The 230686-nt window shown below is 61.6% G+C and carries 163 protein-coding genes, 1 tRNA gene and 2 pseudogenes (1 of these 166 cut by a window edge); 79 read left to right on the forward strand and 87 right to left on the reverse strand.

Annotated features, from left to right (window positions below; translation table 11 throughout):
• The first annotated feature begins 588 nt into the window (after window positions 1-588).
• A complete protein-coding gene (gene mnmG / locus VSP_RS00005; RefSeq protein ID WP_009957883.1) occupies window positions 589-2469 on the forward strand; it encodes a tRNA uridine-5-carboxymethylaminomethyl(34) synthesis enzyme MnmG in 1881 nt (626 codons plus the stop codon).
• 1455 nt (window positions 2470-3924) lie between these two features.
• On the opposite strand, the gene VSP_RS00015 is transcribed toward mnmG, so the two are convergent.
• The gene (locus tag VSP_RS00015; protein ID WP_044133750.1) at window positions 3925-4884 is read right to left on the reverse strand and encodes a GDP-L-fucose synthase family protein; all 960 of its coding nucleotides are present in this window, start codon (window positions 4882-4884) and stop codon (window positions 3925-3927) included.
• Between the two features lie 715 nt (window positions 4885-5599).
• Between VSP_RS00015 and rfbB the strand changes: the two genes are divergently transcribed.
• The 7 genes from rfbB to VSP_RS00050 all read left to right on the forward strand — a co-directional run bounded on the left by rfbB (window position 5600) and on the right by VSP_RS00050 (window position 11248).
• Window positions 5600-6679: a dTDP-glucose 4,6-dehydratase gene (rfbB, locus tag VSP_RS00020; RefSeq protein ID WP_009957887.1), complete on the forward strand. Its 1080-nt coding sequence runs from the start codon at window positions 5600-5602 to the stop codon at window positions 6677-6679.
• Window positions 6680-6715: 36 nt separating this feature from the next.
• Window positions 6716-7396 (forward strand): dTMP kinase, encoded by a 681-nt coding sequence (gene tmk, locus VSP_RS33110; protein ID WP_044133364.1) that lies wholly within the window; start codon window positions 6716-6718, stop codon window positions 7394-7396.
• A 46-nt stretch (window positions 7397-7442) separates the two neighbouring features.
• Complete coding sequence (locus VSP_RS33115; protein ID WP_081452323.1) at window positions 7443-7790, forward strand: putative signal transducing protein; 348 nt, start codon at window positions 7443-7445, stop codon at window positions 7788-7790.
• A 106-nt stretch (window positions 7791-7896) separates the two neighbouring features.
• Entirely contained in the window at window positions 7897-8805 is a 909-nt protein-coding gene (rfbA, locus tag VSP_RS33120) for a glucose-1-phosphate thymidylyltransferase RfbA (protein WP_009957892.1), read from the forward strand.
• A gap of 33 nt (window positions 8806-8838) precedes the next feature.
• Window positions 8839-9291 carry a hypothetical protein gene (locus tag VSP_RS00040; protein ID WP_009957894.1) on the forward strand — a complete coding sequence of 151 codons (453 nt, stop codon included), beginning with the start codon at window positions 8839-8841 and terminating at the stop codon, window positions 9289-9291.
• Window positions 9292-9332: 41 nt separating this feature from the next.
• Window positions 9333-10463, forward strand: coding sequence for an LOG family protein (locus tag VSP_RS00045; RefSeq protein ID WP_009957895.1), 1131 nt, complete (start codon window positions 9333-9335; stop codon window positions 10461-10463).
• Window positions 10464-10486: 23 nt separating this feature from the next.
• Window positions 10487-11248 carry a 16S rRNA (uracil(1498)-N(3))-methyltransferase gene (locus VSP_RS00050; protein ID WP_009957896.1) on the forward strand — a complete coding sequence of 254 codons (762 nt, stop codon included), beginning with the start codon at window positions 10487-10489 and terminating at the stop codon, window positions 11246-11248.
• Between the two features lie 1162 nt (window positions 11249-12410).
• Here VSP_RS00050 and VSP_RS00055 read toward each other — a convergent pair.
• Both VSP_RS00055 and VSP_RS00060 read right to left on the reverse strand, forming a co-directional pair.
• Window positions 12411-13715, reverse strand: a complete 1305-nt coding sequence (locus VSP_RS00055) for a pyruvate dehydrogenase complex dihydrolipoamide acetyltransferase (RefSeq protein WP_009957898.1) — start codon at window positions 13713-13715, stop codon at window positions 12411-12413.
• A gap of 130 nt (window positions 13716-13845) precedes the next feature.
• Entirely contained in the window at window positions 13846-15252 is a 1407-nt protein-coding gene (locus VSP_RS00060) for a c-type cytochrome domain-containing protein (RefSeq protein WP_198141281.1), read from the reverse strand.
• Between the two features lie 64 nt (window positions 15253-15316).
• Here VSP_RS00060 and pyrE point away from each other — a divergent pair, with 64 nt between their 5' ends.
• Both pyrE and VSP_RS00070 read left to right on the forward strand, forming a co-directional pair.
• A complete protein-coding gene (gene pyrE, locus VSP_RS00065) occupies window positions 15317-15892 on the forward strand; it encodes an orotate phosphoribosyltransferase (RefSeq protein WP_009957900.1) in 576 nt (191 codons plus the stop codon).
• A gap of 93 nt (window positions 15893-15985) precedes the next feature.
• Complete coding sequence (locus tag VSP_RS00070; protein WP_009957901.1) at window positions 15986-16204, forward strand: hypothetical protein; 219 nt, start codon at window positions 15986-15988, stop codon at window positions 16202-16204.
• A 113-nt stretch (window positions 16205-16317) separates the two neighbouring features.
• Here VSP_RS00070 and gatB read toward each other — a convergent pair whose 3' ends face one another.
• From gatB to VSP_RS00095, 5 genes are all read right to left on the reverse strand, one after another.
• Window positions 16318-17778, reverse strand: coding sequence for an Asp-tRNA(Asn)/Glu-tRNA(Gln) amidotransferase subunit GatB (gene gatB / locus VSP_RS00075; protein ID WP_009957903.1), 1461 nt, complete (start codon window positions 17776-17778; stop codon window positions 16318-16320).
• Between the two features lie 93 nt (window positions 17779-17871).
• Window positions 17872-18501: a TFIIB-type zinc ribbon-containing protein gene (locus tag VSP_RS00080; protein ID WP_009957904.1), complete on the reverse strand. Its 630-nt coding sequence runs from the start codon at window positions 18499-18501 to the stop codon at window positions 17872-17874.
• Between the two features lie 86 nt (window positions 18502-18587).
• Entirely contained in the window at window positions 18588-19673 is a 1086-nt protein-coding gene (gene aroC, locus VSP_RS00085) for a chorismate synthase (RefSeq protein WP_009957905.1), read from the reverse strand.
• Between the two features lie 637 nt (window positions 19674-20310).
• Window positions 20311-21027 (reverse strand): ribonuclease III, encoded by a 717-nt coding sequence (gene rnc / locus VSP_RS00090; RefSeq protein WP_009957906.1) that lies wholly within the window; start codon window positions 21025-21027, stop codon window positions 20311-20313.
• A gap of 36 nt (window positions 21028-21063) precedes the next feature.
• Window positions 21064-21138, reverse strand: a tRNA-His gene (locus VSP_RS00095).
• 212 nt (window positions 21139-21350) lie between these two features.
• Here VSP_RS00095 and VSP_RS33125 point away from each other — a divergent pair.
• Both VSP_RS33125 and alr read left to right on the forward strand, forming a co-directional pair.
• Window positions 21351-21953, forward strand: a complete 603-nt coding sequence (locus VSP_RS33125) for a DUF1802 family protein (protein ID WP_009957907.1) — start codon at window positions 21351-21353, stop codon at window positions 21951-21953.
• A 37-nt stretch (window positions 21954-21990) separates the two neighbouring features.
• On the forward strand, window positions 21991-23157 hold the full coding sequence (gene alr, locus VSP_RS00105; protein ID WP_009957908.1) for an alanine racemase: 1167 nt from the start codon (window positions 21991-21993) through the stop codon (window positions 23155-23157).
• Window positions 23158-23931: 774 nt separating this feature from the next.
• Here alr and VSP_RS33130 read toward each other — a convergent pair.
• The 4 genes from VSP_RS33130 to VSP_RS00125 all read right to left on the reverse strand — a co-directional run bounded on the left by VSP_RS33130 (window position 23932) and on the right by VSP_RS00125 (window position 28942).
• Complete coding sequence (locus tag VSP_RS33130) at window positions 23932-25080, reverse strand: glycoside hydrolase family 10-like protein (RefSeq protein WP_009957909.1); 1149 nt, start codon at window positions 25078-25080, stop codon at window positions 23932-23934.
• Window positions 25081-25199: 119 nt separating this feature from the next.
• On the reverse strand, window positions 25200-26324 hold the full coding sequence (locus tag VSP_RS00115) for an aldo/keto reductase (RefSeq protein ID WP_009957911.1): 1125 nt from the start codon (window positions 26322-26324) through the stop codon (window positions 25200-25202).
• 111 nt (window positions 26325-26435) lie between these two features.
• A complete protein-coding gene (locus tag VSP_RS33135; protein ID WP_009957912.1) occupies window positions 26436-27545 on the reverse strand; it encodes a ribokinase in 1110 nt (369 codons plus the stop codon).
• Between the two features lie 137 nt (window positions 27546-27682).
• Window positions 27683-28942 (reverse strand): hypothetical protein, encoded by a 1260-nt coding sequence (locus VSP_RS00125; protein WP_009957913.1) that lies wholly within the window; start codon window positions 28940-28942, stop codon window positions 27683-27685.
• Window positions 28943-29098: 156 nt separating this feature from the next.
• Here VSP_RS00125 and VSP_RS38675 point away from each other — a divergent pair, with 156 nt between their 5' ends.
• Window positions 29099-31228, forward strand: coding sequence for a tetratricopeptide repeat protein (locus tag VSP_RS38675; RefSeq protein ID WP_009957914.1), 2130 nt, complete (start codon window positions 29099-29101; stop codon window positions 31226-31228).
• A gap of 881 nt (window positions 31229-32109) precedes the next feature.
• Here the strand turns inward: VSP_RS38675 and VSP_RS00135 are convergent.
• Complete coding sequence (locus VSP_RS00135) at window positions 32110-34719, reverse strand: M1 family aminopeptidase (protein ID WP_009957915.1); 2610 nt, start codon at window positions 34717-34719, stop codon at window positions 32110-32112.
• A 288-nt stretch (window positions 34720-35007) separates the two neighbouring features.
• On the opposite strand from VSP_RS00135, the gene VSP_RS00145 reads away from it, so the two are divergent.
• From VSP_RS00145 to VSP_RS00175, 7 genes are all read left to right on the forward strand, one after another.
• A complete protein-coding gene (locus VSP_RS00145; protein ID WP_029190050.1) occupies window positions 35008-35490 on the forward strand; it encodes an MSMEG_0572/Sll0783 family nitrogen starvation response protein in 483 nt (160 codons plus the stop codon).
• A gap of 48 nt (window positions 35491-35538) precedes the next feature.
• A complete protein-coding gene (locus tag VSP_RS33145; RefSeq protein WP_081452325.1) occupies window positions 35539-36597 on the forward strand; it encodes a Nit6803 family nitrilase in 1059 nt (352 codons plus the stop codon).
• Window positions 36539-37693 carry an MSMEG_0568 family radical SAM protein gene (locus VSP_RS00155; RefSeq protein WP_009957918.1) on the forward strand — a complete coding sequence of 385 codons (1155 nt, stop codon included), beginning with the start codon at window positions 36539-36541 and terminating at the stop codon, window positions 37691-37693. Before VSP_RS33145 ends, VSP_RS00155 begins: the two co-directional genes overlap by 59 nt.
• 144 nt (window positions 37694-37837) lie before the next feature.
• Window positions 37838-38113: an MSMEG_0570 family nitrogen starvation response protein gene (locus tag VSP_RS00160; protein WP_009957919.1), complete on the forward strand. Its 276-nt coding sequence runs from the start codon at window positions 37838-37840 to the stop codon at window positions 38111-38113.
• 52 nt (window positions 38114-38165) lie between these two features.
• Window positions 38166-39458 carry an MSMEG_0569 family flavin-dependent oxidoreductase gene (locus VSP_RS00165; RefSeq protein ID WP_009957920.1) on the forward strand — a complete coding sequence of 431 codons (1293 nt, stop codon included), beginning with the start codon at window positions 38166-38168 and terminating at the stop codon, window positions 39456-39458.
• A gap of 63 nt (window positions 39459-39521) precedes the next feature.
• Window positions 39522-40088: an MSMEG_0567/Sll0786 family nitrogen starvation N-acetyltransferase gene (locus VSP_RS00170; RefSeq protein ID WP_009957921.1), complete on the forward strand. Its 567-nt coding sequence runs from the start codon at window positions 39522-39524 to the stop codon at window positions 40086-40088.
• A gap of 98 nt (window positions 40089-40186) precedes the next feature.
• Window positions 40187-41167 carry a sll0787 family AIR synthase-like protein gene (locus tag VSP_RS00175; protein WP_009957922.1) on the forward strand — a complete coding sequence of 327 codons (981 nt, stop codon included), beginning with the start codon at window positions 40187-40189 and terminating at the stop codon, window positions 41165-41167.
• Window positions 41168-41546: 379 nt separating this feature from the next.
• Here the strand turns inward: VSP_RS00175 and def are convergent, their stop codons facing one another.
• From def to VSP_RS00220, 9 genes are all read right to left on the reverse strand, one after another.
• Window positions 41547-42125, reverse strand: a complete 579-nt coding sequence (def, locus tag VSP_RS00180) for a peptide deformylase (RefSeq protein ID WP_009957923.1) — start codon at window positions 42123-42125, stop codon at window positions 41547-41549.
• 142 nt (window positions 42126-42267) lie between these two features.
• Window positions 42268-42723 carry an ExbD/TolR family protein gene (locus VSP_RS00185; RefSeq protein WP_009957924.1) on the reverse strand — a complete coding sequence of 152 codons (456 nt, stop codon included), beginning with the start codon at window positions 42721-42723 and terminating at the stop codon, window positions 42268-42270.
• 59 nt (window positions 42724-42782) lie between these two features.
• Window positions 42783-43487, reverse strand: a complete 705-nt coding sequence (locus VSP_RS00190) for a MotA/TolQ/ExbB proton channel family protein (protein ID WP_081452326.1) — start codon at window positions 43485-43487, stop codon at window positions 42783-42785.
• Window positions 43488-43497: 10 nt separating this feature from the next.
• The gene (locus tag VSP_RS00195; RefSeq protein WP_198141282.1) at window positions 43498-44757 is read right to left on the reverse strand and encodes a hypothetical protein; all 1260 of its coding nucleotides are present in this window, start codon (window positions 44755-44757) and stop codon (window positions 43498-43500) included.
• 84 nt (window positions 44758-44841) lie between these two features.
• On the reverse strand, window positions 44842-45744 hold the full coding sequence (locus VSP_RS00200) for a DNA-3-methyladenine glycosylase family protein (protein WP_009957927.1): 903 nt from the start codon (window positions 45742-45744) through the stop codon (window positions 44842-44844).
• 112 nt (window positions 45745-45856) lie between these two features.
• The gene (locus VSP_RS00205; RefSeq protein WP_009957929.1) at window positions 45857-46756 is read right to left on the reverse strand and encodes a hypothetical protein; all 900 of its coding nucleotides are present in this window, start codon (window positions 46754-46756) and stop codon (window positions 45857-45859) included.
• 1 nt (window position 46757) lies between these two features.
• Entirely contained in the window at window positions 46758-47354 is a 597-nt protein-coding gene (locus tag VSP_RS38680; RefSeq protein WP_009957930.1) for a DUF4339 domain-containing protein, read from the reverse strand.
• 23 nt (window positions 47355-47377) lie between these two features.
• Window positions 47378-48097 (reverse strand): CPBP family intramembrane glutamic endopeptidase, encoded by a 720-nt coding sequence (locus VSP_RS00215; protein WP_009957931.1) that lies wholly within the window; start codon window positions 48095-48097, stop codon window positions 47378-47380.
• A gap of 197 nt (window positions 48098-48294) precedes the next feature.
• Window positions 48295-48762, reverse strand: a complete 468-nt coding sequence (locus VSP_RS00220; protein ID WP_029190052.1) for a MarR family winged helix-turn-helix transcriptional regulator — start codon at window positions 48760-48762, stop codon at window positions 48295-48297.
• Between the two features lie 136 nt (window positions 48763-48898).
• Here VSP_RS00220 and VSP_RS00225 point away from each other — a divergent pair, with 136 nt between their 5' ends.
• The gene (locus VSP_RS00225; RefSeq protein ID WP_009957934.1) at window positions 48899-49798 is read left to right on the forward strand and encodes a hydroxypyruvate isomerase family protein; all 900 of its coding nucleotides are present in this window, start codon (window positions 48899-48901) and stop codon (window positions 49796-49798) included.
• 101 nt (window positions 49799-49899) lie between these two features.
• Here VSP_RS00225 and VSP_RS00230 read toward each other — a convergent pair whose 3' ends face one another.
• The gene (locus VSP_RS00230) at window positions 49900-50949 is read right to left on the reverse strand and encodes a LacI family DNA-binding transcriptional regulator (RefSeq protein WP_009957935.1); all 1050 of its coding nucleotides are present in this window, start codon (window positions 50947-50949) and stop codon (window positions 49900-49902) included.
• A 689-nt stretch (window positions 50950-51638) separates the two neighbouring features.
• Between VSP_RS00230 and VSP_RS00235 the strand changes: the two genes are divergently transcribed.
• Window positions 51639-53048, forward strand: coding sequence for a hypothetical protein (locus VSP_RS00235; RefSeq protein ID WP_009957936.1), 1410 nt, complete (start codon window positions 51639-51641; stop codon window positions 53046-53048).
• Between the two features lie 271 nt (window positions 53049-53319).
• On the opposite strand, the gene VSP_RS00240 is transcribed toward VSP_RS00235, so the two are convergent.
• Together VSP_RS00240 and VSP_RS00245 are read right to left on the reverse strand one after the other, a co-directional pair.
• On the reverse strand, window positions 53320-54342 hold the full coding sequence (locus VSP_RS00240) for a bile acid:sodium symporter family protein (protein ID WP_009957937.1): 1023 nt from the start codon (window positions 54340-54342) through the stop codon (window positions 53320-53322).
• 43 nt (window positions 54343-54385) lie between these two features.
• Window positions 54386-55195, reverse strand: a complete 810-nt coding sequence (locus VSP_RS00245; protein WP_029190055.1) for an NYN domain-containing protein — start codon at window positions 55193-55195, stop codon at window positions 54386-54388.
• A 127-nt stretch (window positions 55196-55322) separates the two neighbouring features.
• On the opposite strand from VSP_RS00245, the gene VSP_RS00250 reads away from it, so the two are divergent.
• Window positions 55323-56756: an FAD-dependent oxidoreductase gene (locus VSP_RS00250; protein WP_009957939.1), complete on the forward strand. Its 1434-nt coding sequence runs from the start codon at window positions 55323-55325 to the stop codon at window positions 56754-56756.
• Window positions 56757-56825: 69 nt separating this feature from the next.
• Here VSP_RS00250 and VSP_RS00255 read toward each other — a convergent pair whose 3' ends face one another.
• Both VSP_RS00255 and VSP_RS00260 read right to left on the reverse strand, forming a co-directional pair.
• Window positions 56826-58103 (reverse strand): MFS transporter, encoded by a 1278-nt coding sequence (locus tag VSP_RS00255; protein WP_009957941.1) that lies wholly within the window; start codon window positions 58101-58103, stop codon window positions 56826-56828.
• Between the two features lie 98 nt (window positions 58104-58201).
• On the reverse strand, window positions 58202-60967 hold the full coding sequence (locus VSP_RS00260; RefSeq protein ID WP_009957942.1) for an ATP-dependent DNA ligase: 2766 nt from the start codon (window positions 60965-60967) through the stop codon (window positions 58202-58204).
• Between the two features lie 225 nt (window positions 60968-61192).
• Here VSP_RS00260 and VSP_RS00265 point away from each other — a divergent pair, with 225 nt between their 5' ends.
• The 3 genes from VSP_RS00265 (at window position 61193) to VSP_RS00275 (ending at window position 64000) form a co-directional block, all read left to right on the forward strand.
• Complete coding sequence (locus VSP_RS00265; RefSeq protein WP_009957943.1) at window positions 61193-61690, forward strand: hypothetical protein; 498 nt, start codon at window positions 61193-61195, stop codon at window positions 61688-61690.
• A 250-nt stretch (window positions 61691-61940) separates the two neighbouring features.
• Window positions 61941-62474, forward strand: a complete 534-nt coding sequence (locus tag VSP_RS00270) for an STAS domain-containing protein (protein ID WP_009957944.1) — start codon at window positions 61941-61943, stop codon at window positions 62472-62474.
• 77 nt (window positions 62475-62551) lie between these two features.
• Window positions 62552-64000, forward strand: a complete 1449-nt coding sequence (locus tag VSP_RS00275; protein WP_009957945.1) for a GAF domain-containing SpoIIE family protein phosphatase — start codon at window positions 62552-62554, stop codon at window positions 63998-64000.
• 139 nt (window positions 64001-64139) lie between these two features.
• On the opposite strand, the gene VSP_RS00280 is transcribed toward VSP_RS00275, so the two are convergent.
• Entirely contained in the window at window positions 64140-65450 is a 1311-nt protein-coding gene (locus tag VSP_RS00280) for a PQQ-binding-like beta-propeller repeat protein (protein WP_044133761.1), read from the reverse strand.
• 143 nt (window positions 65451-65593) lie between these two features.
• On the opposite strand from VSP_RS00280, the gene VSP_RS33155 reads away from it, so the two are divergent.
• The 3 genes from VSP_RS33155 to VSP_RS00295 are packed head-to-tail and all read left to right on the forward strand — an operon-like array spanning window position 65594 to window position 69995.
• Window positions 65594-67015, forward strand: coding sequence for a neutral/alkaline non-lysosomal ceramidase N-terminal domain-containing protein (locus VSP_RS33155; protein ID WP_009957947.1), 1422 nt, complete (start codon window positions 65594-65596; stop codon window positions 67013-67015).
• Between the two features lie 59 nt (window positions 67016-67074).
• The gene (locus VSP_RS00290) at window positions 67075-67890 is read left to right on the forward strand and encodes a hypothetical protein (protein ID WP_009957949.1); all 816 of its coding nucleotides are present in this window, start codon (window positions 67075-67077) and stop codon (window positions 67888-67890) included.
• Between the two features lie 35 nt (window positions 67891-67925).
• Window positions 67926-69995 carry an FUSC family protein gene (locus tag VSP_RS00295; protein ID WP_009957950.1) on the forward strand — a complete coding sequence of 690 codons (2070 nt, stop codon included), beginning with the start codon at window positions 67926-67928 and terminating at the stop codon, window positions 69993-69995.
• A gap of 865 nt (window positions 69996-70860) precedes the next feature.
• On the opposite strand, the gene VSP_RS00300 is transcribed toward VSP_RS00295, so the two are convergent.
• From VSP_RS00300 to VSP_RS00315, 4 genes are all read right to left on the reverse strand, one after another.
• Window positions 70861-73125: a heavy metal translocating P-type ATPase gene (locus tag VSP_RS00300; protein ID WP_044133372.1), complete on the reverse strand. Its 2265-nt coding sequence runs from the start codon at window positions 73123-73125 to the stop codon at window positions 70861-70863.
• Between the two features lie 97 nt (window positions 73126-73222).
• Complete coding sequence (locus VSP_RS00305; protein WP_009957952.1) at window positions 73223-74593, reverse strand: hypothetical protein; 1371 nt, start codon at window positions 74591-74593, stop codon at window positions 73223-73225.
• Between the two features lie 14 nt (window positions 74594-74607).
• Window positions 74608-75570, reverse strand: a complete 963-nt coding sequence (locus tag VSP_RS00310; protein WP_009957953.1) for a radical SAM/SPASM domain-containing protein — start codon at window positions 75568-75570, stop codon at window positions 74608-74610.
• On the reverse strand, window positions 75567-76256 hold the full coding sequence (locus VSP_RS00315) for a glycosyltransferase family protein (protein ID WP_029190059.1): 690 nt from the start codon (window positions 76254-76256) through the stop codon (window positions 75567-75569). The genes VSP_RS00310 and VSP_RS00315 overlap by 4 nt, the downstream gene beginning before the upstream one ends.
• A 123-nt stretch (window positions 76257-76379) precedes the next feature.
• On the opposite strand from VSP_RS00315, the gene VSP_RS00320 reads away from it, so the two are divergent.
• The 4 genes from VSP_RS00320 to VSP_RS00335 all read left to right on the forward strand — a co-directional run bounded on the left by VSP_RS00320 (window position 76380) and on the right by VSP_RS00335 (window position 84401).
• On the forward strand, window positions 76380-78962 hold the full coding sequence (locus VSP_RS00320) for a 2OG-Fe(II) oxygenase family protein (protein WP_009957956.1): 2583 nt from the start codon (window positions 76380-76382) through the stop codon (window positions 78960-78962).
• A gap of 171 nt (window positions 78963-79133) precedes the next feature.
• Window positions 79134-80261: a dual-specificity RNA methyltransferase RlmN gene (gene rlmN / locus VSP_RS00325; RefSeq protein ID WP_044133767.1), complete on the forward strand. Its 1128-nt coding sequence runs from the start codon at window positions 79134-79136 to the stop codon at window positions 80259-80261.
• Between the two features lie 138 nt (window positions 80262-80399).
• Window positions 80400-81599, forward strand: coding sequence for a 3-keto-disaccharide hydrolase (locus VSP_RS00330; RefSeq protein ID WP_009957959.1), 1200 nt, complete (start codon window positions 80400-80402; stop codon window positions 81597-81599).
• A 339-nt stretch (window positions 81600-81938) separates the two neighbouring features.
• Window positions 81939-84401: a hypothetical protein gene (locus VSP_RS00335; protein WP_198141283.1), complete on the forward strand. Its 2463-nt coding sequence runs from the start codon at window positions 81939-81941 to the stop codon at window positions 84399-84401.
• A gap of 70 nt (window positions 84402-84471) precedes the next feature.
• Here VSP_RS00335 and VSP_RS00340 read toward each other — a convergent pair whose 3' ends face one another.
• From VSP_RS00340 to VSP_RS38685, 3 genes are all read right to left on the reverse strand, one after another.
• Window positions 84472-85713 carry a bifunctional folylpolyglutamate synthase/dihydrofolate synthase gene (locus VSP_RS00340; protein ID WP_009957960.1) on the reverse strand — a complete coding sequence of 414 codons (1242 nt, stop codon included), beginning with the start codon at window positions 85711-85713 and terminating at the stop codon, window positions 84472-84474.
• Between the two features lie 1090 nt (window positions 85714-86803).
• On the reverse strand, window positions 86804-87232 hold the full coding sequence (locus VSP_RS00350; protein WP_009957965.1) for a DUF2752 domain-containing protein: 429 nt from the start codon (window positions 87230-87232) through the stop codon (window positions 86804-86806).
• Between the two features lie 23 nt (window positions 87233-87255).
• A complete protein-coding gene (locus VSP_RS38685; RefSeq protein ID WP_009957966.1) occupies window positions 87256-87744 on the reverse strand; it encodes a CD225/dispanin family protein in 489 nt (162 codons plus the stop codon).
• Window positions 87745-87841: 97 nt separating this feature from the next.
• On the opposite strand from VSP_RS38685, the gene VSP_RS00360 reads away from it, so the two are divergent.
• A complete protein-coding gene (locus tag VSP_RS00360; protein WP_009957967.1) occupies window positions 87842-88288 on the forward strand; it encodes a GYF domain-containing protein in 447 nt (148 codons plus the stop codon).
• A 6-nt stretch (window positions 88289-88294) separates the two neighbouring features.
• On the opposite strand, the gene VSP_RS00365 is transcribed toward VSP_RS00360, so the two are convergent.
• The 7 genes from VSP_RS00365 to gluQRS form a co-directional block, all read right to left on the reverse strand.
• On the reverse strand, window positions 88295-91294 hold the full coding sequence (locus VSP_RS00365; protein WP_081452329.1) for a beta strand repeat-containing protein: 3000 nt from the start codon (window positions 91292-91294) through the stop codon (window positions 88295-88297).
• 128 nt (window positions 91295-91422) lie between these two features.
• A complete protein-coding gene (locus VSP_RS00370) occupies window positions 91423-91884 on the reverse strand; it encodes a SufE family protein (RefSeq protein WP_009957971.1) in 462 nt (153 codons plus the stop codon).
• A 112-nt stretch (window positions 91885-91996) separates the two neighbouring features.
• A complete protein-coding gene (locus tag VSP_RS00375; RefSeq protein ID WP_009957973.1) occupies window positions 91997-92863 on the reverse strand; it encodes a sulfurtransferase in 867 nt (288 codons plus the stop codon).
• 72 nt (window positions 92864-92935) lie between these two features.
• A complete protein-coding gene (locus VSP_RS00380) occupies window positions 92936-93697 on the reverse strand; it encodes an RluA family pseudouridine synthase (RefSeq protein WP_009957974.1) in 762 nt (253 codons plus the stop codon).
• Window positions 93698-94259: 562 nt separating this feature from the next.
• Window positions 94260-95522, reverse strand: coding sequence for a glycosyltransferase family 2 protein (locus tag VSP_RS38690; protein WP_009957975.1), 1263 nt, complete (start codon window positions 95520-95522; stop codon window positions 94260-94262).
• A gap of 66 nt (window positions 95523-95588) precedes the next feature.
• The gene (locus VSP_RS00390) at window positions 95589-96500 is read right to left on the reverse strand and encodes an aldo/keto reductase (protein ID WP_009957977.1); all 912 of its coding nucleotides are present in this window, start codon (window positions 96498-96500) and stop codon (window positions 95589-95591) included.
• A gap of 31 nt (window positions 96501-96531) precedes the next feature.
• Window positions 96532-97380, reverse strand: a complete 849-nt coding sequence (gene gluQRS, locus VSP_RS00395; RefSeq protein WP_009957978.1) for a tRNA glutamyl-Q(34) synthetase GluQRS — start codon at window positions 97378-97380, stop codon at window positions 96532-96534.
• 129 nt (window positions 97381-97509) lie between these two features.
• Here gluQRS and VSP_RS00400 point away from each other — a divergent pair, with 129 nt between their 5' ends.
• The 4 genes from VSP_RS00400 (at window position 97510) to VSP_RS38695 (ending at window position 103110) form a co-directional block, all read left to right on the forward strand.
• The gene (locus tag VSP_RS00400; protein ID WP_009957979.1) at window positions 97510-98034 is read left to right on the forward strand and encodes an FmdB family zinc ribbon protein; all 525 of its coding nucleotides are present in this window, start codon (window positions 97510-97512) and stop codon (window positions 98032-98034) included.
• Between the two features lie 182 nt (window positions 98035-98216).
• Window positions 98217-99185, forward strand: coding sequence for an acetylxylan esterase (locus tag VSP_RS00405; RefSeq protein ID WP_009957981.1), 969 nt, complete (start codon window positions 98217-98219; stop codon window positions 99183-99185).
• Window positions 99186-99230: 45 nt separating this feature from the next.
• Window positions 99231-99959: an esterase family protein gene (locus VSP_RS00410; protein ID WP_009957983.1), complete on the forward strand. Its 729-nt coding sequence runs from the start codon at window positions 99231-99233 to the stop codon at window positions 99957-99959.
• Between the two features lie 220 nt (window positions 99960-100179).
• Entirely contained in the window at window positions 100180-103110 is a 2931-nt protein-coding gene (locus VSP_RS38695) for a PAS domain S-box protein (protein ID WP_081452330.1), read from the forward strand.
• A gap of 96 nt (window positions 103111-103206) precedes the next feature.
• Here the strand turns inward: VSP_RS38695 and VSP_RS00420 are convergent, their stop codons facing one another.
• The 9 genes from VSP_RS00420 to VSP_RS00460 all read right to left on the reverse strand — a co-directional run bounded on the left by VSP_RS00420 (window position 103207) and on the right by VSP_RS00460 (window position 113582).
• Window positions 103207-104250: an AAA family ATPase gene (locus VSP_RS00420; protein ID WP_009957985.1), complete on the reverse strand. Its 1044-nt coding sequence runs from the start codon at window positions 104248-104250 to the stop codon at window positions 103207-103209.
• Window positions 104247-104879: a nicotinamide riboside transporter PnuC gene (gene pnuC, locus VSP_RS00425; RefSeq protein WP_009957987.1), complete on the reverse strand. Its 633-nt coding sequence runs from the start codon at window positions 104877-104879 to the stop codon at window positions 104247-104249. Before pnuC ends, VSP_RS00420 begins: the two co-directional genes overlap by 4 nt.
• Window positions 104876-106237, reverse strand: coding sequence for an AMP-binding protein (locus VSP_RS00430; protein ID WP_009957988.1), 1362 nt, complete (start codon window positions 106235-106237; stop codon window positions 104876-104878). Before VSP_RS00430 ends, pnuC begins: the two co-directional genes overlap by 4 nt.
• Window positions 106238-106246: 9 nt before the next feature.
• On the reverse strand, window positions 106247-106831 hold the full coding sequence (locus VSP_RS00435; RefSeq protein WP_009957989.1) for a hypothetical protein: 585 nt from the start codon (window positions 106829-106831) through the stop codon (window positions 106247-106249).
• 88 nt (window positions 106832-106919) lie between these two features.
• A complete protein-coding gene (locus VSP_RS00440) occupies window positions 106920-107948 on the reverse strand; it encodes a radical SAM protein (RefSeq protein ID WP_009957990.1) in 1029 nt (342 codons plus the stop codon).
• On the reverse strand, window positions 107945-109834 hold the full coding sequence (locus VSP_RS00445) for a hypothetical protein (RefSeq protein WP_009957991.1): 1890 nt from the start codon (window positions 109832-109834) through the stop codon (window positions 107945-107947). The genes VSP_RS00440 and VSP_RS00445 overlap by 4 nt, the downstream gene beginning before the upstream one ends.
• Window positions 109831-110901 (reverse strand): hypothetical protein, encoded by a 1071-nt coding sequence (locus tag VSP_RS00450; RefSeq protein WP_009957992.1) that lies wholly within the window; start codon window positions 110899-110901, stop codon window positions 109831-109833. The genes VSP_RS00445 and VSP_RS00450 overlap by 4 nt, the downstream gene beginning before the upstream one ends.
• Before the next feature lie 144 nt (window positions 110902-111045).
• On the reverse strand, window positions 111046-112629 hold the full coding sequence (locus VSP_RS00455; RefSeq protein ID WP_009957996.1) for an AAA family ATPase: 1584 nt from the start codon (window positions 112627-112629) through the stop codon (window positions 111046-111048).
• Window positions 112630-112949: 320 nt separating this feature from the next.
• Window positions 112950-113582 (reverse strand): DUF4412 domain-containing protein, encoded by a 633-nt coding sequence (locus VSP_RS00460; protein ID WP_009957997.1) that lies wholly within the window; start codon window positions 113580-113582, stop codon window positions 112950-112952.
• 60 nt (window positions 113583-113642) lie between these two features.
• Here VSP_RS00460 and VSP_RS00465 point away from each other — a divergent pair, with 60 nt between their 5' ends.
• Window positions 113643-114197: a hypothetical protein gene (locus VSP_RS00465; RefSeq protein ID WP_156346545.1), complete on the forward strand. Its 555-nt coding sequence runs from the start codon at window positions 113643-113645 to the stop codon at window positions 114195-114197.
• A 20-nt stretch (window positions 114198-114217) separates the two neighbouring features.
• On the opposite strand, the gene VSP_RS00470 is transcribed toward VSP_RS00465, so the two are convergent.
• Window positions 114218-115939 (reverse strand): hypothetical protein, encoded by a 1722-nt coding sequence (locus VSP_RS00470; RefSeq protein ID WP_157210660.1) that lies wholly within the window; start codon window positions 115937-115939, stop codon window positions 114218-114220.
• Window positions 115940-117612: 1673 nt separating this feature from the next.
• On the opposite strand from VSP_RS00470, the gene VSP_RS00485 reads away from it, so the two are divergent.
• Entirely contained in the window at window positions 117613-118950 is a 1338-nt protein-coding gene (locus VSP_RS00485) for an NPCBM/NEW2 domain-containing protein (RefSeq protein WP_009958000.1), read from the forward strand.
• A 99-nt stretch (window positions 118951-119049) separates the two neighbouring features.
• Here VSP_RS00485 and lpxD (VSP_RS33175) read toward each other — a convergent pair whose 3' ends face one another.
• Window positions 119050-120114, reverse strand: coding sequence for a UDP-3-O-(3-hydroxymyristoyl)glucosamine N-acyltransferase (lpxD, locus tag VSP_RS33175; RefSeq protein WP_425509787.1), 1065 nt, complete (start codon window positions 120112-120114; stop codon window positions 119050-119052).
• Between the two features lie 211 nt (window positions 120115-120325).
• Between lpxD (VSP_RS33175) and VSP_RS00495 the strand changes: the two genes are divergently transcribed.
• The 5 genes from VSP_RS00495 to ptsG all read left to right on the forward strand — a co-directional run bounded on the left by VSP_RS00495 (window position 120326) and on the right by ptsG (window position 127985).
• Complete coding sequence (locus tag VSP_RS00495) at window positions 120326-121393, forward strand: zinc-binding metallopeptidase family protein (protein WP_029190067.1); 1068 nt, start codon at window positions 120326-120328, stop codon at window positions 121391-121393.
• Between the two features lie 237 nt (window positions 121394-121630).
• A complete protein-coding gene (locus VSP_RS00500; RefSeq protein WP_009958004.1) occupies window positions 121631-121933 on the forward strand; it encodes an RNA recognition motif domain-containing protein in 303 nt (100 codons plus the stop codon).
• A 190-nt stretch (window positions 121934-122123) separates the two neighbouring features.
• Window positions 122124-122351 (forward strand): hypothetical protein, encoded by a 228-nt coding sequence (locus VSP_RS41815; protein WP_156346594.1) that lies wholly within the window; start codon window positions 122124-122126, stop codon window positions 122349-122351.
• A 1244-nt stretch (window positions 122352-123595) separates the two neighbouring features.
• The gene (gene ptsP, locus VSP_RS33180; RefSeq protein ID WP_009958008.1) at window positions 123596-126202 is read left to right on the forward strand and encodes a phosphoenolpyruvate--protein phosphotransferase; all 2607 of its coding nucleotides are present in this window, start codon (window positions 123596-123598) and stop codon (window positions 126200-126202) included.
• Between the two features lies 1 nt (window position 126203).
• Complete coding sequence (ptsG, locus tag VSP_RS00510; protein ID WP_009958009.1) at window positions 126204-127985, forward strand: PTS glucose transporter subunit IIBC; 1782 nt, start codon at window positions 126204-126206, stop codon at window positions 127983-127985.
• A gap of 1452 nt (window positions 127986-129437) precedes the next feature.
• Here ptsG and VSP_RS33185 read toward each other — a convergent pair.
• The 3 genes from VSP_RS33185 to VSP_RS00525 form a co-directional block, all read right to left on the reverse strand.
• Window positions 129438-130628: an FAD-dependent oxidoreductase gene (locus VSP_RS33185; RefSeq protein ID WP_009958011.1), complete on the reverse strand. Its 1191-nt coding sequence runs from the start codon at window positions 130626-130628 to the stop codon at window positions 129438-129440.
• Window positions 130625-131833 carry a type III polyketide synthase gene (locus tag VSP_RS33190; RefSeq protein ID WP_009958012.1) on the reverse strand — a complete coding sequence of 403 codons (1209 nt, stop codon included), beginning with the start codon at window positions 131831-131833 and terminating at the stop codon, window positions 130625-130627. Before VSP_RS33190 ends, VSP_RS33185 begins: the two co-directional genes overlap by 4 nt.
• 324 nt (window positions 131834-132157) lie before the next feature.
• The gene (locus VSP_RS00525; RefSeq protein ID WP_009958013.1) at window positions 132158-133804 is read right to left on the reverse strand and encodes a S10 family peptidase; all 1647 of its coding nucleotides are present in this window, start codon (window positions 133802-133804) and stop codon (window positions 132158-132160) included.
• 328 nt (window positions 133805-134132) lie between these two features.
• Between VSP_RS00525 and biuH the strand changes: the two genes are divergently transcribed.
• The 3 genes from biuH (at window position 134133) to VSP_RS00545 (ending at window position 136250) form a co-directional block, all read left to right on the forward strand.
• Window positions 134133-134807: a biuret amidohydrolase gene (gene biuH, locus VSP_RS00535; RefSeq protein WP_009958015.1), complete on the forward strand. Its 675-nt coding sequence runs from the start codon at window positions 134133-134135 to the stop codon at window positions 134805-134807.
• Window positions 134808-134945: 138 nt separating this feature from the next.
• Window positions 134946-135800, forward strand: coding sequence for a TIGR02587 family membrane protein (locus tag VSP_RS00540; protein ID WP_029190068.1), 855 nt, complete (start codon window positions 134946-134948; stop codon window positions 135798-135800).
• A gap of 57 nt (window positions 135801-135857) precedes the next feature.
• Window positions 135858-136250 (forward strand): TIGR02588 family protein, encoded by a 393-nt coding sequence (locus VSP_RS00545; RefSeq protein ID WP_009958017.1) that lies wholly within the window; start codon window positions 135858-135860, stop codon window positions 136248-136250.
• Window positions 136251-136275: 25 nt separating this feature from the next.
• Here VSP_RS00545 and VSP_RS00550 read toward each other — a convergent pair whose 3' ends face one another.
• The gene (locus VSP_RS00550; protein WP_009958018.1) at window positions 136276-136914 is read right to left on the reverse strand and encodes a DUF4412 domain-containing protein; all 639 of its coding nucleotides are present in this window, start codon (window positions 136912-136914) and stop codon (window positions 136276-136278) included.
• A 293-nt stretch (window positions 136915-137207) separates the two neighbouring features.
• Here VSP_RS00550 and VSP_RS00555 point away from each other — a divergent pair, with 293 nt between their 5' ends.
• The gene (locus VSP_RS00555) at window positions 137208-145190 is read left to right on the forward strand and encodes an autotransporter-associated beta strand repeat-containing protein (protein WP_009958019.1); all 7983 of its coding nucleotides are present in this window, start codon (window positions 137208-137210) and stop codon (window positions 145188-145190) included.
• A 972-nt stretch (window positions 145191-146162) separates the two neighbouring features.
• On the opposite strand, the gene VSP_RS00565 is transcribed toward VSP_RS00555, so the two are convergent.
• Complete coding sequence (locus VSP_RS00565) at window positions 146163-146402, reverse strand: helix-turn-helix domain-containing protein (protein WP_009958021.1); 240 nt, start codon at window positions 146400-146402, stop codon at window positions 146163-146165.
• Between the two features lie 171 nt (window positions 146403-146573).
• Here VSP_RS00565 and VSP_RS00570 point away from each other — a divergent pair, with 171 nt between their 5' ends.
• Both VSP_RS00570 and VSP_RS33195 read left to right on the forward strand, forming a co-directional pair.
• Complete coding sequence (locus tag VSP_RS00570; protein WP_009958023.1) at window positions 146574-147497, forward strand: manganese catalase family protein; 924 nt, start codon at window positions 146574-146576, stop codon at window positions 147495-147497.
• A 151-nt stretch (window positions 147498-147648) separates the two neighbouring features.
• Complete coding sequence (locus VSP_RS33195) at window positions 147649-147954, forward strand: YgaP family membrane protein (protein ID WP_009958024.1); 306 nt, start codon at window positions 147649-147651, stop codon at window positions 147952-147954.
• Window positions 147955-148655: 701 nt separating this feature from the next.
• Here the strand turns inward: VSP_RS33195 and VSP_RS00580 are convergent.
• Entirely contained in the window at window positions 148656-149018 is a 363-nt protein-coding gene (locus VSP_RS00580; RefSeq protein ID WP_009958025.1) for an ArsR/SmtB family transcription factor, read from the reverse strand.
• Between the two features lie 451 nt (window positions 149019-149469).
• On the opposite strand from VSP_RS00580, the gene lpxD (VSP_RS00585) reads away from it, so the two are divergent.
• Window positions 149470-150522 (forward strand): UDP-3-O-(3-hydroxymyristoyl)glucosamine N-acyltransferase, encoded by a 1053-nt coding sequence (lpxD, locus tag VSP_RS00585; RefSeq protein WP_009958026.1) that lies wholly within the window; start codon window positions 149470-149472, stop codon window positions 150520-150522.
• 297 nt (window positions 150523-150819) lie between these two features.
• Window positions 150820-151932, forward strand: a complete 1113-nt coding sequence (locus VSP_RS00590) for a Gfo/Idh/MocA family protein (RefSeq protein ID WP_009958028.1) — start codon at window positions 150820-150822, stop codon at window positions 151930-151932.
• Here VSP_RS00590 and VSP_RS38700 read toward each other — a convergent pair.
• From VSP_RS38700 to VSP_RS00610, 4 genes are all read right to left on the reverse strand, one after another.
• Window positions 151922-152659, reverse strand: coding sequence for an SGNH/GDSL hydrolase family protein (locus tag VSP_RS38700; RefSeq protein ID WP_009958029.1), 738 nt, complete (start codon window positions 152657-152659; stop codon window positions 151922-151924). The genes VSP_RS00590 and VSP_RS38700 overlap by 11 nt on opposite strands.
• Window positions 152656-153237 carry an adenylyl-sulfate kinase gene (locus VSP_RS33205; protein WP_009958030.1) on the reverse strand — a complete coding sequence of 194 codons (582 nt, stop codon included), beginning with the start codon at window positions 153235-153237 and terminating at the stop codon, window positions 152656-152658. Before VSP_RS33205 ends, VSP_RS38700 begins: the two co-directional genes overlap by 4 nt.
• 111 nt (window positions 153238-153348) lie before the next feature.
• A complete protein-coding gene (locus VSP_RS00605) occupies window positions 153349-154095 on the reverse strand; it encodes a glucose 1-dehydrogenase (protein WP_009958031.1) in 747 nt (248 codons plus the stop codon).
• A gap of 493 nt (window positions 154096-154588) precedes the next feature.
• Window positions 154589-155485, reverse strand: coding sequence for a sigma-70 family RNA polymerase sigma factor (locus tag VSP_RS00610; RefSeq protein ID WP_009958032.1), 897 nt, complete (start codon window positions 155483-155485; stop codon window positions 154589-154591).
• Between the two features lie 600 nt (window positions 155486-156085).
• Here VSP_RS00610 and VSP_RS00615 point away from each other — a divergent pair.
• The 4 genes from VSP_RS00615 to VSP_RS33215 all read left to right on the forward strand — a co-directional run bounded on the left by VSP_RS00615 (window position 156086) and on the right by VSP_RS33215 (window position 177908).
• Window positions 156086-157627, forward strand: coding sequence for a YifB family Mg chelatase-like AAA ATPase (locus tag VSP_RS00615; protein WP_029190070.1), 1542 nt, complete (start codon window positions 156086-156088; stop codon window positions 157625-157627).
• A gap of 81 nt (window positions 157628-157708) precedes the next feature.
• On the forward strand, window positions 157709-158014 hold the full coding sequence (locus VSP_RS42870; RefSeq protein WP_009958035.1) for a hypothetical protein: 306 nt from the start codon (window positions 157709-157711) through the stop codon (window positions 158012-158014).
• Window positions 158015-159027: 1013 nt separating this feature from the next.
• Window positions 159028-176022 carry a LamG-like jellyroll fold domain-containing protein gene (locus tag VSP_RS33210; RefSeq protein WP_009958036.1) on the forward strand — a complete coding sequence of 5665 codons (16995 nt, stop codon included), beginning with the start codon at window positions 159028-159030 and terminating at the stop codon, window positions 176020-176022.
• Between the two features lie 830 nt (window positions 176023-176852).
• Complete coding sequence (locus tag VSP_RS33215; protein WP_009958038.1) at window positions 176853-177908, forward strand: transposase; 1056 nt, start codon at window positions 176853-176855, stop codon at window positions 177906-177908.
• 249 nt (window positions 177909-178157) lie between these two features.
• Here the strand turns inward: VSP_RS33215 and VSP_RS33220 are convergent.
• The 3 genes and pseudogenes from VSP_RS33220 to tnpA all read right to left on the reverse strand — a co-directional run.
• Window positions 178158-179150: pseudogene (locus VSP_RS33220) on the reverse strand (IS66-like element ISVsp3 family transposase); the annotation flags it as partial.
• Window positions 179151-179239: 89 nt separating this feature from the next.
• On the reverse strand, window positions 179240-179599 hold the full coding sequence (tnpB, locus tag VSP_RS00650; protein WP_009958041.1) for an IS66 family insertion sequence element accessory protein TnpB: 360 nt from the start codon (window positions 179597-179599) through the stop codon (window positions 179240-179242).
• Window positions 179593-179937, reverse strand: coding sequence for an IS66 family insertion sequence element accessory protein TnpA (gene tnpA, locus VSP_RS00655; RefSeq protein ID WP_009958043.1), 345 nt, complete (start codon window positions 179935-179937; stop codon window positions 179593-179595). The genes tnpB and tnpA overlap by 7 nt, the downstream gene beginning before the upstream one ends.
• A gap of 122 nt (window positions 179938-180059) precedes the next feature.
• On the opposite strand from tnpA, the pseudogene VSP_RS41825 reads away from it, so the two are divergent.
• A pseudogene (locus VSP_RS41825) lies at window positions 180060-180257 on the forward strand (chemotaxis protein CheW); the annotation flags it as partial.
• Between the two features lie 391 nt (window positions 180258-180648).
• Entirely contained in the window at window positions 180649-181494 is an 846-nt protein-coding gene (locus VSP_RS00660) for a hypothetical protein (protein ID WP_009958044.1), read from the forward strand.
• A gap of 192 nt (window positions 181495-181686) precedes the next feature.
• Here VSP_RS00660 and VSP_RS00665 read toward each other — a convergent pair whose 3' ends face one another.
• The 9 genes from VSP_RS00665 to VSP_RS38710 all read right to left on the reverse strand — a co-directional run bounded on the left by VSP_RS00665 (window position 181687) and on the right by VSP_RS38710 (window position 191186).
• Entirely contained in the window at window positions 181687-183309 is a 1623-nt protein-coding gene (locus VSP_RS00665) for an esterase/lipase family protein (protein WP_157210661.1), read from the reverse strand.
• Between the two features lie 62 nt (window positions 183310-183371).
• The gene (locus VSP_RS00670; RefSeq protein WP_009958046.1) at window positions 183372-184121 is read right to left on the reverse strand and encodes a DUF3313 family protein; all 750 of its coding nucleotides are present in this window, start codon (window positions 184119-184121) and stop codon (window positions 183372-183374) included.
• A gap of 103 nt (window positions 184122-184224) precedes the next feature.
• Window positions 184225-185406, reverse strand: a complete 1182-nt coding sequence (locus VSP_RS38705) for a hypothetical protein (RefSeq protein ID WP_009958047.1) — start codon at window positions 185404-185406, stop codon at window positions 184225-184227.
• Between the two features lie 25 nt (window positions 185407-185431).
• Window positions 185432-185830 carry a hypothetical protein gene (locus VSP_RS00680; protein WP_009958048.1) on the reverse strand — a complete coding sequence of 133 codons (399 nt, stop codon included), beginning with the start codon at window positions 185828-185830 and terminating at the stop codon, window positions 185432-185434.
• Between the two features lie 22 nt (window positions 185831-185852).
• Window positions 185853-186614 (reverse strand): DUF2092 domain-containing protein, encoded by a 762-nt coding sequence (locus VSP_RS00685; protein ID WP_009958049.1) that lies wholly within the window; start codon window positions 186612-186614, stop codon window positions 185853-185855.
• Between the two features lie 50 nt (window positions 186615-186664).
• Window positions 186665-188125, reverse strand: a complete 1461-nt coding sequence (locus tag VSP_RS00690) for an arylsulfatase B (RefSeq protein ID WP_009958050.1) — start codon at window positions 188123-188125, stop codon at window positions 186665-186667.
• 54 nt (window positions 188126-188179) lie between these two features.
• Window positions 188180-188569 (reverse strand): response regulator transcription factor, encoded by a 390-nt coding sequence (locus VSP_RS00695; protein ID WP_009958051.1) that lies wholly within the window; start codon window positions 188567-188569, stop codon window positions 188180-188182.
• A gap of 104 nt (window positions 188570-188673) precedes the next feature.
• A complete protein-coding gene (locus VSP_RS00700; protein WP_009958053.1) occupies window positions 188674-189279 on the reverse strand; it encodes a response regulator transcription factor in 606 nt (201 codons plus the stop codon).
• Between the two features lie 83 nt (window positions 189280-189362).
• Window positions 189363-191186 (reverse strand): sensor histidine kinase, encoded by a 1824-nt coding sequence (locus tag VSP_RS38710; RefSeq protein ID WP_009958055.1) that lies wholly within the window; start codon window positions 191184-191186, stop codon window positions 189363-189365.
• 121 nt (window positions 191187-191307) lie between these two features.
• Between VSP_RS38710 and VSP_RS00710 the strand changes: the two genes are divergently transcribed.
• The 15 genes from VSP_RS00710 to vccA all read left to right on the forward strand — a co-directional run bounded on the left by VSP_RS00710 (window position 191308) and on the right by vccA (window position 212490).
• The gene (locus VSP_RS00710) at window positions 191308-193764 is read left to right on the forward strand and encodes a DUF1592 domain-containing protein (RefSeq protein ID WP_198141284.1); all 2457 of its coding nucleotides are present in this window, start codon (window positions 191308-191310) and stop codon (window positions 193762-193764) included.
• A gap of 41 nt (window positions 193765-193805) precedes the next feature.
• The gene (locus VSP_RS38715) at window positions 193806-194297 is read left to right on the forward strand and encodes a four helix bundle protein (protein ID WP_009958057.1); all 492 of its coding nucleotides are present in this window, start codon (window positions 193806-193808) and stop codon (window positions 194295-194297) included.
• Between the two features lie 145 nt (window positions 194298-194442).
• Entirely contained in the window at window positions 194443-195819 is a 1377-nt protein-coding gene (locus VSP_RS00720) for a DUF1552 domain-containing protein (protein WP_009958058.1), read from the forward strand.
• Between the two features lie 121 nt (window positions 195820-195940).
• A complete protein-coding gene (locus VSP_RS00725) occupies window positions 195941-197218 on the forward strand; it encodes a hypothetical protein (RefSeq protein ID WP_009958059.1) in 1278 nt (425 codons plus the stop codon).
• An 86-nt stretch (window positions 197219-197304) separates the two neighbouring features.
• Window positions 197305-198579 (forward strand): hypothetical protein, encoded by a 1275-nt coding sequence (locus VSP_RS00730; protein WP_009958060.1) that lies wholly within the window; start codon window positions 197305-197307, stop codon window positions 198577-198579.
• A gap of 342 nt (window positions 198580-198921) precedes the next feature.
• On the forward strand, window positions 198922-199731 hold the full coding sequence (locus VSP_RS38720) for a GntR family transcriptional regulator (protein WP_009958061.1): 810 nt from the start codon (window positions 198922-198924) through the stop codon (window positions 199729-199731).
• Entirely contained in the window at window positions 199728-202859 is a 3132-nt protein-coding gene (locus VSP_RS00740; protein ID WP_009958062.1) for a PSD1 and planctomycete cytochrome C domain-containing protein, read from the forward strand. Before VSP_RS38720 ends, VSP_RS00740 begins: the two co-directional genes overlap by 4 nt.
• A 26-nt stretch (window positions 202860-202885) precedes the next feature.
• Entirely contained in the window at window positions 202886-204304 is a 1419-nt protein-coding gene (locus tag VSP_RS00745; RefSeq protein ID WP_009958064.1) for a DUF1501 domain-containing protein, read from the forward strand.
• 19 nt (window positions 204305-204323) lie between these two features.
• A complete protein-coding gene (locus VSP_RS33245) occupies window positions 204324-205136 on the forward strand; it encodes an HpcH/HpaI aldolase family protein (RefSeq protein ID WP_009958065.1) in 813 nt (270 codons plus the stop codon).
• A 238-nt stretch (window positions 205137-205374) separates the two neighbouring features.
• Window positions 205375-206160 carry a GntR family transcriptional regulator gene (locus tag VSP_RS38725; protein WP_009958066.1) on the forward strand — a complete coding sequence of 262 codons (786 nt, stop codon included), beginning with the start codon at window positions 205375-205377 and terminating at the stop codon, window positions 206158-206160.
• 287 nt (window positions 206161-206447) lie between these two features.
• Window positions 206448-207458 (forward strand): PEP-CTERM sorting domain-containing protein, encoded by a 1011-nt coding sequence (locus tag VSP_RS00760; RefSeq protein ID WP_198141285.1) that lies wholly within the window; start codon window positions 206448-206450, stop codon window positions 207456-207458.
• Window positions 207455-208135, forward strand: coding sequence for a pilus assembly FimT family protein (locus tag VSP_RS00765; RefSeq protein WP_009958068.1), 681 nt, complete (start codon window positions 207455-207457; stop codon window positions 208133-208135). The genes VSP_RS00760 and VSP_RS00765 overlap by 4 nt, the downstream gene beginning before the upstream one ends.
• Window positions 208132-208590: a prepilin-type N-terminal cleavage/methylation domain-containing protein gene (locus VSP_RS00770; protein ID WP_081452333.1), complete on the forward strand. Its 459-nt coding sequence runs from the start codon at window positions 208132-208134 to the stop codon at window positions 208588-208590. Before VSP_RS00765 ends, VSP_RS00770 begins: the two co-directional genes overlap by 4 nt.
• On the forward strand, window positions 208583-209497 hold the full coding sequence (locus tag VSP_RS00775; protein ID WP_009958071.1) for a PulJ/GspJ family protein: 915 nt from the start codon (window positions 208583-208585) through the stop codon (window positions 209495-209497). Before VSP_RS00770 ends, VSP_RS00775 begins: the two co-directional genes overlap by 8 nt.
• Window positions 209494-212490, forward strand: a complete 2997-nt coding sequence (gene vccA, locus VSP_RS00780; RefSeq protein ID WP_009958072.1) for a Verru_Chthon cassette protein A — start codon at window positions 209494-209496, stop codon at window positions 212488-212490. Before VSP_RS00775 ends, vccA begins: the two co-directional genes overlap by 4 nt.
• A gap of 507 nt (window positions 212491-212997) precedes the next feature.
• Here the strand turns inward: vccA and VSP_RS00785 are convergent.
• The 3 genes from VSP_RS00785 to VSP_RS33255 form a co-directional block, all read right to left on the reverse strand.
• Window positions 212998-213399 (reverse strand): VOC family protein, encoded by a 402-nt coding sequence (locus tag VSP_RS00785; RefSeq protein WP_009958073.1) that lies wholly within the window; start codon window positions 213397-213399, stop codon window positions 212998-213000.
• Window positions 213400-213552: 153 nt separating this feature from the next.
• Window positions 213553-213936, reverse strand: a complete 384-nt coding sequence (locus VSP_RS00790; RefSeq protein ID WP_009958074.1) for a DoxX family protein — start codon at window positions 213934-213936, stop codon at window positions 213553-213555.
• 28 nt (window positions 213937-213964) lie between these two features.
• Window positions 213965-214408 carry a DUF5069 domain-containing protein gene (locus tag VSP_RS33255; RefSeq protein WP_009958076.1) on the reverse strand — a complete coding sequence of 148 codons (444 nt, stop codon included), beginning with the start codon at window positions 214406-214408 and terminating at the stop codon, window positions 213965-213967.
• Window positions 214409-214553: 145 nt separating this feature from the next.
• Between VSP_RS33255 and VSP_RS33260 the strand changes: the two genes are divergently transcribed.
• Window positions 214554-215066 (forward strand): TetR/AcrR family transcriptional regulator, encoded by a 513-nt coding sequence (locus VSP_RS33260; RefSeq protein ID WP_009958077.1) that lies wholly within the window; start codon window positions 214554-214556, stop codon window positions 215064-215066.
• Window positions 215067-215098: 32 nt separating this feature from the next.
• Here the strand turns inward: VSP_RS33260 and VSP_RS00805 are convergent, their stop codons facing one another.
• From VSP_RS00805 to VSP_RS33265, 3 genes are all read right to left on the reverse strand, one after another.
• Complete coding sequence (locus VSP_RS00805) at window positions 215099-215494, reverse strand: nuclear transport factor 2 family protein (RefSeq protein WP_009958079.1); 396 nt, start codon at window positions 215492-215494, stop codon at window positions 215099-215101.
• Between the two features lie 269 nt (window positions 215495-215763).
• Entirely contained in the window at window positions 215764-216684 is a 921-nt protein-coding gene (locus VSP_RS00810; protein WP_156345689.1) for an alpha/beta hydrolase, read from the reverse strand.
• A 51-nt stretch (window positions 216685-216735) separates the two neighbouring features.
• On the reverse strand, window positions 216736-217845 hold the full coding sequence (locus VSP_RS33265) for an endo-1,4-beta-xylanase (protein WP_044133377.1): 1110 nt from the start codon (window positions 217843-217845) through the stop codon (window positions 216736-216738).
• A 272-nt stretch (window positions 217846-218117) separates the two neighbouring features.
• Between VSP_RS33265 and VSP_RS00820 the strand changes: the two genes are divergently transcribed.
• Entirely contained in the window at window positions 218118-219551 is a 1434-nt protein-coding gene (locus VSP_RS00820; RefSeq protein ID WP_009958082.1) for a Gfo/Idh/MocA family oxidoreductase, read from the forward strand.
• Window positions 219552-219691: 140 nt separating this feature from the next.
• On the opposite strand, the gene VSP_RS00825 is transcribed toward VSP_RS00820, so the two are convergent.
• The 6 genes from VSP_RS00825 to VSP_RS00850 all read right to left on the reverse strand — a co-directional run bounded on the left by VSP_RS00825 (window position 219692) and on the right by VSP_RS00850 (window position 226071).
• Entirely contained in the window at window positions 219692-219973 is a 282-nt protein-coding gene (locus VSP_RS00825; RefSeq protein WP_009958083.1) for a hypothetical protein, read from the reverse strand.
• Between the two features lie 225 nt (window positions 219974-220198).
• Window positions 220199-221170 (reverse strand): hypothetical protein, encoded by a 972-nt coding sequence (locus tag VSP_RS00830; protein ID WP_009958084.1) that lies wholly within the window; start codon window positions 221168-221170, stop codon window positions 220199-220201.
• A 28-nt stretch (window positions 221171-221198) separates the two neighbouring features.
• Window positions 221199-222491: a PLAT/LH2 domain-containing protein gene (locus VSP_RS00835; RefSeq protein ID WP_009958085.1), complete on the reverse strand. Its 1293-nt coding sequence runs from the start codon at window positions 222489-222491 to the stop codon at window positions 221199-221201.
• On the reverse strand, window positions 222488-223549 hold the full coding sequence (locus VSP_RS00840) for a dynamin family protein (protein ID WP_009958086.1): 1062 nt from the start codon (window positions 223547-223549) through the stop codon (window positions 222488-222490). Before VSP_RS00840 ends, VSP_RS00835 begins: the two co-directional genes overlap by 4 nt.
• 21 nt (window positions 223550-223570) lie before the next feature.
• A complete protein-coding gene (locus VSP_RS00845; RefSeq protein WP_009958087.1) occupies window positions 223571-225484 on the reverse strand; it encodes a dynamin family protein in 1914 nt (637 codons plus the stop codon).
• Window positions 225485-225555: 71 nt separating this feature from the next.
• Window positions 225556-226071 carry a hypothetical protein gene (locus VSP_RS00850; RefSeq protein ID WP_009958088.1) on the reverse strand — a complete coding sequence of 172 codons (516 nt, stop codon included), beginning with the start codon at window positions 226069-226071 and terminating at the stop codon, window positions 225556-225558.
• Window positions 226072-226418: 347 nt separating this feature from the next.
• On the opposite strand from VSP_RS00850, the gene VSP_RS00855 reads away from it, so the two are divergent.
• From VSP_RS00855 to VSP_RS00865, 3 genes are all read left to right on the forward strand, one after another.
• Window positions 226419-227528, forward strand: a complete 1110-nt coding sequence (locus tag VSP_RS00855; protein WP_009958089.1) for an AAA family ATPase — start codon at window positions 226419-226421, stop codon at window positions 227526-227528.
• A gap of 2 nt (window positions 227529-227530) precedes the next feature.
• Window positions 227531-229846: an AAA family ATPase gene (locus tag VSP_RS00860; protein WP_044133379.1), complete on the forward strand. Its 2316-nt coding sequence runs from the start codon at window positions 227531-227533 to the stop codon at window positions 229844-229846.
• Window positions 229847-229976: 130 nt separating this feature from the next.
• A protein-coding gene (locus tag VSP_RS00865; protein WP_009958091.1) for a DUF1552 domain-containing protein crosses the window boundary here: on the forward strand, window positions 229977-230686 show its 5' portion. 562 nt of this gene lie beyond the right edge of the window; only the first 710 of its 1272 coding nucleotides appear in the window; the start codon lies at window positions 229977-229979; the stop codon falls past the right edge of the window.

Raw genomic sequence — 230686 nt, forward strand, 5'->3', positions numbered from 1 at the left:
CTGCATGCGGGGGGGGAACCTCAGGGTGGCAGTCGCGGTTTGTAGAACTCACTTCGGAATTCTAGTTCACCTGCCCGTGTACCCAGGGTGCCGGCTCGTTTTTCGCCTTACTCTGGGCTATTTTGTTTGACGCCCGTTGGCGTCTGAGCACTCGCGTGCGACCAGCGACACCCACTAACCTAACGCGCATTCGCCGTGCGGGGTCAGACCGCGAAGCGGTCGGGTATCCCGCAAACACGTTGGGAACTCCAACGGAGTTCAACAAACCGTCCAATGTATGCGAAGACGACAAACCCCGAACCGGGTAACCATTCCAGAGAAGGACACCACGTTGAATAGATCTGCTTGTCCACCCCTGTACCGGGAAGGGGATGAGAGGCTTGTGGGAACCAGGCAGCCACTACCTCACAGGACACTTTCATCTGTCTGGCCACATCCCTTCTCCGTTCGCATTCAGCAAAGACCTCATTGCCTTCGCCCGAAATTGTTCCACGTGGAACAATCCCGCCCCTTTGAACCGCGCTGGAACCCCATCCAAAAGCCATTCCCTTTATATAATAGGGGGGCATGCTATCTTTAGGGCTACCCATGAGCCTCTACACCTATCCGAAAGTTTACGATGTCATTGTCTGCGGAGCCGGCCACGCCGGAGTCGAAGCTGCGATGGCGGCCGCACGCTTGGGATGTGAGACGGCCATCCTTACTCAGAACCTCGACACCATCACCCAAATGTCCTGCAACCCCGCTATCGGGGGATTGGCCAAAGGGCACTTGGTTCGGGAGATCGATGCCCTGGGTGGGGTGATGGGCTCGAACACGGATGCCACCGGCATCCAGTTCCGGATGCTCAACGCCACCAAGGGTCCCAGCGTACAGGCCCCTCGCGCACAGTGCGACAAGAAGGCCTACCAGTTCCGCATGAAGTGGTTGGTGGAGAACCAGCCCCACTTGGACCTGCACCAAGGGAACGCGGCAGAGATCCTCGTAGAGAATGACCAAGTCACCGGAGTCCGCACCAGCCTAGGACTGATCTATCGGGCGAAGTCCATCGTCATCAGTTCCGGCACCTTCATGCGGGGGCTGCTCCATGTGGGTCTGCAGAACCAAGCGGGGGGGCGGATGGGGGACGGACTCTCTACCCTGAGTGACAGCCTCCGGCACTTGGGCTTCGAAGTGCAACGGTTCAAAACTGGCACTCCTTGTCGGATCAACGGGAGAAGCATCGACTACTCTCAGTGCGAACTACAGCCCGGAGACACTCCGCCACCCCGTTTCAGCTATCTCAGCGGGGTACTTCCGGATGATTCCGAGCTCTTCACCCTCAACAAATGGAGCCCAGAATTGTTCCACGTGGAACAATCTCCGTGCTGGATCACCTACACCAACCCCCGCACACATGAGGTTATCCGGGCCAATCTCGACAAGTCTCCCATGTATTGTGGGGTGATTGAGGGGATCGGTCCTCGCTATTGTCCCTCTATTGAGGACAAGGTGGTTCGCTTCGCCGAGAAGGAGAGGCACCAGATATTCCTGGAGCCAGAGGGGAGGCACACCCGCGAGTACTATGTGAATGGGGTCTCCACCAGTCTCCCTTTTGAGGTTCAATACGAATTCATCCGCAGCATCAAGGGTCTGGAGAACGCCGAAATCATCCGTCCTGGGTATGCAGTGGAGTATGACTACTGCCCACCTACCCAACTCCAGTCCACCCTGGAAACCAAGCGAGTCTCCGGCCTCTACTTCGCAGGACAGATCAACGGTACCTCTGGCTATGAGGAGGCTGCCGGCCAAGGGCTATGGGCAGGTACCAACGCCGCCCTTAAGGTAAAAGGGGAGGCCCCATTCACCTTGAAACGGTCCGAAGCCTACATGGCCGTGATGGTGGATGACCTCATTACCAAGGGCACGACCGAGCCATATCGTCTCTTCACGAGCCGGGCGGAGTACCGCCTGCTCCTCCGGCAGGACAACGCCGATCTCCGCCTCACGCCCAAAGCTGCCGAGCGGGGGATGGTGGATGCCTTCCGAAAAGCCCATACCGCATCCAAGATCGAGCAACTCGCCGAGCTGAAGAAGTTCGTGGCTAGCACCACTTTTGAGAACACCCGTCTTGCCCAATGGATCAAGCGCCCCGAAAATGCCTTTGCCAGACTGCCTTCAGACCTTCGCGGCACTTGGTCCAGCGAGCTCTGGACCGTGGCTGAGAACGATCTGAAGTATGCTGGCTACATCACGCGCCAGGAAGACATGGTGGACAAGACCTCCCGGATGGAGGACAAGATCATCCCAGACTGGGTGGATTACTCCGCCATGAAGGGGCTGAAAAAGGAAGCCATGCTCAAGCTTCAATCCATTCGCCCCACCACTTTTGGCCAAGCCGCCCGCATACAAGGCGTCACCCCAGCCGATTTGGCAGTCGTTTCAGTAGTGCTGAAGAAGGGTGGGGTGGAGGAAGCGAAGGCGGAGTAGGGGATGGTATAAGGTGCGGAATGCTCGCTGAGACTCCGCACCGGAGGTCCATCCTCCTCTCAGCCACGAGTGCTGCCCAAGGGGGCGGATCACAGGACTTGAGGGCCACATGGTGCGGCCTTCAACCTCTCAAATGCCCCGGGTACCGCGAGGGCTCCGCCGCAGAAGTTTCAAGTAGAGCCCGCGAATGACCCTTGCAGTGAAAGCCGGTCAAATAGCCGCACCTCCTTCGGAGTAGGCTCGCTGGAGCTCGCCAATGTTGGGCTTGTAGCCCCATCCTTTTCGAGGAAAGGCTTCGATTGGGTGACTCCCGATGACGCGCGCCGGGGGGGATTCAAAGAACCACTTTGTGGTGCCCATCTCATTTGGAAGTTGATCCCCAGCGGGGATTTCTGGCACAGCCCAACATTGGACGAGCCTTAGCGAGTCAACGTTGGGTATCCGCCGCAGAGGGTGATCAGGTGGGAAAGCCAAAAGCATTCGCATTCACCACACCACCTTCAACGCCCCCAAGGCATGAATGATTAGTCGCACCTCGCGAGGCCACACCGTGACTGAAGTTCCCGGCAAGATGCCGGAAGCAGCACGCAAGTTGCGTGCGCTCCCCAAGCTTCCCCGGCACAAACCATTGTAGTCCCGCTTAAAGATGGAGGGCATCTAAGACCATTTGCGGTAGGAGATCCAAGACGCCCAGGCAATCTGGAACGACCAACAGTCTCGACTGACGATGCACACACCCTCCCTCTGCATCAGAACGATGATATTCCTCCAAGCGAGCTTGGCTCACCGCACGACCGCGTTGGCAAGGTCAGCGATAGTTCGCCTGCACCGCGGAGTTTGTCGCCGATCGGTGGAATGGATCCGTGCATAGACGAAGTGGTTGATCATTGGGCCGCATATCCTGGAGGCGATTGAGCCGACGGGCGACCGTCGGACTACACCGAAGCGCGACTCCAGAACGTGTCACCAAGTGCTGGACTGCTTTGAAATCTGAAGAGGAACGACACGTGTTCGACGATGCCTCGACAAGTTGATAAATCCAAGCCCTCAACTGACCGGCTGAAATTTCCTCGCACCCTGCCCCGGGGTCATCCGACCTGCCGTCACCACCAGCTGCCAACTGAATCCGGACCTCTGAGCTTCGAGACTACAGCCTCGATTTCCTCAAGATTCCTTAGAGAAGATTTTTCCATACCACATCAAAAATCACCCTTCAGAAATGCCTCTTTGAGGAATTCCAGCGCCAACCCCCATGTCTAGAGTCATAAAAGGGCATCGACGCGTCAGAATCGATTTCTGAGCGATCTAGGGCAGGGGACTTTTGCCGAATTTTGCCAGCGCCCGTTTCAGGCCATCGCCTCCCAATTTTTCAGGAGGCTTGGCCCGGCCCCGAAATCATGTCCATCTGCGCTCAATCTTGGCAATCCTGTCTCACCCTCACTCATTCATCTCCTGTCACCCTTCCCGAACCGAGTGCGCCTCATACGCTATCTGAAAATCAGCGTACGCTTTTTCAAGTCCCTCCTTCATTCCAACCTTCGGTCCCCATCCCAATGCCGACATTCGGGACACATCCATCAACTTGCGCGGCGTGCCGTCCGGCTTGGTGGTGTCGAACACCAGCTCGCCTTCATAGCCGACCACCGATTTCACCAACTCGGCCAGGGCGCGGATCGTGATGTCATCACCGCAGCCGATGTTGACCCAGTCTGGCGGATTTTCCGACTCAAGTAGATGGAGGCAACCGTCTGCCAAATCATCCACATGCAGGAATTCACGCCGCGGGGTGCCGGTACCCCAAACGACCACTTCAGGCAGTCTCTTTAGCTTCGCTTCATGGAAGCGGCGCAAGAGTGCGGGAATCACGTGAGAGTTCTCGGGGTGATAGTTGTCGCCTGGGCCATAGAGATTCGTCGGCATCGCCGAGTGAAATAGAACGCCATGCTGCGCCCGATAGTGCTGGCACAATTTCAGGCCCGCGATCTTCGCCACCGCATAAGCTTCGTTGGTGAGCTCAAGCGGTCCCGTCAAAAGGGAATCTTCCGGCATGGGCTGCGGGGCCAGGCGGGGATAGATGCAGGAGCTGCCCAAGAACAGCAATCGCTTCACCCCGTTCTTGAAAGCCGCGTGGACACAATTCGAAGCGATCATCAAATTGTCGTACAAGAAATCGGCAGGGTAGGTGTTGTTGGCATGGATGCCTCCCACCTTGGCGGCCGCCACCACCACCACCTCAGGTCGGTGCGTTGCGAACCAAGACTCCACACTCGCCTGGTTCACCAGATCCAGCTCGCTCCGTCCCCCCGTCAGAATTTTCTGATGCCCTTTTCCCCGGAGAGCCCGCACCAAGGCACCTCCAACCATACCGCGGTGCCCAGCAATGAAGATAGGAGAGGCCAGATCGAGAGAAGTCATGGCCAAAACCATGAACGGGGACGTTCCACCGGTCAATCGCGACCCTGAAAGGACGCAGAAATGACTCTTCACAACTCGCTTTTTCAGATTCCCAAACCTTTCGTTCAAGTTCACGGTGTCAACGTCCCCTTTTGGGCGCTCCCATCTGAGGCACCGTGTGAGTTGACGGCTGCCCTGGGTGGCAGCTTCTCATACCCCCCTGCGCAAAGCCTGAGCTCACAACGTTCTGAAATGCCCGTCCCTCGCGCAGCCCAGCCTCCCAGCGGGTGCAGTTATAGGATATAACAGGCGTGAACGCATGCCCGCCACCCGGGCATGGGACCCGTTTTGACGGCTTTGTTTTGGGCTCGAACCAAGCCCCGTCAAATGCTGTGGATGGGAAACTGCCAACTGCTGCCTGCCAGCTCCCGGAGAGCCCAATCCCTGCAGAACGCAGGTGTCCTGTCCTGGGATATGCTCTCTCCGGAATGGAGTTCAAGCGTTGCCCCAGCGGCAACCCTCAAGTCACCAGCTCAAATACCGACATCCAGACCCTGACGGGCTCCAACTTGACAGTCACACCCCGACTCACATTCCACGCAACACACTTACCATGAACATGTTACGCAACATCTAAGCAGAAAGTCAGTCGATTCTCCCCGCAGGATGAGCCGCCACTCGCACTCTCTTCTTGCCCCAGAGCGCAGCCGAGTCTAGGCTGCGCCCCCTCACTCCTATGGCAGATCGGCGTATTCTTGTAACCGGCGGCGCGGGCTTCATCGGCTCGAACCTTGTTCATTACCTTCTCGGCAAGGCCGAACAGGAGCACGGCATCACCGTCTCCAAGGTGGTCAACCTCGACAAGCTGACCTACGCGGGCAACCGCTCCAGCCTCGCCTCCCTGGCTGACGATCCCCGCCATGTGCTGGTGGAAGGCGACATCCAGAACAGTGAACTGGTCGCCTTCCTCCTCAGGAAATACAATCTCAACGCCATCATGCACCTCGCGGCCGAGTCGCATGTGGACCGTTCCATTGATTCCCCGGAGGAGTTCATCATGACGAACTTCGTGGGCACCTTCAAGCTGCTGGACGCCGCCCGTGTGTACCACAAGGAGCGCCAGGCGGCCGGGCAGAGCGACTTCCGCTTCCTCCACGTCAGCACCGATGAGGTTTTTGGCTCCCTGGGCCCCAGCGATCCCGCTTTCTCCGAGACCACCCCGTACGCACCGAACAGCCCGTACTCCGCCAGCAAGGCCGGCAGCGACCACCTCGCCCGGTCATACGTGCACACGTTCCACCTGCCTGTAGTTACCACGAACTGCTCCAACAACTACGGCCCCTTCCAGTTCCCGGAAAAACTCATGCCCCTCATGATCCAGAAGGTCATTCGCGGGGAGAAGCTGCCCGTGTACGGCGACGGCTCCAACGTGCGTGACTGGCTCTATGTGGAGGACCACTGCCGTGGCCTCACCCTGGCCATGCTCAAAGGGGAGATTGGCGAGACCTACAACATCGGTGGCAAATGCGAGATGAAAAACATCGAGGTCGTGCACGCGCTCATCAACGCCGTGAACGCCGAGCGCCCCGATCTGAATCGGGATCCGGCCGAGCTCATCACCTTCGTCAAAGACCGCCCGGGACATGACCGCCGCTACGCCATTGACTGCACGAAGATCGGTCGTGAGCTTGGCTGGCAGCCCCAGGAGACCTTCGACAGTGGCATGCGCAAGACAGTCCGCTGGTACCTCGACCATGCAAACTGGATCGAGGAAATTGAGCGCAAGTATCAGCTCCAGCGCCTCGGTCAGGCCTGAGTCCCGCCATTCATCCCTCCCGTTCGATCATCATTCATGAGACGACCGATTCCAGGCGGATTGCTCATCGCCATCGAGGGCATCGACGGTGCGGGGAAGACCACGGTCTCCGCCACCCTCGCCCAATGGTGCGGGGAGCGGGGTCTCCTTTGCGCGCTGTCCAAAGAACCCACCAGCCTGGAGTGGGGGCGCAAACTGCGTGAGTCTGCCGCCAGTGGCCGTCTCACCCTGGCCCAGGAGCTCGACCTCTTTCACAAGGACCGGGAGCAGCACAGTGAAGGCTCCATCCAGCCTGCCCTGGATGAGGACGCCATCATGGTACTGGACCGCTACTACTGGAGCACCGCTGCCTATCAAGGTGCCCGCGGTGCCAATGTGGATGATGTCCTGGCTTTCAACGAGACCAACTTCCCGCTGCCGGACCTTGTCCTCCTGCTCGACCTGCCGGTGGCTACAGGGCAGGATCGCATCCGCGTACGGGGAGATCAGCCCAACTCCTTTGAGGATGTGGATGCTCTGAGCCGCTGCCGGGAGATTTTCCTCCAGTTGCCCGGCCGCAGTCAGGCGCGTTGCGTCATTGTCGATGCCTCCCGGCCCTGGCGTGAGGTATCCAAGGAGTGTCTCGCCCTGTTCAAACAAGCCGCCCAGCAGAAGCTCTGGAAAACTGCCAGCCCGCGCTCGCTTAGCACAGAAGCCCTTGCCCTTTTTGGGGAGTAGAACTTGATCACCACCTCACGGCGGTGATCGCCAGCCTCCGTGAATCATGGTAATGTGGAGCATCACCCGCGCAGCTATGAAAGAGGTGTTCGTCCATCCCGATTCCACCCGCGTCGGCTTTTGCAAATCCCTGCTGGAAGAGGCGGGCATTGCCTGCTTCATCCGCAACGAGCATACCAGCGGCGTGTTTACCGGCATTCCGCTGCCCGTGTTTTATCCGGCCTTGTGCATTCACGACGATGCGGACCTCCATGCCGCGCTCTCGATCGTGGAGTCCACCCAAAACATCGCTGAACCTGCGGGCAACGAATGGCAGTGCCCCACCTGTGGGGAGAGCGTGCCCCCGGGCTTCGATATTTGCTGGAACTGTGAGGCAGGCAGGCCGCTCAAGTAGCTTCAAGAGCAAGGGGCAGGGGGAGACTGGCCACAACTTTTGGCAGAGCCCCCTCAGCACACTGCTTAGCAGTTGCACCACCCGCACTCCCGCGCACACTCAGCGCATGAGCGCACGCAAAGGCATTGTACTCGCCGGTGGATCCGGCACCCGGCTATTCCCCCTCACTATCGCCGTGAGCAAGCAGCTCATGCCGGTGTATGACAAGCCGATGATCTATTACCCGCTGTCCGCTCTCATGCTGGCAGACATCCGGGACATCCTCATTATTTCTACTCCTCATGATCTCCCTGGTTTCCAGAAGCTCTTGGGAGACGGCTCCCAGTTCGGCCTCAACTTTGAGTATGCCGAGCAGCCCAAGCCCGAAGGCCTCGCCCAGGCTTTCCTGATCGGGGAGAAGTTCCTCAGTGGCAGCCCGGCAGCTCTAGTCTTGGGGGACAACCTTTTCTACGGCACCCAGTTCCGCAAGGCTGTGGAGCGCGCCGGAGCCCAGACCTATGGAGCCACCATCTTTGGCTACTACACCGCCACACCGGAGATCTACGGCGTCGTCGAATTCGACAAGGCAGGCAAGGCCATTTCCCTGGAGGAAAAGCCCACGCAGCCCAAGTCCAACTACGCAGTGCCAGGCGTGTATTTCTACGACGAACGCGTCTGCGAACTGGCCCGTTCCATCAAACCCAGCGCCCGTGGTGAATTGGAAATCACCGACCTCAACCGCCTTTACCTTGAGGCTGGCGAGCTTCAGGTGGAAGTGCTCGGTCGCGGTGTCGCCTGGCTGGACACTGGCTCCCCTGACTCCCTCCTTGAGGCTGCCGAGTTCGTGCAGGTCATCCAGCATCGCCAAGGCCTCAAGATCTCCTGCCTGGAAGAAATCTCCTACAACAAGCATTGGATCACCAAGAGCCAGCTCCTGGCTTCGGCCGACAAATTCGGCAAGACCGAGTATGGCGACTACCTTCGCAAACTCGCGCAGTACGATCACACCACGGCTTCACACGGTCCCATTGCCTAGGCCGAAGCGCTCTCATTCCTTCCTCACGAGCCCATGCTGGACGATGGAAATCACCGCCCGGGCGCGACTTGGCTTGCGGCTGCCACGGCGCTCCTGCCCACCCTGGTGGTGCAGGAGTTCACCCGCATCATGCTGTTGCCCAAGCTGGACAAATTCTACGAGGTCGCTGCTGGCTCATTGCAGAACCCTGACCTCCACACCCTGCACCGGGCGGTGCATTTCGTCTTGGGCAATGCCGCGTCTGTCCTGCCGGCTCTGATCGTACTTATTCTGTTGCTGGAATGGATTGTAAAACCCTCCAAACGGGTGCGAAGCCTGGGTGCAGCCATGATCGCGGTGACCTACAACACCGCTGTTCTTCTTGGCGTCGTGGTCGTTGCCATCCTCTTCGCTGTCACGGGTCCCGAGACCAGCAGGTCTGAGCCGGCAGCAACACTGTCTGCCCCTGCATCAACCGGGACACCGGCCCCGTCGAACGCCCGCTGAGGCGTGCTTTCAGCAAAAAAACCTTTTTGACTCCACATTCCATGAACAACAGCCTGCCTCCGAAGTCCACCTCCCGACCCCCGGAAAAGGACTTCACCGCTGGTGGTATCTTTGATCTGGCGGAAAAACCAAGGGGCACTACGGGCGACCACGATCTGGATGACCGCCTCAAAGATCTGGCGTCCACCTGGGTGGATGATGAGCGCAAACGTGACCTCGTCGCGGGTTTGCTCATGACCAGCCTCAAGATCGGCCGTGACAACACGGGGATGGGTGATCTGAAGATGCTGCACCGGGCCCTGCGCGAGATGCGTCACGCGAACAAGGTCTTCCAGGCCTACCGCCACATCCGCAAGGTCTCCGTCTTTGGCTCAGCCCGCACCGATTCGGGCATGCCCGCTTATCATGCTGCCGAGACCTTCTCCCAGCGCATGGTGGAAGAAGGATTCATGGTCATCACCGGGGCTGGGGATGGCATCATGGGTGCCGCTCAGCGTGGTGCAGGGCGGGAGCAGAGCTTCGGCCTGAACATCCGTCTGCCGTTCGAGCAGAGCGCCAACGACACCATCGTCGGCGATGAGAAACTCGTCACGTTCAACTACTTCTTCACCCGCAAGCTTTCCTTCGTGAAGGAGGCCGATGCCGTGGCGCTGTTCCCAGGTGGCTTTGGCACCATGGACGAGATGTTTGAGAGCATCACTCTCATGCAGACGGGAAAGGCATCCATCCTGCCGGTGGTCCTGGTGGACGAGCCCGGCGGCACCTACTGGTCCACCTTCTTCGCCTTCGTGCGTGAGCACCTCTACGGCCATGGCCTCATCTCGCAGGAGGACATGAGCCTGGTTCACATCACCGACAGTGTCGATGAGGCTGTCCGCGTCATCACCACCTTCTACAAGGTGTTCCACTCCTACCGCCACGTGAAAGAGCGAACCGTCTTCCGCATCAAACGCAAGCTCACACCCGCGGCCGTGACCAAGCTGAACACCGATTTCGCAGACATCATCAAGTCCCCCCTTGAGCAGGCCTCCGCCCTCCCCGAGGAGCAAAACGAGGAGGGCATCTCCCACCTGCCCCGTCTCATCGGTACGATGAAACACGGCGAGTACGGCCGCTGGCGTCAGCTCATCGATGCCATCAACATGGCCCAGGTCATCCCTGCCAAGCTCTAACCCCCCAGCCGTCACCTGTCATCATGGGAGCCCTGGCCAGATTCCACATTCCTCCATCCCACTGGCAGCCGGCCGGTGGCACCTTGGTGCTGGATGGCGATGAGGCCCGCCACTGCACCTCGGTGATGCGGCACACGGCGGGTGATGAAATAACTACATTCGACGGAGCGGGAATTTCCGCCCGCTGCCGGATTGTCGCCACCACTGGCAAGACGGTGGAGCTGGAGGTGGTCGAGACTTTGTCCACGCCCGCTCCGGCGGTGTCCATCTCCCTCGTGCAGTCCGTGCCCAAGGGAAGCAACATGGAATGGATCGTCGAGAAGGCGGTCGAGCTGGGCGTCAACGCCATTCACCCAGTGTTGACAGCTAGAACCGTGGTGAAGCTCGACAAAAAGGAGGCCGCAAAGAAGCAGGAGAAATGGCAGCGTCTCGCTCTTGAGGCCTGCAAGCAGTGCGGCCAGAACTGGCTGCCTGTCATTCACCCGCCCGCCCCCTATGCCGAGGTGATGGCGGGATTGCCGCCGCATGATCTCCGTATCATTGCCGCCATCCAGGATGATTCGAAGCCTCTCAAGGAGATCTTGAAGGACCGGGCGAAACAGGGGAGTGTCATTTCCTCAACCCTGCTGTGCGTTGGTCCAGAAGGGGATTTCACTCCGGCGGAATACCAGACCGCGCGCGATCACGGATGTGTGCCGATGAGTCTCGGCCCCATCATCTTGCGCGTGGAAACCGCGACGATGTACGGGTTGAGTGTACTGGGGCATGAGTTGCGGGGTTCATAGTGCTTGGTGCTTGGTTTCTCCAGTTTGGGCAACAAATAACCAGCTCACCTGGCCGCAGCGTAAAGGAGGCGGGGTCTCCGGGCCCGCGCAGCAGCGGCGATGTGGGTTTATGAGTCAACAGAATGCCCTGACCGAATCGGACGTCAGGGGTGCTGTGTCCTGACCCGCGTAAACGCGGAACCCCAACCCTGACGGCGGACGGGAGGGGAGTGGGTAGGATGTCTGGGCCCGGTATGTGGCTGCTGAGGACGCTCGACTGAGCGGGGCTGGGAACCCCCGCCTCCTTTACCTGCATACAAGCTGCAAGGTCATGTGATCGCAGAGTACAGGAGGCGGGGTCTCCGGCCCCGCGCGGCAGCGGCGATGTGGGTTTATGAGTCAACAAAATGCCCTGACCGAATGGGACGTCAGGGGTGCTGTGTCCTGACCCGCGTAAACGCGGAACTCCAACCCTGACGGCAAAGCAGAGGGGGCCACGCAGGTCGTCAGGGGTCGGCATGTGGCTGCTGAGGACGCTCGACTGAGCGGGGCTGGGAACCCCCGCCTCCTTTACCTGCAAACAAGCTGCAAGGTCATGTGATCGCAGCGTAAAGGAGGCGGGGTCTCCGGCCCCGCGCGGCAGCGGCGATATGGGTTTGATGAGTCAACAGAATGCCCTGACCGAATGGGACGTCAGGGGTGCTGTGTACTGACCCGCGTAAACGCGGAACTCCAACCCTGACGGCAAAGCAGAGGGGGCCACGCAGGTCGTCAGGGCCCGGTATGTGGCTGCTGAGGACGCTCGACTGAGCGGGGCTGGGAACCCCCGCCTCCTTTACCTGCAAACAAGCTGCAAGGTCATGTGATCGCAGAGTAAAGGAGGCGGGGTCTCCGGGCCCGCGCAGCAGCGGCGATATGGGTTTGATGAGTCAACAGAATGCCCTGACCGAATGGGACGTCAGGGGTGCTGTGTACTGACCCGCGTAAACGCGGAACTCCAACCCTGACGGCGGACGGGAAGGGAGCAGGTAGGATGTCTGGGTCCGGTATGTGGCTGCTGAGGACGCTCGACTGAGCGGGGCTGGAAACCCCCGCCTCCTGTGCCTCTGGCGGGATATCACGAAAAAAAGCGGCGCATGGTCACATGCGCCGCCTTCAGAAGATTCCAATCAGCGAACTTCGATTACACCAGCATGAGAGCCGGGTTCTCGATGAGCTTGCGCATCTCGGCCAGGAAGGTGGCCGCTACGGCTCCGTCCACCACGCGGTGGTCACCGCTCAGGCCCACCCACATGCGTTGACCCACCACAATTTGGCCCTTCTCATCCACCACCGGCGCGCTGCGGATGCTGCCGATGCTGACGATGGCCGCCTGGGGCGGGTTGATGATCGCAGCGAACTGGTCGATGCCATAGGCCCCCAGGTTGCTCACGGTGATGGTACCGCCGGCGAACTCATCTGGGCTGAGCTTCTTGTTCTTGGCCTTGCCAGCGAGATCCTTCACCGCTGCGCTGATTTCCAGCAGCGTCTTGGTCTCGGCGGCCTTGATCACCGGAGTCACGAGACCTTCCGGGATGGCAATGGCCACGCTCAGGTTCACGTGCTTGAACTGCACAATGGCGTCACCGTCGAAGGAGGCGTTCACTGCCGGGACCGTGGCTGCGGCACGAACCACGGCCTTCAGGATGAAGTCGTTCACCGTGTACTTGTTCCCGCTGGTCTTTTCAGACTGCGCGTTGATGTGCGCACGGAAGGTCATGAGAGGGCCGGCATCCACTTCCATCTGCAGGTAGAAGTGAGGGATCTGGGTCTTGCTGGCCAGGAGGCGCTCCGCAATGATGTTGCGCATGCCCGTAAGGGGGATGCGTTGGTCATCCGGGCCCGCGACAGGGCGGATGGTCTGCACGGCCTTGGCAGGGGTAGCACTGGCACTGGCACCGCCCTGAGGAGCGCTTTCCACATCGGCACGCACAATGCGTCCACCGGGGCCGGAGCCTTGGATCTTGGTGAGGTCCACGCCTTTCTCCTCAGCCACCTTGCGGGCCAGCGGGGAGGCTTTGACACGCACGCCATTGGCCGTTGCAACCGCCGGACGGCGCTTCTGCCCAGGAGCTGTGGGGGGGAGATTGCCGGCAAAGGCTTTGCCACCCGCTGGCTTCTCAGACTTGCCGGAGGACTCTTCCTTCTTGGCAGGAGCCGGAGCGTCGCTGCCAGCGATGAGGGCGTCGAGATCAGCCGGGGCTTCTTCGCCTTCGGCAAGGAGCACCACCATGGTCCCGCCGAGGGGCACCTTGTTGCCTGCCTGGGACACGAGTTTAAACACCTTGCCCTCTTCAAAGGCCTGCATCTCCATCGTCGCCTTGTCCGTCTCCACATCGGCGATCACCTTGCCCATCTCCACGCTGTCGCCTTCTTTGATGTGCCACTTGGCGAGGGTCCCCTCGGTCATCGTGTCACTGAGCTTGGGCATCTTAATGAGTTTTGGCATGACGGGAAATCGGTTGTGGTAGGTGACTGGCTGTGAAGTGCAGCGGCCGTGCCACCATAGGGATGATACGCGCTTTGTCTAGAGAGACGGCGCACCTGCTCGCCCCCCTCGGAAAATCTTCCCGCAGACTTCACCAGCCCGGCGCGGCTATGGCGCTCAAGAGGCGCTGACCGGCACCCAGATCCAGAATCTGCAGCCGCCCGTCCTGACCTGCGGCCAGCAGCTTCCAGCCGCTGTCATCCGGCGTCAGGGCATCGATTCGCACCCCCAGCGGCGTCAACTCCACTGCAGGCGCATCCAATTTCGCCAGATCATACTGCCTCAGACGACCGTCCACGGAGGCCGTGATGATCTTCCCGGAACCCAGAACCACCCGGGTCACCTCCTGGCGTCCCCCTTTCAGCAACTTGTCCTTCGTCCGTCCTCCACCATCCACGCTCTCATCCCACTTCCACCGGCGCACCTCTCCATCGGCAGCCGAGGTCGTCACCGTCGCACCATCGGCATCAAACACCGCACTGGTCACCGCACTGCCGTGGTTGGCAAAGGTCAGCCCCGGACTGCCATCTTCACTGGCCAGCACTTTGGCAGTCCGGTCCCGGCTCGTGCTCACCACATGTTTCCCATCGGGCGCAAAGGTCAAAGATGTCACCCAGTCCGCATGAGCTTCCGCTTTCCAGGCGGGCGTCCAGTCGCTCGTGTAGTACACCCGCACGGTGTTGTCGGTACCGCCCGCTGCCAGGAGGCTGCCGTCTGGGGAAAACCCAACCGCCAGCACAGTGTCTTTGCTTCCGGGCAGACGCTTGACCACTCTCCCGGAGGCGCGCTCCACCACGAGCAGTTCGCCACCCCGTCCAGGAGATCCGCCTGCGACCGCCAGCAGACGGCCGCTCCGTTGCAAGGCAAGTCCAAGAACCCGCTCTGGCAATCCTTTGAATCGCCGCTGCAACCGTCCCTCCGGCACCGACCATTCCAATACCTCGTGATAACCGCTGGTGAAAGCCGTCTGTCCGTCACCCGCCATCACCGCCGCCGTGATGGGTAGTGGCCGGGGATACTTCTCCGGGGCCTTGGCACTGGTCTTCCCGCTGGCAGCAGAGATCACCTCGTTGAGCGCCAGCCTGGCATCGCTGCCGTCGAACTTGCTGCCCTGCTCAATCCACCGTTTCACCAGGGCCACCTGTTCAGGGGGCAGGGGATCGTCGTTCGCGGGCATGCGCTCGTCTTCATCTGCGGTGACCAGCCGGGTGAAAAGGGTGCTGGCATCCGGTTTTCTGGCAGTCAGCGGAGCCAGTTCGCTGTCGCCAGCTTTCGTCACGTGCTCAAACGTGTCCACTCGATAGCCGCCCTTGGCCTTCTTCTCCTGATGGCAAGTCAGGCACTTGTCCGCCAAGATCGGAGCGATGTCCTTCTGAAAAGAAACGGTTGGTTCCGCCCCCTGCAACCACGGTGCCAGCAAAACCCCCAGGACCAGCCCCCAGGCCCCCGGGCGGTACCCTGACCGTGAAGTTTGCGGTTTCAAATCTGGCGATTTCATGCTTCTTGCCACCGGCACAGTACGACTCTGCCAGCTCCATCTTATCCTTCCCAACCCACTCGACATGTCCAACGCCACCGCCCAAGAAGCCCTCCTCGAGATCCTCCTCAAAAAGTCTGTCATGTTCGGCGATTTCACACTGGCCTCCGGTGCCAAGAGCGACCTGTACGTGGACTGCCGGCTGACCACGCTGGATGCGAAAGGGGCCTTTCTGGTTGGCCAGGTGATGTTCCCCATCGTGCGTCAGGCCGAGCAGGAGTTGGGCATCAAGGCGGACGGCGTGGGTGGTCTTACCATGGGCGCAGACCCCGTTGCCCTTGCCATCTCGATTGCCTCCCATCTGGCTGAGCCGGAATCTCCGCTCAATGCCTACAGCGTGCGCAAAGAAGCCAAGAAACACGGCCGCCAGAAGCTGGTGGAAGGCAACTTCAAGGCTGGGGACAGCGTCGTGGTGGTGGATGACGTGATCACCACCGGCGGATCCACGATCAAGGCCATCGAAGCCATCGAAGCCGAGGGCGGCAAGGTGGCCTTCGTCCTCGTCCTGCTCGACCGCGAAGAAGGCGGCAAGGCCAACATCGAGGCCAAGGGCTACAAAGTCTATCCCGCCCTGACCCGCAGCATGCTCATCAAGAAGTAATGCTCCCAACCCCGGAGGGATGATCATTTCCTCCATCAAGTTGGCAGACTTTAGAGGTTCGACAATTCTGGCGGGATCGCCTAGCATCCGCAGATGGCCACGATCCCCCAGATCGTCGAAAACCTTGAGCACCTCACTCCGGAGGATCTTGAGGTCACCTCAAGCTTTGTCCAGTCCCTGCTGGAGGCTCAGCAAAGGAAGCTGCTGACCATCACTGAGGAGGTCGCCGCCAAACTGGTGCCGACACTGCCCGATCCTCCTGCGACCGGCGTCTGGAAAAAGCGCAGCCACGCCGACACCGATGATTGGTGAACGCCAGTAAAACGGTAACTCAGTAAACCAGTAATTCAGTAGTCCAGGACCGCGTCAGGACGCGAAATTGTGCTTGGATGATCGTCGCCCAAACGACGCCAACCAAGAACCCATTAACCCATCTTCCCGCGGAGAATCTCGCCGACCACCTTTGGGTTGGCCTTGCCACCGCTGGACTTCATGATCTGGCCGGTCATCCAGTTGACCACCTTGTCATTGCCGGCCTTGAACTCCTCCACCTTGGCGGGATTGGCGGAAATAACTTCATCACACAGCGCCTCCAGGGCGCCGGTATCACTGACCTGCTCAAAGCCCTTGGCCTTGATGATCGGCGTGGCGGCTTCACCCGTGGCAAACATCTCGGCAAAGACCTCCTTGGCCTGGTTGTTGGAAATCTTGCCCGCCTCGACGATGGCCACCAGCTCGGCCAGAGAGGCCGGTTTGACCAAGCTCTCCTCCAGCGGCGAACCCGCTTCATTCAGGCGGCCCAGCAGTTCGTTGATGACCCAGTTGGCCACCTTCTTGGCGGGAACCCCGGCATCCGCCCCGGCTGCTTCCTCGAACCAGGTGGCCAGCGCCTTGTCACTGGAGAGCACCCCGGCGTCATACGCGCTGATGCCATAGTCCGCCTCAAAGCGGGCGCGCTTCTCATGAGGCAGCTCCGGCAGACGGGTGCGCGCAGCCTCCAGGAGGGGGGCGGTGCGGATCGGCAGCAGGTCGGGGCAGGGGAAATAACGGTAGTCGTGCGCGTCCTCCTTGGTGCGCATGAGGACGGTCTCGCCGCGGTCATCATCCCAGCGGCGTGTGCTCTGGATGAGCTTCTCGCCCTTGTCCAGGGCCTCCCTTTGGCGCTCCACCTCAGCATGGATGGCGCGGCGGATCGCGCTCATGGAGTTGAGGTTCTTGAGCTCGATCTTCGCGCCCAGCTCCTCCTGGCCCTCAGGGCGCAGGCTGATGTTCACGTCACAGCGCAGGTTGCCCTTCTCCATGTCCGCATCACTCACCCCGCCATAGATCAGAATCTGGCGCAGGCTCGTGAGGTAGGCAAAGGCCTCCTCCGCACTGTCGATGTCCGGATCGCTCACGATCTCCATGAGCGGCGTCCCGGCACGGTTGAAGTCCAGCATCGTCCCGGCACCGGTATGGGTGCTCTTGCCCACGTCCTCCTCCAGGTGGATGCGGGTGAGCTTCACCACCTTGCCGGGGTTCTTGATGCTCTTCTGCGCGTCCTTGGGATAGGCCAGATCATACAGCGGCACCCCGCCACCCATGCACAGCGGCAGGTCGAACTGGCTGAGCTGGTAGTTCTTGGGCATGTCCGGGTAGAAGTAGTTCTTCCGGTCCCACTTGGAGATTTCCGGCGTGCTGCAGTTCAGCATCAGGCCGGTCAGCAGCGTCTTCTCAATCGCCTCCAGGTTAAGCACCGGCAGCGCTCCTGGCAGACCCAAGCAGGTGGGGCAGGTGTGCGTATTCGGCTCGGCTCCGTATTCCGCAGGGCAGGGGCAGAACATCTTGCTGCGCGTGTTGAGCTGCGCATGAACTTCGAGGCCGATGGTGGTGATGTACTTGGGCATGTGCGGAACGGACGGAACGTCTCGGGAGCCCGTAACAACGGCACAATGCGGCTGAATTCAAGCAGAACCGAAACGCCAGCGCGTCCCGCCGCTTCAAGAAGGGTCGTGCAGCAGATAGGTCAGGATTTCGCGCCGGGCCGGTTGCTGGTCCAGCCAGCTTTTGATCTCTTCGGCACGCTCCATCACCTCGGGGCCCAGCAAGACCGCAAACCGGGCTCGGAAGGCTGCCTCCAACCCACAGGGCTCATTCTGGACAGGGCCAGAGTCTTTTTCTGAGACCTGCTGCGCCGCCTGTTTCTCGTGGATCACCTGTTCAAGGGCCTCACGCCTCACCTTGGCCTGCCAGGGTGCGGTCATGATCAGGTGCACCTCATCATGAAAGTTCCGGCTCCGCAGCGCCTCCCATTCATTGACGTCGAACCAGATGCCGGCCGCCGAACGATCCACAGAGAACTCAAAGCCGTGGCCCACCTTGTATCGGGTCATCAGGGTCCCCGTCTCTGGGCAGATTTTCACCTTGTGGGAATCCTCTGACTCCAGCTGGTAGCCCCTATCCTCGCCAGGAGGGAGGTGGGGGAGACGAGCTGGCTGCTGGCTCAACCATCGCCAGTAGTTTTGGTAGGGCAGCCAATGGCCGCCGGACACCGGGCAACGGTAGGCCACCAATCCGGGCTCAAGGTCCACCCGGTTCATACGCGACTTCGAATCCACAGGACTGATCATGGGAAGCAACACTGGGGGTTGAAGCGCTGCAGCAGGGGAGGGGAGCCAGCCGGTCCGGGCACGACCTCATAGGTCGTACACCGTTTTTACCGGCAGCACTGAGCCCGCTGCCGCAGCAGGTGGTCGCAGAGTACCAGATGCACCATGGCCTCGACAATAGGCACGGCACGCGGCAGCACACAGGGATCGTGGCGACCACGTGCCTTCAGCGTGGCTGCCTCGCCATCCTTGGTCACCGTGTTCTGCTCACGCAGCAGGGTTGCGGTGGGCTTGAACGCCACCCGGAAGATGATCTCCTCGCCGTTGCTGATGCCGCCCTGAATCCCGCCGCTGCGGTTGGTCCGGGTGCGCACACGCTCACCTTCCATGTAAAATTCGTCGTTGTGCTCCATGCCAGTCAGCAGCGTGCCGGCAAAGCCGCTGCCAATCTCGAAACCCTTGGTCGCAGGCAGGCTCAGCATGGCCTTGGCCAGATCTGCCTCCAGCTTGTCGAACACCGGTTCGCCCAAGCCTGTAGGAACACCCCGCACCACGCACTCCACCACACCACCCACGGAGTTACCCTGCTTCCGGATTTCATCGATCAGCTCCACCATCTTCTCTGCGGCCACGGGATCCGCCGTGCGCACGATGTTGGATTCAATGGACTCACGGGTGATCTGCTCTGGTGTCGGATGGGCCTCGATATCGCGCACCGTCTTCACGTACGCCAGGCACTCGTAGCCGGCACAGGATGCCTCGACGACCTTCCGGGCGATGACACCTGCCGCCACCCGACCGATCGTCTCACGGGCACTGGAGCGCCCGCCACCGGCCACAGCCCGCACGCCGTACTTGGCGTCATAGGTGAAGTCAGCGTGAGAGGGGCGGTAGGCCGTCTCCATCTCCTTGTAGGCGTCTGAACGCTGGTCCTCATTGGGCACCATGATGCTGATGGGGGTGCCCAGAGTCTGACCGTTCAACACACCGGACAGGATCTGGCACCTGTCACCCTCCTTGCGCTGCGTCACGATCTTGCTCTGCCCAGGGCGACGACGATCCAGTTCCACCTGGATCTCGGTCTCTGTCAGAGCAACCTGCGGCGGGCAGCCATCCACGATGCATCCCACTGCCAGACCATGCGATTCGCCATAGGTGCTGACGCGGAAGAGAGTGCCAAAGCTGCTGGACATGGAAAAATGGGGAGGCGCAGGAGGTGAGACGTGAACCGTCACCTTGGCGCGATTTTCCGTTCAACGCAAGAATGAGCACGTCCTGCTCTTGACTGTCTGCTTTTCCGTTCAAGGACACTTCGCTGGTCCGGTTCCAGCCCGAAGTTCTTCCCAGCGTTATGATTCATTAAATTTTGAAACCCAACACTTCATATCCGTATAGGCTGTGGGTATGTTAACAACCGTGTTCTTCATCGGTGACAAAACCGTTCCACGGCGAACGACCCCGTGAAGAGTGTGGGTACAGGATGGGAGGCATGTGGTCTCCAAGTCTCGTTTGAGAACAAGGTTGAGATTGTTGGCTCGGTTCTTCGCAATTTTGTTCACAAGAATTGATCACGTCCTCATTAATGATAAATATATCTTAGTATTTAAGCAATGTAAATTATCAAGGTTTGATGGTTTGGGTTCTCTGGCAGCCGAAAGACTGAGAAACCATAATCCACTAGCACCTCCGCAACGCGTGGAAGCATGGATTCGCAAATCCGGGGTCGCAGGGTTCGACCGTGCAAGAGGCATATAATTTCCATGATCCGAGCCATTCGGGCGGACGGGTGAGCTCTGGTACCGTGCTGGCAACAGCTTGGGTGGGGGCCTGTCAGGCTTGGCCTTCGCCAAGTGTCTTGGCCGTAAGAGCTATCAGCTCAGGCAGAGCAAGCGCTGCCTGAGCGGCCGCCGTCTGCGCTTCTTTCTTGCTGCGACCGGTTCCGGCCGCCAGATCCCGGTCCTGCCAGACCACAACGGCTTGGAAGACCTTTTGATGATCCGGGCCCTCGGCCGCGATGATGCGGTAGGTGGGGGTGTTCCCGCCTTCACCTTGGAGGAGCTCTTGGAGTTGCCCTTTAGGGTTGAGCTCCACGGGTGAGTGCTGAAGAGCCGCCAGGTCATGGCTCCAGTGCTGCAGCACGAAGGGGCGCACGGCCTCGATTCCGCCATCCAGATAGACCGCTCCAATGATGGATTCCATCACATCTGCCAGAGTGGACTCCCGGGACCGCCCGCCATTGGATTCCTCCCCCTTGCCGAGCAACAGATCCCTGCCGAGGCAGAGCTGACGGGCGATATGAGCCAGCGTACGAGTCTGGACCAGCCGGGTTCGCAGCTTGGTGAGCAGGCCCTCGTCATCCAGGGGAAACTGGTGATAGATGGCTTCAGAGAGCACCAACTGCAACACGGCGTCACCCAAGTATTCCAGACGTTGGTTGTGCCGTTGGGGGTTCTTGCTCTCGTACGGGAGGCTGGGATGCGTCAATGCTTCCTGCAGCAGTTCGGGCTGCTTGAACTGATAGGCGATGCGCGACTCCAGCGAATCCATTTACGGGGTGTGGCGTTTGCCACGAAAAGACGCTGTTGGGGTGACCGACGGGACTCGAACCCGCAACAACCAGAATCACAATCTGGGACTCCACCGTTGAGCTACGGCCACCATTTTAACAGCGGAGTCGCACTGTATTGAGAAATCTACGTCTGGCAACTGAAAACTCGTCTTGGGCTGGAATTGTGCAGGTGGGATGCCTGACAAGGTACCAGCACAGTTCCACACAATTTCGTATCTCTGCTCGCAATCCCCCTTCGGAATGCGTAGCTAATTTAACCCAACTATCAGCAAGCCCAAGCCCGCCTTCCCGGTTCCCTCGCATGTCCGACTCCACCCCTGAAACTCCCAGCTCCAACGCAGCCCCAGTCGGATTCAAAGAGTGGGCTTATGTCTGCGAAGCCCTCGGCCAGGGGGTGCAGACACTGATCCTGCGCAAGGGCGGGATCCACGAGGGCAAGAAGGGCTTCCACTTTGAGCACGAAGATTTCTGGCTGTTCCCCACCGGTTTCCATGCCCAGGGTGATCAGCTCCTGTGGTTGCCGGAGGATGCGGACAAGGTCGCTGTCCCCCAGGATGAGGAACGGGAACTGGTAGATGTGAAGTACTTCGCCAAGACGCAGCAGATCTGGCGCATCACGGACTGGGACAAACTCGCCGCGCTCGCTCCGTTTCACGTGTGGAAGGAGGAGGTCGTCCGCGAGCGCTTCGCCTGGAATGAGGAGAGCTGTCTGCACATCGCCCTGGTGCGGGTGCACAAGCTGCCCATCACGTGGTCTTTCCCGTACTTGAAAGGCTATGGTGGTTGCCGCTCCTGGGTGAAACTGCCCCCGGAAGGCAAGGACTTTGAACCCATCGTCACCCCGGTGCTGGCGGATGAGGTGTGGAACGAGATGGCTGAGAAAATCAAGGCTGTGCTGGATTGAGTTTGTTTTGAATTTGTTCCGCTGAGCCAAGCTGTCCATGTCCCCTCCGTCTTCTGCCGCTGTTGCCGCCGTGCATCGTTGCTGGGCTGAAATCTCCCTCACCGCGCTGCGCCACAACGCTGGGGTGGCCCGCACCCAGAGCGGACATGATCTCATGGCCGTGGTCAAAGCCAATGCCTACGGGCATGGGGCCGTCACTGTTGCGCGGGCGCTGCAGGAGCAGGTGGCAGTCTTTGGCGTGGCCAATTTGCAGGAAGCACTGGAGCTGCGCTCCGCTGGTCTGGACACCCCCATCCTGCTGCTGGGCACCTGCTTGGCGGAGGAGCAGGTGCCCGCGCTGCGGGCGGGCTTTCATATATGCATCAACTCCCTGGCCGAAGCGCGTGCGTGGAGCGAACTGGCCGGGCGGCTGGGCACCACCGCCCTGGGCCATGTGGTGCTGGACACCGGCATGGGCCGCATGGGTTTCATTGAACCCGAGTGGACGGAGGACACGGTGAGGGCACTCGTCGCGCTGCCCCACATCTCCTGGGAGGGCCTCGCGACCCATCTCCCCTCTCCGGATGAGGACGCGGGCTTCACCCGCCGCCAGATCGAGTTGTTTCATCAAAGCGTGAGGCTGGCGCAGGTGTCCGGCCTCCAGCCCCGCTGGGTGGACCTGGCCAGCAGCGCTGGACTGCTGGGTTATCCCGCCGGTCACGAATTTTGCAATCTGGTGCGTCCTGGTCTCATGCTCTACGGCGTGGATCCACTGGCCAGCACCGGTCTGGGCGATCCGTACCAGGAAAAACTCCGGCCTGTGCTGACCTGGAAGACCCGGGTGATCCTGGTGCGTGAACTCCCGGAGGGGCACGGCATCAGCTACGGCCGCAGCCATGTGACCCGTCGTCCCACCAGGGTCGCCACCCTGGCCTGCGGCTACGCCGATGGCTATCCCAGGCAGGTTTCAGGTAAAAACGCCTTTGTCCTCCTTCACGGCCAGCGCTGCCCCCTGCTCGGTCGCGTGACCATGGACCAGATCATGGTGGATGTCACCGATTTCCCCGCCGGCCAGCCCGTGGTGCCGGGCGATGAAGTGGTGCTCCTCGGCACCCAGGGCGAGGCGAAGATCTCCGCCGAGGAGGTTGCCGACAAGGCCGGCACGATCTCGTGGCACGTGTTTACCGGCATCACGGCCCGAGTGGCGCGGGTGGTGGTGGCGTAGTGGGTGCAGGTGCGTGTTCGAGAAGTGAATCGGGGGTATGGGTGAGCTATGGGCCTACCGCTCCGCGGTAGAAATGCGGTGGCATGGTGTCCATGGGTAGTCCTCGCTCCGCTCGGCCGACGCCATGGCTATTCATGGCGAACCCTCCGGGTTCAGGAAATGATGCATGAGGGGCTTGGTACGTCAGCGTCGGTTGTGAGGTTCTTTCCCTTCGCTCACCAGCGGGACCGGAGATCCCGCCTCCTGTACTCTGCGGCCACATGATCTTGCAGCTTGTTTCTCGGTAAAGGAGGCGGGGTTCCCAGCCCCGCTCAGTCGCACGTCCCAAGCCGTATCATACCGGCTCCTGACAACCTACCAACCACCTCCCTTTCGCCGTCAGGGTTGGAGTTCCGCGTTTACGCGGTCAGGACGCGCCACCCCTGACTGAGGCAACCGAAGCGGTCGTCCTACAACCCAGAGTAGTTGGCCACAGGTTCAGGAACAGAACATCCCCAGGGCCTTTGGTCGTTCAACCTCGCTCCAGACACCTGTAGGGCAAGCGCTCCGCTTGCCGCGCGCCACCCCTGATGAGGCAACCGAAGCGGTCGCCCTACAACCCAGGGTAATTGGCCGTAGGAACGCGACACTTCCTCATGGGACGACTGAATCGGACCGGGACACCAATGTCCCTCTCTCCCTTTGCCGGCCGCTTCGTTGAACGTGTCCTCGTTGGCGTGCGCTCAGGTCTTGAGTCTTCTGTCTTGTCGTCTTCTGTCTCCCTCGGAGCGGGCCCTATCTCCCCTGCAACACCCCGTTCACCCCCTTGGTGTTCCGCATCAATGGGGCCATGCTCCAGATGATGAACCCGCCCTTGGGCCGGATGGAGGACTCGATGTCGAGCTGGCGGCTGATTTCCTGAACCGGCCAGTTGTGGCTGCCGCCCAGACGATCCGCTGCGAGGCTTGGGAAGACCAGGATCCCCCGTGGGTTCACGCTGGAGCTGCGCCACCAACCGAGGAGCGAGGAAAAACTCTGGGGACCTGCGTCGGTCCAGTAGAGCTGCGGGGAGAGGTAGTCCACCGTCCCCTCGCGGAGCCAGGCCACGGGGTCTGAGTACAGCTCGGTCAACTGGTCAAGCTGGGCCTCCACCCCGCGCGGGACGTTGGGCCGGTAGATGCCAAACGGGCTCACGCCAAACCAGGCACCCTGGCGGTTCGCATGCACCACCGTGTGCAGTTCACGGATCAGCGTGTTCACGTTTTCACGACGCCAGTCGGCGCGGTCGAGACGTCCGCCGCCGGCCTGGTAGCGGCCGTAGGTGGTGTCATCTGGAAATGTGCCGCGCGGCAGCCCGGTGCCGGGGTACGGATAGAAGTAGTCATCCAGAATGACCCCGCGCACGGCATAGCGCCGGACGATGTCCTCCACCACGCGCACCACATGCTGGCGCACTGCCGGATCGCCGGGATCCATCCAGAGCATGGAGCCGACCCTGCGCACGGCACCGGGCATGGTGCGGGAGATGTGATTTTCCGCCTTGCCGGCCTTGCTCGTGGAGGCGCGATACGGGTTGATCCAGGCGTGAATGGCGATGCCCTGGCTCTTCCCCTCCGCAATGAAGGTCGCGAGCGGATCATAGCCCGGATCCACCCCCTGCGTGCCGGTAAGGAAACGGCTCCAGGGTTCGAGGCGTGAACGGTACAATGCATCCCCCTCCGGGCGCACCTGCACCATGAGAGAGTTCAGACGGCACGCCGCAGCGATGTTGATGATGCGCCGGATTTCCGCCCGTTGCTGATCGGCGGAGAGCCCCGTGCGGGACGGGAAGTTCAGGTTGTGCACCGAGGCCACCCAGGCTCCGCGCATCTCGGCGGAGGCTGGGGCGGCCAGGGAGAACAGGACGGCAAAGAACAGCAGAAAGCTGGCAAAAAGTCGGGGCATGAGTGAGGGGGTTAGGCGTTATGAGGATTCGTTCGAGGTGAATCGGCGGCGAGAAGTACCCGCGAATCCGGAAATCACCCAACTCTTAACTCCTAACACCTAACTCATCCCTCTTCTCCTTACCACGCCCAAGTGCTGCCGAGCTCCCAACGCTTGGCCACCTCGAGCAGTTCGCCGCGCATGGGCCACTCGTCCGCACGGGCTTCCTGGCCTTCGTGGCGCTCGCTGGCACCTTTGAGCTTCATGCACCCGGTATTGTCGCCGATGGCTGCGATTTCCTTCACTTCTTCTGCGGTGAAGGTGATGTCGGGCAGGGCTGCGAGCTCGTCGGCTTTGGACTCGATGGTCCTGGCACCCTCCCCCGCTTCTTGAATGAGGGTCGGCACCACGCTCCGTACGGGCTCCTGTGACAGGTCCCAGATGGCGGAGAGCTGCAGCATCGTCAGGCCATATTTTTCGGCGATAGGGCGCACCTTTTCGAGCTTCTCGTTGCCTTCTTCCACCCAGCCTTGGGGACGGTAGCTCCGGTGGTCGCCGTCGCGGAACTTGTGTCCCGGCTTGACGTCATCATGGAAGATGCCGCCGAAATCCACCACCCGGGCGAGCAGTTTCACGTCGTGCTTGCGGGCGGCGCTCAGTACATGCTGGCCCGGCCACGGTTCAAACGGGTTCAGAATGATCATGGCCCAGTCGATGTCTGCGCCGTAGCGCTCGAAGCAGTCGATGATATCCAGGGTGAAGCCGTTGGCGGGACCAGGGGCGATGCCGAGGCGGTCCGTCAGGCCCTTGGCCTTCACCGCGCGCAGGGCGTCCCACACCACGGGACTGCTGTAGCCGGTCGTGTCCGGGTTGTGCAGCATGAGAAGATCAAACTTCTGCGTCCCGCAGCGCTCAAGGGACTTCTCCGTGGCCATCTGAACGTAGCTGGCATAGTCCTCAGGCGCATGGAGGCCGGGCTCTGTGAAGCGCGGATAGCCCTTGGCCCCCGCCCGCAGACCGCCGTAGAAGTCGTGGCCGATGATGCCCGCCAGGGCGTAGGTGCTGCGGTCGATGCCCTTGAGCGCCTCACCCAGGAGGGTGTCTGCCCGGCCGCCACCGTACACATCAGCGGTCACAAAGGTGCGGGTGCCCTTCTCATAGGAGCGCTGGACGAGCTGAATGTAGCGTTCGTCCGTGAGGGCTTCGCCAAAGTGCATGAAGCGGCCGCCGCTCCAACTGCCAAATGCGGTGCGTGTGAGATCCATAATACAGGTAATACGGTGAAAAGGCGCGCGGTCAAAGCCCAACCCGTAGGCGGGACTTGCGAATCCATGGCCGCAGATTGCTACGGGTGTGCCCAGGAGTGCAGCGGTACCTCAACCTTGAGGCTTGTGCTCTGCGTCATCATCGGAGGTTGGCAGGTCGCTGACCTCCTCCGCGGGTGGTTCATCCCCAATTTGTTCTTGAGGAGCTTCTTCCGCCCCTTCCGCAGAGTATTCAGAATATTCTGGATTGGATTCTTCGGGAGCAGGTTCAGGCTCGGGCTCTGGAGCGGGTGCCTTGCCAAAGTCATCGACCTCCTCGCGGGTCGGAATGGCATCCTGGGCCCCTTCGCGCTGGGTGGCCAGGGCACCGGCGATGTTGGCCTTGCGCAGACTGCCGAGCAGATTGCGAGACTGGGCCCAGTGCACGGCAAACGTCCCGGCAAAGGCATCTCCGGCACCGACGGTGTCCACCACGGACAGTTGGGGGGGCGGCACCTTGAGCGCTTGATTGGCACTGAAGGCAAACGTGTGCTCGGAGCCCCGGGTAATGATGAGCGTGCCGATGCCAAGGTCGGCCATCTGGGAACGGATTGTGGGGGCCTCAGCCGTGCTTTCCACAAAGTAGCCGAGCAGCGAGGCCGCTTCCTTCTCGTTCACAATGAGAAAGTCGATCGGCACCTGGCCCCAGGGAAACTCCGGATTGAGCGGCGAGGGATTCAAAATGGTGGTTTTACCATATTCGTTGGCGGTCTGAATGGCATACACCACGGATTCCACCGGCACTTCCAGCTGGCACAACACCACATCAGCCCCTTCGATCAGGCCGATGTTCTCCGCCACCCGCTCTGCCATGAGGTAGGCATTCGCACCTGGGAGCGTGACGATGGTATTCTGGCCTGCCGGGTTGACGCAGATGTAGGCGCGTCCCGTCGGAGTGTCTTCGTACGGCTGCACAGCAGAGACGTCGATCCCCTGAGCCACGAGGTACTCAAGGTAGGCGCTGCCGCCAGCGTCTGTGCCCACCGAGCCGATCAGACTGACAGACGCTCCTTGACGACAGGCGGCCACCGCTTGATTGGCCCCTTTTCCTCCATAGCAGCTGCTCATACTGCTGGCGGCCACCGTGGTTCCCGTCTCCGGCAACTGCGGTACCGAGAGCTGGGTGTCAATGTTCAGCGAGCCGACAACGGCAATGGCGGGGTTCGGAACAGTATCAGACATTGTGCGGACGTGGAGGTGCGTGGGAAGACGTCGGGCTTGCTTTTTTCAGGTGCAATTAACACCCTGAGTCACCCATTCTGTCAGCGTATTTTGGCAAGTTCCCAGCAAAATCTTTGTGCGGAAACTGCCCTGCGATGTCATGGACGTCGGGTGATGTCCGGAACAGTCTCCTTCAGGATCTGCACAATAGCCCGCTTCTCCTCCAGGGGCAGATAGCTGTAGGCGGGATCCGGTTTGCCCTCACTCAGTGCCTGGCCGAGACGGCGATAGACCCGCTGCTTCATCTCGGCGGGCATTTTCTGAAACACCGTGGAGTGAATCATATAGCTGCAGCGGTACTTGAAGATGCGAGTGCGCAGATCGAAGTCGCGCAGCGAGGTACCCCCGGCGGTGGTCTTGCGCGGCTTGAGGAAATCGGCCACGAAGGTGGGATCGCCCTCCACTCCCCCGGCGGGCAGCTTCACCTCATCGGCAAAGAGGATGTAGCGGACAAAGGCGTCTGCGACCTTGTCCAGCTCCGCACCGTGGGCCGGGGTCAGGCGGCCCTTGTCCTCCTCCAGCAGGGCGCGGGTGCGGTAGGTGGCCTCGACAAGGCGGGTTACGAACCCGAGCTGATGCTCAAATACGAGGTGGGTCAGGATGTCGCTGGTGGCCACCGGGTACTTGTTCACGTCGAACCGCTCCCCCGGCACCACGGACTCTGTCTGCACACCCTGCGGGGAAAGCCGACCGATCAGATTGCCCCAGTGACCGGTAATGGCGTGTTTGCCCGTCACATGCCAGCCGGCAAAGCGCTCGTTGAACGGGATGCCGTGGCCCGTGGTGTCCTGGCGGAAAGACTTCACACTGCCCCCGGTGGGCCCAGGCAGGGACGATTCCACCACCCAGTTGGGCACCCGGCCTGTTTCCGAGCCCGCGTGGCAGTTCATGCAGCGGTTGGAGCGCTCGATCACGGGGGCCTGTCCCGGCTGGGGGATGTCGAAGATGTAGAAAATCGCGCCCAGATCGGGGTCGAGCGAGGCCACCTCGATCCGGCCCCCTGGGATGTAGCCGATGGACACCTCGTCATTGAAGTACACCGACCGCGGATTGCGGGGTGAAATGAACCGGAGCTGAAGGCTGGTGGTGGAAAACACCCACATCTGGCTCGAGGCAGGAATGTCCAGCGCCTTGAGCAGGCTGATGAGGAAGGCCTTGTCACTGCTGAAATCGATCGGGGCCCGCCCGGCTTCAAAGTCCGTCTTGAACTGGGTGAACCGATCCTGCGGCTCCCGCTCCCAGTAGCTGTGCGGCGGGAGCGTGAAGGCATTGGGCGCCTCCGCCGCGTGCAGGGATGTCGCCACTCCCCCCAGCAGAAGGGTGCTCGCGAGCAGGCGGGGCAGGACTTGGCGGATCATGGGCGGCAGCGGATCTCGGAGGGGGGCAAAACGACCCACAGATTACGATGCGGGCCGCGCAATTGAAACACCCCTTTGGCCCCGAATGTTGCACGCGGCCGGGCGGGAACCAACTTTGCCTTGCCTGCCAGCACAGTGGAGGGAAGACTTTCTGCCATGTCCGGCCCGCCTTCACGCCTCCGCTACCCCCTCGCGCTGCTGCTTGCGCTTCAGACGCTGGCCCCCCTGCCGACGGCCTTTGCACAGTCCTACCGGGACATCGCCAAGGAGGCTGCGCTCAAGGGTGAGAACGAGAAGGCGGTGATCAACTACGAACTGGCGCTGAGCTCGGCCACGAAGCTGTTTAAGGAAAACGACATCGAAATCGTGATCCGTCGCGGAGAACTGGGCGAAGCCTACCGCGCCGTCGGCCGGTGGAAGGAGGCCATTGAGCAGCTGGACTACGCCTGGCGTCGCTCCCGGTACGATGCGGAAATCAACCAGCGCTGGAGCGGAAAGGAGGGCGACCTCGCCTTTGGGTTCGCGGAGAAACTGGGCCGCGCCTGTCAGGCCGCAGGCCGCTATGATGACGCGCTCATGGCCTTCGAGACCAATCTGTCCGATGCCGAACGCACCGGCCGGCCGGCGTCCGATTTGATTGCGCCCGCCGGGTTGCTGGCAGACACGCTTCTGCTCCTGCAACGGGATGAGGAGGCGGACAAGGCCGTGGCCCGTGCGGTGGATGCCGCACGCAAGGCACATGGCAATGAGCCCCCCGCCCTGGCGAGGGACCTTTCCATGCTCGCGCAAATCTACTATGGGCAGCTGCGGTATGCCAGGGCGCTGCCGCTGGCCCGCGAGGCCCTGACATTGGCCGAGCAGAACTTTCCCGATGAATCGCGGGATGTAGGTCTTTACCAGAGCCGGGTGGGAGCCCTCATGGTGCTCGCAGGCGGTGATGATGCGGGCGCGAAGACGCTGCTGGAGAAGTCCCGCGAGAACCTGCTGAAGAAGCAGACGCGCGATGCGGTGGAGTTGCTCCTGGTGGAGTTGAGTCTCGCCAGGCTGGCTTCCCGTCAGGGCGAGTTTGACCTGTGTCAGAAGCACAGCGGCGAGGCCTGGCGCATCTGCCGGATGCACTACCCGGCCGATCATCCTGAGACAGGCCGTTGCTACCGTCAGCTCGCGGACAACTTCACCGCGATGGAGATGAGTGAGGATGCCGCCGGACTTTATGCCAAAGCCCTGGCCATTTTTGAGGCGCACTTGGGCAAGGACCACCCGCTCACTGCGGAGACCCACGCCATTGTCGTGAAGGCGGAGACCCAGCTCATCGCCGAACGCGAACAAGCCATGAAAGAGAAGGCCATGATGGTCGCCGAGCAAAAGGCCCGCATCGCTGCGGAAGAGAAAGCGAAAGCCGACGCCGCGGAAAAGGTCCGCATGGAAGCTGAGGAAAAGGCCCGGATGGCCGCGGCTGAGAAAGCCCGGATCGAGGTAGAGAAGGCGCAGCTCGCCATGAAGGCGAAGCAGGAGGCTGAAGAGAAAGCGCGCAAGGCTGCTGAGGAGAAAGCCATGCTGGCCGAAGCAGCAGCAGCCAAAGCAGCAGCAGAGAAAGCCAAGCTGGAAGAGGAGAAGGCCATGAAGGCTGCCCAGGCCAGGGCAGCGGCAGAGGAAAAAGCGCGTCTCGCTGCGGAAGAGAAGACCAGGATGGAAGAAGCCAAGGCCAAGAAAGCGGCTGAAGAGGCCAAGATGGCGGAAGCCGCTGCCGCCAAAGCTGCGGAAGAAAAGGCGCTGAAGGAGGAGAAGGCTCGCATCGCCGCGGAGGAGAAAGCCAAAGTGGCAGCCGAACAGAAGGCCCGCATGGCTGCGGCAGAAGCAGAGAAAGAAAAGGAAAAGGAAGAAGAAGCCCCCGCACCCAAGAAAGCCGCGGTTACGGCCTCGAAATCCACCAAGGGCACCAGCGAAAAGAACAAGAAGGCAGTTGCCTCCTCGAAGTCTCAGCCCAAACCAAAACCCAAGCCGGAAGCAACTCCTGCGGCACCGCCCAAACCGGTGGTGATGGCTGAACCGGTTGAGGAAAAAGAGAAGGAGAAAGAAAAAGGCCCCGGCGTGGCTGCGAGAGTCACCAAGTCCGTTACGGGCGTTACTGGGGCTGTTTCCGGCGCTGTGACGGGTGCGGTTTCAGGAGCAACGGATGCGGTGTCCGGTGCGGTCACGGGTACGGTGAAGAAGCTGTTCAACCGCAAGAAGTCGGACCCGGGTGATGGCGATGGGAATGGGAACGGCAAAGAAGAGAAGCCGTGATGATTGGGGTGGCTGGGATGGCCTTGAGAGATCGGAGGATTTAGGAAAAACAAGGGCGATAGAATGGCCAACACCTGATCCCGCTTGCGGGATTTTGGGAGTGCGGCAAGCATTGCCGCTTTTGGGAGTCCTGTGTCGGACTGGAAGCGTTGGGGCGTGAGCGGAGGATTGTGGGTTCTGGCGGGTGGCGAAGGGTTATAGCCCATCACAAGGGGCGCCAAAGCGGCGGTGCCCGCGCGCACTCCAAAGCGACTTCGTCGCCAGGTGGAGGACGTGGTGGGAAGAATTGCGTTGGGGAGGCTTGCGATGTCGGAGGCACGTTCGACTGAATGCCTTCTGCAGGATGCAGAAGGCGGCACGCTGGAAGCGCGCGGTCCCCACGTTTCAAAGACTCCGTCTGCGAGAGACGATGGGAAGCTTGGGGAGCGCACGCATCTTGCGTGCTGTTCCTGGCATCTTGCCGGGAACGACCATGCGGCAAGCGTTGCCGCTTTGGGAAGGCCTGTGTCGGACAGGAAGGGTTGGAGTGTGAACGGAGGATGTGGGCTCTGGCGGGTGGCGAAGGGTTTGAGGACATCACAAGGGGTGCGAAAGCGGCGGTTCCCGCGCGCACTCCAAAGCGACTTCGTCGCCAGGTGGAGGACGTGGTGGGAAGAATTGCGTTGGGGAGGCTTACGATGTTGGAGGCACGCTCGACTGAATGGGAAGCTGGGGGAGCGCAGGCGGCCCTCCTGCTGCAAGGGCGGCTCGCCCGCGGCTCAGTGCGCATCTCCCCACGAGCTCACCCTATCGCTCCGATCACTGAGTCCCCGGCGAGCCGCCGGGAACGGCAGTCGAGCCGACTGCGCACCCAATACCTTGATGTTTACCATCTCCCCCCATCACTTCGCCCCGGCTTTCTTCTTCATCGTCTCCAGTTGTTTCTCCATCTCCTGCGCCTTGCGTTGCAGGTCCTGCATCTGGGTCCACACGTCTTTCAACTCCAGCGGCCGGGGTTGGTCGGCACTCAGAGTCACGATGGCTTTCTCTACAGCATCCCGCACCGGATCTTTGAAGGGCTTGCTCACCGCAGTCAGGGGCTTGAGCACTGCCAGTGACCTTGCATCTCGCAGGGTGCCCAATCCCTGGGCTGCGGCGACGCGAAGCTCTTCCCTGGGATGGCTGAGGTGGCTGGTCAAGAACACGCGCACGGGTTCGCGTTCCTCTGCTTTCAGGTCACGTGCCAGAAAAGCGAGCGCGTCCATGCCCGCCGCAAAGTCCCCGGTATCAAACTCCAGCGCATCCGCCTTGGAGCTCAGCTTGGCCAGGATCAGCGGCACGGCCGTGGCATCGCCTTGGGCACGGAACGCACCGATCACTGCGGCGGCCACCATGTTGTGATAAGAGGGTGTGGCCATCAACCGTATCAGTTCCGCAGTGATGGCTGGCTCCGCGGGCCGGGCACCCCAGGTGGTGATGATTTGACCCAGGATCTCGGGGTTCTTCTCGCGTTGCGCCTGTTGCAACAAGGCGGCGTGGGCGACCGGATGAGGATACGCTCCAAGGGCTTCCACGACGGCCTTGCGCGCCCGGGCCTCAGGCTGGTTCAAGCCTGCAACCAGGGCATCGCGGGCGGCCGGGGTCATGACCTGCTTCAGGGCCTTGGCCGCCTCACTGCGTACCCCGTAAAAGGCATCCTTGTTCAGCACTTCCGCGATCTGTCTCACACTGTCGTCATCCTTCTTCCTGCCCAGTGCCTGCACGGCATAGATGCGACCCAGCACATCCCCTTGCAGCTGCCGCTTCACCATGTCGGGCGGCGGAGTGAAGTCCCACTTCGCCAGCAGGGTCGTGTCCGGATCCAGGCGGACGAGTTCTGGTGCCGTGGGTACGGGGAAATAAAAGTCCTCCTCCGCCTTGGTGACGGTGACCTTGAAGTCCACCGGCTTTTCCGCTCCCTTGGGCCAGAATCGCACGGGCAGGTCAAACTGGAACAGCAGCACCTGCTCGCTCACCTTCTGGGTCTGGCGCACGGTCACTTTGGCCAGTTTGGCCGCGGCATCCCAGGAGTAGTCCGCCTTCAATTCGGGCACGCCGCCGTGGTAGAGCCACTGGTCGAAGAATCGGTCAAAGGACAGGCCGGACACTTCCTCCAGCACATCCTGGAGATCATCCGTACCCACCACCGTGTTGCGGTGCCGGTCCAGATACGTCTTCACTGCCTTGCGGAAAAGGTCCTCGCCCAGGCGGCTGCGGATCATGTGCAGCACCCAGGCACCCTTGGGATAGGAGCGGTAGTCAAACTGCTCCATGGGATCCTTGTAATCCCGCCAGACGATCGGGCGGGAATCCAGCCGGTCGAAGACCTTGTTGGCCTCCCGCAACAGTCCGAACTGGTACGCTTCCGGACCGTTGCGCTCGCCTTCATAGAGGACAGTGTAGTAGGTGGCAAATCCCTCATTGAGCCAGAGGTGTGACCAGTCGCGGCAGGTGACCAGATCCCCAAACCACTGGTGTGTCGCCTCGTGCGCATCCAGCCAGTGCAGGCTGGAGAGTGTTTCCGTGTCATCCTGGAAGAGGAGGCCCGCGGCCTGGAAGGTGCAGCTCGTGTTCTCCATGCCGCCGGCGATGAAGTCCAGACAATACACCTGGTGGTACTTGTCCCAGGGGAAGGGTGTACCCGTCTCGCGTTCGAGGAAGGGGATGATCTTCGCCGTGTCGCGGAAGGCATTGGCTGCCTGAGCCGTCTCGGACGGCGGCACGTGCAGCGCCAGGGGCACGGTGCCCGCCTTCCCCTCCAGGGTGTGGAAATAACCTGCGGCCAGGGCCACGAGGTAGTTCACATGCGGCTGGTTCTGCCGCCAGTGCCACAGCGTGAGACCGGCGGCGTCCTTCTGGTTATTGGAAACCAACACGCCGTTGGAAATGGCCTGCATGTCCGCGGGAATGTGGCAGACCACCTCGCTGGTGAAGCGCTCGTTGGGGTAGTCGTAACAAGGGAACCAGAAGCGGTGCAGCTCCGCCTCCCCCTGCGTCCACACCTGAGTGTCGCCGGGCTTGTAGCCGTTCTCGGGTGTGCGGAAATAAAGTCCCCGTTCCGGTTGCGCGCGGTAGCGGATCACCACGCCTGCCTCGGCATCAACGGGCACGGGGTTCTTGAAGACCAGCACCAGCTTTTCGTCCGTCACCGCATACTCGGCCAGCAGGGCGTTGCTCGTTTGCACGCCTTCAATCTCCAGGCCCACCGCATCCAGCTCGAGTTTGGTGAGCGGAGTGGCGATCGGCTTGAAAGTGAGCGAGGAGGTCCCTTTGACAGTGCGTTTGTCGAAGTCCGGGGTCACATCCAGTTTCAGATGCAGGATGTCCACCAGCCGGTCCCGGGCGTATTTGCGGCCTGGTTTTTCGTTGGTGATTTTGGGCAGGAGATGCTTGCCGCAGGCGCAGATGGAGTCCTGCCCGGCCATGACGGCCTGGCTCGCGAGGAGGGAAAATAGGAGGGCGGCGCGGAGCATGGGAACGTGGAGTAAGGCCCCTGTTTTGGCAGAAAGGCCTTTGGATGGAAACTTCAAAATTCAACGAGGCTTCACCGGTACGGCCTCCCAGTCTCCACCTTGAAGTTTGGCATTTGAATTTTGAAGTTTCCGCCGCCCCGGCGGCCATGCAACGATTTGCATGAATGTCCGGCCAGACGGAACAGACCACCTGGCATGGTGGCACCGCGGCTGCTGAATCTCTGCGGCGTGTGAGGACCCATTCAGGGCCTCCGAGGATAACGGAAAACCATCTACTCCCTGACGACTATGCCCGCGGTAAACAGAGACATGAACAAGGACGGCGACTTTCTCGTGGATTATGAAGAGAAGGTCTTCGAGGACGTGAAGGCCAATCCTGGCGAGAAGGCGCTGGTCACCTTTCACGGTGTCGCCTTCGAAGGGTCCATCGGTCTGGTGAACACCCTGGTGGCCACCCGGTTGCTGCGCAAAGGCTATGAAACCTCCATCCTCCTGTATGGCCCGGGGGTAACTCTCGGATTCCAGCGAGGTTTCCCCACCCTTGGCGATGAGGCTTTCCCCGGCCATCTCCTAGTGAACAAGCGTCTGGCCCAGTTCATGGCGGAGGGGGGCAAGATCTATGCCTGCCGCTTCTCCACGCAGGCACTGTACGGGCAGACGGAGAAGGCTTTCATTCCGGGCATCATTCCCATCAACCCCCTGGATGTGCTGGACATTGTTCTCCTCCACGGCAGGGCCAATGCGGTCCAGATCCACTCCTGGAACCTGTAACCAGCGCAGGACGCAGCACCCGCAGACAAACACAACCCCCAGGGGCGTATGGCAACGATGATTCGAGCGGCAGCGGTGCAGATCGCACCTGATCTGACCAGTGTGGAAGGCACGGTGGACCGTGTCTGCCGGGCGGTGGCCGAGGCTGCCGCCGGAGGGGTGGAACTGGCGGTCTTCCCAGAGACCTTCGTGCCCTACTACCCCTATTTCTCCTTTGTAGAGCCGCCGGTGAGCGCCGGTCGCGAGCACCTGCGGCTCTACGAAAACGCGGTGGAGGTCCCCGGCTGGATACCGGACATTCTTTCCCAACAGGCCCGGCGGCATGGCATGGTGCTGGTGGTGGGAGTGAATGAACGGGACCACGGGTCTCTCTACAACACGCAGCTGGTCTTTGATGCCGACGGCACTCTGGTGCTGAAGCGGCGCAAGATCACCCCCACCTATCATGAACGCATGATTTGGGGCCAGGGCGATGGATCGGGGCTCAAAGTGGTGGAGACCAAGGTAGGCCGCCTGGGCGCTCTGGCCTGCTGGGAACACTACAACCCCCTCGCCCGGTTCTCGCTCATGGCCCAGCACGAGCAGATCCACTGTGCCCAGTTCCCTGGGTCCATGGTGGGGCCCATCTTCCGGGATCAGATCGAGGTGACCATCCGGCATCACGCGCTGGAGTCCGGTTGCTTCGTGGTGAACTCCACCGGCTGGCTCACGGATGAGCAGATCACCAGTATCACTCCCGATGCCAAGATGCAGAAGGCGCTCCGCGGCGGGTGCTTCACCGCCATCGTCTCCCCTGAAGGTGCGCTCATGGGTGAACCGCTCACCGAGGGTGAAGGCATGGTGGTGGCGGATCTGGACTTCGCCCTCATCACCAAACGCAAGCGCATGATGGACAGCGTGGGCCACTACTCCCGGCCGGATCTGCTCTCCCTGGTGATGCACCAGCAGCCACTTCACCAATACACGTCGTGCCCCTCGCCATTGTCGGCGAGCCCTGAACCCCTGATCAACGGTACCTCCCGCAGCCATGACCTCAGCTCCCCTTCCCATGAATCCAACGGACTTCGAGACCGCCTTGCTCACCCGCAAGCAATGGCTGGTGTCTGAGTTGCAGTCACTCGGCCTGCGCATGGTGGATGAGGCGGCTTCCGCCTCCAGCCGGCGCGGCGGCGCTGGGCCCAGCGACCACAAGGCGCTCCAGGTCATGGGCACCACCGTCATGGTGCCCATCCACACCCACCCGGCCCGCCAGTCCCCTTTCACAGCTGACCCGCCGACCTTCGACGGACGCTCCATGCTCTACCGGGACGGACGCCCGGAGGCACCCATACGCTTCCCCCGCCAGCCCAGGTTCTATGATCTTACTACGGAAGACGGCATCCCGTACTGGAAGCTTGCCCAGCTCCACTCTCACAACGTCCTGGCCACCACCGTGCTGCAGACCTGCATCCGTTACGGCAATGCGGAGACCAAGTGCCAGTTCTGCGCCATCGGTGAGTCGCTCAAAGCGGGGCGCACGATTGCGCGGAAGACCCCGGAGCAGCTCGCCGAGGTGGCGGCCGCCGCCCAGAAGTTTGATGGGGTCGAGCAGGTGGTGCTCACCACCGGCACCCCGCCCACGGAGGATCGCGGAGCCGCCGTGTTGGTGGACGTGGCCCGTGCCATCAAGTCCCGCACCGGGCTCGCCATTCAGGCCCAGTGTGAACCCCCGGCGGATTTCAGCTGGTTCCACCGGCTGAAGGACGCGGGGGTTGACACCCTGGGGATGCATCTCGAGGCCTGGGATGAGACGGTGAGAGCCCGCATCATGCCGGGCAAGGCGCAGGTCCCGGTGAGTTATTACCTGGAAGCCTTTGCAGCGGCCGTGGCCGTCTTTGGCCGCGGCCAGGTCAGCACTTACCTGCTGGGCGGCCTGGGCGACACCGCAGAGGGCCTCCTGGACGGCTGCCGCCAGCTCATCGCCCTGGGCGTGTACCCCTTTGTCGTGCCCTTCGTCCCCATCGGCGGCACCCCGTTGCAACACCGTCAGCCCCCCGGAGCGGAGTTCATGCGCAGCATCCTCCAGCCCCTGGGCGAAATGCTCTCCGCCGCCGGCATGACCTCTGAAACCGTAAAGGCCGGCTGCGCCAAATGCGGGGCGTGCTCTTCGCTCTCCACCTTTGAAAATCAGGACAGCAACGGTCAGAACATGTGTCTGGGGTGATTTGAGCCCGATGATTTAACCACTGAAGCACAGAGCACGCTGAGATTGTACCTGGGTTTCAACCGCTGGGTTCTAGGAGCCTTTCATTGAGAATCTTGTTCTCCCCCTCTTCCCTCCACCCTTTTCCCTTATCCCTCTTTCTTCATGCCCTCCGTCAACTTCACCATCCAGCTTCCCGATGGAGTCACCCGGGAGTGCTACTCCCCTTCCACCGTTGTACGCACCTATTTTCAGAAGGGCGAGGAAATGACGGTCACGGAGTTTGTCTCCCGGAGCCGCGAGGCGCTGACGGAGGCGTCGGAGCGGGTGCGGGCCAAGTTCGGATTCTACTGCACCTCCGCGTCCGCCCAGATCAGCGACATCGAGCACTTCTCGAAGAACCAGCCTCCGGAGGGAACGGTTCGCATCCTCTCCATCTGACCCCTTTCCCCCGCCTCTGAAACCAGGAGCCCGAGCATCCCTACCTTCTGCCATGTCCGTCATGCCCACCCATCACTATCCCGTCATCATCATTGGCGGAGGCCAGGCCGGCCTCTCCATGAGCTACTGCCTCAAGGAACGGGGCATCGACCACCTCATCTTTGAAAAACACCGCTTCGCCGAGGCCTGGCGTTCCAAACGATGGGACAACTTCTGCCTGGTCACGCCCAACTGGCAATGCGCCCTGCCCGGGTTCAAGTACTCTGGGGACGATCCCAACGGCTTCATGAAAAAGGAGGAGATCGTCAAGTACATCGAGGATTATGTGAAGCTCTTCAATCCCCCGCTGCGCGAGGGCGTAACCGTGCAGCGGGTGCGCCGCCATGAGACTGGAATCTATGAAATAAGCACCAGCGAGGGTGAGTTCACCGCCGGGCAGGTGGTGATTGCCACGGGCGGCTACCACACCGCCACGGTCCCGCGGATGGCGGAGAAGTTTCCCGAGGACATCGTGCAGATGCACTCCTCCGACTACAAAAATCCCGCTGCCCTCCCGGAGGGGGCGGTGCTGGTGGTTGGCACCGGCCAGTCTGGCTGCCAGATCGCAGAGGATCTGCACCTCGAAGGAAGGAAAGTGCATCTCTGCGTGGGCGGCGCTCCCCGCACTGCCCGGCGCTATCGCGGGAAGGACGTCGTGGACTGGCTGCACGAGATGGGCTACTACAACCTGCCGGTGCACGAGCACCCGCTGAAGGAGCGTGTGCGGGCCAAGGCCAACCACTATGTCACGGGCCGTGATGGCGGTCGCGACATCGACCTGCGCAAGTTCGCGCTGGAAGGCATGCAGCTGCACGGCCGCCTGCTCGAGGTGCGCCAGGGCCTGCTCAAGTTCGGCACCGACTTGAAGCAGAACCTCGACAATGCTGACAACGTGGCGGACAGCATCAAGAACACGATCGACAAGTACATCGCCTCACGTGGCATCGATGTTCCGCAGGAGGAGCGCTACGTTCCGGTCTGGCAGCCGCCCGCAGAGTCGCCGGATCTCGACTTCGCCGCCTCGGGCATCCGTTCCATCATCTGGAGCATGGGTTTCCAGACAGACTACCGCTGGCTGGAGATCCCGGTGTTCGACGGCAAGGGCTACCCGAGCCACCAGCGGGGCGTGACCGACGTCCCTGGTGTTTATTTCCTAGGTCTGCCCTGGCAGCACACCTGGGGCTCCGGCCGGTTCTCTGGGGTGGCGGATGATGCCCGGTTCCTCGCGGATTGTGTCGAGGCCCGGCACAACACGACCAAGTCTCTGGCCGGTCGCAAGCTCAACGAACTGGCCCTCGGTTCGTGATGGTCCACCCGCTTGGCACAACCTATGCAGACTTCCCAACAGACCTTCCACCCCTTTTGAGCCATGCTCTTTGAGCCTTTTCCAGAGTATAAACCCCGGGATTTTGTGTTCAAGATCGCCTCGACTCCCCAGGAGCTACAGGGCTACTGGAATCTGAGACGGGATGTTTTCTGCGAAGAACAGGGTGTCTTTGTGGAGCATGATCGCGATGAGGTGGACGCCCACGCCATTCCCCTCATCTGCGCCACCCTGGTGGCTGGCATGGTGGATGAGGTGGTGGGCACGGTGCGGATCGATGAACGCGAGCCCCGCCTCTGGTACGGGAGTCGGTTGTGTGTGCACAAGGCCCATCGTCGCCTCACGGAGATGAGCCCGGGGGTGAGCGTGCGGAATCATCAGCCGGTGCACCGTGGTTTTGGAGCGCTCGGGGCGGGCCTCATCTACAAAGCGGTGTCCACGGCCAACGCCATTGGGTGTGACCGCTTTCTGGCGAACGTGCAGGAACAGAATGCGCGATTCTTTCAGCGCCTGCACTGGCTCAAGCTGGAGGAACGGGTGCTGCACGGGCGCGTGCATGCCCACATGGAGGCAGAACTGGGTCACTACCCTCCGGCAGAGCTGGTGGCCTGAGCTGCAGGTGCCGATTTGAGACTGGGCGAATGACACGCTGGGCTGCGGCCTCAGTTCCGTTTCCTTTTGAGCGTGTCGTCCTTCCTCCTGCCTTTACCATGACCCCCGACCAGCTTGAATCTCTGGCCCTGAGCCTGCGCGAGCATCCGAATGTGGCGGAGAAGCTCAAGATCGCCGCCGCCTATTCCCCTGCTCTGGGGGTGGCTCAAAAGATCGCGGTGGGTGATGACACGGCTGCGATTCCAGATGGCGACGGCTTCCTGCTCTTTGCGGCCGAGGGCATGATGGAAGGTTTCATCGAATTCGACCCCTGGTTCGCCGGGTACAGCGCAGTGATGGTGAACCTCAGCGACATTGCCGCCATGGGCGGCACTCCCACCGCGCTTGTGGATGTGGTCTGGACCGAGGAGTCCTCCCCCGTGACCTCGGAGCTTTGGGCCGGCATGCAGGCGGCGTCTGCTGCGTACGGGGTACCTATTGTCGGCGGTCACACCACGCGATTTGGCAAGGGGCGCACTCCCCTGCTGGCTGTAGCCGTGGTGGGCCGCGCGAAAAAGCTGATTACGAGCTTCGACGCCAGACCGGGAGACACCCTGTTGATGGCCGTGGACTTGCGCGGAGCTTATCGTGGAGAGGGCACTGTTTTCTGGAATGCCAGCGTGGGCTCGCCCCCGGAGCGGTTGCAGACGGATTTGAAGCTGTTGCCTCGCCTTGCGGAGGCCGGGCTGCTCACCGCAGGCAAGGATATCAGCAACGGAGGTGTCCTGGGTACGCTGGCCATGTTGCTGGCCACTTCGGCGGCCGGAGCGGTGTTGCAGTTGGACCAACTGCCCAAGCCGCAGGGGGTGGATGTTGAACTCAGCCGCTGGCTCTTGTCGTTTCCTAGCTATGGCTATTTGCTGACGGCCGCACCGGAGAACGTGGATGAGGTGTGCCAGGTGTTCGCGGGAAGCGGCATCGCCTGCGCCCCGGTGGGGAACATCACAAGCGGAAAACTCCTTGAACTGGCCTGGGGTGACCAGCGTGTGCCCTTCGCAGAGATGGAGCCATCACCTTCCATCGCGGCGGCTGCTCTGTGAGGAGTTGAGCCACTGAGGCTCTTTGGGCACGCCGCTGAAGCTCGTAGCTGCACTTGTGAAAGTGCGGAGGGTGGCGAGGCCCTGTGGGGTGAGCGGCGGATCCTGGGTGACGAGCGGCCTGACCAGGTTCTCACGAACCCAGCCACGACTGACTCTCTTTGGCCGTGCAGCCGCAGCTCGTAGCTGCACTCGTGAAAGTGCGGAGAGTGGCGCGGCCCTGTGGGGTGAGTAGCGGATCTTGGGTGGCGAGCGGCCTGATCAGGTTCTCACGAACCCAGCCACGAACTACGAACTGCCCCCAATTTTCTCCCCGTCCCACGGGTTTACTGTCCTACCGAATTACCGAATTACCGAATTACTGAATCACCGTTTTACCGAACTACCGTTTCGACGGGATCAATCCATCTTCTTCCCACTCCAACATCAGGCGCTTCAGCTTGCGGCGCACGCCCAGCTTGGCGGCGGCGGAGAGACGGTCGATGAAGAGAATGCCGTTGAGGTGGTCGATCTCGTGTTGCAGTGCACGGGCCAGGAGACCGTCCGCTTCGATGGTCCGGGTCTCTCCGTCGAGCGTCTGGTACTCCACTTTCACCCCGGCGGAGCGACGGACTTCGCTGCGCAGATCTGGAATGCTCAGGCAGCCTTCCTCCCCCATGGCTTTCTCTTTCCCGTGATCCAGCTTGGGATTCAGGAAGATCAGCGGCATGGCTTCAGCCAGCGGGGTGTCCTCGCCATTGAGGCGGACGTAGGTCACGGACTCGTCATCTGGCGGCACTTCTATCACGGCGAGCTGTAGGGCGATGCCGACCTGCGGGGCAGCCAGACCCACGCCGCGGGCGTTGTGCATGGTCTCAATCATGTCCTGCGACAGCTTCCGGATTTCCTCGGTGACTTCGGTGATGGGCTTGCACTTCACGCGAAGAACGGGGTCGCCGTAGATGACAATGGGCAGGATCATGAATGATGACGGGTATGAAGATTTAACTGGGGTCTGTTTACTTTGGAAACGCTTGCGGACCGCCGGAAGGGCGATCCGCAGGCAAGATCCGGTGAACTGGACTCCGCAAAAGCGGGGTGTCAGGCCTGGAATGGGAGCTGGATCACGGGGCCACCGTGGCGGCAGAGGCTGCGGGGGCAACCATGCCACGCTGGATGCGGGCCGGCACGTCGTTGATGGGAATGCCGGCGGATTTCAGAGAATCCCACACCCGGACGAGGAGTCCAAGCGGAGTTTCCTTGTCGGCCTGAAGTTCCAACTTGGCCTTGGGATCCCGCTCACGCAGGGCGGCAAGCGCTTCGGCGAGTTTGTCAGCGGTGACTTCAGTCCCATCGAGCAGGATTTTGCGTTCTGGTGTGATGGCCAGGGTGGTCCGCTTTTCCTTGGAGGGGGCGCTGGTGCCCAGTGTCTTGGAAGTAGGCAGGTTGATCTTCATCTGCGTCCGCTGCTCACGGAACGTCGTGGTCGCCACGATGAAGAGCAGCACGATCACAAGGATGTCCACCAGAGCCACGATGGGGATCTGGGGCGTGGTGCGTTTTTTGCGGCGGATGTTCATGCGGGGAGGGCGGCTTCAGCGCTTCTCGTCTCTTTCTCTAGCAAGGAGGGGCGGAGGGCTCAATAGCGGCCAGCCAGCGGGGAGCGACGCACTTCGAAGTGGCGGTGGAAGTCGTGAATGGCGCGGCGGAGGATGAGCTCCATGCGCACGGAGATGGCGTCCAGCTTGCGGCTGAAGTAGCCGTGGGCGATGACGGTCGGGATGGCCACCAAGAGGCCGGCGATGGTGCTGTGGAGCGCCTCGGCGATCCCCTTGGCCACCTGCTGGGTGTCGGCGTCGGGTACGACATTGCCTGTGCCGAAGGTGGAGAACACCGTCACGAGGCCCACCACCGCGCCAAGCAGGCCGAGCAGCGGGGAGACCGTCACGATGACTTCCAGGAGCGGTACGCCTGTTTCCAGCCTGTGCAGGATCACGTGGGCGGCGGTTTCGCACGCCTCATTGTTTTCCTCACGCGTTTCGTGTTTGCCGGAAATGGCGATGATGCCGAGCTGGGCGGCTACGCTGCCGTCTTCCTCCAGCATGTTCTGGAGCGGGGTGATGTCTCCAGTGGTGGCATAGCGTTCAATCTTGCGGATCTCCTCTTCAATATGTGCGGGGAACAGGATGCTGTCCCGCAGCTGGAGTGCCTTCATGATGATCACCGTCGCAGAAATGATCGAGCATAGCACGATCAGGATCATCACCTGTCCTCCTCCCACGAGGAAGTTCCAGATGTGCGTTAATCCATTACTAAGGACGGCAAGGCAGACAGGTTCGAACATGGGCAGGTGATTAGGGATGGATGACGATGTCGTAGTTGATCTCCAGGCGCTCTCTGTCCAGGATGGGAACCAGGTCCAGGGGGATAGGGGGAATTTCAGCCTTGAGGATGGCCTCAATGGTGAAATCTTCCATCAAGGGATTGGCATCTTTCATGGTGAATTTCAAGTCCTCCACCTTGCCATATTTGTTGACGTAGAACTTCAAGCTGAGACGTCCGGGCTCCACCGCATCGGCTTCCCGGCTGCGGTAAAAATGCCACTTCTTCTCCACGGCGCTTGTCACCTGGCGCATGTAGCGCCCCACCGGAGTGGCCGCTGCCGCCACGGAGTCTTCCGAGCCGATATTGCTGATGGTGCCCTTGGTCGCGCTAGTACGGGTCTGGGGGGTGAAGGCTCCCAGTTCAGACTTTGGTACGGGCGGAACCAGCGGGGACCGGTCGCTGGGGGAGGCACCTTCAGGAAGGGGGGGCTGGGGGATGCCGGGCTGGGCACCGTCCAATGGCGTCCGCATTTCCAGTGCGGTGGTGGGCGTCCGGGGGGCAGGTGGCGGGGTGTCCACCGCGTCTGCCTTGCGGAGCTGCGCCTCGAGCTCACGCACCATCTGCTCGGAGCGGGAATCCACCTTCATGGCGATGTCCGGCAGGGATAGCCGGGGCTCATCCAGGGAGGGAGAGGTCATGACCGGATCCAGACGGGCTGGCGGCGTGGCTGCTGGCTTCACTTCAGGAACGGCCTGCACTGGCACGGGAGGAGGGGGCACCGCTGCAACGGCCGGGGAGGGGGCCTTGGGGGTGGATGGCGGCACCAGCGTCACTGCCGGCAGGGTGGGAATCCCGCTCATGGAGGTGCCGGCGTCGTTCTTGATCTCGCCATCTTTGTATTCCCGGTTGGCCAGTTCCAAGGTCGGCTCATCCATGCCGCGGGTCGTGGGGCGGCCGGGCTCGCCATTTTTTTCTGGAAGCAGCTTGGAGGACGCCACCGTGTTCCGGTCGGACATGAAGGCGGCATTGGCGGGAGCCTCAGGGCTCTCTGTGTTTTGCGTGGTCCGGACGTACTGCTGCTTCGGCGGCGTCTTTTCCAGCTCAGGGGTGGGGGCCGGCTCCGGCTCCGGCTCTGGTTCCAGCTCCGCAGTCACCTCTGGAGGGACGTCGTCCGGGAAGATAAGCGTCTCCTCCTCAACGGGGGCCTGGGCCCTGTCAGCCAGCATGGCTTCACGGGCGGGTGCCATGCTCATCCATAGCGCCGCAAACAGAAATAGCAGGAGATGCATCGTCAGCGAACCGACAATGCCAATCCTGACGGCTTTGGTTTCCTGGTAGACCACAGCAGATTATTGACAGCGCTTCTGCAAGAATCAAACCACTTTACGCAACCGAGAGAACGTCCCGCTCGTACGTGCGTGGTGAAAAAGCCATTGCTGAGCATAGCCCCGATAGGGCCCAAAGTGCGTCTTGGCAAACTCTCGCAACTCCCGGGCGGACACATTTTCCGCCGTCCCGGCAAAGTACAACTCCCTCAGCGCGCGCTCGATCCATACATCGATGGGGAAGACGCCCAGACGCTCGTAGGCAAAGAGAAGGGTGCATTGGGCGATCTTGGGGCCCACTCCGGGCAGGGTGCAGAGCAGCTCGCAGGCTGCCTCGTCATCGACTGCCACAGGGGTTTCCAGGTCGAAGTTTCCCTCTGCAATGCGGCTGGCGGTCTGGTGCAGAAACTTTGCCCGGTAACCCAATCCGCAGGCACGGAGCGCTGCCTCCCCGGCCCGGGCCAGAGCCTCAGGGGTGGGATAGGTGTGCAAAACTTTCCCGTTCAGTGTCGCGACGGGCTGGCCAAAACGCTCCCTCAGCGTCAGGGAAATCTGGCGGATGTGGGCCACTTGTTTGAGCGAGGAGGTGATGAAGGTGGCCAGACATTCCCACCGCGGCTGGCGCAATATTCGCAGCCCGGGCGAGTACTGGAGCGCCCGTTTCAGGTGGGCGTCCCGCTTTGGCAGCGTGCGCTGCATCTTCATCAGATCATGATCGAGCGCAAGATACCGGCTGACCAGGTCCCCGTGCCCCGCAGAAACGTGCAGCATCCCCGGCTCCGGCTGGGAGACGGTCACGAGTTCTCCACCGATCAATCCCAAGAAGCCCCCATCCTGCTCATGCCAGTGGAACACCTGCCCGCTGTTCAGCGTGGCGGCGAGGTCGAAGCTGGCGACGGGGAGGCAGTTCCTGGCTGGAACTGAGCGGGGTGCGGGGGATGACCTGGGCAAAGGAAGAGGCTGTTCGGTGGTGAGATCTGTGACACCCCGTTCAGGGCGGAGTTCACAAGCAAACGTGAGAACGCCGGGAATTTTCCACTGCGCTCCCGATTGGGCGCAGGCCTCAAGGTTTCACCACCAGCTTCTTCAGCATGGCGCGGGTGCGGGGGATCGCGGTCTGGCCCAGGAAGGATTCCTGCTGGTTGAGCTGGTCCAGGGGGAGCATGGATTCACCGGTGTACACACCGCGCTCGTCATAGAAGCAGCAGTACACGTAACCGCGCTTCACGGCCTGGAGAGCAAGAAATTCGCGCCAGGGGAGAGTGCCCGACTGGGGCACGGGCTCGTTGAGGTCGGTCGCCTTCGCTTCCGCCCAGCGGGGACCCCGCTTGATCTCCAGCTCCACGTAGCCATCCAGTTGTCTCACGGAACTGATGGTGATGCTGACGTAGTCCGCGGTGGCGGAGGACTCCAGCTCCACACCCTGGGAGGGCTGCACCATCACCTTGGTACGATGAAAGAGCTCCTTCCAGTCCACCAGAAACAGGGAAACAAGCCCCAGAAGGGTCAGCAGCGCCAGCAGGCCGCATCCTTGCAGCAGGAGGTGACGCTTGGGCTTGGACGCTGCTGCGCCGGGCGGGGGTGGGGGGGCCTCGGTCCCGATCTTCCGTGACTGGACCGACACCTTGCCGTCTGGCTGGATGAAATAAAGCGTCTGGATCTCTGCTCCACCGCGGGACTCACGGGATCTCAGGGTGGAGTAGAGAGGGGCAGGGGAGCCGCCATAGAGCGCGGAGAACGCCTCCAGCGCGGTCGTCATCACGGACTGCAGATCTCCACCCACGAGGCGGGAGGTCTTTTTTTCTGCATTGCTGGCCAGCAGGGAGAATTGCGCGCCGTCCAGTTCCAGGCTGAAGTCCAGGCCAGACTTGGCCGCCTGCTGGACCCAGCTTTCCACTGCTTCGTCCCCAGGATTGGGGCCTTGAAGCAGACCGTCGAGAGTGTAAGTGCCGCTTGCCGCCATATCAGGAGACTTTGAAGAGCGGTTGCAACTCGGGGGTCTGCTGGGCGGCTGTCCAGTCGGCCATGCCTTCGCGCCACACCAGCGTGTCCTGATGAATCGCGCCGATGGAGGTTTCTTCCTTGAGCCTGGCGAGCGTCACTGGGCCTTGTTGGGAGGAACTTTGGTCGAGATAGAACCAGATCGGCCGGGTTTCCTCCAGCGCTGGGGGGCGGTGATGGGGAGGGCCTCCAAGATGGGGGCGTGGAGGGGAGGATGACAGGAGCGCGGGAGCAGTCGCCCGTGTATCCATCTTCAGGGCCGCATCATGGGCATCCAGGCGTGCTGCCGTGTGGGCGCGCAGGGCATCCACTTTCATCTGCTCCTGACGGAGCTGCTCCCGCAGGCGGCGGTTCATGTCCTCCTGGATCCGCGTGGCCTCCTGCTGCTCCCGCAAGTTGGGCAGGCAGAGGATGATGACCAGACCGATGCACCCCAGGAAGAATCCGCCAAAGAACCAGCCCACGCCGCTGCGGCCCTTGGAGTTCGCCACGGCAGCACTGACACCACCGAATACGCAGAGCATGATGAGCTGAAAGATTACTTCGCCGCCGTCGTCCATAAGGGGGTTATTTGATGGGATGGTTACGTTAGCAGGCCTTCATACCACAAGACTGCAAGGTTATGCAAGAAATGCAGGAGAATCCCTGGAAAAAGCAAGCCGCTCTTCCATCGCGTCCAGGCCAGCAGGGCACCGACCAAAAACAGATAGGGTGAGCTCAGGACAGAAAAGTGGATCGCACTGAAAAGGGCGGCTGAAAGGGCCACGGCTTTCCAAGGGCCGATCACCCGCATCAGCCAAGTCTGCACGAGGCCGCGGAAGCCGATCTCTTCGAAGATGGCCGGCATCACACAGATGAGGAACACCCGGGCGGCAACCATCGGCACCAGCCCGGTCACATCCTTGTACATGTCCTCGCGCAGCTCTTCGGAGGCCAGGTTCCAGAGCGCGCCATGCCACAGCAGGTTGACCAGCAGCAGGCCCGCCAGCCCTATCAGCCCCTTGACCATGATGGGGGAGAAGAGGCCCAGCCCGCCGAACTGAGGGCGGAGGACGTCGCGATGAAGCCAGCCAAATACCGTCGAGACTACGGCCACTGACAGCAGCCCAATGATCAGGCCTGGCACCCCTCCGTCATCGGCCGGGTGAATGAGAAATCCCAGAAGGGTCGCCCCCAGAAGAGCTCCCACATAGGCGGAAAACAGCCGCCACACTTCCGGTGCCAGTTTCCTCACACGAGTTTCATCATCCCACTGGGCCGGACGCACCTCGGGCAGCACGGCCTCCACATCGGTATGCGGCATGGCGCACGCGGTGCAGAAGTAAAAGCGGGGTTGGAGCGGCTGGCCGCAATACTGGCAGCACTGGGGGGATTGGCCATGACCATGGGGCACGAGCATGCGTCAAAATCTAACGTCATGCCTGGCACGGATCAATCTGCAATCCCATACCGCAAATTTCGTGCGGCCCAGGTCTGATTGGTCGGGGAATGACCCTGCGCTCACGCGGCCCCGACCGCCTCACGCGGCCCCGAAACGGGCTCGAACACGGCGCGAAGGACCCGAAGCGAGGTGCGAATGTCGGCCAGGACATGGGGATCGAGATGCTGTAGCCGGCTGGCGAGAAACTCCCGCGCCTGGAGCAGGATCGCCTCGTGGATCTGCTGGCCCTCGGTACTCAGATGCAGTTTGATCTTTCGTCGGTCACGACGGTCGGGAGCGCGTTGCACGTAGCCCGCATCCACCAGGCCGTCCATCATCTTGGAGGCGGTCGGGAGAGTGAGGCCGAGAAACTGCGCTACCTCGGTGAGGGTGCTGCCCTCGTGACGCCCCACGAAGGACAATGCCCTGAATTGGGGCATCGACAGTTCGGGGGTTCGGTCACGGCGGACTTCAGCTCGAACACCCCTCATGATGAGAGGGACGACTTCGAGGAGATCTGCCGCGCAGTCCTGGGGTGAGGAGTCCATGAGATTGCGAAGATGATAGTTGCCTACGACAACAGATCGGAGCTGACCACCCCGGCGGCTTTGGATAATTTTCAACTGGAGGGCGGGAAGTGGGCAAAACTTGGCAAACTTGGGAGGGCCACGTAGCATGTTCCGCATGTCGCAATCTTCTTTCTCACGCCGCCGTTTTCTGGAGGCTGGCACCTTCGCCACTGTGGCCGCCTCCCTCCAGCACCGCCTTGAAGCTGCCGACCAGGCCAGCGGCCTGAAGGGCCGGATCAACCACTCTGCTTGCAAATGGTGCTACCCCAAGGTGCCGTTGGATGAACTCTGCCGCGCTGGCAAAGAGATGGGCCTGACCTCCATCGATCTGGTGGATCCGGCAGATTTCGCCACGCTCAAGGCGCATGGTCTGACCAGTGCGATGATCAGCTTTCCTTTCACGAAGGGGCCCGGCGATGTGAAGGTCGGCAGCATTGAACATGCCTTTAACAACCCGGAGTATCATGATCTGCTCGTGCAGATCTATGAACCCCACATCAAGGCCAGCGCTGAGTTCGGGGCGAAACACGTGATCTGCTTCTCAGGGAACCGTCGTGGCATGGATGAGGAAACGGGTCTCAAAAATTGTGCAGAAGGCCTGAAGAAAGTGCTGCCCATCGCAGAGAAGCACGGCATCACCCTGGTGATGGAGCTGCTCAACAGCAAGGTGAACCACAAGGACTACATGTGCGACAAGAGTGCCTGGGGTGTGGAACTGTGCAAGCGCACCGGTTCTGACAACTTCAAGCTGCTCTATGACATCTACCACATGCAGATCATGGAGGGGGACGTCATCGCCACCATCAAGCGGGACAACCAGTACTTCGCCCACTATCACACCGGCGGCGTGCCCGGACGTCATGAGATCGATGAGACGCAGGAACTCTATTATCCCGCCATCATGAAGGCCATCGTGGACACCGGCTACAAAGGCCACGTGGCCCAGGAGTTCATTCCCGCGCGCCCGGATGCTCTGGGCTCACTGCGCCAGGCGGTGGGGATTTGCGACGTGTAGATGAGGGTTAGGGATTAACCACAGAGGAATATAAAAGTTCAAACTTCAAAATCCAAACTTCAATGGGTTCGAGGTAATGCCATCGTTGGCATTCCATCCTGTTAATCTTTCAAAATCTTGTTAATCCTGTCTACACTGGGCCCGTCCTGCCAGCTTCCCGCGATCAAGACCTCGCGAAGCTGGCCGGGCAGGCCGCGTTCGTTGACTTGCAGCTTCTGCACCAGCAGGTCCACGGCCGCTGCGCCCACCTGTTCCAGGTTGCCATCGATCCCCGCCATGTTGCGGCGGTCCTGCTCGGTACCATAGAGGGCGGCCACCCCCACGTCCTGGGGCACGCGCAGCCGCAGGCGGTCCAGCAGCTCCACCACCGGCACCTTGTAGGCGATGAGGGCGTCGGGCTGATGTTCTTCGAACCAGTTGCGAAAGGCCTGCATGTTCACCTGCTGCCCCTCCATGAGGAACGGCGGACAGCGCTCTGCCGTTGGTCGCTGCCACTGCTCATCCAGCGCCGCGGCAGACCACTGGCCGCCCACGATCTGGTTGTTGGCCACGGGCACCACCAGCCCGGGCCGGCGGTAGCCCAGGCTTCGGAGGTGACGGCAGGCGAGCTTGATGTTGTAGAACCCGTTCAGGTGCACCCGGTCCACCGGGAGATCGCGGAAGTAGGTGCTCAAGCCCACCACGCTCAGGCCGCTCACGTCCAGCGCTACGGGATGTTCCTCGTCCCGCGAAAAGCCGAGCACGGCCGCCCGGATGCCGCGGGCGCGCAGGACCCGGCCCAGCCGGTCGGGATCATGATGCAGGGCCTCCAGAGAGAACACCTCCACGCGATACCCGAGCTGGAGGGCCCGCTCTTCGATCCCTTTGAAATACCACCGGCACACATCCTTCTGCGGCCAGGCGTCGTGGGGATAGTTCGTCACCAGCGCAATGGTCTCCGCCGCCTGGCCCTCCCGGCCGGTGCGTCGCTGGCTCATGAGGCTCTGCACCAGTGGATTGGGCACATAGCCCATCCGCACCGCCACGGCCTTCACGGCCTCCCTCACCGTCGGAGAGATGCGGCTGTCATCCTTCAGCGCCCGGGAGACGGTGGCGACAGACACCCCGGCCGCCCGGGCGACATCCTCCATGCGAATCCGGGCGTCGAGCATCGTGGCAGCCTGATGGGAACGCTTTTCCCAAGTAGCAGGAGAGATGCCACGAGGTGGTGGGAGTGTGCGGGGGACAGTCTCGCATCCTGCATCCGGATCAGGTTGAGCTGAGTGAGAGTCCAGGTCTTGATAGGAGCACTTGTGCATCTTGGCGGAACCCTCACGCCAAAGGCGTGATACAAAATAGACGCCCGGGGTCAGACCGCGAAGCGGTCGCCACCCCGGGGTAGCTCGCGGTGGCGATGGAACTCCAAGGGAGTTCAACAAACCGTCCAGATCACCCGGAAATGACCGTCCTTCATGTGGTGGACACCTCAGGGATGCGGCAAGGCTCTGTAGAACTCACTTCGGAGTTCTGGTGCGCCTGCCCATGCACCCAGGGTGGCGGCTCGTGCCTCGCCTGACCCTGGGCTAATTTGTATGACGCCCTTGGCGTCGGTGCATCCAGTCGCGAAACGATGTCCTCGCTCGTGTCTCCCGCGTAGCTGGGCCAGGTACTTCCATGACGGTTTTCGGTGGTTTTGCCATCACTTCCCAGTGGGGATGCTTGATCTCAAAGGGGGAAGCGTAGATTGGGTGTGAAGCGTTCCCCCTTTCCCGCGGTCTTAGGTTTTGCGATTGTCCTTCTGATGCCTTTGCTGGCCTGTCAGGCGCTTCAAGCATCGGACCTCAGGGCTGGGATTGCCAGGATGGACATCACCGATGTCACTGCCGGCCCGGTCAATGATCCTCTCTATGCGAAGGCTCTGGTGTTGCAGAATGGCGGGACCACGGCCGTGTTGATCACGGTGGATGCGGTGGCCATCGGGGAGATCGGTCGCATCGGCAAGGGTTTCCTCGGCACCGTGAGGGCGCAATTGCAGAAGGAATTGGGCATTGCCCCCGAGGGGGTGCTGATCAACGCCAGCCACTGTCATGGGATCGTGCGGGCAGACACCGCCCAGTTGGTGGTGCAGGCGGTGAAAGAGGCTCACGCCAGCCTGGCTCCAGTGCTGGCAGGTGCCGGGTCTGGCCACGAGGATCGGGTCAGTGAGAACCGGCGTTTGAAGCTGAAGGACGGCACCACGACGGACATGCGCCGAGCGTATTCGATGCCGCGGGATGAGGACGTGGCCGGGGTCGGCCCCATTGATCCCCAGATCGGCCTGCTGCGTCTTGACCGCCTGGACGGGAGGCCGCTGGCGGTCCTCTACAACTTCGCCTGCCATCCCATCATGAACCCGCCCAGCAAGGGCAATTCCGCCGACTATCCGGCCTATGCGTCGAAGGTGATCGAGGACAGCCTGGGGGGCGGGGCGCTGGCTTTCTTTGTGCAGGGTTGCGGAGGCGATATCAACCCGGTGAGGTACAAGGAAATCAACCGCCCGCCGGATGCCGCCCCCCTGGGCACAATGCTGGGGGGCAGCGTGATTGAGGCGTTGCACAAGATCAAGCCCGTGGCGGACGGCAATCTCAAGGTGGGCAGCCAGACCCTGAGCCTGCCCCGTGGCGTGGACTTGGAGCAGCGCATCGCCCGGATCGAGGCGCTCCAGAACACGCTGCTCCGGTCGCTCCAGCCCACCAACATCAGCTTCAAGACCTTTGTGCCGCTGCTCATCGGGCAGAAGCTGTCGCCGGACTTTCCCTCCCATTATTCACAGAGTTATTTCCATGATCGTGCCCTGGGCCGGAGGGACCTGGAGCGTCTGGATGCGGACAACAAGGCCCAGGTGGAGGCGTATCTCGCCAACATCCAGGTCATGGAGCAGCTCACCCGGCTTTCCGCCAATCTGGCGCTGCTCAAAAAACACCTGGCCCAGAACCAGGCAGCGGGCTCACCGGCACTGGACGTCGAGATTGCGGGCCTGCGGGTGGGCGATTTCAAACTCGTCACCTTTCCCGGGGAGCTCACCGTGGAGGTGGGACTCAACATTAAAAAGGCCGCCGGAGATCCGAGGGCGTTTGTGGCAGGGTACACGAACGGCTACATCTATTATGCCGCTACTGCGGAGCAGCGGAACAATCCAGGGTTCGCCCAGGAGGATTGCGATGCCCTCGTGGCACCGGAGTGGCAGCAGAAGTTCGAGGAAAAAGCCGTGCAGGTGTTGAAGGGGTTGTGAGGGGGAATGCGCCCGTTCCGGCGTCCCTCCGGGACGCAACGTTGGGGAGACGTTGATCCGGTGGTTCCCGGCCTGATTACAGGCCTTCACCACCGGCTACATTCCGCCGTCCCTCCGGGACAAAGACGCCGGGCGTGGCCGGGCTCATTTTACTCCCAAAGGAGGGAATCTGGGTCCTGGAAGGACCATGGACATTAGCCGGTGGTGGCAACCACCGGTTGCAGTTCATGGAATTACCCTGCGTCCCGGAGGGACGCAGGACCGCCTGTTCCTACGCCGCTTTCTTCGCCCAGTAGCTCGCCAGCACGCCGTTGGCCAGCAACTGCAGCGGATGGTACAACATCACCGGCAGCAGAATCAGAGGCAAATCTTCCCGCTCGCCGAAGATCAAGATCGCCAGCGGCACGCCCATGGCCAGGGTCTTCTTCACGGAGCAGAAGTAGGCGGCGATCAGGTCTGGGCGAGCGAGGCGGAGAGCTTTGCAGCTCATCCATGTCAATATCGAGACAAGGGTGAACAGGGCTGTCGTCTCCAGACACGCGCCTACCGTCAGACCCCAGCCGTGGCGTTCCCAGACGCGATCCACCACCGAGTCGCAGAAGGCCGCATAGACGATGAACAGGATGACAAAGTTGCTGATGCGCGCCACCCCCACCTTCTGTTCATCCACCCAGAGTTTCAAAAACGGGCGGAGCGCCATGCCCAGGCCGAAGGGCAGCAGTGTCAGCAGCATGATCTTCATCAGCAGAGGCAGGAAGGGCGCAGACTGGCCGGTCTTCTGCATCAGCAAATGGACCAGCAGCGGGGTCACCATCACACCCAGAATGTTGGAGAATGCCGCATTAAACAGGGCTCCTGGAGTGTTGCCACCCGCCACGGCAGTGAGCACGACCGAGGAGGAGATGGTGGAGGGCAGCACGCAGAGATAGAGGAAACCATCCCGGATCGCCTGCGGACAGTCTGGCCAGTACCAGGGGCTGGCCCAGTTCATCACCACGCCCACCACCGGAAACACCACGAAGGTGAAGCCCTGAATGACCAGATGGAGCCGCCAGTTGGCGGCTCCGCTGCGGATCTGCTCCAGTGCCAGGGACAGGCCCTGTAGAAAGAGGATCAGAGCAATCCCAAAGTTGGTCACCAGCCCGGCATGCAGCACGCCGCCCCGGGCTCCCGGGGCTGGAAGAACAAACCCCAGCAGGACGGCCACTCCCAGCCCCAGCAGAAAGCCGTGTGTACGCCACCAGGCGATGGTGGGCTTCGGCGGCGGCGGGAAGGGAGTGGCGTCGTGGGACATGGGTGGGCGGGGACGCGCAATTTGAAGGTCCGTCCCTTGGGATTCAACCCTTCGCTTTCACCAGGTATCCCCCTGATTTCTCATGCGCCTCCAGCGTAAGCACTCCGCGCTTTTGTCCGTCCTCCAGCAGGGCATTGAATGATTTGAAGCCAAACGCACGCTCGTTGAAGCCCGGATCGCGGCGCTTCAGGGCCTGTTTGATCATCGATCCCCAGACCGGATCATCCGCATCCCGGTCCTCAGTCAGCGCCTCCAGCGTCTCAGCCACCCGGCGGATGGCGTCAGCAGGATCCAGCTTCTTGACCACGGGGGCCTTTTCCTTGGTGGTATCCTTGGCGTCCTTGTCCTTGGTGCTGCGGGAGGCGCGGCTCTGCTCCTTCCGCACCAGGTCATCATAGTAGATGAACTCGTCGCAGTTGGTGATGAAGAGATTCGAGGTGGAGTTCTTCACCCCCATGCCGATGACGGTTTTGGCATTCTCCCGCAGTTTGCTCACCAGGGGGGAGAAGTCAGAGTCCCCGCTGATGATCACAAAGGTGTCCACATGACCCTTGGTGTAGCAGAGGTCGAGCGCATCCACCACCATGCGGATGTCGGCCGAGTTCTTGCCGGACTGGCGCACGTGTGGGATCTCAATGAGCTCATAGGCAGCCTCATGCAGGGGTCGTTTGAAGTCCTTGTACCGCTCCCAGTCGCAGTAGGCTTTTTTGGTCACGATGTGGCCCTTGAGCAGCAGACGCTCCATGATTTTCTGGATGTCCACCTTGGGATAACGCGCCTCCTGGGCGCCGAGGACGATGTTCTCGAGATCGAGGTAAACCGCCATCGTGGCGTTGTTGTTTGGAGGGATCATGAGGATGTGTTTGGTGAGCCTAACACAGGATCTGACCGGATGCAGGGGGAATCGGACTGGGGGGAGGTCCTTGCGAGAAGTCCGCAGCCGGGTGCGTAGGGTCCGCATGACCGATTCTTCCTCTTCCATGCTTTCAGCCGGAGACGTGAACCGCCGCTCGCTGCTGCGCGGCGCTCTGGGCACTGTCGCGGCTGCGGTCACCGGGGTGGTCAGTGCTGCGGAATCCACTGCACCCGCCCCTGCCGCAGGACGGGTGCAGGAAACCGCCCGGACCGTTCCTCTGGTGGATGACGTGGATGTGATCGTCTGTGGGGGTGGGCCTGCCGGGGTCACCGCGGCCCTCACCGCGGCCCGGGCTGGTGCGCGGGTGCGGCTGCTGGAGGTGCATGGCTGCCTGGGCGGGGTCTGGACCGCGGGGCTGCTCAGTTATGTGCTGGATGCGGACAAGCCGGGGTTCAACCGTGAACTCGTGACCCGCCTGGCCGAGCGCGGCTCCCATCTGCCCAACAATGCCTCAAGTTATTTCTATGATCCGGAGGAGATGAAACTCCTGCTGGAGGAGCTGTGTCTCACCGCCGGCGTGAAGGTGCAGCTCTTCACCCGGGTGGTGGCCGCGCAGAAGGACGGGGACAACCGTGTCACCACTGTGATCACGGAGTCCAAGGCTGGCCGCCAGGCGTGGCGGGCCCGGGTCTTCATCGACACCACCGGCGACGGGGATCTCGGGGCTTTGGCAGGTTGCTCCTGGGAGGTGGGGGAGAGCAAGCAGTGCCCCTGCCAGCCGCTGACGATGATGGCCATGGTCATGGCGGTGGATCCCCAGGCCATGCGACCCTTTGCCTCCCACTTCGGCGGGCAGGCTTCCTGGAGAAAGGAGCCGGTGGCAAACTTCCGTGAGGCCCTTGCCCAGGCTGGATTGAAGGCCACCTATGGCACACCTTCGCTCTTCCAGGTAAGGGACCGGCTCTTCAATCTGATGATCAATCACGAGTACGGCATCCTGGCGTATGATGCTGCCGCTGTCACGGAAGCCACCTTCCGGGCGCGGGCGGAGATTCACCGGGTGGTGCGCGGCTTGCGCAAGCTGGGTGGTCCATGGGATGGATTGCAGCTCGTCGCAACCGCCGAGCAGATTGGGGTGCGCGACGGTCGGCGCATCACCGGGCGCTATGTCCTGACCAAGGAAGACCTCATCGAAGGACGGAAACAGGAGGACGGCGTCATGCGGGCGTCCTTCAATGTGGACATCCACGCGGTGAGCAAGGAAGCCAATGAAAAAGCCGCCTATCACAATGCCGGGGTCAAGACCAAGCCGTATGACATTCCTCTGCGGGCCCTGATTGCCAAGGACGTGGACGGCCTCATGATGGCCGGCCGCTGCATCAGCGGGGATTTCATCGCCCACGCCAGCTATCGGGTCACGGGCAACTCCGTGGCCATGGGCGAGGCCGCAGGCGTGGTGGCAGCTCTCGCCGCCCGGACGAAGGTTCTCCCCCACCATGTGGACTGGAAGGAGGCCTCGCCGGTGCTGGAGAAAATCCGCGCTGGTCAGGCGGCTTAGCCCTCACGATCGCGGCTGGACACAGGCGTCGCGCCAGAGTTCAACGGCAACGGTCTCGTTGGAACCCGTTCATGCGGGAGATGACGTGGGCGTTTCACCTGGCAGCCGGGTGAACCAGGCGATCCCGGCGACGAGCAGGAGCAGCGGCGCGAGAGAAAAGAGGAGTGGGACATAGGAGCCAACCGCAGCGTGACTCCGGGCAAAGACGAGCGGCCCGATGGCGGAGGCGAAGACGGTGAGCATCTGCGCGGCCCCCTGAATGCGACCGAGATGGGCCCGTCCGAAAGCACGACCCCAGATGGCAAAGAAGATGACGGTGATGAAACCGGCCGCCACGCCAAAGATGGCGGCGAAGGCCCAGAGCTGGTTCAGCGTGGTCATGAGGGGCAGGGCGCTCAGACCGCCTGCATAGAGAAGCAGCGCCACCGCCAGCAGCCGGGCCAACCTTCTCCGCAGAGAGAGCCATCCGCAGAGCATCTGCCCCAGCAGGGCAAACAGGGTCGTGATGGCGAGCGTGTCGTGGAAGGTTTTTTGATCGAACCCACGCTCCGCCAGGATCGACTCATTGAAGAGTCCGAATCCGGATGATACCAGCCCGAACAACGCGGTGGCCCCGGCAAAGACCCAAAAGGTCTGGCTGCGCAACGCCTGTCCCAGGGTGAGTCCATCGGCAGGGGTGGCTGTGTCCATCCTGCCAGCACTGGTGGCGGGTTCGCGGAGCAGGAACACCACCGCGCCCGCTGTCACCAGAAGTCCCGGGACCAGTTGACCCCAGGCCGCCCGCCAGCCGCGGGACTCCACCACGCCACCCACCCAGACAAACGCGGCGATGAAGAAGATGCTCAGCAGCACCGAGAACACGGCCATGGCCCATTCCGCTTTGAGCCCAAAGCTCTTGCCCACCGTGCTGATGCTCGCGACGGACAACGCGCTTTGGCCAAGGGCGCGGGTCAGCAGGACGAGGATGAACAAGACCGTCACACCACCGGCCAGCACGCTCATCTGCCACACCACCCCCGCCAGGAGCAGCAGGATGGCTGCCGTGGTCCAGCGCAGACCGCACCGGTCAATGAGCCAGCCCGCCGGAAGGCAGAAGGCGGAGCCCAGCAGCGTCGCCCACAGGTTGATGTTCGCGTACGTGATCCGGTCCAGCCCCAGATCTTTGAGGAGCGGCTCGGTGATCAACCCCAGACCCTGGGTCCGGCCTGGCAGCGTGGCGAGCATCAGCAAGGAGGCTAGCACCACATTGCCCCAGGCCGCGAAGACCCCGATGCGGACAGGGGTTGAGGACGAAGCCACTGCGGTAGAGGAGTCAACGGTGCGAGTCGAGGAAGGGGCGTCGGGCATGGTCAAGGGCGGTGAAAGGAACGTGACTCAGCGAAAGTACGTGCTTCGCTTGGTCCATTCTACATCGCGTCCCTACGGTCAGGTCTTGAAATCCGACCCTACTTCCCCGCCAGCTTCCGCGCATAGGTTAGCGTGTCGATCTCATCCACCCCCTTGTCGCGGCGGATGGCCTTGATGCGGGGGAAGCGCAGGGCCAGGCCGCTGTCGTGGCGCTGGCTGGCCTGGATGGAGTCGAAGGCGATCTCCAGCACGATGTTGGGGGTGACGGTGCGCACGCTGCCGCGCTGGCTGAGGGTGTGCTCGGTGAAGTGTTCGGTTAGTTCCTCGATCTCCCCATCCGAGAGGCCGGAGTAGGCCTTGCCGATCACCTTGAGGGCGCCGCTGTGCTCGTCCCGCACGGCAAAGGTGTAGTCGCTCAGCACATGGCTGCGCTTGCCGTGGCCCTGCTCCGCCTTGACCACCACCACATCCAGGGTGGAGAAGGCCTTCTTCAGCTTCAGCCAGGACTTGCCCCGCCGGCCGGGGGAGTACGAACTGTGGCGGTCTTTGGCAATCAGTCCCTCATTGCCGTTGCGTCGGGCGGCATGAAATGCTGCCTCCACCTCCGTCTCAGAGGCGGCCTCCGCCACGGCGATGCGCTTCAGGAGGGGCGGCAGGGCGAGTTTCTCCAGCTTCTCCCTTCGCTCCTCCAGCGGTTCATGCAGAAGCCCGGCCCCGTTCTGCCAGATGAGGTCAAACACCACGTACCGCACGGTGATGCTTGAGGAAATGAACAGGTCTCCCTGGTCGCGGCGGCCCAGACGTTTCTGGAGGTCGAAGAAGGACAGCTTGCGATCCTCGGCGTAAGCGACGATCTCGCCGTCGAGCATCACTTCATCTTTGAGCTCGCCCGCGGCGGTGGTGATCTCTGGAAACTGTTCAGTGATCCGTTTGAGGTCGCGGGAGTAGATCTCCACGCGTCCTGCGGAGCGGTGCAGCTGGGCTCGGATGCCGTCGAACTTGTCCTCCAGCCACACCGTGGGGTGGGCGGGGGCGGGTCTCTGCTCGTCCGCCTCGTCACGGGTGGTGAGCCGGTTCCAGATGTCACTGGCCGTCTCCTCGGGGCTCGCCAGCATGACTTTCACGGGGATGAACAGTTCTGGCTGGGCGGAGTCCAGCTCATGGCGGGCGGCCAGATCTGCCGCCCGTCCCAGGTCTCCGCAGAGCATCGCCGCCTCCCGCACCTGGTCGGGTTGCTCCTCAAAGGCGGTGGCAATGGCTTCCTCCACCAGGCCTTCCCGTGTACCCACCCGGAGTTCGCCCGTCAGCAGGCGGACCACGTAGCTGCCCTCCAGAGGGGGCAGCTTGGCGAGGCCGTCTTTCAGCGCCGTGGTCTTTTCCACCGGGCCGTGAGCACTGCGCAGCCGGTCAAACAGGCTGGCGATCTCCGCGGCAGGAGCGTGGGACGATGGAAACAACCTGCCCGCTGCCAGGGCCCGGTCCAGCACCAGACGGGCTGTGCGGCCGGTGTCTGCCTGGGAGCGGGAGATCACCCGGTACTCCGCCTCTCTCAGGCCGCTCAGTTCGAGGAGGGCACGCCGGATGACCGACCATCCTGTTTGCAAGGGAGGAAGTTGGAGCACGGGGTCCTCCAGCTGGGCGGAGAACCAGCGCACCGCCCGCGGAAGGTTTCCGCCCGTCTGCTGTTTCAGGTACCCGGCCAGATGAGCACGTTTTTTCAGGCGGGAGCCGTCTGCCGCGACCCGCTCACAGGTCTGCACCCACGCGGCAAAGGAGTCAGGGGGTGCTGTGATCTCCTCCCCGGCGTCCTCGAGCGTTGCTGGCGAAGACTCAGCGTCTGTGCTGGCCGCAGTGCCAGGCAGTGTGAGCTCCAACTGGTCCTCGCTCACCAGAGACCACGCCTCCCAGCCGCGTTCGCGCAGATCGCGGGCGAATTCACTGGTATAGCCGTGGACGGTGTACACTTGACGGGGTTGCACCTCTTCCACCGTTTTGAGCAGTTCCGGGTAGTCGGCGTGGTCGCTCAGGGGGAAGACTTCATCCACCTGGTAGCGGTATTTTGCGCCCGGTGTGAGCGCCCAGCCGCTCAGCATGGCCGTGCGGCACACCCGCAGCTTGCGGATGGCCTGGGACCGCGCCGCGCTGGGCGGCATGATCAGCACATGCCCCGTCGCGGTTGCGGGATCGAACTTTTCATAAGGCGGGAAGTCCGGGAAAAACGGGGCGCAGGCAGCGGTCATCTTCACAATCGAAGGGTGAAGCATCACCGGCAGGCCCGCTCCATGGAAGGCAGAGAGCACTTCCTGTGCTTTGCCCAGGGAGTAGCCCAGCAGCACCGGGATGCCCTGATCCTCCAAGGTCTCCCGTGCCCATTGGATGATGTCTGACAGCACCTGCTCCTGCGGCGGGAAGACATACATAGGCAGGCCAAAGGTGGTCTCCATGATCAATGTGTGCGCTGGCCGGAGTTCGGCAGGCTCGGCCGTCCGGCCGTGCCGGAGCTTGTAGTCCCCAGTGTAAAGCAGCGTGGCACCGTCTTCCTGACGGGTGACGTGCAGCATGGCTGAGCCCAGGATGTGGCCAGCGGGCAGCAGGCGGAGTTCATGGCCTCTTTCAAACACCGCCTCTCCGTAGGCCGGGGCCAGGCTGGCTCCCGCCGTGATCGCTCCATAGCGCTTGTCGATGATCGCATGGGTCACCGGCGAGCAGAGCGTGAACTCGTGGCGGGCGAAGTGATCACTGTGCGCGTGCGAAACAAAGGCCCTACCGACCGGCCGGGGGGGATCCAGCCAGAGGTCCAGGTCCGGCAGGTAGATGCCACCGGTGTGTTGCAGGGCAATGGGGCGTGGGGAGGAGGGCGACACGGAGTTCGTTCGACAACTGGCTACACTCTCATCGCGCAATCTTGGTGTCTCGGCCAGACATAATGTTCAAAAAGACAGTGGAGGCACCCCACGCCGTGGAAACCGACCACGTCTTGAAAGGACGGGGCCTTAGATTCGCTAGCCAAGGTGACGTTTGAATTTTGAAGTTCTTTTCCCTCGCACGTCGTTGACATATCCCATGGCGCTACCTATCGTCCCGCGCATATGAGTTTGCCCAGCCTCATCTCCCACTCCCGCATCATCCTTGCGGCAGGTCTCGGTTTGCTTCTTGCTTCGTGCAGCACCAAGTCGGTGGGCAATGGGGCCACCATAACCAAGGTAAACCCCTACCATTTGAAGGACGTCAACGCCCGTGTGGTGGCGGCGGACCCCTCGATCAACTTTGAGAAGGACTCCATCCTTCACGGTGCCATCTCCCAAGAGGAGCGCATTGCCCGCCAGGGGGACTACTTCACCATCTTCTGGACGGTGGAAGACCGCAGCCAGCCTGTGGTGGTGCGTCTTGAGTACCGCCAGAAAGCCACCGGCCTGACCATCAAGAAGGTGGAGCAGGATGTGGCTGAGATTGGCCGTAACAACGTCACCAAGTTTTCCTTCATCGGTGATGATTATGTGAGCAACGGACCCGTGACCGCGTGGCGTGCCAGCATCGTTCGTGGTTCACAAGTGCTCACGAGTTACAATTCATATCTCTGGGAGTAAGGCTCCCCCTGATGGCGCGTGCTGGAATGAGCACGCGCTTTTTTGCGTTTATCACCCGACTGCGTGACAGACGCGTAACATAGATTAGATTCGAAAACACTTTTTGCACTTCTAAACCCCCTCGTGCCCGTGTCCGCCATGCGATGTCACTACTCTTCCCGCTTGAAACGGGTGGAGCATGCCGTCATTGCCCGCGGTCGCTCGTAGTTGGAGGTTAGCATTTTTATCTTCCAGACTCCTCTCCGTCGTCATGACATCGCCCGCCCCCATTCTTGTTGGAAACATTGGCAACCTCTTTTGGATGCGCGTGGATGGCAAGGGCTCATTCCAGAACAGCGTGCAGGTGAAGCGTTGCTTCCAGACCATGATTGAAAAAGGCACCCGCCATTTTGTCGTGGACCTGGAGCGATGCCCCATCATGGACAGCACCTTTCTGGGGACCCTTACCGGTGCCGCACTCAATCTCCGTGAAATTGGAGATGGTGAAGTATGCATCCTCAACGCAAACGCCCGCAACCGCCAGCTGCTGAGCAGCCTCGGACTTGATCACATTCTCGACGTGGACAACGACGGCTCCCGCCACAAAAATGAGCGGAAGCAAGTGTGTGATGAACTGGGCAAGTGCGGTGAAAACGTCTCCCCTGACAAGGTGGAACAGGCCGAGCACGTGCTTGAGGCTCATGAGGCCCTTACCAAGGCCAATGAGGCCAATGCCAGCCGGTTCAAGGATGTGATCGAGTTCCTTGAAAAAGAGGTCCGGTCTCGTGCCGTCGCTGTGGCCTGATCCCCTTCATTACCCGAGGGAACATTTTCTAAAGTTGCTTTCCCAGGCGGCGTTCCTGCGCTAGCCTGTCTCCCAGCATGAGTTCCGGTTGGATCGCCGCTGTCATCTTCTTCTTGGCTGGAGCGGCAGGGAGCTACGCCCTCTTCCGCTCCTGGCAGCGGGAGCGACGGCTGCGGATGCAGTTTCTCCAAGGCGACCGGGAACGAGCTTCCCGCCGCCGCCGGGTGTTCGAGGTCCTGCACATCTTGGGAGACTCCATTCTGCAGGGGCAGCCCGACACCACGCTGCATCGTCAGATTGCCGAAGGGGCCGTGAAGGTGGTCGAGTCAGAAGGGGCCGCCCTTTACTTGCTGGATGACAAAGGGCTTTCGCTGGTGCCGCGGCACTACACGAAGGAGTGCCCTGCTCTGATTGCCCTCCCAGAGCGCATCGTGACCCAGGCGAAGACGAACGCCGGCACCCTTCCCAGCTACCTCCGTCTGCACAGCGTGGCACCAGGAGAGGGCGTTTTGGGCAATGTGGTGCTGTCGCAAAAGGCGGAGAATGTCCCCGATTTACGGCACCACGAGAAGTTCGATGGCGAGACCAATCCCTTCCAGCAGCATGTGGCGGCTCTCATGGCCCCCCTGCGTCATGGTGGACGTCCACTGGGCGTCCTTGCGGTGGCTTCGGATCGCACCCAGCCTTTCTCCCAGCATCAGCTGGAGATGTTCATCGCCCTGGCGGAGCAGGTGGGATTCACCCTTGGCAACGCCCAGGCCCACCATGAGGCGGGGGCGAAACGGCAGCTCGAAGCTGAGCTCAGCAATGCGCGGGAGATTCAGAGCATTCTGCTCCCAGAGAAGGCACCGGAGATGCCGGGCTTTTCCATTGCTGCACGGAACGTGCCGGCGCGCATGGTGAGTGGCGACTACTTTGACTATGTGCCGGTGAGCCAGACCCATCTGGGCGTGGCCATTGCTGATGTCTGTGGCAAGGGGATCCCGGCGTCGCTGATCACGGCCATGTGCCGCAGCGTGCTGCGCTCCAATGCCCGCGAGACCTTCAGCCCTACAGCGGTGCTTTCTGCGGTGAACCGGAACCTGTTTCCGGACATCCGCGAGGACATGTTCATCACGGTGGGCTACCTGGTCCTGCAAAAGGACGGCGCGAGCGTCTCCTTTGCCCGGGCTGGTCATACCAACCCGCTCGTCTGGCGCAAGGCCACCGGTCAGGTGGACGAGATCAAGGCACCGGGACTCGCCGTTGGCGTGGACAAAGGGGAGGTCTTTGACCGCATCACCCGTGACGTCTCCATCGCCATGGAGAGTGGAGACATCCTCCTCCTCTACACAGACGGGGTGGATGAGGCCACCGATCACAAAGGCCTGCTGTTTGGGGTGGAGCGCATCAAGGAAACGCTGGCGGAAGCCGCTCCCGATGGCCCCCAGGCCGTGGTCAATCTGCTCTGTGACACCGTGAACCGCTTCAAAGGCGGCGAGCCTCAGGCGGATGACATCACCATCGTGACGGTGGCGAGGAAGTAGCCGGGCCCCACAGGCGCATGGGTGTCACGGTACGTGTCAGGCGTGCCCAAATTGCTCCTTTGAGGTTCGCGAGTTCAACGGACCAGGGAGCGGCGGTCTATGCTTCCACAAATCCACCACCCACCCACCCGCTCGCGCCCTACTTTCCTGAACCCACGCAATAGAGCGTCTGGTTGGAACGCAGGAACAGACACCCGTCACTCACGGCCGGGGTCGCGTTGAAGTCCGTGTCGTCTCCGGCGATGACATTGGTGGCCAGCAGTTCAAACTGAGGTTTGGCAGCGAGCACAAAGGTGCCCTGCCTCCGGCTCACGGCAAAGATCTTGTCGCCCACCAGGATCGGAGAGGCATAGAACGGCTTGCCGCGACCCCGGCCAGCGCTGCCGCCACCCACCCGCTCGCGATAGACTTCAGCGCCTGTTTTAGCATCGGCACACCAGGCAAACCCCTGGTCATTCACCACATAGAGGTGCCCATGGTACAACACGGGAGTGGGCACATAGCTGGAACTGTTGTCCCGCCACAGGATGCCTGATTCAGCCACTGCTCCCTTGCTGCCCGCCTGCACCGCCACCCGTCCGGTCCCGGGGAACCCGCCGAAGACATAGACCGTCTCGTCCTGCATGAGGGGGTCTGGCGAGATGTTGCCCGTCAGTCCGGTCTCGGCATACCACCGGAGCTTGCCGGAAGCCGGGTTCATGCCCCACAGCTCGCCCGGCGCGGCGAAGAGCAGATCCTCTTTGCCATCTTTGCGCTTCAAGACTTGAGGCGAGCTGAACGCGAGATCCAGCAGGGAAGACTCCTGACGCCAGGCTTGTTTGCCGGTCGTTTTGTCGAACGCCACCAGGGCCTGCCCTTCATCGGAGGCATTGACGATCAGCAGATTCTGCCAGAGCAGAGGCGACCCACCCGCCCCCCAGCGGCGCTGATTGGATTCCTTGCCCGTATCGGCACGCCAGAGTTCCCTGCCAGTGAAGTCCAGCGCCACCACTCCCCCTTTGCCAAAGTGCACGTAGAGAGCTTTGCCATCGGTCACCGGCGTGCTGCTGGTGTAGCCATGCTCACGGATCATGCCCTGCCACGGATCGTCCGGGTGTGGGGCCGGGTAGTCCTTCTGCCACAGCTTTTTGCCAGTGTTACGGTCCACGGCGAGGACGTGGCGTACCAAACTGGACACATCCCCGCTTTCCTCCTGACCGGAGAAACAGGTCACAAAGACGGTGTCTCCCCAGATTACAGGACTCGATGCACCCGGGCCGGGGAGGTCGAGTTTCCACCGTAGGTTCTCGCTGGCGCTCCAGGTGGAGGGCACTTTGGGATCCTGGCTCACGGCATCCCTGTTGGGGCCGCGGAACTGGGGCCAGTTGGCAGAGGCTTGCGAAGCAGTGACCCCTGTGATGGCCGAGATCGAGATCCAGCAGGCGAAGAGACGGGCAACGTTCGGTTTCATGGCAGGAGAGGGGGACTGGTCGCAGCGGACCAAGTCAGGTTGGGGGATGGAACCCGGCCAGTCGCACATGGTTGCAGCCGCCACAGCGTACACTTGCGTCGCTTGGAGAAAACTGCTGTAAAGTAGGCGTACCTCTCACCGTCATGCGCTCCAGATCCCTCTCCTCCCGCAAGTCCGTCGCGTTTCTGCTGGCAGGTTTCACCTCATGCCTGGCCCTGCCGGGGATACTGGATGCGGCAGAGCTCCGCGTGGGGGCGGCCCAGATCAAGATCACGCCCCCTGATGGCATCCCCATGGCGGGATACTACAATGAACGCGGTTCAGAGGGGGTGCTGGATGACCTCTTTGCCCGGGCACTGGTGTTTGAGAAAGACGGCACGAAGGCCGCGATGGTCACTTTGGATTTGATCACCACTTCTGCCCCCATGGTGGAAGCCACTCGCAAGGCGGTACAGGAGCAAACGGGGATTCCGACGGAGCATGTGCTGATCACAGCATCCCACACCCATACCGCTCCCATCATCACCGGCAGGGGGCCGCGTGACAACGTCTTCGGTGGGGGCAAAGACATCACCCGCCAGTACAATGCCACTCTGCCTGGGCTCATTGCGGAATGCGTGGAGCAAGCCCAGGTGCGCCTCGCTCCCGCTGCCATTTCCCTGGGCCGGGCGACGGAGAAGAACCTCGCCTTCAACCGCCGCTTCTTCCTCAAGGACGGCTCGGTGGCCTGGAATCCGCGCAAACTGGACCCGAACATCGTGGAGCCCGCCGGGCCGGTGGATCCAGAAGTGTTGGTGCTGGCGGTGAACGACCCCAAGGGCAAGCCGCTCGCCACGCTGGTGAATTTCGCCCTGCATCCTGACACCGTGGGCGGGAGCCGGATCTCGGCGGACTATCCTGGCGTGATGGCCGGACTGGTGGGTGCCTGGCGCGGCGGAGAGAGCGTGACCCTCTTTGCCAACGGAGCCTGTGGGAACATCAACCATCGGGATGTGAACTGGGAGGCTCCTCAGAAAGGTCCGGGCGAGGCCACACGCATCGGCACCATTCTGGCGGCCAGTGTGTTCAAGGCCGCGCGTGAGCTCAAGCCCGCCAGTGGCGATCAGCTTCGGGTCGCCCGTGAAGTGGTGAAACTTCCTTTGCCAGCGATCACACCGGAGCAGGTGCAGAAAGCCACGGCCATCATGCAGGAGGTGATTTCTGGCGAAAAGAAACCAGCATTCCTTGATCAGGTGGATGCCTTCAAGGTGGTGGATGTGGAGGGGCGCAAGGGGGCGCCCTGGGAGGTGGAGGTGCAGGTCATCACCCTTGGGAATGAGGTGGCCGTCGTCAGCCTGCCGGGGGAGATTTTTGTGGAGCTGGGGCTGGATATCAAAAAGCTGTCTCCTTTCAAGCACACGTTCATCGCGGAGCTGGCCAATGGTTCCATTGGCTACATCCCCACCAAGCGCGCTTATGGCCAGGGGGCGTATGAAGTTGTCAGCGCCCGTTGTGCTGCGGGCTCAGGGGAAATTTTGGTGGAGGCGGCAGCAAGACTCTTGCAGAAGCTCAAGGCCGCAAAGTAAGATTCAGTGGTGATGGCTGGGGCAGCAGGGTGACCCGCCGCTCTGGCCGGTTTGATATCATGCGTCCAGTCATTTTTACCGCGGGCTTGGGGGACGTTATTCGGTCCTGCTATTTGACCCGCAGCCTCCAGCATCTGGAGGAGGCTGCCAGTCCCGTGCCGGTGGTGGTGGCATCACACAATCCGTTTTCGATGGAGCTCTTCCGCTACCACCGGAACGCCGCGCAGTTTGTTCTCTATGATCTGGGGCACAAGTACCAGGAGTTGCTGGGCATGGGGCTCTCTGCCCGCGAGATCAATGAGGATCTCTGCCGATTCGCCGGGGTGGATCATGCCAGCCTCGTGCGGGGGCCTGCTGATCCCGGCTACCAGCCCACGTTTGATGCACCGGACAATGTGGCCTCCACCGGCCACATTGTCTTCCAGCCTTTTGCAGGAAACAATCGCTACCGCGGGCTTCCCGTCGCGCTGGTGGAGCGCATCGTCCAGGTGTTGCGAGAGCAGCCCTGCCCCGTCTTCCTGGTCACCCGCAGTTATCTTCGTGGGACCGCCAGACCCGGAGTCCTGCACGGGACCGAGGACGGCCACCAGTGGGCCGGAGACAACATCACGGTGCTCGACAGCCTCTCCACACCGGCGACGCTCAATCTGGTGAAATCCAGCCGTGCCCTGGTCGGCAGCTTCTCCAGTCTGGTGCAGGCAGCCTGGTTTGAGGACAAACCCGTGGCCACCTTCTACCCGGCAGACTGCAGGGATGCATGCGGAGACCCACCCTCTCCGTATGCCTTTGGGATGGATCGCGCTGATTGCCAGGGACGCAGCTTTTCCGAGGCAGATGTGGATGAACTGCGTACGTTTCTGGCACGCTGGCACTGATCTGTTCTCCTGAGCCGGCTTCCTTCCCTTCCCCCATGCTTGAAAGGTCCGCCCTCCAGCCAGACCTCGCCCGGGCCACCCGGGCTACGACCGCCTTTGCTGGCGCGTTGATCGTCTGTGCGCTCAGTGGAGCGCCCGTGGCCGCTCAATACGCGGCCACCGCTGCGCTGGGGCTGAGCATGCCCCAGTTGCGCGGGGCTTACCCCCAGCGGGTGCTGGTGATGGCGGTGATGATCAGTGTCATCTCGGGGGCCGCCTTTCTGGGCGGGCTGGCCGCTCACCATCTTCCGGCAGCGGTGGCGGGCATCGGGCTGCTGGCCTTGCTGAGCGGGGTCTGGCGTCATGTGAGCGCGGACTACGGGCCTCCTCTGGGGGTTGATTCGGCGTTGCTCTTTCTCCTGGCATTGGAAGGGCCTTCCCACGGGGCGAGCGCGGGACAGGTGGCTTTGTGGACGGCGTTGGGCGGCATGGGGGCGGCAGTGCTTCAACTTGGGCTGTGGGCATTCCGTCCGCAGCATCCGCTGCGCCATGCCGTGGCCGATGCCTGGGTGGCGGCGTCAGACCTTTATCTGGCGTTGATCCAGACCGGCCGGGGCGAGGGGAACGGCTGGACGATGAAACAACGTGCGCTGCGGGACACGCTGGACCGGGCCACGGCAGCCCTGAACTCCGCCCGCAGTCGCAACAGCCCGGTGTTGATCGGCCACCTGGAGCAGATGGTGCACGAGGCGGCCCACCTTGCCATGCAGGCCGCCGCGTGGCACACCCTGTCTGAAAGCCGGATCGCTGCGACGGGCCCGGCGGCCGAGCCCGCCCGGCGCAGGGCCGCGAGAGAGGCGGTGCTCAACGAGCTGGCAAATCTCGGCCGGTCGGTGGCCATCACCTTGATCACGCATCAGGAACGGAACCTCGCCGCCACCCGGGCCCGCATCCAGACCTGCCGGCATCTTATGGAAGTCATGGCACTTGAGGATGAGGAAGGGCGGGCTCCGGTTGCAATCAGCCCCCACCGCCGGCTTTTTGAGGTCATGGGCCGTCAGCTCAACTCTCTGGTGACCTCCCTGGCACCCACGGTCGGGCATTCTGACATCCCCGCCACCATTCCCCAGCACCTCCCGGATCTGAGCCGCGCTTCCATGCCGGCCATTGCATCCTGGCTGAACTCCGTGCCCTTTCCAGATCCGGCCCTTGTCCGTTATGCGTTGCGCATGGCCCTGCTCACCACACTGGCGGTGGCTGCCTACCTGCACTGGGCGGTGCCCCGTGGGTACTGGATGGCCTTTGCCATCATCGTCGTGCTGCAACCCGACTATGGGGCGACCCGTCAGCGCGCATTTCAACGCGTGACCGGCACTGTGGCCGGGGCCTTGCTCGGCAGCGCCACGCTGTTCATGCCGCTGCCCCACTGGCTGCTGGCGGGGCTGACCATCTCCGCCGCCTTCACCTTCGCTTATTTCCTGAAGCGCTGCTACGGCCTCGCCGTGTTCTTTGTCACCATCATGATCGTGCTCCTGACGGAGCTGCATGTGCCGGTGCATCTGGACTTTACGATAGGCCGGTTGCTCTCGAACCTGGCCGGGGCCGTCCTGGCTCTGGTGGCGGCGGCCTGGTTCTGGCCGGTTTCCGAGCGGTCCCGGTTCCCCGGCCTCATGGCCGCCGCGATCCGGGCGAACGGGGTGTACTTTGATGAAGTGGCCCGTGAATTTAGTGCCCGCGGGACTTTTCACCAGCGCATCGTCCGCGCCAAGCAGGTGGCGGAACGTGAGGCAAGTCGTGCGGCGGCCAGTTTGCAGCGTCTGCTGGCGGAGCCCGGCGGTGATCCCGCTGACGCCCCTGCCACAGGGGTGGTGACCGCCAACGACCGTGTCACCCGCGCCATCAGTGCCCTCGCCATCCAGATGGAGGCGGGGCTCGCGCCTGATGCATCGGATCCCGCCGCGGTGGTGGCCGAGACCAAAGGGCTGCTGGAAAACGTGGCCGTGGCCGTGGAAAGCGGCAGCGGGCTGGCAGAGAGCAGCGTACCCGGAATACGTCAAGAGTGTTGGCATCCGCTGCTGGCCGTGCTTACGGAAGTGCGGGCGCTGGAGCTGGTGGCAAGGGGGTAGGGTGCGTTGGTGCGTTGGTGCGTTGGTGCGTTGGTGCGTTGGTGCGTTGGTGCGTTGGTGCGTTGGTGCGTTGGTGCGTTGGTGCGTTGGTGCGTTGGTGCGTTGGTGCGTTGGTGCGTTGGTGCGTTGGTGCGTTGGTGCGTTGGTGCGTTGGTGCGTTGGTGCGTTGGTGCGTTGGTGCGTTGGTGCGTTGGTGCGTTGGTGCGTTGGTGCGTTGGTGCGTTGGTGCGTTGGTGCGTTGGTGCGTTGGTGCGTTTTTTGGGGTCGAGTTAGCTCATGAACCCGGAGGGTTCGGGGTGAGGAGGGCGCAGTGTGGTGAATACGGTAGTTTTTCACGGAGCATTGGCTCATGAACCCATGCGAGTTCCGGAGGCCGACAAGTCTGACTTGGTTCCAAGAACATCCTGCTCCTGGATGCGGAGCATCCTTGGAGTTGCGTGCGCGACCGCCGCTTTGGCGCGCCTTGTGAGTTCCTCGTACCGGAGCATGGAAGCAGCGGGATGGCGCATCCAAAACCGCGACCGCCGCGGACGACCATTTTGTCTCCAGGCAGCCCCTGTCTCTGGCGCGTTTCCGTCGTCGGCTGGCGAAAGCGGTGTCAAGCCACCGACACTCCAAGACGTTGGCGCGAGTTTGGAAGGGCCGGGGTGTGCACGCCATGCTGGGTAGTTGAGGGGAACTGCGCTGCGCTGCTGCTCAAGTCTTCAGACAAGAGCCCATCTCCAGAGCCGCGAAAGCGGCGCTTCACGCACGCACTCCACAGTCCCGCATGCGGGACCACGTGTTGGTTGTTTTCAGGAGGTGTTTCGCGGAAATTGCCTGTGATACCGGAGGAAATATTTGCAAAAACAACCTCCTTCCCCAACTACTTCTCCCTCCCCAGCAACAACCGCAAGCTGTTCAGGCACACCACCACGGTGCTGCCCTCATGCGCCAGCACCCCCAGCGTCAGCGGCAGCCAGCCAAGAATGGAGGCCAGCGAAGCCAGGGCGATCGCGCCCAAGGAAATAACCAAGTTCTGCTTGATGACGCGCCGGGCCTTGAGGCTCAGCTCCCGGGCCGTCAGGAGTTTTTCAATGCGGTCCTGCATGAGCACCACGTCGCTCTGCTCCAGTGCGGCATCGGAGCCGCGTGCACCCATGGCCACGCTGACGTACGCTGCCGCCAGACTGGGGGCGTCGTTCACGCCGTCGCCCACCATGGCCACCTTCTCACCGGCATCGGTCATGGCCTTGATGGCGGCGACTTTGTCCTCCGGCTTCAGGCCGGCGCGCACTTCATCCAGGCCGATGTCTTTGGCCACCTGCTCGGCGGCAGCACGCCGGTCGCCCGTGAGCATGATGGTGCGCACCCCCTCGGCATGCAGGCGTTCCAGCACGCCTTTGCTGCCCTGCCGGATGGTGTCCTGCAGAAGGATCCGGCCCACGCCCTGAGGGCTGAGCACCCATACTTCGGAGTAACCCAGCGGGGTGTCTGGGATCTTGTCCAGCCATTGGGCAAAATCGCCCTGCTCCATGAGCTCGCGCCGACCCACATAGCAGATCTCTCCGTTGACCCGGCCACGCAGGCCCGCTCCGGTGAGCCGCTGGAATTCTGTGACTGGATAAGGCTCCAAGCCCAGGCTCTTGCCATGCGTGGTGATGGCGCGGGAAATGGGATGGTTTGACTGGCCGTCCAGGGTGAAGGCAAGGCGGGCCACCTCCGTCTCACGACCAGGTGGGAAGCTCTCCACGTTGGTCACGCGGAGTTCGCCCTCTGTGAGCGTTCCCGTCTTGTCCATGGCCACCACATTCACCTCAGCCAGTTTCTCGATGGCGGCGCCTCCGCGGAAGAGGATGCCATGGCGGGCACCCCAGGCGATCGCGGCCAGGATGGCAGAGGGAATGCTCAACGCCAGGGCGCAGGGGGACATCACCACCAGCAGGGTCATGGCCCGGTAGAAGGCGGACTTCTCTTCGCCAATATTCTGGAAAGGAGGTTTACCCATTCCCAGCCACCAGATGAAGAACATCGTCGCGGTAATGCCCATCACCAGCCAGGTGTAGCGGGTGCCGAATTTGTCCGTAAAACGCTCGCTGGGTGCGCGCAGATGCTGGGCGTGCTGGATGAGGGCGATGATTTTTTGGAGGGAACTCTGCTCCGCACGCCGCTCCACCTTCACCTTTACCACACCCCAGAGGTTCAGAGTCCCGCTGTACACTTGAGCGCCCTTCTGCTTGCCGACCGGCACGGATTCACCGGTAAGGTTGGATTCGTCTGCAGCGGTTTCGCCTTCCTGAACGGAGCCATCCACGGCGAAGAGTTCATCGGGCCGCACTTGGAGCACCTCGCCAGGTTGAAGGGAGGCCACTGGGCGATCTTCCGTCTTGCCATCGGGCAGAACCACGCGCGCCATCTTGGGGGCAGCTTTGGTCAGCGCGTTGATCTCCCGGTGCGTGCGATGCAGCGCGTAGTGCTCCAGTGCGCCAGAAAGGGAGAACAGGAAGAGCAGCAGTGCCCCCTCATGCCAGGCACCAATCGCCATGGCCCCCACGGCCACGGCCAGCATGAGGAAATGGATGTCGAGCTGCCCCTTGAGGACTTTGCCGGAGGCATCCTTGGCGGCGTCCCAGCCACCGGCCAGGATCGACACGAAATAACAAGCGATCCAGAAAGCCCTGGGTACGCCGGTATGCTCCAGAGTCCAACCCGCGACCAGTGCCACACCGCAGATGCCGGCCTGCCACGCCAGGGCCTGCCACTCCTCGCGGCTGTGGTCTTCCAGCTCATCGGGCTCCGGCCAGGAGAACTCGCGCCACTTCCAGAATCTTGGTGCGGTGGGGCAGCTGGGCTTTTCAATAAGCACCGCATCATCCGGCAGATGGCGCACCTGGAGGGAGAAGGAGCGACCGGGCGGCAGGGTGCCGTTGGGTTCGCCATGGGCAGACCACTGGGCATCCAGCTCCCGGAGCACTTCGTTCAGCCGGTCCGTCAGGGCCGCCGTATCCACGGTGCCCAGGGTGGCCAGGCTCACCTTGCGCTGTTCTGGATGAAGCAGGATGGCCTCCACTCCATGCTCGTTGGCGAGAAACTCTGCCAGACCGTCCATCCAGGTGACGGGCGGGAGCGTGGAGGGGGAGGCGTCGGACATGGACGGGTGAAAATGCACGGGCTTCAGAGGATTGGCAACCTCAAGGCCCCGGCAGAGCTGCTTACGCGTCTGCCGCTTGATCTGCGGCACTCGTGAATCAGCGAATCGCCTCGATCTTGAGGCTCTTCCCTTTCTCACGGGATTGACTGCCCAGTTCGAAGCGCAGCAGTCTGCATGAAACCTGACGTGGATCCTGCTCGGAAATCTTGAATGATGACTTGGCTCGCAAAGTGATCCGTTGATCGGTATTCCGCAGAGGTGGGAAGATGCTGAGAGTTTGAACGCCGCAGCGCAACTTCACCTCACCCAATGAAGCTCCTTCTGCAAAGATCTCAACGATCTGCTGCTGGACGTTTGACCAAGCAGGGAATTGAAGCGTGAGGTGAAGGGACGGCTGTTTCAGCGTCGCGGGAATAAAAAGGGACGCGGTGTCGTGGAGCCAGCCGTCTTCTGCAATGCCCTCGGGCAACCATGGGTGAAGCCTGTCCCGCTGGACGTTCTGTGAAAAGTCGAGGCCGGATCCGCGTTGGGCCAGAAGGAGCCTGTGGGCGACGCGGTAGAATCTGCGCAGCCTCCACGCAAAGCGGAAGCAGCGGTATCCTGCAAGCTGGCGTGCGAGCTTCTGTTGTTTCACAAAACCGCCTGGGACGGGGGGAAAAGGGGACAGGGCCAGCGCTGCCTGAGCCCGGGGGTTTTGGACGGTTGGATCGGTGTCAAACTTGCTATGATTGCCCTGGAACTCCTGCCGGTGGCCGGCTGTCTCCCGGTAGAAGTACTGGCAGCCACATAGCACAGAGAGGGGGAAGCTGCTTGCGAATGAATTGCTGCACGCGTAGCGGAACTGGCGGCAGAGATCATAAAACCGCAGGAGAAACAGACTGTCGTACAGATGTCCGCAGGACACGACTTGCAGGCCGCGCGATTCATAGATCGTGTGCTTGTGCTGCTGATAGTCCGCCCAGTACAGGTTTACCACCACTGGATGGTATTCTTGCGGCAGGGCACTCAACCAGTCTGCAAATTCGTCGTGGTCAAAGTCCCTCCGGATGGTTTTGGTCGATTTGTGAGGGAAGACAATGGTTCCCCGCCTGGGTCCGGTGCCACGGCCATGTTTGCGATGGTAGAGGCGTATGGCGTACAGAAGGGGAAAACCGATGGGGTAAGCTGCTGGCATACCGGCAGCTTCATAGGTCTTGGCGCGTTCCGGGGTGGTGGACAGGAACACAGGGAGGCCATCCACGATGTCCCTCTGGTGAATCGTATCCACTTCATAGGGCACAAAGTGCTCCACAGCGAAGGGCAGGGGCGAGCCCTTCGGCAGGCCCGCGTATTCCCTGATGATGTCACCGATGCCGTAGAACGAGTTCCCGACGTTGTACTCCAGCGGGGTCGTTTCGGGTGGTTTGCAAATGAGTTCCGGCCGGTCCTGCAAGTACAGAAACTCGAAGCTGTTCTGAGAAGGGGTCATTTGAAGACGGGAGACTAGCTGGCTTGGAGCTCCGGCCTGTCTTCGTAGTGTTGGTTCCATGCGGCGGCATGCTCCCGGCCCATCAGAGTTCCATCGATGTCGCAACCTGAGCAGGGCTGGTGCGAACGGTCTCCAGCGAGCAGAGCCTTGCGGACCTTGTCCATGTGATGGCTGGACCAGATATCCAGCAGACCTCTTGCTCCTACTGTTCCGCAGGCGGAGACTTTGCCCCAGTCATTGCAGCAGAGGAGAACTGTGCCGTCATACTCCACGAAGAGGCTGTAATGTGGGTAGTAGCAGGCGTGGCTTTTCGGGGCGGTCAGCTTTTCCCTGCCCAGATAGCTGAGATCCACAGTGCCCGCGCGGTTGGAGAGTGTCAGGCCGTGATGTTCCTCTGGAGACTTGTAGCGGATCCGGAGCAGCATCTGGTCCGGCCGCAACTGCGCTTCCGCCCTGAGGGAGTCAAACTTCAGGAGCTGACTTTCATTGTCATACAGGCTCAGGACAAGGACATGCAGGCCTGCGTCAAAAAGGTCACGGGCCAATCCTGCTGTTAGCCGGTCCCCGTTGGAAACCATTTCAATGCGGGCATGGGGCAGCACTCGATGGATGGTACCGACGATTTCACGTATCCTTGGATGCAGCAGGGGTTCGCCGAAGCCCGAGAGGCTTACGGTGCCCTTCCAGCCGGCTTGCGCAAGTTCATCGAGCATGCCGTGGAGAAGCGCATCGCTCATATGCTCGTTCACATTGGGAAAGAACGATGCGTCTGAGCGGGGGCAGAACCGGCACTTTCTATTGCAAAGACCTGTCAGGCTCAGTTCCAGTTTGGCAAACAATGGCACCCTGGTCCGCGCGTCGTGCTGCAACTGGCTCGCGAAGATGGTCTCCTTTCGCTGAATGTTGGGATCAATGCCGCGCGCATCAGTGCTAAGCACCCCTTTTACTTGGGAGGGATTTACAGAGGTGGGGTTCACGGAGCTGGCTTTGAGAGGGGCAGGGTCATGGTGGCGAACTCCCGGTGCCAGACATCGGCGTAACCGCATTCCGCGTAATCCTGGAACCAGGGGCCGCCGCTGGTGAAATGCAGGCATGACAGCTCGCTCTCCGGCAGGGGAGGGTCGTAGTCCACGAGGTGGTTCCACCGGTGGGGAATCTCCCCTATCAGGTGCTCTCCCTCCAGCCAGTGGAATCGATGAAGATCCAGGCCTGACGCCTGGTTGACGTACTCAGGGGTCAGGGCCGTGCAGCGTGCGCAGTTCATGAGCATCACGCTGCTCCAGTTCTTCTTGGGATAGGTTGATTGGGGCTGTCCGAGGAACTTGGTTGTTTCCCGAGGCCGATGGTCATGCTTCACGACCTGCACCGCAAACGATTCGTCCCGCAGCGCCCAGAGTCGGGCAATGTCATCCAGCACCAGGGTATCGCAGTCAACAAAGACGGCCCAGCCCTGGTAGTCACACAGCCAGGGAACGAGGAAACGCGAAAAAGAGAATTCGGTGGACTGTCTGGCGTCCTGGGGGCGGGTGAACACGCCCTGCAGGTGCTGCAACGAAACCGGGGCGATGGAAACTGGCCTGGATGACCGGGAGGAAATCGTATGGGCGGAGACGTGCCATGCAACCGTCTCGCGTGAATCATAGCCAACGAACACTCGGATCACAATGACAGGCAGGTGGGCGGTATGGGCTCTTGGAGGAAGCCGCAACACGCAGCGGAGTGGTCGCCGCTGGCGTGCAGATGGCTTTTGCAGTATGAAGATGGATAGTCTAAAGGCAAACGTGTCATGAGGGAAATATTCGCAAAGCTGGCGGAGGCTGAGGTTCACCTGGAGCCTTTTCCGCATGTCATCATCGAAGACGTGCTCGACGCGCAAACTTGCGCAGCCCTGCTGCGCGAGATGCCCCCCATGGAGGTGCTGACACGTGGCGAGGCACCCCGGAGCAATCATCGGTTTTCGCTTTCTGCTGCTACAGCGCTGGAAGACCCTCGTGTCTCTGCTGTGTGGAAGGAATTGATGCGTGAAGGAATTTCCCAAGAATTTCTTCAAGCGGTCATTCAGAAGTTTTCCAGCCACATCCGCCGTGAACATCCTCATTTCGAGACATCGTTTGGGCCCTTGGAGAATCTGGAAGTCATCCACCGCCGGCACAAGGACCGCCCTATTCATGCTGTGGGTTTGGATGTGCAGATCGCCGTGAACACTCCAGCCCTTTCTCCCGGGACCACGGTGCGGGGCGGTCACATCGACAAGCCAGACAAGATCTTCACGGGCTTGCTCTACCTCCGGCATCAGGAGGATGAGTCCACCGGGGCGGACTTGGAGTTCCATGAGATTCTGCCTGGAGAAGTCGTTTTTGGCCGCAGTTACTCGCTGCCTGGCAGCCGGGTTCGCACGGTCCGGACCGTTCCGTATCGGAACAACACGCTGGTTTTGTTTCTCAATACCCCTCGTTCCGTCCATGGAGTGACGGCTCGCAGCATAGCGGCCTGGCCCCGCTATCACATCAACATCGTGGGGGAGATGAGGGAACCAGTCTTCACGGTGAAGCTGGATTCTACGGTTGAACCCCCGCCTTCATCGGCCTCCGCTCCGCCTCCCAGGTTGAAGATGGAGCCCTTGTTCGCCCGGTGCGTCGGCGTGGGGCCGCTTGAGCCGCACCCCTTTCCCATGGTGGTGCTGGAGAAAGCGCTTCCAGAGAGCCTGTATCGTGAACTCGAATTGGCGCTACCCAAATGTTTGAAGGAATCCGCGATGATGCGGATCTTTGAACCGGGCCTGAATGCCAACCACTACCCAATGGGGAAGACAGCGACGCTCCAGCATTCTCTGCCGGACAACACCAAAGCTGCCCGCACAGCCCGCGACCTTCTAGCGGACCCCGAATTGCCGCAAGTCTGGCGGGACTTTATCGAAGCCAATCTCAGCCAGGAAGCGCTGTCCGCCTGCCTACAGAGATTTGGAGCGGCAATACTCCAGGAGTATCCAGACTTCGAGCGACGCTTCGGGCCGTTGAGCAGCCTCCGGGCCCGGCGCAGGGGCATTGATCCTGCTGGACCCGGCGACGTGGAACTGGATGTCCTCGTCGGAGCGCAGACCGCAGTGGCGGGTGAGGCTTGCGCTCAGCGGGGGGCGCACCTCAAAAAGAACAACAAGGTGATTGAATGCTACCTCTATTTCCGGCCAGATGAAGACGATGGGCAGGACGGTGCGCATGAGTTCTTTGCCATCAAAGAGCCGGGTTCGCTGACGTTTGGTGCGGGCTGGCAGGTGGACCGAGACAAAGTGAAGGTGGCCCGCTCGGTCCCATCCCGCGGAAACACGATGGTGGCCTGGGTAAATACTGCGCGGTCCATCCAGCAGGTGGCTCCCAGAAACCCCACGCCTTTTGCCCTGCCTTTTGTTGAATTGCTGGTTCAACTGCCGGAGCCGCTTTTCGAGGTGGACCGTCTTCCCGCCCTTGTTGATGGAGGGGTGCCCGAGGAGGCTATGGGAACGCAGCAGCCCCCGGACAAGGACACCCAATTCAAATCCGGCTGGCATTCGCCAGAGCGCGATGGTGGTGGGCTCTTCCAGTGGATGGGGCCGGGCACACCTTCCGTCATTGAGGTGCCCTGGCCTCATTCGCCGGGGCCGGGGTTGCTTCAGCTCGACATCCGCCATGCCCTGACGCCGGAGGCTGCCTCCTCCTTGGACGTCCAGGTCAACGGGGAAAGGGTCCCGATGAAGCTTCGCCCGCAGGAGAACGGGCTTCGCGCCGAGGGGAAAATCATTTCGAGCGTGCTGCAAAATCAAAAGCTTGAAAACAGGGCCGTCATTGAACTCAGGCTGCCGGAGTTGGGCCGCCCCTCCGACGTCAACCCAAGCAGTGCCGATTCCAGGCTTGTCGGCCTGGCCATTGGGAAAGTCTCGCTGACGCCGGACGCGTCTGCGATCAAACAGGGCAAGGACATGGCCATGCGGGAGTTCTTGTTTGAAATTCCGCTCTTGGGGCTTGGGGAAAACGCTTTCGAGGGGGAGGGACTGTCATGGTTCCGCTGGGCGAGTGCGAGCCAGGATTGGTGGATTGACGTCCACCGCCATGCGGACGGTGGGGCCCGTTTGCTCTGTCGGCTCACGGCTTTTGGTTCTGACAAAGACACGTTGCCTCTGCAAGTGGTTGCCAATGGTCACACGCTGGCACTGAGTTACAAAGGAGAAGGGGGAGTGACCACGCTGGAGGGGCATATTCCCACGCAGCTTCTCGCAAAACGGCCAGGGAGTCTTCAATTGAAGTTTCACACGCGAGGGAAGTCTCCCCGGAGCGCCGCAGCAGGTGCCTGTTCGCGTGGGTTTTGGCAAAGCCTGAAACGCGGGTTCAGGCGGTGAGTTACGTCGGCCCGGACAAGGATGGGGGGCCTCCGGGCTCCGGGGAGTCTCCGTCGGGCGGAGCCGCAGTGCTCGAACGGCGTTCCGCCGTTTCCTTCGACTTTTCCCCGGAATCGGTTACGCTGCGTGTCCGGCATCTTTCTTGCCAGCGTCTATTTGCCCATCCCTGCCATGTCTGCCACGCCCACCCCTCTGCCTTCGCTCCTCGGCCTCCAAACGGCCGAGCTGGGCGCGATTTTGACAGAGCTGGGGGAAAAGCCCTACCGGGTGAAACAGGTGCAGGAATGGGTGTTCCAGAAGCGGGTGGAGTCGTTCGATGCCATGTCGAACCTTTCGAAACCGTTGCAGGAGGCGCTGGCCACCCGACTCACGCTCCGTAGCATGACCTACGCCCGGGTGGAAGGCTCGGAGGACACCACGCGGAAGTTCCTTTTCAAGCTATACGACGGTCGCTTCATCGAGACGGTGCTCATCCCCGCCTCGCCCTCGCTCTATGGCGAGCGGTCTGACCGGCGCACGCTGTGCGTCTCCTCCCAGGTGGGCTGTGCTTATGACTGCAAGTTCTGCGCGAGCGGTCTGGCCGGTTTTACCCGGAACCTGACCGCCGGGGAGATCGTGGAGCAGATCCTGCAAGTCGAGAAGCTGGCTGGGGCACGGGTGGACAACCTGGTTTTCATGGGCATGGGCGAGCCTCTGGCCAACCTCACCAACGTGATGCGCGCCATCGAGGTGCTGAACGCCCAGTGGGGCGTGAACATCGGGGCCCGACACATGACCGTGAGCACCAGCGGACTGGCCCCGCAGATCCACAAGCTGGCGGATTTCCCGCTACAGGTGCGCCTGGCCATCTCCCTGCATGGGGCGAGCAACGAGGTGCGCAACCAAATCATGCCCGTGAATCGCAAGTACCCGCTGGAGGAGCTCTTCCCCGCGCTGGAGTACTGGAACTCGAAGAAGAAGCAACGGCTCACCTTTGAGTTCATCCTCATCGACGGGGTGAACGATTCTCTTGAACAAGCGCGCCTGCTGGGTGAGCACGCCTCACGTCTGGACGCGAAGGTCAACCTCATCCCCTACAACACCGTCGAGGGCCTGCAATGGAAGCGGCCGAGCGAACGTCGCCAGGACACCTTCCGCGATATCGTGGCCTCTCATGATGTGATGACCACGCTGCGCCGCGAAAAGGGGCATGACATCGCCGCCGCCTGCGGGCAGCTCCGCCTGAAACAGGAGACGGAGGAGGGCATCATCACCAGCCCTGTGCCGGAGAAGCGGAAGACGATTTCGTCGGGGGCTTAGACCGGTGCGACACCAGGGCATTTGCTCTGTGGTGCATCAAATCGGGTCCCACCCGGTTGAAGAAGGCCATGTGAGATGACGTAGTGCCCATGTGGCGGCGTGCCACACGGTCCTGTCGATCCTCAGCTTCCGCAACCTATGAAACAACCACGGTTCCTCCTGGCCCTGCTACCGCTTGCCCTCCTCGCCGCACCTCTGCGTGCCCAGTCGCCTGCCGCTGACGCCGACGGCTTCGCGCCCCTGTTCAACGGCAAGGACCTGAGTGGATGGGTGCCGTGCAATGTGGCGGAGGACACCTTCCGCTGGGAGAACGGCATGGTCATCACCACCGGCCAGCCCACGGGCTTCATGCGGACGGGCAAGGTGTACGAGAACTTCATCATCGAGCTGGAGTGGCGTCACCTCAAGGAGGCGGGAAACAGCGGGCTCTTCATCTGGGGTGAGGGGCTGCCCGCCCCTGGGGTGCCTTACGCCCGCGGCATCGAGGTGCAGATCCTCGACCTCGGCTATGAGAAAAACAAAGGAGCCAACGAGTGGTTCACCTCCCACGGAGACATCTTTCCCATCTGGGGCGCGACCATGACGCCCACCGGCCGCGTGGCCAAGACCGGCAAACGCAGCTTCCCAACCGAGAACCGCGTCAAACCCTCGCCCGAGTGGAATCACTACCGCGTGGAGTGCAAGGACGGTGAAATCAAGCTTTCCGTGAATGGCAAGGAAGTGACTGTGGGCAAGGACTGCTACCCGCGCAAAGGGTACATCTGCCTGGAGAGCGAAGGCAGCGAGGCCCACTTCCGCAATGTGCGCATCAAGGAGCTGCCCTCCTCCGGAGCCAAGCCGGAGCAGTCCGCCCGGCTCTACGAGGGCTTCAAGCAGCTCTTCGACGGCAAAGGTCTGGGAGGTTGGAAGGCTGAGGATGAGGTGAAGGCGGTGTGGTCTGCCAACGGGGCCACCTTCAAGGCCAAGGCAGGAGAAGCTTCCGTGGGCAAGACCCTCTGGACCGAGCGGGAGTTTGGCAACTTCACCCTGTGTGTGGACAGCAAGACACCCAAGTCTGGCACACCGTTGCCGCTGGGTGGGGTGCTGCTGCGTGGCCTGACGTCGGAGTCCCCGGAACTGAAAGCAGTGCTCCAACCGCTGTCCCAGGTGGAACTCAAGCCAGGGGCGTGGAATCGTTATTTCATCACGCTCCTAGGGGACCGGTTGACCGTGGAACTCAACGAAAAGACGGTGCTGGACAACATCGTGGTGCCAGGTCTGGCCGCCAAGGGTTCCCTTGGTCTTCAGGCGGGGGCAGAAGGCAGCGAGTACGGCAATGTGTTCCTGAAGGAGTTGTAGGAGCCAGATTCCGCAGCATTCCCTCCCTCTCTTCTTCATTTACCCACCGGATGCGCCGCTCCGGTGGGTTTTTTGCTTTTCAAGTGTGTAGAGAAGGAGTTGATTGCTGACCGTTCGTTGACGGAAGGCGATTTCGTGTCCTTGTGGCACATGGTTTTCGCCCTGAATTGCTCAACTCCACCGCTTTGCCCTCACCGTGTCTCTGCTTGATTGTCCAGGATTTTCTGGTAGTTAGGGCCTCTAGGTCAATGCCGTCCGAATGCCTTGATGCAACGACTCCTTAAGTTTTCATGCCACCAATGCGGCGCCAAACTGGCTGTCCCGCTCCAGATGGCAGGCTTGAGTGACAACTGTCCCAAATGCGGGGCGGTGGTGACCTCGCCGTCCCTCCCGGTGCAGGCACCCCCTGGCCAGGCCCAGGCCGTGCCATCCCCTGCGAGCCCCCCTGCCGCTGCCGCAGAATGGAGCGCTGAACAGCTGGCCGATGCCCTGCGGCCCAAGGCAGCGAAGACGCCCAAGGCTCCGGCCGTCGGGGTTGAGAAAGCCCCCGAACGACCGCTGCCTGCCCCTGCCTTGCCGGATCCGGTGCCTTCAGCAGCGTTGGAAGTGCCCCACGTTGGGCCGCCCCCGGTGGCTGCCGAGAATGGGGCTGCACCAGAGATTGTCCAGGCCACCCCGGCAGCCACACTCGCCACCGTTGCGGCTGAGCTCGCTCCCGTGAGCGCTCCTCAGGGGGCTCCTGCGACCATATCTGCTTCAGCACCTGAAGTTCCGGCTCCGCACCAGGAGTCTGCCACCGCCGCGTCACCAGAGATCGGGTCTCAGGTCCCCGTAGAAGCGCCTCCCGCCAAGCAGGACCCCGACCTTTTTGGTGCGGGTTTCACATTCCCTCCCGCTCCGCAAATCAAGGGCCTCAATCCTGAGCCGTCTCCGCCGATCCCGGCTGAGTCGGACCTGAAACCTGCTGCCCCGGCCACCGCCTCCCGACCCGCCACGGCGAGGTCACAAGAAGGGCGGATGCGCTCCAAGTTGCAGTCCATTTCCGGGGCGGCCGACGAACCCGCAGCGGGTGAGCCGGAGAGCAAACGCAAACCCGCGGCAGCGGTCGCCTCTAAAAAAGGGACAAAACCTTCTGCTTCAGTCGCCGCCGCACCTCCCCCAGCTGAGGTCGTGATGGCCCCGGTAGCGAGTGCGCTGGTGCCGGAAACACTCCCAGACGAAGAGACCGCAGAAGCGGCTGCCCAGCCGGGCATGGGAGAAATACTTGCAACGGGGGCTTCCCTCGGAGGGCCGGTGAACCTGCCGGGTCAAGAAACGCGCCCCTGGCTGCATGTTCCGTTGGTGATGGTCGGTAGCTCGCCCCGTCGCGAACGTCGGCTGCGGCTAAATCGGATCGCGATGATCGGGGTGGTCAGTTTCCTCCTCGTGGATCTGCTTCTTCTGCTCTGGTTCTGCCGGAAACCCATCGCCTCCTGGTTAAGCGGCCCTGCCCAAGCGACTGTCTCGCCGCAGCCCGACTCCCGGTCCGAGGCCAGAACGGGGCTCGGGGGGACCAATGCCGCACCGTCTTCGAGCCCTGCGGCGGTGGTGGAGTCGCCTTCTGTCCCGCCGGATCTGGCACCCTCAACGCACAATCCGGCTACGGCGGTGCCAGAGGCCGCCGCCAAGCCTGTAGCGGAAGAGGCTCCGGTGCCAATGGCAATTCCCGTGACCGACTTCCCAGGTGAGCCTAATCAGGCGAGTGCCACGGTCCCACCGCTGGTGCCCACCGCCGCCCCAGTCCCTGCCCCCGCGCCGGATGCGATGCCCGCCCCAGCTCCACCTTCCGTGGCCGCTTTGGCGGCGATGCCAGGTGACCTCCCGGCTCCCGGATCGGAGACTGCGGCAGCCTCATTGCCCGCGCCAGCTTCCACCCCGGAGGCGCCCACCACCATGACACTGGCCAACAGCCCGCCGCCCATTTCGCCTCCGCAGCCAGGCGAGCTGCCCACGGCTGCTGGCGCGATGCCGGAACCGTCCCTGGCTCCCGGGGAGGTGCCCTATGGCGGCCTGCCGCCCCCTCCGCCTGACATGGCCCTGCCCAACGGGCCCATCCCCGATATGTCGGGTCCCGCCGTGACTCTGGTTACCACCCCCGTCGCCAGCGTGAGGGTGAGCAAGCTGCCCAAGGAGGCTCAAACGGCGGTCGATGTGCTTAAAAAATTCCTGGAGGCCCCTACTTGGCGCGACCGTCTGACCCTGGTCCAGAAGGCTGATACACTCCGCGCCGCGCTCGATAAGAATCCGGAGCAGTTCGCAGACGGGCCCATCCGGGTGGGGCAGATCGACTTCGTGGATCGTTATGTGAACAAGAATGGGGTGCCGCCCTATTGTATGTTTGAACTGAGCGGCGGCTCTTTGGAGCACCCGGTGCTCACCCTCGTGGAACAATCCACCAAGACCGGCATACGGGTGGACTGGGAGGCCTTTATGGACTTCAAGGAGGACTTGATGCTCAAGTTCCTGGAGACCAAGGGGGCACCCAACGCAAAGTTCCGCGTGATGCTCCGCAGGAAACACTACTTCGACAAAGACGTGCCCGAGGTGACTTCCAAGGATGCCTTTGAGGTGAAACAGCCCCACGGCCATTTTCAGGGACACATCTTTGTGCCAAAGAAGTCAGCTCTCGCCCAGCAGCTGGCCAATCAGCTTGGCTGGGGCATGGACATGCCCGTCATTGCCGAGCTCGGCTGGAAGACCGATGGCAAGAACCACTGGGTGGAAATGACCGCCATCACCAGCTACGGCTGGCGCGGACCGTAGCCAATGCGGACTGGGGGAAGGCGGGAATCGGCTGCTCCGTACTCAGGTCTTATCCCTTGCCCCTCTCCCCCTACTGCGTACTGCTCTGGAACCACTCGCGTTCGCCGCGGAGGATGGAGATGACTTCTCCTGCCAGATAAAGGGAGCCGGTGACCAGCACACGTTCCGCGTTGTGGCGGGCTTTGGCGAGGGCGTCCTCGATGGTTTCGTGAACGCTGCAATTCACGGCACTGGCATAGAGGTCGGCCAGTTCCTTGCGCAGATCTTCCGGGGCCATGGCCCGGGGGCTGTCGAAGCGGGTGAAGTGCCAGTGGGAGGCAATGGGCTGGAGGGAGCGCATGACGGCCTTGGCGTCTTTGTTTGACACCGCGCCGAAGACGACGCTGGCTTTCTCGCCGGGAAAGGCCTGGTGCCAGGTGCGCACGAGGGTTTCAGCCGCGTCAGGGTTGTGAGCTCCGTCGATGATCAGACGGTCCTGCTCTTCGCGTTGGAAGCGGGCGGGCCATTCCACCGTCTTCAGGCCCACGCGCAGCACGGGCTCGCTGGCGCGGAAGCCGGCGGCTTTGAATGCGGCCACGGCCAGGGTGGCATTCCAGAGTTGATGCTGGCCAAAAAGACCGAGCTGATAACCCCGCAGCGGGGTGGTCACGATGGAGAGAGGCGCTCCGCGCTCGCGTGCGGTGTCGGAGAGCACCTGCATCACTTCAGGGGCTTGCTTGAGCGTGATGACAGGCACCCCCGGCTTGATGATGCCGGCTTTCTCCGTGGCGATCTCCCGCAGGGTCGCGCCCAGATGTTGCTGGTGGTCCAGGCTGATGCTCGTGATCACACAGGCGGCAGGGAGGACGGTATTGGTGGCGTCCAGGCGCCCTCCCATGCCGGTCTCCAGCACCACCCACTCCAGCTCCTGCTTGCGGAACCAGTCCAAGGCCAGGGCGAAGGTGAGTTCGAAAAAGGTGGGATGAGGGTCCCAGCCCTCCACTCGCTTCCTGAGGGCGTCCACCTCCTTGACGATCTCCTGGGAGGTGATGGTGCGCTCGGCATCCCGGATCCGCTCGCGAAAGTGGATGAGGTGGGGAGACGTGAAGAGCCCGGCATTGACCTCGGCTGCCTTCAGGAGGCTGTGCAGAAACGCACAGACACTCCCCTTGCCGTTGGTGCCCGCCACGTGGAGAAACTTCTGCCCGCCCATGGGCAGCTTCATGTCGTCCAGAAGCTTGCGCGTGTTTTCCAGCCCCAGCTTGATCCCAAACAGCTGGGTGCCGTAGAGCCAGTCGAGGGCCAGTCGTTCCTGTTGGGCTTGTTGCAGCACAGTCGAATCCTAGCAGCTAAGGGGCAGGAGTCATCCCGGAATTGGGTGCTTATGGTAATTTAACGCTGGTTTGACCATGGCCTATCGCGATCCGAAGGGAGTTTGTTCGAGATACCTCTGAGATCGGGCTTGCGCTGACCGGCGTGTTTGGCGCAGACTTTTTCACATTAGAGGCCGGTTGTTCACACTTCCTGTGCATCTGAGCCCTGCCGCCAACCTTCAGGCACCCCCCCTTTGCCAATGAATGGAGCTAAAAAGTTTTTCCTGTTGCTCGTGGTCCCGGCTCTTTCCGGGCTGTCTGGGCTGATGGCACGTGAGCCAGCGAACCAGAAGGAGGTGGCGGCGGCTATCGAGGCGTTTCGGAGAATGGATGAGTGGGACATCCAGACCTTTCGGATTCCGGTCGGTTACTCGCTCTCTTTGGATGAGGCGGTTCCTGCCTCCGCGACTGCGAGGAGCAAAGTGGCTTTGGAAGAACAAGTGGGTCTCGAAAAACCTGGGCGCGGCAGACTCCAAGCCAGCGCAGTCCATCTTTACTTCGACCACTGTTGCAAGCGGCATTCCCCGACTGCTGCTCTTGCGCAAGGTTTCAGACGACCCCACGCCTGAAAGGGACATCATACAGGCAGTGTTTGTTCGGGTGATCCGGTATGATGTGTATCCTTGAAATTGACAGGTTGCTGGAAGTTCGCCAACGTTGGGCTTGTGGTCGCATCCTCTTCGAGGAAAAAGGAAGCACGAGTGTCTGAGGGCGACGTGAGGAGGGCAGGCGGGCGGAGATGAGGGGAAGTGGGAGGTGGATCCGGCAGTCGAAAGCGGCGTCGAGCCGCACGCACTCCAAGACGCTTCGCGACATTTGCTCGTGCTGGAGCGAGGGTCGCTCAATCAAGGCATGGCTGATTGACGCGCCAGCGTCTTGGAGTGCTGGTGGCTTGACACCGCTTTTGGCGGCTCTTGTGATTTCCTGCAATCCAAGGAAGTCGGCAGGGGTGATGACGACCTCTTCCATTCAACCTGCCCAACGCACGCAGCCTCACCGCGAGGGTCGCGCCCGGTTCCCATGCGCAATTTCCAGCCCGGTGTCCTGACCTCAATGCGGGGCCAGCCACGTGAAGGGCGGCCAGGGGAGGTTGCGCACCACGCCGAAGCCGAGGATGATCACTACAGTGGCGATGGCCATGAACCGGGAGGGGCCTTTGAGGGGCGGGGGAGTGGGGTGGTTCAGCATCCAGCGCCCGAGGCCGCGGAGGAAGAGGAAGCCGAGAACGGGCAGGCCCACCATGGCAAGGATGTTCTTGCGTGCTGCTTCCTCGAACCGCAGGTGGAGCAGGGCATGCAGGCAACGGGTGGCACCGCAGCCGGAGCAATGCCAGCCGGTCAGGCGGTGGAACATGCACTGCGGATAGAGCCCGTTGTCCTCCGGGGGATGTTGATAAAGCACGAATGCACCCATGAGCATGGCCATCAGCAGTGCGCTGCCAAGGGCGATCCGGGACGCCGTGCTCGGGCTTCTTTTCATGGGCAAGGCAGGATACAGAGCCCTTAGATCCGGAACCAGTCGGGACGATAGAAGGAGTACCAGATGACAAACGCGTAGTTGATCACGGAGAGCACCACGCACATCCAGCACCAGAAGCGGGCTTTCTGGGAAGATCGCCTGGCTCCGGTGACGTCGCCGACAACCATCTTCTTGTCCACCTGGGCAGCATACACCACGGCCGGAATGCCAAAGAGGGGGCAGCAGAACAAGAGAAGCACGATGGACTGCCAGAGGTAGGTGGGCACCTCCTCAAAGGTGGGCGGCGGGTAGCCATGCGAGGCCTGGGCTCCGGGTGGTGAGATGCCCAGAGGCGGCGGCGGGACGCTGGCAGAGCCAAAGAGCCCGGGCAAGGAGCCGGCCTGGACCCACTGGGGCATGCCTTCTTTCCAAACGAGGTCATCGACGTGCAGCTGGTCCTTGCCCACCATGGCGCGCAACTCCTCCAGGGTGAAGGGGCCCGACTGCCTGCCATCTTTGCCGACGTAGTACATGCCCCCTAGTCAGCCGCGAGGTCCCCGGTTGTCCAGTTGAAAACTCACCGCTTTACATTGCAGATATTTATTCCAAATAACCGCCAAAACTTCCCCCATGAATTACACCATTCAGCGCCAGAACGAGTCGTACGGCCCTTATCCCCTGGAGGAGGTGCGCCGCCTGTTCACGGCCGGATCGTTGCACCCCACGGACCTGGCCTGGCCGGAGGGATCGCAAACACCCGTCACCGTCGGCAGCCTGCTCCAGTCGGCTCAGGGGGATCACACGGGCGGGGTGATTCCGTACAAGAACCCGCAGGCCCTCACCGCCTACTATCTGGCAGTGGCCTCCTTGATCCCCTGCATCGGCATCCTCACGGGGATCCCAGCGCTTGTCTTGGGGATCAAGGGGCTGAAGCGAGCCAAACGTGAGCCGTGGATTCGCGGGAAAGCCCACGCCTGGATTGGCATCATCGTAGGCGGTGGGCTGGCGCTCGTCTGGTTGATCGGTCTGGGGGCGTTCATTGTCTCCATCGTGCTGGCGAAGCCGGCAGGCATGTAACGGGTATCAAGCGGACAGATTGCGCCGCCGGCGCAGGCCCCACGCCCCCAGTGCCAGGATGAGCAGCATGGCGCGGCCAGGCTCGGGCACGGCAGCGACCTGCACGTAGAAGCCGCTCGCATCCGAGTAGCTGGTCCACTTCTTGTCCGGAGCAAGCGTGGGCATGCTGGAGAGCAGCGGGCTGCCATCGAGTTTGGTGGGATTGGTCACGCCGGAGAGATCGATCAGCATCCAGGTGTCGCCAATGTTCCAGGTGAGCGGGTCCATGCCCAGCGCGGCCACCTCCAGACTGCTGCCGGTGAGATCCACGGTGACGGAGGAGAAGAGTTTGAGCGCGTCGTTCTCACCCAGGGGATTGGAAACGCCACTGCCGTCGTTGCCGAACAGGTCAAACTGAAGGGTGCCAGCGAGGTTGATGTCCACATTGGTGACGCTGCTGCTGTTTCCGAGAACCAGATCCTGGGCACCGCCTGAGTTCACGCCGTGCGTCCCGCCCACCATGAGGAAGGTGCCCGCGCCGAGAGTGATGTTCTGAGAGGCTCCTCCGGTGATGCTGCCGGTGCCACCGAGCGTCGCGCCACTGCCGGAAACGGTGTTGACACTGCCCGTGCCTGTGGCGGAACCGGCGGTGTTGTTGGCCAGGAAGGTGCCCTTGCTGACGGTCGTGCCGCCGGTGTGGGTGTTGTTGCCCGTGACCGTGAAGGTGCCGGTGCCCTCTTTGTTCACGGATCCGCCGGTGCCGCTGAAGACGCCGCTGTAGGTGGTGGACTCGTTGTTTCCTCCGACGCTGAGGGCGACCCCGGTGCTGGCCGTGTTGACGAGGGAGAGGTTCTGGCTGCCTTTCAGACCGCCGATCTGGGCGGCCGTGGTGAATTTGCCGAACGTCAGGCTGCCGCCCTGGTTGTCATAGTCCACTGTGCTGCCGCTGAGGGAACCCGTAAGGGCGCCAAAGGAGACTGTGCCATCGCCATTCGCGTTGGCCGCACGGCTGATATTGACCGTTGTCGCGTTGACGATGGAGGTGATGTAGGTGCCAGCCTGGATGCCCGTGCCCGTAACGATTTGCCCCACTATGAGTTGGGTGGTGTCCAGACCGGAAATCGACGACACGGTGTTGGTGACGGTGGCGCTGTTGTCCACGGAGGCACCGATTGAGTTGAGTTCCAGCACGCCGGACTGGATGACCGTGTTGCCGGTATGCGTGCTGTTCCCGCCGAGTTGCAGAGTCGTGTTGCCCTGCTTCACCAGTTTCACCTGACCGGTGATCTGGCCATGGAAGTAGCCGTTGGAAGACTGGTTCACCGTAAGGGTGGCCGCAGTCGTGCTGGTGACGACACCTGGTGTGGCGGTGCTTTGCTCCAGCCGGGATACTGTCTGGTCAAAGCCATTGAGATCCAGGGTGCTGGCGCTGGTGTTGTAAGCCACGCCCAGCTGAAGAACGGCGGCGGAAGGCAGCACGTTGGCTGCCATCATCCGCATTGTGCCACCGCCGGCCACGATGGTCCGGCCCCAGACGTTGCCGGTGACGGACAGCGTGACGAGACCGCTCTGGTCAAAGTAGAAGGTGCCTCCGGTACCCAGATTCACTGCATTGTCGGAGATGTTCACGGTGCTGCCTCCCGGGTTTAGGACCAGTTGGCGAGTGGTGCCGTCGGAGGAGACAATGCCGCCTTTGATATTGAGCACATTGCCAGCCCCGCTGCCGCCGATGCGCACCCCTCCGATCAGCCGTAGCTGCCCCAGCAAGGTGTTCGTGCCTGTACCATTCATCAGGCTGGAGTGGGAGGTGCCATTGGGATCGTCACCGATAAAGGAAATGACTTCCGAAAGGGTCACGCCCCCAGTGACTTGTAGCCGACCGCGGTTCGCGGTGTACACGGTGGTGCCCGCGTTCGGATGGGTGGTGGTGTCCCAGGCACCCAGTGCGTCATTGTGGGAGACCACGACGGTGCCCGACTGGATGTAGGTGGTGCCCGTGTACGTGCTGGCGCCTGAAAGCGTGACCGTGCCCGCGTTTGCGGTGTTGTGGGCGATGGTGACGCTGGAGGCTCCCAAGGCGTTGTCGGCAATGCCGCCGCTGAGGGTGAGATTCCGGGTGGAATCAGGCACGGTCAGGAGCAGTTCTCGTGAAGCACCGACCGTGACTTTCCCAGAGATCGTGAGCGTTCCGGCTCCGGCATTGAGAATGCCATTCACGGTGAAATCTCCGGCGAGGGTGCCGCTGGCTCCTGTGTAACGCAGGGTGTTGAACGAGGCTCCTGAGCCCAGAGTGCCCACGCCGCTCACTTCGTAGTTCGCGGCTCCAGTGGTATCCACTGCGTCGGCTGCGGCCACGGTGGTGCCGGTGTACCCGGCGATCTGGTTGCTGCCATTGCGGAGGGCATAGCGGGTATTTGCCCCTGTCCCATAGGTGATCCAGGGCCCCAGGATGCCGGTGCTGTCGTTGGCGGGAAAGCCGCCTGCCACTGCCACAGTTCCGGCCCCCTGAATGCTCAACGAGGATCCGAGACCGCGGGTGAAGGTGCCGGAGTTGATCGTCAGCAGCCGGCTGGCAGCCACATTCCACACCTGTCCGGTGTAGGCTCTCAATGCCAAGTTCGAAGAAATGGTCAGGTCCTGCGCTGCGGCAGCGCTCAGATCGATGCCGTTTGAGCCCAGTGTGAGTGTGTTCCCCGTGGTGATCGCCACCGCCGAGGCCACACCATCCAGCTTGATGCCCAGCCAGGAGGTGTCAGCGCCCAAGGCATTGGAGGTGGCACTGCCTGCGACCCACGCGGCAATGTCGTTCCCTCCCGGAATTCCCCCGCTCCAACTGGCCGAGTCATTGAGGGCGTTGGACGAGCTCGTCTTGTTGCGGGTTGCTGCCCAAGTGGAACCGAGACTGGTGGCGAGCAGCACCACGAAAAGACCCGAACGGCATAACGTCCTGGCAAAGCGTCGGTTGTGGGGTGGGATGGAGGAAACGACGTGGGAAGGCGCGGCTGCGCCGGGTGAGGAGGGAGCCATGCGAGCGTGAGCGGATTATTTGCGAGCTCCAGTTTACGGAGCCCCACCTCCCTTTCTCGCGATGGAATGCAATTATTTGCAAGAACCCGACGCAAAAGTGCGGGGGCGCTTCTCGAACTCGTTCTGCCTCAAGCGGCCGCTTGGGCAGCCCGTTTGCGGTCCAGGTACATCTTCACAGCCGTCTTCATGCGGCCCAGCACGTAATACACCGTCTGGCTGCGCAGGCGCACCAGTTCGGCACCCACAATGCGGGGCACGAAGTCCGCCGGCACGGCCATGATTTCCTCGGGCCGGGCTCCGTTGAGGCCCCGGCAGAGGATGGAGGTCATGGCCTTGGTGAGGGTCTGAACCAAGGGCCCCAGGGTGATGGCGAAGTGCACCTTGTTGTCCTCATCCACCTTCAAGTACACCCCTACCGTGTCGGTACACTCCTCGTCCTTGCGGACGTCTTCGAGATCAAAAGTCTCGCCCTCCTTGGGCTCCTGGCGCTTGGCACCGTCCGACATCACAATGAGGTTCTCCCGCCGCTCCTGTTCAGGGAGGTGCTCGAAGAGTTCAATGATGTCTTGAAGGGCGGGGGGATAGGACATGGAATGCAGTGAAAAGTGAGAAGTAAAAAGTGAAAAGGGTCAGACGCCAGGAGTTGGGCGTTACGAGTTGCGCCTAGCCCCACGCATGGCGGCTAACACATAACTCTTAGCCTCAACTTCCCTTCTCAATCGGACTGCGCACCATGTTGCCCCACTCGGTCCAGGAGCCGTCGTAGTTGCGGACCTTGTCGTAGCCCAGGAGGTACTTGAGCACGAACCAGGTGTGGCTGCTGCGCTCGCCAATCCGGCAGTAGGCGACGATGTCGTCGTCCTTTTTGAGGCCCAGGTTCTGGGTGTAGATCTGGTCGAGCTCCTCAGCTGTTTTGAAGGTGCCGTCCAGATTGGCAGCGGTGGCCCAGGGGCAGCTCTTGGCTCCGGGGATGTGGCCGCCACGCAGCACCCCTTCCTGGGGATACTCCGGCATGTGGGTGGTCTCGCCGCTGAACTCCTTGGGGGAGCGCACGTCCACAAGCGGCTTCTTGGCCAGCATGTGCTGCCAGGTCTGGTGGTAGAAGGCGCGGTTCGTGGTGTCATCGCGCTCCAGGGGAGTGGGATAGTCGGTCGCAGGGTAGTTTGGCACCACGCGGGTCAGCGGCTTTTCCTCCGCTGTCCACTTGGCGCGGCCGCCATCCAGGATTTTGACGTTCTGGTGGCCGAAGAGCTGGAACACCCACAGCGCGTAGCAGGCCCACCAGTTGGACTTGTCACCGTAGAACACCACGATGGTTTCCGGGGTGATGCCGTTCTTCCGGCACACTTGGGCAAAGGCGTCCGGACCGACGTAGTCGCGGGTGATTTCATCGTTCAGGTCCCGACGCCAGTCGATGTGCACCGCTCCGGGGATGTGGCCGGTGTCATAGAGCAGCAGGTCCTCGTTGCTTTCGACAATCCGGATGCCCGGCGTGTCGAGATTGGCGGCCAGCCAGTCGGTATCGACGAGGGCATCAGGATGGGCGTAGGCAGAAAACTTGGAAGTCATGACGGGAAAATCGAGGGGCGTGAGCAAAAGGGTACGCCCGCAACATGCGTTTCAGCGGGCAAAAGGCAACCTTCAGGGGCGGGCGCTGCTGAGAAACGTCCCCAGCGCCTCCGGCAGTGGAGCCACCCATTCCTGCCTGCCCTGGCCGTCATCCAATATGAGCCGATGAGAGTGCAGTGCCTGGCGGGGAAGCAGCAACTGGGCCTCCAGCCTCGGAGTCCACCCGGTCTCGATGAACTCCAGGTAGCAATCCTCGGAAGGGCCGTAGATCTTGTCTCCCACCACATAGTGCCCCAGATGGGCCAGGTGCACCCGGAGCTGGTGCATGCGGCCGGTGTGCGGGGCGCACTCCACCAGGGAAAAGCGGCCCCGGTGGGTCTCATGCCGTTCCCGCACCTGGAAGTGGCTTTCACACGGGACCCCCCGCTCATCCACCCGCTGCTTCACCCAGATGCGGGAGTCCATGACGTCCCCCTGTCGCAGGATGGGGGCGGTGACCGTCGTTTCCTCCCACTCCGGCCAGCCCGCCACCACGGCGAGGTAGGTCTTGTCCATCTGCCGGCGCATCATGGCTTTGCCGAGTCGCCGCGCTGCTGGTCCGGTCTTGGCCACCAGCACCACGCCGCTCGTCTCCCGATCCAGCCGGTTGATGATGGAGACCTGTCCGCCATTGGCCAGCTCATAGGCCAGCAGCTCGCGAATGCCGTCCCACAGGGTCAGCCCGGCGTCTGAGGGCTTGCTTGGGTGAATCTGGAGTGGCGCAGGCTTGTCCACCACCAGCCAGTCCTCGGTTTCATCGAGGATGGCGAAGTTGTAGTCGGAACTGGCGGACATGGGTAGGGAGGGCATTCTAGCGCCAAGCCGTGTCCTGGAAAGGGAGATCCATGGAGGAAGGTTGCTCTGGCGGGAGGTGCACCCGTTGAGCCCGCCGTATCGGAAGCCAGAGTGACGTTCGGGCAGGCTGAAAAGCTTGGTCGGAATGGATGTGGAAGAACCGTCCCGGTTGTTGTCCTCGCCGCAAAGAGTGCCCCCGAGAACCGGGACGTCGCTTTTTTTCCCTGAAGCATCCCTTGCCATACCCCTTCAGCTGCCACAGGCCGCAGCCGTTCCAGCCGCTACAGTGAGCGCCTGCCAAGAAACCTGGGGGATGACTTGGAGGTGTTGATGGCGATGGGGAGAAACAGGATGCTGTCGGCCTTCCCACCTGATCATCTCCTGCGGCGGTACCCAAGGTAGCCTCGCTTAGGGCTCGGCAACCTTGGGCTGTGCTACAGATCCCATACTGGGATCAATTTCGGTCTGAGGCAGGCCGAAAACGGGATGGAAGTCGTCAACGCTGGCGAAGTGCCACGGTTCTAGATCATCACCAAAACTGCCGGCACTCCGAGACGCGGTCTTACTTGTTGTCGCGCAGCGCCCGCGCGCTCTTGGAGCGGAGGGTGGCTCCGATCTTCACCCACTTGCTGGCGGCGCAGGCATCTTTAAAGTTCTGCCACTTGTCAGCCGGGCGTTTGCCCTCGTTTCCGGTGAGGGGGCCAAGCTGGCCGAGCAACAGGCCGAGGCGGAGCCACTTGGAGGAGAGGATTTTCTGACGGGCGCGGGCGAGGTGGTCCAATGCCTCCCGATCCTTTTTGCACTGGTCGTGTTCGGCACGGAGGGTCTCGAGCCGGTCATTGAGCACGCCACCGGAGACGAGTGGCGTTTTGCCATCGTAAGAGCCTGCGAGGATCTTGTTGGGGAACTCATCGAGTTCCGGCCCTTCGAGGCTGGCGGCGATGGCCTCCAGTTCCTGCTCGGAGGCCAGGGTGGCCAGGCGGGCGAGGGCGAGTTGGAGCAGCCCTGCGTGGAAGCTGCTGATGTTGTCCCAGGAGGCGCGGGCGAACTGGTAGAAGCGCTTGCGCATCTCTGGCTGCGTCATGAAGGCCTCGGTGTGCTCCTTGTAGAGGTCGAGCTGCATGCGCACCATCTCCTTGATGAGTGGCTCCGGCTTGGTGGCGATGGTGTTGCTGCCGTGAACGCGGTATTCCAAGAGCACCTCCGGCCGCACGGCGATCTGGTTCTCCAGCGCCGCCGTGGCCAGGAAGAAGTAGTCGTGATTGAACCGGTAGGGGCGGAAGGGGTACTGCTGCAGGTAGGTCGCCCGGGCAAAGACGTTGGTGGTGGTGGCCACGAAGTTGGCCTGGCCAAACCACTCTGCCATGGTGATGCCCTCCTGCTTGCCCAGGCTCCAGGCACCGTGGAACCACCGGGCGCGCGGCGCGTCCTCCGGCATGATGGCACCTTCGGCGTCGATCACCCGCAGGCCGGTGCAAAAGACGCACTTCACCGGGTTTTGCGTGGCCAGTTCCAGGCAGAGCTCGATGCGCTGCGGCAGGTACCGGTCGTCAGAGTTCAGGATGCTCACGTACTCGCAGTCCGTCGCGGCGCGGTCCACCAGTTCGTTGATGGTGTTGTGGGCACCGCGGTTTTCCCGGGTCCAGAGCTCGATGCCCTTGCTCTCATAGGACTTGAGCACCTCCACGGAGTTGTCCGTGGAGCCGTCATCGATCACCAGGATACGATCGGGCTTGCGCGTCTGGGCCAGGACGGAATCGATGGCCCCGCCTACGAAGCGACCGTGATTGTAACAGGGGATGACGACAGCAACACGAGCAGGCATGATGAGGGAATGTACATGAGTGCCGCAAAGCCGGGATGCTTCAAGTGAATTAGGAGGAGCGGCCCATCATGGGATCTTATGTCCCCTGGCCGCCTCCCAGAGGGCGTACCAGTCTTCACGCTCCAACTGGATGCGGGAGGACTGGGCGGCGCTCTCGATCCGTTCCACCTTGTTCGTGCCGATCACCGGCAGCGCCTGGGCCGGATGGGCCAGGATCCAGGCGTAGGCGAGCTGCTCCAGCGTGGCCCCGTCATACTTGTCGGCCAGGCGGGCGGCTTCCGCAGCCAGACGACGGGCGGCTTCGTTCGTCGCGTCAAAGAGGCGGCCACCGGCGAGTGGGCTCCACGCCATGGGGCGCACCTGAAGCTTCTGGCACTGGTCGAACACGCCGTCATAGACGGGATCCATGTGCAGGAGGTGGAATTCCACCTGGTTCGTCACCAGCGGCTGCTCCAGACGGCTGTTGAGCAGGTCATACTGGGTGACGCTGTAGTTCGAGACCCCGGCGCTGGCGATTTTTCCCTCGCGGACCAGTTGGTTGAGGCCGGAGGCGGTGTCGTCCGCGCTGGTCAGCCAGTCGGGCCGGTGCACCAGGAAGAGGTCCACCCGATCGGTGCCGAGGAAGCGGAGAGACTTCTCCAGGCTCTTGATCAAGCGGGCACCCGTGGCGTTGTAGAAGGCGGTGCGGCGTTCGGGGTGGTACTTGTTGGGCACGTAGATACCCGCCTTGGTGACGATCTCCAGACGGTCCCGGAGCCCGGGGGAGAGGGCCAGAGCCTTGCCCAGAGCCTCCTCCACCTCGTAGAGGCCGTAGATTTCTGCGGTATCGAGTGTGGTCATGCCCAGGTCCGCGCAGCGATTGAGCCGGCGGTTCAGGTCCTGCAGGCTGGCACCATCGTCCAGCACCCTCCAGGTGCCATAGACGAGGCGGGAGAATTCAGGGCCGTTCGGGGAGAGCTTGAGGCGGGGCAGGGACATGAGGGCAGGGAAGCTGGGAGTGAGATACGGATCAGACCTCCGGCGGAGGAACGCCTATGGCAGCACGGACTTGATCGGGTGTCCAGCCTCCCTCACGAAGAGAGCGCAGGGAACGAGCGTCGTCCCGCTTGGCCAGTCGCCTGCCGGATTCATCGGTGATGAGCCGGTGATGTTTCCAAACAGGGACTGGCAGGCCGAGCAGCGCCTGGAGCACCCGATGCAGATGGGTGGAGGGCAGCAGGTCCTCCCCGCGGGTCACGAGGGTGATGTCTTGGGCAGAGTCGTCCACCACCACGGCCAGATGGTAGCTGGTGGGGGTCTCCTTCCGGGAAAGCACGACGTCTCCCAGCGGGGTGGGATCGGCGATCATCCGGCCGTGGTTCAGGTCCAGCCAGTCCAGATTCCGCCCGGCGAGATCCAGTGCCTTGCCCAAATCCAGCCGCATGGCGTAGTCGCGGCCGGAGGCCATCTGTTCCTCCACCTGATCCGCAGCCAGTCGGCGGCAAGTCCCGGGGTAGGGAGGTCCGTCAGGCCCTTGTGGGGCGATGCCCGCACGAGCAATCTCCTCCTGAATCTCCCGCCGGGTGCAGAAGCAGGGATAGAGCAGCCCCATTGCTTCCAGACGGCGGAGGGCATCACGATAGTCCTCGAAGTGATCGCTTTGCTTTCGAATTGGTGCCTCCCAGGTCAGACCCAGCCAGGCGAGGTCTTCGAAAATGGCCTCTTCATACACGGGGCGCGCTCGTGTGAGGTCCAGATCGTCCAGACGGACCAGGAAGCGCCCTCCAGCCTGCCGGGCTTCCTCATGCGCAAACACTGCGGCATACGCATGTCCCAGATGCAGCCATCCGGTGGGACTGGGGGCGAAGCGGGTGATCACGGGCGGCGGGTACGAGGGGGATCGGGGATGTTTCTTGTCAAGCCGCGGGGAAAACGCAATCTTTTATCTCTCAACGAAATGGTGTGCGCGAGGCACCAATATCGAGAACCTTTTCCATTTCATCCTGCGATGCCCATCTACGAGTTTTACTGCCCGGATAATCACACCGTGTACCAGTTTCTGGCACGCAGTCTGTCCTACCGGGAAAAAACACCCCGTTGCCCGGAAGATCCGTCCTTCCGGATGGAAAAACGCATTTCCCGGTTTGCCTTCCTGCGGGGGGCGAAGGAGGACGCGGGGGATGATCCCTTCGCGGGCATGGATGACGCCAAGATGGAGTCCTTCATGGCGGAGATGGAGCGTGACATGGCGGGGATGGACGAAAGCAATCCCGATCCGCGGCAGCTGGGCCACTTCATGCGGAAAATGACGGACGTCATGGGGGATAAAGCGCCGCCGGAGATGCGGGAGATGATCCGTCGGCTGGAAGCAGGCGAGGATCCGGAGAAACTGGAAGCAGAATTTGGCGGGCCGGAGGGGGAGGGGGCCGATGGAGCGGACTTCTTCACCCAGACCGTGAAGCGCCTGCGCAGCGGCCTGCAAGCTCCCAAGCGGGACCGGAAACTGTACGACATGAGCGACTGGATCCCCTGATACCAAAGCGTCCCGCCACACCTATCCGATTGGCTAGCCTCCCCGTTTCCTGGTTGAGGGATGCCTGCGAATCTGCTCCATGAGAGTCGTTGGCAAGACTATTCGACATTTTTGCAAGACATTGAGACATTTGAGGACGCTGGTGCATGGGAACTGCTCAAGAAACTACACTTCCTCCCAGCATGTCCCCGGGCTCCGTCAAAATGGCACACGGTCATCCGTTCGACCCTACCCATGGGTACAAGCTGGATGATCTGCTGAAGGTGGGTGCCCCGGAAGAGGCTGGAGATTTCGCCGACTTCTGGCTGGCCCGTCGTGCCGAAGCGCTGGCCTGTGATCCGCGAGCCCGGTTGCGGGACACGGGTGAGGTGAATCAGGGCTGGCGGGTGCTGGATCTCTCCTACATCTCCACAGGAGGCACACGCATTCAGGGCTGGGCTCTGGTGCCGGAGTCAGGCCGGGTTGTTCGTGGTCTGGTGGTGGGCCACGGCTACGGAGGCCGGAGCGAGCCGGACTACGAGCTCCCGGTGGATGATGCGGTGATCTTTTTCCCCTGTGCGCGGGGGTTGGGACGGAGCTGGCATCCGTCCATCTCCGATCAGCCGCACTGGCATGTGCTCCATGAGATTGAGAACCGCAGCCGCTATGTGCTGGGCGGTTGTGTGGATGACCTCTGGCTGGCCGTGTCTGCCATGCTGGCCCTCTTTCCCCAGGTGGCGGGCCGCATTGGCTACATGGGCATCAGCTTTGGCGGCGGGGTGGGGACCATGGCCGTCGCTTGGGAGGATCGCGTGCAGCGCGCTCATTACAACGTGCCCACCTTTGGTAATCAGCCGCTGCGCATGAAGCTGGCCACGATTGGCAGTGCGGCCAGTGTGCAGCAGCACGTGAAGCGCCGCCCGGAGACGATGGACGTGCTGCGATACTTCGACGCTTCTGTGGCTGCCCGGCATGTGAAGGTGCCCGTGCATGCGGCGTGCGCTGTGTTCGATCCCGCGGTGGCCCCCGCGGGACAGTTTTCCATCTTCAACGCCCTGCCGGGAGTCAAGCAGCTCTTCGTGTTGGAGGCGGGGCACCACCCGCATCCGGGGCAGGCAGAGGAGGATGCCCGCTTGAGGCGGGAACTTCACATTTTTTTTGCGGCATTGTGACGCAAATCGGGGACGGTGGCGGCACTTTCTGCTGTCAGATTCCTCATGAATCGCGAGTATCACAAGTGGTGGAGCTGGCGGCTGAGCCGCGAGATGGAGCTCCTTGTGATTGGTCATGCCGGTGCCAAGGTGCTGGTCTTCCCCACGCGTGAGGGGCGCTTCTACGAGTACGAGGATCTGCGCATCCCCCTTATGCTACAGGAAAAGATCGCAGCCGGGCAGCTCCAGTTTTTCTGTGTGGATGGGATCTACGGGGAGAGTCTCTACTGCCCGTGGGCCCATCCGGAGGACCGGATCCGGCGGCATGCACAGTACGAGGAATACATCCTGCATGAGGTGTTTCCCTTCATGAACGCCCGCAATCCCGACCCCTGCGTCATTGCTCATGGCTGCAGTTTGGGGGCCTATCAGGCGGCCAACATCGCCTTCCGCCATCCGCACCTTTTCAAAAAGCTCGCCGCCTTCTCCGGCAGGTATGACCTCACGTTGAATGTGGAGCACTTCAGCAATCTGTTTTCCGGCTACTACAGCGACAGCGTGCATGAGCATACCCCCACGCACTTCCTCCCCAAGGTGGAGTGCCCGCGCCAGCTCACCCGGTTGCGGGAGATGGACATCGTGCTGACCATCGGGAAGGAAGACCCCTTCCGGGAGAACAACGAGCTGCTCAGCTCCATCCTCCAGCGCAAGGGCATCTCGCACCAGATCCACTTCTGGGAAGACCGCGCTCACAGCGGCTACTACTGGCGGCGCATGGCGCAGATCTATGTGTGAGGAGACGGGGTGGGGCTCTTTTCACAGATCTTCGGGGGAGGATGTTCCCTATGACCTGGGGTGATCGCCCTGCCGCGTCTGGGCCCTGTGTTGGACCGCTTTCGATGGCTTTTGCGCACCCGTTTTTATTCGGCGCAAAGTAACCCTTTGGAACGATGTAGCGGGAGGTTTATACTTGTTATAATTTTCAGACGGATGTAATCTGTCAGACTCTCTCTCAATGTTAGAACCCCATGCCCCAAGTGGTGCTCCACCTTCGCGATTGTCGAAGGTGGTGATGCTCTCCGCAGTCTTGTTGTCGCTGGCGGCTTATGGGATCAGCCAGACGGGGGTCAGCGTGGGGGTGATGCGGTTCCTGGACAACTTTCACTGGACGCTGTGCTACCTGGTGGCCGCCTGGCTGGGCTGGCAGGGGATGAAGACGGCTGTTTCTCCGGAGGAGAAGAGTGTGCGTCGCTGGTTCGCCTGGGGCCTGCTGGTCAATGCCGGTGGGCAGATCATCTGGGACCTCCAGGTGGTGACGGGGTGGAACCCGTTTCCCGCACCTGCGGACGTACTTTATTCTGCACTGGGGCCATGCTGCGCTGTAGGACTCTGGCAGTGCCTGCGGGCCAATACTTCCAAACCCGAACTCCGGGTGGCCACCCTGGACGCGGCGGCGCTCGGGGTCGGGGCCACGGCATTCGTCCTTACGCTCTATCTGCCCAGCCAGGGGGAGATGGGGCCGGTGCCGCTGCTCCTGCTGGTGGCTTACCCGGCGACGCTGCTGGGCGCACTGTGGGTTGGCGTGGTTCTAGCCCTCACGCTGCGGCTGTTGCCCCGGGCTTCCTGGTTGATCTTCCTGGCGGCGCTTGCAACCACCGGGATGGTGTGGATGCAGTGGAACATCCTGCAACTGCAGGACAAGCTGGCAGACGGCACCTGGTTCAACCTGTGTTTTTCGCTCTCCATTCTCGTGCTCGGCTATGGTGCCATGACGTGGCGGGTTCAGGGACTGTTTCATTCCCGGATGGAGCGCCCGTGTGAGGTGGCGTTGCGCATGCTGCCGCTGGTGCTGGTGATGCTGGCCGTCATCAGTGTGGTGATGGCGGAGACCTTCCGGCAGTTCTCGCCTGCGGTGCAGATCTCAGTGGACATCGCGTCCGCGCTGGCGGTGGTATTGATCATCTGGCGTCAGAATGTGATGGTCTCAGAGCGTGACCGCCGTCTCCTGGTGGAACAGCGCATGCGCGAGAGTGAGGGGCGGTACCAGTCGCTTTTTGAGTCCTCCCTGGACGGCATCTTCATCCTTAATGGGCAGAAGTTCGTGGACTGCAATGAGCGCGCCCTCCAGCTGCTAGCCTGCGGTCGCGAAAAAATCATCGGCCGCTTGCCGCTTGATATCTCTGCGGAACGGCAGCCTGATGGCAGGCTGGCGCGGGATGTTGTGGCGGAGCATTTCAGTGTGGAGGAGAAAGGCGCCCGGCGGCCCTTCGAATGGCTTGTAAAACGTCCGGACGGCAGCCTCTTTGACGCAGAGATCAGCGTCAATGCCCTGCACGTCGGTGGCCGCACCATTGTGCAGGCTGTGGTGCGGGACATCAGTGAACGCAAGCGGGCGGAGGAGGCCCTGCGCACCAGTGAGGCGCGTTTCTCCAGCTCCTTTGAGTCCGCGGCCATTGGCATGGCCCTGGTGGGCACCGACGGCCGCTTCCTCAAGGTCAATGCCGCGCTCTGCGCCATGCTCGGCTACACGCCGGAAGAGTTGATGGAGAAGACTTTTCAGGAAATAACCCATCCTGACAACCTCCCGGCGGACATGGCCCTGCTGCGCAAGACCCTGGCGGGCGACCGCAACAGCTACCAGATGGAGAAGCGCTACATCCACCAGGGCGGGGCAGTGGTGTCAGCCCTGCTCTCCGTCTCCCTCGTGCGGGATGGCAAGGGCCGGCCGCTGCACTTTACCGCACAGATCCAGGATGTGACCCAGCGCAAGAAGCTGGAGGATCAGTTCCGCCAGTCGCAGAAAATGGAGGCGGTGGGCCAGCTCGCCGGCGGGGTGGCCCATGACTTCAACAACATCCTCACTGTCATTCAGGGTTATGCCTCGTTGTTGCAGTCGGGGCACATTTCTCCGGCGGACGGTGTGCGGGAGATCTCCGCCTCCGTGGAGCGTGCCTCCAGTCTGACACGGCAGCTCCTGACCTTCAGCCGGAAGCAGATCATGCAACCGCGTGAGCTGGACCTCAACGTCGTGGTGCAGAACATGATCACCCTGCTGAGGCGGACGCTGGGCGAGCACGTCACGCTGCTGGTGGAGGCGGACCCTCACCTGCCCAGCGTGATGGCGGATCAGGGCATGATGGAGCAGATCATACTGAACCTGGCGGTGAACGCACGCGATGCCATGTGCAAAGGAGGCACGCTCACGGTGCACACGGGCTCCGCGGTCATCACAGAAGAGGAGGCCCGGTTGCATGCCGACGCGCGGGTCGGCCTGGCAGTTCTCATCAAGGTGACTGACACCGGCTATGGCATTCCGGTGGAGAATCTGACCCGCATCTTTGAGCCTTTTTTCACTACGAAGGAAGTCAACCAGGGCACGGGCCTGGGCCTGGCCACGGTGCATGGTATTGTGCGGCAGCATGGGGGGCTGGTGCGTGTCTCCAGTCAACTGGGGGTGGGTACGGAGTTTCAGATCCTGCTGCCCGCATGTCGTGCCGCAGTGAAGGCACCTGCGAACCCTGTGGAGGCGGAGCCCAAGGCCAAGGGCGGGCATGAGACCATCCTCCTGGTGGACGATGAGCCGGCACTCCGTCTCGTCTCTAAAATGACGCTCAAGCATTTCGGCTATCATGTTCTCGAAGCTGGCTCCGGGCGCCAAGCCCTCAAAGTTGTGGAGGAACATCCCGAGCCGATCGACCTGCTTCTCACTGACATGGTGATGCCCGAGGGCATCAGCGGCAAGGACCTGGCAGACATGCTGCGCGATGCGCGACCGGACATGCGGGTGTTGTTCACCAGCGGTTACAGCGTGGAGCTCTTGAACCGCAACATTGCCCTTCCCGAGGATGTGTGGTTCCTGCCCAAACCGTTTACCACCCACAAGCTGGCCCACATGGTGCGCGAGTGTCTGAATGCGCCAGTGGGCGGGCGGGGGGATGTAAGCTGAAATGTAGTGCCAGGCTTTAGCCTGGCATGGGTTGATGGGGGCAGTGCGACTGACGAGCTGAAGCTCTGGACGACTCTGCTCCGCCCCAGAGCGGCTTCAACCCACTATCGGCAACCGCTCCAGGCACGTCCCCACCTGCCGCATCCGCTCCTGCACATCTCCCTGCACCTCCACCCACGTTGCCCCCATGGCGGAGAGTTGTTCCTCGTACCAGTCGTGCTGTTGCTGCCGGAACGCCTGGTCCCGGCGGGTGCCGTCCTGGTCGAAGGGGATGTCCGGGGCACAGAGCACGAACACGTCGTACTTCCGCTTTGCCAGGGCCCACAGGTCGGGTTCGGCCCTGCCGTGATCTTCCAGACAGTAGAACAAGGTGGTCAGCGGCGAGGTGTCGCAGAACAAATAGCGGTTCGCCCGGCCGGCGGTCTCTTCTTCCCGGGCCACCTGCACTTCGCCGATGTGCAGCAGGTCCTCATACGACAGGTGCCCGCCCTGGTTCACCCAGAGCTCCCGACCGTACTCCGCCACATGCAGCGTGTCGTGCTTTTGCGCCAGTGCGGTGGCCAGGGTGCTCTTCCCCGATGACTCTCCGCCCAGCAGGCAGATGCGTTTTACAAAGGAGGCATAAACCACGGGGGACAACCACTGCCGCAGGCCATGGGGATCTGCCCGCAGGGCGGTGCCGCTCACGGGCAGGACGCTGCGACCTGGATCCACCGGCACGTGAACCACCTCGCGATGCCCGGCATCGTATTCGCGAAAATAACGCTTGAGCTCCGCCGCGAAGCCGTCGCCATAGCTTTCGCTGGTGAACACGGCGTCCACGGTGGTGCGCAGCACCTCACGGCACACCTGGCCGACAAACCGGCGGTGCCGTGATTCATCGGGATCGTCATTGGGCGGCGGCACCAGCCCCCAGGGGTGGTCCGCTCCCAGCACGATGCGGGTGGTTTCTGGAAACAAACTCCCCAGCCACGCGGCCCGCTTCTCCGGCTCGCAACCGGGAAACTCCGGCACGGTATAGCTCAGCACCACGACGTTTTCGCATTCCTCCAGGGCACGGCGGATCACGGCCTCATGACCCTTGTGCAGCGGGCAGAACTTGCCCACTACGAGACCATGCTGAAAGCGGTGCGTGATCATGCGATAGCAGAGGCGGAGCCGTCCTCTGGAGTGGAGGCCGCTGCGGTGGCTTGTTGCCCCCGCAGCAGGCGATGCCAGTGCCGCAGGGAAATCACGGCATTGATCCAGAAGGCGAAGTACAGCCCTGCGGTGACATAGAGGCCGCGACTGGCAAAGAGCGGCACGGAGATCGTGTTCACCACCAGCCAGCACCACCAGTTCTCCACCCGGCGGCCCACCAGGAGGAACTGGGCCACCACGCTGAAGGTCAGCACAGTGGAGTCCCAGTAGGGGGCATAGGCATCGGTGTAGTGGTGCAGCATGAGCCCGTAGGCCCCCGCCACGGCCAGGGCCGCCATCACCAGCACCAGACCCATCATGGGCGGCGTGTGGCGGATCGGCAGCCCGGTTTGCGCCTGACCCTTGCTGCCACCGCGCAGCCAGCGCCACCAGCCCAGGGCACTGGCGGCGATGAAGAAGAACTGCAATGCCACATCGGCATACAGCCTCGCGTCATAGAACACCTGGGCAAACAGCGCGCAGCCCAGGATGCCCGTCCACCACGTGTGCACGCTGTTGCGTCCTGCCAGCAGGATGGACAGGGCGTTGACGGTGTTGGCGGCGATTTCCAGGATCAGATCCAGCTTCATGTGGTGGCAGGATCGGTGAGATCCGAGGTGTATTGGATGACCTTGCCATCCAGGAAGGCTTGTTGTTCAACATGGACACGCAGGCCGTCGCCAAGGAGCAATTGCAGGACCTGCCGCAGGTCGGTGTTCAGAGAGTCCATGCCCGCATGACGGAACGTCACCGTGCCGTCCGCTGCTTGATGCATGGTCCATTGGGGCAGGGCCAGGGGGCGCAGGGCGTGGGTGATCTCGATGTTGTTGATCCACGAACCCGAGGTGGTTCGATACCTCACAGGTGGCCTGCCCTGCAGGCCCACCAGCACCGGCTCCGGGCCGCTGAAGTCCAGCGCCGCGTGATCGCCGGTGCGATATCTCAGCAGCGGCAGACAGAAGTTGAAGCCGCCTGTCAGCGTCACCTCGCCGCGCTCGCCGGGGGGCAGCGGGCGGTCTTCGTCATCCAGGATCTCCACATACATGCGGGGTTGCAGCAGCACATGCCCGCCTGCGGCGGGATCTGCCACGGCGATGGGACCTGCCTCGTTCATGGAGTACAGGTCCAGCACCGGGCACTGGAAGCGTTCCTCCAGCCGCTGGCGCAGCCCGGGCAGCAGCGTCATGGAGGTGCTCAGGAGCGCCCTCGGTCGCCAGGTGACGGGCAGGGTGAGGAGCCCGGCAAAGGAGATGGGATCGCCCGTGTACACTTCCGCCTTCAGGTCATCCAGATACTTCGCCCGGTCCTCGGGATCGCGCCAGTCGTCCGGGTGCAGGTTGATCTTGGCCAGCCCCGCCTCATTCATCGTGGGCGTCACGGAGACATAGGTGAAGCACTTCTTCTGGTGACCGATCAGCACCACCCCCACCTCGCCCGCGCCCGCCAGGAGCGTGATGCCGAAGCGGCGCAGCGCCCGCTTGTGAAAGGCCAGGTACGAGGCCGCGACCACGGGGTGGGAGGCCAGCAGCAGGGGATGCCCGCTCGTACCGCTGGTGCGGAAGTTGATCATCCGCTCCACCGGCACGCTGTCCGGCACGAAGGCGGCGATGTCCCGGCTCAGGTCTGCGCGGGAGAGGGAGGGAATGTCCTCGAACCTCGCGGGTGGCGCACCTTGCCTGCGGTAGTGCGGCACATCGGCATAGGTGCTGGCGGTGAACTCCTCCAACCAGCGGGGCGGTTCCCCTGCACGCCAGTCGATGGCGGCCGCGGCCACCTCGCTTTCAAAGGACCGCACGTGCGCCACCTCCTCGGGCAGGAGACGGTTGCCGCTTTCATTGCGGTAGAGAGGGCCATGCGGGTGCTCTTTCAGAAAGCTCAGCAGGCGCTGCCCCGTCGGCGTCAGGGTGGGGTAGCGGTCCAGGTCGGTGGGCTGGGGATCGGCGTCCATGCGGAGAATTTATTCGCGGGTGTATTTGTCGGCCGATTCCTCCGCTGCCTTCTTCGCCAGCGCCTCGCGGATGGCCCGGGCCCGCAGCTCGGCAGCCCGGGCGGCGGCAATGACGCGGGCCCGCTCTGTGGCGCTCAGGCTGGTAAGGCGGTCCTGAGCCTGGGCGGGCGACTCGCCCTCGGGGCGGAAGTCCAGCCGTGCCAGGGTGATGCGGGTGATTTCCTCGCTCCGATCCGGGTCGGTGAGGAAGGCGCCCGCCACTGTCTGCTCCGCCAGCTCCCGGGCCGTGCCTTCCAGCAGGGGCAGGAGTGTCCCGGCGCTGAGCTGGCGTTTGAGGAACCAATCATCCGCCGCCAGCCAGGTGAGCAGCAGGGTGACGGCCAGCCGGTTGCGGTCCTGAGAGGCGTCCTTGCCGGTAAAGGCCTCCATGTCTGGGGGCGTGGGGGCAGCACCGTGCAGCCGCAGCAGATCCGCCACCACGGAGTCCACATGCACGCGTCCCTTGGAGCCGATCTTCGGTTCATCCAGAAACTCAGCCGGCGTCTCTGCGAGCCGGTGCAGCAGGGTTTCGAGCGGGGGGCCTTCGTGGGTCATGGGGCTGGGGCAATGATAAATTATGAATTATGAATTAGAATGCGGAATGCGGAATGCGGAATGCGGGGCGGGATCAAGGCTGAACTCATCACCCATAACTTCTGACGTCTGCCTCGACAGTCGTGAACTTCGCACAAACCTGGGTGCTGTGACAGTCTTCGCAGGCGGCGGCACGGTGACTGCGGCGCAGTTGACGAAAGCGGTCCGGCAGGGACAACAGATCCCCTGTCGTATGCAAGGCTGAGATGGGCACGCCATAGGCCTGCGGCGTGTAGCTACAGGGGGCGATGCGGCCGGCTTCATCTATGAAGAGAAAGCTCTCTCCCGGTTGACAGTCTGCCACGGGCAGATGGCGGCCCTGGGCGGTCATGGCCAGCCGGTGCAGATAGGCAGCCCCGCCCAGCAGGCGCACTCCTTGATCAGCCAGCTGCTGCTGCCAGCCAGGCCAGCGGGCGGTCAGCCAGTCCACCTGGGGCGGGAGCAGCCGGTGGGCCGGGTAATACTCCGGCCGGTCCAGACCGCCGAGCTGGTTGCAGGTGATTTCCTCGATGCGCCAGTCCGCGAGACTCTGGCAGAGCGCGGGGAAGGCGGTCACTGTCTCCCGGAAGAGCACCACATTCGCCCGCAGCAGGGGGCCGTGGCCCGTGAGGTGTTTCTGCCGCACCAGGGCCTGCACGCCGGTGCGCAGGCGGTCATGCAGCCCGGCTTGTCCACGCAGGACATCGTGCAGGGCGGCAGGGCCGTCCACGCTCACCGTCAGCTCGGTGTAGTATTCCCGGAGATGGGCCTGCACTTCGGCGCGATGCAGGGTGGTGCCGTTCGTCGTCGTGCTGAGGCGCAGGTTCAGATCGTCCCGGCAGTGGCGGGTGAGCGCCTCCAGCGGCTTCCACAGCAGCGGTTCTCCGCCCAGCCAGCTCAGCAGCACCGGGCGGCCCGTGGCCTGGGACCAGTCGGCCAGCACGGCGGCAAAACGGCGGATCTCTGCCGGATCCGCCACGCCCCGCGGGCGCTCCAGCCGGGCATCATAGGCACAAAAAGGGCAGCGCAGATTGCAGCGCTCCGTCACGCGCCACACCACCACCAGGGGATCTTGCGAATCTGACGCCAGCGGGTTCACAGGTGAGTGGGTGGGCGCGGGGCACCGTTGGCGGCGGTTCCGCTGATGGGGGTTCGAGGTCGCACAGGCCGGGCGGTCTGCGGGCCCCGGCCGTAGTGCTGCCGGCTGAAGGCCCGGGCAAAGGCCACCAGATCCTCCCAGGTGGCCACGCGGTGCACGTTCCAGCCTTGTTCATCGCGCGCCTTCTTGATGGCGGCAAACGAGGGATAGGTCGCTGCATGCTGTTCCCAGCCCTGGGCCAGGTTCAGCACCATGGTGCCGCCGCCGCGCGCCTTCTCCAGCGCCATGGCGCTCACGTCCCAGCCGGAGTTGCCCTTCTCATCCTGTTGGAAGAGCGTGTCCACCCCGTCGTCCGAGATGATGAGGATGTGCGCGGGCCGGGCCTCGGGTGGGCGCGGGCCAAAGGTGTCGCGAAGCTGGTGGATGGGGAAGGCCGTGCCTCCGCCGAAGTAGCCGGTGAGCACGCGCAGGATGGACACTTCATCCCGCACAAAGCCCGGGGTCGTGATGTATTGCTGCTTCCAGCTCCACAGGGTGGCCTGCACGCGCGCGCTGGTGCGCAGGGCGGAGAGGCAGATGATCGCCCCCGCCAGGGCCGGGTAGGAGATGAGTCTCTGCGGATTGGCCATGGAGCCGGAGCTGTCCACATAGATGTCCAGATCCAGCGGTTCCTTGCGCGGCTCCACGCCCTCGCTCTCCCCCCAGATGCGCTGCACCGTGGTCACACCCGGGATCACCGTGGGGCTGATCAGCACACTCTGCATCCAGTCCAGCGCATCCATGGGATCGCCCAGTGCCCAGGGCTCCAGCCCCTCTGGCAGCGGATCGGAACTGCGGGGCAGCTCCCGCGTGGGAAAGGGGATGAGGTGAGGCAGCGCCTGTTCGCGGTAATAACGCACCGCAGCATCGTGATCGCTGATGGGCACCCCGGCGGCGCGCAGGAGCTCGCCGTATTCAAAGGGTTGCCGGGCCTGGCCGCGCGCCTGCTGATTGGCGGGCACCATCGAGGGCAAAACATCCTCCCCAGCCTCAGTGTCCGCGTCCGCCCCCGTGGACTCGCCGTTCAGTTCCGGATCCAGCGCGGGATGGATCGCCCCCTCCTTCTCGCCCGGTTCCATTTCCGTAAGCCCGGTGATCTCGCCACCCACGGCCGCGCCCTTGGTGTCGAAGAACTTCTCCAGCAGCTCCTGGGACTTCTTGTCCTCCAGCAGATGCGGCAGGAGCAGCGCGGCAAAACGGCCGCTGCCCTGGAGCCAGTCGCGGGAGTACACGCGGATGAGCCGAGCGCCCAGCCAGGCGTCGCCGTCCGTGCGGTCATCCACCCGGCCTGCCAGGGTGCCGCGCTCCAGCCGCCAGAGTATTTCATAGATCCGCATGTAGAGCTTCCACACCGCGCCATCGGCGGAGCCCTCCTGTTGTTTGCGCATGCGGCGGTACACCTCATCCATGCGCAGGCCCGCGCTGCGTTGCAGGCGGTCGTTGATGAGCAGGTCCGTGTACAGATTGGCCACCATGGGGGCCTGGTGCTCCAGGGTGGGCAGGCCCCAGCGCATGCGGGAGAGCATGCGGCCGTGGTCGGTGAGGTTGGCCGGGGCCAGCACGTGGTGGCCGATCTCGTGCGCCAGGATCTCGACCCCCAGGTCCGCCACATCAGAGGCCAGCACCTCCGTCAGACTCACCACCACCGCCTGGTCCACCAGGCGGATCATCGCAAAACTCCCGGCCAGCCCCTCGCGGCGCTCCTCTTCCGGCGTCAGGCAGAGCCGGGGCGGGCTCAGCCGGGTGAAGCGGCTCCACGCCTCCAGCGCGGCGGGCCATTGCTCCACCCACCGGAGGCGCAGGGCCTCCAGTTCCTGGGGAGGGCACCAATGCGGCCTGCGTTTCATGGTTCGTCGCGGTCTTCCCCTCCGTGGCCCGGCACGGCGTAGAGCAGCACCGCATGAGTGAGGGCTCCAGTGATGGCCACGGTGTGGTCCAGCCGCGCCACGCTGGTCACGGGGCCGATGTCTTGTGGCACCTCCACCCCCGCGGGCACCTGGGGGATCTGCGGACGCGTGGCGGCCAGCTCCTCCGGAGTGGCCCGGTGGAAGGTCGCGCCAAAGGCGTCCGCCGTCAGCAGCCAGCCGTCAGGGCCGCTGCGCACATAGATCTGGTCCTGCGCCACCACCAGACGCGGAGGTTCAGGAAACAGCCCGCCGAATCCGCTGAAGGCGCCCGTGCGCCGCATGAGGCGCGGGGCGGCCAGATCATTCGGGCTGGAGTGGTCGCGACCGTTGTTTCCCAGTCCCCGGGGCCAGCGCCCGTTTTGCAGGCGCTGGCGGATTTCCGGCCAGATGGCGACGGCCTCTCCGGCAGTCTGGGAAGAACCCGTTTCATCGCCCTGCCTCTCCGGCACGGTCAACGCCGCCAGCGCCAGCGCCGGGGGCAGCAGGTCCGCCACGGCCAGCGCGCTCTCCCGGTAGTGGGCCAGTCCACAACGCCAGGCCGCCACCTGGCCTGCTTTGAGGAAGGTCTCGGGCGATTCTGCCAAGGGGGCGAGACGGGTCAGAATTCCCAGCCAGTCCCGTGGCCGGGCCCCGGGCACGGTGCCCAGTTGATGCGCAGCATTGCTCAGGGCGCCGATGACCTCACGAGGCGCGGCCGTCACGTGCTGCTCCGCCCCGGGCAAGACCTCGTCCCAGAGTTGCTGGATCCACGGGTGCCGGGCCTGGGCTCCCACCAGTCGTTGGGCCACCAGCTCCAGGCCCACCTCATAGCCCGCCTGCGCCACGGCCACCGCAGCCTCCGGGTTCGTGGAGTGAACCCGCACCACCAGCGGATCCAGCGTGGACCGCAGGAAGTTTGAGAACGACTCCGCCTCCAGCGCCGGGAACTGCTTCTTTGCCAGGGCATACTGGGCATTGAACTCCTCGCGACCGGACTTGAGGATGGCGGTGAAGGCAGAGGAAACCATGAAGAAAGAATTAGGAATTCTGAATTAGGAATGATGAATGGCCTGCTTCAGGCACTTCAGCTTCACATTGAGATTCTTCGGTTCACCGACGCGCAAGGCTGAATCACTGAACTACTGAATTACTGGTTTACCGAGTTACCGAATTCACCGGGTCTTCAGCCAGCGCAGGTAGTTCGTGTAACGCTGGTGCAGGTATTTCAGTTTCAGCATGTCGTCGTAGAGATGGCCGTACAGCTTGTTGCCCCGGGCCCAGTCGGTGATGAGGCGCTCGATCTTCACGAGGCGGGAGGCCACTTCGGATTCGGCCACGCCGTCCAGCCCCAGGCGGAACTCGCTGGCCAGTTGCGCCACGGGATCGTCGCGATCCAGGTTCAGGCGGTCGTACTCCGCACAGCTCAGGTCGAAGACCCGGCGCAGCCAGCCCACCCGGTCGGAGCGGAAGGCGGTGTTGCCCGGGCTTTCGAAGAACGGCGCATCCACGTCCTGCACGAGCTTGTCGAACAGCACAAACGGCAGGATCTGCCGCAGGTCCTCCAGCTCCACTTCGGGATTCCCACGGAAGTAGGCGATCGCCTTGGCGTAGTGGATGATCGTCATGAGCGCGCGGACAGAGAGACCGTTGCGCGTCTGGCAGCCCAGGTCCTTGATCTTGTCCCGCCCCGTGTCGCGGGCGGTGAGCGTGGCCCATTCCACCCCGGCCAGGCGGGCGGTGTCCTTCGTCTTGTACTCGAACTGCTCGCCTGCCACCTCGCAGAACTCGAACTGGCTGGTGAAGAACTCCAGCCGCCGCCGCACCTGTACCGGCAGCGCCACGGCGCGGATCTCATCCTGCAAGCGGTCGATCTCGGTCTCGGTGAAGATGATCTGCTTGGGCACGACTTCCTCGGGGCGGATCCTTTCCTCGATCCGTGTCACGAGATCAGACAGGAATCGGGGGTTGAAGGCCAGCGCCTGCACCACCACGTCGATACGGTCGCGCAACGCCTCAATCACCTGGTACGTGCCACCTCCCTGGTCGTCGTTCGCTGTCAGGAACCACGCCGCTTCCGGGCACTCATGGATTTGGTCCATGATCTCCGCGTAGTTGTCGCCCATCACCGTCAGCAGGGCGCTCTGCGTGCGGGTGGGGATGCGGTTGTATTCGTCGATGATCTTCACCCGCATGTCCAGCCAGCCGCGCCAGGCGATGCGGATGTCCTTGATGTCCTGGGCGTTCACCAGGTCCGCCGGCAGCGGGTTGCCCAGCAGGTCGGCGATGGTCATCTGCGGATGTCCATGCAGCATGGCCCGCCGCACCTCCCGCACCGGATAACCGCCCAGCACGCCCATGAGCAGGGCGCTCGCCGTTTTGCCCCGGCCTGGTCCGCCGATGAAGAGGCACTTGCGCCGCGTGGCGAAGGTCAGCAGCGGCAGCAGCACAAAGCTGGAGTAGCTCTGCGAGGAAGGGAGCGTCAGCCGGCTCTTGGAGTCGCCCAGCACAAAGGAGCGGGGCTGCTCCGTGTTGTACTCCACATCATAGTGCGGGCTGATGATCGCCGTGTTGACGATCCAGAAGTACGCCTGCCGCAGTTTCTCATCCAGCGGCAGTCCTCCGCCCGTGCCGGTCGCGGCGGTGTCGGACACCGGCCCCCGGTAGAGATCAGCCACATCAAACTGCCGGCTGACCGGGGCGGTGTGGGGGTTCGTAGGAGCCTGGGACAGGCGTTGAAAGAGATCTCGCAAGGCCATGGGGAGTCGGTTGTCGAGGGGGGGCTTGGCGTGAAATGCCGCGCCATGGGGGCGCAGCAGGGTTCGCCGTAATTCAACACGGAACGGCGGGCGGAGGCAAATGGGAAGCGTGGCTTCTCCAGATCGCCAACGGGACGGGAACACACCCTCCGCCGAACCTCGCGCTGCCAGACCACTTGAGGACGCCCCGGGCAAGGTAGAAGAGCCGTCCCGGCTCTTGGGAGCGCTGGGTGAGGGGGGGCAAGAACCGGACGGTTCTTCTACACTGGCTGCATGCGAGCGCGTCAGCCGGGCCTGCCCCCTTCAGGCCTCAGCCCACCTCACTGGCGGCTCACCGTGTACCCGGTCGGAGCCTTGAACACGTCTGCGGGTATTTCCTCGATCTTCACGGACTTGATCGTGACGATGCCCAGGTACTTCGGGCCCACCGTGCTGGTTTTCAGGATCAGGCCTTCCAGTTCCTTCGGAGTCTCAGGCGCGCCACTGGCCGGCTTGATTGTCGCCATCTCGGCCTTGATCTTGTCATAGTCGGGGTAGGACTTGGCCACCCAGAAGGTGGATGTCATCTCCCCCATCTCCATTTTCACAATGTTGCATTCGTATCCGTCCACCTTCTCGGTCATGCCCGTCGCCGTGTACTTGGGGGTGGGCACGTTCGGGAGCTTCGGGGCCGCCTCGCCCTTCGGCTGGCTGATCACCGACACCATCTTGGCCGGGTGGATGATGGTCATCACCTCCCCCGCCTTCGTGTCCGCGATCGTGGAAAGCTCCTCACTGATATCCGTGCGGATCATCCCGTTCTGAATGCGCATCGTCGTCTGGCTCGGCGCCTCCGAGCCCTCCATGGTCTGTTCCATGATCAGTCCGGCCTGCGTGGCGGCAGGAGTCAGCAGGGCGGCGGTGCTCAGGGCGAGGCCGAAGAGAGGGGAAAGGAACTTGTGGGTGTGAGTCATGCTGGATGCATTTGAGTTTGGCGGAGATTGTGACGAAAAACCTGATCTGATATTGCCCGAGTGATTGATGCAATCGACAAAAAGTTTGCACGTCAAGAGCAGGATGAGGTAGCGTGTGCAGCTACTTCACCAGTTGTGATGAAAAAACTACTATTCAGTCTGCTGCTGCTTCATCTGACAGTCGTTCCTTCTCAGGCCCGGCTGGGCGAAACGAAGGCTGAATGCGAGAAGCGCTACGGAACGCCGACCGAATCCGACCGCGAAAATGGCACGTTCACTTATTTGAAAAACGGAGTGACGATCATCGCTAGGTTCAGGGAGGACAAGTGTGTCTCCATCACCTATCGCAACTCGGCGAGACCTTCAGCTGGATCGGCCACGCCATTCACCAACATCGAAATTGGCATCCTGAGAGCTGCCAATGAAGGCGGGCAAGTTTGGGAGCTTGTGCCTCCTGGTGCACCAGAATCCGTCTGGGAAACGACGACCCCTCCCGAAAAAGTCGCACGTCTGAGCTCCAACCACTCCGCACTCAACTTTACCACCAAGGCAGAGGAGCTGCGGTTAAAAACAGAGAAGGCCGAGAAGGAGAAGGATCGCCTGAAGGATTTTTGACGGGCGAGGAACCGGCGCCCTTACAAACTGGATCGCAGGGCTGTCCGCAGTGTTGGTGATGTGTTGCCAACATCAGTTTTCCCGGGGAACTCATACCGCGCCCGAGTTCCGTCTTCCCACAGGCAATCAAGTTTGCGTTCGGCAGTGAACTTCGCCTGCAGTAGTTTGGCGACGTTGAGGTCGTCCAGCTTCGCTTCATCCGTCAATGGCCAGCCCCGAGCGGAGGGGGATGCCGCGAAGCGCCAGTACTCGGGTTGTCCGCCGGGGCCGATCACCACGAACTCTGCGGATTGGTGATCCGACCTTCCTGTGAGAAAACGCCAGGGACCTTGAGCGAGGACGTCATCTTTGCCGGTAAGAGCGACGACTCGCCGACTTCCCGGATGCAGGATCAACCTGGCCACGGTGCCCCCGTTCTTCGGAGCACGGACAATGCGGACGTCCGTGGTGCCGAGGGGGAGGGAGTCGATGTAGGGATAGGCGTTGATGCCCGATGTCCTGAGTTGCTCGACGGTCAAGGGAATCGGACCCCAGTTCTGCACATGATGGGGGATCAGCTCACCGTTGGAGGTGATCAACGGGACCTCTGCGCCAGCAGGGGAGGCTTGGTCCAATACCTCGAACCGATCTGGTGGCTGGCCTCCATGCTCGTTCCCTTTGATTCGAGAGAATCTCCGGATGCCCGTGAACCGAGTTTCCCAAGGTTCGTAGGTGGAGGAGTAGCCCACGGCAATGCCATGGGACGTGGAGTATAAGGGGGAGGTGGTAAAAGGGGTGCAGGCGGTTTGGCGCCAGCCTTCCTGAATTTTCGTGAAACACTCGTAGTAGAGCGTTCCTCGTTCGTCGTGGCGCAGGAGGGCGACCTGGCGATCCGTCGCAAAGCCGACAGAAGGCGTTTGCCACGTCGTCATGAGATCCATGCTGGAACTGCGTTGGAGCACTTCAGGGTGGCCGCCATCGGGAAGCCAGACCAGCGATTCCTGGGGCTCTCCAGGTTGAGTGGGGGCGTTGATGATGTAAATCAAGCCATTGTTCAGCCGACAGTACTTGGAGACTTTCAGATCATAGCCAGGAGACGGTAGTGCGGGTTTCGTTCCATCCAGGGGCAAGCCAAGATGAGTCACGTCGATCGCCGAACCGCCCGGCTCCCGTGAGGCTTTCAAGGTGTGAGGTTCCTCCTCGCTCACCGTTACCAACAGCGGGGGCTGCGAAGAGGAATAGGTTAGCTCCAGTTCCCCCGGCGACTTGATAGTGATCTTGCGATCCCTGGCGTGTGTGACCTGATGCAGCAAGGCAGATCGGATGACGACGTAAGTTGGAGTGGCGGCACCGGGCTTCCACGCAAGGAGGAGGTGATGCGAGTGCTCTTGCTCCAGCAGGGCCAGAACCTGATCGCCTACGCGGTTTACGGTGATGAGGTGGCCAGGGAGTGGGCTCGCATCGTTCCCGCTGTATCGCGGTGGATTGTCCCAAAGCCGGATCGTTTTGCCCTCAGGGGAATGATAGATGAGTTCGCCCCGAAAGCCGCCGAAGTGCTCCCTTGCACTCAGAACTACCTTTCCGCCGCCAGGGAGGGGCATCTCGGTGGAGCGTGTGCCAGAGTCGTTCGCAGATGGGGCGGTGGTTGGAGAGGGAGTGGAAGCGGGCAGCGAGGAGGGCTCTGCCGCAGCGGCGACGTGAAGAGATGGACTGGCCAGGACGCAGGCACAGCCAACCAGGGAGAGAAGGGATTTAGGGGGCATGCCGTGGAGAAAAAGCATGCCAGTGCTGTGAAGCGATTGCCAGCGCGAAATGCAGTGGGGCGGGAGGATCGGTGATGCAGGGTGAGAGCGACGGTTTGTGGAACTCGCTTCGGAGTTCCCAGCTTCTTGGCAAGCGCACCCAGGGTGGCGACCGCTTCGCGGTCTGACCTTGGGCTTGGTTGTGTGACGCCGTTGGCGTCGGGGTGGCGGGGGGGGGTGGGAGACGAGGGGCGCGTGCACGAGACGGTTGAAGACCCACCTGACTCACGAGAGCGCATGTTCAGTAAGAGGAGCGAGGGGATTCTTGTCCCGGTCCCGGTCTCGACCAAACGTCCCGTGAAGACTCCTCGTTTACTCAGCGTCCAAACCTCCCTGCAACCTCTGTAGGGCGACCGCCCCGGTTGCCTCAGTCAGGGGTGGCGCGCGGCAAGCGGAGCGCTTGCCCTACAGGGCGTCTGGGGCGGCGTTGAACTACCAATGGCCCTTGGATGTTCTGTTCCTGACCTCGCCTCCAACTACCCTGGGTTGTAGGGCGACCGCTTCGGTTGCCGCAGTCAGGGGCAGCGCTCGGCAAGCGGAGCGCTTGCCCTACAGGGCGTCTGATGCGGCGTTGAACGACCAATGGCCCTTGGATGTGCTGCTCCTGACCTCGCCTCCAAACACCCTGGGTTGTAGGGCGACCGCCCCGGTTGCCTCAGTCAGGGGCAGCGCTCGGCAAGCGGGGCGCTTGCCCTACAGGGCGCCAGGGGGGAGTTGAACGACCAATGGCCCTTGGATGTGCTGCTCCTGACCACGCATCCAACTACCCTGGGTTGTAGGGCGACCGCCTCGGTTGCCGAATCAGGGGTGGCGCGCGGCAAGCGGAGCGCTTGCCCTACAGGGCGTCTGGGTGGCGTTGAACGACCAATGGCCCTTGGATGTTCTGTTCCTGACCTCGCCTCCAACCACCTTGGGTTGTAGGGCGACCGCCTCGGTTGCCGAATCAGGGGTGGCGCGCGGCAAGCGGAGCGCTTGCCCTACAGGGCGTCTGGGTGGCGTTGAACGACCAATGGCCCTTGGATGTGCTGCTCCTGACCTCGCCTCCAACCACCTTGGGTTGTAGGGCGACCGCTTCGGTTGCCGAATCAGGGGTGGCGCGCGGCAAGCGGAGCGCTTGCCCTACAGGGCGTCTGGGGCGGCGTTGAACGACCAATGGCCCTTGGATGTGCTGCTCCTGACCTCGCATCCAACTACCCTGGGTTGTAGGGCGACCGCTTCGGTTGCCGAATCAGGGGTGGCGCGCGGCAAGCGGAGCGCTTGCCCTACAGGGCGTCTGGGGTGGCGTTGAACGACCAATGGCCCTTGGATGTGCTGCTCCTGACCTCGCATCCAATTGCCCCGGGGTTGTAGGGCGACCGCCTCGGTTGCCTCGGTCAGGGGTCGCTTGTGGCAAGCGGGGCGCTTGCCCTACAGGGTGCTGGGCGATGGGGACGCGGCGTCGAAGCAGCGCGCCAGTCGCTCCGCTTTCCCTCGGCGGTTGTGGGTGCTGGCACCGACCGCCGCGCCTTGCTCTGACCCTGCCGCACGGCGGCCGGGGTTCGTGATTCCTCTGAGAAAATCTCGAGCGATCACGTTTCATCCTTGCTCATCCGGTCATTGCACGGGTGTGGACATCGATCTGCCTTTGTCATGTCATGAACGCCTGCACCCGCTTCCTCCAGCACCGCCTGTTCCCGTTGGTCCAGGTTTTCGCCATCACGACCGTCGTGTTCCTGCCGCTCTCCGCCCACGCCTGGGGGGAGCCGCATCTGGCCATCACGAAGGCGGCCACGGAGGTGCTGCCGGACTGGCAGAAAGAACTGCTGGGCCCCGAGATGGAAATGCTGGCGGGCAAGTACTGCCTGATCCCCGATGAGGTGTACACGGACAAGGAGAATGCCAGGTACGCGGCGATGCCGGAGACGCGGCCGGGGGAGGTGTACCTGCTCAACCTGCATCTGCCGGATGCCTCCCAGGCGGTGAATCTGGACGCGCTGCGTTATTTCATGGGCCGGGCGGTGGCGGCGCTCAAGGCGGGGCAGACGACCGATGCGGCCAAGTACCTGGGCACGATCTGCCACCAGCTGGAGGACTACGGCAGCCCGTCGCATACGGTTCCGGGTGATAACATGTTCACCCTGCTCACCCAGTTCCTGCCGCCGCCTGACGACATGAAGGGCCTGCCCATGCACGGTCCCATCGAAAACGGGACGCTGGACGTGAAGATCCCCGGCTACAAACCGCAACTGCTGGGCCTGAGTGTGGAGGAGGCCTCATGGCGTCTGCTGCACCGCATCCACGAAGGCATCCTCAATGCCCGGCAGACCACCCTCCCCATCCTGCAGGCGCTCTATGCGAAAGACCCGGAGACGGTGAAGACCTGGCAGATGAAGGCGGCGGTGGTGGATGCGCAGGTCACGGCGGATGCGCTCTACACCGTGCTCTGCCTGGCCCAGGAGCGTGGCGAGCCCGCGGAGCTGACGGCATTGCGCGATGTGGACATCGCGGGCTTCTTTCCCATCGAGGCCGTGAACCTCTACTACCCCCAATCGCAGTTCGCCGGCTCACCGAACTGGGGCTGTGCCCGCAGCGGGTTCCTCATGGAGAAAGGCACCCGTCCCGTTCCCCTGAAGCTGGCTGCCCCTGCTGCCACACGCGACAACGCACCCGCAGAGACCCGCGAACTCACCCGCGGCATCAGCGTGGTGATGGGCAAGACCCTGACCTTCCCTCTGCCCAAGAATGTCTATGGCCGCTTCACCGTGCTGGCCGGGTTGCACCCTGAACTGGGGGCCAGGGGGCGCGTCGAATTCACGGTGCTGGGCGATGGCAAACCGCTCGGCAGTGTCACCGTCAACGGCACGGATCCCGCGCAGCTCATGACCTGTGACCTCACCGGTATTTCCTCGCTACAGCTCCTCGCGAAGGGGCGGGGGCTTGATCCCAAGGCGAACTACGCCATCTGGGGAGAGCCGAGGGTCGGTAAGAGGTAAATGGTAAGAGGTGAGCGGTGAATGGTAAGCGGAAAGCAACGAGCCAGGGCGAATATGTTGGCCTGACGCACTGACGCACTGACCTGCCGACGCACTGGTTTACTGAGCTCCGTTCTTCCGTGCTTGTTCGAGGTTCCGGACGCGTTCCATGAGCTCGGGGAGCTGGCGGCCGGCGACCATGCGGCGGCGTTCTTCCATGACGGGGGTGGCGGGGAAGCCCATGTAGGTTCCTGAACCGGGGGGGAGGTCCTTGGTCACGACCGTGCGGGCGGCGAGTGTGCACTGGGAACCGATGCTGACATGACCGGCGACACCGGACTGTGCAGCGATGACGACGTAGTCGCCCACCCGGGAACTGCCGGCGATGCCGCAGCCGGCGATAATGATGCAATGCTTGCCCACCACCACGTTGTGGGCGATCTGCACCTGGTTGTCGATCTTGGTGCCTTCTCCGATCCAGGTGCGGCCGAAGCGGGCGCGGTCCACGGTGGAGCTGGCACCGATCTCCACGTCATCGTCGAGCTGGACGATGCCGGACTGGCGCACCTTCCGGTGGCGGCCATCCTTGAACACATAGCCAAAGCCATCGGCCCCAATCACGGAGCTGGAGTGGAGGACGACGCGGTCACCGAGCTGGCAGCCTTCATGCACCGTGGAGTTGGCGTGCATGCGGCAGTCTTCGCCCATGGAGACACCCCGGCCGACAAAACAGCCGGCACCTACCTCGGAGCCGTCGCCGATGTGGACACCGTCTTCAATCACCGCGTTTGGGCCGATCTTTATCTTGTCCAGGTTCGTGTCCACGCAATTGCCCACCACAGCAGAGGCATGAACGCCGGGGGTGAAGGGTTCGGGCTGGAGGCCGAAGCGCTCCGTGACGGTCTCAAAGGCCACGGAGGGATTCTGAACGCCCAGACAAACCACATTTTCCGGAAACACGGTCCAGTCCATGGGCATGAGGACGGCGGTGGCCTGGGTCTGTTCCAACAGGCGGCGGTACCGCATGTCGCTAAAGAAACTCAGGTCTCCGGGGCCGGCTTCTTTCAGTGAGGCAAAGCCTGAAATGAGCGTGCTAATGCTACCGGACAACAGCTGTGCCGGAAGAAGAGCCATGAGTTCCGACACGGGGATGTACATCGCCCCTTTTCGCATAGTCGCCGCCATATGATAGGGATTTGACAGTAAAAGTGTATCAGGGGTTCATCTTGAGGAGTGAGAAACGGGTTGCGCATTCCTGCACAGGGCGGAAGGAACAGGGAGCCCACGGGGGTTTTGCGCCTGTGCGGACGCAGCCTGCCCTTCCCAGTGGATGAGAAGAGATGGCCATGCGGTCATCGCCAGGGTGATGATCCGGCTTTTCCGTTCTGCCTGTCTGATGCAACGCTTCCTCTGCCCCTGCGGCAACACCTTGTTCTTCGACAGCACGTCGTGTCTGGCCTGCCGTCGCCCGGTGGCCTGTGATCCGGTCCGGAAGGCCTTTGTGGTGCTGGAGTCTGCCGGTGCCGCTCCTGCGCGGCTGTGCGCCAACGGTGTACGATATGGGGTGTGCAACTGGCTGGCCCTGCCCGGGCAGCAGGGGGGCTTGTGCCTCTCCTGCCGGATGGACCGGATGATCCCCAATCTGGGGGACCCCCGCAATGTGATGCTGTGGGGCAAGGTGGAGGCGGCCAAGCGACGGTTGATCTTTGAGTTGATCGGTCTGGGTATTCCCATGACGCCAGGCGGGCGCAACGTCATTGACGGGCTGACCTTCCGCATCGTCAGCACCCGGCTGGACTCAGGCGTGACGATGGGGCACTTGAACGGATTGATCACGGTGAATCTGGAGGAGGCGGACGACACCTACCGGCAGATCAACCGCCAGACCCTGGGCGAAGAGAGCCGCACCCTTTTGGGGCATTTCCGTCATGAGAGCGGTCACTTTGTGTGGCAGCAGTGGTTTGATGCCCTGCCCTGGAATCACGCGCACCGGCTGGCGTTCAGGGAGTGTTTTGGGGATGAGCGCCAGGACTACAGCTGGGCGCTCTATCACCACTATGCGGTGGGGAACGCCTGCTCCCCGGACAACTTCATCAGCGCCTATGCCTCCTGTCACCCATGGGAGGACTGGGCGGAGACCTGGGCGCACTATCTGCAGATGATGGACGGCCTGCAGACCTTTCACAGTCTGGGGCTGGACCTGTCCCAGCTGACGCTGACCTGTGACCAGTTCGAGCCCACAACGGTGGCGCTGCCCGGGGTGCTCGGCGGCCGGAAGCTGGATGATGCAGGATTCCTCCTGAACCTGTCCGCGTGGCTGCAGGTGGCGGCGGTGCTCAATGAGCTGTCTGCCAGCGCAGGACAGCCGATGCTCTATCCCTTTGTGATTGACGGGGGTGTGGCCCGCAAGCTCCGGCTCATCCACTATTTTGTGCAAACGTGCCGCCAGGGGACGGGACCATGATGAGAATCAGGCCCCGGCGAAGATCATGAGGTTGAGCTGATTCCGGCCTTGCGGGCATATTAATCAAAACTAATGCTATCTTTCGCCCGGAAGAGGACGATGCTGCGGCAGCTAGAACAGCTGTCCAATCAAAGGCATGGTAGGTCACCCTGATGAACGTTGTGTTCGTGAGTGATTTGAAACCCGGCAACTCGGGAACAGTCCAAGACGCAAGCAGAGGGTCCGAGCACCAATACTATGAACACCAAAATGTACGTCGGCAACCTGCCATGGACTGCTACTGAAGATGACGTCCGCAGCCTTTTCTCCGCCCACGGTGAAGTTCGAGAAGTCAACATGCCCACCGACCGCACCTCCGGGCGCCCGCGTGGTTTCGCGTTTGTCACCATGGACTCCGCCGATGCCATGCAGGGGGCCATCCGCGCTCTGGGCGGCAAGGAATGGATGCAGCGCAAGCTTGAAGTCTCTGAGGCGCGTCCGCGTACGGACCGCCCTGAGGGCCAGTTCAGCAACAGCGGCAGCGGCGGCGGTCGCTGGTAAGTCCAGTGTGATGGCGGGGAAAGCCTTCCCCCCCATTTGCTTGAGAGGGTGTCATCTCGCATGACCCCTCTTTTATTATTTCACGGACGCTTCCCGCCTCGTGGGATTTGTCGTCTGTAGTGGGATCGAACCCCAAGGGGTGCCTCCCCCAGTGCACCAAACTGGAGGCCGCCAGAGGCCCGAGTCCATCATGAAACATTTCCGCATCTGGTTCATTTGCGGGCGGGTCTGTCTGCACGACGCTGACAGTTATGCGGAGGCCGGAGGTTGCGTGACCTTCTACCGCGGGGCGCAACGCACCCCCAGTGCCTGCCATGTGATGGCGATCATTGACCGGATAGAGGAATCAGAGTCCGGCTCTCCTTTTCCTGTGTCTCCGTGTCCCGTCGTGGAGGGGCACATGAGGCCGCCAGTGTAGCGCGCGTGGCAAGCGGGGCGCTTGCCCTACAGGGCGTCAGGGGCGGGTTGGGTGTGCGAAGGTCTTTGGGGGTTCTGTTTTCGGCCGCGGATCCAGCGATCTTGGGTTGTAGGGTTGCCGAATCAGGGGTGGCGCGTGGCAAGCGGGGCGCTTGCCCTACAGGGCGTCTGGGGCGGCGTTGGGTGTGCGAAGGTCTTTGGGGGCTCTGTTTTCGGCCGCGGATCCAGCCATCTTGGGTTGTAGGGCGACCGCCTCGGTTGCCGAATCAGGGGTGGCGCGTGGCAAGCGGGGCGCTTGCCCTACAGGGTGTCAGGGGTGGGTTGGGTGAGCGAAGGTCTTTGGGGGTTCTGTTTTCGGCCGCGGATTCAACCACCCTGGGTCTGTAGGGCGACCGCCTCGGTTGCCGAATCAGGGGCAGCGCGTGGCAAGCGGAGCGCTTGCCCTACAGGGTGTCCGGGGTGGGTTGGGTGAGCGAAGGTCTTTGGATGTTCTGCTCCTGACCTCGCATCCAACTACCTTGGGTTGTAGGGCGACCGCCTCGGTTGCCGAATCAGGGGTGGCGCGTGGCAAGCGGGGCGCTTGCCCTACAGGGCGTCAGGGAAGGCGAAGCTTGCAGACGCTTCAGCGAGTGCCTCCTCACGTGGACAACTACAGGGGCGCTGGGTGGTGGGGGATCAAACACCAGTGGGTGGGAGGAGAGGCGCGAGCCATCAGGCTGGGTGCGGATACAGAAGGTGTTTGAGAATTCCTTCTGCCGTGAGGACAACAAGGCCGGTCGTAGTTGTCGACGTGAGGAGGCACTGACTTCCCGGTATGCGATGTTTTCCCGGGGAGTGCTGCCAACTGCCCAAGGGTGGCTTTATGGCCGCAAGGCGCAGTCGTGCCTCCCCCTTCATCCAATACCGAGCTAAAGCTCTGCACTCCATTGAACTGTCGCTGCGCCGCGGCCTCGCTACTTTTGTCCCGGCGTCTGACATCCTGCTTGCCAGAAAACCACGCACGGGAGTATTTTGATTTTGTCCATTCCTCTCCATCCATGCAGATGGATTAGCATTGGACGGGAGAGCCACCCATGAAGTTCATGTCTTCTCTTCGGAGCCTGCCTTCTTGTCACCCGCGTCGCGGGGATGTGGATCATCCCCGGCCCATCGGCGGCGCTGGGGGTGAAGCCTGAAGCCTGAGGCACGCGGCCTGTGGAATGCGAGGCTCGTACATACGGTAGCAATTTCTTTTCTCATCCGGTCATGGCCACCCTCCGCTTGCTCGCTCCCCTCTCCGGCCAGATCTGGCCCATCGAACGCATCCCTGACCCTGTGTTTGCCCAGAAGATGGTCGGCGATGGCATCTCGATCGATCCGGTGGATGCGGTGTTGATGGCGCCCTGCGATGGGGAGGTGATGACGTTGCACGCTGCGGGGCATGCGGTGACGCTGCGCACCGCGGAGGGCGCAGAAGTGCTCATGCACATCGGCATCGATACCGTGGCGCTCAAGGGCCAGGGCTTCACGGCGAAGGTCAAGGTGGGAGACCGGGTGCAGACCGGGACGCCGCTCATCGAGTTCGATCTCGACTTCATCGCCACCCATGCCCGGAGCGTGCTCACGCAGGTGGTGATCGCCAACAGCGACCGGGTGGAGCGATGGGAAAAGGCCTCCGGCAGCGTGGTGGCGGGCCGGGACCTCTTGTTGACTCTAGAACTCCATGCGGCTGCTGAAGGTGGGGAGGGGAGTGATGCCGCGCCAGTCACCTCAGAGGCCATCCTCATTCCCAATGCCAGCGGGCTGCATGCCCGCCCTGCGGCGGTGATTGCCAACGTGGCCAAGAGTTTCCACGGCACAGCGATCAGGCTGCAGGTGGGCGACCGCCAGGCCAATGCCCGCAGCGTGACCTCCATCATGGCGCTGGAGGTGGCACGTGGGGACAAGGTGCATGTCATCGCCAGTGGGGAGAAGGCTGATGCCGCGGTGGCGAGGTTGTCTGAAGTGCTGGCCCAGGGCAGCGGTGATGAGAGCTCTGCACCGGCACCCGCACCGGCATCGGTTTCCGCCTCCGCACCGGCCGAGGCTTCGCGGAGGAAGTCAGAAGATCCCGATGTGCTGCTGGGCGTGACGGCCTCGCCAGGCCTGGCGGTGGGAGAGGTCTTCCAGGTGAAACACACCGAGATCGCGGTCGCCGAGGAAGGAGACGGGGTGGACGATGAACGCCGCCATCTGAGCGCTGCGATCGAGACCGCCAAAGGGCAGCTTGGTGCCATCCGCGCCCAGCTCCATGCGAAGTCGGACGCGGCCAAGGCGGCCATCTTTGCCGCGCACGAGGAGCTGGTGTCAGACCCGGATCTGCTGGAGATCGCGGAGTCTGCGATCTCCAAGGGCAAGAGCGCGGCCTTTGCCTGGCGGGCGGCGGTGAACACGCATGCGAACCGCCTGGCCGCGCTGCGCAATGAACTGCTGGCCCAGCGGGCCAATGATGTGCGCGATGTGGGACGGCGGGTGCTGGCGCTGCTGACCGGGGCGGAGCTGCCCCGGTTGGAGTATCCGCAGAATGCCATCCTCATTGCCGAAGATCTCACGCCTTCCGATACAGCCTCGCTGGATCGCACGCGCGTCATGGGCTTCTGCACCGTGCGCGGCGGTGCCACATCCCACGTGGCCATTCTCGCCCGCTCCCTGGGGCTGCCTGCCCTGGCGGGCACAGAGCCTGCGGTGCTGGACGTGCCCAATGGCACCGCCGCCATCCTGGATGCGGGCAAGGGCACCCTGCGCCTGCATCCCGGGGCGGAGGAAATAACGCGCATCCGTGCCGCGCAGGATCGTGCAGAGCTCAAGCGTGAGGAGGATCAGGCTCACGCGCATGAGCCGGCCATCACGCAGGATGGCCACCGCATCGAGGTGGCGGCCAATATCGGCGGGCTCAAGGACGCGAAGAAGATCGCCGGTCTGGGCGGTGAAGGGGTGGGGCTGCTGCGCTCGGAGTTCCTCTTCATGGAGCGCGCCGATGCTCCCACGGAGGACCAGCAGTACGAGTCCTACCGTGCCATCATCGAGGCGGTGGGCACAGATGGCCCCGTGATCATCCGGACACTGGATGTGGGCGGGGACAAGCCGCTCTCCTATCTGCCCATCCCCAAGGAGGACAACCCCTTCCTGGGTGAGCGGGGCGTGCGCGTGGGGCTGGACCGCCCGGAACTGCTGCGCACTCAGCTCCGCGCCATCCTGCGGGCCGCACCGGCGGGGAAGAGGGTGAGCGTGATGTTCCCCATGATCGCCACCCTGGGCGAACTGCGTGAGGTGAAGGCTATCATGGCGGAGGAGGCGGAGCGTCTGGGCCTGCCCACCATCCCCACCGGCATCATGGTGGAGGTGCCGGCGGCTGCGGTCATGGCCGCGCAGTTTGCCAGGGAGGCTGACTTCTTCTCCATCGGCACCAATGACCTTACGCAATACACCCTGGCCATGGACCGGGGCCATCCCAAGCTGGCGCCCAAGGTTGACGGCTTGAACCCCGCGGTGCTTCAGCTCATTGCCCTCACCGTGCAGGGGGCGCATGGGGAAGACCGGTTCGTGGGCATCTGCGGTGGCCTCGCCAGCGATCCTCACGCCGTGCCTATCCTCATCGGTCTGGGCGTGGATGAACTGAGCGTGAGCCTGCCATCGATCCCCGCCGTCAAGGCGCAGATCCGCTCACTGAATCTGGAGGAGTGCCGCGTGCTTGCGCAAAAGGCGCTCGCAGCGGGCTCTCCCGAGGAGGTGCGTGCGCTGGTGGGCGATCCTGACGAACGTCCAGCACCGCCCCGGGGGGCGAATCCCTCTGCCGCTCCTCTGGCGTGTGAACCCACCCTAGCCGTCCACTGACATGCCCTCGTTCAAAAACGCCTTTTCCCTGCTGCAGAAGATCGGCAAGTGCATGATGCTGCCGGTCTCTGTGCTCCCCGTGGCTGGCATCCTGCTGGGAGTGGGCAGCGCGAACTTCTCGTGGCTGCCGGAGATCGTCTCCCAGATCATGGCGTCTTCGGGGAACGCGATCTTTGCCAATCTGCCGCTGCTGTTTGCCATCGGGGTGGCCATCGGCCTTACAGACAACGATGGGGTGTCTGCCCTGGCGGGCACGGTGGGGTTTGTCGTCTTCCTCGCCGCCATGGGCATCTGCGCGAAGCTGCGCGGCATTGAGGTCACGCCCATCATGGGCATTCCCTCCATCGAGACCGGGGTCTTTGGCGGCATCATCGTCGGGCTCATCGCAGCGGCGGTGTTCAACCGCTTTTACAAGATCCAGCTCCCCAGTTATCTCGGCTTCTTTGCGGGGAAGCGCTCAGTGCCCATCATCACGGCCTTTGCCGTCATCATCGCGGGTGCCGTGCTCAGCTTCATCTGGCCGCCCATCGGCGGGGCCATCAAGGCGTTTTCCAACTGGGCCGTGCATGGCCAGCCTGCTCTGGCGTTCACGATTTATGGCGTGGTGGAGCGGGCGCTCATCCCCTTTGGCCTGCATCATGTGTGGAACGTGCCCTTCTTCTTCCAGGCAGGTGATTTCCACGATCCTGCCTCCGGTCAGGTCGTGCATGGGGAGATCGCCCGCTTTATTTCCGGGGATCCCACGGCGGGCAACATGACCGGGGGCTATCTTTTCAAGATGTGGGGCCTGCCTGCCGCCGCCATCGCCATGTGGCGCTCTGCCCGACCGGAAAACCGGGCCAAGGTGGGCGGCATCATGATCTCCGGCGCGCTCACCGCCTTCCTCACCGGCATCACCGAGCCCATCGAGTTTGCCTTCCTCTTCGTTGCCCCGGTGCTGTATGGCATTCACGCGGTGCTGGCCGGGCTGGCCTACTGCCTCTGCGTGCTGCTGGGCATCAAGCACGGCTTTACCTTCTCTCACGGGCTCATTGACTACGTGGTGTTGTTTCCCAAGTCCCATGGTGCCCTTTGGCTCTTTGTCCTGGGGCCGGTCTGGGCAGTCCTGTACTACAGCGTGTTCACGTATGCGATCCGGAAGTTCAACCTCATGACCCCGGGGCGGGAGGTGGAGGACGAGTCGGTCAAAGCCGCCCGGGACACCGGGGCAGACAGCTTTGCCCTGCAGCTCGTGCGCGCCTTGGGCGGGCGTTCCAACATCGTGAACCTGGATGCCTGCATCACCCGCCTGCGCGTGCAGGTGGCAGATGTGCAGAAGGCGAACGCTGAGACACTCAAAGCCCTGGGCGCCGCTGGCGTGTTGGTGGTGGGTGACGGCGTGCAGGCGATCTTCGGCACCCGCAGTGAAAACCTGAAGACGGAAATTCAAGAGTACCTCAAGTCCGCGGGATCTGAGGCGGATGAAGTGGAGCCAGCGCCACCGGTGCAGCCCGCTACAGCCCCCACCGGCCCACAGCCCGAAGGGTGCGATCCGGACGCGGCCCGCAAAGCCAGCGCCTACATCGCCGCGCTCGGCGGCAAGGCCAACATCGAGCGTGTGGAGGCATGCGCCGAGACCCGCCTGCGCCTCGTGGTGCAGGATGAAGGCCGCATCAACGAGCCCGCCCTGCTCAAAGAGGGCATCGGTGCCGTGATCAGGCTCCCCGGCCGCACGTTGCACCTTCTCGCGGGGTTGAACGCGGAGCAGTATGCGGTCGAGATGCGAGGGCAGACAGAGGGGTAAGAGACAGAAGACTGGAAGACAGAAGACAGAAGACAGAAGACCTGAGTTGACGCGCGGGAGGGGATTGTCCAAGGAGCGAGTCCCACGTCCCACCTTTCGACCCCGGATTCTACCTGGGTCTGTAGGGCGACCGCTCCGGTTGCCTCAGTCAGGGGTGGCGCGTGGCAAGCGGAGCGCTTGCCCTACAGGGCGTCTGGGGCGGCGTTGGGTGTGCGAAGGTCTTTGGGGGCTCTGTTTTCGGCCGCGGATCCAGCCACCCTGGGTTGTAGGGCGACTGCTTCGGTTGCCTCATCAGGGGTGGCGCGTGGCAAGCGGGGCGCTTGCCCTACAGGGCGTCTGGGGCGGCGTTGGGTGTGCGAAGGTCTTTGGGGGCTCTGTTTTCGGCCGCGGATCCAGCCACCCTGGGTTGTAGGGCGACTGCTTCGGTTGCCGAATCAGGGGTGGGGCGTGGCAAGCGGGGCGCTTGCCCTACAGGGCGTCTGGGGCGGCGTTGGGTGTGCGAAGGTCTTTGGGGGCTCTGTTTTCGGCCGCGGATCCAGCCACCCTGGGTTGTAGGGCGACTGCTTCGGTTGCCTCATCAGGGGTGGCGCGCGGCAAGCGGGGCGCTTGCCCTACAGGGTGTCTGGGGTGAGTTGGGTGTGCGAAGGTCTTTGGGTGCTCTGTTTTCGGCCGCGGATCCAGCGATCTTGGGTTGTAGGGCGACCGCATCGGTTGCCTCAGTCAGGGGTGGCGCGTGGCAAGCGGGGCGCTTGCCCTACAGGGCGTCTGGGGCGGCGTTGGGTGTGCGAAGGTCTTTGGGGGTTCTGTTTTCGGCCGCGGATCCAGCCACCCTGGGTTGTAGGGCGACTGCTTCGGTTGCCTCATGAGGGGTGGCGCGCGGCAAGCGGAGCGCTTGCCCTACAGGGCGTCTGGGGGGAGTCGAACGACCAATGGCCCTTGGATGTTCTGTTCCTGACCTCGCCTCCAACCACCCTGGGTTGTAGGGCGACTGCTTCGGTTGCCTCATCAGGGGTGGCGCGTGGCAAGCGGGGCGCTTGCCCTACAGGGCGTCTGGGGTGGGGTGGGTGAGCGAAGGTCTTTGGGTGTTCTGTTTTCGGCCGCGGATCCAGCCACCCTGGGTTGTAGGGCGACTGCTTCGGTTGCCTCATCAGGGGTGGCGCGTGGCAAGCGGAGCGCTTGCCCTACAGGGCGTCAGGGGCGGGTTGGGTGTACGAAGGTCTTTGGGTGCTCTGTTTTCGGCCGCGGATCCAGCCACCCTGGGTTGTAGGGCGACTGCTTCGGTTGCCTCATCAGGGGTGGCGCGTGGCAAGCGGAGCGCTTGCCCTACAGGGTGTCTGGGGTGAGTTGGGTGTGCGAAGGTCTTTGGGGGTTCTGTTCCTGACCTCGCCTCCAGCCATCTTGGGTTGTAGGGCGACCGCTTCGGTTGCCTCATCAGGGGTGCACCTTTCACTCTCAACTTTTCACTGCTTCCCGCCTCTCCCGCGGCACATCCATCATCGCAAACCGGCTGGCCATGAGCCTCGCGAACGGGCCTTGCAACAACACGCCGCCCAGAATCACATCCCGCAGCCAGGAGGCGGAGCCCCCTGTCCAGGTCCCCAGCCACATGCCTTGGGCGGCGCGATTCGCAGCGATCCGGGCGGCGCGCCTGCGTTCTTGTTCATAGCGCTCCAGCTTCTCCGCAGGGTCTCCTGCGCCCCGGACCATCTCGGGCAACAGTTCCGCGAGCATCTCGGCATCGGCAAAGCCCACATTCATGCCCTGGCCGCCGATGGGGCTCATGGCGTGGGCGGCATCTCCGCAGAGGATGACCCGCCCGCGATAGAGCGAGGCGCAGTCCAGCCGCTGGGGGTTGAAGGTGCTGTGGTTCAGCTGGCTGGCCGCGTCCAGCACGAGGCCTGCGCGTTGCTGCACGATCCGGCTGATGAATCCCCGCGGGATCACCAGCATGGGGCCGGGCGTCTGCACGATCCAGCGCCGGATGCCACCGGGTAGAGGAAATGACTCTACCGCTCCGTCCGGGGTGAAGAACAAATGCGCCTGCTCCGCCATGCCGCTGCGGTCAATGAAGTCGCCCATCACAAAATGGCAGCCGTACCGCCTCTCCCGCACGGGAATCTGCAAGTGCTGCCGGATGGGGCTGCGCCAGCCGTCACAGGCGATCACAAAACGCGCGGTCATTTTCGGACCAGATTCCATGAACCCCAGTGTCACCTGTCCGCCCGCCGACTCCACCTGTGCCACCTCCCGGCCGCGGAGCAGGGCCACGTTGGGCGTCAGGCGCAGATGCTGCTCCAGGAGTGAAAGTGTTTGCTGCTGGGGCAGGGAGAGAATGTACGGGTGGGCACCAGGAAGTTCACGGAAAGAACAAGTGCCGATCTGGCCGGAAACCCCGTGCACGTGCACATCCTGAATCTTCACGCCCCGCACCACAAACGCGTCCGACAGCCCGAGCGAGCCCAGGATCTCCAGGGAGGGCGGGGTGATGCCGATGGCGCGGGAATGAGAGGGCGGGGCGAGGTTCTTTTCCAGCACCGCCACCTTGAGGCCGGTGGAGCCCAGCAGATTGGCCAGCAGCAGCCCCACCGGACCGGCTCCCACGATGGCCACATCGCAGTCTGGGGCGGGAGAGGGCGGATTCATGCCACGGCAATCACTGCCACGGGCGCGGGAGTGGCTTCCGCCGTCTCTCCCGTCGCAGGGGTGGCGGCTCTGTTGACTGGGAGTGTGCAGCCGCAGCGTTCCAGCACCGCCGTCTCCACGGTGAGACCGGGACCGAAGGCCATGGCGCAGGTGAGGGCTGCCGGGGTGTCGGCAGAGTCGAGCAACTCCTTCAATACAAACAGCACGGTGGCGCTGCTCATGTTGCCAAAGTCACGCAGGATCTGCCGCGATGCCCGCAGGGCGGTCGCGGGCAGGTGGAGCGCCTCCTCCACCTTGTCCAGGATGGCCCGCCCGCCCGGGTGCACGGCCCATGAGTCTATTTCCTCGATCTTGAGCCCGTTGCGCTGGAGGATCCCCTCCATCAGGGCCCGCACGCGGGCGCCCAGAATCTCCGGCACATAGCTGCTGAGCACGATGTTGAACCCTTCGTTGCCGATGTCCCACGCCATGTCCGCCTCCCCGTCCGTGACCAGGGCGGAGGCAAAGGATTGCAGACGGTACGCCGGGATCTCCGGCGGAGGTTTCCTTGAACTGACCACCACGGCGGCGGCCCCGTCGGCGAAGAGGGAGTTGGCCAGAATGCTGTCCGGCTGGTCATTGATCTGCAGGTGGAGCGAGCACAGCTCCAGACACACCACCAGCACGACCGCCCGGGGATTGGCCTCGCAGAACTGTCCCGCCATGCGCAGGGCGGGGAAGGCGGCGTAACAACCCATGAAACCCAACGTGTAGCGTTCCACCCCGGGGTTCAGCCCCAGTTCACGGATGATGTGGTAGTCTGGTCCCGGGTTCGTAAAGCCGGTGCAACTGGCAAAGATGATGTGGGTGACGTCTGCGACGCTGAATCCCTCTGCCCCGTTCAGGGCCTGGCGGGCCACTTGCACGGCCAGCGTTCGGGCCTCCCGGCTGTAGCACGCGTTGCGTGCGGCGGTGCCGGTCGGCAGCACGGTGGTGCCGTCAGCGGAGCTGGCTGTCTGGTAGAGGGCGGGGCCAGATGCACCGTCTGGCTCAAAGTCCCCCAGCACACTGGCGCGGGTCTCGATGCCGGAGCGGTTGTACACATTGTGGATGAGCCGCCGGGTGCGGAGGTCCCGCGTCCATGACTTGATCCTGTCGCGGATGTCGCTCTGCCTGTACGTGTGCCCCGGCACCTGGGTGCTGATGTGGTGGATGTAGGCAGGCATTCGTCTGGGGGAGGCAGGTCAGGCAGGCTCGGCCGACACTTACAGATACGCAGCCGCCATGCCTTTCCCGTGGCCGAATTTTGGCCAGGGGTCTATGTTCGCGAAGAATTGACCACCGAGGCAGAGAGAACGCAGAGACTGAAACTGAGGTTTAGACAGAATTAACGGAATTAACAGAATGAGATTCCAACTGCGGTTTTCGGGTGATCAGACGTTGTCTGGAAGCTGAACCCTAATTCCGTTAATTTTGTTAATTCTGTCTAAAAAAATCAGTCTCTGTGTTCTCTGTGCCTCCGTGGTTAAACCCATCCCTCCCTCCAAGATTTAAGGCTGCGCTCCAGAAGCACCGCGGATGAACTTGGCCAGGTCTGCCTTCTGCTTCACCAGATCGGGCAGGTTCAGGTACATCATGTGACCGGACTGGTATTCATCCATCACCAGGTTTTTGGCGATGTCCGGGGCGACATCCAGGTGGGTGAAGGTGTACTTCGCCGCGAAGTAGGGCGTGGCCAGATCTGTGTAGCCCTGGGAGACGTGCACCTTCAGGAAGGGGTTCTTGGTCATGCTCTTGGCCAGGGTCTCAGACACGTTCACGAAGTCGTTTTCCGCGCCCCAGTTCCACGGCTGTACGCTGCCGGTGAGGATCTCGTACGGTTTGTCTTCCTCGAACTTGAGCTCGGTGCGGATGTAGTGGTTGAACGTGGACGCATAGGCGCTGAACACAGCGTCTGCGCTGGGGTCACCCTCCGTCGTTTCCGTCAGGCGGTCACGTACATGACCGGTGTAGCGGCTGTCGAACCGGCCGATCTGGAGGTCCTTGTCGCGCAGCAGCTCCACACCGAAACGTTGCAGGGAGGGGCGGAGGTCGGCGCGGTCCAGGTACTCGACCGTGAGGCCGGTGAAGCTGGCCAGTTGCTTGAGCACCGCCTGGCGGGTGGCCGGGGGCAGGGCGCTGCCTTGCATGAGGGCATGATTGTAGTCGCCCATGGCAAAGGCCTCTGCCTGCTTCAGCACCTCTGTCAGCGGCAGCTTCTGGAGCTCGGCGGAGAGCTTCTTGTGGTGCCATGCCGTCGCGGTGAAGCTCGGGAGATAGAGGACGTGGGGCAGGTCATTGCCCGGGCCACCCCAGATGGTCTGGAAATTCAGCACCGTGCTCACCAGCATGATGCCGTTGAGATTCATGAGGTGCTTGCTGCCCAGCTCACCGCTCAAGGCGGCCGCCCGGGTGGTGCCATAGCTCTCGCCGATGAGGAACTTGGGCGAGGCCCACCGGGTGTTCTTGGTGACATACAGCCGGATGAACTCGGCCACGCTCGCGGTGTCCTCTTTCACGCCGTAGAAGCGCTTGGCCTCATCCAGCTTTGTGGCCCGGCTGTAGCCCGTGCCCACGGGGTCGATGAAGACGAGGTCGGTTTCATCGAGCAGGGAATACTCGTTGTCCACCAGCTGGTAGGGCGGGGGCAGGGCGGAGCCGTCTTCCTTGAGCTTCACGCGACGCGGTCCCAGCAGGCCCAGGTGCATCCAGACGGAGGAAGATCCCGGCCCGCCGTTGAAGGAGAACGTCACCGGCCGCTTCGTGACATCGGCCACCCCGTCCTTCGTGTAGGCCATGAAGAAGATCTCCGCCGTGGTTTTGCCCTCGGCGTCCTTCAGCGGCATCATGCCTGCGGTGGCGGTGTAGGACACGGCCGTGCCATTGATGACCACGCTGTGCTGGCTCTGCACCTGGCGGGGTGTTTCCTTCTCCTTGTCAGCGGCCTTTTCCGGCTCCTTGGCTTTCTCCTTCTCCTTTTCTTTGTCGTTGCCGTTCGGTTTGGCCTGCCCGGGTGCGGCTGCGGGCGGGGTGCCACCAGGCGGGGGAGAGGGCGATTCCGCGAAAATCGGGGAGGCGGAGGTGGCGGCCATCAGGGCCAGCGAGAGAGCGGCGGTGCGGCGGCACCAGTCGGGGAGGGGAGTCAAAGGCTTGAGCATGATGGGAGGGTGAAGATGGGAAAAACAATGCGAACCAGCTGTCCCGCGGGACAGACCTCTTTGCAGAGGATGCGTCGCGGTGGCCAACTGGGACTGCAATGCTGCCGGATGGCCCGGGAATCACCTGGACCGGCCGGGTGTTGCAAGTGGACCCCAACGCGACATTTGGGACAGGGCGGGGTGGTGTCGCGTTCAATGATGCTGACCCCAAACTGCTCAAGATGAGCTCCATTTGAGGGGGGCTGCGTTGGCACGGTGCTGGCTTTCACGCGTGACGGGGGTGCATGCGCCATGCCTCCCTTCCTTCATCCGCTCACCCGTTCCATCCATGCCCACTGTTGACGCAAACCCCTACCCCTGGCCCTACAACGAAGACCTCCGCCCGGAAAACACCGTCATCCTGGTGATCGACATGCAAACGGACTTCTGCGGCCCGGGAGGCTATGTGGACTCCATGGGCTACGACCTCAGCCTCACGCGGGCTCCGATAGAGCCCATCAAGAACCTGCTGGAGGTGGCCCGGGCGAAGGGCTACCACATCATGCACACCCGCGAAGGGCATCGGCCGGACCTGGCAGACCTGCCGCCCAACAAACGCTGGCGCAGTCAGCGCATCGGCGCGGGCATCGGCGACACCGGCCCCTGCGGTCGCATCCTCATCCGGGGTGAGGCGGGCTGGGACATCATCCCTGAACTGTACCCTCTGCCCGGAGAGCCGATCATAGAAAAGCCCGGCAAGGGCAGCTTCTACGCCACCGATCTGGACCTCCTCCTGGCCCGGCGGAACATCCAGAACATCGTGCTCTGCGGCATCACCACCGATGTGTGCGTGCACACCACCATGCGGGATGCCAACGACCGCGGCTACGAGTGCCTCATCCTCTCTGACTGCACCGGTGCCACCGACCACGGCAACCATCTCGCGGCATTGAAAATGGTGACCATGCAGGGGGGCGTTTTTGGGGCGGTTTCGGATTCCAAAGCGCTGATCGCGGTGATGTAGGTCAGGGGTTGGGAGGGCGCGGTTGTGTCATGAACCCAGGGGGACCTCCGGGCCTCACCCCGCTGCATCCATGCCGGGGTCTGCCTGCGATGTGTGGGGGAAGAGGAGAAACGGGCCGCTGCGGCCCCAGGTCCACCCATGAGCCGTCGTGCCAGCCCACCGCCCAAGCCCGCCCCCCGCGGCACCAACCGCCATTTTCTCCGGGGACTGGCCCGGGCGTTTGCCGGGGCGATCGTGTTTGGCCTGCCCCTGCTCATGACCATGGAGATGTGGTGGCTGGGCTTTCACGCGGATCGCGGGCGCATGGCGCTGCTCCTCATCCTCTCCTTCCCGCTGCTGGTCGGGCTGTCTCACTTTTCAGGGTTCGAGCCCACTTTCGGCTGGGTGGATGATGTGGTGGACGCCTTTGTGGCCTGCGCCGTGGGCTTTGTCTCCAGCGCGGTGATCCTGCTGCTCTTTGGTCTCATTGAGGCCGGCATGGCGGCCAGCGAGGTGTTCGGGAAGATCGGGCTTCAGATGCTGCCCGCCAGCATCGGTGCCCTGCTGGCGGCACGACAATTCTCCACCCGGGAGGAACGGGACGCGGATCAAAAGCGGTTCAGGAAATACCGCGGCGAGCTCTTTCTCATGATGGTGGGGGCCATCTTCCTGGCGCTGAGCATGGCGCCAACGGATGAGATGATGGTCATCGCCTACATGATGACCCCGGCCCATGTGCTGGGGCTGGTCGCCCTGTCCCTGGTGGTCATGCACGCGTTCGTGCATGCGGTGGAGTCCTCCGGCAAGGCGTATGTGCCTGAGGGCACGCCTTTCTGGAGCGTGTTCCTGCGCATCACCATCCCCGGGTATGTCATCGCCTTGCTCATCAGCGCGGTCATTTTGTGGGCGTTTGAGCGCACGGACTCCTGTGCTCCCACCACGCTGATGGGCAGCGTCATCGTGCTGGGCTTCCCCGCCGCCATCGGGGCGGGTGCAGCGCGGCTCATCATCTGAACGGGGGTGCCTTGCCCCCTCGCTCTCTCCCGTCCTTCGGTTCCCGAATCCCCATCCATGAGTGCCAAAGCTTTGCCCTCCATCCCTCCTGCTGAATGGATCGTCGCCGGAGCGGGGCTCCTTGTCTTCACCGCCGTCCTGGGGCTGCTGGTTTGGGATGCGGTGGCGGGAGACCAGTCGCCCCCGCGCATCACGGTGCAGGTGGACTCCATCGCCCCCAGCGGGGACGGCTATCTGCTGAAGTTCCGGGCCCGCAACGATGGCGGAGAAACCGCCGCAGAGGTGGTGGTGGAGGCAGAACTGCCCGTGCCGGACGGCGGGACTGAGACGGCCAGTGCGACCCTGGACTTCCTGCCCGCCCACTCGGAAAGGAGGGGCGGCTTCTTTTTCCAAGCCAGGCCGGAGCAGGAGGCGGTGCGCCTGCGGGCGAGTTCGTTCCGTGAACCCTGACGCGGGGCGGCCGTCTTACCCGGCATCAGTCCGCGGCCCGGGTGACGGTGTAGCCTGCGGGGGCCTGGAAGGCGGAGTCTGGGATCTCCTCAAACCGCACGGACTTCACGGTGGTGATGCAGGGGAAGCCTTCGCTCCCGGTGCAGCTTTTCAGGATCATGCCGTCCATCTCCGGAGGCAGGGCGGCCGCATCGCCGGCGGATTTCACGGTGGCCAGCTCGGCCTTGATGCGGTCGTACTCCGGGTAGGACTTGGCCACCCAGAAGGTGGACTTCATGCCCAGCACCTCCATCGTGACCACCGCGCAGTCATAGCCGTTCACCTTCTCGATCAGGCCGGTGGCGGTGTACTTCGGGACCATCGGCGGGGTGGTGGCCTTGGCTGCCGCCGCTTCAGGCTGGCGCATGACGGTCACCTCCCGTGCCGGGTGCATGACGGTCATCACTTCCCGGTCCTTGGTGTTGGCGATCGTGCTCAGCTCCTCGCAGATGTCTGCGCGCACCATGCCGCCCTGGATGCGCATCACCGTCTCATTGCGGGCGTCAGACCCCTCCACCGTCTGCTCCAGCACCAGCCCGGCCCGCACGGGGTCAGGGGTGAGGAGAAACGCGGCGCTGGCCACAGCCATGCCGAGCAGGGGGCGGAGGATTGGGCTCGTCTTCATACTCCATGCATTTGGGTTTCCCGGGGTTTGTGACGGATTACGACTGGCGAGGGATCGCGGTTGGAGAAAAAGAGGGCCTCACCACCTCGTGAGGACGCCCTGGGGTTGCCGCTGGGCGGCAACCCCTCCGCGCCAGGCGATTTGCCGCTAAAACCGGAGCGAAAATTATTGCCAGAGTCTTGTGTCAAACTGCTAGGCTGGAGACAACACGTTAAAAGGGGTGTTGCCAGTTGATGGGTAAAGGATTCCGGGGAGGGGGCGACACCTTGAATTTTCCTCACACGCTCGCCCATATGAACACCCATTCTGACCAGAAGAAGACGTTGGCTCTGCTGCCGCCCTCTGCCCGCCCCTGGCGATTGCGGTCGGCCGTCCTGTCCGGTCTGGCTTTGCTCGGTCTGCTCGGGCGGGCGGAAGCCGCCACCTACACGCTGCCCAGCGGCTCCACGGCGGGGTGGGACACGGCCACGTGGTCACCGGCTGGGTTTCCGAACGCGGCGGGGGACATCGCCCAGTACAACACCGCCACGACCGCGGCCACCACGGCGCTCGACCTCACCGGCGGGGGTGCCATCACCCTGGGGCAGCTCTTGAACCTGAACACGGGGAGCTGGTCCATCACGAGCGGGACCGCCTCTGGTATGGTCTTTGACAACACGAACGGAGTGGGGAACGCGCTCATCAGCACGGCCAGCTCCGGCTCGCTGACCCTCGCGCCCAGCATCACCATCGCCAACACGAACCTGGTCATCAGCACCGGGTCCAACCAGACCGGGACCATCACGGTCACCGGCGCGATCGGCGGCACGGGCAATCTGTCCCTGACCGGGGCTCGGGCCACCACGGTGATCAGCCTGGGGGAGGTGAACAACGCCGGAACGGTGAGTGCTGCCGTCTCCACGACGGGGTTCACGGGCACGATTTTCAGCATCGCCAGCCTGGGGAGCAGCGTGACCTCCCTCACGGTGGGGGACGCGGCCAATCCCACCTTCGGAGGCCGGTTGAACGTCACGGGCACGAGTGCCTTCACGGGGCCCGTCCTCATCCAGGGCGCGGCCACGCTGGCCACCAGCACCGCGGGGCTCAACGGATCGAGCGCGACGAACGGCATCACCTTTGGCACGGGCGGCGGCACGCTGCTCTCCGTAGGCGGCATCGCCACGGCCAAGGCCGTCGTGATCAATGCCGCGGCGAATTTCACGACCAGTTCAGGAAACGACATCACGCTGAGCGGCGCGATTACTGGCACGGCCGGGTTCACGAAGCGGGGCAACGGCAACCTCATCCTCTCCGGCAGTACCAGCAACACGTATGCGGGCGACACCGTCGTGACCGGGGGCACAGTGACCACGGGGCACCTCAGCCTGCAGAAGACTGGCGGCGCCATCGCGGTGCCCGGGGACCTGGTGCTGGACGGTACGCCTGGCAATGCGGCGGCGATTGGTTCAGCCGCCAACACGGTGCGCAACCAGTTCGGCCAGCAGTTCGGGGCCAACACCGTGATCCGCTTTACCAACACGACGAGCGCCAACCATGCCTACCTGTCCCTGTATGGCAACGACCAGACTGTCGCGGGGATCTCTGAATCGGTGGTGAACGGTGGCCTGATCCAGAACTCCCAGCTGGAGGCCTTTGCCATCGACTCCGTTCTGACCATCAACAACAGCGCTGACTTCTTCTACACCGGCTTTCTCCGCAACGTCAGCGGCGTCGGCACCGGCACCCTGGGCATCACCAAGACGGGTTTAGGGAAACAGACCCTGAGCGGTGCCGAGATCCGCTACAGCGGGGCCACCACCATCAACCAGGGCATCCTGGAGCTGGTCGGCACCACCAACTTCTCCAGTGCGGTGACCTTCGGTGCGGGCAGCACCGGCACCCTCCAGCTGGGCAGTGCCACGCATACCATCAACGGCCTGGCCAGTGTGGATGCAGTGAACAACAACGCCTTCGTCCAGAGCGGCACGGTGAACACCACCCTCACGGTCAACCAGGCGGCGGACACGAACTTCGGCGGCATCCTCAGGGATAATGGAGCCAACACCCTGCGGCTCGTGAAGAGCGGCGCGGGCGTGCTCACGCTTTCCGGTGCGAACACCTACACCGGCGGCACCTCCCTCAATGCCGGGGTCCTGGCGGTGGGCGGCAGCGGCGCCCTGGGCACCACTGGCACCATCACCTTCGCCGGAGGCACGCTGCGCTTCACAGCGGGGAATACCACGGACTACTCCGACCGCTTCGCCACCACAGGCAGCCAGGCCTTCCGCATCGACACCAACGGGCAGACGGTGACATTTGCCTCGAACCTGACCAGCTCCGTGGGCCACCTCCTCAAGCTCGGGGCGGGCACGCTCATCATCTCCGGCACCAGTGCTTATGGCGGGGAGACCACCATCATGGAGGGCGTGCTCCAGATGGGCAGCACCACGGCCCTCACCAGCTCCCGGAACCTGTTCTTTGACTCGGCCGCGCCCGCCAACACGACCCTGCGACTGAACGGCTTCGACACCACGGTGGGAACGAGCTCCAACTCCGGGCTCTCCTCCTCCAACACGAACGCCATCATTGAAAACGGCAGCAACACCCAGGCCGCGACCTTTACGGTGCTGAGCGGCAATGCGGGTGGAAGCACTTATGCGGGCATCATCCGGGATGGCGGCACCCAGGCGCTGAATTTCACCCGGGGCGGCGGCAGCAACACCCTCTCCCTGACCGGGGCCAACACCTACACGGGCATCACCACGCTGAACACCGGCACGGTCGAAGTCACCGTGCTGGGCGATGGCGGGACCGCGAGCGGAATCGGGGCCGCCACCGCGGCGGCCTCCAACCTGGTGCTCAACGGCGGCGGCCTCTCCTATGCAGGCAGCACGGCAGTTTCAACGAACCGACAGTTCACCCTGGGGGCCGGTGGCGGCTCTCTCGCCTCCAACGCGGCCTCCTCTGCAAACACTCTTGAGTTCAGCAGCACGGCGGACATCAGCTTCCTGGACACAACGGCCCGCACGCTCACGCTCCGGGGGGCGAATACGGGAAACAACACCTTCCACGGCAGGATTGTGGACAATGGCGGGGCCACCTCCCTGGCCAAGCTGGATGCGGGCACCTGGGTGATCACTGCGGCGCACACCTACACCGGGGCCACCACCATCGGGGGCGGGAGACTGGTGTTGAACGGCTCCCTGGGGGCCACCGCTGTGGCGGTCAATTCCGGCAGCCTGTCCGGCACCGGCACCATCGGCCTCGTCGGCGGCGCCACCGGGGTCACCCTCGCGGGCGGTGGCACCCCGGGCACACGTGGGGTCATCGATCTGGTGAACGGCACCACGGGAACTCTCACCCTGCAGAGCGCAAGCTCGACCAATCTGCTCACGCTGGGCGGCAGCACCGGCAACTCTTCAGGCCTGGCCTTTGAGATCGGCTCTGCGGGCGCCTCGGACAAGGTGGTGCTCTCCGGCGGCAAGCTGGTGGTGAATGCAGGCGGGGCGCGCATTGACCTCACCGGGCTGTCCGGATTCGGGCTCGGCACCTATGATCTCATCACCTTCGGGGCAGGCCAGGCATCGGGGTTGAACAACCTCTACCTCGGCACCACGGCGGGCGGAGGTTTTTCCTATTCCCTGGTACAGGGGGCCACGGCGGTGCAGCTGGCGGTTTCCAACACGTTCACCTCCTCCACCTGGAACACGAATGCTGCGGGCAACTGGTTCACGGCCGGAAACTGGACCGGAAGCGTCGTGCCCAACGGCACCGGAGCGACGGCGGTTCTTGGAAACATCATCACCGCCCCGCGCATCGTGACGGTGGATGCAACCGCCACCGTGGGCACCCTCACCTTCAGCAGCGCCGTGGCCTACACCGTGGCGGCCAGCAACGGCTCCACGCTGGTGCTCAACAACAACGGCAGCGGGGCCGCGCTCAACGTCACCTCGGGCTCGCACACCATCTCCGCCCCCCTGGCCCTGGCGGAGGACACCACGCTGCAGCTGGACGGCACGCAACTGACGATCTCCGGCATCATCAGCGGCACCGGGCGGCTCACAAAGCAGGGCGCAGGCACCCTGGTTCTCACCGGCAACAACTCCTTTTCCGGCGGGCTTTCCTTCACCGGCGGCACCTTGAACATCAACGCCGACCTCAACTTTGGAGCCGTGCCGGACAGCTTCACCGCCGGGAGCCTGGTGTTCAACGGAGCGACTCTGCAGTCCTCCTCCGTGCTGCTGCATGCCAACCGCGGGGTCACGGTGGGCGCGGGCGGGCTGACCGTGAAGGTCACCGCCACCATGTTTGTGAACAGCATCATCACCGGTACGGGCCAGATCACGGTGGGCTCAGGAGCAGGGCAGTGGGTCCCCGGCGGGGCCAGCACCTACTCCGGCGGCACAGTCTTTGAGGCGGGCTCCAGCACCGTCCCGATCAGCAGCACCACCGGCACCGCCGATGCGCCCACCAGCGGCCCGTTCGGCACCGGCACGCTGACCTTCAACGGCGGACGCATGCGTGCGACGAGCGGCGCCGCGGTCACCCTGGCCAACACCGTCATCATGGCGGCGGACACCACGTTCTACTCCTCCGGTGCGGCCCCGGCCAATGACAAGGACCTCATCTTCACCGGCAGCATGACGCTGACAGGAGGGACCCGCACGATCCAGGTGGATACCGCCCAGCCGACGGGCACGACGGGCGTGTGGTTTCTGGGGGCGATCGGGGATGGCGGAAACAACTACGGCCTCATCAAGACGGGCGCCTCCGCGCTGGTGCTGGGCGGGGCCAACACCTTCACAGGGGGCGTCACCATCCAGTCCGGCACGATCATCGCCCAGGGCAATGCGGCGGCGCTGGGGGGCTCCGGCACCGGCCTGGTCACGCTGGGGCACACCTCTGGCACCGCATCTGCCAGCCTGCTGGGCGGGGACGCGACGGTGTTTGCCAATGCCATCACGGTCGCGGCAGGCTCCTCCGGCACGGCCACCATCGGCAACAATGCCAACGCTGCCGCGGCGTTCAGCGGTGCGGTGACGCTGAACAAAGCACTGACCCTGGCCTCCACCGGCACAGGCTCTGTCACCCTCAGCGGTGCCATCACGGGCTCGTCCCTGCTCACGGTCACAGGGTCCGCGGGCAACTTTGTCCAGATTTCAGGAAACAATACCGCCTTCACTGGTGATGTGGCCGTCACCTCCGGCACCCTGCGCCTCAATTCCGCCACGGCGCTGAACGTGGCCAATGCCGTGGCCTTGAGCTCCGGCACCACCTTCGATGTCAATGGGCGCAGCGTCACCATTGAGGGATTGAACAACGGCACGGGGGCCGGGAGCGTGGCCAACGGCGGTGCGGCGGCAGTGCTCACCCTGGGTGGGGCAGGCACCTACAGCTTCAGTGGTGCCCTGGGTGCCGCGACTCCGGCCAACCTCAGCCTCATCAAGACCGGCACCGGCACCCAGACATTGTCAGGCCTGAGCACCTACACCGGCTCCACGACCGTGAGCGGCGGCACGCTCGCGCTGGATCTGGGCACGAACACCACGGGCGTGCTGGCCTCCGCTTCCACGCTGACGCTGGGGGGCGGCACGCTCAGTGTGAAGGGCGTCGCCACCGGCCTCTCCTCCCAGACCCTGGGGAACCTGACGCTCACCGCAGGCACTTCCAGCAGCATCGTCATCAACAACAACGGCGGCTCCAGCACCACCCTCACGCTGGGCAACACCTGGACGGTTGGCACAGGGGCCAGGCTGTTTGTGGACCTCTCCTCAGGAGCTGCCGTGCTTGCATCGAACCCCAGCAGCCTGCTGACCAACGGCCTGCTCACCTTCGTGGTGGTGAAGGACGCCACCGCCACCGGCTTCGGCACCATCAGCAGCGGCCAGATTGTGCGGGCCACCACCGCGGAGCTGCGCAACAACAGCAACGACGGCGCGGTGAACTTCATCACCCAGGTGGGCCATACGGACTATGCAGGCACCACGCTCACCATGCTGGCGGGCACCCATCTGTTGAACTCCCTCACCATCAACACCGACCCCGGCGCAGGCACGCTGGTGCTCACCGGCACCTCGCTCACGTTTAACAACAACACCCTCCTCATCACTGGGGCCAACAACTTCGCCATCACCGGCGGCACCCTGGGTGCGAGCGCGGCGGCCATGGGCCTGCATCATATCGGCACGGGTACGCTCACCCTCAGCAGCAGCATCAGCAGCGGTGCGGGCAGCCTGACCAAGACGGGCACCGGCACCGTGGCGCTCACGGGCACGAACGCCTACACAGGCGGCACGACCATCAATGAAGGCACCCTCTCTGTGAGCGGCGGCACGGCCCTGGCAGACACCGGCGCGGTGACCCTGGCGAACAACGCGACCGCAGTATTTCAAGTGAATGCCTCGGAGACCATCGGCACGCTGAATGGCGGGGGAGCTCTGGGGGGGAATGTGGTGCTCAGTGCGGGCACGCTCACCTCCAGCTTCACCACCGGCACCGCCACCTTCAACGGCATCATCAGCGGTGCAGGTGCCTTCACCAAGGCGGGTGCCGGGATCCTCGTGCTGGGCGGGGCCAACACCTATGCCGGGCTCACCACGGTGGACGGCATCCTGCGCATCACGAACGCCTCCGCCCTGGGGAACACCGGCAGCACCACCCAGACCACGGTGGCGGCCACCGGCCGGGTGGAGCTCTCCGGCGGCATCACAGTGGTGAATGAGGACATCACCATCACGGGTGTGGGAAACAGCAGCCAGGGCGGTCTGCACGCCAGCTCCGGCGTCAACGTGTGGACAGGGCAGGTCATACTGGGGAGCAGCCCGTCCCGCCTGGGTGCCAGCGGCAACGCGACCCTCGTCATCAGCGGGAAGATCACCGATGGCGTGAATACCTTTAACCTCGCCATCCGTACTGCGGACAGTTCGACTTTCTCCAACATCGTGGAGGTCTCCAATGCGGGCAACGACTATGGCGGCAGCACGGATGTGGTGGTGGGTGTGCTGCGCATCGCGGGTGGGAACAACCGCCTGCCCACCGGCACGGTGCTGAACATTGGCAACGGCTCCAACGTGGACCGCGCCCGGTTTGACCTGAACGGGTTCAATCAGGAGATCGCAGGTCTCAGCATTGGAGCGGGAGCCAGTACCATGCTGAAGAACGTGCACAGCGCGACCGCCGCCACGTTGACGATCAACAACACCTCGAACTACTCCTTCGACGGCTCCATCACCGGGGCGGTGTCGCTGGTGAAGACCGGCACCGCCGTCCAGACCCTGACCCTCACCAACCTGGCCAACGGCGCCTCCAGCTACACCGGCACCACCACCGTCAACGGCGGCATCTTGCGGGCCGGAGTCGCGGGTGCTTTTTCCGCGAACTCTGCCGTCACCCTGGCGGACACGGCGGGCGCGACCCTGGACCTGGCGGGCTTCGCCCAGACCATCGCCTCCCTGGCGGGCGGCGGCGTGAACGGCGGCAACGTCACCCTGGGCAGCGCCACCCTCACGACGGGAGGAAACAACTCCAGCACCACCTATGACGGCGTCATCTCCGGCGGCGGCGGACTGGTCAAGGTGGGCTCGGGTGCCTTCAAGCTGACCCGCGCCAACACCTACACCGGCACCACCACCGTGAACGCGGGGGCGCTCATCGTGAACGGCAGCACCAGCACCGGAGCCATGAACGTCTCCGGCACTCTGGGCGGGAACGGCACCGTCGGAGGCGTCACCACCCTCCTCACAGGCGGCTCCTTGAACCCGGGCGACCCCGACTCGAACGGCGGCATCGGCAAGCTCACCCTCAGCCAGGGCGTCACGCTCAACACCGGCTCCAGCTCCACGCTGGAGATCCGCGGGGCCACCTTCACCAGCACGAACAACTTTGGCGGGAACGCCATCGGTACGGACGGGTACAACACCTATGTGAGGGCCAACGGCGTGGGCCAGGGGGATCACGACCAGCTCAGTGTGACCGGCACCTTTGTGCAGCAGAACGGCGCAGGCATCGATGTGGTGCCTGTGACGGGCTTCACCGCCACCTACGGGCAGATCTTCAACCTGCTGGACTGGACCACCGTCGCGGGCACCTCGTTTTCCACGAACCTCGGCCTCTCTGGACGCGATGGCTCCGGCGATGCCGCGCTGGATCTCGACCTGCCCGATCTGAGCGGCACCGGCCTGGTCTGGGACACCAGCTTCTTCGCCAGCGATGGCATCCTCGTGGTCGTGCCCGAGCCCGGGCGGATGATGTTGCTGATGGTGGGGATGGTTTTGGTCGGGATGCGGAGAAGGAAATAATCGCTGCGGGGAAGACGGCAGACGGCAGGCGGCAGACTGCCAGACTCCAGACATCAGACCTGAGCTGGCGCATGCGAGGCGATTATCCAAGGAGCGACTCCCACCTCCCATCACCCTGGGTTGTAGGGCGACCGCTTCGGTTGCCTCATCAGGGGTGGCGCGCGGCAAGCGGGGCGCTTGCCCTACAGGGTGTCAGGGGGGGGGTTGGGCGGGTTGGGTGTGCGAAGGTCTTTGGGTGCTCTGTTCCCACCCCCGGATTCAACCACCCTGGGTCTGTAGGGCGACCGCTCCGGTTGCCTCATCAGGGGTGGCGCGTGGCAAGCGGGGCGCTTGCCCTACAGGGTGTCCGGGGTGGCGTTGAACGACCAATGACCCTTGGATGTGCTGCTCCTGACCTCGCATCCAACCACCCTGGGTTGTAGGGCGACCGCCTCGGTTGCCTCAGTCAGGGGCAGCGCGTGGCAAGCGGGGCGCTTGCCCTACAGCGTCAGGGGTGGGTTGGGTGTACGAAGGTCTCTGGGTCTGTAGGGCGACCGCCTCGGTTGCCTCAGTCAGGGGCAGCGCGTGGCAAGCGGAGCGCTTGCCCTACAGGGCGTCAGGGGTGGCGTTGAACGACCAATGACCCTTGGATGTGCTGCTCCTGACCTCGCATCCAACCACCCTGGGTTGTAGGGCGACCGCTCCGGTTGCCTCATCAGGGTTGGCGCGTGGCATGCGGGAGATGTACTGCCAGGCCCGGTCCTCCACGTGCCGTGGCGCGGTGTTCTGCCTCTGCGTCGCCGCCTGGGGCGTTCTCCTGTTCGCTGTCGTCGTCATCATCATCGTCTCCTCGTTGGTTCCTCTCCTTGATGCTCTCCCTCTCTCCCTGATGTCCCCGGCACCGGGCACAGCAAATCCCTTTCCGGTGCGGAGATGCCCGCCCGGCGGATGAATGGCCGCGCCCCCTTGAGCGCGTGTGAGTACTATGAAATATCAGTCCGTCCCGCCCGCCTTCGGGGTGGGAGCCGCAGAGACCGTGAGCCGCCGCTTGAACGCCTCCACCCCCGCGCGCTCGAAGCGCACCAGCCGTCCGATCTTGATGTAAGGCAGCTCCCGCTGGGCCATGAAGCGCTCGATCGTCTTCGGCCTGACCCTCAGGAGGCCCGCCACCTCCAGCTTGGTCAGCAGTCCCTCCGTACCCTCCAGTGACCTGTTAGTCGCATTCCCAAACATGGGGAGAAATGTGCGCTAAGCTATGACATGAATCAACGGGGAAAATGGGCAGAAGGGATCTTTTTCCCAACCCCCCACGACCGACGGCTGACGCTCCCCCCTCGTGCCCCTGTCCGGGGGTCAGGGGTGCGAATCCTCACCCGGCCCGGGCTGGCCCGGCGATACGCCTGTATGATTCAGAAATTCGACAAACTTGCCATGGCTCTCCCTGTGCCTGAAGCCCCCGATGCCAATGCCGCTGCCGCCGTACAGGAGCTCCTGGGAGGGAAGTTCGGGGAAATGTCCACCCTGATGAACTACACCTTCCAGTCGTTCAACTTCCGGGGTCGGCAGAAGATCCGTCCCTTCTACGATCTTATCTCCAACATCGCTGCGGAGGAGTACAGCCACATCGAGCTGGTGTCTGCGACGATCAACCTCCTCCTCACCGGCACCACCGCGCGCGCCGACCGGAACAAGACGCCCGAGACTGCGAACAAGGTGGACCCCTCGCCGCTGGCCCAGGCGATGGGAGCGCGGAACTCGTATCACTTTCTCGCCTCCGGTCAGACGGCCCTGCCGATGGACTCCATGGGGCAGCCCTGGACCGGGGCCCATGTGACGGCGACCGGCAACCTCAAGATGGACCTCCTGCACAACTTCTTCCTGGAATGCGGAGCGCGCGCCGGGAAGATCCGGGTTTATGAAATGGTGAGCGATCCCACCGCGCGCGCCATGGTGGGATTCCTCCTGGTGCGCGGCGGCGTACACATCGTCGCGTATGCACGGGCGCTGGAAAAGCTGACAGGGGCCAATGTGGGCGCGCTCCTGCCCATACCGGATGTGTGCAACAAGAAGTTCCCAGAGGCCATGGTGCACGAGGCCAAAGGCATCCACCGCATCATGTACCGCTGGAGTCCTGAGGACTACCGTGAACTGGACAAGATCTGGAACGGCCCGCACCCCGAGGACGGAGAAGAGCTGATCGTGCAGGATGGGATGCCAGAAGGGGCACCGTGGCCAGAGCTTGAGGAGGAGCCGCAGCTGTGCGCCCCGGGCGCAGATGACATTGATCCCGACATGCTCGACTGGTATGGGAAGATGCTGGACAAGTAGAAACGTGCAGAAAAGCAAAGCGGGGCCAGGATAAGTTATAGGAGCGAACCCGGCCCCGCCGCTGTGCTGCGCGGTGAGGGAGGGGGGGGGAGTTGGATCAGGCCTGCACTATTTTGAGGCCGACGCCCGGCCCGGCCCGATCCTGCCAAGTATGTCCCTCACTTACCAACCCTTTGCAGAAGTGCCAGAAGTCGTTGAGCTTGGAAAACAGCTCGACAAAAACGTGGGCGTTGGCGAACGCTGGTTGACGATGGCCCTGTCCGGCGCGCTCTTTACGGCGGGATTGCGTTCCCGGGGGCTTGTAGCCATGGCCCTGCACGCGGGTGCCCTGGCGCTCAGTGCACGGAGTTTGACGGCCCATTGTCCGCTTTACTACCGGATGGGCATCAACACCAACCAGCCCGGCCCAACCTCCCCGGAGCATGAGGAAACAACAGAAGACAAGCCGCATGATTGAAGGGGCAGCCACGAGCTTCCAGCGGAAAGCGCCGCAGACCTCAGTGCGCAGTCTTCAGACCTCAGTCGTAGCTGCTTCGTAAGAACGCGGTCAGGCCGCGCGGAAACCCAGCGTGTCCTATTGGACGCTATAAGGCCGCGCGACGCCCCGCACTCTCACGAGTGCAGCCACGAGCTTCTTGCAGGAAGCGCCGCAGACCTCAGTCGTAGCTGCGTTCGTAAGAACGCGGTCAGGCCGCGCGGAGCCCAGCGTGTCCTATTGGACGCCATAAGGCCGCGCGACGCCCCGCACTCTCACGAGTGCAGCCACGAGCTTCTTGCAGGAAGCGCCGCAGACCTCAGTCGTAGCTGCGTTCGTAAGAACGCGGTCAGGCCGCGCGGAGCCCAGCGTGTCCTATTGGACGCTATAAGGCCGCGCGACGCCCCGCACTCTCACGAGTGCAGCCACGAGCTTCTTGCAGGAAGCGCCGCAGACCTCAGTCGTAGCTGCGTTCGTAAGAACGCGGTCAGGCCGCGCGGAGCCCAGCGTGTCCTATTGGACGCCATAAGGCCGCGCGACGCCCCGCACTCTCACGAGTGCAGCCACGAGCTTCTTGCGCGCAGGCCGTCTGCCTTCCTTTCACCCATCGTGCCTTGGAGCCTTCAGGTGAGGAACCCCGCTTCTCAGCATTCACGATTCCCCCACCACTTCATTTTCACGCTTCACTTCTCACTTTCCCCCTTCGCCCCCGCACAGGGCTGGGTCTGCTGCTTGTATGCCCCCAGAATGGCCGCGATGAGCGGGCCGAAGCGTTCCTTGAGCTCCGGGATGCGGCTCGTGTTGTGCATCTCCACCCCCTTGCGCTCACTGCGGATGAGCCCCGCCTCCCGCAGCACCTTGAAGTGCTGGGAGAGCGTGGACTTGGGCAGCGTGCGATTTTCCACGACCAGGAAATTTGAGCACGTCATCGGGCACTGGGAGCCCTGGATGTCGGCAAAGATCTGCACCCGCACCGGATCGGAGAAGGCATGAAGAATGCCTTCCACAGTGATGTCGTTGAGCGAGGGATGTTGCAGGGGGCGCATGGGGGCAGATGAGCGTCTTCAGTTAGCATACGTCTCGTCGGCTGGCTACGTCCTCACGACGACAACTACAGGGGCGCTGGGTGGTGAGCGATCCAACACCTCTGGGTGGGAGAAGAGGCGTGAGCCATCAGGGTCGGTCGTAGTTGTCGACGTAAGGAGGCGCTAACTTCCCCGTCTGCGATGTCTTCCCGGGGAGTGCGTGAGTCAAGCTGCCCCCGCGTCGCGGCTCGGCCTCTATTGGGCCCGACCCTTCGCTGCTTTGGGCATGTCCGCTGCGCTGCTCCTGCCCGCTTCGCTGGGAGCAGCCCTCCGTGCGCCAGCTCAAGTCTTGTGTCTTCTAGTCTTGTGTCTTCAATCCCGCTTCCCGGGCCAGGGCTTCCGAAGATTGAGCCCGACCCACCGAAATCAGTTTTCTTTCCCCGATCGAAATGCGACTTGTCCCTCCTTGAAAATGAACATTACTTTGCTTGAGCTCGCGGAGCTCTTGGGCGTAACCCCTCCTGCGGATGGTGCAAACGTGTCCATCACAGGCTTTGCCTCGCTGGGAGACGCCCGCCCGGGGGACCTCACCTTTTTCTCAGATGCCCGCTACCGCCAGCACCTGAGCAGCACCCAGGCCAGCGTCGTGCTGGTGACCGCAGACTGCGGCCAGGTGCCGGACCACCTCACAGCGCTGGTCGTGCCCAATCCCCCCGCCGCTTTTGAGAAGGTGGTGCAAAAGTACGGCTTCCAGCCCACTCCGGCAGTGCCAGGCATTCACCCCACCGCCGTGGTCGCAGAGCCGGACTTCGGCGGCAGCACCGGCATCAGCATCGGCGCGCATGCTGTGGTAGAAGCCGGGGTCCGCTTGGGGAACAACGTCATCATCGGTGCAGGATGCTACGTCGGGCACAACGTGGAGATTGGGGAGGGCACCCGCCTCTACCCCAACGTGACCGTCCAGGAAGCCTGCCAGATCGGCCGACGCGTCACCATCCACTCCAACACCGTCATCGGCGCGGATGGCTTCGGCTACGAGTTCGTCAATGGCGAGCACCGGAAGGTCCGCCAGACCGGCATCGTCCAGATCGACGACGATGTGGAAATCGGAGCCGGTACCACCATCGACCGGGCCCGCTTCGGCCGCACCTGGATCGGCCAGGGCACCAAGATCGACAACCAGGTGCAGGTGGCGCACAACGTCGTCGTCGGGAAGCATTGCGTCATCGTCGCCTCCGTCGGCATCTGCGGCAGCGTCCAGATCGGCGACTACGTCGTGATCGGCGGGCAGGTGGGCATCATCGAGCACGTGAAGATCGGCTCCGGTGCCTCCATCGCCGCCCGCACCGTGGTCACCAAGGACCTGCCCCCCGGCCGCGCCGCCTACATGGGCTTCCCCGCCGCCCCGGCCAAGGAGGAGCGCCGCCGCATGGCCGCCGCCCGGAAGCTGCCAGAACTGGTGGAGACCGTGCGCGAACTGCAAAAGAAGGTCGAGGTCCTGAAACCCGTGGCGGAGGGGCTCTGATCTCTCCCCGGGGCGGCGGCGTGGAGGTTGTTGCCTAGATCCCGCCGCCCGGCTGGTGCTTGGGGTTCATCCGGTGGGGATGAAGCCTCGCCTGATGCGTGACGGCACTCCCCCCGTCACTCTTTGCACGATTTAGCTGTCCCTTCCTCGAAAGCCGACGACGGTGTGCCTTATGGAACGCCGCCCGTTTCTCCACCGAGCCCAAAGGGCCGGCCCAACTGGGAGGCGTACGCAGGACTTTTTATTGGTAAGGGTCGTGTTCATGCCGCGATGCGGGCTGGGGTTTCCCCTCCTGCTATGAATACGGACACGCTCGGTATCGGTGCCATAGGTGCGGGGGGCTTCGGCCTCTTTGCCCTTCAGCAATTTCTCCAGATACCGGGGGTGAAGCTCGTCGGGATCGCAGGCACCCTGCGGGAGGCGGCTCTCGCCATGTCCCGCCGCTTTGGCGTGCCGGACCTCGTGGATCTGGACGCACTGCTGGCGAGTCCGGAGGTGGACCTCGTTTACATCGCCACGCCTCCGTTTCTCCACTACCCCCAGGCCCGGGCGGCACTCCTGGCGGGGAAACATGTGCTCTGTGAGAAGCCGCTGGCCATGACCGTGGAGCAGGCAGATGACCTGCTGGCCCTGGCCCGGGAGCGGGACCTCCTCTGCGTCGCCAACCTGATGCAACGGTACAACCCGCTCTATGAGGCCACGCGGGATCTGGTGGCCTCCGGTGTGCTCGGGGCCTGCCTGCATGGTTGGTTCGAAAACTACGCCAGTGACGAAGGGCTGGGCCCGGACCACTGGTTCTGGGATCGCGAGAAAAGCGGCGGCATCTTCATCGAGCATGGGGTGCACTTCTTCGACCTCTTCGAAGGCTGGCTGGGCGCAGGCACCGTGGTGGCGGCACAGCGCGTCCTGAGGCCCGGCTCGGGCATTGAGGAGCAGGTGCAGGGCACCGTCCGCCATGCCAGCGGGCCGCTGGTGAATCACTACCACGGCTTCACCCAGCCCTCGCGGCTCGACCGCCAGGAGTTCCGCCTGCTCTTTGAGCACGGCGAGATCACCCTGGAGGAATGGGTGCCGGTGCGGGCGCGGATTCGAGCTGCCGTGGACGAGGCGCAGACCCGCACGCTCATGGCGCTTTTCCCAGGCTCGCGGCTGGATGTCCTCAAGACCTATGGCGGTCGCGACCGCGCGGCTCGCGGCAGGTTTAAGGAAATCGACATCTACCAGCAGATCGAGATGCAGCACGCCCTGGGCGAGGACAAGCAGCGCCGCTACTGTGAACTGCTGCGCTCGCTCTTTGCCGACCAGGTGGCGTGGGTGCGTGACCGCAGCCACGCCCGGAAGATCACCGAGCGCAACGGCCGTGACTCCGTCGCCATGGCGGACATGGCGACACGGCTGGCTACTGCTTGATGGCGGCCGGCAGCTCCCGTTCCACAGACTCCGCGCAGGTCTTCGCCAGCACGGCATAGGCCTCCGGCTTCCAGTGGAACTGGTCCCCCCGCGCCCATTCGAGCCTGCCCACCAGCAGGGCGTAGAAGTCGTTCACCGGCACCTTCAGCTCCGTCATCACCTTCGCCGCCATGCGGTTGTGCTCGATGATGACGGGGTTGATCTCGGGATCCAGCTCCGTGGGCTTGCCCTTCACCGTCACAGGCGTGCTGCTGGCCCAGATGACCTTGGCCTTCGGCAGCTTGGTCCGGATCACTTCCACAAAGTCCCTGGTCAACGGTTCGTAAGTACCCTCCTTGATGCGCCCCGCCTGCCAGCCGTGCAGGCCCATGTTGAAGTGCACCACATCATACGGGCCATTGTCCAGCATCTCACCCAGCAGCTTGTTCAGGTGGGGAGACTGCGCATGCGGGTGCATCCACGCATCCACATACGCCTTGCCATCCAGGGCCTTGATCACCGGGTTCATGTACCCACCCAGGATGGAGTCCCCGATCAGCAGCACCCTCGGGCGGCTCGTGTCTTCGACCACCGCCTTGTTCAGCTTCCAGCTCTTGCCATCGGCATGCAGACGTTTGTCCGTCTCTTTGGCAGGCGGGGGATCTGCCGCCATCATGCCAGTGGCGGTGAGGAGCACCGGGCCAGCGGCGGCCAGCAGTTGACGGCGGGAGAAAAAAGCGTGGTTCATGGAGAAACCTCTACGCCGTCCGCAGAGCATTCCTCACGCGCGATTTGCTCCAGCGCGATGGCTACGCAGCTGGCGATGGAAGTTTCCTCCGTATTCAGGGTCACATGGAGGTGCTCTCCTGCGGGCGGCTCAAAGGGAACGTCCTGGGGATGCCCCGCTCCTGAGGGGCGCTGGTACAGGCCTTTCGGATCCCGGCGGCAGCACGTCTCCAGAGACGCATTTACATAGAACCAGCGGAGCCTCTGCCCCAGCACGGCCGCCACCGCATCGCGATAGGCCGCCCTGGGTGCCATGGTGGCCACCAGCACCGTGAGCCCCTGCTGCGCCGCCAGACCGGCCACCTCCGCCGCGCGGCGGTGATTCTCATTGCGGTGCTCCTCAGTGAAGCCGAGATCCCGGCACAAGCCTCTCCTCAGCTCATCGCCATCCAGGCAGAAGACCTTCCTCCCCCTCTCCTCAAGCCGGGCCGCGACCTCCCACAGCAGCGTGGTCTTGCCCGCACCCGAGCGGCCGTAGAACCAGTAAACCGGCTGGGAAGAATGAGCTGAAGGTGGTGGGCATGAACTGCAGGCGGTCACCCTGCAACGTAGCCAGAAAATGGACGGAGTTGCACCAGAAAATGAGCCGCCCAGGTCAGCGGATGATCGCCCCTGCCGCCCTCCACAGACAGGAGCGCCCAAGCTCAACCATCAACGCAAGCCGCCCCCCGCCAGGAACTGCTCGCCGGTGAGCCAGCGGGAGTCATCAGAGGCCAGGAATACGGCGATGTCCGCGATGTCATCCGGCTGGCCGATCCGCCCCAACGGCGTCTGGGACACGATGGCCGTGGCCATCTCGGACCCGATAAATCCGGCACTCGTCGCTCCCTCGGTCTCAATCATGCCGGGGTTCAAGGAGTTGACACGGATTTTTCCCGGCCCGAGCTCACGTGAGAGCACGCCCGTGATGGCGTCCACCGCCCCTTTGGTGCCGGAGTACACCGCGCTGCCGGGGGGAGTGATGCGGGAGACCAACGAGCCGATGTTGATGATGCTCGAGCCTTCGCCCATGTGCTTCACCGCCGCCTGGGTAGTCAGCAGCAGGCCCAGGACGTTGATGTTGAACTGGCGGTGGAAGTGCTCCTCCGTGATGGTCTCGATAGGGGAGAACTCATACACACCCGAGTTGTTCACCAGGATGTCCAGGCGGCCGAAGTGCTCGATGGCTGCCTCGACAACGCCCGCAGCCTCAGCCGCCTTGGACACATCGCCCCCCACCGCCACCGCCTTGCCCCCGGCCGCCGTGATGGCATTGACGACCGTCTCCGCCCCTGCCTTGCTGGAGGCGTAGTTGACCACAACGGACGCACCTTCGGCGGCCAGCGCCTTGGCAATAGCGGTGCCAATCCCTTTGGAGGCACCGGTGACGACTGCGACTTTACCTGCAAGTTTGCTCATGATGTTGAAGAGGTTGAAGATGGGATTCTGGAGCCCGGAGCGGAGGGGGTCAGCGGCACCGTGCCGCATGAACTTCCTTAGTTCCGAACATGTGAACTAACGGCGGTCGGCGAGGATAAGGTGCACGGAAGTATCGAAAAGTTGAGAGCGCTGTCTCCCCGACCCGCTGCGCGGGAGACACCAGACTGGAAGACAAAAGACACAAGACTTGAGTTCTGACCCTGCGAGGTCGCTACGGGCGTAGTCCGACGGTCCCCGTCGGCTCACGCCCCAATCGTCCCACGACCCCTCTTCCCGCTCCATCCACATGTTTCCTGACGGAGACAACGGCGGGAGCAATCAAGCATGCGCCAGCTCAAGTCTGGTGTCTGGTGTCTTCAAGTCTTCTGTCTCCCGCGCAGCGGGCCAAACAAAACAGGCCGCGGAATGCCTCCGCGACCTGTTCTGAAAACTCTATCAGCAAGAACTGCGATCTGCGAACTTGTCCCTGCGGCTACTCCGCCGTCACCTTGTCCTTCTTGGACCGGCGCTTTTTGCCACCCGCGTTGCGGAGGGCCTTCGGGATCGGGTCTTCCTTCTTCTGCAGAGCACGGCGCAGCTTGCGCAGCGCGATGTTTTGCAGCTGACGGATACGCTCGCGGGTCACGCCGAACTCCTGGCCCACCTCTTCCAAGGTGCGGGCCTTCTGGCCGTTCAGGCCGAAGCGGGCGTCGATGATCTTGCGCTCACGCTCATCCAGCACGGTCAGCAGACCGTCGAGCTGGCTGTGCATGTTCTTGTGGCTCAGCAGGTCGAAGGGCGTCTGGGCGTTCTCGTCACCCACGATTTCGCCGAACTCCGTGCTGTCGTCCTCGCTGATCGGGGCGTCCAGGGACGCAGGGCGCATGGAGGCGACCTTCAACTGGCTCAGCTTTCCACGATCAATGCCGATCTCCTCAGAAAGCTCGTCATCGGTAGGCTCGCGGCCCAGTTCCTCAGACATCGCCATGGCAACACGGCGCATCTTGGAGATCTTGTCCACCATGTGCACGGGCAGGCGGATCGTCTTCGACTGGTTGGCCAGCGCGCGCTTGATAGACTGCTTGATCCACCAGGCAGCATACGTGGAGAGCTTGCCGCCCTTGTTGGGGTCAAAGCGCTCCACCGCCTTCATCAGGCCGATGTTCCCTTCGGAAATAAGGTCCAGCAGAGGGAGACCGTAGTTGGCGTAGTCCTGCGCTATTTTCACAACGAGACGCAGGTTCGCACGGATCATGTGCGAACGGGCTTCGGGATCACCCTTTTTGATGCGTTCAGCAAGCTCAACCTCCTGCTGCGGAGTCAGAAGATCGGTCTTGCCGATTTCGCGCAGGTAGATTTTGATGCCTCCATCGAGTTCCATGTTGGCCATAAGTGAGAAAGGGAAAAAATTTTGGGGGTTAGCAACCTAACTTGCTTTCTTGAAAATTCTTCCAAAAAATTGGGCAATTAATTTTAAGCAATTTCTCTGCCAGCGGACGCAGAGTTTTGCGGTCATATAGTGGTCTTCCTGATGGCGGGCTATGACAAAGACGGAATTGCCGCCCTTCCGTTCAAACAAAAAAGCGGATTCTGGTCAATCTCAAAATCGAGAAATGCCAACAATTGGACACATTCAGTTTCAATCACTTCCGTATCGTTGTTGGAATCTTCATAACGCATTGCTCAGGGGTTAGGACGGTCCAGGGCGGGAAAAATTGCGAATATTAATAAAAGGCCCGTTTTTTTCTGCCCTGAGCCGCAGGGCGTACCTTCCCCAATGCAATGTCTGTATTTCAGAAGTGTTGCGCATGTTGTGACATTGCTACGAATTTTCCTGAGCCTTTTTCCTGGGGGCGAAGCCGGGCAGGGCGGTTCTTTCCTCGGAAACAGCAGGAGAGTCCAGGCAGGGGGAGGGATAGGGCAGAGCGGCAGTGTTCGTCCTTGCAGTCCTGTGGCTTCTCCCTAGCCTGTGACGCCCGCCCGCCCCACCATGATCGTCCGCACCCACTCCGCCACCCTCCTCGGCGTCAACGCCATCGAGGTGGAAATCGAGTGCCATGAGGCCAATGCCCAACAATTCCGCATCAGCATCGTAGGCCTGCCGGACGCCGCGGTGAAGGAGGCGCGGGACCGCGTGATGGCCGCCGTGCGCAACAGCGGCTTTTTCGCCCCCTTTACCGGGAGCATCACCTTCAACCTCGCCCCGGCCGACCTCAAAAAAGAGGGCCCCGCCTTCGACCTGCCCCTGGCGCTCGCCTTTCTGGCAGGGCGGGAGGGGCTCTCGCCAGATCGCCTCGCGGAGTGCTGCATCGTCGGGGAGCTCTCCCTGAGCGGGGAGATCCGGCCCGTGAGGGGCATCCTGGCCATTGCCCTGGAGGCGCGGGCCAAGGGGCGACGCCAGCTCCTCGTGCCCCACCGGGTCGCCGCCGAGGCCAGCGTGGTGCAGGGCATCGAAGTCATCGGCCTCCAGAACCTGCGCGAGGCCGTCCTCTATATAAAAGGGGAGAAGACCATCACCCCTGAGCCCTGCCGCGCCGCGGAGTTCTTCAAGGCCCACGCCGACTACGGCATCGACTTCAGCGAGGTGAAGGGCCAGCAGGAGGCCAAGCGCGCCATGGAGATCGCCGCCGCCGGCGGGCACAATCTGCTCATGATCGGCCCACCTGGCACGGGCAAATCGATGCTCGCCAAGCGCATCCCCACCATCATGCCCGGCATGCACGAGGAGGAGGCGGTGGAAACGACCAAGATCCACAGCGCCAGCGGCCTGCTGGGGGAGAGCGGGGCCTTCATCGCCACCCGCCCCTTCCGCTCGCCCCACCACACCATCAGCGATGCCGGTCTGCTCGGCGGCGGCACCAACCCCGGCCCGGGCGAGGTCAGCCTCGCCCACCACGGCGTCCTCTTTTTGGACGAGCTGCCCGAGTTCCGCCGCTCGACCCTGGAGGTCATGCGCCAGCCGCTGGAGGACGGCCGGGTCACCATCGCCCGCGCCGCGGGCACCGTCACCTTCCCCGCCCAGTTCATGCTCGTCGCGGCCATGAACCCGTGCCCCTGCGGGTACTACGGCGACCTCAAACGCGAGTGCCGCTGCGGTCCGCCCGCCATCCAGAAGTACCGCCAGAAGATCAGCGGCCCTCTGTTGGACCGCATCGATCTGCATGTGGACGTCCCGACCGTCGAGTACAAGACCATCGCCAGCGGCGAAACGGGCGAGAGCTCGCAGGACATCCGTGACCGGGTGGAGAAAGCCCGCGCCATCCAGCGCGATCGCTTTGCCAGGGAAAAAGACGTGCACACCAACGCGGGCATGACCCCCAGGCTCATCCGCAAGCACTGCGAACTCGATGCCGAAGGTGCCGGGTTCCTGGAGCACGCGATGACGAACATGAACTTCAGCGCCCGCGCCCACGATCGCATCCTGAAAGTGGCCCGCACCCTCGCCGACCTGGAGGCCTCCGAGAAGGTTCTAGCCCATCACGTGCTGGAAGCCATCAACTACCGCACCCTGGACCGGGCGATGTGGAGTTGAGACCTTCTTGTAATAAACTGCCGTCAGGCATTTGGCTTAATGATCACTCTCCCGAGAGAAAGCAGGCATTTCTGTTTTCTGATGCTGTCCTTCGTCTTCCTCTTCCTCAGCATTTTTGGAGGAATGGATGCCTGGCAGTATTGGTGGATAAAATCGGGCTACAGCGGCTACTCCCAAAGAACCCTGACGGTGTCTTCTGTGAAAACTCGGGAGGGCCGCAGTTCTCGTTCTAATTGGGTAGGAATTCGAGGGGTGATAGATGGCGTTCCAGTCCACGACAAAATCAGGCTTATTGCCAGAACCAAGGAAAATGCCTATTTGAAATCGCTCCAACCGGGCGAAACCGTTGATTTCTACTGCCGCGGGCCTTTCAAAGAGAATCAGTAAGTCAGCCTGATCGAGGCCAGCTTCATCAACACGCCTCCGAGTAGAATAGGGTGGGTGCCAGTCACGAGTTTGGTCGCAGCCATCTTTTTCGGCCTCTTTCTCATCGATAAACATCGACCTCCATTCAACCAGAAGAGATCTCCAAAACGACATCGATAGCCCTCCCTTTGCAATAGCCTGAGTGCTGGAATTCTGTCTGCGTTCGCCTGCGTGAAGAGGCCGAGGAACGGAGGGCAACTGTTCAAGCATGCGTCTGGATCGCATCCGGTGGACATCACATCACACTCCTCCAGCTCTGGGCGTGCGAAAAGCGAGCATCCCCGCGAAGCTCCCGCCCTTCATCGTCCTCCGAGGTAAAGCATTCACTTCGAGCAAAAGTTCTCCACCTAGCGGTGCCGCTGGCACCACCCGTTCGCCTAAGCGGTTGCTAGTATTTACAAAGGTCTCATATTTTGTGTTTGCCAACATTGGTGCCAGATGTAGGAATGGGAGCAAATACCCCTGATTAGCGATGAGAATTACCCCTAGATGGCGACTCGCCATCTTCCGTAGCTTTTGCCTGGCCGCTCCCGTTTGGGCGGTATTCTTTCTCGAGGCCTGCTCCCGTGATGATTCCCATGTTTCCACGGGGCCGGAACGGCGGGTGGAACCAACCTCTCTCCCTGAGGCCAAGAACCACAGGACGACGGAAAGCAGGCCATCCCCGCTTCCATTCACCATTGCGGAACAGCGGCCCAATGGGACAGAGTGGCCGGTTACCATGGCCGTACGGACCAAACAGGATTTGTCCCGTCAGATGACGGACTCTCCGCACCACCTTGAGGTTGGACACTTGCAGGAGTTGCATGTGTTGCAGACTTCTCCAGTTCGGGTGGGACCTTCTAGCGCTGCCGCCTCTGGCGTTCCAGCAGGTCGCTAGGTCATAGGCTCTTCATGCCTGCCGTATGCGAGCGCAGCCACACGAGTTGCACCGTCTCAGAGTTTTCCCCATTTATCCTTTTAAGTTGTTAATCATGAACCGAGTTTCTTCACGGACTCCCTTCCTTGCCACCATTCTGGGAGCGGCCTTGGTGCTGTCGCAGGTATCCAGCTTGGGCCAGGTCAACTCGCCACCGGATGGCTTTGGGATCCTGCCCGACGAAGTCGGTATTCACTTCGGACCTGCTTCAAGTGCCCCATTTTCGACCTTGGGAGAAAGTCTCCTGGATGCCGCTCCTGATGGTGAGTTTGTCACGGCACCCAACGGCGTGGTACTCTGGGCGTTGCGCCACACGCCATCCTCAGGGACCATTCCTGGACCTGTCCCTCTGGACGAGGTAGACGTCCACCGGCGAAACTCCGGTGGCCAGTGGATCTATGAAAGCACATTGATTCCTCCATCGGCAGCGGGTTCCAACTCGGAGTATGGGGCGGCTGTGGTCGCATCTGGAAACCGCCTCTTTATCGGAGCCCCCGGCGCTGTGAACAGTGCCTCTGTGGCGGGTGGTGTGGTTTACGTGTATGAGTTTGACGGCATCGTACTGACTCCTGTCCAGACTCTTGAACTGGCCGATGGGGTGGAGGGTGACCGCTTTGGAGCCTCTCTTGCCGTAGATGGGGGACGTCTCCTGGTAGGGGCACCCGGGCGTGACAAGGCGGACGGGGAAAGCACCGTTGCCAATGCGGGGGCAGCCTATTTCTTCGAACTCAACAGCACCTGGAGCCTGGTACGCACGGAGTGGAGCACCCAACCTCAGGCCGACGCCCAGTTTGGGTTCTCGGTAGGACTTTCAGGCAGGCGGTTCGCTGTGGGGGCTCCCTTTGAAGACGGGAAGTATGTCGGCGGCGGCACACCCGTCCATTTGACTGACGCTGGTGCAGTCTATCTTGGGCGCTGGGATGCTGCTGTCCCCCTGTTGCCTTTCAACAACCTGTTTTCAACTTACGCGCCAGTGCAGGCATCCATAGCCGGACTGGCAGGTTCTCATTTCGGATGGTCAGTTGCGGTCGATGACCGTATGCGCGTGGCGGTGTCCATGCCGGACTCCTCGTGGATGCCCATGGACAATATGGTGGGCTGGGATTCTGGCGTCGTCATGGTCATGCACTGGAATGGCAAAATGTCACCAGACGAAGCCTTTGTACGCACTTCATTTTCCCATGGTGAATTGTCTGTGGGAGCCCGCTTCGGTGAACATCTGGAAGCTGCCGCTGGCAGCGTGGACTTCGGCGTTGCCACTGCGCTACGGACCAACAACGCACGTGTTCACTACTATGTATTGGAGGCTATCCAGGCCCAGCCCGGGGCCGTAGTCGGTAGCGTAGAGACGCCCCGCCGTGTGGGGGATCTGGTGGCAGCAGACCCTGAAAACGTGGCTCTGACACTGAGCATCCCATCCGCGAACAATCCTCACGGGACTCATTTTGAGATCAGTGCAAGTGGAGAGCTTCGGGCCAAAAGCAGTCTTGGCACCTTGCTTGACGGCGTCTATCCGGTCGGACTTAACGTGTCCGACGGGGTCAATGGAGAGGTCAGTCGTGTGTTTCAAATCGAGGTGACCGGCGCAGTGCCCGATGCTGATCGGGACAAGATGGCAGATGCCTGGGAACTCGCTCACGGATTGAATCCTGCCATCAATGATGCCGAGGAAGATCCTGACCAGGACGGGCTGACCAACCTCCAGGAGTACAGTGCCAACAAGGATCCCATGGACCCGGAAGGGCCGCTGTTGATGGGCGGGTATATCGACCTGCGTCCTTTTCTGTCGCTGGTGTCACAAGACAAACCCGCAGAAGGCACCGTCACCGTGGCCGATGGCGGACAGGGTCTTGCTTTGACTGGCAACAGGTGGGTTCGAGTTCCTTTCGACTATACTGTCACGCCAAACACAGTCTTGGAATTTGAATTCCGCGGGACCACGCAGGGGGAAATTCATGGCCTGGGGCTGGACGAGGACGTCAACGAATCCAACGCGCGTCGTTTGGTCCAAGTATGGGGCGTCACGACCAACTTTGACGGTTCGATAGTTGAAACAGACTTTGATGCCTACAAGCATCACGCCAACAACTGGGCACCAATCCGCGTTCGTATCGGGCAGTCCTATACCGGCGCAATGCATCATCTGATCATCGCCAATGACGACGATGAACTACCACAAAACTCGAATACCGAGATCCGCAAGGTACGAGTTTATGAGGCCCCCGCTAGGGACCAGGATGGCAACATTGACCTGCGTCCGTTCGGCGGTTACGCCCTGGCTTACGATGGGGACAAGCCCAAGCAGGGCGGGAGCGTGAGCGTCTCAGCGGACGGCAAGGAAATCCAGGTCACCGGCAATCGCTGGCTTCAATGGTTGCTTCCTCACACAGTCACTCCTCTGACGGTCGTGGAGTTCTCTTACAAGAGCAATGTGCAGGGTGAGGTTCATGGCATCGGCCTGGATGAGGATACTCAGCTGAATAACAATAAACGCCTGTTCCAGTTCCATGGCACGCAATACTGGGAGAATGCCTTCAGAGTCGGAACATCTGACTGGTATGCGGGACCGTCAGGAACCTGGAAGAACTATCGGATTGGCGTGGGCAAATCCTACACGGGAGCCATGCGTTACCTGGTGATCGGAAACGACCACGACATCACCAACCCAAATGCCTCGGCCAGTTTCAAGAACATCAGAGTCTATAATGCTCCTGATTCCGACTTGGATCTGATTCCGGACTGGTGGGAGGCTGAATGGGGGACGAACCCCTTGGTGAAGGATGCAACGTTGGACCCGGACGATGATGGACTGACCAACTTGCAGGAGTACCAAAACAACACCGACCCGTTGGACCCTGAGGGGCCCTTGTTGATGGGCGGATATCTGGACCTGCGTCCCTACGTGTCACACATGGGCCAAGACGTTCCCACAGCAGGAACGGTCGTATTGCAAAACAAGGGTGAGACCATGACCCTCACGGGCAATCGATGGGTCCGTGTGCCGTTTGACTACAATGTCACACCCAACACCGTCATGGAGTTTGAGTTTCAGGGCACACAACAAGGAGAGATACATGCCGTAGGCTTGGATGATGACACCTTGGATGCCAATGGGAAGCGACTTTGCCAGCTCTGGGGTACAGATCCTTGGACCAATGCCTTCCAACCGGGCGACTACGATGGTTACTCGCACCATACACCTGACTGGAAGACCTATCGGATTCGTGTCGGTCGCCTGGCCACGGGAGCCATGCATCACTTCTTCGTCGTAAATGACGACGACAATGCGCCCCAGGACTCCTCAATGACCATTCGAAAGGTTCGCTTTTATGAAGCGCCAATTGTCGATGGCCAAGGTTACATAGATCTCCGCTACTGGAGTGGATATGGGCTGCCTACAAATGACGGGGATGCGCCGAAAACAGGCGCTGTGACGGGCGATAGCAGCGGTCGGGAAATTTCGATCCAGGGGAATCGCTGGCTTCAGGTCTTGGTGGATTATCCGGTTACGCCGAGAACGGTGGTGGAGTTCAGCTATCGTTCCGATGTCGAAGGAGAATCGCATGGATTGGGATTGGACGAAAATACTCAGCTGGGTGACGCCGCCCGGGTGTTCCGTTTTCATGGCACCCAAGCTTCAAACTATACCATTCCAACCTCCCCCTCATTGCGCTACCGGGAGGCAGGGGGCTGGCGACAGTACCGCCTGCCTGTCGGACGACAATATCCAGCCGCCGTGATGAGATATCTAGTGCTGGCCAATGACGACGATCGCCCCACCCCTCTTGCTAGTGCGGCATTCAAGGACATCAAGATTTACGAGGTTACGGACGATGCTGACGCTGACGGCATTCCGAATTCGTGGGAAACTGCCCACGCCCTCAACCCGAACAGCGCTGCAGACGCCTCGGCAGACCCCGATCACGATGGGTTGAGCAACCTTGAGGAGTATGAAGCAGGAACCAACCCTGACACACCTGACTCTGACGAGGACTCATTGCGTGACAATCTTGCCGTGGGCAAACTGGCAGGATACTGGAAAATGGATGTCGAAGGGCCAGCCGGGCATGAGATCGCGGATTCGACGCCGTCCAACGCCGATGGGACAGCCCATCAGCAGGCCAGAATCGAAAGCGAATCTGGGATCGCTGGAACCGCGGCCCTGCAGCTGGGCCTTCAGAACGAGTCAAGAGTGACTCTCCCGCCTGACCTGTTCGAATGGCAGCCAGACACGACCCTGGCCTTCTGGATGAAGTCCTCCACGCAAGGCGAGATGAGCGTCTTGAGTGCGCCTTCCGCCACCAACGACAATGCCTATCTGGTGTTGTTGAAAGACCGCTTCTTGCGGTTGTACACCGGATTGCATTCAAACGACTATGTTGAATGGGAGCCTGCGTTGACCGACGGTCAATGGCATCACGTGGTGGTGGTGCGCCAGGGGAGTGCCAACAAGGCAAGTTTGTACGTGGACGGTGTGTCCTTCGGTGAGCGATCGGGCACTTTTGTTACTCAGGACATTGATTTGGTGGTGCTGGGCCACGAAGCGGATTCTGTCAACGGAGACTTCGTGCCTTCGCAGAGATTCCGTGGATTCCTGGATGAGGTGCGATTTTATCAGAGGGCGGTGACAAGCGCTGAGGCGAAGTCGCTGGCTCTTTGGCAGCCCAGGTTGCAGAACCAGGATGACCTTGATCACGACGGGATGGCCGACGCTTGGGAACTGGCTCATCAAGTCACTGATCCCCAGGCAGACCATGACGGCGATGGACGTACCAACGTGCAGGAATTCCTGTCGAACAGTGATCCATGGGACTACTACAATGGGAGACCTCCTGTGTTGACGGATGTGTTCAACCCATCTGGGGGAACCGACTTGCTGATGCGGCTTGGCATCCGTGACCCTGGTGCTGCTGACGATGATTCGTGGAGGGCTTACATCAATGGAACCTACATTGGTCGCAACCTCCCGACGGGGTCTTCCAGCAGCGACTTCAACTATTCCAACATCCTGTATTTGCCCATCGGGCTGACGGGCACATTCACCTTCCAAATCATCTACGACGGGAATGAGGATGGCAGTTCTTTCCAACTGGATTTGCAGTTCCTCAACAGCATTCCATACACTCTGACAGGCTACTCCACGCTTCCACAAGGCTCAGGATACCAGTTCACGATCGACGTCTCTGATGACTTCGACAACGACGGCCTCATGAATGCCGTTGAGGTCATCATGACCACCGATCCTTGGGATCCGGACACCGATGACGATGGGCTGCCCGATGGGTGGGAAATCTCATACGACCTGAACCCCAAAGACGCCACCGGGATTCATGGCGGCGGTGCAGACGCAGATGATGATGGGTTGACCAATCTCCAGGAGTATGAAGCGCACACCAGCCCGCGGACCTTTGACTCCGATGGCGATCTCCTTCCAGACGGCTGGGAACTGGCGTACGGCGGTGTCTTCAGCCCCCTTGTAGCAAATGATCGTTTTGGCGATGAAGACGGCGATGGTTTGACCAATCTGGATGAAAAGATCTTCCAAACCGATCCTTTGGTGGCAGACACCGATGGTGACGGAACTTCCGATGGAGATGAAGTGAGCCAGGCAGGCTTGCCCAATGATGTCGGAGATTTTGGCTTGCCGCCATCGTTCCCGGCCAACCGTGCTCAGCCAAATCCGGGTGATGCGTGGGCTCTAAAGCTTGAAGTGGGAGACCCTACGGGAGGCCACTCTGAACGATATACGCTGGTAGTTCGTGATGCGGAGACTGGAGCTGTGTTGCTTGAGCACGAGGGCGGTACCTTTGGTCAGCCCTCTGCCAGAGAGTACTCACAGTTCCGACATGGCAAAAACTACACATTCCAACTCAAATGGAATGGATCTGCGCCGATCCTCAATCTTGCTCAGCCGGATTTCGACGGAGTGGCATCCGTGAAGCTGGTTGGACTGCCAGCTGCGATGGATTGGACCAGCTTGGGCTATCGATTGATCGATTCGATAGACACTACCACATGGTCCCCCACTGCGAGCCCACAGGTCTTCACGACCTGGAATGACAAGTTCAGCTTCAAGGCGGATGCAGCCAAGCATGAGACAGTGCTCATCTGGCTTTCCGACCAGCAAACCGACAGCGATGGAGATGGATTGGTCGACAGTGAAGAACGTCATATCTATGGTACCAATCCGGCACTCGCAGACACAGATGTGGACGGTATCCCAGATGGGTGGGAGGTCAGAAACGGCCAAAACCCTCTGGTGAAGGATGCTGACGCAGATCCAGATGATGATCACTTGACCAATCTCAGTGAATGGCAACACGGATCAGATCCTCGGTTGACCGATACAGATGAAGACGGGCTGCCAGATGGGTGGGAGGTGTCAAATGGCACAAATCCAGCCAATGCCAAAGATCGCCTGGAGGACAAGGATGGAGATCGCGTGCCCAACTACGTGGAGTTCCTCAAGGGGACATTGCCCAACGACAATCAGTCTCTCCCGGCACCCGACGTGGTCGTTGATTCGCAGCTCGCCTCCGCGAGCAGTTCGGACAACATCTTCGCAACGTTGCAGGAGGCATACAGCGCATTGCCGTCACCATCTGGAGAACCGGCTTTTTCCGTAATCAGAGTGGTGCCTGGCAAGTATGCTGGGCTTGACGGCCACTTGCAGAAGAAGCAGGTCGTCTGGTTGGCAGATGAGACAGGAAGTGTGGAGGTGACTGGCAGCTTTGCAGGTTTCTGGCTTGCGGCAGACACTGTGGTTTCAGGATTCCAATTCCAAGGGTTGGGTGTGAATGTAGCTTCTACGGGGGTGTTGATCTCCGGATCGCAGAGCAGCGGGGGAAGTGCACCCGATGTACGACTGATTAACTGCTTCTTCCGGAACCATCACTGTGGCACGATCGACAACACTGCCGCCGGCCGTCGTTTTGCGGGTGGGGTGATCAACGAAGGGGGGGAGGTGCATGTCCTGCATTGTACCTTCTGGAACAATACTGGCACCGATGCGGACGCAGTGGTGAATCGTTCTGGCACAGTTCAGATTGTCAATTCAGTGATCTGGAATCCCGGGCAGTCTTCAGGCGCAAATCAGGCAATTTGGGAGGCTGTGCTTGGTCAGAACGTGAAGGTCATTGACTCGTTGATCCAGGGGTCCACTGAAAATGAGTCAATCGAAGATCCGGGACTAACATTGGCAGGCAACATTACCGCCGACTCCCTTGCAAAAGACATGGGTACGGTGAGTGCCGGAGTGCTGCGGGACATTTATGGGACTGTTAGACCACAAGGCGCAGGCTACGATCTGGGGGCAGAAGAGTGGCTGGACACTGATGGCGACAACCTTCCTGATTGGTGGGAATCCAGGTACGGATTTGATCCCCAGGCGTCCACTGACCAGAACGACACCGACAATGATGGAGCGGGTCGCCTTGCGGAGTTCATGGCTGGTAGCGATCCGACCGACTTCTTCAGCAAGCCGGGCGCATCCCTCCCCGTGCTCGAAATCGTCGGAGGGAACAATCAACGGCTCGACGCTGGACAAGTAACCCCACAGCCGCTTGAGGTTTGTGTTCGCGATCAGGTCACCAATGAACTGTTGGTTGCAGCTCCGATCGACTTCACCATCGTCACAGGAGGGGGCGTTCTCTATGAGACTGCCGGAGGACAACCCATCGAATCGACGCCAGTTCGTCTGCAAACTGACAGTGAAGGGAAAGCAAGAATCTACTATAAACAACCCGCTTCACCTCAGTATCGAAGCACCATTCGCGCTAGCGCTGGAACCTCAGCAACGGTCGAGTTTTCATTGTTCGATACGGCGTTTACGGTTCAGCCGGACAGTATCACCGCCACCATAAGTGCTGGTACGTCAGAAAATAGCGAGCTGACATTGTCGAATCAGACAAGTGAGCCGGTCGCGTATAATTTGGAGGTGGAGAATGGGGCGGCACTCTTCAGCAGTGGCGACGACTATCAGTGGAAGAAGACTGGAGATGACGGGGGCCCTGCCTATCAGTGGACGGATATCAGCACAACAGGTTCGAGGCTGGCAACAGTCTCTGATGGTGACGACGTCTCGCAGGAGGTCTCGCTTGCTTTCAGTTTTCCTTTCTATGACGGGCATTTCGAAACGGTTTTCGTGCACTCCAACGGCTACCTGACCTTCGGCGCTGCTGCTACGCAGACCGCCCCGGACTCAATTCCGGGACTGTCGTTGCCGCCTAATCTTGTGGCGGGGTTGTTCGTGGACATGGATGGGGCAACATCTGGAGATGTCTATTGTTTTTCCGACAGCGAGAAATGCATCATCCAATATCAGGATGCAAAGTTTCAATGGTGGGACGGCAAAGCCACCTTCCAGATCGTGCTTCACAAGGGTGGTCGCATCGAGCTCATTTACAAAGAGTTGACGGGGGACTTCGCCTACTCTTTGACCGGTATTCAGAACGGCATGAAGTCCAAGGGGGTGGAGGTTTCGTATTTTACTTATGTGCTCCAGAGCGAGATGGCGGTAGTCTTGCATCGGGAACATCAATGGCTCTCGGTCGCTGCACCCGTTGGACAACTTGGAGTGGGCGAATCAGTTTCGATACCGATCACCCTGAATGCCTCAAAGCTGGAATCGGGTTCTTTTGAAGGCGTCGTCCTCGTTGGCAATGACCTTGCTTCGGGCGCTGTCGAGGTGCCCGTCATGATGACCGTAGATTCACTGCCTACCGTCTCTATCACCCAGCCTTCAGCGGATTTCGTGCACAACCCTGGAAGCAGCGTCCAATTGGCTGCCCAAGCCAATGACATGGAAGGGCCGATCTCAAAAGTGGAATTCTACATTGATGGTTTAAGGATTGCGGAGGACGCCACCGCACCTTACGAGACAACTTGGTGGCCAAACCTGTCTGCCGGCGATCATGAGCTTGTAGTAAAGGCGTATGATACGCAAGGTGGAGTGGGCGTGTCAGTGCCGCGTATTGTTGGCGCGGTGCAAGAGTCCCGACTCAGCCTTGAGGTTGTTGGCGGGAACAGCCAGATTGGGCAGCCTGAGGCGGTTCTGCCCCAGGCCGTTGTTTTGATGGTGAAAACCAGTGATGGTAGTCCAGCGCCCGGAGTGCCGGTACGCGTGCTTGTCTCAGAAGGAGATGGCCTCATAAGAAACGGGACTCAACAATCGAGCCTTCTCGAACTGACAAGCGACAGTCTCGGAAAGGTGACGTTCGAGTACAAGCTGGGATCAACTGTCGTGAACAAGCTCGTAGCTGGGACGTTGAGCGTGCCCATGTCCACGGCCTCTGTCGAAGGATATGCATCATCCGGCAGTACCAGTCCGACAAACCCGTTTCCAGGAGGCAATCCACCTGGTTCAGGAGGTTCAAATTCCGCACCCAACCCAGGAGGGGCTGGACTCCAACCTGTAGTAGACCCAGATCCAGAGTTCCCTGGGGCACCACACATTCAGTACATAGAGCCCATTACAACCACGACCTCGGAAGGTGACGTGACTGACTGGACGCAGATCAAGATGGTCTGGCAGGGTTCATCACACGGGACGGATGTTCAATATGCGATCGAGCGAAAGGTAAGTACTGGGCCTTGGACCCAGATGAGCTTGGTCGGCTCGGCTGGCATTTCACCCTATTTCGACGAGGAACTTGTAGCGGGGAAACGATATCTTTATCGAATCCACGCAGTGGTTAACGGTGCGCGCATTGCGACATCCAATATTGCACCTTACCTCGTGCCAGAAGTGAGATCTATCAAGATCAAGGAGTCTGCGGCGTTTGGTTCAAAAGGCGGCGCGCGCGAATTTCAATCGTCGGGCAGTGTGCCTCAGTATTATCTTACGACAAGTACGGCAGGAAGTTGGAACTACGGTGACGCTTCCGCTTCGTACTCAGGTACAGTTAGCTCCCATCCAGAGCCCAACGCAGAGACTGGAAATTTGGACTGGAGTTACTCCTATACGGGGTCGTCAAGTTTCACTTCATCATACCAAATTGGCTCTTCCACCTGTGATGAGACCGGGGCATGGAGTGGAACTTCTAGCAATTACAGCTTTGGAGAGTGGATTAGCGGTCCAATATCTTGGCCAGCGTGGGCGCCAAGCACTTCAGGAATGCCCACTTCTGAAGCGCCAACTGAGCGGTCTTACAATCGGGACAGCCAGGAAGCGACCGTATCGTTAAGTGGGGTTTACAGTACAGGCGATCTGATCACGGATGTGCATGCCAGCTTCCCTGAGTACAAGTTTGTGGGTGAATTTCAGAATCCTATTGCATGGTATGAGGGAGCATGGTCGTGGTCAGGTTATACGCCTTCAACGTCAATCTTATTCGCTTCCCGTCTGTTATGGTTGAATGATAGCACGTACGAAGTTCGGAAGATTAAGTACCAATTCACGGGAAACCCTTCACAAGGAGCCAAGCTCGAATGGTTCGAAGTCTTCGAGGAAGATGACCTTGCCGAACTCGAGACTCCTGTTGAGGACAGAATTCACATTGTAGCCCGTCGCAGTTGGAGCTTGTCGGGCGCTACGCCAGTGAGTGAAGAGTATGAGCTTGATGCGAGCACAATGGACAAGAACGGGCAGTTCTATTTGATGAGTGCCCCGCAGCTTACCATCCTTGAGACAGGATTTCATCCTTTGGATGAGTTCGAAGAAGACCAGCCCCGTGTCATCACGCAATCAGCAGACGGCCGTTTCTACATCGAGAGCAATGCGCTTCCCTGGATAACGCACACGATTTCGTGGACGGGGGGGAATGGCATTAAAGTGTTCCTCGGGGGAGTTGAAGTGTTGAATGGGCAGACCTTTACGAGGGAACAGTGGGACTATTTTAGCACCGTCGGCTCTGGGTTTCGGGTTGTTGTCACGCAAGATGCGCTCCCGGGAACCACTATCAACATCACTTTGACATCGCACGGGCCCGGAAGCGCCGAGATTGGATCTGATCAAGTCAGCTTCAAATTCGAAGGTCCCGAGTATAACTACACTGTTCCGGTCGATGAAGCTTCAGGCGCGAGATATCGCAAGATCGCGCTCAACGGTCGACCATTGCCTGATGGCAAGCCTCAGACTACAGAAGAGTCAGATCAACAACCGGAGGATACATTTGTTGACGCACTCACATTGGGTCTGCGCCACAATGTGTCGGACATTTTCTGCAGGGTCCCAGGATCAGACTTGTCTCTCCAGGTTCGCAGAAGCATTCTGTCCGAGATATGGTCAGAGCGCAGTGGTCTGCGCCCAAATGAACGTCCTGATCGTCCTTTCGGAACTGGGTGGAGCACAAATTTGACCCCTCACGTAGCGGTCGTTCTTCCTGTCTCAGAAACGGGCAGCAGTTCGCCAGAACCATTGTTCTTCGAAGTGGTCGACGAGGATGGCAATTCGTACCGATTTCTTCAAGTCGGAGACGACTTTGTTCCGTTCCCCACGGCGAAGCACGAAGGCAACACGTTCCTTGCCTCACTGGCAGGAGAGGCATCTGGTGACCTGGTCTTCCGCAAGAAGTTTGGGACAACCATTGTTTTTCGCCCGTCCAATCTCATGCTGGAGGTCGCTTCCGACAGACTGATGGGAAGCGACTCTCGCAACAGGCATCACTACTACCGTGCCGTCAGCACTACTGACCGACTTGGGCAGAAGCTACAGTATGAGTACCAAAATGACACCTCGCTGGTGCCCAAGTGCATCACCGTTGTGGGGCGACCGGACCTCGCGCTGTTCATCCGGCAGAATGAGCATGGTCTCATCACGTCCATTTGGGATCCCAATTGGAACGAGACAAAGTTCGAATACGAACATGATGCATTACGGAATACGTGGCTGCTCGTTGCCGTACGCAGGGCGGACGGGACCAGAAACCAGTATGGCTATGAATTCGTCCAAGAAGCGGAGCTGAAACCTCGCCCAGTCGTAGTCAACGATCCTGGGACCACCTACATTCATTGTGACCTTACGTCGGTCACCGATCCGAACGGCAACACCTACTCGTTTGAGTACATGTTTGACCATAGCGGTAGCAACGTGGGATGGGGCAAGTACGATTACCAGTGGAGCTCGGAACACCCCGAGATCAGCGGCTACTACGTCACCACGGGACACGCCCGAATGGTCAAGAAGGTGACTATGCCTGGAAACAAGGGCATCGCAGAATTCCAAAATCTCTCCAAGACCAAACTCGTGCGGGATGCTGACGGAGTCGCCGCGCTGTCAAACGACAGCGTCCGCAAGACACGTGTGTGGGACGCGGAGGGACATCTCCGCACCTATGAATGGAGTGATGGTGTGGTGTGCGAGGTCAATACGCTTGGGGACTATTATCCCAGCCCCAACGTGGTCGATCCCAAGATTGTCTACTATCGCGCGTTGACCGTTACCCACGACGGCTATGGTACGGAGTCATTCACCTTTGACGAAAACGCAGGTCTGGCTTTGAAGAGCGCCCGGGACCTTTCTGGGAACCTCACTACATTCTTCTACGATCAATCGTGGCAGGCTCCCCAGATCTACAGGCAAATCCTGCCACTTTCCTTGGGATTGAACGGCCGTTATGACGATCCGACCCGCCAGACGAACGCTTTGGGTAAATCCCGCACTTTCACCTACGACGAGCGTAGAATCATGACCTCTGTCGTGGATGAAGAGGGACGCAAGACAACCTACCTCACAGATTCGTTGGGAAGGCGAACCAGGGAGACAATAGAGGCGGCCGACGGTAGCCTGGTGCAGCAAACCGACTTCACCTATGGTGATAGCAGGTTCCCTGGATTGGTGACCCATACCTCACTGCAGAATCTCGTCGGGGGGCCAGCCTGGGAGACGGACCTGGTCACGCAATCTGTTCCTGACTCTGCTGGACGGATCATGGAGCAGATCGTTGATGCCGGGGGATTGAACCTGAAGACTTCGTTCACCTATGCGGCCAACGGCAACAAGCTGACTGCGACCGATCCCAACGGAAACACCACTTGGTTCTTCTACGACTCGTGTAACCGCCTGTGGTGGACAGGTTTCCAGGACGGTTCACACCGGGAGCTTCGTTATGATGCCCGAGGCAACAAGGTCCGAGATATCGACGAAAAGGGCAACGTGACCATCTTCGAATACGATGCCCTGAACCGCGTGGTAAAACAAGCGAGGGACATGAACGGCAATGCCGTTATCGATACTCCTGATCTTGTGTCTGAAAGCGACTACAATGCCGTGGGTTCCGTCACCATGACCAAGGACCCTGAGGGCAACGTCACCACATTTGTTTACGATGGGCTGCAGAGGTTGGAGGAAAAGCACCAGCCGCTCAACATCACCACCACTTTCCAGTATGGAGCCAACAGTGGTGGCAGCGTCTTTGACAGCACTCCCTTCAAACCGACACGAACGGAAGATCCCAGAGGCTATGTGACTGGCGTCACGTACGATGCACTCTATCGTCCCAAGGAAACTAGAGTTGGTTATGGAGCTGGGATTGCGGTCACTCATACGGAGTACGACGATGTCGGCAACGCTGTGGAAGTCATTGACCCATTGGACAAACACACGGTCACTGATTACGATGCACTGAACCGTCCAACTGCGGTCCACTTCGAGGACGGCACGACCCAGAAGACATACTTCACATCCACGGGCCTTAAGTGGAAGGTTGAGGATGAATTAGGCAGGCAGACTCTAACCGAGTTCGACGGAGCGGGTCGCCCGATCAAGGTGACGCAGCCGGCCGTGTGGGACACTGTCTCCGGTCAGATCAAGAACCCGGTGACCCGTACGGAGTACGACGATGCAGGTAACGCTGTGGCTGTCATCAACGCCCGCGGACAGCGCTCCGACTTCGGTTATGATGCTCGCAACAGGAAGGTGTCGAGTAAGCTTCCAGAAGCTTGGGACGCAGAGCGTGCGGTATTTGTAAGAGCAACGACTGTCACAGACTACGATCCCGTTGGGAACGTGGTAAAGGTGACCGATTCGCGTGGCTATGTAACCGACACAACGTACGATGAGGCCAATCGCATTCGTTCTGTCACCGCCCCAATAGTTGAAAAGCCAGATGGGACGACGGCCCGGCCCGTCACCTTTACTACGTACTACAAAACTGGCACTGTGAGGACAGTCACTGACCCCAATGGGCATGTGACAACCAATACCTATGATGCGCTCAACCGTCTTCGTACGACGACTGATGCTGAAGGCATCGTTGTGACCAATGAATACGACAAGGTGGGGAGCCGCACCGCTGTCATCGACGGCAAGAACCAGCGCACTGAGTTTGAGTACGACGGCTTGAACCGCAATACTGTGGTTCGAGACGCGTTGAGCCGTGAAACGGTCTTCGAATACAATGATCTCAACAAGACTGCCAGGGTTGATGCCGAGGGGCAGCGAACAGAGTATCGCTATGATGACCGCCATCGCTTGGAAACCGTCACCTACATTGGGCGGGCAGAGGACAACCGGGTCTATGATTACGATCCGGCTGGGAATCTCCTCAGTGTGACGGAGTCAGGTAAAGGCGGGAAGGCTGATGTGGCGTACACCTATGACGTCCTCAACCGAGTCGAAAGCGAAACATCTGGCGGGCTCACGCACCAGTACCGTTACGATTTGGTGGGGAATCGCACGCTCGTGATCTATGGAGGAACTGGACGGGAGATCGTGAGCACTTATGACTCGGTCAATAGGCTTGCCACAATGAAGGAGAATGGGCGAACGACTAGCTATGCATACAATGCTGCGGATGCGGTTTCGATTCGCACTCTCCCCAACGGGGATTCTACGTCTACGATATACGACGCCTTGAACCGAGCTGTTCAAATCCAAGGGATTACTGCATCCTCGGGGTTGTTGTATACCCAGATCATGAAGCACGATCTTGCGGGGAGCGTGGTTCAGATTTCCGAGATCTACCCCTCAGGGCTCGCAAACCGGACGGTGGTGAACACCTACGATGACATTTACCGACTAGTTAACGAGTCGATCACGACTGCTGAAGATGGGACCGTGAGCATCACCTATGGGTATGATGATGCGAATAATCGGGCTCAAAAGGTGGTCGTGGGTAGCCCAACACCTGGCACCACGGACTACGTCTACAACAGCATCAATCAGCTCACCAGTTGGACAGAAGGGGGGAACACCGTCAGCTACACGTACGATCTCAACGGGAATCGGGAGTCTCGTACCCAAGGTGCAGCCAGTGACTCTCTGGGATGGGACTACGAGAACCGATTGATCAGCTTCGACAAGAATACAGGCGATGGCCAGGGGCTCTACACCTTCGTGTACGATTACCGCACTCGCCGTATCGAGACAGTCAAAGATGCAGACCCAATCACGAAGTTTGTCTTCAGTGGAGGCGCTTCCGTCCAGGAGGTTGAAGGAGGTGTGCTTGCCGCGGAGTTTGTCCGTGGTAGTGATATTGGCGGTGGAGTTGGAGGGATGCTGTATTCGTTGCGGTCGGGGACGCCAAGCTACACCCACTACAATGCGCGCGGAGATGTTGTGGCCAAGACTGATGGTGTTGGAGCCCTGACATACCAGGCTGCATACGAGGCTTGGGGTGAGATTAAAGCGGAATCCGGCAGCACGCAGGATCGGCAGAAGAGCAACAGCAAGGACCGGGATGTTTCGGGGTATGTCAACGAGGGTTTCCGGTATCGTGACATCGAGAGTGGAGCGTTCCTGTCAAAAGACCCCTCAGGATTCGTGGATGGCCCCAACTTGTATGCGTATGTTCTACAAAACCCATGGTCAAGCTTTGACCCTGACGGTCTAAAGACGATCTCAAACTACTTGCACGACACAGCTGTCGCAAAAGGTCGAATGGCTGAGATAACTAGCGAGGATGGATGGGCCTTCAATCGGAAGAAAGCTGCGGAGTGGGATAGCCTAAGAACCGATGTTGCTCTCTATGAGAGCAAGATCGGAGAGATCGTCGCTACAGCAAAGGCAATGTCTGAGTATACTGGTGCTCAAGTAGATGCGACGTCAATTGATGACGAGTGGTCAACATATAAGTCTTTCAATCAGATTCATTTTTGGCACAAGATGAATCCCGAGGCCGAAGTTGGAGATAAGTTTAACAGAGGCGACGTGGCGGGTGCCGCAGGCAAGCTCGCCCAAGATGCTGTCGTTGCGTTACTGGCAGAGGCCGGCGGGAGATTTATATTCAAAGGTGTATCGAGATACCTCGGCGCAGCAGACGACGTGGCAGCGACCGCGGGGGGGCGAGGGCTCATCTACTGCTTCCCCGCGGGAACAATGGTTCTGATGGCTGATGGGTCGTCAGTGCCAATTGAGCAAGTTGTCGAGGGCGACATTGTGCTTGCTGCGGAACCCGAGACTGAGTCAACTCCAACGAAGTGTAGGGTTCTAGGTACTTTGCGGAGTGCAACGTACCGCATGGTCGACTTGAAGGTAGTGACCGGTAGTGTGCTGAAAGTAACTGGTGAACACCCCATCTGGACTCTGAACCGAGGGTGGCAGCATGCCGATGATCTTGTTGAGGGAGACCTCCTTCTTAAGCCTGACGGTAGTTCCACTAAAGTCTCTTCAGTCGAAATTAACCAAGTCCAAAAGACTGACACCTTCAATCTTTGCGTCGAAGGCGTACATACGTTCTACGTGTTTGTCGGTCGCGATGCAGTGCTAGTTCATAATACCGATGCTGTGCTCGGACTTGATAGATTTCTGCCCCAATACGAGTCTCTCACTGGGGGCTCGGCCCATAAGAACTGGATAAGGGATGGACTCACAAGGCGTGGTAGTCCAGGTAGTGTGCACTTTGGCAGAAAGTTCAACGACGCAATGGCAAATGCTACCAGGATTCACTTCGCACTCGATGGCATTGACGACGTCAAGGGTTCAATCTACAAAGGACGTGGAGGTTTCCCAAACCAGTCACAGTTAAACTCTCCTGGTGGCCGCCTACTTCCAAGCTCCTCTGGTGGCGGTTTCACAGATGCCGAATTGAGATTAATTACCAGAAATCCTGATCTATTGAACAAGACAACCTTCTACCGCGGCGGACAAGTGGTAACCGAACTGTGCCCCTAAGCTTATGGAAAATATACAACTAGTGCATGCCAAGAAGAACCTCGGGAAATGGCGCGGAGCAGATGGGCAGTTCGTGTCTTACGAGCCGACCTTGCAGCTAGCTACGTTGGCGTTCTGGTTCGAGCTAGCGCCAGATCGCGGATTCCTACAGTTGTCGTTGAGCGGATGCTCACGGATTAGCCTTCCCGTGAAATGGAACTGTAGCTCGATGAATATTGCAGATCTGGACCTCTCCAAGCAGTTTAAGATCGAAGATCCGACGCTAGGAATACTGATTGTATGTAGCGAAGTGAACGCGACTCCTCGAAGGGAGAAGTTTTGGCTTAATTTGCAATAGAGACCATTCCACAGTTGCACACGAACTTGCTAGCGCATAGGCTCCTGTTGGACATCTAGAAACCGCTGAGGTTGGCTCGTGTTTCATGTCACCCCCGCTGAAACCCGTGCCCGTAGGGGTTTCAGCGGGGGTGTCTGCGAACATGAAGTACGAGTGACCGGGGACCAGCCAAGGTGGGCGGCGGTGGGACTACTGGTCTCCCAAACCCCCATAGATACGGCTTGCCGATGGGGGTGAGGGAAGAGCAGGTGGGGGGGGCAGGCACACCAGTACGAAGAGACAGGCCGAAGAGACAGGCCGAAGAGACAGGCCGAAGAGACAGGCCGAAGAGACAGGCCGAAGAGACAGGCCGAAGAGACAGGCCGAAGAGACAGGCCGAAGAGACAGGCCGAAGAGACAGGCCGAAGAGACAGGCCGAAGAGACAGGCCGAAGAGACAGGCTATTACGAGAAGGAGAAGTTGACGGCTCTACCTTTTAGGGCGATGGGCTGCCATGGCCTCGCCTCGCTACTTTGCCGATCCGCTGGTTCCGGTTGCCTATTACCACTGCATCTCCAGAGTGGTCGAGAGGCGGTTGGCGTTTGGGCCGGAGGAGAAGGAGCAGTTTGTGCGCTTGATGCGGGCCTATGAGGGGTTCTGCCAGGTGCGGGTGTTGTCCTATTGCGTGATGTCCAATCACTTCCACATCATGGTGGAGGTGAAGAAGCGGCCTGAAGGGGCGGTGTATTCGGATGCATGGCTGCTCAAGCAGGCGGCGTTGATCTATTCCCAACCGGCGGTGCGGATGCTCAAGGAGACGCTGGAAACCTTTCGCAGCCAGGGGCATGACGCGGCGGCCGAGGAACTCAAGGAGAGATATTTGGGGCGGATGTGGGATGTGAGCCAGTTCATGAAGGAACTCAAACAGCGCTTCAGCTTGTGGTTCAACAAGAGGGAGAATCGCAAGGGCACACTCTGGGAGGAGCGCTTCACCAGTGTGCTGCTGGAAGGTGAGCTCGCTACGCTCTCGGTGATGAGTGCCTACATCGATCTCAATCCGGTGCGGGCGGGACTGGTGGAAGATCCCAAGGACTACCGGTGGTGCAGCTATGCGGAGGCGGTGGCGGGTGGGCGCAAGGCGATGTCAGCCTTGTACACGATCACGAATGAGCATCGTCTGCACGAGCGGAACCAGCCAAGGGGCTCGCAGCGGATTCCCAGTGCGGCCAAGGTCCTCTCCGGCTACCGGGTATGGCTCTTTGGCCAGGGGGAGGAGGTTCGAGACGGTCACGGTTCGGACAGCCAGGTGCTGCGCAAGGGGATCAAGCGTGAGGTGGTGGAGCAGGTGCGCACGGAAGACGGCAGGCTGACGCTCGCGGAGACGCTGCGTCATCGGGTGACGTACTTCACGCTAGGTGTGGCCTTGGGAAGCCGGGGTTTTGTGGATGAGTTCTTTGAGGCGCGCCGTGAACAATTTGATGTCCGCCGTCAACGAGGTGCCCGCCCCATGAAGGGCGGGAGTTTTGCCGGAATGTTCGCCTTTCGAGCGCCGAGAGTCGGGGTGGTGTGAGGGCAATAAGGGGTGCCGCAAAGAAGGGTGGCTCGCATAAACGGATATAGGGGACCAAGGGGTATTGTGCCCCTGGGGAGTCTGTGGATTTGTATCCGGGAAGAGTGCTGATTGCTGCCTGGAATGCTGCGGGTAATTCCGCCGAGGGGTGTGAAATGGGGCAGAGATTGGAGGCATGCCTCCAATGATGATTTGGATTGTGATTTTCTTTCTCCGGGATTACTTATAGCCTGTCTTTTCGCATTTCAGCACCAGCACCCACAGGGCATCCTGGCAGTAGGTGCTGGCCTCAAAAAACTTCCGCCGGGCATGCGCCCAGCAGCCCGCCAGCCGGATCGTGCCCGCACGCTCCCGGCTCTGGGCAAAAGACGCGTAAGCGGCATACCCATCGCACTGGATGATGCCCTCGAACCCGGCAGGCACCAGGCTCTCCAGACAAAAGGCCGCCCGTCCGGTGTGCCACTGGAAGAACGTCTCCTGGGTCAGCGGCGAGTGCGCCACCCACAGGTAACCCGTTTTGGTCTGGCCATGACCGGGGCTCAAGTACTCAATGGGTGTCTCATCAAGCTGGACATACCCGCTGGCAAACACGCTCTGATGGATCTCGCGCATGAGCAGCCCGCAGGCCTCTGCGGTCATCCCGCTCCAGTTGGCCAGCGTCTGGCGCGAGATCTCCACGCCCAGCCCGGCGTAGATGCCCTCCAGCCGGTGCCAGGGCAGATGGTCCCGGTAACGTGAGACCATGCTGTGGGCCAGCAGCGAGGGCGCTGCCACGCAGCGCTCCTGCAGGCAGGGCTGCAACGGAGCCACCACCGGAGGCAGATGCCGCTGGTCCTTGCGCACATACTTGCGCCGGATGATGCGCAAGCGCTCGAAGCTTGCCGGGGTGTACTCAAGCTGCTCGGTGACCTCTTCGCCGATGTGCACCCAGTCCTCAGGACAGGCCTTGACCTCTTCGGGGTCGATGAACACTTCTTTAACCGGCAGGTGCTCCGGGATGCGGGGCTTGCGCTCCCGGGCTGGCTCCGGGGTGGACGGCTCCCTGCCCGGCCGGGTCTGACGGGCCGACTCTTCGGCCAGCGTAAGCTCTTCGATCCCGTCGAGCAGCAGCTGCATCTGCTCTGCATCCAGCTTCTCGCTGCTTTTGCCGAACATCCGGCGCGAGAGGGCATCGAGCTTGAGGCGCAGCAGCTTGTTTTCCAGACGCACCGCCGCAAGCTCCCCACGAAGCTCTGCGATCAAAGTGGCGGCGTCAGGTTCAGGAGTCACGAGGCTCGTGATGTGGCCTCAAGCCGCGCCCTTGTCCAGCTTCAGATGCAGGAAGCAGGAAACTATCCCGTCTCACGTTCATACCAGGGGCGCATCTTCGCGCCCCGCAGATCAATGCCGTCGGTGAGCATGGCCAGGGCCTGCGGGGCCAGGGCCAGCTTGGTCTGTGCAGGATCGGCGACAGCCGGCCAGCTGAAGGTGCCTTGTTCGAGCCGTTTGGCCAGCAGCCACCAGCCCGAACCGTCCCAGTAGAGGATCTTGAGCACCGAGTGGCGCCTGTTGCTGAAGACAAAGAGCGAGCCGCTGCGGGGATCGTCCTGCAACTGCGCACTGACCATGCCCTGAAGGGTGCCCACCCCGGCCCTCATGTCACAGGATTGAAGGGCGATGAAGACCTTGAGGCTGCCTGAGAAGCTCAGCATGAGTGGAGGTCCGGGGAATGCTTGAGTTCGAGTTGACGCAGCAGCGCTGCAACCAGGGGCATCTGCGAGGAGCAGGACAGGTGCAGGCGGGCGGTGCCGGGCAGCAGAAGATCCAGGCGTGTCGAAGGCAGTGGGGAGATGGGGACGGCCTCCAGAAACGCCACGATGGGAGGGGAGGCAGCCTGAGTGGCAATGCAGGTGGAGATTTTGGCCTGCCTGCGCCAGGAGACCAGCGTTTGGTACTTGATGCCAGCAGATCTGGCGAACTGGGGCCCGCTCAGGCCTGAGCGGGCATAGGCCTCCAGCGCGGCGTGTCGTTGTGCCGGGGTGCTGCGCACCCTGGACCTGACATCACGCTTGAGTGGAGCTGACGCTATGGAAGAAGGATCACTATGAGTCATACCCCTCAGCTATGACTGATGGTGATAACGCTTCATAGCGACATCAGACGGGGATCGGCTTGACGCTTACGCTGCGTCATCGGGTGACGTACTTCACGCTAGGTGTGGCCTTGGGAAGCCGGGGGTTTGTGGATGAGTTCTTCGAGGCGCGACGGGAACAATTTGATGCCCGCCGTCAACGAGGTGCCCGCCCCATGAAGGGCGGGAGTTTTGCCGGAATGTTTGCCTTTCGAGCGCCGAGAGTCGGGGTGGTGTGAGAGCGATAGGGGCTGCTGCAAGAGTGGGGAATAAGGATTAAGAGGAATGGAACCCTGGGGCATTGAGCTTCTCGCGAGACTGTGGGCCTGAACTCAGGGGTGTGTATTTACTCCCCAGACCCCGGTGTGTAAGTGCGCCGAAGGGATGCGCTTGAGACGGCGATGAGGTGGCAAGCCTCGAATGATGGATTGAATTGCTTGTTCTTACGCGCTTTGATATTGCCTGTCTTAAATGGCGCTGCGGCGCAAGCCCTGCGGGCGCACCAGGATCGCGGACTTTTGGCTTGCTTGATGCTTTACACACCGTATGGGGGGCGAAATGGACCGTGACGATCAAACATGCTGCGGCATCCGCCTCGATCCCTCGTCTTCCGGGGGAAGGTCAGCACTTGTGATCGCGCATCCCGGGCACGAGCTGGCAGTGCATGGGTGGATGGAGATCGCGCGGCCCCATGTGTTTGTTCTCACGGATGGTTCGGGTGCGGGCAGTGTGCCGCGGTTGGGTTCCACCTCCAAGGTGCTGCAAGCAGCGGGAGCCACTCCTGGCTCTGTTTTCGGCCGGATGCCGGAACAGGCGGTCTATCGCGCTCTGATTGGCAAAGACACCGGCATCTTCACTGCGCTCGCCGAGGAACTCGCGGAGGCCTTGATCAAGGGAGGGTTTGATCGAGTGTATGGAGACATGGAAGAGGGGTTTAACCCCGTGCACGACACGTGGCGAATGGTGCTCGACGCGGCGGTGGCGATAGTGAAACGGAAGACCGGGCACCAGCTCGAAAATTATGATTTCTCCCTCTTCCGTCGCCAAGATACTTTTCACAGCGCAGGGCAGCAGGGGGCGCGTGTGGAACTTGAATCCGAGGCTTTCATGAGAAAGCTGAAAGTTGCCCGTGCTTATCCGGAACTGGCACCCGAGGTGTTGGCGGCGACAGAGGGGATCGTGGACAACCCGATTCTGAACGACCCCAAAATACGGGATCAAGTGAAGAAGATTCTTGGAAGTCTGGGGCTGGACGCGTTCCGCGTGGAGTATTTTCGCAGGCTTCCAAGCACGAAACTACTTCAACAGGCGTTGGATTCTGATCGCCCGTTTTACGAAGCGTATGGCGAACTTCTCGTTGCCGCAGGCCAGTATCGCGGGGTGCTGAGACGTGATCTGCATCTCGCCCCGGTGGCGGAAGCTCTGCGTTGCGTGGCAGAGGCGAAAGGACCGGCCAGTACGGCAGAAGAAAGTTGAATGCTCCCCATCGCAGGGCGAGGTGAAGCCGTGGCCTCACCTCGGCGCAGCGACCTCAGCGCGGCCCCTCTTCGCAGCTCTGGCAGGCGTGCACTTTCAAACCTTCATGGGTGGGGGCGTGTGGTCCGGCAGTTCCGATCCAGTGGTTTGACCCGTGGCTGCCTCCTGTCGGGCACGCTCGCGGAGCGCCCCTCAGTCGAGGCTCGCGAGGTGCTTATGGAGGATGCGTCGAATCTCCGCGACAGCTTCGGGGTGCTCATGGGCACCGTGACCGCTGGGGACCACAAACTCGGATTCTACGCCATCGAGATGGGCGCTGGCATAGGGAACCACTCCGTCAGAACAACGGGGATCCTCCAGCGGACGCTGCCCCTTGTTCCCAATGATGGAATGGATGTGCAGGCCGGGGCGGAGTGGGATGGCGATGGAGGTCTGCACGAACTTGGAACTGGGGGACAAGTTGCTGATGCTGGTGGGGAGACCTTGCTCCACCAGCCGGCGCAGCGGGCTGTCCTTCGGGAGCTCACCCTGGAGCATGCTGGTGGCATCTGACATCAAGTGGGCAGGCAGGCGGACCAGCCGGCTGCCAATGGCCCCGCTCCAGCCCTGGGCGAGATTGCTGCCCCGATGCGGGGTGGCGACGAAGACCACCCGGCTCACATGGGGATTGGCTTTGTATTCCAGATAGGTGCGCAGCGAATCGAGCTGCGCCTGGGGGAGATTCAGTCTGTCAGGTGTGGTGCCGAAGACGTTGACCCACAGCTTGTCCTTGCTGTCCTGCACCTGGGACTTGCTGACCAGTCCGCCCATGCTGTGGCCGATGAGCACCATTTGGTTCAGGTGCTTCCGGCTCCCTGCTTTGAGGTACTCGCCGTGCAGGACTTCCAGTCTTTCACGCAGCTTGGCGGCACTGTAGATCACGGGGACTCCGCTGGGGTAGCGGAAGAAGTAGAACTGGCACTGGCTCTGGATCTGCGGATCGCTCCAGAGCTGATTGACCACATTTTGCCATGTGGCAGGGCGCGACATCAGGCCGTGGACCAAGATGACCGGGATCCGGTCTTTCTTTGGCGGCTCCAGTGAGATGAGGCCCAGTTTGCCAAGATTGGTCTCCGTGCTCAACAGGCCTCCAAGGCCGGACATGCGGGCCTGGGCTTGCGCCAGGAAAAACTCCCCGGGAGCAGAGAAGTCGGCGGCCAGGGGGAATTTATGTTGTTTCATCACGACGGAGTCCTGCTGGCGGGGATCCTTCAGCTCAATGACAGCCGTGCGGCGGCCTGCTTGAGAAGACTTGCCAAAGGTGAGGGTGGCCGTGACAGGGACGAGATAGCCTGCCTTTCCCATGAAGGGTTCGGTCGCGGCGCGTTCATCCGTGTATTTCCACCAGGCGATGAGCGGGGTGCCGACCCCCTCCCGGGTGAACCGGGTGTGAAGCTCCCGCGTGGGGACGGTGCTGGCCGGGATCAGCTTGTCGAAGTGGAGGTCCGAAGGGGATGAAGTCCGGATCTGGAATGAATCGCTGCCAGACGTGGCAAGATTGTCACTGGCAGTCTGCGGGCATCCATCGTGGCAGGCGATCCATGCGTTCACCACCCGGGAGGCGGCGGTATGGTAGCGCAGGCGGCCCTCCTCAGTTTCCATGCCGGCGTCCCACGCCTGCCCGGCATCGGCCAGCGCCTGGGCCAGCGCCTGCCGGGGGGTTGCCGAAGCTTTGTGCTGCCGGGAGGCATTGTCTTTTGAAGGCGGATGCGAAGCGCAGGCCGCCATCAGAAGGGCCGGCGCCATGCACAAGATCAGGCGGAGTTTGAATTTCATGAGGGCGCAGAAGGAGTCTCGCAGCATGCAAAGAACAGGGACGTGGGGCGCTCAGCGCTGGCTCACAGGGGATCAAGGGTGAACAAAGGGGAGTCCTTGACCTTGTGGGAGGCTGAAGTGCGGGTGAGCTCCTCGAACTGGGTGGCCCAGGCACCCACTGCGGCCTTCGCGTGGTTGAAGGGGGAGAAGTCCCGCAGGCTGACCAGCGTCATTTGATCCCGCTCGTTGTCGGCAAATTCGAAGAGGACCTCGCCGGTGGCACTGTCACACACACGTCCCTCGATGGCGATGTTCCCGCTCGTCAGCGGACTGAGAACGCCGCCATAGGGCACCGCGGTCTTCACCGCATTCCCCACGATGTCAGTGGCATTGAGCTCCACCAGGGCCAGTTGCAGGGTGACGCCACCGGCCACGGGTTGAGGTGTCACGTGCAGCCGGGGAGATGGCGACTCCATAAAGGCCCTCCTGAAAGCCTGCTGCATCAAGGAGGTGATTTCCCGGACGGGGCGCTCCACATTCTCCACCGTGGTGGCACGGGAGAGATTGGGCCGCGGGGCGCGCAGGTAGCGGGTTTCCACCGGGGCGATGTAGATGGAGTTGTACTGCACCCGTTTGACGGGCAGGTCGGGATTGATCCACACCAGTGCAAAGGGGGCGCGCTCCCGCTGGGGCTTCAGCTCCCGGGGATGCTGAATGAATGGAGATACGGGGGCCGCCCTGGCCTTGAGTGAGTCGGTGACTGTTGTCTTTGAGGCACAGCTGCACAGCATGGTCAGCAAAATACCGGCGAACAAACCTGGAAAACACTGCATGAATTTTGGGGAAGTGAAGGGGAAGTTGAAATGAAGGTGAACTGCGCACGAAGGCGCGTAGATGGACCGGAGGGATCAGGAAATAGTCTGACAGGTGCCGGGCCTAGAACTTGAGTCCCAGATTGAGCAGGACTCCAGAGGTGCGCATGTCATTGGTGAATCCGCCGCTGGTGTAGTCCACACTCATGTATTTGTAGCCCAGTTCCAGGACCGTTCTCTTGTTCAGATGGCAGCCCAGCGCGGCGTAGGCCTGCCACGCCAGATCGGAACTGATGCCAAACCCGCCGACGTCCGCCTTGCCCACCAGGTAGAAGCTCTCGGTGAAGTGGTAGTAACCACGAACCCCGATAAAGGGATCCACCCAGCCCTTGGAGCCGGAGAGGGAGGTGGGGATGCTCTCGCGCACGGCTCTTTCGATTTCTTTGGCCAGCGCTTTTTCCGCACGAATCACCGCCTTTCTTGCCGCAGAGCGGGCCTGGGCGGCGGCGTCCTGGGCCGCAGCCACTTTTTCTTCCACCTGAGCTGCGGCCGCATCGCGAATGGCCTGCTGCAGGCGCTCGCTTTGTTTGATGGTGGCAATGAGCCCCGGATGCGATTCACCCAGCGCCTTCAGATCTTCCAGCACGGCACCGGCCTGGGCGGCGACCTGGCTGGAGATCTCCTCCCTCTTCGCGGCGAGCACCTCTATGGCGCGGGATTTCACACGACGGGTAATTTCCTCCACCACGCGGGAGCTGAGTTGATCAGACATCCGGGCCACCCCGGTGTCGCTCAGCTGGAGGTCGAGGTCCCCCTTTACCGACATGTAGCGGGCCCCGCCATAGAGATCCACCCAGCCATGTTCCCCCTCCCAGATCCGGTAGAACAGGGCGGCTTCGACAAGGAGCTGCTCGACAGAGACGTTGACACTGTGGAGCAGGGGATCCGGGGTGCTCCCGCCTGCCGACACTTTCAGGTACATGCCGTCGATCCATCCGCCCCAACGGCCCTTCTGAGCCTCGATGTTCAAGGCGGCCGTCATGTCCAGGTGATCGAGGATGCCGCTGAAAGGCACATCCACATCTGTGGTGAAGCCTTTGATGCCGCTGACGCCCTCTATGCCTGCGAGCCACCCATAGGACCAGGCGGTGATCTTCCACTCATCCGGGGGAGCAGAAGCAGGGGCCGGACTGACAGGGATGTCCCTGGCCGGGGGGGCATCGGTGCCCGCATGGAGCCCCAGGGGAGACAGGGCCGCAGCGGTCGTGGCAGAGGCGATGAGGAGCGGGAAGAGGTGATGTTTCATAGAACGGGTTCAGGAATCAGACAATTCAGAGGTTGATCTCCACCTCCACCTCTGCCGCGGGCGGTGGGGCCAGGGGCTTGCCGGACACATCCACGTCCACCTCCACATAGGTGGTGCGCCCCCCGATCATGTAGGGGTAGTAGTAGATGCCGCCGTGGTGAAAGTAGCGGTACGCTCCGTGGGTGACGGCCACGGCACCGGCCGGCATCAGGAAGAGATGGCGGCGTACCACGCGGCGGGTGGTGCGGCGGGAGGTGCGGCGGGCCACGCCATGCGGCGGGATGGCCCGTGCTTCAGGCGTGACGGTCAGTGTCAATGCGGCGGCGGTGGCAATGACGGCGGTGCCCATGGAGGGGGCCAGTTCGCCCGCGATCAGGAGCCCCAGGCTGGCCAGGGCGGTGAGACGATGAGTGAGTTGTTTCATAGTACAGCAGGAGCGGGGTTTATCAGGGCCGGGTGAGAGGGATCATTTCCACGAGGGTGCTGCCGGAGGGCAGGGGCAGGCTGAGGTCGGCCTGGGTGACGGGGGGCTGGAGATCCCAGGACTTGATGAGCAGCGTGACTTTCAGGGGCGGTCCGCCCTCACCATTGGGGTGGGTGATGACCATCTTCCTCGGCAGGTGGTCAGTGGTGGACACCCAGAGCTCCCAGTTCAGATGAGCCTGCTGGAAGACAAGATGATCACAAAGCACGCCGGCGATCGTCTGGGTCCCGGCATGCTGGGAGTGGGTGACCCCTTCCATCAGGATGCTCGCCGGGTCGTTGACCAGCAGTTCCGCGAGCGGGGGCATCACGCCATACACGTTTTCCACCTCCCGCACGGCGCTGTCGATATCCTTGCCGGCCTTCACACGGGCGTGGGTGTTGGCCTTGTGATCGACGAAGACGATCTCGCGTCCATCGTAGCTCACGCTGCGGCGTCCCAGGTTGGTGTCCGCCACCGCGTGCAGCCTGCCGGGTCTGGCCACCACAGCCCGGATCCGGGCGTGCTCGGCCACGTCAAACCCGGCATAGAAGCCGGGGGAAGCATCACGGGTGGCCGTGACGCGCAGGTTTTTGGCCGAGGCCAGCCGCTGGGACATGGCCTCCAGCACGGCGCTGGCCTTGGCATCCGCATGCGGACGTGTTGCGGTGATGCAGGAGGACAAGCCTGCGGCGAGGAGCAGGAGGAAGGACGAGACGGCCAGATGTCGAGGATGGATCTTCATAAGAACTGATGAAAAGAGGTGGAGTGGAAGTGAGGGGCGTAGCCGGGTGGTCAGTGACCGGGAGCAGCGGGAGCAGCGTCCCTCTCGGCCTCACCGAAGCCGTCCTCTCCGGGCAGGACGGGTTCGCCATTCATGTTCTTCATCACCACCTTGAGTTGATCCACCAGGAAGAGCGGTTTGGCAGCACCCCGGGCGAGCTCATCCAGGCGTAGTTTCATCGATGCGACCTTCTCCGGCTGGCCGTCCGCGAGATTCGTCTTCTCGAATGGGTCCGCGGCGAGATTGTAGAGGTCCACGCTGGAGGGCAGCGTGGTGCGCCAGATGAGCTTCCAGTCCCCTTGTCGCAGGGCGGCGCGATAGGGCTCCACGTTGTAAACCACCTCCTCGCGAAGCGAGGGCCTGCCTTCCGCCATCGTCGGCCAGGCATCCACACCGTCCAGGGGTTTGCAGCGGGAGGTGGAGGCTCCAGCCAGCTTGGTGAAGGTGGTGAAGATGTCCGTGGCGTGGATCAACCCATCCACAGTGGCGGGTTTGATCTTGCCCGGCCAGTTTGCCAGCGCGCAAACGCGCACGCCACCTTCGAACAGGGATCCTTTGCCATCGCGGTACGGGCTGTTGTCACAGGGGATCTTTATCTTGGACACGTCCGCCATGACGCCGGCAAACATGGGGTTGTGAGTGCCGCCGTTGTCACTGTGGAAGAGGATGAGCGTGTTCTCACGCAGGCCCTTTTTATCCAGAGCCGCCACCACCCGGCCGATGTTGTCATCCAGGCAGGCCACCATGCCGGCATAAGTGCGGCGGGTGGGGTCGGCGATGTGCGTGTAGCGGTCGATGTACTCCTGCGGTGCCTGATAGGGCGTGTGAGGCGCATTGAAGGCCAGGTAGAGGTAAAAGGGGCGGTCCGCCTTTTGTTTCTCAAGGTACTTCACCGCATCTGCCCCGAGCAGGTTCGTGGTGTAACCCTCCTCATGCACCGGTTCGTTGTCGCGGAACCAGTCCAGCACCCCGTGCTCGCTGTGGGTGTAGTAGTCCAGCTCGCCGATCATGGCACCATACTGGTATTCAAACCCACGCTGTTTGGGCCAGAACTTTTTGTCCGCATGGCCCAGGTGCCATTTCCCAATGATGGCCGTGGTGTACCCGGCGTCCTGCAAGCACTGGGGCAGCAGGTACTCACCCGTGTCCAGCCCATAGGTGGAAACGGAGGGGATGACCGCCGTCTGCAGACCGTACCGGAAGGGGTAACGGCCCGTCATGAGTGCCGCCCGCGTGGGTGTGCACATGGGTTGCACATAGAACTGTGTGAACCGGGCACCGCCCTTGGCCAGGGCGTCCAGGTGGGGCGTCTGGATGTCCTTGCAGCCGTTAAACCCCACATCCTGCCAGCCGAGGTCATCGGCCACGATGTGAATGATGTTGGGGGCCGACGGTGCGGCAGCCAGGGGCAGCTGCGGCAGCAGAGATGCGGCCAATGTCCCCGCGAGCAGGGTGATGTTCAGGTATTTCATGGGTGGTCTGGTGAAGTGATTGGGGTGGGAGGGCGTGGAGGGTGCGCGAGGCAGTCATCTGTCGTCTTGACGGTGCTGCTCCACGGCCCGGAGGATGGCGGTCACCACATCGTGACCCGGATCTGTCTTGCTGAAGCACTGGAAGCAGCCGGCCCGGGCGGCCTGCTGTTTCACATCCGGGTCGTCGAGGGCCGTGATGATGATGACAGGGACGGAGTCACCGTCTCCGGAGAGACGGCGGCACAATTCCAGTCCGGACATTCCATCCAGCTGCACATCGAGGACAATGCAGTCGAACCCCTGAGGGCCCTCCCAGGCAAGAAAGGCCTCGGCCGAGGAAAAGAGGCTGGAATGCAGATGAGACGCTCGCAGCAACCGGCTCATCGAGCGGCAGAGGCTTTCGTCGTCATCGACGACTGCGATGTGGATGTCAGACAGGTTCATTGAGAGCGCCTGGCAAAGAGTATTTGCCTACGCTGCTGTCTGCTACTGCCCCTTGGGGCAGGTGTGTGCCCCGCACTCCGGGGTGGCACCGCCACCTGGGATGTCTAGTGGCCTGCCTGGAGCCAGAGCCTCGTCAGCTCCGCCACAGACTGGACCTGCAGCTTGGTGGTGATGGCTGTGCGGTGCAGTTTGACGGTACGCTCGTGAATTCCCAGATCCGCCGCGATCTCCTTGTTCATCTTGCCCTGCACCACCTCTGAAAGCACCTCGCGCTCGCGCTCGCTCAGAGCAGCCAGCCGGGACTTGAGCTGTGCCCGTTTCAAGCGGCGTCCATGGTCATCGCTCTCACGGCTCAGTGCCCGTTGCACGGCGGCGAGCAGTATCTCCTTGGGCGCACATTTCTCAATATAGTCCACCGCCCCCTTTTGGATGGCGCTGACAGTGCTGGGAATGTCGCCGTTGCCGGTCAGGAAGATCACCGGCATGATGTGTCCGGCCCGGGCCAGGGCTTCCTGCATCTCCAGCCCATTCATGCCGGGCATCCGCAGGTCAGAGATCACGCACCCGCGGTCATTCGCGTGGCGTTCCCCCAGGAAGCCCGCTGCGGAGGTGTGGGTCTCCACCGCGTAACCGGACGCCCGGAGAAGCCGGGCGACGGCGCGGAGGAATGATTCATCATCATCAACAACGTGAATGGTAACCTCGGACATCGCAGGGGGGCATCGGCCTGCATTCAAGGCGCAAGGCGTGGCTCATGCCACTGCATTTTTTGGCGAAACCCAGCAACTAAGGCTTACTCCAGCCCCTGTGCTGCGGGTATGCAGATGGAAAAGACCGCCCCGCCATTTTCACCATTGCTGGCGGAGAGGGTGCCACCGTGGGCCTCGACAATGGTTCGTGAGATGGGCAGCCCCATGCCCATCCCGTGAGCTTTGGTCGTGAAGAAAGGCTCAAAGATGGCAGATTCCCTCTTCTCCGGCAGCCCGCTGGCGTTGTCGGCAACGCGGATTTCCACCCCGCCAGGATCGTTGTGCGAGCTCGTCACCTTTACAACCTTCTCCTCCCTCTCCAGACCGTGAAAGGCGTCCATGGCATTGATGATCAGATTTAGAAGCACCTGTTGGAGGTGCACCCTGTCACCCCTGATGGCCGGCAGCTCGGGAGAGGAGGCCATCTCCAGGCGGATGCCGCGAGCTGTAGCATCCGCGCGGCTGAGGGCGAGCACTTCATCCAGCAAGGTGGGGATTTGAAGCGGAAGGAGGTCGATGTCCTGGCGCTTCAGCAAGGAGCGGAGGCGGTCAATCACCTGGCTCGCCCGCTGGTCGTCGTTGCGAATGTCGCCGATGATGGCCCGCAGTTCCTGCAGGTCTGGCTGGGGCGCTTGCAAGAACAGTTCTGCCGCCTCGGCATTGCGCAGGATGGCCCCCAGCGGCTGGTTGAGCTCGTGAGCCAGCGCAGAGGCCAGCTGCCCCATCATGGACACCCGGCCGGCGTGCGCCAGCTGCTGGCGCAGTTGCAGCAGCTCTGCCTCGGCAAGTTTCTGGGCGCTCACATCCATCAGCACTCCCCGCATGCGCAGTGGCTTGCCCTGGGGGGAGAGTTCCACTTTACCCCGCGCGACAATCCAGCGCTCGCCCCCGCGCGGCAGATGAATGCGATAGCTCTTTTCATACTCTGAACCGCTGTCGATCGCGTGGGTGATGGCCTGCGTCACCTGCTCCCGGTCGTCCGGGTGAAGGGATGCCACGAACCGGGCGAAGTTGATCTTTTCCGTCGGGGCCGTTTCAAAGAGTTCGCGGGTTGTTTCACTCACCCAGATTTCATCTTTGGCGAGATGCCAGGTCCAGAAGCCCAGGTTGGCTGACTGCGCCGCCAGATCCATGCGGCGTTCACTTTCCTGTAGCTCGCGGCTCAGCCTCGTCGCCCGAAACACCTCGCCGCTTAGCTCATGCCCCATGGCAAAGATCACTGCCAGGAAGGCAAAGCTGACGAAGTAGGGAGAGTGGACGATGCCCTCCTCCACGAGCATCGTATGACCGCGGGAGACCAGAAAGAAAAAGACGATGCTGCCTCCCACTATGAGAGCCCTCTGCCTCTCACCCCGCTTCCAGACGGCCCAGGAGGCATCGGCGACAAACGCTATGGCCAGCACCACGGCGGCGATCTCAGCATAGGTCCAGGGCCCACGGGTGATCACGGGGAGGGTGTACTTGATGTTCCCGAACGTCTCCGCGTGGCGCAAGGCCGCCGCACCGCGCACCGCCGGTGCATTGCTGAAGAAGTTCACCAGGTGGGCGATGGTCAGGAGCGTGATCGAGGCGTAGGCAAGCACTGGCCGGCCGGTGCCGAAGAAACTGCCCACGAAGCCCAGAATCGACGCCACCATGACAACGACGGGGAGGGAGGACCACCGCAACAGCTTCTGGCAGGTGGCCAGATCCTGCGACTGGAGAATGCCCGCCTCCAGAACGCTGATCGCCGCCACCGCAATCGCACTGAACGTGAAAAAGAGGTGTGCCGCCCGGCGGGACTCCCCCGTAGCAATACGCAGATGGATGAGAGCGAGCGTCAGGCACGTCGCTGTCACCATGGGCCAGGCCACCGTCATCCAGTTCATGCGGCGACAGTCGCGAGGCGGGCAAGCACCGTCAACGGGATCTCTACGCGGCCTCCCGACCCCCGAGTTCTCGGGGTTCGCGCATGAAGGCGGTGCGGGCTACGTAATGGTCACCACTTCCATGACCCGTTTTGCTTCCAGCCTCCCCGCCATCTTGGTCGCCAGCCTTGGACTCGGACTCGGCCCTGCCGGTGGCGTCCGTGCCGCCGCGCCGATTGACGTCTTCCTGGAGAAACACTGCATCAGCTGTCACGGCCCCGAGAAGGAGAAGGGGGACCTGCGGATCGACAAGCTCTCCCGCGACTTCAAGGTGGGCGCGGATGCCCATCATTGGGCGGAGATGATCGAGCAGGTCAATTCCGGCGAGATGCCCCCGAAGAAGGAGAAGAAACCCACGCAGGAGGAGATCTCAGCCTTCGTCACGCAACTCGACGCGTTGATCAAGGAGGGCCGGGCGGCGCGGATGGCGGCCCGGCCGGCGGTCACGCACTACCGCCTGAGCCGGAAGGAGTATCAAAACACCGTCTATGACCTGCTCGGCGTCCGGTACGACCCCGCCAAGCCCGGGGAGCTGAACGAAGACACGCTGTGGCATGGCTTTGAGCGCATCGGCTCGGAGCTGTCGCTATCTCCGTCCCATGTGGACCGCTACTACCGCGCCGCGGGCACGGTGCTGGACCGCGCCTTCCCCGTTGCTTCCGGTGCTGAGGCCCGCAAAGTCCGCAAGACCGCCGCCGATCTGCGGTACAACGGCGGGAAGGAGCAACAGGCAGCGCTGGACCGGTTCGGCATCAAGCGGCCGCTGCGTTATCTCCTCTTCCCGGGCACCGTTCAGAATGCGCTTTCACCCAACTGGTTTGGGAGACCCGGACCGGAGTCCAGCGGGCTCTACAAGGTCCGGCTCCAGGCCAGTGGCATCCGCCCCCCGGGCGGTCAGCCCGCCCACTTGAGCATCGGCAAACGCACCGGGGAGGAGACGGTGGACAGCCTCATCGACCTGGACATCACCGCACCGGAGGACAAGCCCCAGGTGTATGAGTTCGAAGTGTTTCTTGAGATGCCCGCCACGCTGGACTTCTGCGTTGTGGCCACCGATGTGGTGGACAGGAGAAGCGGTGCAGCTTTCCGCAATGCGCTCTCCAGCCGGGGCGGGTATGTTTTCACCCACAGCAGCGAGACCCTGCTCCTGAACCCGAATGCCCCGCAGATGTTCGATGACAAGGGGAACGGCCTCTTCTCGACAGTGCTCCTGGACTGGATCGAATGGGAGGGACCGCTGGTGACCGATGCAGAGAAGGCTCTCCGCAAGGATCTGGTGCCTTCCGATGACGCGACGCCTGAGGTGGTGGCAGAGCATCTGCAGCGCTTCGCCGAGCGCGCCTGGCGCCGTCCCGTCAACAAGGAGGAGCTGGAGCAGTATCTGAAATCCTACCGCACCGAACGCGAGGCCGGGGAAAAACCCGCCGAGGCCTACCGGGTGGCGATGCAGGGCGTGCTGACATCGCGTAATTTCCTCTACCTCGTCGAGGGCGAGCCGGTGGCCCGCGAGCGTCTCACCGACATGGAGCTCGCCTCACGCCTCTCGTACTTTCTGTGGAGCTCGATGCCGGATGAGGCCCTCTTCACCGCAGCCAAAGGCGGCACCCTGAACGGCGGGGGATTGAAGAAAGAGGTGGACCGAATTCTGGCAGACAGCCGGATCAACCGCTTCGTCGAAGACTTCTCCCGCCAGTGGCTGCAACTGCACCGCGTGGGCATGTTCCCGCCGGACAAAAAGCTCTACCCCAACTATGACCTGTGGCTGGAGACGAGCATGCGGGAGGAGCCGGTGGAGTTCTTCCGCGAAATGCTCGTAAAGAACCTGCCCATGGAAAGTTTCATCGATTCCAACTGGACCATGGCCAACTCCCGGCTCTGCGATTTTTACGGACTGCCGGAGCCCAAGACAGATGGCTTCCTGCGGGTCTCGCTCAAACCAGAAGACCGGCGTGGCGGACTGCTCACCATGGGCGCGACGCTCGGACTCACCTCGGACGGAACACGCCACCGCCCGGTGCACCGCGGGGTCTGGCTCAGTGAGGTGATCCTGGGCAAAACGCCTCCGCCTCCACCGGCCAACGTGCCTGCCATCGAGCCCAACCCGCCCACAAGCCCCAAGGCAACCCTCCGCGATAAACTGGAGGCGCACCGCAACAACGCGAACTGCGCCGCCTGTCACGCAAAGATCGACCCCCTCGGCCTTGCCTGGGACAACTACGACGCCATCGGCCAGTGGCGCACCCATGAGAATGTCGCGGCCGGAGTGGGCAAGAATCCCCTGGTCAATCCCAGTGGCGAGATGCCCGATGGACGTGCCTTCAAGGACGCCAACGATTTCAAACGACTCTTGATTGAGGATCGCGACAAGTTCGTGCGGGCCTTTATCGAACACCTCAGCACCTACGGCCTCCGTCGTGTGCTCACGGTGGATGACGAGGAAGACATCACGGTCATCGCGGCAGAAGCGAAGAAGAACCAGTACGGCGTGAAGGACATCGTCCGTGCCGTGGCGTTGTCAGACCTCATGCGGAAGAGATGATGGAGTGGTGGAGTATTGGAGTGATGGAGTATTGAATAAACATGAGCACCACCAGACGAAACAAGAATCGTGGATACCAGCAGCTGCTGGTCTGGCAGGATGCTATCGAGCTTTACGGGCTCGCTTACAGCGCTGTTCGCGGGTGGCCTTTTGAGCTGAAAAAGCTCGCCTCACAGGCGATCGCTTCCAGTGATTCCGTCCACCGCAACATCGCCGAAGGATACTGCCGTCGCACCGTGCGTGAGTACCTTCAGCATCTCAACATCGCTCTAGGATCACTTGGTGAAACTCTTTCGGGCTTCATCGCATACTCACGCAATGGTCAGATCGAGCGCTCCACCTTTGAACAACTCGACACCCTGATTTTCCGGCTGGAAAATCGTCTTCTGAAGCTTGTCGGGGCTCTTGAACTGAAGCGCGATGCCAACGATTGGACTGAGACACTCGTCGTCCGCGCAGGCCTTGTTGAGTATAACGCAGATCCCGACGTCACCCACGACCTTGAGCTGTTGCTGGAGGGAGTGATGGAGTAGTGGAGTATTGGATTGATGAAATGCATTGCTCCACCTCTCCCTCGTCTCACGTCTCCAACACCGCATCCTCCAACATTCCATTACTCCTTCACTCCAGTATTCCACCACTCCACCTCCTCGCCCCGCCATTCCACCCCTCCGTCCCATGAGCAACTACCTTTCCCAATCCTGGCTGATCGACCGCCGCCATGCCCTCAAGGCACTGGGCTCTTTCATTTCCCTGCCGCTGCTGGAGTGCATGGTCCCTGCTCGGGCAGCGGAGGCTGTCACCGCCACGCCGCGGCGCAGCGCTTTCATCTATCTGGCAAACGGCGTTCATTCCCTGAACTACCAGATCACCGCGCCGGGGAAGGACTACAAGTTTTCCCGGTCGCTCATGCCGCTTGAGAAGCATCGCGACGTCATCACGCCCATCAGCGGCCTGCATCATCCGGGCAGTCTCAGCCATCACCACAACTGCATCAATGTCTGGCTGACGGGTGGCAAGCTTGGCCCGTCTGACAAAAACACGATCTCCGTGGACCAGAAGATGGCCGAGATCACCGCGCAGCACACCCGCTACCCTTCGCTTGAAGTGGCCATCACCCAGGAATCCCTGGCCTGGACGGCGGACGGGGTCCGGCTGCCGGCCATGCGCCGTTGCAGTGAAATCTTTGCCTCCATGTTCGAGGAGCCAAAGGGCGGCATCGCCGCGCAGCGGCGGGCCTTGCGCCGCAAGGGCAGCGTCCTGGATGACAACCTCGCCGAGGTGCGCCGGATGGAGAAGAAAATGGGCTCTCAGGACAAAGGGCGCATGGATCAATACCTCACCTCCGTCCGCGAGGCGGAGATCCGCACGCGGCGGGCCGATGCCTGGCTGGATACGCCACTGCCCACCATCTCCGACACCGATCGCCAGCGCACCAACCGCGACATCGCCGACACCAAAGCCGGTGACTATTTCCGCACGGTCTATGACCTCATGGTGCTCGCGTTCCAGACGGATGTGACCCGCGTGGCGACCTTCAGCCTCGGTGGCGAAGGCCAGGCCATCGCCATCCCTGAAATCGGCATCACAGAGTCGCGTCACCAGCTCAGCCACCACGGTGGCGATCAGGGCTACATGGAGAAGCTCACCAACTACGACACCTTCGCCATCGAGCAGTACAGCTATTTCCTCACCCGGCTCGCAGAGACCAAGGACATCAACGGCAAGTCGTTGCTTGGCTCCACCATGTCCCTCTTTGGCAGCGGCATGTCCTACGGCCACAGCCATGGCAACGCCAACCTTCCGCTGGTGCTCGCCGGTGGCTCGGATCTCGGGCTGAAGCACGGCCAGCATCTGGACTTCAACGCGACCGCCGCAGGCTTCCAGGGCTACTCTCTTGGCGCGGACGGAGCGCTTACCACCGCGCACTATCAGGTCTGCAGCCGCCCCGTGAACTCCGATGCCCACATGAGCAACCTGCTCCTCCTCATGGCCCAGCGCATGGGCGTGGAGACTGACAAGTTTGGCGACAGCAACAAGGTGATCGCGATCTAAGGCGACATCAGGGAGTGATGGATTATTGGAGTGATGGAGTAGAGGAAATCACTCCAGAGCCCCGCCATTTCATCATTCCAATACTCCAACACTCCATTTCTCCAACACTCCCCTCTCCTCCATGAACCGAGCCCCCTGGCTCGTGGCCCTGTGCCTCGGCCTCTCCCTTTCCTCCTCCTTCGCAAACGCCGCAGCCGCAGACGAGCCGTTTCGTCCGGAAGCGGGGAAGTTCCCGCCTCTCGAGAAGGCTCACACCTACCGTGGCGAACTTGTCTTTGTGGATCATGTCAACCGCCGCGGCAGCCTCCGCGTGCAGGGTGAGGGCGGCACTTATTTCCGCAATGCCCCGCAACCCTTTGCCCTGCTCCCGTACGCCGTCGTTCGTTATCACCATGCCCCGGCGGATCTGAGGGACATTCCGCTCGGCACCGTGATGCACGTCCGGGCTTTCCTTCCGCCAGACCCGAAACTCTCTGCGGTGCCTGTGTTGCCGGTCAACAACAAGGACAAGATCGCGGGCTACAGCGGCACCGGTGTCGCACCGGCTGAGAACCACGTCCTCCTCCTGGAAGACGAGCCCAGCCACTGTCAGCGTGAGGGCCTGGTCTGGAAGCTCAAGGAGCTCGAACTCAAAAACCATGAGGGCATGATCATCGCCAGTCGCGAGCCGAAGGCGGGGCCTGCTGCGGGTGGCAAAGCCCAGGAAGAAAAGCTGACCTTCGACGCCGCCACGCGCGTCTGGCGCGGTCGCGAATCCCTTGCGATCGCCGACTTGGTAACCGAGGGCATCTGGCCCGCCAACGGCAAGAAATCGCTCGATGGTCAGGCCGTGCTGCTCGGGATCACCTGGAAGCCCACGCCCGATGGTATCTTCACCCGTTTCCATATCTCGGACATCTGGCTGGATGACGCATCGATGCAACGCGCCGCTCAAAATCAAACCGAGACGCACAAGGCCTTCATCCGCAGCCGCTGGATGCCCGCCTGGGTGGACACGGTCGAGTATGGCAAGTTCGGCCGCGCCACCGTGACCGCGACCTTGTTCGGCGGCATGGACGAATCTCTCTACGCCGACTTCCAGAAGGGTGGCCAGGTCTTGGTGAATGGAGCGGAGAATACCCTGAAGCATGCCGGCGGTGCCTACGGCCCCGCGCACATGGCTTCCAAGGGCCCCATCCTCAATGTCACGAAGACGCCTGGCGAGGCCCCTGTGGGCAGCAGCGGTATTCAAGTCCAGTTTGAGACGGACCTCGTCATCGAAGGCATCCGCCCGACGAGAGTCGTCCGCATTCGTCCTACCGGTTGGCCCCAGGTGCAAGTGCCTCGCGAGGAATACGTCGGCGATGGCTCCGATGCGGAAGACCGCTTCCCCACCCCCGTCATCTTTCCCAAGTACTGATCTCCTGGAGTGATGGAGCAATGGAGCGGTGGAGTATTGAAACTCCATCACTCCAATACTCCACCACTCCATCGCCTCGTTCCCGCATGAAACCCGCCATCACCCTGCTCGCAGTCTTTTCCTGCGCGCTCACCGCCGCCGCCCTTGCCGCAGACGAGCCCTTCCGGCCTGAGGCCGGGAAGTTTCCCCCGGTCGAAAAGGCGTACTCCTACCGGGGGGAGCTGGTGTTTGTGGATCATGCCAACCGCCGGGGCAGCCTCCGCGTGGCAGGGTCGGGCGTGTTTCGCCGGAATGATCCTCAGCCTTTTGCCATGCTCCCCTACGGCATGGTCCGCTATCACAACGCACCGGCGGATCTGCGGGACATCCCACTTGGCACGGTGTTGCACGTCCGGGCCTTTCTCCCGCCGGACCCAAAGCTCTCCGCCGTGCCCGTTCTGCCGGTCAACAACAAGGAGAAGACCTCGGGTTACGGTGACGCCGGAAGTGCCCCCGCCGAGAACCACGTCCTCCTCCTTGAGGACGAGCCCAGCCACTGCCAGCGTGAGGGCTTGGTCTGGAAGCTGAAGGAAGTGGATCTTGGAAACAACCAAGGGATGATCGTCGCCAGCCGCGAACCCAAGGCAGGAACAGGCGCAGGCGGGGACAGCAAGGCCAGCGAGGAAACACTGAGCTTCGACGCCGCCACTCGTATCTGGCGGGGTCGCGAATGCCTCACGCTCGATGATTTGATCGCTGAGGGGACGTGGCCAGGCAGCGGCAAGAAGTCACTCAATGACCAGGCTGTCCTGTTGGGAATCACCTGGAAGCCTACCTTGGGAGGTGTGTTCACCCGCTTCCACATCTCAGACATCTGGCTGGACGACGCCGCGATGCAACGCGCCGCTCATGTCCAGACCGAGACCCACAAGGCATTCATTCGCACCCGTTGGATGCCCGCCTGGGTGGATGCGGTGGAGTACGGCAAGTTCGGCCGCGCCACCGTCACCGCGACATTGTTCGGCGGCATGGATGAGACTCTCTACGCGGAATTCAAGACGGGTATCGCCGCAGTGATGAATGGGGTGGAGAACACCTTGAAGCACACCGAAGGCGGCACCGCGGGACCCGCGCAGATGGCTGCACGAGGCAAAATTCTCGACGTCACGAAGACGCCCGGCGAAGCCCCTCTGGGCAGCAGCGGCATCCAGGTCCGTTTTGAGACAGACCTCATCACTGAAGGCCTCCGTCCCACCCGGGTCGTCCGCATCCGTCCCGCAGATTGGCCCGATGTGCATCTGCCACGAGAGGAATATCTCAACAGCGGGAACTTCAGCCACGAAGACAGGTTCCCGACGCCAGCGATTTTTCCGAAGTACTAGGAAGGGTTCGAACCGAAGGGGCTGCGATATGCGGAAGGACTGCGGTGGCAGACCTCAACACGCTCGAACCCTCCTACACGTTTCATCGCTCCGCTCCCACTGCCGGTTGAGACAACCGGACTACGCCCGAGGCGGCAGCGGAAGTGTAGTGGTAGGCTTCAGCCTGCCTTTGGAAGACGTGTCCCTGCCGGGGGGGCGTCGGGTGAGTTTCTCAAGCGTTGCCAGGGACACAGTCCCGGCCAATCGCCTATAAAAGTGTCAACACTATCGCCTAAATATCGGAATAGTGTTGACACTTTACCCTTGAGGTTGCATTTCTGCCGACGCCCTACCGCATCGCGTATGTCCCGGAAATCCTCGCCACCACGTCCCAATCTGGCCCACGAAGTTCTTTCCCGACTGCGAACTGAGATCATCTCTGGCGCTTTCAAGCCGGGGGAGGCGCTTGCAGAACCGGGGCTGGCATTGCGTTTCGGCGTGAGCCGCGGCCCGGTGCGGGAGGCCATGATCGAGCTGGAGCGCGCGGGGTTGGTCCAGTTCGAACCGACGGGGCGGACGCGTGTCCGCACCATGGGGGAGAAAGACATCGCGGAAATCATCGAGGCGCGGGTGGCACTGGAGTCGATGGGCGCCCGGCTGGCGGCGATCCGCTGGAGCGGCGAGCATTCCCGGTGGGTCGAACAAAACCTCGCGGCCCAGGAGCAGGCTGCGGGAATCACGGATTTCAGGAAACTGGACGCGGACATGCACGAATACATCATGCAGTGCGGCGGTAATCGACGTCTCGAGACGCTCTGGCAGAACATCCGCTGGCAGTTTGAGATGGCGCTGGCCTCCGTGGACCGGTTGCAGGGGACGCAGGCGGCGGAGCTGCACCAATTCGCCATTAAGGGGCATCGCAAGGTTCTGGACGCGCTGGCGGCACGGGAGCCCGGTGCGGCCGCGAGCATGATGTCCTGGCACATCACCAGTACGCTGGAGTGGACCACTCCAGGGACTGCGGACAATCTTTTCCAGCTTCCCGCCTCCTCGGGTTCGCCCTTGCCACGGGATTGGCGCACCTCAGCGGAGCCGGCGTCCGGAGCGGCGGCGCTCATGACAGCAGGTTCAAGGAAAGTAGCAAGGAATCAACGAAACCCACGTGGAGAATGAACCGGCTGAGACTCCCCTGCCTCTGGTTTTTCCTGGCTGGCACCGCCCTTCCCGCGTTTGCCAGCGACCACGCGTCGCGGGCTGCGCTGACCTTTTTTGAGAAGGAAGTGAGGCCCATTCTCGCGAACCGCTGCTACGACTGCCACGGTGAAAAGAAGCAAAAAGGGGGTCTCCGTGCGGATCACATCGAATTCTTGAAAGTCGGCGGCGACAGCGGTCCGGCCCTGGTTCCAGGAAATCCAGGGGCGTCTCCGCTGATGGAGGCGGTGCACCACGCCAATGTGGCATTCAAGATGCCGCCCAAGGAAAAGTTGCCGGATGCGGAAATCGCGGTGTTGCAGAAGTGGATTGAAATGGGGGCACCCTGGCCCGAAGACGCCGCGAAGAAGGTCATCGTGACTGAGGGCGGCTTTACCAAGGAGGAGCGGGACTTCTGGTTTTTCCAGCCATTGGCAAAGACAGCCCCTCCGCAGACTGAGGGAAACTGGGCTCGCAATGATATTGACCGCTTCATCGCGCAAAAGCACAAGGAGCTGAAGCTAACCCCGGCACCGGAAGCGGACCGCCGCGAACTGGTGCGCCGGCTATATTTCGACCTGCACGGGCTGCCGCCCACCCAGGCGCAGTGGGAGGCGTTTGTGCAAAGTCAGGATCCGCTGGCATATGAAAAACTCGTGGAGGATCTGCTGGCCAGCCCGCGCTACGGCGAACGCTGGGCCCAGCACTGGCTGGATCTCGTGCGCTATGCGGAGAGTGACGGCTACAACGTGGATTTCTACCGCCCTTCAGTATGGCCGTATCGGGACTACGTCATCCAGTCTCTCAACGACGACAAGCCTTACGATCAGTTCGTGCGCGAACAGATCGCAGGCGATGAAATCGCTCCAGAGGACCCGAATGTGGTCATCGCAACGGCATTCTTCCGTCACCCCATGTATGAGTACAACCTGCGCGACGTGCGCGGGCAGTGGGACGTCATCCTTACTGACATGACGGATACCACGGGCGAGCTCTTCCTCGGCCTCAGCATGGGCTGCGCCCGCTGCCACAATCACAAATTCGACCCGATTCTGCAAAAGGACTATTACGCCCTGCGCGCCTTCCTCACACCGGTGCATTGGCGCGATGACCTGAAGCTGGTCGCGCCAGAGGTGAAACGGGCGTACGACGAGCAACGCGGGAAGTGGGAGGCGGCGACGGCGGAAGTCCGGTCGAAGATCGACGCCCTGACCAAGCCGCATGTGGACAGGGCCGTGGAACGCTGGCGGGTCAGCTTTCCCCAGGACCTGCAGGCCATGACGCTCAAGCCTGAGGAGAACCGCAACGAGCTGGAAAAGCAGCTCGCCGGGCTCTGCGAACGGCAGCTCGAGTACGCCCGCAGCACCGCCAATCCAGCAGTTGCGCTCAAGACGGACGAGGAAAAGGCCCAATACCAGGCGCTCCAGGCCGAGTTGAAGCGATTCGACGGGCTCAAACCCAAACCGCTGCTCGATGCTTTCGTGATCACGGATGCCGGACCGCAAGCTCCGGCGAACATCCTCAAAACGCGCAAAGGAGAGCAGGAAGTAGCGCCGGGCTTCCTCACGATCGTCGATCCCAAACCGCCGCAGATCACCCCGACCGCGACCTCCACCGGCCGCCGCAAGGCGCTGGCAGAGTGGATCACGCGCCCGAACAACCAGCTCACCACCCGGGTCATGGTGAACCGCGTCTGGCAGTATCATTTCGGTAAGGGGATCGTCGGTACCGCCAGTGAATTTGGCAAACTGGGGGAGCCGCCGACCCATCCGGAGCTGCTCGACCATCTGGCCGCCCAATTTGTGGCCGATGGCTGGCGCTTGAAGCCGCTCCATCGCGCGATTCTGCTCTCCGCGACCTATCGTCAAACCGCGCGTCGTGAGCCGGACGAGATGATGGCCAAGGTTGATCCATCGAACCGATACCTGTGGCGCTTTCATCCGCGCCGGCTTGATGCGGAGGAGGTGCGGGACGCCCTGCTTTCTGTGAGCGGCGAGCTGGATGCCAAGGCTGGCGGACCTGCCGCGGATGGCAACGGGACACGCCGCTCCATCTACACGACGAAAAAGCGCAACAGTCCCAATGAACTGCTGCGCGCCCTGGACATGCCTGGAGGCTTTGCGAGCACCGCAGAACGTCTCAGCACGACCACGCCCACCCAGGCTCTACAGCTGATCAACGGGGACTGGCTCTCCCTGCGTGCCGGTAAACTTGCGGCCCGAGTGGATGGGGTGGACGATGCCTGGCAGACGGTGTTGGGCCGTCCGCCCGAGCCGCACGAACGGGCTGCGGCGGAAGCGTTCTTAAAGAGGCGGATCGAAGCCGCCAGCGCCGCCGCCCCTGCCGTGGCAGCGAGAGACGATGCGGGCCCCATGGGCTTCAAGGGCGACACTCCGCATGAGCGACTGCTGGTGGAGACGGATGAGAGAGAGGGGGATGAGTTCACGGTCGAGACGGTGGTGAATCTTCGCAGCATCGATCCCAATGCCGAGTTGCGCACGCTGGTTTCCCGCTGGGATGGCAGCAAGGACAAGCCGGAGTCCTTTGGTTGGAGCATTGATGTGACGGGCGTCAAATCACGATACAAACCGCGGCACGTTCTCATGCAGTTCGTGGGGTATGATGCGAATGCGAACATCGGCTACCAGGTTGTGGCTTCCACGCTGCACATGGAGATCGGCCGCCGTTATTACCTCGCTGCCCGGGTTTCTGTGCCTCGTCGAAATGTCACCTTCACCCTGCGCGATCTCGAGACTCCCGGCACCCCCGCGTCTTCGAGCGTCATCCCGCTCGACAGCCTCTCCAAACTCAGCCAGGGCACTTCACCCATCGTGCTCGGTGGCCTGAGCAAGCGCACCCTGGCCCGCCAGTGGGATGGCCAGATCGAGGCGCTGCGCGTGGCGGGTGGTTACCTCGCAGATGAGGCGCTGAGCCCTGACACCAGGAAGTGGGGGGAGGTCATCATGCGCTGGCGCGCCACCGATCCTCCGGACCCGAGGATTACCTGGAGCGGCTCTGATACGCCGGACCAGAATGACCCTGCCGGTCAGGCCATGAACGACCTCTGTCTCGCGCTGCTGAACAGCAACGAATTTTTCTACCTGCACTAAGTCCAGCTCCCGCACTTTCCCTGCTTATGTCCTGTCACCGTTACGATCTGCCCGCTTCCCGCCGCCACTTCCTTCAAACGGCCGGCTGCGGCTTCGGCTCAGTTGCCCTGGCGGCGCTCCTCGGCGAACAGGCTGCCGCTGCGCCTGTTCGAGCACCGCACCGGCCCGCGCAGGCCAAGAACGTCATCTTCCTCTTCATGGAAGGTGGCCCGAGCCATCTCGACACCTTCGACTACAAACCGCTGCTCAACAAGCTCGCCGGACAGCCGCTGCCTGCCAGCTTTGGCCAGCCGCTCACCGCCGCAGGGGAGGGGAAATCGCCGCTGCTAGGGTGCAAACGCACCTGGCAGCAGCGCGGACAAGGAGGACTGTGGATCAGCGACTGGTTCACGGAAACGGCGCGCCATGCAGATGATCTCGCCGTCATCCGGTCGTGCGCTTCCAGCGGCATCAACCACGCGGGCGGCGTGTGCTCCATGAACACCGGCTCCATCTTCGGCGGCCGGCCTTCACTCGGTGCCTGGGCTTCATACGGGCTCGGTACCGACAACCAGAACCTGCCCGCCTTCGTCGTCATCAAGGACAGTGAGGGCACGGTGGTAAACGGCGTGCGGAACTGGGGCAGCGGATTCATGCCCGCCGTCTATCAGGGCGTCGAATTCAACTCCGACGGCACCCCGATCAAGTACTTGGACAACCCCAAGGACGTGGACCGCCAGCGCCAGCGCGACCGGCTGGATTTCCTGGGTGAGCTCAACCGCAACTTCAACGCGACCCGCACGACCAACACTGAGCTCGACGCCCGTATTCGCAGCTTCGAACTCGCCTACCAGATGCAGGCCGAGGCGCCCAGTGCGGTCGATTTGAGCAAGGAAAGCGCGGCCACGAAAAAGCTCTACGGGATGGACCAGAAGGAAACCGCTACCTTCGGCCGCAACTGCCTGCTCGCACGACGCCTGGTGGAAAACGGGGTGCGATTTGTCCAGCTCTACAGCGGTGCAGGCAGCAAGTGGGACAGCCACAAGGAAATCGAAAGCAATCACACCAAGCTGTGCCACTCGGTGGACAAGCCCATCGCCGGTCTGCTCACGGATCTGAAATCACGCGGCCTGCTGGAGGAGACGCTCGTCATCTGGGGCGGCGAATTTGGCCGTACCCCGATGAGTGAGCAGGGGGACGGACGCGACCACAATCCGACGGGCTTCACCATGTGGATGGCTGGTGGCGGGGTGAAAGGCGGCCAGACCTACGGCGCGACGGACGACCTTGGACTTTTCGCCGTGGAAGACCGTCTGCATGTTCACGATCTCCACGCTACCATCATGTACCTGCTGGGAATCGATCACACCCAGCTCGTTTACAACCACAAGGGGCGGCCCGAGCGCATCGATCAAAACGAGGGGCACCCCTACCGCAAACTCCTTGGAGACTCCGCCATCGTCTGACCCCAAGCCCTTTCTCTCTATGGATATCTCCCTCCCTGAACATGGTCTGCAGCTCGGCACCTGGTTGCAGACCGGGTCTTCCGTCATTGCTGAACTTGCGGATGCCAGTGGATTCGACTGGCTGCTCATCGACCTTGAGCATGGCAGTGGCACTGAGGCAGCGGTGCTCCCGCAACTCCAGGCGATCCGTCGCGCTGCGGGCATCGTCCGAGTGGGTGCCCCGCATCCAGACCTCATAGGGCGGGTGCTGGACTGGGGGGCTGCGGGCGTCATGGTGCCGCATGTTTCCACCGTGGAAAAGGCCGAGCTCTGTGTACGTGCCATGCGTTACCCTCCTCTGGGGGACCGCGGTCTCGCCTACATGTCGCGCTCTCATGGTTACGGCATGAATCAACAGACTGAAGAAACAGCCCCGCTTTTCTTCGCCCAGATCGAGACGATCGAAGCCGTGGAAAACGCACGTGCCATCGCGGCGCTGGATGGGGTAGATGTTCTCTTTGTGGGTCCGGCCGATCTGCGGCGCAATATCCAGGCCTATCCGCAGCGCGCCACCCGGGACTACACGGCCTGCCTGCAGGAAGTCGCGGCTGCGGCCCAGGCTGCGGGGAAATCCTGCGGCCTCCTCCTTGGTCATTCAGACGACGCCCTCGAGTTCCAGGCCCTCGGCTTTACCCATCTGGCAATCGAAACCGACATCACTCTCCTGCGCGAAGGCTACCGCCGTGCCTTGCAACCCCTGCGCGTGAACGGAGCTGGCAAGGCTCGCTTGAATGGATCGCCCGGTCTGCCAGCCGTCAGGGCGCGCAATGGAGCAGAAGTGAAATGCCCATGAAAAATCCTCCGGCACCAGCTGCCCGTTGATCCAACCGAAACACGCTCAAAACGCTGCGTGCGTCCTCCAGTGTATGAGGGGCCTCATGGCAGATTTGCAGGGACATCCACCGGACTGCCGATAGCTCTGCCATTCCTTCCTGCGGAAAACCCAGGTCGCACAAATTACGCTTCCGTTTAATAAAAAAGTGTCGACAGTTTTTGTTTTAGCGGAGTAAACTGTCGACACTATTTATTCCATGAATACCGACCCCGCCACCCCTCGCCGAAATTTGGCCAGCGAGATCGCCTCACTGCTGCGGGGTGATATCATCTCCGGCACTTTGAAGCCTGGCGAAGCACTGGCAGAGCCGGTTTTGGCGAAGCGGTTTGGTGTAAGCCGAGCGCCCGTCAGGGAGGCGTTCATCGAATTGGAGCGCGCTGGGTTGGTTCAGTTTGAGAACACTGGGAGGACCCGCGTGCGCACCCTCGAGGAGAGCGATGTCGTCGAAATCATTGAAGCGCGAATCGCATTGGAAAGCATGGGGGCGCGGCTTGCGGCGCTGAAATGGAAGAAAAAGGATACCCGCTGGATTGAGAGCAGCATCGCAAACCAGGAGAAGGCCGCTTCTTCGGTGGAGTTCAGCAAGCTGGATATCGCCATGCATGAGTACATCATGAAATGCGCCGGGAACAAGAGGCTGGTGGTGTTGTGGGAGTATGTCCGCTGGCAGTTTGAGATGGCGTTGACCCACATCCACCGTATGCAGGGGAAGCACGCCTACGATTTGAGGCGATTCACAGTGACCGGGCATTGGAATGTCTTGGAATCCCTCGAGTCAGGGGAGCCTGAGGCCGCAGCAAAAATAATGACCCGGCACATCACGGGGTCGTTGGAGTGGTCAATTCCTTCAACCCCGGAAGAACCCTTCGTGTTGCCGCCTTCAACAACCAAGGTCAAAAACCCACCATCATCCAGCCTGATCTCGTCGAAGCGACCTTCGGCACGCCGTGCCCGGACGTCGCGCCCCCCTGCCAGCGAGTGAGACACGCCTTGAAAAAGGCGAAAAAGGCGGTCGCACTCAAGGGCTGCTCCAGACTGAGCTTCAAAAAAGCCGCATTTCCCCAACTGCGGTTTCAGGTAATACACGATTCGAAACGATGAAATGGCCGCCCGCCTGCACGCGATGACCGGCCGCCCGCCTGCACGCGATGACCGGCCGCTTAACGGCACGCATAAGGTCGAAACAAGATCCGCCTCCTCCACTGTCAGTGATTCAGAACTCTGCGCATCAATATGAACCTCAAGCCGTCGCCTCCCGTGTGCCCTGCAGTGAACTCGACCCTCAGGCAGGTGCCCCGTCACCAGGCACCCTTGGGCACACCGGCGTCTGGAAGACGACTGCCAGCCCCCCGTTTTCTGAGTGGGGCCTTGGCCGTGTTTTGTCTTGGCGCTGATCTTAGCGCAGCTGTCACGCTGAGCGTCAGTAGTACATACGATGAAAACACGAGAGCCGCCAACACCATTGACGGAGAGGCTCCAGGAAATTCGATTGCGCTTGGCACATTCAAGACCGCTGTGGGCGCCGCCCATGCTGCCGGGACCGGCGGAGTCATCAACTTTGACATGCCAAATGGTTCCAACGCGGATGCGAAAGGAAACTCGGACACCAACAACTCAGGCTCAAAAACCCTGATAAGCGTCGGGTATGGCGGCACGAAGAGCTTTGCCATCAACACCAGTCTGGCTTACGACATGCATGTCTTCACATCGTTGGCCGCAGTTTCAGGAAACTCGGGCGCGAGCGGCACCTCCAAGGGGATCGCCATCGCGAGCGGCATGCCAGACAACTCGGCGGTGGCCTCAAGCTGGACGTTGAATTTTGGAGAAATCACCGGCGGCCTGCCCGGCGAAGCCATCACCTCCATGGGCTTTGTTTTGCTTTCCCGGGATTTTGCCGGCACCACCGGCGACCTTCCCGTGACAGTGGAATGGTTCCTCAACGGTGGGACGACGGCATCCTACTCAGTGACAGATCAGGTCAAAGATGAGAAATGGGTGGACGGTGTCACGACCGGTGACGACACGTTCTTTTCATACTCGGCTCCCGTTGGCAGTTACATCAGTGGTTTTAAGATGACCTATGGTGGAACCATTGATACGGATCGCCGGCTCGGCATCGACGACATCGGCTTCACCACCTCTGTGGTCCCGGAGCCCTCGCGTGCCCTGCTTGTGGCCGTCGCGATGACGGGGTTGATGCTTCGCCGGCGTCGTTGGATCTGCCCCGCTCCCCATGCTGCTGAGGCGACTTCATTCACTCTTGTCTTCACCCCTTCATGAACCCGTTCCTTTCCCCGCGTTGTCGGCGCATTCCCCGCACCCTTCGGGGATACACCCTCCTGGAAATCCTCGTGGTGCTGTCCGTCATGCTGGTCATTGTCGGCATCTCCTTCAGCAGCCTGACGGGTACGATGAGCAGCCTGGCACTTACCCACGCGGGCAACAAGCTGACACAGATCTGTGACGCCGCCCGCCAGCGGGCCATGAGTGCCAATGTCCTCACTGCGGTGGTGGCGGTGACGAACCTGGGCACGCACAATGATGGTCGTGCGATTTGCATTTTGGAGTGCCCGCCGGGCGGTCCATGGAGGCAGACGGGCGAGTGGGAGTTCCTGCCAGATGGAATCACTCTGGACGTCTCGGCGTCATCGGACAACCTGAACACCTTTGTGGCCAACTCGCCGGAGGTATTTCCCTTTAACCAAGGCAGAAAGGAGGCCCCGGTAGGTATCGGCGAGTACAAGGCACTTCCTGCAGGGACTTATGCTGCCAGGATCTTCCTCCCCACGGGGAGCTTGAAGAACCCGAGCGCTCCCGCAAAGATGCAGATCGTTGAAGGGAGTACCACAGATGGGAAGACTGCCTACGCGGTGACCACGGGTGGTGAGGTGCCTGCGAACTATTACCGGGTCACCCTGCTGGGAGCCACAGGAGGGACCAAAGTGGAAAGGCCATGAAAAGGGGTTGCCGCAGAGGACACCACCGTGGCTTCAGCCTGGTCGAGGTTGCCCTTGCCTTGGCAGTAGCAGGTCTGGCGGTCATGTCCGTGGTCGGGCTGATGCCGATGTTGCTGGAATCTGAAAGGAAGAACACTGCCACCAGTGTATTCCCGGCCATGTGCTCACAGGTGGTGGGGAAGCTGCGAATGGAGCCCTACCCTTTGCTCGTGCCAGCCAGCGCCCGGTTCATGTACTTTACGGATCAGGGCGTGCCCACCACTGCTGGAAAGTCCGCCGTTTACGTGTGCGAGGTGACTCATAGAACCCTGCCGACGGAGATGACGAGACCTGGCGGCGCAAGCCCTCCTGAACCTGGGCCGCACTGCCACATCGTCCAGATGAAATTCCGCTGGCCGGCGGGTGCCCCCGGAGGAGAAATCCGCGTATTTCACACCACTCTGGCTCATGATTGAGAAAACCCCCGTCAGATCTTCGAGAGGATTCACCCTGGTGGAAGTGCTGGTCTCGTCCGCCGTCCTGGGAATGCTGCTGCTCTCCCTTGCACAGGTGGCCAGTACCGTTGCAGATACCTGGAACTCTGGTCAAAGTCGCGTCGAGCGTCGTCAGCAGGGGCGTGCCATTGTGGATTTCCTGGGGCGCGAACTTCGCTCCGCAGCACTTCCGGCCCACCGGGTTGTACAGAGTGACAGGGCGGATCTGCAGTTCATCCTGAATCCGCCGTCGCTTGGTCGGGACCTGATGAATCCCCATGCACTCTTCTGGCAGGCCCCCGTCGCAACCAACACCGAGCAGGGAGCGCTGGCACAGGTGGGCTATTTTGTCCGATGGACTGGGAACAAGCCCTGCCTTTGTCGCCTATTTGTGAATCCTGGCAGCAGTGACTACCAGGTGTATGATTCGACCCAAATTGGCTCATGGATGAATGCCGGGATCGCCAACGTCGCAACACCGACGGCGGAGAACGGATGGGCCGGACTCTTCGCAGAGAATGTGCTCGGTTTCTGGGTGCGATGCCTGGATGGAAATGGCTCAGTCATCCAGCAGCCAGACGCGGCGCTCTATGATTCCAGAGTTTCCTATACCAGCACTGCCGAGGGTGCTTCCACTTCCTACCCGGCTCCGGTTCTCCCTTTCAGTGTGGAGATTTCCATCGTCACTGTGGACTCGCGTACAGCTTCACACATCGATTCGGATGTGAAGTCTGCCATCATGGCGCTCGTTGCTGAACCGGGCACAATCAATGCCGCAGCGTTTGTCAGCGCGCTGTCTGACAGGGCGGCTGCTCAGAAGAAGCTCGTCCCCATACTGCGCGCTGCCGTGCCTCATCAAATCCAAGTGTATATGGAAAATGCGCCATGAAACTCTCCATCCATTCATCTGAGCAGATGGGCCGGCGGGGAGCGGCACTGATCATGACCCTGATCATTCTTGCCCTCATCACTGTCATGGCGATGGGATTTGCCAGCTTGGTGCGGAATGAGACCCTTTCTGCGGGTTCGCATCAGAGTCGTGGGCGAGCCTTGCTTCATGCCCAGATGGGCACGGACATCGTCACGTCAACGTTGCGGAATCTGACAGCGGACCCAGGCCTGACGTGGGCCAGCCGACCCGGTGCGCTGGTGACGGCGTCGAGTGATTTCCCCACGAAGCTGGCTGTGCAGACGGACCTGCACTCCGGCTTCCCGTCGGCGCGCATGCTTGCCCCCGACTCAGATGTGAAAGACGTCCTTCGCCCTGCCAATGTGAACATGGCGACGCTCTATGACGATGGCGGGCACCTCATCACCGATGAGACCGGCGGCGGCACTCAGCCGATGGCACTTCCACTGCGGTGGGTGTACATCCGCAAGGATGGCGCGCTGGACTTTGCCGAGGAACCGGATCTTACCAACACGGCGAACCCCATCACCGGACGCTATGCTTTCTGGGCCGATGATGAATCCAGCAAGGTGAACATCAATACGGCATGGAAGCGCAATGCCCCCGGGGACAGTGAATCTGGAGCGAGCTTCAATCCCTTTTTTCCGACGCATCCCACCGGCGTGGATCTGGGTGCGCTCTTTACTGCTGCGGACCCTTCACTCACTCCTGTCACTGCGCGACAGATGGCGGACTTCCTCCATGCGTCCATTACTCCCAATCACCGGTACACGAGCGTTGCTGCTGCCGGGGGCCGTTTTTTCAACGACCTCTCCGAGATGCGTCGGCTGGATCATTTGCCGGGCTCTCCGGGTGGGTTTGCCAGCGTGCTTTCCAAGGCACGGTTTCAGCTTACCCACTACAACCACGATCCTGACACGACGTTCTTCAACGAACCCCGCATCGTGCTCACCACCCAGGAGAAATATGCTCCGCGCAATCCGGATGGATCGCTGGTGACAGACGCCAATGGTGTGCCCTACTTTCTGGACATCTTAAACACACCCGACAGTGACCCGGGGCAGGGGTCGAAGGAAAATCTCAATCGCGCCAAACTGGACAAGACCATCCGTAAACTCATCACCTACCTCCAGCGTGCTGACTGGCCAATGACATCCGGCTCGGGTGGCAGCCTGCAATCGAAATACTACCCTGGCTCCACAGCGTTCGAGAACAATGAGCTGAGGCTGACGCAGATGGCGCTGAACATCGTGGAGTACGTGCGAAGCGCAGAATCGTCCCTGAGCCTCGTGGAACCCATCCGGGGCATCATCGACCTGAACGGCACCTATGGCGCAAAAGGGGCCTTCATCAGCAATGCCCATGTGGGAGATGTTATCAACGTAGGCAATGGGGTGGCAAACATCTACAAAGGCAGCGCCCGCAGTCTTTACATCACGGAAGTGTCCGCATGGATCGGAGACAAACCCGTCGTTCGCGGCGGGGTCAACTACTGGCCCTGTGAGCTGTACTGTGAGATCCATCTGCCCAAACATGGCGGGCTGGACCATATCGACCTCGCAGACGTGGATGGGAAAATGGTCTCCGTGGGTTACTCCCACTATCTGTTGAACCCCGGAGAGTTTTTTTCGCCGGATACGTTCGCAGCATTCACGGGGAAGTACATCCCCTGCCATGCCACCACGATCATAGGAGGGGACACCAAGATCAAAGCTGGAGAATACCGGACGGCGTATCTCAAAGCTCTGATCAAGGTGAATGCGCGGCCCGCCACCATGCCTTTGCGACTGGGATTGGCCCTGGGGCCGAAGATGACTCCAACACAGGTGGCGACAGAAGGGGTGCCAGATCCCGGCTCCGTGTTCAACAATGCCAGACGTCTGGAACTGGCACCCGCCGGGCAGGTGTTCACCATGACCGTGGACCCGCCCTCCACACCCAAGGAAAGCATTCGGTCCTATGAAGTAACAGAACACAATGTGAACAGCGTGGCCCGCAGTTGGACACATGACGAAAATGGAGCTCTCATTCCCTCAACCAGCCTTGCGCCCCATACTTTTGGCAGCATCAACCGTCGCACTCAGAGTGTGCTTGGGCAACACGCCTCCGCACTGGCGTTTCCCCCGTCCAGCTCTCCAGAACTGGACACTGACAAGGATGGGAATGTCACGGCTGCAGGCTTGCGCATGCCCTACCCCAAGGGACATGCGAAGAACCCCCACGGCATCGTCTATTCTGCCGGGGAGTTGGGCTTCATTCACACTGGCATTGAATCAAACCGCAATGGCACTCTCGGCGGCGTGCCATTCCGCACCCTTCGATTGCAGCCCAGCCGACACAACACCACTGTGGTGCCAGACTGGGCGTTCATGGATCTCTTCTCCGCGCCCGTTGTCATGCCGGCCTCCGCCCGACGGATCTTCGCGCCGAATGATTCGGCGTTGGGGGGGCGCATCAATGTCAACGGCATGGTCGAGCCCTTTGCCGACACTGGGCGTCATCCTCAACTATCGGCCGTCCTGGAGCGAAATTTGCCCGTCATCGCCGTCCTTTCTGGCGTGCCCAACCCTACAGAAACCGATCCAGATCGACTTGTAAATGCAGCAGAAGCGAAAGCCACTGCCGCAAACATTTACCACCGCAAGCTGGCAACCGGTGGCAAGAACTACGGTCACCCGGGTGTCTATGATTCACCCGGTGAAATCGCCGAGATCGCCGGGGTTGCGGATCAGGGCGAACTCTCCGAATCCATCTTGCGGAGCATCGCCAGCCTGATCACGACACGCGGCAGTGTGTTTACCATCTACACCATAGGGCAATCGCTGGATCAGACACGCAGTCATGATCTCCGAGTCACGGGAGAGCAACGACATCGGACCGTGCTCGAAGCCCTTCGGCACCTGGATCCCGCCACGGGTCAAGCCACGCGGATCCATTTTCGGAAAGCCGGTCACACTGACCTCTACCCATAGGTACCCGGTGCGAACAACGACGGCGGCTGCGTGGTTCGCACCTTTTTGGTCGTCTGTCGGGGCGGGTTTTCATCGGAGCTCCCTACAGGCTAGTTCGAAGCTCTTCTTTGCAGAGGATGCGGCTACAAGCCCAACATGGGCGAGCTTCTAGCGTGCCTGCTTTCGGGATGGGTGTTGAGGATTTCTCCTTCGACGTGAGGAGAACGAACCAACCGCGCGCGTTTTTGGGGTGGCCGCCACGGAACTGATCCCGGCTCAGTCCGCAGAGCCAATCCCCGAAGGGGATTTCTAACACAGCCCAGGGTTGGACGAGTCCCGCAAGGCGGGACGAGTCAACCCTGGGCACCTCCGCGGAGGACGATCAGGTGGGAAGGCCGACCGCAACTGCTTTCTCCCCACCGCCATCAACACCTCCACGTCAGTCTCGCAGGTTCCTTGGCAGGCACTAGCTGAAGCGTCTGCTGGCTTCTCCCCCTCGTCGACGTCCTTGAAACACCCGCCATTAAACTACTGCGGAGGCATGCCCTTCATGCTAAACACGCCCCACTGGTGCCCGTCGAGGTCGGAGAAGTCGTGTTGATACATGAACTCGTCATCCTCCGGCTTGCCTTGGGTCGAGCCGCCGGCGCTCAAGGCCTTTGCCACCAGTCCATCGACTTCCTCGCGGCTTTCACAATTGAGGGAGAGGAGCACTTCGGTGGTTGTCTTGGTGTCGCAGACCGCCTTGGGCGTGAAGCTGGTGAACTTCGCATGCGTCAGCAACATGACATGAATGGCCTCACTGATGACGATGCAGGCTGCGGTGTCATCGGTGAACTGGGCATTGTGGTCGAAGCCCAGCGCCTTGTAGAATGCAATGGACTTGGGCAGGTCGGCCACAGGCAGGGAGATGAAGATCTGTCGGCTCATGAGAGGGTTGGGCTTGGACTTGAAGTTTGGAGTTCGAAGCTGTTTGGGCAGGACTGCTGAAGCAGCCCGTCAAAACAGCGACGAACGTCCCCAAAGGTTCAGGACAACTTTTCTCTCTTTTCCCAAGTCTCCTCTCGCGTCTGAATATCCAAGCTACGCTCTCGATGTGGACTTGCGTTGGGAGCCGAACCCACGACCCCAGACGACGAAGGCATTCAGTGCCAGAAGGATGACAGTGATCGGCACGTGCGACCACTCTCCCTCCATGATGTGCAAACCCGTGCCCAGGACCATGATGGTACCCAGTCCAACCGCCGCCCAGGTTGTAAGGACCGGTAGAACCCCGGTCAGTGCGGGCAAAATCAACCCGACTGCTCCGGCGAGCTCCGCAATGCCAATGAAAGTAAAGAGGCCTTGCTGATTCGCCAGATCAGGCGCGGATGCGACAAACTGATCGAAGGCGAAGACCTTCATGTACCCGGAGGCACCGAAGGCCAGCGCCAGGAGAATTTGGACGATCCAGAGGGCGATTTTCATGGGTGAGTTCACTCGTGGTTCAGAGAGGTCAGGCGGCGACTGCGAAAGTCGCGGCGTCGTCCGCTTCCAGAAACTCCGCCAGTGTCGTGGTCGCGGGGTCGAGACCCAGTCTGGTGCATTCTCCAGCGAACCAGTCGCCCTTTTCCGGGTCGCCATACATGGTCCAGTTGTCCACCTGGTCCGACCAAGTGGAGATTTCTTCGGCAGTTTTGCTGGCTCCATGGCTTCCAAACCAAGCGACCACTTCCTCGTCAGTCGCACCGGAACGAAGGAGGTCGAGGACTTCGTCCGCATTCACCGCCTTGAAGCCGAAAAGGGCTTGGTCGAGGGGGCAGGCATAGTGGTACTCGCCAGTTTTGTTTTCGAGCGAAGCCCGGCCTTTGTCGATCATGCGGGCCATCAATGAGTAGCCGCCCAGGCGGTGGCGGGGGCTGCGAGGGGCTTCCTTGGTCAGGTCGATTGTGTTTTTCATACTCTTTAAGTGTATATTCGTCACCAGTCGCTTAAACGACAAGTGTCGTTATTACATCACTAGACGTTTTTAGAGTCAAATGCTATTTTGCCGGGTGTCCTCCCCGTGCCCCAAACTTGATCCCCGTGTTCGCAGAACGCGGCGCATGCTCTTCCAGGCGTTCCAGGAACTGCTGGCAGAGAGGGGATTTGATCAAATTTCCGTTCAGGACATCGCCGAAAGATCCACGCTGAATCGGGCGACGTTTTACGATCATTTCCCGGACAAGTTCGCGCTGCTTGAGGCGATGATAGGGGAGCGGTTCGGCCTGGCGATTGAGGCGAGAATGGGGGGCGAGGTGGCGACCTGTGACAAGAGCCTGAGGTCACTGATCCTCGCTGCCTGCGATTTCCTCACCGAACTGGAGGCGGGATGTGACAAACACAGGCGTCAGTTCGAGCCCATCGCAGAATCCTGTGTGAGAACCATTCTTCGCGAATCCATCCTTCGCGGCCTTGAAACTCACGGCGCGAAGAACCCGGGGCTCAAGGCGACCATGGCGAGCTGGGCGATCACAGGGGCGGCCATCCAGGGGGCACGGGAGAAGAAGATGTCATCAGAGGAGCTGGCCGACGCGGTGTTGCCGACCATTCTGACAGCACTTGAGGCGGGAGGATGAATCCGCACCTGGGCCTGGGCCTTTGTCCTGGCCTATTCGACAGATCCGGCTGATGGCAGTGCGCACACCTCCATGCTCCGAATCAAACCACCCTCAAGGGTGAAGCAATGCCCTACACGCCCCTCGGCAAGAGCGGTGCCTGCGAGGTCGCGCACGAGCTGATGCACCTCAACCACGATGTGCCCGTTGTCTTCAAGATGAAACACCAACGGTTCCACCTTCGGGTCAATCTCGCTCCATTGTTCTTTCCAATAAGCGCCCACCTCTTGCGGGCCGCGAACAAAGCCGCCTTTGAACGCCCTTGGCCAGGTGACGTCAGGTGTCATGAGGGCGACGGCGGCGGCGATGTCCCGCGAATTGAAGGCCGCATAGGCTGCGCGGAGCAGCCCGGCTTCAGGTGAAGACTGGTCTAGAGGTGCGCTTGGCATGGTGTAAGTGAGAGAGTTTGTAGGAGAGAGGAGAGCTCATTTGAGCAATGAAATGGCGCTGCGGCAAACGTTGAGCACTTGTTGAGCATCAACCAGAGCTTTATGCTCTCTTGTAAGCTCCATGTATCAAGCAATATGGTCTTCACCCAACTCCATCGCAGATGGTTCCTGATCGCAATGGTGCTGGCTTCAACCCTGGCACTCGTGCCCGGAATTCCTTTGAGGGTTGCAGAATGCAAGCATACTCATAGCCGGAACTTCGGCTGGCCTCAATGTCCGGGGCTGGAACTGGAGAATGAAAGCTTCTGAAGGAACCAGTAGAGCGCTTGCTTCCATTCCGCCGCGTCGTGCGCGTGGTCTGTGACGTGCCATACGTGGGACACGCCATGCCGCTTCAGCCAGGCATGAAAGTCCTGGCTGATGTGGATGAGGCCATCCCGGCTGCCGCATGACAGCCACAACAGCTTGAGTTGCTTTGCCTGGTCTGGAAGCGGGAGAAGCTCTTCATTTTTGCGGGTGTTCGGTGCCGAGGAGAATCCCCCGATCCATGCGAAGTGGTCCAGGTGACCGAGCCCGAAATTCAGTGCCTGCCCGCCGCCCATGGAGAGGCCGGCAATGGCCCGGTTCTCCTTGTTGGCCAGGACGCTGTAGCGAGATTCCACCGCTGGAATGAGGTCTTGCAGGAGATCCTGTTCGAAGACTGCGAAAGCGGGAGCATGCTGGAACACATCGCCTGTGGGACGATCATCCTTCTGGGCCCGGCCGTTGGGCATCACCACGATCATGGGCTCCGCCCTGCCATCGGTGATGAGGTTGTCCAGCAGGGTGTCCACCTGCGCAAAGTGCTGCCACTCGTTCTCGTCACCGCCGATGCCGTGGAGAAGATACAACACCGGGTATCTTCTGCTCACGGTGTAGCCGGGCGGCGTGTACACGTTCATTTTGCGCCTGGTTCCGACCGTTTTCGAGTCATACTCCACCTTCTCAAGTCTGCCTCGGGCCATGCCTGGGCGTACTTTGTCCCAGCCTGCCGGTGGTGCCGGGAAAGCGGGAACATCATCGCTTTTCAAAACGATGTTCCCCCAGGCCTTCCTGGGCTGCTGAGGTGGATTGCCCCCGGAGGCTTCGGTGGGCTCCTGCGCCAACAAGGGCGCACAAAGGGCAGGCAGAACGAGCAAAAGCGACTTCATGGCGGTAGGCATCCCCGGGTTGGTTGAGTGCAGGTGGAGGTGATGAACGGTTCAAGGTTGAAACACCCGCATCACTTCATGGTAGGCAGGCTTGGGTGCCCCGTTTCGATCGAACAGCAGTGGATGATTGTCACGCTTCCAGGGGAAGTCGTTCAACCAGCTCTGTCCGTCGTGGAGGTTCCAGAAAGAGACGCGCGCGATGGTATCGGAGTACTTGTTAAAGAGCCGGAAGAGTTGGGCATACTGCGCGGCCTGTCGTTGCAGGATTTCCGGAGGGCAGCCCTGTGCATAGGGATTGTGCTTGGAGAGAGTCGCACGCTCCGCACCATTGTCCGCCCACCAGCGCCCGCGCGGAATGACGTCGATGTCCAGCTCGGAGATGACGACTTTCATCTTCATGGCACGCATGGCCTGCAGGGTTTTTTCCAGGGCTTCAAACGGGACCAAGTCCAGTTCGTAGTGCCCCTGCAGCCCAATGGCGTGTACGGGAATCTTCTGGGCGCGGAGTGATTCGATCAGACGGATCATGCTCTGGCGTTTCCCCTCCAGTTCATTGTTGTAGTCGTTGTAGATCAGCATGGCCTCAGGGTCTGCGGCATGAGCGTAGGCGAAGGCGTTTGCGATGAACTCCTCCCCACAAGCCCTGCTCCAGCACGAGTCGCGCAAGTAGCCCGCCCCATCGTCGAGCGCCTCATTGACGACGTCCCACATCGCTATTTTCCCGCGATAGCGGCCCACAACGTTCTCAATGTGTGCCTTCATGCGCTCCAGCAGCAGGTCACGGGAAGCGGGCTGGTCCCCCGCTTTGCTGAACCAGGAAGGGGTGCGGTCATCTTTCGCCCAGACGAGGCAATGCCCCACCACCTTCAGATTGTGAGCCCGGGCAAACTCAACAAAGCGATCGGGGACTTCGAAGGACCACGCACCGGGTTGCGCCTGAACGGCTGCGGGTTTCATGCTGTTCTCCGGAGTGATATAGGAAAACTGGGAGGTGAGCAGGGGCCAGTCTTGTGGCCGCTCAAAGACCCGATCAGTGATGCCCACCCCCATGGAGAACGGCACCACCGTTTTTAATGTCTCAGTGCCGAAGCTGGTGATGCTGACAAGGCAAAGGGCGGTCGAAAGGAGGAGGCTTCCGGGAGATGGCGAGGCAGGTTTCATAGTGGGCGCGTCATCCATTCACCCTTGTTTGGAGGGGCATGGCGAGATCCGTCGGCTGACTTTCTTTGTGGCAAATCAGACAAGGTTCGCAAGGAGGAGGCTGCGGCCGTGGGGCAACCACGCGTCGTCACCCTTTGGAACTTGGTGGGTCGCTTGCCGAAAAACCGGAGGTCCTGACGCCGTTACTGATGATGCGCCCGTCAGCTCGCAACCGGCGTCTTTTGTCCCGTTGCCTACGGTGAGCCCATCGCCTGTCCCTGTTATTTGAAATCATGAAACCATCCGACCCTCTGCCCCAGCCATCCCGCCGCCGCTTCGTCAAACAATCGCTCTCTGCGGGGTTCGGCTTTACCTTTCTGCCGGCCTACCTCACCAGCGCCCGGGCCGCCGACAATCCCAAACTCCCGCCGAGCCGCCGGATCAATCTGGGCTGCATCGGCGTAGGCGGGCGTGCTGGCAGTGTCATTCCCGGGCTGACGGCCGCCGGTTCCGCAGCACCTGTTGCCTTCGTGGACGTGGATTTTGTGACGGCCAAGGGCGTGGAGAAGAACCTGGCGGCGTTCCCTGATGTGAAGCGCTTCAACGATTTCCGGGTGATGCTGGACGAGATGGGCAAAGACATTGACGCGGTCAGCGTCGTCACGCCAGATCACACGCACTTTACCGCTGCGATCCATGCGATGGCCCTGGGCAAGCATGTGTATGTGGAGAAGCCCCTGACGCACACCTTTGAGGAGGCGGAGATCCTCATGCGTGCGGAGAAGAAGTTCAAGGTGGTCACCCAAATGGGCAACCAGGGCCACACCTCGGCGGGGGCAAACCAGTTCAAGCAGATGCTCGCGGCAGGAATCGTCGATGACATCGTGAAGATCGAAGCGTGGAAGTCGCCCTCCCTGTGGTTCATGAATGCGGCCGAGCGCATCCCCGGCTATCCTGCGGAGGAGCCCATGCCAGAGTCCCTGAAGAGCTGGGACCTGTGGTGCGGTCCGCGCGAGAAGAAGGCCTACAGCAAGATGTACCATCCCTTCAACTGGCGCGGCTTCCACGTCTATGGCGGCGGCATGTTCGGCGACTGGGGCGCGCACATCATCGACTTTGCCCACCATCATCTGAAGCTGGGCCTGCCCACCAAGATCACGCCGCTGGAGCTGGCGGACTACAACCAGGTGAGCTTCCCGCTCACTTCCGACATCCGCTTTGAATTCGCTGCTCGTGGGGAGAAGCTGCCTGCGGTGGAGCTTCACTGGCGGGCGGGCGAGGTGAAGGTGCAGATCGAGGAAAAATACGGCGATCCCGACAAGGACGGCAAGCTGGTGGCGCCAAAGCCGGGCAAGGCGGGCACGCTGCTCCATCGCAAGCAGGGCGACTACCTGGTGCAGCGTGGCTCGCATGACAGCCACTCCCTGGTGTACCCGCGCAAGCAGATGGTGGAGTTCAAGGAAGCCATGGGGCTGAAGCCGCCGAAGCTGAACCACTTTGAGAGCTTCGTGCAGGCCTGCTTGGGCAACGGTACCACCGAGTCCCCTTTCGGCATCTCGGGCGAGCTCACGCAGGTGTTGAATCTGGGCATGATCGCCGAGTACTTGAACGTCGAGTTGAACTTTGACCCAAAGACGAAGCGCTTCATTGGCAACGATGCCGCCAACGCTCTGCTGTCGGGTGCCGCTCCGCGTGCCGAGTGGGCTGACTGCTACAAACTGGCATAAGCCACCTGCAGAGGGCCGACGTTGCTGACAAAGCGGCTCTTGTCTTTTGCCTTTGAGTCGGCGTTGTCTTCCAAAAGACGACGCTGCTCAAAGGCTCCCCATGCGATCCAGGCCACGCGGGCGGCGCATTCCGGCTGTCTTCAGCTTCTCGGCTTCTCGAACCAGAGTTTCATCACCAGCGCCGTCCATGTCGGAAAGGCCCCCACTGCGGGCAAGACTTCTGGAATCAACACCAAAGCGATCTCCCAGCGGAATCCCCAGATCGCCAGAAGGGTAATGCAAGCCAGCCCGTCAGCCATCCAGCCCGATGGCGGAGCAAAGTCACATGCGTCAGCAATGACGGCCACTACGAGAGAGATCAACGGGCGGAAGATGGGACGCTGAGCAGGACCAGAACGGGAGCTCTGCGAGGAGCGTGCCATTCTCTCCTCAAAGGAAGGTCTTGAATGGGCAGGGGAGGGACTCGCCTGGAGACGAGGGCTGTGCAATCCAGCGTCCGGTTCTGGGTGGCCGCCACTGCCCGACTCTCTAGGACTAGATCCGGTGCTGCGTGAAGGCGTCGAATTCTGCGGACGCTTTGGAATTAGTGAGCTCATAACGGGTCAGGAAAGATCTCGTTTTTTTGAATCACGGTTCCGATTGGATCGTCACTCAGGCCGGGTGCTTCGCGACGCGGGTGATGAGTTCTCTTTCTTATCCTTCCCACTGTTTTCTTCGTCACGTTGGCGATCGTCTTCCTCGCGAGAGGTTCGAGAACTATCTGAACGATGAGGAACGGTCCTTTGCGGTTGAGGGGTGGGAGGGGCCTCGGGTTCATTCCCGCCACCGAACAAGCCTTTCACCCAACCAAAAAGGCCACGTTTTGCAGGCTCTCGGGGTGTCTGTTGATTGTATGCAGCTTCGGCGAGGCCCCGGTTGTATCCTTTCACTTCACCGGCGGCGAGTCCGGAATTGTAGCCCTGCCGATAGCAGCCATGCATACAGATGCTTGCCAGGACCACACCGGCTACGGCCCCAAGGGGCCTCCATGCTGGCAATTTGATTTGGAACGGACTCGACGCTGGGAGGGGAGCGTCTACAGGCGGCGGGGGAATCTTTGGTGGCGGCGCGGCGAAGACGACAACGGAGGGATCCTTGTCACTGATGCCCCAATGCCCCTCCCGACGAGGAGCGTTGAGCAGGCGGCCCAGCGTCGTCTGACCAGCACTGGGAAGATACTCGGAAGCTTGCAAGGGCTGGAGCGGCTTGACGTTGAGAGGGAGGCTGCGTTCGGTGCTGAAGTGCTTCAGCACGTTTGTCACCAATGGCGAGGTCCAGTCGCCAGGAGCGCGCAACTTGCAGAGGACAAAGAAATACCGGCCAGGTCTGCCGAAGCGATCCCGCCCGCCGGAATAGACACGGTATGCCCAAAAAGTGTCGCCCCCTTCGTCGATGACGCCGTACCATTCAGCCCGGTCGTCGCTCCAGTCGCGGATCTTGGCTGGCCAGCCTTTGTGCACCTGTCTTGCGGCCTCGTTCCAGTCGGCATCGGTTTGCACATTGGACCACTGCCACTCTTCGCCCCCGATGTGATACGGATCAAAGACGGCAATTCCGTTGTCGTAAGGGATCGATGACATGATGGAAAGGGAAAAGAGAAGAGTTAAACTAGGAGGCGGGTCCGGGTTGCAGCGGTTTGGCGCAACCGCCTCTGTCATTGGACAGCCAGTTGTAGTAGGGAAACGTGGTGGTGCTGAGCAGTTCTCCATAACGGAACTGCTTCACCTCGATGAAATCCAAGTGCCAACCGCCTCGCTTGGAGTCGTCATGCGCCACGTTTACACTCTGTATTTTGCCGACCCGGGACGCTCGCAGGTTGTTGAAGGTATCCACCTGGCCCGTTTCGAAAGCATCTTTGGAGCTCGCAGACGGCTTGAGACCATTGAATGTCAATGTGTCACTTTTCCCCTCTTCGCCATAGATGGTGAGAGTGACGATGGCATCGGTGCCCTCTTTGTGGGCTGGAAATCCCAACTCCTGGCTCTTTTGTACTTCGACAGGTTTGTCCGGATCCAATGGGTCTGGCACGTGGTCATGAGTCTTGAACGTCACCTGATAGGTGAAAGCGTTGTATTCCCTCCAGAAGAGGAGGGCACCTGCCGCCAGGCTGAGCCCCAGAACGGCGGCACCCACATTCATCAGCACGCGCCTGAACCGAAATTGTCCCAGTTGTTTGCGAATGTAGGAGGTGATCAGCCTCATGTCCCCCGCTGTCAGAGGTGCCTTGGGTACGGAGAACAGCATGTCGTCCTGGTGGACTATTTCCGTGACCACGCTGGAGACCGGAATGAATGGCACATTTGCCTGTTCGATAGCGCCGCACAATTCCGGCAAGTGCCTTACCTGCTCCAGAAGGACTGACTTTAGGTCGTGGGTTGCGTCCAGCAGACCGGCATATTGATCAATCTTTGTCACGACGACCGCGCGGCTTTTTGACCTCCATCGACTGTTGTCTAGAAATGCGCTGAGCAGGAAGGCATTCTCACCGGGAGCATTCTCCCGGGTTTCTGAAAAGAAATCTTCCAGGTTGAGAAAGAAGAGCATGGTGTTTGCCGCATCCAGGTGCTGGCGGATGGCCAGCATCTCTGGATTGGTCTCGACCTCGGGCAGATTTTTGAGCACTTTGCGCAACTGTTTGCCGTCGCAGTCCAACATCTCCAGCTCGTGTTTCTTGCTCTGGATGCCGATGCGCCAGAACAGACGGTGGAGTTGTCCTGTTACGGTGGATGGCGGCCAGTTGCCGTCGGCCATGGCAGTTCTTGCCGTGGCCACATACTCCGCCGTGGCGAAGTCCTTGGGCTGCATTTGCAGATCCTTGGCATGCTCCTGCACGTAGCTGCCGAGCATGGCGAGAAAGACGGTCTTTCCGGAACCGTCAGGTCCGACGATGACAAGCTTCATGGTGTGATGCGCAAAATCAGTTCATGGGCCCCCTGAGTTGCCTTCAGATTCTCCAGTTTGTCCGACCGCCAGGGTACGGTGCGCAGCGCGGCCTGACGGAGCGGTTCGCGCGCCAGTTCCGCGAAGTCATCGCAGGCATGGACAACTTGCTCATGGTGCAGGCGCTGTCGTGCGGTGATGGAGGCTCGCTCTTCGATGAGAGCGTGAAGGCTGTCGATGTTGGACTCGACGAGCTTCTGTTCATCCTTTTTCTGATAGGCATGGATCGCCCACTTCGCCTGCACGAACAGGAACTGGCAGAGCGGGAAAAGATGAGAGAACTGGTGTTGGAATTTTGCCATCTCCTCCTCATTTTTTTCGGGATTGCTTTCCCAGCGTGTCACCACGACCGTGCTGCAGAGGTCCTGGAGATCTCTGAAAAACTCAACCTCCCTGGGGCTGGTCTTCCAGTTGTTGGCGTCTCCCCGCACGCAGAAGAGCACCTCGTTCACATGGGTGCGGACGTACTGGATGATCTCAGCATCCTGTTCCGGTCCCGTGATGGCTTCCGCTGCTCCGCATCCTGGCATGTCCACCAGCACCAGCCCCTCAGGCAGCCCTGGCAGAGGTCCTCTGACGATGATGCGGATGATCGACTTTGCCGCATGCTCATCAACATCAAAGACAAGCTGCCGCAACCGGACTGAGAGACGGGTGGCATCGTCAAATGTCTCTCTCTTGATGTGCAGCCCCGTGTGGTAGGATGTTATGGACCAGGAGTCGCCCTTTTCGTACTCGACCGGCACTGCCGTGGCCGCTCCATTCCGACGGGGAGCGACCGGCTCACGCAACAGCGCCTGCGCCAGGGTAGATTTTCCCACGTTTGTCAGCCCGATCATCGAAACCACATAGCGTTCGTTGGCCAGCGCGCGCGTTCGATGAAACAGCGGCATGAGACGCTGGGCCTGAAAATCTCGCAAGAACATCGCGAATTGCGCATGACCGGGCCGGGGATTCGCAGCCAGATTGCGAGCCGTGTCCTGAAACAACATCACCAGAGATGAAATGAGCTGATCCATACGCAGAACAATTTGGGGAACTTAAAAGAGGCGCACCGCGGGCGCTGCCGAAGTATCCGCTGCGGTCGCCGGAAGCGCTGGCGTTGGCGCTGGCTGGATCACGCCGTCCAGCAAGAGCAACGTGGTCTTGAGCTGCTCCAGTCGCTCGGCACTTGGCCGTTCCTTCAGCAAGCCCGTCAGCTTGGCCTCGTACGCGGTGAGCCTTGCCGTGGTTTCATTGAGAAACTCATCGACGATCAGCACATCCTTGCGGCTCAACACCCGGACATTCTGCGTGGTTTCATGAATCGCGTCTGTGATCAGATCTTTTACCGCCAGTGAAAGGGCGTTACGCGTTTCTGCCATCCGGCCCTTCCAGGTTGTGAAGCAGCGGTAGCAGGCCATTCCGATGAGAACCGGCGTACCCAGTGCTGCAACCGGGGCCAGCAGGGCACTCGCGGCCGCGCCACCTGCACCTGCCGCACCCACTGCCACCCAGGTAAAGGGATTCCACCAGACGAGTGCCGGTGCCACCGCCATGGCTGTCGATGCCACCAGACCCGGCAAACTCGCGACGCCGAAGGCCGCCAGCAGTGACGGCACCAGCGAAGTCACGGCTTCGACAGCGGGGTTGAAGGATTGTTTGTTGCTGATCACGGGGGCTATCTGCCGGGCTGCGACACCCAGGGAGGCACTGAAGTCCACCCCTAGCACTCGGACTGCCTCACCCACCGCCTCGCGAAGCCCGTCACCGGGTTGAGTAAGGTACTCATCCAGCCTTTTCATCACATCCGTGTGCACTGTCTTCGCCAGGGTCGTCAAGGCGCGGTCTGGTGTCCTGTCGATCAATGCGTTGTATTCCTCTTTCATGGCACGCTCGATCGCAGGGAGCACATCCCGGAAATCTTCGAATGCTCTCGTCCAGGCACTTTGAAATCTGCGTTCCAGGGCCGGTCTTTTGGTTCCAAGAGTTTCCCGCAAGTCAATGATGGTCGCCCTCTCAGCCTGTATTTCCTCGGCACTCCGTTCTGCCATGGCAAGATCTTCTGCCACAACCTCCCGTGCTTCCTTGGCACAGTGCTTTGTGATCTCAATCAAACGTTCCGTGACGATGGCTGCCCGCCCTTCCCCCACCAGCTTCTGCACCGCCTCCAGCAGATCTTCCATACCGGGTTCACTGCCAGTTTCTTGGAAGGTTTTTGCGGAGATGACGAACTGATTACATTGACCGTGCTCCAGCTTCGTCAGCACAGCGCGGTTGTGCTCCAGCCCTTCTGCCAGTTCATCTGCTTCGACAGCATCCGCCATCGTCACCCCGAACAGCAACTTGCTCACGTGCGCTTCTTGCACGTGGGACAGCAGCCTGATCTCTGACTCGACAAACGGATCGTCCGCCCTCACGAGAAAGATCACTGCGTCCAATCTGGGCAGGAAATCCAGCAGCACGTTGTCATGCAAATTGCTGAGAGCATTGTCCGCGCCGGGAGTGTCAACCAGCACCACATCCACCCCCAGCCTCGGGAGCGGTGCGATCACCTCGATGGTCTTCACATTCTTGCTATTGCGAGGGTTGCCTTCCTCGCATGCGAACTTGCGAATCTCGACCGCGTGAATCAACTGCCCCGGGTCCTCCGGCCGGTCCGAATGTCGGACCACGCGGATTGTTTCCTCAGGACCGTTGGCAAAACAGGTGACCACATTGGTGGCTGGCGACCGGTTCACCGGCGCATACAAATCGTCCCGCCTCCCCAGCACCGCATTGATGAAGGTCGACTTGCCCGTTTTCGCCCGCCCCACCACGCCGATGGAGAATCGCAGCTGACTCGCAGCGGTGATCGCTTCGGCAAGGCGCTTTTCAACAAGCGTCTGGCCGGCTCCCGCCAATGCTGCTTGCAGTTCCTTTGCGCGCTTGATCGCCTGCTGTAGCTCCGGATAGTTGCCAAGGGAGGTGCTCACGGAAGTATAGTATAAATTTTTTATGCTATGCATTGGAATAGCTGGTGCCATCATATTGTCCAGTGAATGATTCAGGCGGCGATGGTCTTGGCAATTTGTTGCACGCGTGGCATCACGATGATCCGTCGCACAGGTGACAGATCTGGCACGGCGACTCTGGGTGCGGACACGGGTGGCGTCGGGAAGGCGAGGGTGGGGATGACGAGCCCGCCGCCTCCCTCGGTGATCATGCCAGGCTGGGTGAGCAGCAGTCTTCTCGCCTGCTCCATGACCCCGCCAAGCCCGAGGCCGCCCAGCGTGGTTCTGGCCGCGGCAATCGCCTTGCCCAGATGCGGTGCGATGTGCGCTTCCCAAAGGATGTGGTCAGCATCAAGAGAGGGGGCCATGGGGCGACTGAAGGTCACCTTGGGGATGATGGCTGCAGCGGGCGCTTCGCTGTGCAGGGCTTCCGCCACAAAGATCGCCAGGGCGTAGCGCGAGGGCTGGGTGCAGGAATTCGCATGCAAGTTGTTCACGCCGAACAAGCGCAGACCAGTGCCGGTCATGCAGTCGGGTTGGCGGGTAATGGAGAGCAGGTCAGTGATCATGGCAGTAGTTTGGTTTGTTGCAGGTTGGTGATGAATTTTTGTGGCGGCACAATGCTTCCACGGCGCGCCTGATCGGCCAACTTTTGTCGCAGGACACCGGTGGACACTCCCCGGCTTCACCTGTCCTGAATGTTGTCCTTCTGAGCACGAGGAGCCCATTCCCTCGCTCTCGATTGCCTTGCGTGGATGGGGCCCGGGTTGGGTGCCCCGGCGAGATTCCGTTCGGTGTCCTGCCGTGTCCTCTCCTGTCCTGCCAAGTCCGATTTAATCACTGGCATCGCCCCGCGATCTGGGATCAAATTCTTCCCGTGGACAAACCATCGCCAAACTCAGGGATCGAGGCACTCATGCTCATCAAAGCGTGTCTGAAGGACCACGGCCTGAAGTTCACCGAACTGCACTACCACGTTCCTGGTTCTCACGAGCACCTGAAGCATCTCACCACAGGTGGGACGCCACGCCCACCCACCAAGGAGAGCATCACGCGCATTGCAAAGGCCATATTTGCCATGACCCACCCGGTTGAAGGAGCCTCCGATGCCACCCACTACAATCCGGTCGCCCTGTGGCAAGACCTCCTGCGTGGCCTCAATCGCCTGGGCAAAGGTAAACTGCAGGAGGATGCGGACGAACGCCGATTCTGCCATTTCCTGTTAGATCTCTTCGAGCTCAACAATGAACCTGCTGGTGAGCGCCATGAGCCTTTCCTGGAACGTGGATGCATCCTGGATTCCCGTGACTTTCATGGGAGGGCGGAACAGCTGCACCGGCTGCGCGGGCAAAAGTGCGGTCAGATCAACGGGGGACGAAAAATTGGCAAATCCTCACTCCTGCGTGAAGCAGGCCGGAAGCTGACAAACTGGCACCCCAGGCATGCCTTTGCCTATGTGGACATGATGCGGGCGGATACCCACACCGTGCAGGGTTTCTATGCAGAAGTGGCCTCTGCTTGGGGGCTGATCAATTCGCCAACTTCAAACGCGGACTTTTCCCTCTGTTGCAAGGAGGAATCTAAAAAGCGCCACCTTGTCCTCGTGATTGATGAAGCGGAACGATTCACCAGTCTGGAGCTGAGCCAGCAGTTTGACTTCCAGTTCTTTGAGAACCTTCGCGCCGTCAGCCAACAGTGCCTGACCTTGTGGTTTGGCAGCAAGAAGTCCCTGCGAGAGTTCGCCAAGTGCAGTGAAAACGTCTCCCCATTCAACACGGCACCGGTTACGCTTCTGGGGCTCTTTACTCCACAAGAAGCTGCCAGCTTCCTTACCTCAGTAGAGGGGGTGTCGTTTGATTCTCGGGAGTCTGAGACGATCCTTCACTGGGCGGGGCAACATCCCTGCAAGCTTCAGATCGCTTGCTACAATGTGCAGCTCAAGCGCGAGTTTGGACGCTCATTGGACGAGGCGATGCATGATGCCGAGATCGAATGGAACAGTATCAAAACCCTGGAGGAATGCTAGCGATGACATCCCATCTCCGTTGGTCGTTGCATGTACTTTACCTGCTGTTGTTCTGGCCATCGCGCTACAAGGCCGATATCGGCTTGCAGGTTGACATCAGCTTGAAATCCCGTCTCCGTCACATGACGCGGATGGTGCCCGCTCTCATGTTCCTGGCCCTGGTGGGGAGCTGCGTTCTGGCGCTGACCATCCACTGCATCAATGGTGCCCCCATTTTCTGGCCAGGGATACTGCCGGGAGTCGTGGCCGGGGTGCTGGTGGGGGCCGCCTGTTTTCTCCTGGTTTCAGACACCGTCATGGCTACGACGATGGCCTTGTCGATGGGCCTGCTCTGGGGCATCACCGGTCTTGAGTACCTCGGTCTGCCCAGGACGCTTGTGGTCCAGGCCACCGGCCTTTCAGGTGCTTTGTGGCTGAGTTGCTCCACCGGCATCGTGATTGCCATCACTTCAAGTTTGGGGCGGCCTCCTCTCCCTGCTCTCTGGATCAGACTCTTTCTGGCATTGATCGGCACAGCCTTCTTTGCGCTGTTTGGCCTGGGTGTCGCCATGAATGCGGGTTTGTCCAAGGCTGTCTGCGCTCTGAGCAGCAGCATGAGCTTCCTGGTCAGCTTCATCGTGGTGCACTTCCGCCTGTTCGACTATCCGATCTACGCCTTGCAGTCATGGTCTCTCGCAAAGGCCAGCAGCCAGCCCAATGCCGATGTTAGCAGGCTCTGGAAGAAACATCCCCTCGCTTGGAATGAAGTGATCTGGCTTCCCTTGCCCGGAGTCGTCACTTTTTTGGCAAACTTGGTCAAGTCCGACCGTGACTTTGGCTACGAGATCATCTCTTTTGTTTCCGCGCACCGGCGGCATCAGGCACGTGCTGTGAGCGCAGCCTTGAGTGAGGTCATGCTGCAAGATCTGCAGGTGACGGCCTTTAACCAGTTTCCCGAAGTCCTGCGTCGCCTGGAGTGGTTGCGCACTCCACCCAAACGTCTGCCGCAGATTGCAGTCCAGCATGGTCCTGCGTTTGTCAGGATTGCCGAGCATGCCGCACATCGTCTGGCGCTGACCTCCCGTGAGCAACAGCTTCAATCTCTCGACCGCGGCGCAACGGAGATCGAGCAGTTGCAGAGAAGCACGATGGGCACTCCGGATGTGCTTGCTTCACGGCTGCTTCAATGTGCGATGGACTGGCAGAGCCTCTTTCGGGATGAACTGCGCCGAACCCGTGACAACGTGCCCGACCTCGGCCACATCCCTGATCTCTTCAAAGCTGGCAGCTATCTCAAGGAAGAAGACGCCCAGTCATTCTTTGGTCGTGAGGACGAGTGGCATCAACTGGAGAACTTCATGCTCGCTCCCGCGGCGGCCTCAGCGATTCTCCTAAGAGGGGCGCGACGCATGGGGAAGAGCAGTCTGCTTCTACAGTTGCCCAGGCTGCTCGGACCCGACTGCACAGCCTGCTATCTGGACATGCAGAATGCCGCCTGCAACGAAAACCTTCCCCGCTTCTTTACAGCTCTTTCTGAAGCTATCACCACAGCTTTGCTGCGCCGCGGGGTAACCGTGCAAGGCTTGCTGATCGCTCAACTGAGGGATGAGCCATTCGCCACCTTCAATGAGTGGTTGGACTCCACAGAGAAGGCCATGCGTCCCGGCCTTCGCATCTGCATCTGCATTGATGAATATGAACGCATGAGCCGTCTTGCCAAGCAAGACCCGGACTGGCGTTTGCTGGACTATCTCCGTCATCTCCAGCAACAGCACCGCAGCCTCGTCCTCATCTATTGCGGGATGCGGCCCTTCCATGCACTCGGACCTGAGTGGGCCAGTCGCTTCGTCGGGGCACGTACGCTTAAACTCGGTTGTCTGGATCGGCAGTCGTCCATCAGGCTGCTGACCTCTCCACAGCCGGACTTTCCTCTTCGCTATGCTCCTGGAGCTCTCAATCACCTGCTGGAAATCACCGGTTGCCAGCCCTTCCTTCTTCAAGCTGTCGCCGGAGAGTTGGTGCGGCAGTTAAACAAGGAAAAGCGGATGACCGCCACCGTGGTGGACGTGGACAACGCCGTCGCTTTGGCCTTTGAGGCCTGGAGTGACTACCGTATCGACCTCTGGAACGATGCTGGGTCCGACGGTCAGGCTCTTGTTGTGAGGCTTCTTGCCGGGCAGCCTGCGACCCCAGGGCCTGCTCTTGCCCGTTTGTGCGACTACGACCTGCTCTCCTCTGAAGGGAAATTCAAGGTGCCCATTCTGGAACACTGGCTTCGCCGGGCCCTTGAGGCAGGCGAAATATCCCTGGATCTTGAACTGCACGCTAATCCACCCTGAAGGTAGCTGGGATGGCTGGAAGGCGATGTCTACAGGCGCCCCTTCCCATCTGCGGGCTTCCAGACGCCACTTTCCTGCAAAATCTCCCCAATTCCGAGCGATTAGTCATTGCCCCCTTCACTGAACCCGCATGAATCGTCGTCGTTTTATTCTCCAATCCCTCGGTGCCACGCTCGCGTTGCCGGGGCTCACTTCGCTCAAAGCCAGTGCTGTGGGGGGCAATGCGGCCGTCCAGATGGCCAAAGGGGCGGGCATGGGAGCAAGGCGGTTCGTGGCGATTGGCAACCTGCTTGGGTTCCAGGTGAAACAGCTTTTCCCCACAACCACGGGTGCGGCGTACGAGAAGACCACCCTGCTGGAGCCCATCTGGGACAATCGCAGCCAGATGACGGTTTATCGCGGTCTTGATCACGGCGTCAAGGGCGGGCACTTCGCGGTCCACTCCTTCCTTTCCGGGGTGCTGAACTCCGAGGCCCAGAACCGTCCGGATGGGAATGTCACGATCGACCAGTACCTCGCGGATGAGGTGGGCTTCGAGACGCGGTTCCCCTCGCTGACCGTTGGCTCTGAAGGGGGGATTCACGGTGGCTGCCAGATCGCGTGGACGAAGTCGGGTGTGCGGGTGCCGCCGATCACGAACCCGGCCGAGTTGTTTGAGAAGCTCTTCATCAGCGAGTCGAAAGAGCGCCAGGAACGCCGCGTGCAGGAAAATGGGGTGCAGGCCTCGATCCTGGACTCCGTAAGGGAGGAGGCCAACCGCCTCTCCGGCCAGGTGAACAAGGAGGACAAGGACAAGCTCGACGAGTACCTGACCTCTGTGCGGGATGTGGAGAAGCGCCT

The sequence above is a fragment of the Verrucomicrobium spinosum DSM 4136 = JCM 18804 genome, from assembly GCF_000172155.1.
GTDB classification, from domain to species: Bacteria; Verrucomicrobiota; Verrucomicrobiia; order Verrucomicrobiales; family Verrucomicrobiaceae; genus Verrucomicrobium; species Verrucomicrobium spinosum.

Bases quoted from the DNA above. Each gene is read 5' to 3' on its own strand.
- VSP_RS00775 (WP_009958071.1), top strand. From the start codon at position 208,583: ATGATTGAGAAAACCCCCGTCAGATCTTCGAGAGGATTCACCCTGGTG.
- lpxD (WP_425509787.1), bottom strand. From the start codon at position 120,114: ATGGCGGCGACTATGCGAAAAGGGGCGATGTACATCCCCGTGTCGGAA.
- VSP_RS00280 (WP_044133761.1), bottom strand. From the start codon at position 65,450: ATGAAACCGAACGTTGCCCGTCTCTTCGCCTGCTGGATCTCGATCTCG.
- VSP_RS00525 (WP_009958013.1), bottom strand. From the start codon at position 133,804: ATGCTCAAGCCTTTGACTCCCCTCCCCGACTGGTGCCGCCGCACCGCC.
- VSP_RS38700 (WP_009958029.1), bottom strand. From the start codon at position 152,659: ATGAACCACGCTTTTTTCTCCCGCCGTCAACTGCTGGCCGCCGCTGGC.
- VSP_RS38715 (WP_009958057.1), top strand. From the start codon at position 193,806: ATGAGCACCACCAGACGAAACAAGAATCGTGGATACCAGCAGCTGCTG.
- VSP_RS00375 (WP_009957973.1), bottom strand. From the start codon at position 92,863: ATGACTTCCAAGTTTTCTGCCTACGCCCATCCTGATGCCCTCGTCGAT.
- VSP_RS33255 (WP_009958076.1), bottom strand. From the start codon at position 214,408: ATGAAAAACACAATCGACCTGACCAAGGAAGCCCCTCGCAGCCCCCGC.
- VSP_RS00455 (WP_009957996.1), bottom strand. From the start codon at position 112,629: ATGGCCTTGCGAGATCTCTTTCAACGCCTGTCCCAGGCTCCTACGAAC.
- VSP_RS00225 (WP_009957934.1), top strand. From the start codon at position 48,899: ATGTCGCAATCTTCTTTCTCACGCCGCCGTTTTCTGGAGGCTGGCACC.
- VSP_RS00785 (WP_009958073.1), bottom strand. From the start codon at position 213,399: ATGAGCCGACAGATCTTCATCTCCCTGCCTGTGGCCGACCTGCCCAAG.
- VSP_RS00460 (WP_009957997.1), bottom strand. From the start codon at position 113,582: ATGACTCACACCCACAAGTTCCTTTCCCCTCTCTTCGGCCTCGCCCTG.
- VSP_RS00850 (WP_009958088.1), bottom strand. From the start codon at position 226,071: ATGATCACTGACCTGCTCTCCATTACCCGCCAACCCGACTGCATGACC.
- VSP_RS00230 (WP_009957935.1), bottom strand. From the start codon at position 50,949: ATGCTCGACGCCCGGATTCGCATGGAGGATGTCGCCCGGGCGGCCGGG.
- VSP_RS38720 (WP_009958061.1), top strand. From the start codon at position 198,922: ATGTCCCGGAAATCCTCGCCACCACGTCCCAATCTGGCCCACGAAGTT.
- VSP_RS00810 (WP_156345689.1), bottom strand. From the start codon at position 216,684: ATGAAGTCGCTTTTGCTCGTTCTGCCTGCCCTTTGTGCGCCCTTGTTG.
- VSP_RS41815 (WP_156346594.1), top strand. From the start codon at position 122,124: ATGAAACATTTCCGCATCTGGTTCATTTGCGGGCGGGTCTGTCTGCAC.
- VSP_RS00710 (WP_198141284.1), top strand. From the start codon at position 191,308: ATGACCCGTTTTGCTTCCAGCCTCCCCGCCATCTTGGTCGCCAGCCTT.
- VSP_RS33195 (WP_009958024.1), top strand. From the start codon at position 147,649: ATGTCCCTCACTTACCAACCCTTTGCAGAAGTGCCAGAAGTCGTTGAG.
- VSP_RS00175 (WP_009957922.1), top strand. From the start codon at position 40,187: ATGACCCCCGACCAGCTTGAATCTCTGGCCCTGAGCCTGCGCGAGCAT.
- VSP_RS00045 (WP_009957895.1), top strand. From the start codon at position 9,333: ATGAACAACAGCCTGCCTCCGAAGTCCACCTCCCGACCCCCGGAAAAG.
- VSP_RS00250 (WP_009957939.1), top strand. From the start codon at position 55,323: ATGCTTTCAGCCGGAGACGTGAACCGCCGCTCGCTGCTGCGCGGCGCT.
- VSP_RS38710 (WP_009958055.1), bottom strand. From the start codon at position 191,186: ATGAACTGGATGACGGTGGCCTGGCCCATGGTGACAGCGACGTGCCTG.
- VSP_RS00695 (WP_009958051.1), bottom strand. From the start codon at position 188,569: ATGAACCTGTCTGACATCCACATCGCAGTCGTCGATGACGACGAAAGC.
- VSP_RS33135 (WP_009957912.1), bottom strand. From the start codon at position 27,545: ATGTCTGATACTGTTCCGAACCCCGCCATTGCCGTTGTCGGCTCGCTG.
- VSP_RS38690 (WP_009957975.1), bottom strand. From the start codon at position 95,522: ATGCCTGCTCGTGTTGCTGTCGTCATCCCCTGTTACAATCACGGTCGC.
- VSP_RS00125 (WP_009957913.1), bottom strand. From the start codon at position 28,942: ATGATCCGCCAAGTCCTGCCCCGCCTGCTCGCGAGCACCCTTCTGCTG.
- ptsP (WP_009958008.1), top strand. From the start codon at position 123,596: ATGGCCACCCTCCGCTTGCTCGCTCCCCTCTCCGGCCAGATCTGGCCC.
- VSP_RS00115 (WP_009957911.1), bottom strand. From the start codon at position 26,324: ATGGATCTCACACGCACCGCATTTGGCAGTTGGAGCGGCGGCCGCTTC.
- VSP_RS00330 (WP_009957959.1), top strand. From the start codon at position 80,400: ATGAAACAACCACGGTTCCTCCTGGCCCTGCTACCGCTTGCCCTCCTC.
- VSP_RS00430 (WP_009957988.1), bottom strand. From the start codon at position 106,237: ATGGACGCCGATCCCCAGCCCACCGACCTGGACCGCTACCCCACCCTG.
- VSP_RS00410 (WP_009957983.1), top strand. From the start codon at position 99,231: ATGAATCGCGAGTATCACAAGTGGTGGAGCTGGCGGCTGAGCCGCGAG.
- VSP_RS00825 (WP_009958083.1), bottom strand. From the start codon at position 219,973: ATGGCACGCTCCTCGCAGAGCTCCCGTTCTGGTCCTGCTCAGCGTCCC.
- VSP_RS00740 (WP_009958062.1), top strand. From the start codon at position 199,728: ATGAACCGGCTGAGACTCCCCTGCCTCTGGTTTTTCCTGGCTGGCACC.
- VSP_RS00790 (WP_009958074.1), bottom strand. From the start codon at position 213,936: ATGAAAATCGCCCTCTGGATCGTCCAAATTCTCCTGGCGCTGGCCTTC.
- vccA (WP_009958072.1), top strand. From the start codon at position 209,494: ATGAAACTCTCCATCCATTCATCTGAGCAGATGGGCCGGCGGGGAGCG.
- rlmN (WP_044133767.1), top strand. From the start codon at position 79,134: ATGTCTGCCACGCCCACCCCTCTGCCTTCGCTCCTCGGCCTCCAAACG.
- VSP_RS00580 (WP_009958025.1), bottom strand. From the start codon at position 149,018: ATGCGCCCCCTGCAACATCCCTCGCTCAACGACATCACTGTGGAAGGC.
- VSP_RS00370 (WP_009957971.1), bottom strand. From the start codon at position 91,884: ATGTCCTATCCCCCCGCCCTTCAAGACATCATTGAACTCTTCGAGCAC.
- VSP_RS33155 (WP_009957947.1), top strand. From the start codon at position 65,594: ATGCGCTCCAGATCCCTCTCCTCCCGCAAGTCCGTCGCGTTTCTGCTG.
- VSP_RS00725 (WP_009958059.1), top strand. From the start codon at position 195,941: ATGAACCGAGCCCCCTGGCTCGTGGCCCTGTGCCTCGGCCTCTCCCTT.
- mnmG (WP_009957883.1), top strand. From the start codon at position 589: ATGAGCCTCTACACCTATCCGAAAGTTTACGATGTCATTGTCTGCGGA.
- VSP_RS00220 (WP_029190052.1), bottom strand. From the start codon at position 48,762: ATGGACTCCTCACCCCAGGACTGCGCGGCAGATCTCCTCGAAGTCGTC.
- VSP_RS00685 (WP_009958049.1), bottom strand. From the start codon at position 186,614: ATGAAGATCCATCCTCGACATCTGGCCGTCTCGTCCTTCCTCCTGCTC.
- tmk (WP_044133364.1), top strand. From the start codon at position 6,716: ATGAGACGACCGATTCCAGGCGGATTGCTCATCGCCATCGAGGGCATC.
- alr (WP_009957908.1), top strand. From the start codon at position 21,991: ATGTCCCCTCCGTCTTCTGCCGCTGTTGCCGCCGTGCATCGTTGCTGG.
- VSP_RS00055 (WP_009957898.1), bottom strand. From the start codon at position 13,715: ATGCCAAAACTCATTAAGATGCCCAAGCTCAGTGACACGATGACCGAG.
- pyrE (WP_009957900.1), top strand. From the start codon at position 15,317: ATGTCCAACGCCACCGCCCAAGAAGCCCTCCTCGAGATCCTCCTCAAA.
- VSP_RS00160 (WP_009957919.1), top strand. From the start codon at position 37,838: ATGCCCTCCGTCAACTTCACCATCCAGCTTCCCGATGGAGTCACCCGG.
- VSP_RS00305 (WP_009957952.1), bottom strand. From the start codon at position 74,593: ATGACCCCTTCTCAGAACAGCTTCGAGTTTCTGTACTTGCAGGACCGG.
- VSP_RS00730 (WP_009958060.1), top strand. From the start codon at position 197,305: ATGAAACCCGCCATCACCCTGCTCGCAGTCTTTTCCTGCGCGCTCACC.
- VSP_RS00570 (WP_009958023.1), top strand. From the start codon at position 146,574: ATGATTCAGAAATTCGACAAACTTGCCATGGCTCTCCCTGTGCCTGAA.
- VSP_RS00555 (WP_009958019.1), top strand. From the start codon at position 137,208: ATGAACACCCATTCTGACCAGAAGAAGACGTTGGCTCTGCTGCCGCCC.
- VSP_RS00855 (WP_009958089.1), top strand. From the start codon at position 226,419: ATGCTCATCAAAGCGTGTCTGAAGGACCACGGCCTGAAGTTCACCGAA.
- ptsG (WP_009958009.1), top strand. From the start codon at position 126,204: ATGCCCTCGTTCAAAAACGCCTTTTCCCTGCTGCAGAAGATCGGCAAG.
- VSP_RS38725 (WP_009958066.1), top strand. From the start codon at position 205,375: ATGAATACCGACCCCGCCACCCCTCGCCGAAATTTGGCCAGCGAGATC.
- VSP_RS00805 (WP_009958079.1), bottom strand. From the start codon at position 215,494: ATGCCAAGCGCACCTCTAGACCAGTCTTCACCTGAAGCCGGGCTGCTC.
- VSP_RS33215 (WP_009958038.1), top strand. From the start codon at position 176,853: ATGGCCTCGCCTCGCTACTTTGCCGATCCGCTGGTTCCGGTTGCCTAT.
- VSP_RS00135 (WP_009957915.1), bottom strand. From the start codon at position 34,719: ATGCTCCGCGCCGCCCTCCTATTTTCCCTCCTCGCGAGCCAGGCCGTC.
- VSP_RS00420 (WP_009957985.1), bottom strand. From the start codon at position 104,250: ATGATCACGCACCGCTTTCAGCATGGTCTCGTAGTGGGCAAGTTCTGC.
- VSP_RS00830 (WP_009958084.1), bottom strand. From the start codon at position 221,170: ATGTCATCGATCCCTTACGACAACGGAATTGCCGTCTTTGATCCGTAT.
- VSP_RS00615 (WP_029190070.1), top strand. From the start codon at position 156,086: ATGATCGTCCGCACCCACTCCGCCACCCTCCTCGGCGTCAACGCCATC.
- VSP_RS00380 (WP_009957974.1), bottom strand. From the start codon at position 93,697: ATGTCCGCCAGTTCCGACTACAACTTCGCCATCCTCGATGAAACCGAG.
- VSP_RS00255 (WP_009957941.1), bottom strand. From the start codon at position 58,103: ATGCCCGACGCCCCTTCCTCGACTCGCACCGTTGACTCCTCTACCGCA.
- VSP_RS00240 (WP_009957937.1), bottom strand. From the start codon at position 54,342: ATGTCCCACGACGCCACTCCCTTCCCGCCGCCGCCGAAGCCCACCATC.
- VSP_RS00860 (WP_044133379.1), top strand. From the start codon at position 227,531: ATGACATCCCATCTCCGTTGGTCGTTGCATGTACTTTACCTGCTGTTG.
- VSP_RS38685 (WP_009957966.1), bottom strand. From the start codon at position 87,744: ATGTACTACGTCGGCAAAGATGGCAGGCAGTCGGGCCCCTTCACCCTG.
- VSP_RS00680 (WP_009958048.1), bottom strand. From the start codon at position 185,830: ATGAAACAACTCACTCATCGTCTCACCGCCCTGGCCAGCCTGGGGCTC.
- lpxD (WP_009958026.1), top strand. From the start codon at position 149,470: ATGAACATTACTTTGCTTGAGCTCGCGGAGCTCTTGGGCGTAACCCCT.
- VSP_RS00145 (WP_029190050.1), top strand. From the start codon at position 35,008: ATGCCCGCGGTAAACAGAGACATGAACAAGGACGGCGACTTTCTCGTG.
- VSP_RS00290 (WP_009957949.1), top strand. From the start codon at position 67,075: ATGCGTCCAGTCATTTTTACCGCGGGCTTGGGGGACGTTATTCGGTCC.
- VSP_RS33145 (WP_081452325.1), top strand. From the start codon at position 35,539: ATGGCAACGATGATTCGAGCGGCAGCGGTGCAGATCGCACCTGATCTG.
- VSP_RS00765 (WP_009958068.1), top strand. From the start codon at position 207,455: ATGAACCCGTTCCTTTCCCCGCGTTGTCGGCGCATTCCCCGCACCCTT.
- VSP_RS00745 (WP_009958064.1), top strand. From the start codon at position 202,886: ATGTCCTGTCACCGTTACGATCTGCCCGCTTCCCGCCGCCACTTCCTT.
- VSP_RS00435 (WP_009957989.1), bottom strand. From the start codon at position 106,831: ATGACCCACGAAGGCCCCCCGCTCGAAACCCTGCTGCACCGGCTCGCA.
- VSP_RS33125 (WP_009957907.1), top strand. From the start codon at position 21,351: ATGTCCGACTCCACCCCTGAAACTCCCAGCTCCAACGCAGCCCCAGTC.
- VSP_RS00300 (WP_044133372.1), bottom strand. From the start codon at position 73,125: ATGTCCGACGCCTCCCCCTCCACGCTCCCGCCCGTCACCTGGATGGAC.
- VSP_RS00840 (WP_009958086.1), bottom strand. From the start codon at position 223,549: ATGGATCAGCTCATTTCATCTCTGGTGATGTTGTTTCAGGACACGGCT.
- tnpB (WP_009958041.1), bottom strand. From the start codon at position 179,599: ATGCTGAGCTTCTCAGGCAGCCTCAAGGTCTTCATCGCCCTTCAATCC.
- VSP_RS00545 (WP_009958017.1), top strand. From the start codon at position 135,858: ATGAGTGCCAAAGCTTTGCCCTCCATCCCTCCTGCTGAATGGATCGTC.
- VSP_RS33265 (WP_044133377.1), bottom strand. From the start codon at position 217,845: ATGAAACCTGCCTCGCCATCTCCCGGAAGCCTCCTCCTTTCGACCGCC.
- VSP_RS33115 (WP_081452323.1), top strand. From the start codon at position 7,443: ATGGTAATGTGGAGCATCACCCGCGCAGCTATGAAAGAGGTGTTCGTC.
- VSP_RS00590 (WP_009958028.1), top strand. From the start codon at position 150,820: ATGAATACGGACACGCTCGGTATCGGTGCCATAGGTGCGGGGGGCTTC.
- rfbA (WP_009957892.1), top strand. From the start codon at position 7,897: ATGAGCGCACGCAAAGGCATTGTACTCGCCGGTGGATCCGGCACCCGG.
- VSP_RS38675 (WP_009957914.1), top strand. From the start codon at position 29,099: ATGTCCGGCCCGCCTTCACGCCTCCGCTACCCCCTCGCGCTGCTGCTT.
- aroC (WP_009957905.1), bottom strand. From the start codon at position 19,673: ATGTCCAGCAGCTTTGGCACTCTCTTCCGCGTCAGCACCTATGGCGAA.
- rfbB (WP_009957887.1), top strand. From the start codon at position 5,600: ATGGCAGATCGGCGTATTCTTGTAACCGGCGGCGCGGGCTTCATCGGC.
- VSP_RS38695 (WP_081452330.1), top strand. From the start codon at position 100,180: ATGTTAGAACCCCATGCCCCAAGTGGTGCTCCACCTTCGCGATTGTCG.
- VSP_RS00170 (WP_009957921.1), top strand. From the start codon at position 39,522: ATGCTCTTTGAGCCTTTTCCAGAGTATAAACCCCGGGATTTTGTGTTC.
- VSP_RS00320 (WP_009957956.1), top strand. From the start codon at position 76,380: ATGAGGGAAATATTCGCAAAGCTGGCGGAGGCTGAGGTTCACCTGGAG.
- VSP_RS00350 (WP_009957965.1), bottom strand. From the start codon at position 87,232: ATGAAAAGAAGCCCGAGCACGGCGTCCCGGATCGCCCTTGGCAGCGCA.
- VSP_RS00605 (WP_009958031.1), bottom strand. From the start codon at position 154,095: ATGAGCAAACTTGCAGGTAAAGTCGCAGTCGTCACCGGTGCCTCCAAA.
- VSP_RS33185 (WP_009958011.1), bottom strand. From the start codon at position 130,628: ATGAATCCGCCCTCTCCCGCCCCAGACTGCGATGTGGCCATCGTGGGA.
- VSP_RS33130 (WP_009957909.1), bottom strand. From the start codon at position 25,080: ATGCCCCGACTTTTTGCCAGCTTTCTGCTGTTCTTTGCCGTCCTGTTC.
- VSP_RS00485 (WP_009958000.1), top strand. From the start codon at position 117,613: ATGAACGCCTGCACCCGCTTCCTCCAGCACCGCCTGTTCCCGTTGGTC.
- VSP_RS00190 (WP_081452326.1), bottom strand. From the start codon at position 43,487: ATGTTCGAACCTGTCTGCCTTGCCGTCCTTAGTAATGGATTAACGCAC.
- VSP_RS00165 (WP_009957920.1), top strand. From the start codon at position 38,166: ATGTCCGTCATGCCCACCCATCACTATCCCGTCATCATCATTGGCGGA.
- VSP_RS42870 (WP_009958035.1), top strand. From the start codon at position 157,709: ATGCTGTCCTTCGTCTTCCTCTTCCTCAGCATTTTTGGAGGAATGGAT.
- pnuC (WP_009957987.1), bottom strand. From the start codon at position 104,879: ATGAAGCTGGATCTGATCCTGGAAATCGCCGCCAACACCGTCAACGCC.
- VSP_RS00610 (WP_009958032.1), bottom strand. From the start codon at position 155,485: ATGGCCAACATGGAACTCGATGGAGGCATCAAAATCTACCTGCGCGAA.
- VSP_RS00820 (WP_009958082.1), top strand. From the start codon at position 218,118: ATGAAACCATCCGACCCTCTGCCCCAGCCATCCCGCCGCCGCTTCGTC.
- VSP_RS00405 (WP_009957981.1), top strand. From the start codon at position 98,217: ATGTCCCCGGGCTCCGTCAAAATGGCACACGGTCATCCGTTCGACCCT.
- VSP_RS00270 (WP_009957944.1), top strand. From the start codon at position 61,941: ATGACATCGCCCGCCCCCATTCTTGTTGGAAACATTGGCAACCTCTTT.
- VSP_RS00700 (WP_009958053.1), bottom strand. From the start codon at position 189,279: ATGTCCGAGGTTACCATTCACGTTGTTGATGATGATGAATCATTCCTC.
- VSP_RS38705 (WP_009958047.1), bottom strand. From the start codon at position 185,406: ATGAAACATCACCTCTTCCCGCTCCTCATCGCCTCTGCCACGACCGCT.
- VSP_RS33190 (WP_009958012.1), bottom strand. From the start codon at position 131,833: ATGCCTGCCTACATCCACCACATCAGCACCCAGGTGCCGGGGCACACG.
- VSP_RS00470 (WP_157210660.1), bottom strand. From the start codon at position 115,939: ATGCCCCCTAAATCCCTTCTCTCCCTGGTTGGCTGTGCCTGCGTCCTG.
- VSP_RS00360 (WP_009957967.1), top strand. From the start codon at position 87,842: ATGAATTACACCATTCAGCGCCAGAACGAGTCGTACGGCCCTTATCCC.
- VSP_RS33260 (WP_009958077.1), top strand. From the start codon at position 214,554: ATGCTCTTCCAGGCGTTCCAGGAACTGCTGGCAGAGAGGGGATTTGAT.
- VSP_RS38680 (WP_009957930.1), bottom strand. From the start codon at position 47,354: ATGGACGACGGCGGCGAAGTAATCTTTCAGCTCATCATGCTCTGCGTA.
- rnc (WP_009957906.1), bottom strand. From the start codon at position 21,027: ATGGATTCGCTGGAGTCGCGCATCGCCTATCAGTTCAAGCAGCCCGAA.
- VSP_RS00060 (WP_198141281.1), bottom strand. From the start codon at position 15,252: ATGAAATCGCCAGATTTGAAACCGCAAACTTCACGGTCAGGGTACCGC.
- VSP_RS00390 (WP_009957977.1), bottom strand. From the start codon at position 96,500: ATGTCCCTGCCCCGCCTCAAGCTCTCCCCGAACGGCCCTGAATTCTCC.
- VSP_RS00450 (WP_009957992.1), bottom strand. From the start codon at position 110,901: ATGGTTTCCTCTGCCTTCACCGCCATCCTCAAGTCCGGTCGCGAGGAG.
- VSP_RS00050 (WP_009957896.1), top strand. From the start codon at position 10,487: ATGGGAGCCCTGGCCAGATTCCACATTCCTCCATCCCACTGGCAGCCG.
- VSP_RS00540 (WP_029190068.1), top strand. From the start codon at position 134,946: ATGAGCCGTCGTGCCAGCCCACCGCCCAAGCCCGCCCCCCGCGGCACC.
- VSP_RS00400 (WP_009957979.1), top strand. From the start codon at position 97,510: ATGCCCATCTACGAGTTTTACTGCCCGGATAATCACACCGTGTACCAG.
- VSP_RS00690 (WP_009958050.1), bottom strand. From the start codon at position 188,125: ATGAAATACCTGAACATCACCCTGCTCGCGGGGACATTGGCCGCATCT.
- VSP_RS00265 (WP_009957943.1), top strand. From the start codon at position 61,193: ATGAGTTTGCCCAGCCTCATCTCCCACTCCCGCATCATCCTTGCGGCA.
- VSP_RS33210 (WP_009958036.1), top strand. From the start codon at position 159,028: ATGAACCGAGTTTCTTCACGGACTCCCTTCCTTGCCACCATTCTGGGA.
- VSP_RS00295 (WP_009957950.1), top strand. From the start codon at position 67,926: ATGCTTGAAAGGTCCGCCCTCCAGCCAGACCTCGCCCGGGCCACCCGG.
- VSP_RS00080 (WP_009957904.1), bottom strand. From the start codon at position 18,501: ATGATCAGTCCTGTGGATTCGAAGTCGCGTATGAACCGGGTGGACCTT.
- VSP_RS00720 (WP_009958058.1), top strand. From the start codon at position 194,443: ATGAGCAACTACCTTTCCCAATCCTGGCTGATCGACCGCCGCCATGCC.
- VSP_RS00665 (WP_157210661.1), bottom strand. From the start codon at position 183,309: ATGAAATTCAAACTCCGCCTGATCTTGTGCATGGCGCCGGCCCTTCTG.
- VSP_RS00565 (WP_009958021.1), bottom strand. From the start codon at position 146,402: ATGTTTGGGAATGCGACTAACAGGTCACTGGAGGGTACGGAGGGACTG.
- VSP_RS00770 (WP_081452333.1), top strand. From the start codon at position 208,132: ATGAAAAGGGGTTGCCGCAGAGGACACCACCGTGGCTTCAGCCTGGTC.
- VSP_RS00205 (WP_009957929.1), bottom strand. From the start codon at position 46,756: ATGGCGGCAAGCGGCACTTACACTCTCGACGGTCTGCTTCAAGGCCCC.
- VSP_RS00245 (WP_029190055.1), bottom strand. From the start codon at position 55,195: ATGATCCCTCCAAACAACAACGCCACGATGGCGGTTTACCTCGATCTC.
- VSP_RS00185 (WP_009957924.1), bottom strand. From the start codon at position 42,723: ATGAACATCCGCCGCAAAAAACGCACCACGCCCCAGATCCCCATCGTG.
- VSP_RS00235 (WP_009957936.1), top strand. From the start codon at position 51,639: ATGGACATCACCGATGTCACTGCCGGCCCGGTCAATGATCCTCTCTAT.
- VSP_RS00015 (WP_044133750.1), bottom strand. From the start codon at position 4,884: ATGACTTCTCTCGATCTGGCCTCTCCTATCTTCATTGCTGGGCACCGC.
- def (WP_009957923.1), bottom strand. From the start codon at position 42,125: ATGATCCTGCCCATTGTCATCTACGGCGACCCCGTTCTTCGCGTGAAG.
- VSP_RS00445 (WP_009957991.1), bottom strand. From the start codon at position 109,834: ATGAAACGCAGGCCGCATTGGTGCCCTCCCCAGGAACTGGAGGCCCTG.
- VSP_RS00670 (WP_009958046.1), bottom strand. From the start codon at position 184,121: ATGCAGTGTTTTCCAGGTTTGTTCGCCGGTATTTTGCTGACCATGCTG.
- biuH (WP_009958015.1), top strand. From the start codon at position 134,133: ATGCCCACTGTTGACGCAAACCCCTACCCCTGGCCCTACAACGAAGAC.
- VSP_RS00495 (WP_029190067.1), top strand. From the start codon at position 120,326: ATGCAACGCTTCCTCTGCCCCTGCGGCAACACCTTGTTCTTCGACAGC.
- VSP_RS00365 (WP_081452329.1), bottom strand. From the start codon at position 91,294: ATGGCTCCCTCCTCACCCGGCGCAGCCGCGCCTTCCCACGTCGTTTCC.
- VSP_RS00215 (WP_009957931.1), bottom strand. From the start codon at position 48,097: ATGCCGCATACCGATGTGGAGGCCGTGCTGCCCGAGGTGCGTCCGGCC.
- VSP_RS00070 (WP_009957901.1), top strand. From the start codon at position 15,986: ATGGCCACGATCCCCCAGATCGTCGAAAACCTTGAGCACCTCACTCCG.
- VSP_RS00550 (WP_009958018.1), bottom strand. From the start codon at position 136,914: ATGAAGACGAGCCCAATCCTCCGCCCCCTGCTCGGCATGGCTGTGGCC.
- VSP_RS00275 (WP_009957945.1), top strand. From the start codon at position 62,552: ATGAGTTCCGGTTGGATCGCCGCTGTCATCTTCTTCTTGGCTGGAGCG.
- gatB (WP_009957903.1), bottom strand. From the start codon at position 17,778: ATGCCCAAGTACATCACCACCATCGGCCTCGAAGTTCATGCGCAGCTC.
- VSP_RS00155 (WP_009957918.1), top strand. From the start codon at position 36,539: ATGAATCCAACGGACTTCGAGACCGCCTTGCTCACCCGCAAGCAATGG.
- VSP_RS33245 (WP_009958065.1), top strand. From the start codon at position 204,324: ATGGATATCTCCCTCCCTGAACATGGTCTGCAGCTCGGCACCTGGTTG.
- VSP_RS00835 (WP_009958085.1), bottom strand. From the start codon at position 222,491: ATGAAGCTTGTCATCGTCGGACCTGACGGTTCCGGAAAGACCGTCTTT.
- VSP_RS00500 (WP_009958004.1), top strand. From the start codon at position 121,631: ATGAACACCAAAATGTACGTCGGCAACCTGCCATGGACTGCTACTGAA.
- VSP_RS00040 (WP_009957894.1), top strand. From the start codon at position 8,839: ATGCTGGACGATGGAAATCACCGCCCGGGCGCGACTTGGCTTGCGGCT.
- VSP_RS00195 (WP_198141282.1), bottom strand. From the start codon at position 44,757: ATGCATCTCCTGCTATTTCTGTTTGCGGCGCTATGGATGAGCATGGCA.